Annotated in this window: 195 protein-coding genes, 6 tRNA genes and 1 pseudogene (2 of these 202 cut by a window edge); 111 read left to right on the plus strand and 91 right to left on the minus strand. The window is 41.5% G+C overall.

Features of this window, described 5'->3' with window-relative positions; all coding sequences use genetic code 11:
* Positions 1-435 carry the 3' portion of a lipocalin family protein gene (locus QYC40_RS10705; RefSeq protein ID WP_301990246.1) on the plus strand. Its footprint begins 99 nt before the window's first position, so 435 of the gene's 534 nt are visible here — the last part of the coding sequence; the start codon falls outside the window, past its left edge; it ends in the stop codon at positions 433-435.
* Positions 436-667: 232 nt separating this feature from the next.
* On the opposite strand, the gene QYC40_RS10710 is transcribed toward QYC40_RS10705, so the two are convergent.
* Both QYC40_RS10710 and QYC40_RS10715 read right to left on the minus strand, forming a co-directional pair.
* Positions 668-976 carry a hypothetical protein gene (locus QYC40_RS10710; protein ID WP_301990247.1) on the minus strand — a complete coding sequence of 103 codons (309 nt, stop codon included), beginning with the start codon at positions 974-976 and terminating at the stop codon, positions 668-670.
* A gap of 112 nt (positions 977-1,088) precedes the next feature.
* Positions 1,089-2,432, minus strand: a complete 1,344-nt coding sequence (locus QYC40_RS10715) for an OmpA family protein (RefSeq protein ID WP_301990248.1) — start codon at positions 2,430-2,432, stop codon at positions 1,089-1,091.
* A gap of 132 nt (positions 2,433-2,564) precedes the next feature.
* On the opposite strand from QYC40_RS10715, the gene QYC40_RS10720 reads away from it, so the two are divergent.
* Positions 2,565-3,974: an alkaline phosphatase gene (locus QYC40_RS10720; protein ID WP_301990249.1), complete on the plus strand. Its 1,410-nt coding sequence runs from the start codon at positions 2,565-2,567 to the stop codon at positions 3,972-3,974.
* A gap of 124 nt (positions 3,975-4,098) precedes the next feature.
* Here QYC40_RS10720 and QYC40_RS10725 read toward each other — a convergent pair whose 3' ends face one another.
* Together QYC40_RS10725 and radC are read right to left on the minus strand one after the other, a co-directional pair.
* Complete coding sequence (locus QYC40_RS10725) at positions 4,099-4,812, minus strand: pirin family protein (protein ID WP_301990250.1); 714 nt, start codon at positions 4,810-4,812, stop codon at positions 4,099-4,101.
* An 83-nt stretch (positions 4,813-4,895) separates the two neighbouring features.
* Positions 4,896-5,585 carry a DNA repair protein RadC gene (gene radC / locus QYC40_RS10730; protein WP_301990251.1) on the minus strand — a complete coding sequence of 230 codons (690 nt, stop codon included), beginning with the start codon at positions 5,583-5,585 and terminating at the stop codon, positions 4,896-4,898.
* A 150-nt stretch (positions 5,586-5,735) separates the two neighbouring features.
* Between radC and QYC40_RS10735 the strand changes: the two genes are divergently transcribed.
* The 10 genes from QYC40_RS10735 to QYC40_RS10780 all read left to right on the plus strand — a co-directional run bounded on the left by QYC40_RS10735 (position 5,736) and on the right by QYC40_RS10780 (position 15,039).
* Complete coding sequence (locus QYC40_RS10735; RefSeq protein WP_149526658.1) at positions 5,736-6,194, plus strand: peptidylprolyl isomerase; 459 nt, start codon at positions 5,736-5,738, stop codon at positions 6,192-6,194.
* Positions 6,195-6,205: 11 nt separating this feature from the next.
* On the plus strand, positions 6,206-6,610 hold the full coding sequence (locus QYC40_RS10740) for a DUF5606 domain-containing protein (RefSeq protein WP_149526659.1): 405 nt from the start codon (positions 6,206-6,208) through the stop codon (positions 6,608-6,610).
* Between the two features lie 195 nt (positions 6,611-6,805).
* On the plus strand, positions 6,806-7,915 hold the full coding sequence (locus tag QYC40_RS10745; RefSeq protein WP_301990252.1) for a DUF695 domain-containing protein: 1,110 nt from the start codon (positions 6,806-6,808) through the stop codon (positions 7,913-7,915).
* A 20-nt stretch (positions 7,916-7,935) separates the two neighbouring features.
* Positions 7,936-8,373: a GNAT family N-acetyltransferase gene (locus tag QYC40_RS10750; protein WP_301990253.1), complete on the plus strand. Its 438-nt coding sequence runs from the start codon at positions 7,936-7,938 to the stop codon at positions 8,371-8,373.
* An 8-nt stretch (positions 8,374-8,381) separates the two neighbouring features.
* Positions 8,382-9,596, plus strand: a complete 1,215-nt coding sequence (locus QYC40_RS10755) for a metalloprotease family protein (protein ID WP_301990254.1) — start codon at positions 8,382-8,384, stop codon at positions 9,594-9,596.
* 86 nt (positions 9,597-9,682) lie between these two features.
* Positions 9,683-10,291 carry a methyltransferase domain-containing protein gene (locus QYC40_RS10760; protein ID WP_301990255.1) on the plus strand — a complete coding sequence of 203 codons (609 nt, stop codon included), beginning with the start codon at positions 9,683-9,685 and terminating at the stop codon, positions 10,289-10,291.
* Positions 10,292-10,341: 50 nt separating this feature from the next.
* Positions 10,342-10,731 carry a hypothetical protein gene (locus QYC40_RS10765; protein ID WP_301990256.1) on the plus strand — a complete coding sequence of 130 codons (390 nt, stop codon included), beginning with the start codon at positions 10,342-10,344 and terminating at the stop codon, positions 10,729-10,731.
* Between the two features lie 77 nt (positions 10,732-10,808).
* The gene (locus tag QYC40_RS10770; protein WP_301990257.1) at positions 10,809-11,693 is read left to right on the plus strand and encodes a DUF3347 domain-containing protein; all 885 of its coding nucleotides are present in this window, start codon (positions 10,809-10,811) and stop codon (positions 11,691-11,693) included.
* A 41-nt stretch (positions 11,694-11,734) separates the two neighbouring features.
* Complete coding sequence (locus QYC40_RS10775) at positions 11,735-14,086, plus strand: multicopper oxidase domain-containing protein (protein ID WP_301990258.1); 2,352 nt, start codon at positions 11,735-11,737, stop codon at positions 14,084-14,086.
* Positions 14,087-14,328: 242 nt separating this feature from the next.
* Positions 14,329-15,039, plus strand: coding sequence for a helix-turn-helix transcriptional regulator (locus QYC40_RS10780; protein ID WP_301990259.1), 711 nt, complete (start codon positions 14,329-14,331; stop codon positions 15,037-15,039).
* A gap of 28 nt (positions 15,040-15,067) precedes the next feature.
* Here the strand turns inward: QYC40_RS10780 and QYC40_RS10785 are convergent, their stop codons facing one another.
* Positions 15,068-15,514, minus strand: coding sequence for a DoxX family protein (locus QYC40_RS10785; protein ID WP_301990260.1), 447 nt, complete (start codon positions 15,512-15,514; stop codon positions 15,068-15,070).
* Between the two features lie 147 nt (positions 15,515-15,661).
* Between QYC40_RS10785 and QYC40_RS10790 the strand changes: the two genes are divergently transcribed.
* From QYC40_RS10790 to QYC40_RS10800, 3 genes are read left to right on the plus strand one after another with little or no spacing between them, the layout of a single operon-like run.
* Positions 15,662-16,438 (plus strand): N-formylglutamate amidohydrolase, encoded by a 777-nt coding sequence (locus tag QYC40_RS10790; RefSeq protein ID WP_301990261.1) that lies wholly within the window; start codon positions 15,662-15,664, stop codon positions 16,436-16,438.
* Positions 16,422-18,254: a flavohemoglobin expression-modulating QEGLA motif protein gene (locus tag QYC40_RS10795; RefSeq protein WP_301990262.1), complete on the plus strand. Its 1,833-nt coding sequence runs from the start codon at positions 16,422-16,424 to the stop codon at positions 18,252-18,254. Before QYC40_RS10790 ends, QYC40_RS10795 begins: the two co-directional genes overlap by 17 nt.
* A gap of 18 nt (positions 18,255-18,272) precedes the next feature.
* On the plus strand, positions 18,273-19,292 hold the full coding sequence (locus QYC40_RS10800) for a glutathione synthase (RefSeq protein WP_301990263.1): 1,020 nt from the start codon (positions 18,273-18,275) through the stop codon (positions 19,290-19,292).
* 1 nt (position 19,293) lies between these two features.
* Here the strand turns inward: QYC40_RS10800 and QYC40_RS10805 are convergent, their stop codons facing one another.
* Complete coding sequence (locus QYC40_RS10805; protein ID WP_301990264.1) at positions 19,294-20,268, minus strand: YihY/virulence factor BrkB family protein; 975 nt, start codon at positions 20,266-20,268, stop codon at positions 19,294-19,296.
* Positions 20,269-20,334: 66 nt separating this feature from the next.
* A complete protein-coding gene (locus QYC40_RS10810; RefSeq protein ID WP_301990265.1) occupies positions 20,335-21,018 on the minus strand; it encodes a DUF421 domain-containing protein in 684 nt (227 codons plus the stop codon).
* A 111-nt stretch (positions 21,019-21,129) separates the two neighbouring features.
* On the opposite strand from QYC40_RS10810, the gene QYC40_RS10815 reads away from it, so the two are divergent.
* Together QYC40_RS10815 and QYC40_RS10820 are read left to right on the plus strand one after the other, a co-directional pair.
* Positions 21,130-21,285, plus strand: a complete 156-nt coding sequence (locus tag QYC40_RS10815) for a hypothetical protein (RefSeq protein ID WP_301990266.1) — start codon at positions 21,130-21,132, stop codon at positions 21,283-21,285.
* 405 nt (positions 21,286-21,690) lie between these two features.
* Positions 21,691-22,530, plus strand: a complete 840-nt coding sequence (locus tag QYC40_RS10820; protein ID WP_301990267.1) for a DMT family transporter — start codon at positions 21,691-21,693, stop codon at positions 22,528-22,530.
* Here QYC40_RS10820 and QYC40_RS10825 read toward each other — a convergent pair.
* The 6 genes from QYC40_RS10825 to QYC40_RS10850 form a co-directional block, all read right to left on the minus strand.
* Positions 22,527-23,117 (minus strand): hypothetical protein, encoded by a 591-nt coding sequence (locus QYC40_RS10825; protein WP_301990268.1) that lies wholly within the window; start codon positions 23,115-23,117, stop codon positions 22,527-22,529. The genes QYC40_RS10820 and QYC40_RS10825 overlap by 4 nt on opposite strands.
* A gap of 160 nt (positions 23,118-23,277) precedes the next feature.
* The gene (locus QYC40_RS10830; protein ID WP_301990269.1) at positions 23,278-26,448 is read right to left on the minus strand and encodes an efflux RND transporter permease subunit; all 3,171 of its coding nucleotides are present in this window, start codon (positions 26,446-26,448) and stop codon (positions 23,278-23,280) included.
* 25 nt (positions 26,449-26,473) lie between these two features.
* Positions 26,474-27,532 (minus strand): efflux RND transporter periplasmic adaptor subunit, encoded by a 1,059-nt coding sequence (locus QYC40_RS10835; RefSeq protein ID WP_301990270.1) that lies wholly within the window; start codon positions 27,530-27,532, stop codon positions 26,474-26,476.
* Between the two features lie 21 nt (positions 27,533-27,553).
* Positions 27,554-28,894, minus strand: coding sequence for a TolC family protein (locus tag QYC40_RS10840; RefSeq protein ID WP_301990271.1), 1,341 nt, complete (start codon positions 28,892-28,894; stop codon positions 27,554-27,556).
* A gap of 12 nt (positions 28,895-28,906) precedes the next feature.
* A complete protein-coding gene (locus tag QYC40_RS10845; protein ID WP_301990272.1) occupies positions 28,907-29,503 on the minus strand; it encodes a TetR/AcrR family transcriptional regulator in 597 nt (198 codons plus the stop codon).
* A gap of 161 nt (positions 29,504-29,664) precedes the next feature.
* Positions 29,665-30,327: an NUDIX domain-containing protein gene (locus QYC40_RS10850; protein ID WP_149526681.1), complete on the minus strand. Its 663-nt coding sequence runs from the start codon at positions 30,325-30,327 to the stop codon at positions 29,665-29,667.
* A gap of 141 nt (positions 30,328-30,468) precedes the next feature.
* Here QYC40_RS10850 and pfkA point away from each other — a divergent pair, with 141 nt between their 5' ends.
* From pfkA to gap, 3 genes are read left to right on the plus strand one after another with little or no spacing between them, the layout of a single operon-like run.
* Entirely contained in the window at positions 30,469-31,452 is a 984-nt protein-coding gene (pfkA, locus tag QYC40_RS10855) for a 6-phosphofructokinase (protein ID WP_301990273.1), read from the plus strand.
* Positions 31,453-31,455: 3 nt separating this feature from the next.
* Positions 31,456-32,304 carry a hypothetical protein gene (locus tag QYC40_RS10860; protein ID WP_301990274.1) on the plus strand — a complete coding sequence of 283 codons (849 nt, stop codon included), beginning with the start codon at positions 31,456-31,458 and terminating at the stop codon, positions 32,302-32,304.
* Positions 32,305-32,309: 5 nt separating this feature from the next.
* On the plus strand, positions 32,310-33,308 hold the full coding sequence (gap, locus tag QYC40_RS10865) for a type I glyceraldehyde-3-phosphate dehydrogenase (protein ID WP_301990275.1): 999 nt from the start codon (positions 32,310-32,312) through the stop codon (positions 33,306-33,308).
* Positions 33,309-33,707: 399 nt separating this feature from the next.
* Here gap and mnmA read toward each other — a convergent pair whose 3' ends face one another.
* Positions 33,708-34,805, minus strand: coding sequence for a tRNA 2-thiouridine(34) synthase MnmA (mnmA, locus tag QYC40_RS10870; RefSeq protein ID WP_149526685.1), 1,098 nt, complete (start codon positions 34,803-34,805; stop codon positions 33,708-33,710).
* 185 nt (positions 34,806-34,990) lie between these two features.
* Here mnmA and QYC40_RS10875 point away from each other — a divergent pair.
* The 3 genes from QYC40_RS10875 (at position 34,991) to QYC40_RS10885 (ending at position 36,651) form a co-directional block, all read left to right on the plus strand.
* Positions 34,991-35,066 (plus strand) — tRNA-Phe (locus QYC40_RS10875).
* 41 nt (positions 35,067-35,107) lie between these two features.
* Positions 35,108-35,180: transfer RNA gene (locus QYC40_RS10880), tRNA-Phe, on the plus strand.
* A gap of 61 nt (positions 35,181-35,241) precedes the next feature.
* Positions 35,242-36,651: an arylsulfatase gene (locus tag QYC40_RS10885; protein WP_301990276.1), complete on the plus strand. Its 1,410-nt coding sequence runs from the start codon at positions 35,242-35,244 to the stop codon at positions 36,649-36,651.
* Positions 36,652-37,056: 405 nt separating this feature from the next.
* On the opposite strand, the gene QYC40_RS10890 is transcribed toward QYC40_RS10885, so the two are convergent.
* The 3 genes from QYC40_RS10890 to QYC40_RS10900 are packed head-to-tail and all read right to left on the minus strand — an operon-like array spanning position 37,057 to position 39,440.
* Positions 37,057-38,028: an exonuclease gene (locus tag QYC40_RS10890; RefSeq protein WP_301990277.1), complete on the minus strand. Its 972-nt coding sequence runs from the start codon at positions 38,026-38,028 to the stop codon at positions 37,057-37,059.
* 4 nt (positions 38,029-38,032) lie between these two features.
* A complete protein-coding gene (coaE, locus tag QYC40_RS10895; RefSeq protein WP_301990278.1) occupies positions 38,033-38,623 on the minus strand; it encodes a dephospho-CoA kinase in 591 nt (196 codons plus the stop codon).
* Position 38,624: 1 nt separating this feature from the next.
* Positions 38,625-39,440 (minus strand): hypothetical protein, encoded by an 816-nt coding sequence (locus QYC40_RS10900; RefSeq protein WP_301990279.1) that lies wholly within the window; start codon positions 39,438-39,440, stop codon positions 38,625-38,627.
* A 302-nt stretch (positions 39,441-39,742) separates the two neighbouring features.
* Between QYC40_RS10900 and purL the strand changes: the two genes are divergently transcribed.
* The 3 genes from purL (at position 39,743) to QYC40_RS18580 (ending at position 44,744) form a co-directional block, all read left to right on the plus strand.
* A complete protein-coding gene (gene purL, locus QYC40_RS10905; protein WP_301990280.1) occupies positions 39,743-43,417 on the plus strand; it encodes a phosphoribosylformylglycinamidine synthase in 3,675 nt (1,224 codons plus the stop codon).
* 178 nt (positions 43,418-43,595) lie between these two features.
* Complete coding sequence (locus QYC40_RS10910) at positions 43,596-44,477, plus strand: aminoglycoside 6-adenylyltransferase (protein WP_301990281.1); 882 nt, start codon at positions 43,596-43,598, stop codon at positions 44,475-44,477.
* Between the two features lie 111 nt (positions 44,478-44,588).
* The gene (locus QYC40_RS18580) at positions 44,589-44,744 is read left to right on the plus strand and encodes a PLDc N-terminal domain-containing protein (RefSeq protein WP_367652326.1); all 156 of its coding nucleotides are present in this window, start codon (positions 44,589-44,591) and stop codon (positions 44,742-44,744) included.
* Between the two features lie 671 nt (positions 44,745-45,415).
* Here QYC40_RS18580 and QYC40_RS10915 read toward each other — a convergent pair.
* Positions 45,416-47,017: a Na+/H+ antiporter gene (locus tag QYC40_RS10915; RefSeq protein WP_301990282.1), complete on the minus strand. Its 1,602-nt coding sequence runs from the start codon at positions 47,015-47,017 to the stop codon at positions 45,416-45,418.
* 33 nt (positions 47,018-47,050) lie between these two features.
* Here QYC40_RS10915 and rlmF point away from each other — a divergent pair, with 33 nt between their 5' ends.
* Positions 47,051-47,938 (plus strand): 23S rRNA (adenine(1618)-N(6))-methyltransferase RlmF, encoded by an 888-nt coding sequence (gene rlmF / locus QYC40_RS10920; protein ID WP_301990283.1) that lies wholly within the window; start codon positions 47,051-47,053, stop codon positions 47,936-47,938.
* A gap of 57 nt (positions 47,939-47,995) precedes the next feature.
* Here rlmF and yajC read toward each other — a convergent pair whose 3' ends face one another.
* Genes yajC through QYC40_RS10940 form a run of 4 tightly spaced genes read right to left on the minus strand, consistent with a single transcriptional unit; the run spans position 47,996 to position 50,850 of the window.
* Entirely contained in the window at positions 47,996-48,310 is a 315-nt protein-coding gene (gene yajC, locus QYC40_RS10925; RefSeq protein WP_301990284.1) for a preprotein translocase subunit YajC, read from the minus strand.
* Positions 48,311-48,340: 30 nt separating this feature from the next.
* Positions 48,341-48,778, minus strand: a complete 438-nt coding sequence (locus QYC40_RS10930) for a DUF1573 domain-containing protein (RefSeq protein WP_301990285.1) — start codon at positions 48,776-48,778, stop codon at positions 48,341-48,343.
* A 5-nt stretch (positions 48,779-48,783) separates the two neighbouring features.
* A complete protein-coding gene (nusB, locus tag QYC40_RS10935; RefSeq protein WP_301990286.1) occupies positions 48,784-49,734 on the minus strand; it encodes a transcription antitermination factor NusB in 951 nt (316 codons plus the stop codon).
* A gap of 45 nt (positions 49,735-49,779) precedes the next feature.
* Entirely contained in the window at positions 49,780-50,850 is a 1,071-nt protein-coding gene (locus QYC40_RS10940; RefSeq protein ID WP_260044949.1) for a Glu/Leu/Phe/Val dehydrogenase, read from the minus strand.
* A gap of 300 nt (positions 50,851-51,150) precedes the next feature.
* Here QYC40_RS10940 and QYC40_RS10945 point away from each other — a divergent pair, with 300 nt between their 5' ends.
* From QYC40_RS10945 to QYC40_RS10955, 3 genes are all read left to right on the plus strand, one after another.
* Positions 51,151-52,923, plus strand: a complete 1,773-nt coding sequence (locus QYC40_RS10945; protein WP_301990287.1) for an ABC transporter ATP-binding protein — start codon at positions 51,151-51,153, stop codon at positions 52,921-52,923.
* 79 nt (positions 52,924-53,002) lie between these two features.
* The gene (locus QYC40_RS10950) at positions 53,003-53,251 is read left to right on the plus strand and encodes a hypothetical protein (RefSeq protein WP_301993702.1); all 249 of its coding nucleotides are present in this window, start codon (positions 53,003-53,005) and stop codon (positions 53,249-53,251) included.
* Between the two features lie 25 nt (positions 53,252-53,276).
* Positions 53,277-53,350, plus strand: a tRNA-Ala gene (locus QYC40_RS10955).
* Between the two features lie 186 nt (positions 53,351-53,536).
* Here QYC40_RS10955 and QYC40_RS10960 read toward each other — a convergent pair.
* From QYC40_RS10960 to rplU, 4 genes are all read right to left on the minus strand, one after another.
* Positions 53,537-54,040, minus strand: coding sequence for a DUF2335 domain-containing protein (locus QYC40_RS10960; RefSeq protein WP_301990288.1), 504 nt, complete (start codon positions 54,038-54,040; stop codon positions 53,537-53,539).
* Positions 54,041-54,051: 11 nt separating this feature from the next.
* Positions 54,052-54,330 (minus strand): hypothetical protein, encoded by a 279-nt coding sequence (locus QYC40_RS10965; protein WP_301990289.1) that lies wholly within the window; start codon positions 54,328-54,330, stop codon positions 54,052-54,054.
* 231 nt (positions 54,331-54,561) lie between these two features.
* Complete coding sequence (gene rpmA / locus QYC40_RS10970; RefSeq protein WP_149526707.1) at positions 54,562-54,828, minus strand: 50S ribosomal protein L27; 267 nt, start codon at positions 54,826-54,828, stop codon at positions 54,562-54,564.
* A gap of 43 nt (positions 54,829-54,871) precedes the next feature.
* A complete protein-coding gene (gene rplU, locus QYC40_RS10975) occupies positions 54,872-55,183 on the minus strand; it encodes a 50S ribosomal protein L21 (RefSeq protein ID WP_093098124.1) in 312 nt (103 codons plus the stop codon).
* 102 nt (positions 55,184-55,285) lie between these two features.
* On the opposite strand from rplU, the gene QYC40_RS10980 reads away from it, so the two are divergent.
* Positions 55,286-56,245: a hypothetical protein gene (locus QYC40_RS10980; RefSeq protein WP_301990290.1), complete on the plus strand. Its 960-nt coding sequence runs from the start codon at positions 55,286-55,288 to the stop codon at positions 56,243-56,245.
* Positions 56,246-56,607: 362 nt separating this feature from the next.
* On the opposite strand, the gene QYC40_RS10985 is transcribed toward QYC40_RS10980, so the two are convergent.
* The 3 genes from QYC40_RS10985 to glmM all read right to left on the minus strand — a co-directional run bounded on the left by QYC40_RS10985 (position 56,608) and on the right by glmM (position 59,669).
* Positions 56,608-57,537 carry a hypothetical protein gene (locus QYC40_RS10985; protein WP_301990291.1) on the minus strand — a complete coding sequence of 310 codons (930 nt, stop codon included), beginning with the start codon at positions 57,535-57,537 and terminating at the stop codon, positions 56,608-56,610.
* A 93-nt stretch (positions 57,538-57,630) separates the two neighbouring features.
* The gene (locus QYC40_RS10990; RefSeq protein ID WP_301990292.1) at positions 57,631-58,206 is read right to left on the minus strand and encodes a hypothetical protein; all 576 of its coding nucleotides are present in this window, start codon (positions 58,204-58,206) and stop codon (positions 57,631-57,633) included.
* 80 nt (positions 58,207-58,286) lie between these two features.
* Positions 58,287-59,669: a phosphoglucosamine mutase gene (gene glmM / locus QYC40_RS10995; protein WP_301990293.1), complete on the minus strand. Its 1,383-nt coding sequence runs from the start codon at positions 59,667-59,669 to the stop codon at positions 58,287-58,289.
* Positions 59,670-59,857: 188 nt separating this feature from the next.
* Between glmM and QYC40_RS11000 the strand changes: the two genes are divergently transcribed.
* Positions 59,858-60,460 carry a phosphatase PAP2 family protein gene (locus tag QYC40_RS11000; RefSeq protein WP_260043522.1) on the plus strand — a complete coding sequence of 201 codons (603 nt, stop codon included), beginning with the start codon at positions 59,858-59,860 and terminating at the stop codon, positions 60,458-60,460.
* Positions 60,457-61,326 (plus strand): ZIP family metal transporter, encoded by an 870-nt coding sequence (locus tag QYC40_RS11005; RefSeq protein ID WP_367652271.1) that lies wholly within the window; start codon positions 60,457-60,459, stop codon positions 61,324-61,326. Before QYC40_RS11000 ends, QYC40_RS11005 begins: the two co-directional genes overlap by 4 nt.
* Here QYC40_RS11005 and QYC40_RS11010 read toward each other — a convergent pair.
* A complete protein-coding gene (locus tag QYC40_RS11010) occupies positions 61,323-61,802 on the minus strand; it encodes a MarR family winged helix-turn-helix transcriptional regulator (RefSeq protein WP_301990294.1) in 480 nt (159 codons plus the stop codon). The genes QYC40_RS11005 and QYC40_RS11010 overlap by 4 nt on opposite strands.
* A gap of 106 nt (positions 61,803-61,908) precedes the next feature.
* Here QYC40_RS11010 and QYC40_RS11015 point away from each other — a divergent pair, with 106 nt between their 5' ends.
* The 5 genes from QYC40_RS11015 (at position 61,909) to QYC40_RS11035 (ending at position 66,795) form a co-directional block, all read left to right on the plus strand.
* A complete protein-coding gene (locus QYC40_RS11015; RefSeq protein WP_301990295.1) occupies positions 61,909-62,148 on the plus strand; it encodes a FeoA family protein in 240 nt (79 codons plus the stop codon).
* Positions 62,148-64,250 carry a ferrous iron transport protein B gene (gene feoB / locus QYC40_RS11020; RefSeq protein ID WP_301990296.1) on the plus strand — a complete coding sequence of 701 codons (2,103 nt, stop codon included), beginning with the start codon at positions 62,148-62,150 and terminating at the stop codon, positions 64,248-64,250. Before QYC40_RS11015 ends, feoB begins: the two co-directional genes overlap by 1 nt.
* Positions 64,250-64,405 carry a FeoB-associated Cys-rich membrane protein gene (locus QYC40_RS11025; RefSeq protein WP_301990297.1) on the plus strand — a complete coding sequence of 52 codons (156 nt, stop codon included), beginning with the start codon at positions 64,250-64,252 and terminating at the stop codon, positions 64,403-64,405. The genes feoB and QYC40_RS11025 overlap by 1 nt, the downstream gene beginning before the upstream one ends.
* A gap of 233 nt (positions 64,406-64,638) precedes the next feature.
* Positions 64,639-66,069: an amino acid permease gene (locus tag QYC40_RS11030; RefSeq protein ID WP_301990299.1), complete on the plus strand. Its 1,431-nt coding sequence runs from the start codon at positions 64,639-64,641 to the stop codon at positions 66,067-66,069.
* A 15-nt stretch (positions 66,070-66,084) separates the two neighbouring features.
* On the plus strand, positions 66,085-66,795 hold the full coding sequence (locus QYC40_RS11035; protein ID WP_301990300.1) for a lysoplasmalogenase: 711 nt from the start codon (positions 66,085-66,087) through the stop codon (positions 66,793-66,795).
* Positions 66,796-66,816: 21 nt separating this feature from the next.
* On the opposite strand, the gene QYC40_RS11040 is transcribed toward QYC40_RS11035, so the two are convergent.
* The 3 genes from QYC40_RS11040 to QYC40_RS11050 form a co-directional block, all read right to left on the minus strand.
* A complete protein-coding gene (locus QYC40_RS11040) occupies positions 66,817-67,971 on the minus strand; it encodes an efflux RND transporter periplasmic adaptor subunit (protein ID WP_301990301.1) in 1,155 nt (384 codons plus the stop codon).
* 2 nt (positions 67,972-67,973) lie between these two features.
* Positions 67,974-72,314 carry a CusA/CzcA family heavy metal efflux RND transporter gene (locus QYC40_RS11045; RefSeq protein WP_301990302.1) on the minus strand — a complete coding sequence of 1,447 codons (4,341 nt, stop codon included), beginning with the start codon at positions 72,312-72,314 and terminating at the stop codon, positions 67,974-67,976.
* 179 nt (positions 72,315-72,493) lie between these two features.
* A complete protein-coding gene (locus tag QYC40_RS11050; protein ID WP_301990303.1) occupies positions 72,494-72,889 on the minus strand; it encodes a hypothetical protein in 396 nt (131 codons plus the stop codon).
* 262 nt (positions 72,890-73,151) lie between these two features.
* Here QYC40_RS11050 and QYC40_RS11055 point away from each other — a divergent pair, with 262 nt between their 5' ends.
* Positions 73,152-75,350: an ATP-binding protein gene (locus QYC40_RS11055; RefSeq protein ID WP_301990304.1), complete on the plus strand. Its 2,199-nt coding sequence runs from the start codon at positions 73,152-73,154 to the stop codon at positions 75,348-75,350.
* Between the two features lie 26 nt (positions 75,351-75,376).
* On the plus strand, positions 75,377-75,949 hold the full coding sequence (locus QYC40_RS11060; protein WP_301990305.1) for a biliverdin-producing heme oxygenase: 573 nt from the start codon (positions 75,377-75,379) through the stop codon (positions 75,947-75,949).
* Positions 75,950-75,987: 38 nt separating this feature from the next.
* On the opposite strand, the gene QYC40_RS11065 is transcribed toward QYC40_RS11060, so the two are convergent.
* Positions 75,988-76,449 carry an Lrp/AsnC family transcriptional regulator gene (locus QYC40_RS11065; protein ID WP_301990306.1) on the minus strand — a complete coding sequence of 154 codons (462 nt, stop codon included), beginning with the start codon at positions 76,447-76,449 and terminating at the stop codon, positions 75,988-75,990.
* A gap of 125 nt (positions 76,450-76,574) precedes the next feature.
* Between QYC40_RS11065 and rocD the strand changes: the two genes are divergently transcribed.
* Both rocD and QYC40_RS11075 read left to right on the plus strand, forming a co-directional pair.
* A complete protein-coding gene (gene rocD, locus QYC40_RS11070; protein WP_301990307.1) occupies positions 76,575-77,837 on the plus strand; it encodes an ornithine--oxo-acid transaminase in 1,263 nt (420 codons plus the stop codon).
* A 1-nt stretch (position 77,838) separates the two neighbouring features.
* Entirely contained in the window at positions 77,839-78,783 is a 945-nt protein-coding gene (locus QYC40_RS11075; RefSeq protein WP_301990308.1) for an arginase, read from the plus strand.
* A gap of 276 nt (positions 78,784-79,059) precedes the next feature.
* On the opposite strand, the gene asnB is transcribed toward QYC40_RS11075, so the two are convergent.
* Positions 79,060-80,745 (minus strand): asparagine synthase B, encoded by a 1,686-nt coding sequence (gene asnB / locus QYC40_RS11080; protein ID WP_301990309.1) that lies wholly within the window; start codon positions 80,743-80,745, stop codon positions 79,060-79,062.
* A 303-nt stretch (positions 80,746-81,048) separates the two neighbouring features.
* Between asnB and QYC40_RS11085 the strand changes: the two genes are divergently transcribed.
* The 5 genes from QYC40_RS11085 to QYC40_RS11105 all read left to right on the plus strand — a co-directional run bounded on the left by QYC40_RS11085 (position 81,049) and on the right by QYC40_RS11105 (position 88,637).
* The gene (locus tag QYC40_RS11085; RefSeq protein WP_301990310.1) at positions 81,049-81,645 is read left to right on the plus strand and encodes an RNA polymerase sigma factor; all 597 of its coding nucleotides are present in this window, start codon (positions 81,049-81,051) and stop codon (positions 81,643-81,645) included.
* Between the two features lie 109 nt (positions 81,646-81,754).
* Positions 81,755-82,933: a FecR family protein gene (locus tag QYC40_RS11090; RefSeq protein ID WP_301990311.1), complete on the plus strand. Its 1,179-nt coding sequence runs from the start codon at positions 81,755-81,757 to the stop codon at positions 82,931-82,933.
* A 71-nt stretch (positions 82,934-83,004) separates the two neighbouring features.
* Positions 83,005-86,385, plus strand: coding sequence for a SusC/RagA family TonB-linked outer membrane protein (locus tag QYC40_RS11095; protein ID WP_301990312.1), 3,381 nt, complete (start codon positions 83,005-83,007; stop codon positions 86,383-86,385).
* A gap of 11 nt (positions 86,386-86,396) precedes the next feature.
* Complete coding sequence (locus QYC40_RS11100) at positions 86,397-87,788, plus strand: RagB/SusD family nutrient uptake outer membrane protein (protein ID WP_301990313.1); 1,392 nt, start codon at positions 86,397-86,399, stop codon at positions 87,786-87,788.
* A 3-nt stretch (positions 87,789-87,791) separates the two neighbouring features.
* On the plus strand, positions 87,792-88,637 hold the full coding sequence (locus QYC40_RS11105) for a cyanophycinase (RefSeq protein ID WP_301990314.1): 846 nt from the start codon (positions 87,792-87,794) through the stop codon (positions 88,635-88,637).
* Between the two features lie 290 nt (positions 88,638-88,927).
* Here the strand turns inward: QYC40_RS11105 and QYC40_RS11110 are convergent, their stop codons facing one another.
* Complete coding sequence (locus tag QYC40_RS11110) at positions 88,928-90,766, minus strand: UbiD family decarboxylase (protein ID WP_301990315.1); 1,839 nt, start codon at positions 90,764-90,766, stop codon at positions 88,928-88,930.
* Between the two features lie 65 nt (positions 90,767-90,831).
* Entirely contained in the window at positions 90,832-91,701 is an 870-nt protein-coding gene (locus QYC40_RS11115; RefSeq protein ID WP_301990316.1) for an SDR family oxidoreductase, read from the minus strand.
* Between the two features lie 291 nt (positions 91,702-91,992).
* Between QYC40_RS11115 and QYC40_RS11120 the strand changes: the two genes are divergently transcribed.
* The 4 genes from QYC40_RS11120 (at position 91,993) to QYC40_RS11135 (ending at position 98,594) form a co-directional block, all read left to right on the plus strand.
* A complete protein-coding gene (locus QYC40_RS11120; protein WP_301990317.1) occupies positions 91,993-93,231 on the plus strand; it encodes a deoxyribodipyrimidine photo-lyase in 1,239 nt (412 codons plus the stop codon).
* Between the two features lie 192 nt (positions 93,232-93,423).
* A complete protein-coding gene (locus QYC40_RS11125; protein WP_301990318.1) occupies positions 93,424-96,168 on the plus strand; it encodes a 2-oxoglutarate dehydrogenase E1 component in 2,745 nt (914 codons plus the stop codon).
* 64 nt (positions 96,169-96,232) lie between these two features.
* Positions 96,233-97,468 carry a 2-oxoglutarate dehydrogenase complex dihydrolipoyllysine-residue succinyltransferase gene (gene odhB / locus QYC40_RS11130; protein WP_301990319.1) on the plus strand — a complete coding sequence of 412 codons (1,236 nt, stop codon included), beginning with the start codon at positions 96,233-96,235 and terminating at the stop codon, positions 97,466-97,468.
* Between the two features lie 154 nt (positions 97,469-97,622).
* On the plus strand, positions 97,623-98,594 hold the full coding sequence (locus QYC40_RS11135; RefSeq protein ID WP_301990320.1) for a hypothetical protein: 972 nt from the start codon (positions 97,623-97,625) through the stop codon (positions 98,592-98,594).
* Positions 98,595-98,600: 6 nt separating this feature from the next.
* Here QYC40_RS11135 and QYC40_RS11140 read toward each other — a convergent pair whose 3' ends face one another.
* Both QYC40_RS11140 and QYC40_RS11145 read right to left on the minus strand, forming a co-directional pair.
* Complete coding sequence (locus QYC40_RS11140; RefSeq protein WP_301990321.1) at positions 98,601-100,535, minus strand: LTA synthase family protein; 1,935 nt, start codon at positions 100,533-100,535, stop codon at positions 98,601-98,603.
* Between the two features lies 1 nt (position 100,536).
* Entirely contained in the window at positions 100,537-102,417 is a 1,881-nt protein-coding gene (locus QYC40_RS11145; RefSeq protein WP_301990322.1) for an LTA synthase family protein, read from the minus strand.
* Between the two features lie 176 nt (positions 102,418-102,593).
* Here QYC40_RS11145 and QYC40_RS11150 point away from each other — a divergent pair, with 176 nt between their 5' ends.
* Positions 102,594-105,209 carry a valine--tRNA ligase gene (locus QYC40_RS11150; RefSeq protein ID WP_301990323.1) on the plus strand — a complete coding sequence of 872 codons (2,616 nt, stop codon included), beginning with the start codon at positions 102,594-102,596 and terminating at the stop codon, positions 105,207-105,209.
* A gap of 65 nt (positions 105,210-105,274) precedes the next feature.
* Here the strand turns inward: QYC40_RS11150 and QYC40_RS11155 are convergent, their stop codons facing one another.
* Positions 105,275-105,769, minus strand: coding sequence for a PepSY-like domain-containing protein (locus tag QYC40_RS11155; RefSeq protein ID WP_301990324.1), 495 nt, complete (start codon positions 105,767-105,769; stop codon positions 105,275-105,277).
* A 184-nt stretch (positions 105,770-105,953) separates the two neighbouring features.
* On the opposite strand from QYC40_RS11155, the gene QYC40_RS11160 reads away from it, so the two are divergent.
* Positions 105,954-106,598, plus strand: a complete 645-nt coding sequence (locus QYC40_RS11160; protein WP_301990325.1) for an HdeD family acid-resistance protein — start codon at positions 105,954-105,956, stop codon at positions 106,596-106,598.
* A 216-nt stretch (positions 106,599-106,814) separates the two neighbouring features.
* Complete coding sequence (locus QYC40_RS11165) at positions 106,815-107,531, plus strand: superoxide dismutase (RefSeq protein WP_301990326.1); 717 nt, start codon at positions 106,815-106,817, stop codon at positions 107,529-107,531.
* Positions 107,532-107,652: 121 nt separating this feature from the next.
* Here the strand turns inward: QYC40_RS11165 and QYC40_RS11170 are convergent, their stop codons facing one another.
* From QYC40_RS11170 to folB, 6 genes are all read right to left on the minus strand, one after another.
* On the minus strand, positions 107,653-110,721 hold the full coding sequence (locus QYC40_RS11170) for an efflux RND transporter permease subunit (RefSeq protein ID WP_301990327.1): 3,069 nt from the start codon (positions 110,719-110,721) through the stop codon (positions 107,653-107,655).
* Between the two features lie 11 nt (positions 110,722-110,732).
* Positions 110,733-111,782 carry an efflux RND transporter periplasmic adaptor subunit gene (locus QYC40_RS11175; RefSeq protein ID WP_301990328.1) on the minus strand — a complete coding sequence of 350 codons (1,050 nt, stop codon included), beginning with the start codon at positions 111,780-111,782 and terminating at the stop codon, positions 110,733-110,735.
* A 7-nt stretch (positions 111,783-111,789) separates the two neighbouring features.
* The gene (locus QYC40_RS11180) at positions 111,790-113,148 is read right to left on the minus strand and encodes a TolC family protein (RefSeq protein WP_301990329.1); all 1,359 of its coding nucleotides are present in this window, start codon (positions 113,146-113,148) and stop codon (positions 111,790-111,792) included.
* 33 nt (positions 113,149-113,181) lie between these two features.
* A complete protein-coding gene (locus QYC40_RS11185; protein WP_301990330.1) occupies positions 113,182-113,817 on the minus strand; it encodes a TetR/AcrR family transcriptional regulator in 636 nt (211 codons plus the stop codon).
* Between the two features lie 136 nt (positions 113,818-113,953).
* Positions 113,954-114,397, minus strand: a complete 444-nt coding sequence (locus tag QYC40_RS11190) for an Hsp20/alpha crystallin family protein (RefSeq protein WP_301990331.1) — start codon at positions 114,395-114,397, stop codon at positions 113,954-113,956.
* A gap of 221 nt (positions 114,398-114,618) precedes the next feature.
* Positions 114,619-114,984, minus strand: coding sequence for a dihydroneopterin aldolase (gene folB / locus QYC40_RS11195; RefSeq protein ID WP_149526740.1), 366 nt, complete (start codon positions 114,982-114,984; stop codon positions 114,619-114,621).
* Positions 114,985-115,059: 75 nt separating this feature from the next.
* On the opposite strand from folB, the gene QYC40_RS11200 reads away from it, so the two are divergent.
* Positions 115,060-115,797: a DUF1080 domain-containing protein gene (locus QYC40_RS11200; protein ID WP_301990332.1), complete on the plus strand. Its 738-nt coding sequence runs from the start codon at positions 115,060-115,062 to the stop codon at positions 115,795-115,797.
* An 82-nt stretch (positions 115,798-115,879) separates the two neighbouring features.
* Here the strand turns inward: QYC40_RS11200 and QYC40_RS11205 are convergent, their stop codons facing one another.
* The 3 genes and pseudogenes from QYC40_RS11205 to QYC40_RS18585 form a co-directional block, all read right to left on the minus strand.
* On the minus strand, positions 115,880-117,394 hold the full coding sequence (locus QYC40_RS11205; RefSeq protein ID WP_149526742.1) for a carbon-nitrogen hydrolase family protein: 1,515 nt from the start codon (positions 117,392-117,394) through the stop codon (positions 115,880-115,882).
* A gap of 623 nt (positions 117,395-118,017) precedes the next feature.
* A complete protein-coding gene (locus tag QYC40_RS11210; RefSeq protein WP_301990333.1) occupies positions 118,018-118,452 on the minus strand; it encodes a hypothetical protein in 435 nt (144 codons plus the stop codon).
* A 439-nt stretch (positions 118,453-118,891) separates the two neighbouring features.
* Positions 118,892-119,215 (minus strand): annotated as a pseudogene (locus tag QYC40_RS18585) (type II toxin-antitoxin system PemK/MazF family toxin).
* 266 nt (positions 119,216-119,481) lie between these two features.
* Here QYC40_RS18585 and QYC40_RS11215 point away from each other — a divergent pair.
* Complete coding sequence (locus QYC40_RS11215; protein WP_301990334.1) at positions 119,482-119,871, plus strand: hypothetical protein; 390 nt, start codon at positions 119,482-119,484, stop codon at positions 119,869-119,871.
* A 795-nt stretch (positions 119,872-120,666) separates the two neighbouring features.
* On the opposite strand, the gene QYC40_RS11220 is transcribed toward QYC40_RS11215, so the two are convergent.
* Positions 120,667-120,987 (minus strand): DUF3467 domain-containing protein, encoded by a 321-nt coding sequence (locus tag QYC40_RS11220; RefSeq protein WP_301990335.1) that lies wholly within the window; start codon positions 120,985-120,987, stop codon positions 120,667-120,669.
* Positions 120,988-121,007: 20 nt separating this feature from the next.
* A complete protein-coding gene (locus QYC40_RS11225; protein ID WP_301993703.1) occupies positions 121,008-122,123 on the minus strand; it encodes a M42 family metallopeptidase in 1,116 nt (371 codons plus the stop codon).
* A 94-nt stretch (positions 122,124-122,217) separates the two neighbouring features.
* On the opposite strand from QYC40_RS11225, the gene lgt reads away from it, so the two are divergent.
* Together lgt and QYC40_RS11235 are read left to right on the plus strand one after the other, a co-directional pair.
* A complete protein-coding gene (gene lgt / locus QYC40_RS11230) occupies positions 122,218-123,048 on the plus strand; it encodes a prolipoprotein diacylglyceryl transferase (RefSeq protein WP_301990336.1) in 831 nt (276 codons plus the stop codon).
* 44 nt (positions 123,049-123,092) lie between these two features.
* Entirely contained in the window at positions 123,093-124,292 is a 1,200-nt protein-coding gene (locus QYC40_RS11235; RefSeq protein WP_301990337.1) for a multidrug effflux MFS transporter, read from the plus strand.
* Between the two features lie 56 nt (positions 124,293-124,348).
* Here QYC40_RS11235 and aroQ read toward each other — a convergent pair whose 3' ends face one another.
* Together aroQ and QYC40_RS11245 are read right to left on the minus strand one after the other, a co-directional pair.
* The gene (aroQ, locus tag QYC40_RS11240) at positions 124,349-124,768 is read right to left on the minus strand and encodes a type II 3-dehydroquinate dehydratase (protein WP_301990338.1); all 420 of its coding nucleotides are present in this window, start codon (positions 124,766-124,768) and stop codon (positions 124,349-124,351) included.
* Between the two features lie 33 nt (positions 124,769-124,801).
* A complete protein-coding gene (locus QYC40_RS11245; RefSeq protein ID WP_301990339.1) occupies positions 124,802-126,439 on the minus strand; it encodes a gliding motility protein RemB in 1,638 nt (545 codons plus the stop codon).
* A 188-nt stretch (positions 126,440-126,627) separates the two neighbouring features.
* Between QYC40_RS11245 and QYC40_RS11250 the strand changes: the two genes are divergently transcribed.
* Together QYC40_RS11250 and murI are read left to right on the plus strand one after the other, a co-directional pair.
* The gene (locus QYC40_RS11250) at positions 126,628-128,049 is read left to right on the plus strand and encodes a glycoside hydrolase family 125 protein (protein ID WP_301990340.1); all 1,422 of its coding nucleotides are present in this window, start codon (positions 126,628-126,630) and stop codon (positions 128,047-128,049) included.
* A gap of 128 nt (positions 128,050-128,177) precedes the next feature.
* Complete coding sequence (gene murI, locus QYC40_RS11255) at positions 128,178-129,002, plus strand: glutamate racemase (protein ID WP_301990341.1); 825 nt, start codon at positions 128,178-128,180, stop codon at positions 129,000-129,002.
* Between the two features lie 63 nt (positions 129,003-129,065).
* On the opposite strand, the gene QYC40_RS11260 is transcribed toward murI, so the two are convergent.
* Both QYC40_RS11260 and QYC40_RS11265 read right to left on the minus strand, forming a co-directional pair.
* Complete coding sequence (locus QYC40_RS11260; protein ID WP_301990342.1) at positions 129,066-129,488, minus strand: SufE family protein; 423 nt, start codon at positions 129,486-129,488, stop codon at positions 129,066-129,068.
* A gap of 6 nt (positions 129,489-129,494) precedes the next feature.
* Positions 129,495-130,718 carry an aminotransferase class V-fold PLP-dependent enzyme gene (locus tag QYC40_RS11265; RefSeq protein ID WP_301990343.1) on the minus strand — a complete coding sequence of 408 codons (1,224 nt, stop codon included), beginning with the start codon at positions 130,716-130,718 and terminating at the stop codon, positions 129,495-129,497.
* A 214-nt stretch (positions 130,719-130,932) separates the two neighbouring features.
* Here QYC40_RS11265 and QYC40_RS11270 point away from each other — a divergent pair, with 214 nt between their 5' ends.
* From QYC40_RS11270 to rodA, 12 genes are all read left to right on the plus strand, one after another.
* A complete protein-coding gene (locus tag QYC40_RS11270; protein ID WP_301990344.1) occupies positions 130,933-131,928 on the plus strand; it encodes an acyl-ACP desaturase in 996 nt (331 codons plus the stop codon).
* Positions 131,929-132,109: 181 nt separating this feature from the next.
* Positions 132,110-132,547 carry a MarR family winged helix-turn-helix transcriptional regulator gene (locus QYC40_RS11275; RefSeq protein WP_301990345.1) on the plus strand — a complete coding sequence of 146 codons (438 nt, stop codon included), beginning with the start codon at positions 132,110-132,112 and terminating at the stop codon, positions 132,545-132,547.
* 2 nt (positions 132,548-132,549) lie between these two features.
* Positions 132,550-133,554, plus strand: a complete 1,005-nt coding sequence (locus QYC40_RS11280) for an NAD(P)/FAD-dependent oxidoreductase (RefSeq protein WP_301990346.1) — start codon at positions 132,550-132,552, stop codon at positions 133,552-133,554.
* 2 nt (positions 133,555-133,556) lie between these two features.
* The gene (locus tag QYC40_RS11285) at positions 133,557-133,886 is read left to right on the plus strand and encodes a 2Fe-2S iron-sulfur cluster-binding protein (RefSeq protein ID WP_301990347.1); all 330 of its coding nucleotides are present in this window, start codon (positions 133,557-133,559) and stop codon (positions 133,884-133,886) included.
* A 187-nt stretch (positions 133,887-134,073) separates the two neighbouring features.
* Positions 134,074-135,390 carry an NAD(P)/FAD-dependent oxidoreductase gene (locus tag QYC40_RS11290; protein WP_301990348.1) on the plus strand — a complete coding sequence of 439 codons (1,317 nt, stop codon included), beginning with the start codon at positions 134,074-134,076 and terminating at the stop codon, positions 135,388-135,390.
* Positions 135,391-135,747: 357 nt separating this feature from the next.
* Positions 135,748-137,418, plus strand: a complete 1,671-nt coding sequence (locus QYC40_RS11295) for a DNA polymerase/3'-5' exonuclease PolX (protein ID WP_301990349.1) — start codon at positions 135,748-135,750, stop codon at positions 137,416-137,418.
* 27 nt (positions 137,419-137,445) lie between these two features.
* Complete coding sequence (locus QYC40_RS11300; RefSeq protein ID WP_301990350.1) at positions 137,446-139,107, plus strand: M1 family metallopeptidase; 1,662 nt, start codon at positions 137,446-137,448, stop codon at positions 139,105-139,107.
* 150 nt (positions 139,108-139,257) lie between these two features.
* A complete protein-coding gene (locus QYC40_RS11305; RefSeq protein WP_149526761.1) occupies positions 139,258-140,280 on the plus strand; it encodes a rod shape-determining protein in 1,023 nt (340 codons plus the stop codon).
* Positions 140,281-140,365: 85 nt separating this feature from the next.
* Positions 140,366-141,202 (plus strand): rod shape-determining protein MreC, encoded by an 837-nt coding sequence (gene mreC, locus QYC40_RS11310; protein ID WP_301990351.1) that lies wholly within the window; start codon positions 140,366-140,368, stop codon positions 141,200-141,202.
* On the plus strand, positions 141,195-141,722 hold the full coding sequence (locus QYC40_RS11315; RefSeq protein WP_301990352.1) for a rod shape-determining protein MreD: 528 nt from the start codon (positions 141,195-141,197) through the stop codon (positions 141,720-141,722). Before mreC ends, QYC40_RS11315 begins: the two co-directional genes overlap by 8 nt.
* Before the next feature lie 23 nt (positions 141,723-141,745).
* A complete protein-coding gene (mrdA, locus tag QYC40_RS11320; protein WP_301990353.1) occupies positions 141,746-143,737 on the plus strand; it encodes a penicillin-binding protein 2 in 1,992 nt (663 codons plus the stop codon).
* On the plus strand, positions 143,730-145,004 hold the full coding sequence (gene rodA, locus QYC40_RS11325; protein ID WP_301990354.1) for a rod shape-determining protein RodA: 1,275 nt from the start codon (positions 143,730-143,732) through the stop codon (positions 145,002-145,004). Before mrdA ends, rodA begins: the two co-directional genes overlap by 8 nt.
* Here rodA and QYC40_RS11330 read toward each other — a convergent pair.
* From QYC40_RS11330 to QYC40_RS11340, 3 genes are read right to left on the minus strand one after another with little or no spacing between them, the layout of a single operon-like run.
* Positions 145,001-145,855: a nucleoside phosphorylase gene (locus tag QYC40_RS11330; RefSeq protein WP_301990355.1), complete on the minus strand. Its 855-nt coding sequence runs from the start codon at positions 145,853-145,855 to the stop codon at positions 145,001-145,003. The genes rodA and QYC40_RS11330 overlap by 4 nt on opposite strands.
* Entirely contained in the window at positions 145,852-146,469 is a 618-nt protein-coding gene (locus tag QYC40_RS11335; RefSeq protein WP_301990356.1) for a YigZ family protein, read from the minus strand. Before QYC40_RS11335 ends, QYC40_RS11330 begins: the two co-directional genes overlap by 4 nt.
* Positions 146,466-147,320 (minus strand): EamA/RhaT family transporter, encoded by an 855-nt coding sequence (locus tag QYC40_RS11340; protein ID WP_301990357.1) that lies wholly within the window; start codon positions 147,318-147,320, stop codon positions 146,466-146,468. The genes QYC40_RS11335 and QYC40_RS11340 overlap by 4 nt, the downstream gene beginning before the upstream one ends.
* Before the next feature lie 630 nt (positions 147,321-147,950).
* On the opposite strand from QYC40_RS11340, the gene QYC40_RS11345 reads away from it, so the two are divergent.
* The 5 genes from QYC40_RS11345 to QYC40_RS11365 all read left to right on the plus strand — a co-directional run bounded on the left by QYC40_RS11345 (position 147,951) and on the right by QYC40_RS11365 (position 153,187).
* On the plus strand, positions 147,951-148,781 hold the full coding sequence (locus tag QYC40_RS11345) for a prephenate dehydratase (protein WP_149526769.1): 831 nt from the start codon (positions 147,951-147,953) through the stop codon (positions 148,779-148,781).
* A gap of 37 nt (positions 148,782-148,818) precedes the next feature.
* Complete coding sequence (locus QYC40_RS11350) at positions 148,819-149,925, plus strand: chorismate mutase (RefSeq protein ID WP_301990358.1); 1,107 nt, start codon at positions 148,819-148,821, stop codon at positions 149,923-149,925.
* On the plus strand, positions 149,925-151,175 hold the full coding sequence (aroA, locus tag QYC40_RS11355) for a 3-phosphoshikimate 1-carboxyvinyltransferase (protein ID WP_301990359.1): 1,251 nt from the start codon (positions 149,925-149,927) through the stop codon (positions 151,173-151,175). Before QYC40_RS11350 ends, aroA begins: the two co-directional genes overlap by 1 nt.
* A gap of 70 nt (positions 151,176-151,245) precedes the next feature.
* The gene (aroC, locus tag QYC40_RS11360) at positions 151,246-152,340 is read left to right on the plus strand and encodes a chorismate synthase (RefSeq protein WP_301990360.1); all 1,095 of its coding nucleotides are present in this window, start codon (positions 151,246-151,248) and stop codon (positions 152,338-152,340) included.
* Entirely contained in the window at positions 152,315-153,187 is an 873-nt protein-coding gene (locus tag QYC40_RS11365) for an ROK family protein (RefSeq protein ID WP_301990361.1), read from the plus strand. The genes aroC and QYC40_RS11365 overlap by 26 nt, the downstream gene beginning before the upstream one ends.
* Positions 153,188-153,653: 466 nt before the next feature.
* On the opposite strand, the gene QYC40_RS11370 is transcribed toward QYC40_RS11365, so the two are convergent.
* Positions 153,654-156,074 carry a thiamine pyrophosphate-dependent enzyme gene (locus QYC40_RS11370; protein WP_301990362.1) on the minus strand — a complete coding sequence of 807 codons (2,421 nt, stop codon included), beginning with the start codon at positions 156,072-156,074 and terminating at the stop codon, positions 153,654-153,656.
* Between the two features lie 138 nt (positions 156,075-156,212).
* On the opposite strand from QYC40_RS11370, the gene QYC40_RS11375 reads away from it, so the two are divergent.
* Both QYC40_RS11375 and QYC40_RS11380 read left to right on the plus strand, forming a co-directional pair.
* Complete coding sequence (locus tag QYC40_RS11375; protein ID WP_301990363.1) at positions 156,213-156,950, plus strand: hypothetical protein; 738 nt, start codon at positions 156,213-156,215, stop codon at positions 156,948-156,950.
* Between the two features lie 107 nt (positions 156,951-157,057).
* Complete coding sequence (locus tag QYC40_RS11380) at positions 157,058-157,519, plus strand: NUDIX domain-containing protein (RefSeq protein WP_301990364.1); 462 nt, start codon at positions 157,058-157,060, stop codon at positions 157,517-157,519.
* Between the two features lie 236 nt (positions 157,520-157,755).
* Here the strand turns inward: QYC40_RS11380 and QYC40_RS11385 are convergent, their stop codons facing one another.
* From QYC40_RS11385 to dnaB, 7 genes are all read right to left on the minus strand, one after another.
* The gene (locus tag QYC40_RS11385) at positions 157,756-157,887 is read right to left on the minus strand and encodes a hypothetical protein (protein ID WP_301990365.1); all 132 of its coding nucleotides are present in this window, start codon (positions 157,885-157,887) and stop codon (positions 157,756-157,758) included.
* A 52-nt stretch (positions 157,888-157,939) separates the two neighbouring features.
* Complete coding sequence (gene rlmH / locus QYC40_RS11390; protein WP_301990366.1) at positions 157,940-158,413, minus strand: 23S rRNA (pseudouridine(1915)-N(3))-methyltransferase RlmH; 474 nt, start codon at positions 158,411-158,413, stop codon at positions 157,940-157,942.
* Between the two features lie 254 nt (positions 158,414-158,667).
* Complete coding sequence (locus tag QYC40_RS11395; protein ID WP_301990367.1) at positions 158,668-159,306, minus strand: YceI family protein; 639 nt, start codon at positions 159,304-159,306, stop codon at positions 158,668-158,670.
* Between the two features lie 97 nt (positions 159,307-159,403).
* Positions 159,404-160,729 carry a UDP-N-acetylglucosamine 1-carboxyvinyltransferase gene (gene murA / locus QYC40_RS11400; protein ID WP_301990368.1) on the minus strand — a complete coding sequence of 442 codons (1,326 nt, stop codon included), beginning with the start codon at positions 160,727-160,729 and terminating at the stop codon, positions 159,404-159,406.
* A gap of 78 nt (positions 160,730-160,807) precedes the next feature.
* Positions 160,808-161,533 (minus strand): DUF4290 domain-containing protein, encoded by a 726-nt coding sequence (locus tag QYC40_RS11405; RefSeq protein WP_301990369.1) that lies wholly within the window; start codon positions 161,531-161,533, stop codon positions 160,808-160,810.
* A 57-nt stretch (positions 161,534-161,590) separates the two neighbouring features.
* Positions 161,591-163,873 (minus strand): ATP-dependent helicase, encoded by a 2,283-nt coding sequence (locus QYC40_RS11410; RefSeq protein WP_301990370.1) that lies wholly within the window; start codon positions 163,871-163,873, stop codon positions 161,591-161,593.
* 356 nt (positions 163,874-164,229) lie between these two features.
* Positions 164,230-165,825, minus strand: a complete 1,596-nt coding sequence (dnaB, locus tag QYC40_RS11415) for a replicative DNA helicase (RefSeq protein WP_301990371.1) — start codon at positions 165,823-165,825, stop codon at positions 164,230-164,232.
* A gap of 395 nt (positions 165,826-166,220) precedes the next feature.
* On the opposite strand from dnaB, the gene ubiE reads away from it, so the two are divergent.
* Genes ubiE through QYC40_RS11435 form a run of 4 tightly spaced genes read left to right on the plus strand, consistent with a single transcriptional unit; the run spans position 166,221 to position 168,669 of the window.
* On the plus strand, positions 166,221-166,958 hold the full coding sequence (gene ubiE / locus QYC40_RS11420; protein ID WP_301990372.1) for a bifunctional demethylmenaquinone methyltransferase/2-methoxy-6-polyprenyl-1,4-benzoquinol methylase UbiE: 738 nt from the start codon (positions 166,221-166,223) through the stop codon (positions 166,956-166,958).
* A 30-nt stretch (positions 166,959-166,988) separates the two neighbouring features.
* A complete protein-coding gene (locus QYC40_RS11425) occupies positions 166,989-167,759 on the plus strand; it encodes an SDR family NAD(P)-dependent oxidoreductase (protein ID WP_301990373.1) in 771 nt (256 codons plus the stop codon).
* 1 nt (position 167,760) lies between these two features.
* The gene (locus tag QYC40_RS11430; RefSeq protein WP_301990374.1) at positions 167,761-168,210 is read left to right on the plus strand and encodes a GatB/YqeY domain-containing protein; all 450 of its coding nucleotides are present in this window, start codon (positions 167,761-167,763) and stop codon (positions 168,208-168,210) included.
* Between the two features lie 15 nt (positions 168,211-168,225).
* Complete coding sequence (locus QYC40_RS11435) at positions 168,226-168,669, plus strand: GNAT family N-acetyltransferase (RefSeq protein ID WP_301990375.1); 444 nt, start codon at positions 168,226-168,228, stop codon at positions 168,667-168,669.
* A 571-nt stretch (positions 168,670-169,240) separates the two neighbouring features.
* On the opposite strand, the gene QYC40_RS11440 is transcribed toward QYC40_RS11435, so the two are convergent.
* Complete coding sequence (locus QYC40_RS11440) at positions 169,241-170,206, minus strand: GNAT family N-acetyltransferase (protein ID WP_301990376.1); 966 nt, start codon at positions 170,204-170,206, stop codon at positions 169,241-169,243.
* A 3-nt stretch (positions 170,207-170,209) separates the two neighbouring features.
* Positions 170,210-171,043, minus strand: a complete 834-nt coding sequence (locus QYC40_RS11445; RefSeq protein WP_149526787.1) for a 1-acyl-sn-glycerol-3-phosphate acyltransferase — start codon at positions 171,041-171,043, stop codon at positions 170,210-170,212.
* Between the two features lie 171 nt (positions 171,044-171,214).
* Between QYC40_RS11445 and QYC40_RS11450 the strand changes: the two genes are divergently transcribed.
* From QYC40_RS11450 to QYC40_RS11475, 6 genes are all read left to right on the plus strand, one after another.
* Entirely contained in the window at positions 171,215-171,877 is a 663-nt protein-coding gene (locus QYC40_RS11450; RefSeq protein WP_301990377.1) for a CBS domain-containing protein, read from the plus strand.
* A gap of 48 nt (positions 171,878-171,925) precedes the next feature.
* Positions 171,926-172,819, plus strand: a complete 894-nt coding sequence (locus tag QYC40_RS11455) for an NAD kinase (RefSeq protein ID WP_312137711.1) — start codon at positions 171,926-171,928, stop codon at positions 172,817-172,819.
* Between the two features lie 341 nt (positions 172,820-173,160).
* Positions 173,161-173,898 (plus strand): isoprenyl transferase, encoded by a 738-nt coding sequence (locus tag QYC40_RS11460; protein ID WP_301990378.1) that lies wholly within the window; start codon positions 173,161-173,163, stop codon positions 173,896-173,898.
* A gap of 120 nt (positions 173,899-174,018) precedes the next feature.
* Positions 174,019-176,592, plus strand: a complete 2,574-nt coding sequence (bamA, locus tag QYC40_RS11465) for an outer membrane protein assembly factor BamA (RefSeq protein ID WP_301990379.1) — start codon at positions 174,019-174,021, stop codon at positions 176,590-176,592.
* Between the two features lie 61 nt (positions 176,593-176,653).
* On the plus strand, positions 176,654-177,187 hold the full coding sequence (locus tag QYC40_RS11470; protein WP_260040867.1) for an OmpH family outer membrane protein: 534 nt from the start codon (positions 176,654-176,656) through the stop codon (positions 177,185-177,187).
* 97 nt (positions 177,188-177,284) lie between these two features.
* Positions 177,285-177,842, plus strand: a complete 558-nt coding sequence (locus QYC40_RS11475; protein ID WP_149526792.1) for an OmpH family outer membrane protein — start codon at positions 177,285-177,287, stop codon at positions 177,840-177,842.
* An 81-nt stretch (positions 177,843-177,923) separates the two neighbouring features.
* On the opposite strand, the gene QYC40_RS11480 is transcribed toward QYC40_RS11475, so the two are convergent.
* Positions 177,924-179,615, minus strand: a complete 1,692-nt coding sequence (locus QYC40_RS11480; RefSeq protein WP_301990380.1) for a GMC oxidoreductase — start codon at positions 179,613-179,615, stop codon at positions 177,924-177,926.
* A gap of 256 nt (positions 179,616-179,871) precedes the next feature.
* Here QYC40_RS11480 and QYC40_RS11485 point away from each other — a divergent pair, with 256 nt between their 5' ends.
* Positions 179,872-181,164: a (Fe-S)-binding protein gene (locus QYC40_RS11485; RefSeq protein WP_301990381.1), complete on the plus strand. Its 1,293-nt coding sequence runs from the start codon at positions 179,872-179,874 to the stop codon at positions 181,162-181,164.
* Between the two features lie 12 nt (positions 181,165-181,176).
* Positions 181,177-181,971, plus strand: a complete 795-nt coding sequence (locus QYC40_RS11490) for a (Fe-S)-binding protein (RefSeq protein WP_301990382.1) — start codon at positions 181,177-181,179, stop codon at positions 181,969-181,971.
* A gap of 58 nt (positions 181,972-182,029) precedes the next feature.
* On the opposite strand, the gene QYC40_RS11495 is transcribed toward QYC40_RS11490, so the two are convergent.
* The 5 genes from QYC40_RS11495 to QYC40_RS11515 all read right to left on the minus strand — a co-directional run bounded on the left by QYC40_RS11495 (position 182,030) and on the right by QYC40_RS11515 (position 187,430).
* Positions 182,030-182,113: transfer RNA gene (locus QYC40_RS11495), tRNA-Leu, on the minus strand.
* A 55-nt stretch (positions 182,114-182,168) separates the two neighbouring features.
* Positions 182,169-183,047 carry an exopolyphosphatase gene (locus QYC40_RS11500; protein WP_301990383.1) on the minus strand — a complete coding sequence of 293 codons (879 nt, stop codon included), beginning with the start codon at positions 183,045-183,047 and terminating at the stop codon, positions 182,169-182,171.
* A gap of 31 nt (positions 183,048-183,078) precedes the next feature.
* Positions 183,079-184,140 (minus strand): Gfo/Idh/MocA family oxidoreductase, encoded by a 1,062-nt coding sequence (locus QYC40_RS11505; protein ID WP_301990384.1) that lies wholly within the window; start codon positions 184,138-184,140, stop codon positions 183,079-183,081.
* Positions 184,141-184,151: 11 nt separating this feature from the next.
* Positions 184,152-184,763, minus strand: coding sequence for a hypothetical protein (locus QYC40_RS11510; RefSeq protein WP_301990385.1), 612 nt, complete (start codon positions 184,761-184,763; stop codon positions 184,152-184,154).
* A gap of 90 nt (positions 184,764-184,853) precedes the next feature.
* A complete protein-coding gene (locus tag QYC40_RS11515) occupies positions 184,854-187,430 on the minus strand; it encodes a phosphoenolpyruvate carboxylase (protein WP_301990386.1) in 2,577 nt (858 codons plus the stop codon).
* Positions 187,431-187,670: 240 nt separating this feature from the next.
* On the opposite strand from QYC40_RS11515, the gene QYC40_RS11520 reads away from it, so the two are divergent.
* Positions 187,671-189,863: an FUSC family membrane protein gene (locus tag QYC40_RS11520; protein WP_301990387.1), complete on the plus strand. Its 2,193-nt coding sequence runs from the start codon at positions 187,671-187,673 to the stop codon at positions 189,861-189,863.
* Complete coding sequence (locus QYC40_RS11525) at positions 189,856-190,824, plus strand: YpdA family putative bacillithiol disulfide reductase (RefSeq protein WP_301990388.1); 969 nt, start codon at positions 189,856-189,858, stop codon at positions 190,822-190,824. Before QYC40_RS11520 ends, QYC40_RS11525 begins: the two co-directional genes overlap by 8 nt.
* On the opposite strand, the gene QYC40_RS11530 is transcribed toward QYC40_RS11525, so the two are convergent.
* Positions 190,821-191,432: a TetR/AcrR family transcriptional regulator gene (locus tag QYC40_RS11530; RefSeq protein ID WP_301990389.1), complete on the minus strand. Its 612-nt coding sequence runs from the start codon at positions 191,430-191,432 to the stop codon at positions 190,821-190,823. The two genes, QYC40_RS11525 and QYC40_RS11530, sit on opposite strands and share 4 nt — an antisense overlap.
* A 103-nt stretch (positions 191,433-191,535) precedes the next feature.
* Between QYC40_RS11530 and murB the strand changes: the two genes are divergently transcribed.
* On the plus strand, positions 191,536-192,552 hold the full coding sequence (gene murB / locus QYC40_RS11535) for a UDP-N-acetylmuramate dehydrogenase (RefSeq protein ID WP_301990390.1): 1,017 nt from the start codon (positions 191,536-191,538) through the stop codon (positions 192,550-192,552).
* Positions 192,553-192,832: 280 nt separating this feature from the next.
* A complete protein-coding gene (locus tag QYC40_RS11540) occupies positions 192,833-193,348 on the plus strand; it encodes an RNA polymerase sigma factor (protein ID WP_301990391.1) in 516 nt (171 codons plus the stop codon).
* Between the two features lie 100 nt (positions 193,349-193,448).
* On the opposite strand, the gene QYC40_RS11545 is transcribed toward QYC40_RS11540, so the two are convergent.
* Together QYC40_RS11545 and QYC40_RS11550 are read right to left on the minus strand one after the other, a co-directional pair.
* Positions 193,449-194,369: a PfkB family carbohydrate kinase gene (locus tag QYC40_RS11545; RefSeq protein WP_301990392.1), complete on the minus strand. Its 921-nt coding sequence runs from the start codon at positions 194,367-194,369 to the stop codon at positions 193,449-193,451.
* A gap of 58 nt (positions 194,370-194,427) precedes the next feature.
* Positions 194,428-194,501: transfer RNA gene (locus QYC40_RS11550), tRNA-Asn, on the minus strand.
* A gap of 216 nt (positions 194,502-194,717) precedes the next feature.
* On the opposite strand from QYC40_RS11550, the gene QYC40_RS11555 reads away from it, so the two are divergent.
* Positions 194,718-195,434: a class I SAM-dependent methyltransferase gene (locus tag QYC40_RS11555; RefSeq protein ID WP_301990393.1), complete on the plus strand. Its 717-nt coding sequence runs from the start codon at positions 194,718-194,720 to the stop codon at positions 195,432-195,434.
* A 319-nt stretch (positions 195,435-195,753) separates the two neighbouring features.
* Here QYC40_RS11555 and QYC40_RS11560 read toward each other — a convergent pair whose 3' ends face one another.
* From QYC40_RS11560 to mgtE, 4 genes are all read right to left on the minus strand, one after another.
* Positions 195,754-196,014, minus strand: coding sequence for an Ada metal-binding domain-containing protein (locus tag QYC40_RS11560; protein ID WP_301990394.1), 261 nt, complete (start codon positions 196,012-196,014; stop codon positions 195,754-195,756).
* 3 nt (positions 196,015-196,017) lie between these two features.
* On the minus strand, positions 196,018-196,731 hold the full coding sequence (locus tag QYC40_RS11565) for a 2OG-Fe(II) oxygenase (RefSeq protein ID WP_301990395.1): 714 nt from the start codon (positions 196,729-196,731) through the stop codon (positions 196,018-196,020).
* 542 nt (positions 196,732-197,273) lie between these two features.
* Positions 197,274-197,347 (minus strand) — tRNA-Asn (locus tag QYC40_RS11570).
* A gap of 109 nt (positions 197,348-197,456) precedes the next feature.
* Positions 197,457-198,830, minus strand: coding sequence for a magnesium transporter (gene mgtE / locus QYC40_RS11575; RefSeq protein WP_301990396.1), 1,374 nt, complete (start codon positions 198,828-198,830; stop codon positions 197,457-197,459).
* 639 nt (positions 198,831-199,469) lie between these two features.
* Here mgtE and QYC40_RS11580 point away from each other — a divergent pair.
* Complete coding sequence (locus QYC40_RS11580; RefSeq protein WP_301990397.1) at positions 199,470-202,280, plus strand: hypothetical protein; 2,811 nt, start codon at positions 199,470-199,472, stop codon at positions 202,278-202,280.
* A 568-nt stretch (positions 202,281-202,848) separates the two neighbouring features.
* Here the strand turns inward: QYC40_RS11580 and pgk are convergent.
* Both pgk and sppA read right to left on the minus strand, forming a co-directional pair.
* Positions 202,849-204,039 carry a phosphoglycerate kinase gene (pgk, locus tag QYC40_RS11585; protein ID WP_301990398.1) on the minus strand — a complete coding sequence of 397 codons (1,191 nt, stop codon included), beginning with the start codon at positions 204,037-204,039 and terminating at the stop codon, positions 202,849-202,851.
* A gap of 147 nt (positions 204,040-204,186) precedes the next feature.
* On the minus strand, positions 204,187-205,956 hold the full coding sequence (gene sppA, locus QYC40_RS11590) for a signal peptide peptidase SppA (RefSeq protein ID WP_301990399.1): 1,770 nt from the start codon (positions 205,954-205,956) through the stop codon (positions 204,187-204,189).
* 77 nt (positions 205,957-206,033) lie between these two features.
* On the opposite strand from sppA, the gene folK reads away from it, so the two are divergent.
* Complete coding sequence (gene folK / locus QYC40_RS11595) at positions 206,034-206,522, plus strand: 2-amino-4-hydroxy-6-hydroxymethyldihydropteridine diphosphokinase (protein ID WP_301990400.1); 489 nt, start codon at positions 206,034-206,036, stop codon at positions 206,520-206,522.
* A complete protein-coding gene (locus QYC40_RS11600; RefSeq protein WP_301990402.1) occupies positions 206,515-206,904 on the plus strand; it encodes an Hpt domain-containing protein in 390 nt (129 codons plus the stop codon). The genes folK and QYC40_RS11600 overlap by 8 nt, the downstream gene beginning before the upstream one ends.
* On the opposite strand, the gene QYC40_RS11605 is transcribed toward QYC40_RS11600, so the two are convergent.
* Positions 206,850-207,548, minus strand: a complete 699-nt coding sequence (locus tag QYC40_RS11605) for a phosphatidylcholine/phosphatidylserine synthase (protein WP_301990403.1) — start codon at positions 207,546-207,548, stop codon at positions 206,850-206,852. The genes QYC40_RS11600 and QYC40_RS11605 overlap by 55 nt on opposite strands.
* 61 nt (positions 207,549-207,609) lie before the next feature.
* Complete coding sequence (rho, locus tag QYC40_RS11610; RefSeq protein ID WP_301990404.1) at positions 207,610-209,103, minus strand: transcription termination factor Rho; 1,494 nt, start codon at positions 209,101-209,103, stop codon at positions 207,610-207,612.
* Positions 209,104-209,421: 318 nt separating this feature from the next.
* Here rho and QYC40_RS11615 point away from each other — a divergent pair, with 318 nt between their 5' ends.
* Together QYC40_RS11615 and QYC40_RS11620 are read left to right on the plus strand one after the other, a co-directional pair.
* Entirely contained in the window at positions 209,422-211,149 is a 1,728-nt protein-coding gene (locus QYC40_RS11615; protein ID WP_301990405.1) for an MFS transporter, read from the plus strand.
* Positions 211,150-211,391: 242 nt separating this feature from the next.
* Positions 211,392-212,255, plus strand: a complete 864-nt coding sequence (locus tag QYC40_RS11620; protein ID WP_301990406.1) for an N-acetylglucosamine kinase — start codon at positions 211,392-211,394, stop codon at positions 212,253-212,255.
* A 147-nt stretch (positions 212,256-212,402) separates the two neighbouring features.
* Here the strand turns inward: QYC40_RS11620 and QYC40_RS11625 are convergent, their stop codons facing one another.
* Together QYC40_RS11625 and QYC40_RS11630 are read right to left on the minus strand one after the other, a co-directional pair.
* Positions 212,403-213,086 (minus strand): metal-dependent hydrolase, encoded by a 684-nt coding sequence (locus QYC40_RS11625; RefSeq protein ID WP_301990407.1) that lies wholly within the window; start codon positions 213,084-213,086, stop codon positions 212,403-212,405.
* Positions 213,087-213,096: 10 nt separating this feature from the next.
* The gene (locus QYC40_RS11630) at positions 213,097-213,414 is read right to left on the minus strand and encodes a YbaB/EbfC family nucleoid-associated protein (protein WP_301990408.1); all 318 of its coding nucleotides are present in this window, start codon (positions 213,412-213,414) and stop codon (positions 213,097-213,099) included.
* Positions 213,415-213,527: 113 nt separating this feature from the next.
* Between QYC40_RS11630 and QYC40_RS11635 the strand changes: the two genes are divergently transcribed.
* Complete coding sequence (locus QYC40_RS11635) at positions 213,528-214,019, plus strand: hypothetical protein (protein ID WP_301990409.1); 492 nt, start codon at positions 213,528-213,530, stop codon at positions 214,017-214,019.
* Between the two features lie 434 nt (positions 214,020-214,453).
* Here the strand turns inward: QYC40_RS11635 and QYC40_RS11640 are convergent, their stop codons facing one another.
* On the minus strand, positions 214,454-215,599 hold the full coding sequence (locus tag QYC40_RS11640) for a hypothetical protein (RefSeq protein ID WP_301990410.1): 1,146 nt from the start codon (positions 215,597-215,599) through the stop codon (positions 214,454-214,456).
* A 217-nt stretch (positions 215,600-215,816) separates the two neighbouring features.
* Between QYC40_RS11640 and QYC40_RS11645 the strand changes: the two genes are divergently transcribed.
* Positions 215,817-216,413, plus strand: a complete 597-nt coding sequence (locus QYC40_RS11645; protein ID WP_301993705.1) for a thymidine kinase — start codon at positions 215,817-215,819, stop codon at positions 216,411-216,413.
* Between the two features lie 104 nt (positions 216,414-216,517).
* On the opposite strand, the gene QYC40_RS11650 is transcribed toward QYC40_RS11645, so the two are convergent.
* Both QYC40_RS11650 and QYC40_RS11655 read right to left on the minus strand, forming a co-directional pair.
* Entirely contained in the window at positions 216,518-217,027 is a 510-nt protein-coding gene (locus QYC40_RS11650; protein ID WP_301990411.1) for a glutathione peroxidase, read from the minus strand.
* A gap of 6 nt (positions 217,028-217,033) precedes the next feature.
* Positions 217,034-217,897 carry an N-acetylglucosamine kinase gene (locus tag QYC40_RS11655; protein ID WP_301990412.1) on the minus strand — a complete coding sequence of 288 codons (864 nt, stop codon included), beginning with the start codon at positions 217,895-217,897 and terminating at the stop codon, positions 217,034-217,036.
* 259 nt (positions 217,898-218,156) lie between these two features.
* On the opposite strand from QYC40_RS11655, the gene QYC40_RS11660 reads away from it, so the two are divergent.
* On the plus strand, positions 218,157-220,808 hold the full coding sequence (locus QYC40_RS11660; protein ID WP_301990413.1) for a M14 family metallopeptidase: 2,652 nt from the start codon (positions 218,157-218,159) through the stop codon (positions 220,806-220,808).
* Between the two features lie 467 nt (positions 220,809-221,275).
* On the opposite strand, the gene QYC40_RS11665 is transcribed toward QYC40_RS11660, so the two are convergent.
* A complete protein-coding gene (locus QYC40_RS11665; protein ID WP_301990414.1) occupies positions 221,276-222,289 on the minus strand; it encodes a D-alanine--D-alanine ligase in 1,014 nt (337 codons plus the stop codon).
* Positions 222,290-222,428: 139 nt separating this feature from the next.
* Here QYC40_RS11665 and QYC40_RS11670 point away from each other — a divergent pair, with 139 nt between their 5' ends.
* The 7 genes from QYC40_RS11670 to QYC40_RS11700 all read left to right on the plus strand — a co-directional run.
* A complete protein-coding gene (locus QYC40_RS11670; protein WP_301990415.1) occupies positions 222,429-223,232 on the plus strand; it encodes a PASTA domain-containing protein in 804 nt (267 codons plus the stop codon).
* A gap of 4 nt (positions 223,233-223,236) precedes the next feature.
* Positions 223,237-224,277: an endolytic transglycosylase MltG gene (gene mltG / locus QYC40_RS11675; RefSeq protein ID WP_301990416.1), complete on the plus strand. Its 1,041-nt coding sequence runs from the start codon at positions 223,237-223,239 to the stop codon at positions 224,275-224,277.
* Positions 224,278-224,279: 2 nt separating this feature from the next.
* A complete protein-coding gene (locus tag QYC40_RS11680) occupies positions 224,280-224,690 on the plus strand; it encodes a thioesterase family protein (RefSeq protein WP_301990417.1) in 411 nt (136 codons plus the stop codon).
* Positions 224,691-225,659, plus strand: coding sequence for a YihY/virulence factor BrkB family protein (locus QYC40_RS11685; RefSeq protein ID WP_301990418.1), 969 nt, complete (start codon positions 224,691-224,693; stop codon positions 225,657-225,659).
* A 45-nt stretch (positions 225,660-225,704) separates the two neighbouring features.
* A complete protein-coding gene (locus QYC40_RS11690) occupies positions 225,705-227,873 on the plus strand; it encodes an ATP-binding protein (RefSeq protein WP_301990419.1) in 2,169 nt (722 codons plus the stop codon).
* Between the two features lie 89 nt (positions 227,874-227,962).
* The gene (rpsA, locus tag QYC40_RS11695) at positions 227,963-229,897 is read left to right on the plus strand and encodes a 30S ribosomal protein S1 (protein ID WP_301990420.1); all 1,935 of its coding nucleotides are present in this window, start codon (positions 227,963-227,965) and stop codon (positions 229,895-229,897) included.
* Positions 229,898-229,983: 86 nt separating this feature from the next.
* Positions 229,984-230,686, plus strand: partial view of a sulfurtransferase gene (locus QYC40_RS11700; RefSeq protein ID WP_301990421.1) — the 5' portion only. 140 nt of this gene lie beyond the right edge of the window; the window shows 703 of its 843 coding nt (coding positions 1-703); its start codon is at positions 229,984-229,986; its stop codon lies beyond the right edge, outside the window.

Below are 230,686 nucleotides of genomic sequence, written 5' to 3' on the forward strand. Positions count from 1 at the left end.
GAACCATTTGATCTTCAGAAATATTTAGGGCGTTGGTATGAAATCGCACGTTTTGATTTCCGTTGGGAAAAGAATTTAAAAAACGTCACAGCAGATTATTCCTTGAATGAGGACGGCACCGTCCTTGTCAACAACCAAGGCGTGAACATCACTACGGGAAAACATAAACAATCCATTGGCAAAGCCAAATTTGTGGACGAAGAGAATCGCGGTGCACTTAAAGTATCTTTCTTCGGTCCCTTCTACGCTGGCTACAACATTGTCAAACTCGACGAACACTACCAGGATGCCTTAATATTCGGAGACAACCTAGACTATATCTGGTTCCTGTCGCGCAATAAAACCATGTCAAAAGAACGCAAGGAAGCCTATCTAGCCTACGCACAGGCACATGGATATGACACCTCCAAATTAGTCTGGACCGAACAAGAATAGAATCATGAACTTCAGAAAAAAAGCCTGGGTAAATACTCAGGTTTTTTTCGTTTAGGAATGCTTCGACTTAAAGCCCTTTCAAACCCAATGTAAACCCCATGTATAACCCTTTCAAACCCGCTCGCGAGCGGGTTTGAAAGGGTTATACATGGGGTAGTATTTAGTAGTTAGTAGTTAGTAATTAGACCTAGGGCGGAAATGGGTCTAAATACTAACTACTAAATACTAACTACTATTCAAATATTCCCTGAATAAACCCATACTCTAGCGTTGTATCTTGGGCGATACTTTCTGCTATTTCCATCAGGTCTGTTGGGGAGATTATATTTTTAAGGCCTGCGTTGAACAAGCCTGTTAGGGCTTGTGCGGCTTCCAATTTTTCTGTGGGGCTGATGAGTGAGCTCCCGAGGTAGAAATTTAATACCGAGCCAGCGTAGTCGCCAAAGAGTTCGAAGGTTAAGGTCTTCTTTTGCGATCTGAGATGGCTAAGGAATTTTTCGAAATCCCCTTGTAGCATATTCTTTTGGGTAGCTGTTAACATAGCACAAAAGTAATGATTAGTACAAGGTTTTAAAATGGTTTAAAAAAATCGGCGCACCATTCTTCAACGAAGAATATGTGCGCCGACAATTTAATTTAGAAAAAAACTTAACTTATTTTCTAACACTGATTGATACTCGTCTGTCTTTAATACGGTCAGACTCTGGAGCATTAGCTTCATATTTCGCTAATGAAGAACCATAGCCTTCCGTTTCTACGACTCTGTTTCCTACGCCCATTCTATCTAAAATGGCTTTCACAGCATCGGCACGCTCGCCTGATAATTTCAAGTTGAAAGCTTCATCGCCTGTTTTATCTGTATATCCACCGATCTTCACCTTTACATCTGGATAAACCTTCAAAATATCGGCAAGATTTTGCAATTGTGTTTGGCTTTCGGCAGTGATTTTAGAAGTTCCGGTTTCAAAGTTTAAGTTATCAAAGTCGAACCAACGGTCTTTAAGCTGATCCTCCGAATACTGTTTGTAATCGCTATTCAAGAATGCCACTAGCTGATCTTCAATACCGCCCTTATAAGCATTGATTGTGCTATTGTCCGGTAGAGTCACCATGATCGACTCGCGCACTGGCGCCGTTGTCACTGTATCAACGATGGTATCCACAGGAGCAACTGTCGCTGGAATGGTATCCGTTGTCGCTGTTTCATTTTCACGGCTACATCCTTTTCCAAACAAGAACCATAATAACAGCAGCAATAATGGAATTAATAACCACCATAAGCCACCGCCTTTTTTACGCTCCTCCTCACGAATATGTGCTACCGGGCGATCTTCGACGCGGTTTTCCATACGTGTTACCGGTGGAACAAAAGGATCATCTACGACTACATCTCTAACCGGGTCAATGATAGGCTCACGCTCTGAAGGCGGTGTTACCGGTCTTCCCTCCACAACGCCTGGTTGCGATAGCAGTGAAGAGCCCAACACGCCTAAATTTAATCCGGAAGGCAATGCTGCCAAGAAATCAGACTTATTATTGTCCAACAATCCTGCGATACGGCTCGTATCCCAATCGGTACCATTCTTTGTTAGGGCTCCGATAACGCCAGGCAATGCTGTTTTGAAGAGCTGCATAACCGAGCTACCATTTGTGTGTAGGAATCCTGAAATTGTGGCGATCACCTGATCTAAGCCTCCACCAAAAATGGAAGAGATCAAGTGCGATCCTTTCTCAGCATCTGCGGGATCATTATCCACTCTGTTCCACACGGAACCCAGATCTGAAAAATTTATCTGTGAAAAATATTGCTTTAATACATCGAAAATTCCACTTTGCTCCGACGGAGATTTGCTCTGCAATCCGAGAAATAAAGAAGGAATTACGGCGTCTAAACCTTTGCGAACGTTGTCTGACGACTCGCCGTGCTTTGCGGCTAGGTTGTCGAAGACCTGATCATTAAAATATGACCGAGCGGTTGTTAATAAACTATTTTCCATACTGTTTATATAAATTGATATGTTGAACTAACAAGCAGTGTAATATTTTTGTTTGCATGAAGACACATTATTAAATTAACCTTATATTAACATCCTAACCGTATTTTTGAAAAAAATCAAATATTATTACACATGATCAAAAAAAGTATAAGCTTTTTCTTTGCGTTTGTTTTATGCGTCGGATTAAGCTTTGGACAGAAACAACCGAAGTATATTTTCTATCTGATTGGTGATGGAATGGGCTTAAACCAAGTACAAGCTGCCGAGGTGTTTTTAGCGAGCCAGCAAAATAAGAATAGTACGGTGCCGATGGTATTCAGCACTTTCCCCTACGCAACCCACGCCACATCGCACTCTTTATCGCATGGCGTAACGGATTCGGGTGCTGGTGGTACCGCTTTAGCCGTAGGTTATAAAACCAAGAACGGCGTGATCGGTATGGATAGCGCTGGTGTGAAAGCATATGAAAGTATCGCCTACAAAGCGAAGAAAAAAGGCATGAAGGTAGGTATTACAACTAGCGTTAGTATCGACCATGCAACACCTGCATCATTCTTTGCGAATCAAAAAGACCGCGACATGTATTATGAGATCGGTCAAGATATTATTAAATCTAATTTCGACTTCTTCGCCGGTTCTGGATTCTTAAAACCTGAGACCAACGCGAAAGGTGAAAAAGTAGCACCTTTGATTCCGCAATTAGAAAAAGCGGGCTACACCATGCTTTATGGGATGAATGATTTCAACAAAGTAAAAAGCGGACAGAACAAGTTGATCTTGATGAACAATCAAGGAACTTCGCCTGTATCGTTAAAATTTGCGATCGATCAGGAAGCAAACGATATGAACCTTGCGAACATTACCGAAGCAGCAATTAAAACTTTGAGCCAAGGAAACCAAGGATTCTTCTTAATGGTTGAAGGTGGAAAGATCGATTGGGCTTGCCACTCGAACGATGGCGCGGCAGCCATCCAGGAAGTGATCGACTTCAACAAAGCCGTTCAGAAAGCTTATGATTTTTATCAAAAACATCCAGAGGAAACATTAATCATTGTTACTGCTGACCACGAAACCGGTGGTATGGGTGTTGGCAACGGTGGTTCTACGCTTCGTATCAATAACATCAAGAATCAGAAGATTTCGCAAGAAGCGCTTTCCACAAAGATCAATGCGCTTCGTGAGAAAAACAATAGCGCAGCTTGGGAACAGGTGAAAGCCCTATTGAGCGAACAAACAGGCCTATGGACGAACGTGAAAGTGGGCGAAAAGGAAGAGAAAGAAATCTTCGCAGCCTATGAGAAAAGCTTCGTCAATCACCAAAACGAAACAGCAAAAAGCTTATACGCGAACAACGATAAAATCGCATCCCTTGCAATCAACGCATTAAACAAAGCATCTTCTATCAGTTGGGCTTCAGGAAGCCACTCCGCAGCTTACATTCCGGTTTATGCCATCGGTGTAGGCGCTGAAAACTTCAGCCGCAAAATGGACAATGTAGATATCCCAAGAACATTGGGCAAAGTTGCTGGTTGGGAATTTTAGGTAGTATTTAGTAGTTAGTACTTAGTATTAAGACCTGGACAGATCGTTTTAACACTAAGTACTAACTATTTTATTTAGTAGGCCAGCATAGGTCTAAATACTAACTACTAAATACTAACTACTACTACCCCACCGGCACTTCCATCAACAAAAACTCTGCATTGGTGCTAGCCTTGATAGACACATGCTTCTCGCCCATAATGCCTAGGCCATCGCGGCTATGCATCAACTGGCTACCGACTTCGATATCTCCTTTTAGCACGAAAACATAGAGACCGTTATTGGGATTTTTCAATACGTATTCGCGGGTGTATCCTGCGTCGAATGCTGCGAGGTGGAACCAAGCGTTCTGATGGATCCATACGCCTTCGTCGTCGGCACTTGGTGATAAGATTTGTAAGAAATTATTGTGTGCTTTCTCTTTGTCGATTGCTTGCTGATCGTAGCGTGGCTCCACATTCTGCTTGTTGGGGATAACCCAGATCTGCAAGAATTTCACAGGGTCTACTTCCGAATGGTTGTATTCGCTATGCTCGATACCTGTTCCGGCACTCATGACTTGGATATCGCCAGGTTTGATGACCGAACCATTGCCCATGCTATCGTTATGTGCAAGCTCGCCTTCTAATGGAATCGAGATAATTTCCATATTGCTATGTGGATGTCTTCCGAATCCCATCCCACCAGATACATAGTCGTCGTTCAGTACGCGCAGTACTCCGAAGTTCATGCGCTCTGCGTCCATATATCCTCCAAAACTAAATGTATGTCTGGAGTGCAACCAACCGTGGTTTGCATCGCCTCTTGAATCTGCTTCGTGATAAATATACTTTGCCATAATTTGAATCCTTCTTATTTGATAACGCAAATTTGAACAAAAGAGTTTGCTGGGGCATTGATGTAGGATAAGAATTTCAAAGGTTATAGTAATCCTTCATCGCGAAAGCTTAGGTAGGCACTGTCGGTGAAAATTAGATGGTCATGGACGCGGATATCGATCAACTCGGCAGCACGGACAATCTTTTGGGTAATCTTCATATCGGTATCACTGGCTTTCAGAGTGCCGGAAGGATGATTATGTGCCAGAATAACGGAATGGGCTTTATTGAGCAGGGCGAAGCGAAAGATCGTTCGAATGTCAACCGGCGTAAAATCATTTCCGCCACGTCCTATCAACTGTGTATCGACCACTTTGCATGCGGTATTGAGATAAATCGTCCAGAACTCTTCATGGGGTAAATCCTGCAGTTTTGAGCGGAAGAACTCGTAGACCAGCTTACTGGAATTGAGGATAGGAATGTCGGTCTGTAGGGTTTCTTGTCGACGACGTCCCAGCTCCAAGGCCGCAATAATGCTGATTGCTTTCGCTTCACCTATACCCTTGTATTGGCAGAGGTCGTGCACCTCGAGTTTGGAGAGTTGAAGAAGATTATGATTTACACTCGCCAGAAGCCGCTTACAAAGTTCGACGGCTGTTTCTGTTCGAGAGCCAGAGCCGATAACGATAGCTAACAGCTCGGCATCAGTTACTGCCCGACGGCCTCGTTCAAGTAGTTTTTCTCTCGGTCGATCGGCTTCTGCCCATTCGCGGATGACCATTTTTTGAACCATGTGATATCTGTTTGATTAACAATCGATTCCTTATAAATATACGAATTCAATTAGACTTAAATACATTCAATATCAACATCTTAAACGGATAACTTCCTATTTTAGCCTAAAACCTTATCTTTGTAAATATTTTTCGAATGAATTGAACTTATGAGTAAAGCAATTATCAAAACAGAAAAAGGTGATATGACTGTGCAATTTTACACAGAAGATGCACCGAATACAGTAGCGAACTTTATTAAATTGGCTAAATCAGGATATTACGATGGATTAACGTTTCACCGCGTCATCAATGATTTCGTAATCCAAGGTGGTTGTCCGAATACACGCGAAGGTGCAACAGGAATGCCAGGTACTGGTGGTCCGGGTTACAAAATTGACTGCGAATTAGACGGAAATAACCAATACCACGACCGCGGTGTATTATCTATGGCACATGCTGGTCGCAATACCGGTGGATCACAATTTTTTATCTGCCATAGCCGCAACAATACGGCACACTTAGACAGAAACCACACTTGTTTTGGTAAAGTAATCGAGAATGTAGATGTGGTAGACGATATCCGTCAAGGCGATCGTATCTTAGGTATTGAAGTTATTGAAGATTAATAAAGAGAAAGATGAATTTAAGAGGATTAGTTTCCGTAACTGGAAAACCAGGATTATTTAAGTTAATCGGACAGAATAAAGGTGGCTTCATTCTAGAAACTTTAGATAAAGCAAAGATTAAATCGGTAGTTAACTTGTCGACAACCAAGATGGCGACATTGGAAGACATCACTATTTATGGTGAAGATGATGAGATCCGTTTGATCGATGTTTTCGAAGCAATCAAAGCGAATGATGGAAATACACCTGATGCAAAAGCGGATGGCGATACATTGAGAAACTTCTTTAGAGAGGTAGCTCCAGGTCATGACGAACAGAGAGTGTACTCTTCAGATATCAAAAAAGTGATTACTTGGTACCATATCATCAAAGAATTGCCATTGTTTGAAGAAGAAGCACCTGCTCCTTTAGCATAAGCAGTATAAGCATACACGAAAGCACCTCCGAGGAGGTGCTTTTTTTTGCATGATCTGTTTTCGATCTAGCCGAGAACTTTCATCCTTGATAGGTTGGGGAGCAAAATTGAAAGATATGAGGGTAATTATGAGATAGAATTTAATTATCCGCGTATTCTTATTAAATTGATGTCAATTAGCACTAAACAAGAGGTAATGAGCGTATTTGAGAAGCTTTTCGAGAGCAACTATTCCGATGACAGTCCTATAGCAACAATTGCAGATTTTTGGAAATGGTTTGAACGCCATGCTGATTTATTCTACCGCGCGATTGACGAAGGAACTGATATTGAGAATAAATTCTTCAGTCCACTTGCCGACCAGCTCTATAAACTGCATGAACGCATCTTCTTTTTGGTGGGCATCAACAAAGAATCGAATATTGCTGAACTTACCTTTACGCCGGATGCGATAATACGCAATATCGCCTTTGTGGAAGATTTGGTAAAGGAAGCTCCGCAGGTAGAGAAGTGGCAGTTTGTCGCTTTGAAGCAAGCTAGCGATGTGGAAGGCTTTGGTGTCAAGATGTTTGGACGAGACTTCAGTAACAAGAATATACAATTCTACCCGGTGGAACATCCTGAATTTCCGGATGAAATTGATATTATGGCTGTCTATGACGACTACGATGAGAAAGATCACGATGACATCTTCAATGGCGTATGTATTTATTTAGACAACGCGCTTGGCGAGTTAAAGTCTATTACCATGATCGACAATATGCGGGTAAGAGGGCCGGGCGATGATATCACCGAGCTGATACCTATAGAAAAGCTTGATGCCTACTTACTTTGGCGCGAAAAGGAATTTGTAGAGCGTTACACCGACATTACCCATTATTCCAAAGATGATCACTATGGTTCTTACGAGGGAGAACTAGAAAATGGCATGCCTATCTTTGCAATCGTCAACCATACCCTCCTCAATTGGGACCACAAGGCTTCACATCCCTGGATCCTCGTAATCATGGTTCATTATGATGCCGATCCGGAAACAGGTCTGCCAAACGATAAAATCTACAAACTGATGGAAGATCTGGAAGTGGAATTGATGGATCGTTTAAAGGATGTTGATGGTTACATCAATCTCATTCGAGAGACAGGAAATGGGCTTCGCGAAATAAATTTCGCCTGTCGGGAATTCAGGAAACCTTCGCGCGTGATGGAAGAGATGACTATAAAATATGCAGAACATTTCCGTATAGAATTCGATATCTACAAAGACAAATACTGGCGTAGCTTCGATAAGTTTAATGGCGAAATTTAATCTACATTAAAACATTAGAAATGTTAATCAGACCCTATCAGCACACCGATCTTTCCGAAGTATTAGCTTTGTTAAGCACTAATATTCCTGCCTATTTCGCTCCTGAGGAATATGATGATTTGAAAACCTACTTATTCCATGAAATCGAAGAATATTACGTGGTAGAACAAGGTGATTGTATTGTTGCCGCCGGTGGGATCAACTACAAGGAACAGGATGCTTACTTCAGTTGGGACTTTGTCGACGCCTCTATGCATGGGACTGGGATAGGGAAAAAGTTGCTGCAACACCGATTGGAAAGAATTAAAGAACAGGGTAACATACGAAGAATAATTGTCCGTACTTCTCAATTTGCTTATGGTTTTTATGAAAAGAACGGCTTCAAAATTAAGGAGCAGCACAAAGACTATTGGGCGCCGGGCATTGACATGATCTATATGGTCTATCAAGAACACTAATTAAATTTATGGAAATCGACCTATCGAAATATCATCAGAAAAAGCGCATTATTGACTTAGTAAAAGCAAACACACTCGGCTGTCTGGCTGTGTTTCCGATTGCACTCGTTTACATCGTGCCTTACGTGCTGATCTGGTCGGATCAGCTTACGAAAGATTCGATAAAACAGACATTGAACAGCATGGGATCTGGTACAGCGGTTTTAAACGGCATAGGCTTTTTCTTGATATTGATCGTTGGGATTGTCATTCATGAAGCGATACATGGATTGACCTGGAGCATCTTTGCGAAAGGCGGGCATAAGGCCATGAAATATGGAATTCTGAAAAAGATGCTTACGCCCTATTGCCATTGTACCGAGCCATTAAAACTCAAACATTATATGATTGGTGCGGCTATGCCGGGTTTACTCATGGGCGTTTTGCCGGCAATCGTCGCTATCGCAATCGGCAGCCCAACACTACTCATGCTTGCCATTATTTTCACACTCGTTGCTATTGGTGATGCGATGATCATCAACCTCGTCCGAAAGGAGGATCCGGAGAGTTTGGTACTGGATCATCCTAGTGAGGCTGGTTGTTATATTCTGACAGAGAAGAAAGAATTAGAAGATAAATCTGAAACCTTCGATACCTGGAACAATATCGCCGACATCTATAAGAGCAAGTTCATGGATATGGATATTTATAACAGCACTTATGATGAACTTTTAAAGCATCTCCCTAATAAGCAAGGTCGGATACTTGATGTAGGCTGTGGCCCCGGGAATATAGCGCGATACTTGCTGAAATATTATCCATCCTTACAAATTGTTGGAATTGATATCGCAGAGAATATGTTGGAGATCGCAAGAAAGCATGTGCCTACGGGCGAGTTTTATTTATTGGATGCGCGTGCGATCAGCATCTTGAATGGTGAATTCGATGCTGTCATAGCAGGTTTCTGTATCCCCTACCTCAATGCATCCGAAACAGAACAATTTCTAGACGACGCTGCAGAAAAATTGAATAGCAAAGGCTTACTCTACCTATCTTTCGTGGAGGGTGATCCGGCAACACCGGAAGTCAAGAGCAACCCTTTGGGAAGTGTAAAATTTTACTTCCATCGCGAAAGAGAATTGCAGAAAGAATTAAAAATTAGAGGTTTCAAACTGTTCAAATCGACGATTATCCCCTACGATGCCAACGATAAACATACGGTGATGCTTTTTCAAAAGCATTAGTAGCAGCATTTTTGTGTTCAAGAAATGACAGTAGGTCGATTTACTTCTCGCAAAATATTGATAATTTGGCATCAACATCAGTCACTATGGAAGGGAATAAGGAATTAAGAGATCCACATGCTACTCAGTCTTTCTGGAATGCACGTTGGGAAAATCGACAGACGGGTTGGGATATAGGTTATGCCTCGCCTGCACTCACGCAATATATTGATGGGCTAACCGATAAGGACATCGCTATCCTAATTCCAGGCTGTGGAAATGCTTACGAGGCTTCCCATCTGATAGCTAAGGGATTTTCGAATATTACCCTAATCGACATTGCCCCAATCGCTGTGGCTAATGCGCAAGAAAAATTTAAAGACAATCCTGAGGTAAAGGTTATATTGGGGAATTTCTTCGAGCTTGATGAATCGTATGATCTGATCCTAGAGCAGACCTTCTTCTGCGCGATAGACCCTAGCTTGCGGCCGCAATACATACAGAAGATGGCATCGCTGCTAAAACCATCCGGACGATTAGTCGGGGTATTATTCAATATTGATTTTGAAAAAGAAGGACCTCCTTTTGGTGGGCATATCGCTGAATATCACCCTGCCTTTGCAGCTTATTTCGATATCCACAAAATGGAGGCTTGCTACAATAGTATTCAACCGCGGCAGGGTTCGGAATTATTTATAAATTTGATAAAAAAGTAGTTCTGCCCGACAAATAAAACTTTTTAGATAAGACGCTGTTTACTGTATACATGAAATCGTTGTTTCTCATAGGCCTACTCGTGCTCGCGATGTTTATTCCATCGCTCGGGCTAGCGTGTGAGGTTCCTCATGAAAAAGAGGAGACACAACATTGCGAACATCAAAGTAGTGAACATAAGCAAGCTGAAAAGCATACCTGTTGTCATGAGGATGCTGAGCACTCAAAGGAAAGCAGTAGTTCGACTGAGCGTCCGATGGGCTGTGCCGGCAAAGGGTTCTGTTGTTGTGCTACCCCCATGATTGGGCATTTGCAGCTTGGTAATTTCTTATTCGAATTCGAAATCCCATCCTATACATTGAATATCCAAATCACAGAAATACAACAGTTTGTTGTTTCTAATGGATTCTCCAGTATTTTTATTCCTCCTAAAATAGGCTAATCAATCACACTTTTATTGGTTAATTAATCTGCAAGCATAAATAATGCTTGTCAATTGTCTATTTAAAAATACTTGAAATGAAAAATCTTAAGGCATTTTTAGCCTCTATCATCATTATATCTTCCCTATCTGTCAATGCACAGATTAAGAACGCAAAAACGAGCAGAGTTGAAATCAACGGCAACTGTGCAATGTGCAAGAAAACTATCGAAGCTGCGGCATACGAGCCGAAGGTCTCCAAAGCTGAATGGGATGAAGATACCCATCAGGCTGTTCTCACCTACAATCCTGATAAAACTTCCGAAGAAGCCATTCTGAAAAGAATTGCTCAAGCCGGATATGACAACCAAGCGTTCCGTGCGCCGGATGAAGTGTATGCAAAACTTCACGAATGTTGCTTGTACGAGCGCGACCATACGGTAGCCAAGGCTGACCATAGTGAACATCAGGCGATGGATCATAGTCAACATAAAGCTTCCGCTAAGGAACATGCCAATATGGATCACAGCCAGCAAGCTGGCAAAATAAGTGCAAATGCGCAGTTAGCAGCTATTTTCGAGAACTATCTCGCAGTGAAGAACGCCTTGGTAGCAACTGACACGAAAGCAGCAGCGACCGCCGCAAAAGCATTAACCGCATCCGTTGGCAAGGTTGAAATGGGCAAGCTAGCACATGAGGAACATGAAGTGTGGATGAAAGTGATGAAGGGAATACAGACGGAAGCAACAGCAATTGAGAAGTCCAACGATATTGCGAAACAACGTAATAGCTTCATGGCATTATCCAATCATCTGTACCCCTTGGCTAAAGCATCAAAGGCTTCAACGGCATTGTATTGGCAGTTCTGTCCGATGGCAAACAATAACAAGGGTGCCTATTGGCTAAGTGCAGAAGATGCCATCAAGAATCCTTATTTCGGATCTAAAATGATGAACTGTGGCGAAGTAAAAGAAAAAATCTAAAACTAAAGCACAGGTAATTTATTTTATTTCTAAGGATTTCTATGAAAAAGCTAAGAATATATAACATCCTTAGCATACTCCTACTTTTCAGCTTTTCCGCTATGGCGCAAAAGGTTGTCAGGTACGACTTGTATGTGAAGGATACACTGGTCAATTATAGTGGCAAGGAGAAGCGCGCTATAGCGGTCAATGGGATGATCCCCATGCCTACGCTGACCTTTACCGAGGGCGACACAGCGGAGATCCACGTGCATAACGAAATGGACGAGCCCACCTCGATGCACTGGCATGGCGTCTATCTTCCCAACCCCGAAGACGGCGTGCCTTTCCTCACGCAGATGCCAATAAAAGCAAAGAGCACTTACATCTACCGATTCCCGATTATTCAGAACGGTACACATTGGTATCATAGCCATACTGGCATGCAGGAGCAGATTGGGATGTATGGTGCTATGATTCTGAAAAAGCGCGAAGATGATCAGGACAATCGCAAAGGAATTGACGATCTGCCTACCATTCCCATTATGCTAAGCGAATGGACAGACCTCAATCCCGACAATGTACATCGCATGCTGCACAATGCCAATGATTGGTTTGCGATTAAAAAGAACGCGACACAGAGTTATGCAGAAGCCATCAAAGAAGGTCACTTTAAGACTAAAGTAACCAATGAATGGAAGCGCATGCTAGCGATGGATGTCAGCGATGTCTACTACGACCGCTTTCTCATTAATGGCAGCAGCGAACAGTCGCTATCAGATTTCAAAGCGGGCGATAAGGTCAGGCTGCGCGTTATCAACGCGGGAGCATCCTCCTACTTTTGGCTAACCTATGCTGGAGGAAAGATTACCGTAGTAGCGAATGATGGCAATGATGTTGAGCCCGTTAAAGTTGATAGGCTGTTGATAGCTGTTTCGGAAACCTACGATGTCATCGTTGAGATTCCGGAGGATGGTTTCGCTTATGAGTTTATGGCGACAGCAGAGGACAGAACAAAAAACGCATCAATCTACCTGGGATCAGGCGTTAAGCAACTAGTCGCTCCGCTTCCCAAGTTGAAGTATTTCGAGGGGATGAAAATGATGAACGACATGATGAAGATGAACGGCGATCTGGACGATATGGGGATGAAGATGTCTATGCAGCGCATGGATATGAACAGCGTCATGTATCCAGAAATGGAGGGGAAAGCTATGCAGCATGGAGGTCATCAAAACATGGATCATTCCCCAGCTGAGAAGAAAGAGGACAAAGCTCATCAGGAGCATCAAGGAATGAATCATGGGGAGCAAAAAGAGGCGCATACTGGCCATCAAAATATGACAAAGCATGGGCAGTCTGACACGGCGGCCCCACATGCGCAACATCAAAACAGCGATATTGTCACTTTAAATTACGGAATGCTGCGCTCGCCCCATTCAACTAAATTTCCAGAAGGAACCCCGGTTAGAGAGCTGAAGTTTGAATTGACTGGGAATATGAACCGCTATGTCTGGAGTTTAGACAATAAAGTGCTATCCGAAGTTGACAAAATCCCTATCAAAAAAGGGGAAGCTCTGCGAATTATCTTATACAACAATTCCATGATGCGCCATCCTATGCACCTGCATGGTCATGACTTTCGTGTGTTGAATGGACAGGGAGATTACGCGCCACTAAAAAATGTGTTGGACATTATGCCGATGGAGACAGACACCATCGAGTTCGAATCGAATGTACATGGCGACTGGTTCTTCCATTGCCATATTTTATACCACATGATGGCGGGCATGAACAGGGTGTTCAGCACGGAAGGACAGCCTGATAACCCGAAACTACCGAACAAGGAGAAAGCCTATCGCATGCTACAGCGCGAGAGCAACATGCCGCATTTTATGATTCAAAACGATTTCGCAACTAACGGAAACGATGGCGAACTGATGCTGCACAATGCGCGTTGGCAGTTAACCTCCGAGTGGAGATTGGGCTACCAGGACATGCACGGCTATGAAGTAGAAACTCATCTAGGACGCTTCGTCGATCGTATGCAATGGTTTATGCCATTTATTGGTTTCGACTGGCGCTATAGAAACATGAAAGAGCATGGCCCCGAAACCAATATCTTCGGGCAAACGAACAGTAAAAATGAAAGAGCGCTCTTCTCGGCGGGCTTTGTTTATACCTTGCCGATGTTGATACGCTTTCAAGCCGAGCTCTACCACGATGGAAATGTGAGGCTACAGCTTATGCGTGAAGATATTCCACTCTCCAAAAGATTGAGGGGTGGATTTATGGTCAACTCCGATAAGGAATATATGGCCGATCTAAGATATATCATTACTCGCCATGTCGGTGTTAGAACGCATTACGACTCTGATATGGGATTCGGCGTCGGACTGTCTCTTAACTACTAATAGTTCCATAAACATAGCGAGGCCGCCTTTTCAGGGCGGCTTCACTTGTTATGTCGTTCCAAAAATGAATAGGCTCAACAGCCTAGCTCCCCTTTCTATCCTACAAGCTGCTATTCTCTCGAATACCAAAAGCATATACCACATTTTAGGTATTTTGATAAAATATATTGTCCTGACTAAAAAAGCACCTTAGATTTACATTAACAAATTAATTAACCGGAAGTAAAATTTATATTCAAACCATGCTCAGCTACGCCATAGCCGGACGTATCGCCTCTCTAGGAAAGGGGATGTCAAGCGCTAAATTGAATATCGAAGAAATTGGGGAACAAATTCCTGCCGCTATCATGATGCATGATATTATAGACGATACACCGGTTCGGGTAAGCTATATGAGTGAGTTTGGTTGTAACCTTTTAGGCACTTCTGTCGAAGAAATTAATCAGCTTGGCCTCGCCTATTATGAGAAGTACTTTGTGAAAGAAGAGGTTGAGCAATGTGTTTCAGGGTTGCAACAATATATCTCAGAGAAAGACCCAAATCAACAATATTCCTTTTTTCAACAGGTAAAACTTCATAACGAAGTGGAGTTTAAATGGTTCTATACTATTTGCAAACTCGTTCAAAATCCCGAAAACCACAAACTCGCTGACCAGCTAATGATTATTGCGACGCCGATCGAAGGTTGTGGCAATATGGTAAATAAAGTAAATAAAGTTCTTGACGATCATGATTTTGTCAAGCAGCATTATCGCCAATACGCGGCATTAACGAAACGCGAAAAAGAAATTATTCGCTTTATTGCGAATGGCGCCTCATCAAAAGAAATTGCCGACAGCCTATTCGTTTCCGTTCATACGGTGAATACACACAGAAAAAACATCATACAGAAACTCGACTGCAAAACCTTTGCAGCATTCCTCAAATTCGCAATTGCATTCGACCTCGTTTAAGTCAACCTTAAATCAGCAGTAAACCGGCTTAGATTCTTCGCTTATACCCCGGTTTATCCATTTCCTTGTCTAAGGACATCGGCCCAGACCCTACGATGAAAAAATAGATCAACAGCATTAGTACCACTAAGGAAAGCCAAAACTCTGAATTTAGAAAGCTAAATCCCTTTGTAATATTCACAAAGAAAACAGCCCCAATCAGAATTGGGATTTGTAAGGCCACGGCAAGTCGCGTCCGAAGACCAAGAATAATAAAAATCCCACCTACAATATGTGCAAACACCACATAATGTACGGCCGACCAAATAGACAATTGAAAATGTGTTTGTTCGATTAGCGAAGCGACAGAATCCCTGTCCATGATAAAGCTAACTCCTTTTGCGAAGATGACCAGTCCCAGGGAAATGCGGACGAAGTCTATCCAGCGAGGGTGATGTGCATCACCCCAATGCTCAATGCGTTCGATTAGGTTCATAACAACCTCCTTTTTAATTGGTTATACCTTTACAACGTATGAACACAGCTGCTAGTATATTGTTCTATTTTTTTAATAGACAAACCATTCCCCTATTTAGCTGTTTAAACACTACGGGCATTTCCAATAAAAACACGTATGAATCAAATGACGAAATATCATATCAACCGAGTTGATAGTCCTTTTTGGGCTTTTGCCATACATGATGGGCATCAAATTGAAGAAGAGCTGATGCCGTATATGCGGCTGTCGGAAACAGAACGTCTTCGCGAAGAAGATCCGTTTACCGCGGCAATGGCAGAATTACCCATCAACCAATTCATCGTTGGGAGCTCCAGGTTTCAATTGGATATCAATAGAAATTTAGAAAATTCAATCTACCTGACGCCGGAGCAGGCTTGGGGGTTGCATGTATGGAACCAGCTGCCCGAAGCGGAGGTGAACCGCCTTCGAAAAGAGCATGCGATGATCTATCAGGAAATAGAAGCATTGATACAAAGTACCATTGATCGATATGGCTTCTTTTTCATCTTTGATATCCATAGTTACAATGCAAAAAGTGAAAGCCCCGCAGAAGAAATCGATAAAGTAGCTAATCCGCAGATAAATCTGGGCACAGCATTTATTCAACCCAAGTGGCGACACGTCATCGACCTATTCAGCGAAACTTTTCAGAAAGAAACCCTTGAGGGGGAGACAATTGATATACGAGAAAACGTTAAATTTAAGGGAGGTTATCTCAATCAACACCTTAACAGCCAATATGGGCAGTCGGGTTGTGTGATATCCATAGAGTTCCGAAAGGACTTTATGGATGAATGGACGGGTGTTCCAGACCCCAGCAAAATTACTGCCTGCAAGCAACTGTTACTAAACACGTTGAAAAATCTAACGCATTATTTTGACAATGACCGAAAAGAATAAACCACTGCAAAGGATTCTAAACGCTATCAACAAGCGATCGGCTATTCATTATCAAATTCCAAATGTTGGAAAGTTTATCTTCAACAAGATCGTACCTTATATTTTTATATATCGGGTTCCCGAGATGGAGAAGCGCGATAAAATGCTCGTTGACTTGGCAAAGACCGAGAATGCAAGTATTGTCTGCAAGTCCTCGGGTTTTCCATTGGAAGAATGGATACGCCCCATTGCGCAGAAGCTCGCTGAGGAATTCGGTGCAGGCCTGCTTATTGAGGTATGGATTGCCGAAGATAGCCAGAAAGACGATATAGAAGTCCACGTAGCACAAAAAGACCTGTTACCCCTAGCTGAATACCTCGAAAAAAACATTCGCTTAGAGGCGCCTGAAATAAGGGTTGGTATCGAAAAGGATCAACATATCCCCCATCCGCCGGAAACAAAGCAATTGTTTTCCAAAAAGGAGCTGCAAAACAAGCAGATCTTGCTTATGGGGATCTCCATCAAACAAAACTACCTCGATGATGCCGACAATGTGCTTCCTCTATTAATGCGCATTTACAGAGAGTCTTTGGCGAAGTCGCTTTCCCGTCTTTTTTTTGAATTCCTAAGGGTCTATACGCATCTGAATGCCACTGCACAGCGAATTAACGTGCATCAGGAATTGACCCCATTAATGGTAGAAATTGATCAGGCATTGGCGCAGGAGACGAAGAAGTTCGACTTCCTGCTCATGGTTACTCCGCTCAATGCACACGAAGCCTGGTTGCAGTTTAAAAAAGATAAGTTCTGGAAAGCACCGAAGTTCCTGTATCGACCTATGCACGTCGATCCGGATCTCGTAAAACGCAGACTTTATAACCTATGCATCGAGGATATATACGACCCGACAATGGCCTACATCTTTCGGGATAAGCGTGCCGAGCTTGATTCTATGATTACTATGCTTGCCGATCGTGGAAAGGATGATTTCCTGCATGGCAGCTTACAGGTATTTGGAAACGTCTCGGAGAAGCTATATAATTCTGCATTGGCGCTCCTGATGATGACAGAGCCGGAGGAGGTTGCTAAGAAATCGGATGATATTATCTCAGCAAACGACTTCGCAAAGATGGCGCGAGAGGAAATACGATATTTACAAAAACAGAACACTGAATTCAATAGTCCTGTTCGCGTTCGTGAAGACATATCTGGTGTCATGGTCAACCGTGGAGCCTTAAATATCAGTCAGGAATATAAATTGAGCCGCTCACGGGCGATGGCATTGATACAGCATGAAATCGGCACTCATGTAGTTACTTACTTCAACGGACGACAGCAGCCACTCAACCTGTTCAGTTTGGGCGTACCGGGTTATGAGGAACTGCAGGAAGGACTTGCTGTATTGTCAGAATACATCGTCAATGGTTTGAACAACGATAGGCTACGAATTATTGCTGCGCGCGTTATTGCTGTTCACCATATGTTATTGGGCAATACCTTCACCGATACCTTCGACATGCTCGTCGATCAGTACCTTTTTCTTCCCGAAACAGCTTTTAACTTAACCATGCGCGTATATCGTGGGGGTGGATTAACCAAAGATGCACTCTATCTGAAAGGCATCATCGAACTGTTGAATTACATCAAAGAAGGAAATGAAGTCGACCTGTTGATGATGGGTAAAATCCGCAAGGATTACCTACCGATTATCAAAGACTTGCTACAACGGGGCGTTCTCATACCTCCCGCAGTTATACCACGCTATATGTCTGCCGACTATAAACCCAGATGGCAGGAAGTAACTCAAAAAGGATCCATATTTAAACTAGTTGAATAATCTAATCCGATTGTATATATGAAAATTGCATTTTTAATAAATCAAACCCATAAGGAAGAGGAAAAATTTACCACCACTATCCTTGCGCTGAAGGCGCTAGAAAGAGGTCACACGGTGTTGTACATTGGGCTTGCTGATTTTGTCTATGAAGACGAGCAACGCGTGCTAGCTCACTGTAGAGTCGTGGAGCCCGATCAGCAAATTGATACCGGCGATAAATTGATGAAGCATCTAAAAGACAGCAAGAAAACTTTAATCGATCTTTCTACGGTGGAGGTGTTATGGCTCCGCTTCGATCCAACCTTGGATATGATCAATCGACCTTGGGCTGCGGCGAGCGGAATACAATTTGCCCAGTTGGTAAAGAAAAACGGTGGTTTCGTCATCAACGACCCTGATAATCTGGTGCAGGCCAATAACAAGCTATACTTAGAAAACTTCCCCAAAGCCGTTCGTCCGAAAACCATGGTTACCAGAAATCACGAAGATATCTTACGCTTTCTAGAGGAGCAGAACGATAAAATTATTCTTAAACCATTGAAAGGCTCAGGCGGAAAGAATGTCTTTATGATAAAATATGATGAGCGACAAAACTTGAAGCAAACTGTCGAAGCCATTGCCCGTGATGGTTATGTTATTGCGCAGGAGTACCTTCCTGAAGCTCATAAAGGCGATATTCGTTTCTTTATGTTGGACGGAGAGCCCCTTGTTGTTGATGGCGTTTATGCTGCGGTACAACGCGTACAACCGGAAAATGAAATCCGTAGCAATATTCATCAGGGCGCAACGGCGCAGGCTGCCGAAATAACCGAAGATATCCTGAACCTGACAAAACAAGTATCACTGACCTTAAAGAATGACAACATGTATTTAGTCGGTTTAGATATCGTAGGCGATAAAATTATGGAAGTCAATGTTTTCAGTCCCGGCGCACTTTACCATGCCATAAAGCTGGGTAAGAAAGACTTCGCCGGCGCAATCATTGCCGACTTGGAAAAACGCGTCGAAAACTTCTATGCAGCCATCGACGCTGATTAACTTATTTTTCAATGACAGTCTCCTCCGTCGTTAATGGCGCGGGGGGGATTTCATCCACATTCCTTTCTATTTCTTTCGTTTCTACATGTACTGCGAATTCCGAAGGTTCTATGCTAACGCCTTTGTAGGTGGCATACTCACGGGTAAAGACAGCCCCAAAATAAAGGATAGCCGCTGTATAATAAACCCATAACAAGATCAACACGATTGATCCTGCTGCTCCATAGGTAGTCTCGGTATCTGAATTCTGAAGATATAATCCGATCCCAAATCGACCGAAAATAAAAAGAACGGCCGTGAATAAAGCTCCAGCACGAACTGTTTTCCACTTAATATTTACATCAGGTAAAACCTTGAAGATCACAGCGAACAAGACGAAGGTGATTGCAAAGGATAGTAAGAAGTTGATGGCATCCATAACGAATACCGTCATATCCGGAAAATAACGCAGCAAACGGTCCGTCAGTGTTAAGATCACCCCGTTGACAACTAAGGTCACAACCAAAAGGAATCCCAACCCAATCACTAAAGAAGAGGATAAAAGTCTATCAGTAATCAGCTTTAACCAGCCTTTTTTAGGTTTAGCACGAACATGCCATATCTTGTTGATGGAGTTTTGAATATCGCCGAATACAGTCGTAGCACCAATAATTAAGGTCACGATACTGATAATCAATGCCATGCTCGATTTACCGGAGAGTTCTAAGTTTTTGATCACCTCCTGAATCTGTCGTGCCGCACTCGCGCCGACCAAACCATTCAATTCCGTAAATACTTTTCCTCGTATTGCTTCTTCACCGAAAAATATGCCTGCCAGAGAAATCATCAGCACCAAGATCGGTCCCAACGAGAAGATGGTATAATAGGCTAGAGAGGCGCTGTATTTTAAACTATCCTCGTTCATGAACCCCATAACGGAGTTTTTCAGTATGCTAAAACTGTCTTTAAAGAAATTGCCTTTCTTTTTTTCTTCCATGTAAATAGTTGTTTTTTTCTTTAAGACTTAACAGGTGGCTTTACAAATTGTTTTGAAAATCCCCCTCTAGCCTATCCGACGTGAATTTATCGCATTTGCCCAGTTCTTTTTGCCACAGCGATCACACCGGTCGTTGCAAGTCTGCAAAATTGATTTGACATTGCCACAATACAGGCAAGCGAACGGTCCTTTTTCCTCCAAGCTGGTAATTTTATACTGATCATCTGGAAATAAGGGAAGTCCATATTTTACCTCCTCGTCCGAATAATATAAAACGCTCATCGTTCCATCGACCTCCAACAATGCCACTCGAACCTGCCCCAGATGTTCTATGGACTGATTGCGCAGCTCGGCAAAGAACTCCATTTGTGAGAAATCACTGTCGCTCTCTTTTTTGACTTCAAACATCCCATTCTTCACAACGCACATGGGCTTGCCCTCCATCAGCTCATTAAAAAAGCGATTCTTTTGGGTTAGCCAAGTGATGAACTTATAAAAAAGAATAATCGAGAATAAAACAATAAAACCATAGAGTATCGGGATGTCCTCCTGAAACATCGGATCGCCGGCAGCAGATCCCATGGCGAGAATAATGGCCACCTCGAATAGCGTAAGTTGCCGAACTCCTCTCCTGCCCGATAAACGCAATACAATCAAGATGATTAGAAACATCATCAACGTCCGACTGATAATCTCCAAGATGAAGGAGAGCTCGACATCCTTCAAAAAGATACTTTGTATATCGATCATAGCATTTGTTTTTTCTATATCAGGAACATTTAATTTCTCAGAAGGTTTTAAACTGCGGCCTGAACCTTTTCCCTAGTCGTTTGTTTTATAAGCAGAACAACATAAATCGAGATGAGCAAGAAAGAAACCCTACAGGAAGAAGAGGAAAAAAAATATCCAAAAGAAGAAGAAACAAAAACAGATGTCGAACATGATACCGGAAAACGCCTGGAAAAGGACACAAACCCCTTACCGCCAAACCCGAACAAGGTCGACGACCATGATTAGGGAAAGTAAAGCACACTAGTACGAGTTATACCCTATTATTAAGTTAATCTAACCCCTATCATAGCCCTTCCGAAAGGGTTCTGATAGGGGTTTATATTGGGTAAGCATTGGGTTTGAAAGGGGAATGAGTAGTACGAGTTAGATATCAGATGTGAGACATTAGATATTAGATTGTCTGAATCATGAAAGGAAGGATTTTAGGATTGGCAGGATGGCTTGTCTTTGAACCAAGAAAGGAAGGATAAAAAGGATTTGCAGGATCCTGTTTATCCTAAAATCCTTCCTTTCCTGGTTCAAGACAAAATTTCCTTCCTCTCCTAGTTCAGACACCTGCATTAGCCGTCCTAGGTCTAAAATCTGATGTCTAATATCTAACATCTAAACCTTACCTTTACCCTGAAAATTATGAAGAATAAAAACCTAGCCGTTCCTGCTGCCTTAGCATCGATGATTTGCGTTCAAGGCGGTGCTTCCCTTGCGAAAAGACTTTTTCCAGCATTAGGTGCTATCGGCACAAGTACGTTACGAATTGGACTGTCGGCGGTGATATTATACTTCATCAATCGGCCGAAGTTCCGCAGCTTTAGCAAAAAACAATGGCTCTATTGTGCGATATATGGTTTGGGGATTGCGGCCATGAATCTTATTTTCTACATGGCAATTCAGCGGATTCCTTTAGGTTTGGGTGTCACGATAGAATTTGTCGGTCCTTTGTTTTTAGCATTGGTCCTATCTAGAAAGCTTTTGGATATCGTATGGGCTATGTTGGCTTGCGCAGGTATTTTGCTTATTGTTCCATGGGGAACAGGAGATCTGGATCTATTGGGTTTATTCCTCGCCTTTTTGGCTGGCGCTTTTTGGGCACTCTACATCATCATGGGAGGTAAAGTCTCTAAGGTGATGAATAGCAAAGATGCGGTATCTACAGGAATGCTAATTGCTGCTGCCTTTATTATTCCTTTTGCGATTTGGGATGGTCAACTTGCGAAGATTACCCCTTTGTTATTTGCTCAGGGTTTAGGCGTTGCTATTCTATCAAGCGCTCTTCCTTTTTCTTTGGATATGGTCGCTTTAAAACAATTGCCCGCCAAGACTTTTTCTATCTTGACTAGTCTTCAGCCGGCATTTGCGGCTTTATCTGGCTTATTATTTCTGCACGAGACCTTGACAGGATTGCAGTGGCTATCTATTGCCTGTGTCGTGATGGCAAGCATAGGCACGACTCTGTTCAGCCGTAACCATTAATTTTTGATAGCCTGCAATTTACCGTCTTGGCGGATTTGATAAACCTTCTTCTCTACCGTAGGTTCGTCGGAGAAGTAATTCCAATGTTCTATGCTTAGCTTCTCTTTTTCAATCAGGCTAATTTCACGTATCGCTGACTCGGCAATTTCGTCATAAGCGATGTCCATTTGATCGACCAACTTCAGTTCCTTGTTAAGCAATAAAAGGGTGGTATTGAGCTCGTGCTCGCCTATTGGATAAGTCACAACCAGGCCGGTGATATCATCTGAAAAATTTAGTTTATAACGAATCCTGACATCCTGCACATTTTCGAATTCTCCCTCGAACTTTATTGCGCTAATCAATGCTGGATTGGAGATTCCATCATTGTTGAAATTATCAAAATTGGTCGAGTCGGTATAGGGTAGCGACTTCTCCGGAATTGCTGTTAGGTCGATTGCTGAACCTCCATCCTGCGGGATATCCCTAACATTGGTATCTAGCTTTGGCAATGTTCGCGCTGTATCCTTAACTTCCTGTGGCTTTTTGCCAGACTGACAGGATAAAAGAATGAACAATAGTATGGGCGTAAATAAGAAAAATTTCATGATCTGTGTGTTTAATCTTAAGAATAGCGATAAAATTACTCAAACATAAAGATTAGATCATATTTTATTTCCAACAACGTCGTGATAGATCTAACTATCACAAAGAAAGGGCTGCCTAAAAAGACAGCCCTCGCATATATGGTATTTCTAATTGTTCTTACTATGTATGTTTAACGTCCATTTCGTCAACATAGTCTTCGTTCATCACGAAATCTTCAGTCATCAACTCTTCGTAATTCGTTTTTTCTTTCTTACCGAAGCGTTTTCCGATACTGTCGAAGATCGAATAGACTACAGGAACAACGACCAAGGTTAAAAGAAGGGATGATAATAGACCCCCGATAATTACGATCGCAAGACCTCTATTCATATCCGCACCATCACCTGTTGCCATGGCAATTGGAATCATACCGAATACCATCGCAATCGTCGTCATTAAGATCGGACGAAGACGCGCATGGTTGGCAGCAACTAGGGCATCGTGCGTACTATCGCCATGTTCTTTACGATGGTTCGCGAAATCGACCAATAAGATCGCATTCTTCGCCACCAAACCAATCAACATGATGATACCTAAGATGGTAAAGATGTTCAGCGATTGCCCCGTTAAAGCAAGTAACAGTAGCGCTCCGATGAAGGACAATGGAATAGAGAACATCACGACGAATGGCGTAGAGAAACTGTCGTAAAGCGAAACCATTACTAAGTAAACTAACAAGATCGATGCTAATAAGGCTACTCCTAAGGTACCGAAACCTTCCTGTTGGCTCTCCATGTTACCACCCCAGATGTAGACAACCCCTGGTTTGCGCTCTAGTTTTTCAAACTCTGCCTGCCACTCACCTGCAACCTCACCTAAGGTACGTCCTACGATAGAAGCCTGAACAGATACTGCCGGCGATTTATCACGACGTTCCAATAAGGTTGGTCCTGAGCTATAGCTCACTTCAGCAAATTGCTCTAAAGAAATTGGCGTTCCTTGCTGATTGATGAATTTCAAGTTTCTAACGTCGGATATATTGGAACGGCTAGCCTCATCAAAACGGATATTGATATCGTATTCGTTGTCTCCAGCACGGAATTTATTGTCTGTATTACCAGAGAACGCAGTCTGCATGGTCATACCCACAGTTGCCACATTAAGACCTAATGAAGTCATTTTCTCACGGTCTACTTTGACGTTGATTTCCGGGTTACCACTTTCAGAAGATAACTTCACGTTGGTTGCACCAGGCACATTGCGCAATAGACCAGCTGCTTTTTCAGCAAACTCACCCGCGTCTTTCACATCAGAACCGATAATCGTTAGCTTCAATGGTGCTTGCTCCGCTCCCATTAAACCCATGTTTACGGATTTTACCTTTGCACCAACCAGTTTATTTTCCAATTCACGTTGTAATACCGCAGCATAAACCTTCGAGTTTTCTGTATAGGTATCTTTCATGATCACGTGGATCTCTGATTTATAGCGAGAACCTGATGTAGACATAACCCCATCGGATGACTGACCTACCGAAGTAATAATACGTTCAACCTCTGGCTTGGCTAGGATTATAGCCTCTGCCTTTTGGGTTAAGAAGTTAGTTTTCTCTAAAGATGCGTCCTTCTCTAATTCCAATTGGATTAAGTACTCACCTTTATCGGATGCCGGGAAGAAGTCAGAACCGATATAACCCATCCCCACTAAACTACATGAGCCTACGAACAGTAAAATGGAAAGACCAAGTGTAGCTAATTTCGTACCTCTGCTCTTCAAACACCACTCTAAGATACCTGTAATCCAGTGTGTGAATTTCGTTAGTCCAGCCTCAAAGCCAACGATAATACGTCCGAAGAAAGATTTCGCATTGATATGCTCTAACTTACCGAATCGAGAGTATAACCATGGAACAACGGTGAAGGAAACCAATAAGGATAGTAAGGTAGAAATAATAACCGTTACACAGAACTGTGCTAGGATATTCGCTACTAGACCTGTTGACATCGCAATCGGTAGGAACACCACCACGATTACTAAGGTAATCGCAGATACCGTAAATCCGATTTCTTTTGCTCCGTCATAAGCCGCGCGCACTTTATTTTTACCCATCTCCATGTGGCGGTGAATATTCTCGATAACAACGATCGCGTCATCGACAAGAATACCTACCACGAGTGATAATCCTAACAAGGACATCAAGTTCAAGGTATAGCCCATCAATAATAGACCGATAAAGGTTGCGATCAATGATAATGGGATGGCCACCATGGTAATCGCCGCGTTACGCAAGCTATGTAAGAAGAACAACATGATGAAACCTACCAGGGCAATCGCAATCATTAAGTCATGCATTACGTTGTTTGCCGCGTTTAGGGTATAATCTGTCGAGTCATTCGCTACTAATACTTTGATGTTATCGGTTGCATAGTCTTTCTCAACTGTTGCAATCGTTTCTTTTACTAGTTTAGATACTTCTACCGCGTTAGCATCCGATTGTTTGAATACCTGTAATAAGATTGTGTTTTTCTGATCTAAACGAGCAATTTTTTCAATCTCTTTGATACCATCCTGCACGTCAGCAACATCGCGTAAGAAGATCGTAATACCTGCAGGTGTTGTGATCGGAAGGTTTCTCAACTCTTCCACATCTGTCACTTTACCAGCCAAACGAATAGTCGTTCTGCTATCGCGCGTACTCACATTACCTGTAGGGAAGTCTAAGTTTGATTGTGCGACAACTTGTTGAACCTGGCCAATCGATAGACCGTATCCTTCCAACTTCTGTGCATCCACACTGATTTGGATCTCACGTTCCTCACCCCCGATTAAGTCTACCTTTGCCACACCATTTATACGTGCGAAAATAGGCTGAATCTTGTTATCCAATAAGTCGTATAATTCTTTCTCGGATAGTTTCGATGTTACGGCCAAGCTCATGATCGCAACGTCATCTAACGAGAACTTATTCAACGACGGCGGATCAACGTCTTCCGGAAGGTCTTTCAGGATCGTATTAATCTTACGTTGTGCATCTGTCAAGAGGAAGTTGACATCGGCTCCATCGTTCAAGGTAATCATCACGACAGAAACGTTCTCCATCGAAGTGGATTCCAACTTCTTGATGTTCTCTAGAGAGGAAACGGCATCCTCGATTTTTTTGGTAACCGTATTCTCCACCTCAGTAGGCGATGCTCCCGGATAAACCGTTTGGATGGTAATTACGTTTACCTCAAATTTTGGTACTAGCTCATACCCCAATTGGGAGTATGAGAATATCCCGCCCAAGGTCAGTATTATAAATAATACGATGATCAGACTGGGGCGTTTTATTGATATTTCAGTAATCTTCATGTTTTATTTTTCGTAATAGCACAAATTATTTTATCACTTCCACAGGAGCTTGGTCGATCAAGTTGATCTGACCAGAGATGATCACTTGGTCGCCAGCAGCTAAACCGCTAGTCACTTCAATCTGATCACCAAAGCTTCTTCCTGATGTTACTTTTGTTTCAATGGCTTTGCCATTTTTCAATACGAAGATTTTGTTGTCGGAGATACTTCCCACAAATGCTGTTCTTGGAACTACTAAGGCTGATGCTGTACCTTCGCCTCCAAACACGGCAGTACCGTACATACCAGCACGTAGATCGTTGTTAGGATTATTAGCGATCTCGATTTCAACCGGGAAGTTTAAGCTTCCATCTGATTTAGGAGCAATAAAAGTAATTCTTCCGCTGAATGTTTTATCTACATATACGCTTGCCAATACTTTAACAGTTTGGCCAACACGTAAGGTAGCAACGTTTTTCTCGTCTACATTCACACGTAATTTCAACGTGCTCACATTAACGATATCAAATGCTGGTGTACCTGGGCTTACATAAGCTCCGGGTTCAATCTTACGAGAATTTACAATACCACTAACCGAAGTCTTGATCGTTACATCGCCTGCGTTTAATTTGGCACTCTTTAAGTTGTTTTTCGAGTTTTCAAATTGCAAACGCATTTGATCAACTTGTTGCTGGGTAACACCACCTGTCGCTAATGCACTTTCGTAGCGTTGCAACGTCGCTCTTGCATTATCATAAGCAGCTTGTGCGTTAGCTACATTTACATTCAGCTTATCGCCTTCTACTACCGCCAATGTTTGGCCTGCAGATACACGAGAACCCTCGTCTACCAAAACACGCACTACCCGGCCACCAGTTTCAGCAGCAACGGTCACTTCTTGTTTAGGCATAAACGTACCATTGGCCTGATACGCTAAGCTCAGTTGTTGATTTACAGCCGTGTCGATACGTACGGCAACAGCTGCATTTTTCTGTGCTACGACAGCAGTTTCTTGCTCTACCTTAGCCTTGTTCTTGTTTAGGATATAGAATATACCGCCTAGGGCTAATGCAATGACTATAATTGTTATTAAAGCGCGTTTCATAATGAGTATTAAGAGTTGTGATTATTCGTTTACTAATGTTTTTAAGTTTCCATTCGCTTTGATCAACTGGATCTCAGCAACTTTGTAGTTTAACAGCGAAGTGTTCAAGTTATTTTGCGCGTCAGATAAAGCATTCTCTGCGTCTAATAACTCCGTCAATGTAGCTAAGCCATTTCTATAGTTATTGTTGGTGTCATCTAACACTTGTCTTGCTAAATCAACGTTACGACGATTGTTATCAACAGTTAATAAGCTGTTTCTGATCTGTGATTTTGCGTTTTCGCTGGCTAGGTTCAAGCCTAATTTCGTATCTTCCAAATCAACTCTAGCTTTCAGAATATCGACGTTTGCTTGATTTACCTTGGCACGCGTTGCTCCACCGTTAAAGATTGGAATCGTTAAGTTCAAGCCTAATGCAGAGAACTTCGACGTATTGGTCTTATCGTTGAAGATTGGGAATTGCGGACCAAAGCCTACATAACCTAGATTACCCGTAAATGCCAATGATGGGTAGAATTCAGAAACCTTAGCTTTTTTGTTCAGCTCCAATAGTTCGATTTGTTTTTCCAATATTTTGACCTCCGTACGAGCATCCACATTGTATTGTTCTGCTGCAACATTCACGTCGACATCGAAAGTTTCTTTCGGCAATTCGATATCTTCTCGGATATCCATTCCGATAGCAAATTTCAATGCATTCTCGCGAAGTTGTTGTGCATTGATCAACTGTTGCTTTTGTGCTAACATATTGTTAATAGCAACCTCTGTACGGTCAAGGTCTATTTTCTTCATCAAGCCCGCATCTACCAGTCCTTTGAGGATGTCGCGGGTTTTTGTGGTATTATTTAAGTTGGTTTCTAAGGTATTCAGTTGCAGATCCGATTGGAATACCTCGTAATAAGCATTCGCAACTTTCTCAATCAACTGCTCATCCGTTAGTTGGTCGTTGATTTGGTAAAACTCACGTGTAGTTTTCGCCGCTTTCAAGCCTGTGAAAAGTGATTGATTAAATAATTGCTGATTTACCTGCAATACCGCTTGTGAATTCCATGGCTGACCGAACTCAGCAACGATGGTATTCACCGTCCCAGTAGCCTGATCTGTCATCGTGATGACGTTTTTCTGAATCATCGGATTGTAGGTCAGTGATGCCGATCCGTTTACCTGTGGAAGTGCTCCAGCGCGCACCTCATCAATTTTGTATTGCGCATTCTCAAGATCCAGCTTGGATTTCTTTGCTTCGGCCTTATTCTCCAATGCAAACTTTATAGCTTCTTGAAGTGTCAAGGTCTCCTGCGCATGTAGCATAGAACCCGAAAAAATTCCTGCTAATAACAGTGTGATTATATTTATCCTTTTCATTTATGTGTAATTCTATTTAATTTTTCCTGCAAATATTAACTTGGTTGCTCGTATCTGGCTGGCTAATATGAGTTCTACATTCTGTTCGTTCGGTATGCCGGTAATAATATCCGACACCGTATGCAAAATACTTACCCCTTTTGTCAGCTCTACATAGGCAGCCGCAGCATCTTGCGCATTTTCGAGTTCCACCTCTCCCGCTGCAATCGCCTTTTCAAACAATACAGCGATACACTCAATATCGCGGTTATAAAAAGCTTCCATGGTACATTGAATATCCATGCCCTTCAACCAATCTAAATTCTCGGCGATATTAAGCACATAGTACTTCCGTAGAAAGGAAGCTCGCATTTCCAATATGCCTATTAAAGTGTCAATTAGATTACCTTTGTACTTGTTGATAAGTTTAAGCTCATCTGCATGTATCTCATCAATCACATAATGCAAAACGGCTAGAATAAGGCTTGTTTTGTCGGGATAATAGTAATACAGATTTGCTTTGGTAATTCGCAAATCATCAGCAATCTCGTTCATTGTGGTTTTTTGAAAACCAAAATGCGAGAAGCGTTTTAGCGCTGCTTCGATGATTTGATCCTTACGATTTTCCATTTCTCTCCTTTTTTATCTTTTGACTTTTTTCAAAAATTGTTCAAAAGTAAAGAAATGATAGCAAATAATATCACGCCATTGTCAAAAAAGTGATTATTAACACTTTCTTAACGCCAGCAAGGCATAAAACGAAAAAATTTAACAGAAAAAATAAATGATTATTAGTCTTGTGAAAATTGTTTATGGAACTTTCTTTTGTCAAAAGAGTACAGTTTGGCTGCTCTATAGGACACTCCTTTCTGATATTCGTTCAACTCTTTCAGATACCCCAGGTTGTTGATTTTTTTCCGGAAGTTACGTTTATCGAGTTTTTTATTCAGAATAGACTCATACACTTGTTGCAGTTGTGTGAGCGTAAATTTGGTTGGCAATAATTCATAGGGAGCCGTCGAGTATGTAACAGACTTCTTCAATCTTTCTAAACTTAACGTAATAATATCGCGATGGTCAAATGCGAGCTCCGGTAATTCAGAAACTGGAAACCATTTTAACTGACGCATATAATCTGAGGTTGGCGCAATTTTATTTTTCACCTCCTCCATTTGTACCAAAGCCATATAAGCGACCGTAAGAATTCTACCCTCCGGATGTCGCTTAACTCCAGCAAAAGCCGCCAATTGATCCATATAGATGTCTTTTAGGCCTGTCATCTCCAAAAGGATACGAGAAACGGCGTCTTCCATTTCTTCATATTTGTTGACAAAATAGCCGGGTAAAGCCCACCATTCTTTATACGGATATTCGTTTCTTTCTGCTAAAAGTATTTTTAATTGACCTTCATCGAAACTAAAGATCACACAATCAATGGTAAAATGCGTCTGCAAAATCTAAATTTATTTGTTTGATTAATATGGATTATTCGATAATCCTAACAATTATATAAATCAACAAACAAATTACCAAAAAAATTTAATAGTGTAAGAAATACACATTATATTCGTAAATCATAAAAATAGAGGAACCTAATGAATAACATCAGAAGAATTGGAGTTTATACTTCTGGAGGTGACGCTCCGGGTATGAACGCTGCCATTCGAGCCGTCGTCAGAACTGCATTATATCATAATTTAGAAGTTACAGGAATATACAGAGGATACGAGGGGATGATTGAGGGTGACTTTAAAAACTTAGTAAGCCGTTCGGTAAGTTCTATCCTGCAAAAAGGTGGAACCATGCTCAAATCGGCGCGCTGTCCGGAATTCAGAACGCCGGAAGGTCGTAAGAAAGCCTACGATAATATCAAAGCGGCTAATATAGATGCTTTAGTCGCTATAGGCGGGGACGGTACTTTTACTGGAGCTGAGATTTTTTCTAAAGAATATGACATTCCGGTAATGTGCATTCCTGGCACAATCGACAACGACCTTTATGGTACCGATTATACCTTAGGCTTTGACACAGCAAACAATACTGTTATCGAATCAATCGATAAAATAAAAGATACTGCCGCATCACATAATCGATTATTTTTCGTTGAAGTGATGGGTAGGGATTCGGGAAGTATTGCTCTATATGCAGGCGTAGCGGGCGGTGCTGAAGCGATTATGCTTCCAGAGAAGGATACAGCGATCGATGAACTGATCGATATGCTGGAAGTTGCGAAAGATCGTAATAAGACCTCCATGATCGTTATTGTGGCAGAGGGCGATAAAAACGGTGGAGCCTATAATGTAGCAAAACGGGTGAAAGAAAAATTTGATTTTTATGACACAAAAGTTAGTATATTAGGACATCTGCAACGTGGGGGATCACCAAGCAGTTTCGATAGAATATTAGCAACCCGTATGGGCTATTTTGCAGTTAACGAACTGCTGCGAGGCAATACTCGAGGAACTGTAGGAATCCGAGGCAGTAAAATCACCTCAACCAGTCTAGAAGAAGCGCTTAGAAATAAGGAGTTTAAGCTAGATGAAGAACTGATAACGATTTCCGAAGTAATGAACATTTAATCTATGATAGCAGTAGTATATAGCGGCTCTAGGTATGCCGATTGGCGATTAGCAGAAAAAGGAAGAATATTGCACGGTTTCCGAACAACCGGCATAAACCCCTATATACAAGACGAACGCTTTATCCATCAACTGCTCAATAAAAACACCCAACTGATCAACAATGCCGAGCGAATCCGCAAGATCTATTTCTTTGGCGCCGGTGCTTCCTCGCGCGAGCGACAATTGAAGATTGAAAAAGCATTTATGCAATTCTTCAAGAACGCGAAAGTTAAAGCTAGCCATGACGTATTGGCTTCTGCTATTTCTACTTTCGGGAACGAAAAAGGCATTATAGGGATTATTGGTAGTGGGTCTAATGCAGCATATTATAGCGGAAGAAAAATTGTCGAGAACAATTATGGCCTTGGATACATTCTAGCAGATGAGGGTTCGACAAACTGGCAAGCACGTTATGTACTGAAAGACTTCCTAACGGAAGCTATGCCACAGGGATTCCGAGAGAAATTGCTTAGAAAACATAATATAGACAGAAAAACAATATTAGATAAAGTGTACAACACACCCAATCCGAATATCTTCCTGACTTCCCTGGCGGATTTCTTCTTAGATAATAAAGAAGATCCTTACATGGAAGGAATTATTAAGAAAGGATTGGACATTTATGTAAAGACCTACTTGGTCCCTTTATCAGAATCTTATCCAGATGCAACCTTGAATTTTACAGGATCTGTAGCAAATAATTACTCAGAATGGCTAAGAGAGATCGCAGATGACTATCATCTGAACGTGGGAACAATTATTCGTGAGCCTGTACAAAACCTTATTAAATATTATTTAAATAAAAATTAGTTAAAATGAAAATTGGAATTAACGGATTTGGCCGTATCGGTCGTTTAGCTTTCAGAGCTGCAGTAAAACGCAGCGATATTGAGGTAGTGGGCATCAATGATTTAGTAGAGCCTGACTACTTAGCATACATGTTAAAATACGATTCTACTCATGGAAAGTTCGACGGTACAGTTGAAGTAAAAGACGGTCACTTAGTAGTAAACGGAAAAACTATCCGTGTTACAGCTGAAAAAGACCCTGCGAACTTGAAATGGGATGAAGTTGGTGCTGAAGTTGTTATCGAATCAACAGGTTTCTTCTTAACGAAAGAATTAGCACAGAAACATATTGATGCTGGTGCTAAAAAAGTAATCATGTCAGCTCCTGCAAAAGATGATACGCCTACATTCGTAATGGGTGTAAACCATAAAGATTTAAAAGCAGAATACAACATCGTTTCTAACGCTTCTTGTACAACAAACTGTCTTGCTCCTTTAGCAAAAGTATTGAACGATAAGTTCGGTATTATAGAAGGATTAATGACGACTGTACATGCGGTTACAGCGACACAAAAAACTGTTGATGGTCCTTCAGCGAAAGACTGGAGAGGTGGACGCGGTGCTTACCAAAACATCATCCCTTCTTCTACAGGTGCAGCGAAAGCAGTAGGCTTAGTATTACCTGAATTGAAAGGTAAATTAACAGGTATGTCATTACGCGTACCTACAGCTGACGTTTCTGTTGTTGACTTAACAGTTCGTTTAGAAAAAGCTGCTTCTTACGAAGAGATTAAGAAAGCAATGAAAGAAGCTTCGGAAGGTGAATTGAAAGGCATCTTAGGATATACAGAAGACGATGTAGTTTCTACAGACTTCTTAGGCGATGAGCGTACTTCTATCTTCGACGCAAAAGCTGGTATCTCTTTGAATGACAACTTCGTGAAAGTAATATCTTGGTATGACAACGAATGGGGTTACTCAAACAAAATCATCGACTTAGCACAAGAAGTTGCTAAATTAAGCTAAGCTTAATAAAACCTTATTAAAATAGAGAGGCTGTCCAATATGGACAGCCTCTTTTGTATATATGGACTCTGCACTGGGCGGAGTCTTTTTTTTTCTAAAAGTGTATGCTTTCAAAGACCATCAAGAACTCTCAAACCCATTGGTATTGCAAGGAAAATACGAGAGTTCTTTAACGACACTGGTTCTGCATAAAGCCCTTTCAAACCCAATGTAAACCCAATACAAACCCCAATCATAACCGCTTCGAAAGGGTTATGATTGGGGTGTATATTGGGTATACAATAACAATAACCTGTAGCATGTCCGTTGAATCCCTAAGGCTCTCCTATTGAAAAACAAAAAAAGCGCTGCTACCTTTTTGGATAGCACCGCTCTCTTTTACTACTATTGTTTACTGTCTTAGTTTTCTTTCATCAGGAAACCGCCACCTAACAAATCATCGCCTTCATAGAAAACAGCAGACTGACCCGGTGCAATACCTTTTACGTTATGGGTAAAATCTACCTGCATGATATTTCCATGCTGCGTCAGAGTAGAAATAGCACCAGCATCTTTATAACGGATTTTGGTTACAGCTTCCATTGGTTCGTCGATTGAAGCATATTTCACTAAGTTGATATCGCGTACGAATGCTTGCGAACGCTCCAATTCATGTTCCTCCCCTAGCATAACGGAGTTGCTTTCTGGTAAGATCTGGATAACGAACATGGGTTTCCCCAATGCAATACCTAAGCCTCTACGTTGCCCGATAGTGAAATATGGATATCCGATGTGTTGACCTACGACCGTACCGTCGGATAGAATAAAGTTTCCAGGGCCAATCTCTTGATCCAAGTTTGGCTTTTTATGTCTTAAGAATGAACGGTAATCGTTATCCGGTACAAAGCAGATTTCATAGCTTTCTGATTTGTTTGCAATTTCATGTTGTCCCATTTCTAAAGCCATCTGACGGATCTCGGCCTTCGTAAAACTTCCTAACGGAAACTGCGTACGTGCAAGGTTCTCCTGCGATACGCCCCACAATACATAGGACTGATCCTTATTTTCATCCCTACCTTTAGAGATAACATAGCGACCATTATCGTGCAGACGGATGTTTGCATAGTGTCCGGTTGCAATAAATTCGCAATCCAACTTGTTAGCACGCTTTATTAATGCTTCCCATTTGATATGGGTATTACATAACACACAAGGGTTTGGCGTTCTTCCTGCGATATACTCATCTACGAAGTTATCAATAACATAATCACCGAATTCGTCGCGGATATCTAGAATATAATGAGGAAAACCGTAGTTTACGGCTAAGGTTCTGGCGTCGTTAATACTATCTAAGCTACAGCATCCAGTTTCCTTTGAAGAGCCTCCTGAACTAGCATAATCCCATGTTTTCATCGTTATACCGATGACCTCATAGCCTTGTTCATGAAGCATAACCGCCGCTACCGAGCTATCCACCCCGCCACTCATGGCTACCAAAACTCTTCCTTTTTTACTCATACTATTTTATTGAAGTGCAAAGATACCGTAAAATGGGGAATACCAATGTTTATTTGATGTAATTTTATCTCAATCAAAATCAACCATTTGCTAAAAAGGTTTAAAAATATTAGTGCAAAAGTTTTAGAATTCGAAAAAAGACGGTACATTTGCAACGCAAGTTCGGTAACGGAAGTGCAATAAAAGGTGCCATAGCTCAGTTGGTAGAGCAAAGGACTGAAAATCCTTGTGTCGCTGGTTCGAATCCAGCTGGCACCACCAAAAATCTGACAAGTAACAGATTCCAAACAAAAACTTGAAAAGGTGCCATAGCTCAGTTGGTAGAGCAAAGGACTGAAAATCCTTGTGTCGCTGGTTCGAATCCAGCTGGCACCACAGAAAACCCCAATCTTATCCGATTGGGTTTTTTTTATGCCTTTTTGCCTATCTTGGCTTTATGAAACGTCTCCTAACCCTACTTTTTCTTGTTACCTTTCAACTTCATGCGCAAAATTCGAAGCCCAATATCGTTTTCATCCTTGCCGATGACTTAGGAATTGGCGACTTAGGCAGTTATAAACAGCAAAAAATCAGCACACCGAATCTAGATAAACTCGCAGCTTCGGGCATGCGCTTTACCCAATTCTATGCTGGCACATCGGTATGTGCCCCATCGAGATCAGCATTATTGACCGGTCAGCACACTGGACACACCCATATCCGTGGGAATAAGGAAATAGAACCCGAGGGTCAGGAACCGCTAGCAGATAGCATCCGTACCATCGCCATGATATTACAAGAACAAGGCTACAGCACCGGTGCTTTTGGCAAATGGGGTTTGGGGATGGCTGGCAGCAGTGGCGACCCCAATCGCAAGGGTTTTGACGAATTTTTCGGCTATAATTGCCAGCGACAATCGCATCGTTACTATCCCACACATTTGTGGTATAACAATCAGCGCGTAGAGTTGAAGGGCAATGACTTATCAAAAAAGGCCGTCTATGCGCCTGCATTGATTCAGGAACAAACCCTAGCTTTTATCGACCGCAACAAGGAGCAGCCCTTTTTCCTATTCGTTCCTACGGTCCTCCCCCATGCCGAGCTAGCGGGTCCGGAAGATGAGTTTTATAAAAAATATGAGCATGCCTTTGAAGAAAAAGCACATCATGGCAATGATTATGGCCCTAAAGCAACCATCGCGGGCTATGCCTCCGTTGAAAAACCTAGAGCAACCTATGCAGCTATGGTTAGTCGTATGGATCATTATGTCGGGGAGATCATTGACAAGCTAGACCGATTAGGTCTTTTAGAGAATACCATTATTATATTCAGCAGCGACAATGGCGCACATCGTGAAGGTGGCGCAGATCCCGACTTTTTCAACAGCACGGCTGGTTTTCGAGGCTATAAGCGAGATCTATACGAGGGCGGCATCCGCACCCCCTTATTGGTTAGTTGGAAGGGCCACATACCTGCCGGGACAACGACCGAACATATCGGGGCATTCTGGGATATCCTGCCGACGGTCCAGGACTTAACGAAACACGGCATAAGGGAGCAAACCGACGGCATCTCCTTACTTCCTTCCTTGCTAAATCAGGGTAAACAACAAAAGCACAAACATCTATATTGGGAATTTCATGAGGATGGCGGTCGCCAAGCTGTCCGATATAAAAATTATAAATTGATTAAATTCAGAGTTAAGGACCCAGAAAATAGTTATTACGAGTTATATGATTTAAAGAGGGACCCTCAGGAAACGAAACCCGTGCAAAACACTAAACTGGCTAAAAAGATGTTAAAGCTGATTGAAGAGCAGCATAGCGAGAGCGAAATATTCCCATTATTGAAGAAAAATACCCAATGATAGGTATTTCGGAAGGCTTAGGATTTAGGTAACTTAGAACTCAATATACGGTAAGAAGGCCCTTCTTCTTTAGACCAAGGTACTCAAGATCGAATAGTTAAATTTGGTAAACAGCCTGACGCAAGGCTTGTTTCATGTTGACCCGCTCGGGTATTAGTTTTATAGGGATGGCTAGTCAAATCAACTAGCCATTTTTTGTCTTAATCAATCCCGGCAAAATCTTTCAAACTTGTCGAAGGATTGAAAATTTTGTCGCCTACAAATATCCTAAAAGGTAATAGATAATAATAAAGACAATGATGGTTCCGAAACATCCTAAGCCCATCTTTTTGGCTCCCCATCCTGCAATTAATGCTCTAAAGAATTTGTTCATATAGCTTTCCTATTATTGTTAGTATTTATTAACTAACAATAATCAGGTCTATATGTTTGCTCGAATATGTCGCGAATTATTAAATTTTCTGACAAATGTGCATGCAGCTGACGACCGTCGCCATGTAAGGTCCAGATTGCCTTAGGTTTAACAGCACTAACAAAGGTCAATATATCTTCCCAATCCACATGGTCCGAGAGATATAAACTAATATCATTACTAGCCTGTAATCTTGCCCAACCCGACGCAAACACACGTACCACGTTTTTTGCCCGTCTATAGCTATTGAAGGTTAATGGCGGCACTAAATATACCTTGTTTTTTTCATCCCCTTTCATCGACTTCCTGTTGTATAATGCATATTTCATCGGGAAATTTGCATAGCTATCGTATACGCGATGAAGCGGCAGCATGCTATGATGCACCAGGATTTCACGTTCGGGAAGATAAAGGTTCATCAAGGCGGTAATGCGCTGTGCCTTTCCGAGCGAGTAACAACCCAGCATGATATTGCTTGGGACATCCAATTTCAATATCTCCTCTTTTGGATCCGGATGCTTCACATTCGGATCAGCGAAGGTGGTCTCGGTTATCAATACATCCGCTTCCATGATCTTGATGGGCTCACAAGTCGGATCCTCCTGCAGTTTATAATCGCCGGTATAGAGGTATCTAACGCCTTTGTAAACCATCAGTATCTGTGCGGAACCCAATATATGCCCGGCAGGAATAAATACAATCTCTACCCCATTGATATTGAAGCCCTCTTCGAAGGCAAAAACACGGTAGGATTGTATTGGTTGTTTTGGATAACGGACCTGCATAAAAGCCGCTGTGGCTTTAGTGCAGTAGATTTCCCGATGCCCGGGACTTGCATGGTCGCCATGCGCATGGGATACCACCGCTCGTTGCACTGGGTACAGGGGATCTACATAAAAGTCGCCATAAGCACAGTAGTAACCTTTATCTCTTTTTACTAGAAAATCTTCAATTATTTCAGCCATACAGCTATTTACTCGATAAGAATTGTTGATGAAGCGACATCACTTGTTCGATTAAGCTGTGCTGATCATCGTTAAATATAATAAAGTCGGCCAATGCCTCCTTTTCCTTTTCCGGCATCTGTTTGCTCATTCTGTGACGAACTTCTTCCTCGCTCACCTTGTCGCGCTCCATCACGCGTTGTATGCGAACATCCTCAGGCGAGCTGACAAGAATACAGTAGTCTAAGCTTTTGTAAGAGCCGCTCTCGAATAATAAAGCCGCTTCTTTTAAGCTGTAAGGACCTTGTTGTGCTGCTGCCCAATCTTCCGCGGCCTTAATCACCGCAGGATGCACGATGGCATTCAGTTTTTTGAGTTCTGCCTCATCCTTAAAAACACGGGATGACAACCAAACACGGTTTAGAGAACCATCTTCGAAGTAAACCTCTTCACCAAAAGTCTCAATCAGCGCTTTCCTAACATCATCACTTTTGATCATGATGTCCTTTGCTTCCTTGTCCGCGTCATAGGTTGCTATACCAAGAACTTTAAAAAGCTTCGTTACAATGCTCTTGCCGACACCTATGCCACCGGTAATTCCAATCTTTAATCCCATCTTATTTTCGAACAAAGAAATCAACATTTTGAGGTTCTATACTCAGCACCTGACAGAATTCAGGAACCTTAGTTAGGATGACCGGTAGGCTCTCTACACTATGATCCTTCCAGGCCTCTAAATCTACCACGGCTTCAAAATCTCGAGATGTCCATTTATTATAGTCTTTTACCGCAACGAGAATCGTTGCTTTCACCTTACCTGGCAGGATGCGAACAGAGGTGTATTGCTTTCCATTCTCCACCTTTATCGGTAATTCGATCACCTTCTCCGTGATTTCTCCAACAGGAATGACAATCTCAGAGAATGTTGGATAAATGGTAATATTGGTCCGCTGCTGCTTATTTAGATAAGCAACCGTACGGACATCCGTATTGACATCTTTTCCTTTGATGGTATCCGTCTCTAAGTATTCAATGCTGGCAACATCTTCTAAAGGTCCAGTGATGGTAACATATTCAGGGCTAGCTTTGGTTGCACCAATGATGCCATATTGTTTCTGAAAAGTTAGACTATGCACCGCCTTAACAGGTACCTTGCGCTGGGTTTGTTTAGAGAAATCGAAGTAAAGGGTATCGGGAGATACAGCAACAACCTGCTCCTCCTGGCGAAACTGCCTGTTGATAAAGCCGATCTGACTTCCAAAAACAATAAAGTTTCTGGTTTTCAATCCGCTCAAATCTACTTGTATCTTTGCCGTATCGGGACGAATACGCTCCATCAGGACTTTCCATCCCGTCATCTTCAATTTAACCGTAACAGTGTCTGATTGCAGGGGGTGAAAGGCTTTGTTTTCCGGCAGATTCACGTAGGACATGCTCGCCTTCTTTGAAAAGGTGTAGTCGCTAGAGATAGCAAATAGTGTCCACGCTAGAAATGAAATAAGAATGCATCGTAAAAAAATAGATAATTTACGTCTTTGCACTTTACTGATTCGCCTCATCGCCATTTTACAAATGTACTATTTTGAATCTAAAAATCACATCGTTGGACTATCGTCCGATTACCGTAAAAAAAGCACTTTGATAGGCAAAAAGTTCCCTACCCTCAGCATCATATTGATAAAATAATATGTAACTTTGTGCTTTAATTGAAGGACGTTCAAAATTCACTTTCATAATGATTCATTTCTTCGTGAACCAATCGAACACAGTATATGCTGTTCAAACCCAGAAAGACCTTTCTACCGAGGATATCGCTAAACTAAACTGGCTTTTTGGAAATGCTAACAAACTAGACGATCAAACTTTAAATGACTACTATGTAGGGCCTCGCGCGGCTATGGTTACTCCATGGAGTACAAACGCTGTAGAGATTACTCAAAACATGGGCATTGAAGGTATTATTCGTATCGAAGAGTTTCAAGCAGTTGATGCGGAATTCCATGAGTTCGATCCTATGATCTCTCAAAAGTATAGCGCATTGACACAAGATATGTTTACCATCAATATCACACCAGAACCTATCTTGGATATCGATGATATAGCAGCTTACAACAAATCTGAAGGCTTAGCATTAAGCCCGGAAGAAGTAGATTATCTAAACAATCTTTCCGATAAGATCGGTCGCAAGTTAACTGATTCGGAAGTGTTTGCTTTTTCACAAGCAAACTCTGAGCATTGCCGCCACAAGATCTTCAATGGCACATTCATTATCGATGGCGAAGAGCAACCTACTTCCCTATTCAAATTGATCAAAAAGACATCAGAGACAAATCCTAACGATATTGTTTCTGCCTATAAAGACAACGTGGCTTTCGTCAAAGGGCCACGAGTTACACAGTTTGCACCTAAATCAGGTGATAAACCTGACTTCTACGAGGAGAAAGAGTTTGACTCCGTTATCTCGGTAAAAGCAGAAACACACAACTTCCCAACCACTGTTGAGCCTTTCTCGGGCGCAGCGACAGGTTCTGGCGGTGAAATCCGCGACCGTTTAGCTGGTGGTCAAGGTGCATTGCCTTTAGCAGGTACAGCAATCTACATGACGGCTTATTCTCGTTTATTGGCAGATCGCCCATGGGAAAACGGGATGGAAGAGCGTAAATGGCTTTACCAAACACCTATGGACATCTTGATCAAAGCATCAAACGGTGCTTCGGACTTCGGAAACAAATTCGGACAGCCATTGATTACAGGTTCTGTATTGACTTTCGAACATGAGGAAGAGGGCCGTAAATTAGGATACGATAAGGTGATCATGCAAGCTGGTGGTATTGGCTATGGTAAATTAGACCAAGCGAAAAAACATCAACCAGAGGCTGGCGACAAGATCGTTATCCTAGGTGGTGAAAACTACCGCATCGGTATGGGCGGTGCAGCGGTGTCTTCAGCAGATACTGGCGCTTTCGGATCAGGTATCGAGTTGAATGCAATTCAACGTTCAAACCCTGAGATGCAGAAGCGTGCTGCGAATGCTATCCGTGCATTTGTGGAGTCCGATCATAACCCGATTGTATCCATCCATGACCACGGTGCTGGTGGACACTTAAACTGTTTATCTGAATTAGTAGAAGATACGGGTGGTTTAATCGATCTTGATAAACTTCCAGTAGGCGACCCAACTTTATCAGCAAAAGAAATTATTGGTAATGAATCTCAGGAACGTATGGGATTGGTTATCGCTCAGGAAGATATTCAGAAGTTAAAAGATGTTGCTGATCGCGAACGCGCTCCTATGTATGCTGTAGGTGATGTGACAAACGATCATCGCTTTACCTTCGAGTCAGCGACTACCGGTGTGAAACCAATGGACTACGCGTTAGAAGATTTCTTTGGATCATCTCCAAAGACCATCATGAACGACAAGAAAGTTGAGCGCAAGTATGCTGACCTATCTTATTCGGCAGATCAAATTCCTGCATATTTAAATCAAGTGTTGCAATTGGAGGCCGTAGCTGCAAAAGACTGGTTAACCAATAAAGTTGACCGTTGTGTGGGCGGACGTGTTGCGAAGCAACAATGTACTGGTCCATTGCAACTACCGTTGAACAATGTAGGCGTGATGGCGCTGGATTATAAGTCGACTGAGGGTATTGCTACTACGGTAGGACATTCGCCATTAACGGCATTAGTTGATCCGGTAGCAGGTTCGAGAAACGCCATTGCAGAAGCATTATCTAACATTGTTTTCGCTCCGATTAAAAACGGATTAAGCGGTATCTCCTTATCGGCTAACTGGATGTGGGCATGTAATAACGAAGGCGAAGACGCTCGTTTGTACCAAGCGGTAAAAGGTTGTTCTGACTTTGCAATCGCGTTAGGCATCAATATCCCAACAGGTAAGGACTCCTTATCGATGAAGCAGAAGTATCCGAATGGAGAAAATGTTATTGCGCCAGGAACCGTGATTATTTCTGCAGCAGGTAACTGTACAAACATTAATAAAGTAGTTGAACCTACCTTGAACAAAAAAGCAGGTTCTATCTATTATATCAACCTTTCGAAGGATAGCTTCAAATTAGGAGGTTCTTCTTTTGCACAGATCAATAATAAGATCGGTTCGGAAGTACCAACTGTAAAAGATGCCAACTTCTTCAAAAACGCATTCAATACCATTCAAGACCTTATTCAAGGAGATCAAATTGCTGCAGGTCATGATATCGGTTCTGGAGGTTTAATTACCACTCTGTTAGAGATGTGTTTTGCAGATGTTAATCTTGCTGCAAACTACGACCTAAGCGGATTGAACGAGCAAGACAGCGTGAAAGCTTTTTTCAACGAAAATATTGCGATCGTTCTTCAAGCAAAAGACGATGCCGTATTTGAAAAAGCTATGGCAGAGGCGCAGATTGATGCAGTGAAGATCGGACAAGCTATTGAAGGTACTTCTATAAACATCAAAAACAATGCAGATACTTTCGCATTCGATGTTGCGGAGACCCGCGATACTTGGTTCAAAACTTCTTTCCTTTTAGATCAGAAACAGTCGAAGAACGGAACAGCGCAAGCGCGTTTCGACAACTATAAAAACCAACCGTTGCAATTTACTTTCCCATCGCATTTTGATGGTAAGAAACCTGCGATTGATGGAAGCAAGGCACGCCCGAAGGCAGCTATTATTCGCGAGAAGGGTTCTAACTCAGAGCGTGAGATGGCAAATGCGATGTATTTAGCAGGCTTTGACGTGAAAGACGTGCATATGACTGACTTAATCAGCGGACGCGAGACTTTAGAAGACATCCAATTTATTGGAGCTGTTGGAGGTTTCTCCAACTCAGACGTATTGGGTTCGGCAAAAGGATGGGCAGGCGCATTCTTATACAATGAGAAAGCGAAAACAGCATTGGATAAGTTCTTTGCTCGCCCAGATACCTTATCTGTTGGTATCTGTAATGGTTGCCAATTGTTTATGGAGTTGGAATTGATCAACCCAGAACATGAGGTTCATGGCAAGATGCTACACAACGACTCGCAAAAGCACGAATCGAACTTTGTATCGGTGAAAGTACAAGAGAACAATTCGATTATGTTGTCAACATTAGCAGGAAGTACTTTAGGGGTATGGATTTCACATGGTGAAGGAAAATTCAATCTTCCACAATCAGAAGATCAATATAACATCGTAGCGAAGTATGCTTATGATCAGTATCCGCATAACCCTAATGGTTCTGACTTCAACACTGCCATGATGTGTGATAAAACAGGTCGCCACTTAGTGACTATGCCACACATCGAACGTTCGACTTTCCAATGGAACTGGGCTAACTACCCGGAAGGACGTCAGGACGAAGTAACTCCTTGGTTAGAAGCATTTGTTAATGCTCGCCAATGGATTGAAAATCAAAACAAATAAGTTGGAAATAACGCAATATGAAACAAGGGGCTTTCTGAAAAGAGAGCCCCTTGTTTTTTTCTCCAAGTGTCTGTTTTCAAACATCGTCTAGAACTTTCATCCATCCTGCTGTTACAATGGAAAGCATGAAAGATATATCTCCGGTAGCAAATCAGTTTTTTTCGTTAAATTGTCTCTCATGGATAAAGAAATGTCTAGCCGAGATGAGAAACTTAAAGCCGTCGAATATTGGATTGCTAGCAATCCTGATATTCGAGCTGCCCTATTGACGAGTTCGCTTGTTAATCCCTTGGCTCCCGTCGATGCGTATAGCGACTTGGATATTGAGTTGGTATTCGACGATCTAACGCCCTATAAAAAAAGTACCGAATGGATTTATCAGTTTGGCGAGCCCTTGAACATTTATGAGGAGGATGAAAGCTATTTCAATAATGTACATGCAATGAAAATGGTGCAATTCGTAGATGCAGATAAAATAGACTTTAAGTTATATCAAAAGGAAAAATTTATCGCCGAAACCAGGAAGAGCAAACTTCCTGAGGACTGGGATATTGGCTACCGTGTATTAATCGACAAAGACAATCTTACGAAAGATCTTGCGCCGCCCTCCTATCAAGTTTCGATCATCCATAAGCCCAGCGCAGCCCAATTCAACAAAGTCTATAGTGATTTCTGGTGGGACGTGAGCTATCTACCGAAATGCCTAAATCGTGGCGATTTGTTCTATTATAAGTTCATGTTTGAACATATCATTCGTATTGAATATCTGGAGCCAATGATTGAGTGGTATATTGGTTCCAAAAACAATTGGGAAGTCAGCAGCAGTAAGCATGGGCGCTTGTTTGAGCAATATCTATCCAAGGAAGAATGGATGCTCGTGAAAGCCACATTTGCAGGTGCCGATATGAAAGATAATTGGAAGGCTTCGTTCGCCATGTTGAAGGTGTTTAAGCTGTTTGCAGCTGAAGTTGCAAATAACCTTGAAATCGTTCTGGACCATACTTTACCCGACAAGACCCTGCAATTCTTAGAAAAGCAATACCAAAGATTTGAAAGATAAATTAAATTCCTATCTTTAACCTAGTAAGATCCTTAGATTATGACCGCTATTTTAAATCAATTCTCATCTCCTTTATTCCTATGGCAATGTTTTGTAATCTGTGCCTTGCTTATGACCATCGTGGCTTTGATTCAAATTGCCAGAAACAAACAACTGAATCTGTTCAACTCAATTCTTCTTGCTTTGATCGTTGTACTTCTTCCTTTTTTCGGAAGTCTATTTTATTTTCTATTTCAGAAACGAATCAAGTTAGTAGTTAGTAGTTAGTAGTTAGTAGTTAGACCTATGCCGGGTCATTAGATGTTAGATATTAGACATGAGATTTTAGACCCGATCAAAGTCTTTTTTCCTTTCTGCTTGATCCTGACCATCCTTAAATCCTTCTTTTCAAAATAGTAGTTAGTAATTAGCACTTAGTAATTAGACCTATGCGTGATATCCTGCTCATCCTTAAATCCTTCCTTTCAAAATAGTAGTTAGTACTTAGTACTTAGTAATTAGACCTATGCGTGATATCCTGCTCATCCTTAAATCCTTCCTTTCAAAATAGTAGTTAGTACTTAGTACTTAGTAATTAGACCTATGCGTGATATCCTGCTCATCCTTAAATCCTTCCTTTCCTGGTTCAAGACAATACACTCCAATATCCAACTATAGGTCTAACTACTAAATACTAACTACTAAATACTAAGTATTAAGTACTAAAAAAAACAGCTACCCTCTTTCGAGGATAGCTATTCTCATTACCATTTTAAAAACGTCGTTTATATTAATATACAGTGTGGAAACTATATCTCATGAAGGTGGGATCTTATAAAATAAACTCCCTAAAAACGATTATTATTAATTATTCATTAAGTTACAATCTTTATTTGAATCCTACACTATCGGTTACTAAAGGTTTCCAGTTACCTTGAAGATACCTGTACGGGCATATATTACTTCCGGTTTAATCTAGATTCCTCTAAATCAAGATTATGTTCCAATTCTCTGAGAAGGGCATCATCATATTTTTTCTCTGTGTGCATGGCGTATAAGGTCTTCCTGCGTTGATCGATGACGTCTTGTGTTACTCTTTTATAAAGGTCTTTCTCATTGGCTATGCGGATCTTAGATTCTTGATCGATACTGGATGCCGAGGTATCTAATCGCCTCTTCATCTGTGTATAAATCGCCTTTACCGTAAAACTCTCTCGCAATTCATCGGCATATTTCTCTTCGACAAGCTTCATCCCCTCTCGGGCCAAGCGATAGCGGATCGCCTCGATCTGTACCTCCTCAGGAATTTCTTCCGAATTGCCCTCAAGTTTTATCCCTTTGATAAGCCATGGCAGGGAAAGGCCCTGAACGACCAGTGTAATCAAAATCACGACGAAGGTAATAAACAGGATGAGGTTGCGATGCGGAAATGCCGTTCCGTCGCTCAACGTCAGCGGAATGGCTAGTGCGGAGGCAAGCGACACGACGCCCCTCATACCGGCCCAGCCAATGACCAACGGAAGTTTCCATCCGGGTGAAGACTCATTCTTTCGTACGCTTTTGAAAATCATTCTCGGGATAAAGGCAGCGCCATAGATAAATACGATTCGAATTACGATGATGATCGCAGTAATGCATAAGGCCATTTTTATTGCCCATTCCATCGAGACATCTTCAATACCGGCAATAATTATCGGAAGCTCCAGACCAATGAGTATAAATACGAATCCGTTCAACAGAAATCCTACCGTATCCCATACCTCACGCGTTTGGATGCGCGTATGATAATCCATATAATCCTTCGAGCGAAAAGATAAAAACAGACCACCTGCTACAACAGCGAGTACACCGGACCATTCGAAATGTTCCGCGACGATGTACATGATATATGGTGCGATCAGTGTGATAGGTGTTGTAATACTTGAGGATTTAGCAACATAGCGCAGGAAAAAATATAGAATATGTCCGATTACCAGGCCAACAAATATCCCCATAACGGCTAGGGTAAAGAAATTGACGATGGCTTCTTGAGGCTCGAAACTTCCGGTAATGATGACCGCTAAAGCTAATCGAAATACGGTTAATGAGGCTGCATCATTGACCAAGCTTTCCCCCTCCAACAGCGTAATGCCACGTTTCGGCATATTGACACCTTTGAGAACAGAGGTGGCAGCAACAGCATCCGGCGGTGAAATAATCCCGCCCAAGAGAAAACCTAAGGCTAGCGTAAAACCCGGAATAATCTGCACCGACAGATAAGCAACGGCTAGCGATGTAACAAATACTAACCCAAAGCCCATGATCATAATTGATCGTTTGTACTTCCAGAAGCTATGCCATGAGGTGTACCAGGCCGCCTCAAAGAGTAAGGGTGGCAGAAAAATAAGAAAAACAATATCAGGATTGATGCTAACTTCCGGCATTCCGGGAATCAAAGATATCGCCAATCCACCAATTACCAACAGGATAGGATAAGAAATACTAAAGCGTTGACTAATCACGAACAACATGGCCATGAAGAAAAATAAGACCATGACCAACAAAATATTAGATTCAATCATTTATTAATAGGTATCTTTGTGTGCATAAAATTAATGGAAAATATCTCAAAAAATTTACATCCCAGAAATAAGTTCAATAAAGCTTACAATATTGAACAACTGGCTAAGAATACGCCCGATTTGCGCAAGTATGTTATTCAGGTGGACCATGACCACCTGTCGATAGATTTCACGCAGCCAGAGGCCGTATTCCATCTTAATAAGGCGCTATTGAAAACTACCTACGGTATCAAAGGATGGCGTGTATTGCCGAAAAGTTTAGTACCTACGGTTCCTGGCCGTCTGAACTATATTCATTATCTAGCGGATCTGCTGGGCGGCAAAACAGGTAGAGGCGTTCATATTTTGGATATAGGTACCGGCTCAAGCATCATCTATCCTATTTTAGGGGTTAAGGAATATGGCTGGCTATTTACGGGTTCTGAAACACATGTCCCTTCCCTTACGAATGGCAATGCGATCCTCAAAGACAATCCCGAATTAGCGAAGTCCATCCGTTTAAGACAGCAGAGCAATCCGAAAAATATACTGAAGGATATCATTCTTCCGAAGGAATATTATGATGCGATTATGTGCAATCCACCTTTTTTCAAATCACAAGAGGATCACGAAGCACAGGTATCGAGAAAGAATAGGAACCTTCGAATCTCGCAGGATGCGAACTCAAACTACCAAGGCCTCTCGACCGAGCTTTGGACAGATGGCGGAGAGAAGAAATTTATTACTCAGCTAATCTACGACAGCTTTACCTATAAAGATCAGATCGGATATTGTACAACCTTGGTATCCAACAAGGCGAATATAAAACCACTGCGTGCTATTCTTGAATACCATAAAGTGAAAGACATACAAGTGATCAATATGTCGCAGGGCAATAAGATCAATAGGATCCTTGCATGGAAACTAAGTGATAAGAAATAAGAAAAGGGCTATCTAATATGCAGATAGCCCTTTTCTTTATAACTTAATATGTACTGCTTAAGCAGTTTTCGCATTTGCAGCTTTGGAAGCATCTAATGCAATGGCAGTTTTATCAAAACGGATCTTTACACCATTACCTACATCTACTAAGAACGTCGTATCACCTACTTCAACGATTCTACCGTGGATACCTGCTGTAGTTACCACTTTAGAGTTAACATTTAATTCTTCGATATATTTTTTATGGTCTTTTTGCTTTTTCATTTGTGGTCTAATCATGAAAAAATAGAATACCACTACCATCAATAAAATTGGAAGGAATTGCATCAATCCACCACCACTTGCTGCTTGTAATAAAATAGTTGAAATCATCTTGTTTTATTATAATTTATTTGTTTGCTTTTAGTTCACTACCACTTCGCCTTTAAGCTGCACCGTTGTTACGGGCTTTTCTGCATTAGAAGCAATCGTAATAATTTTCTGTTGTTGTCCTATTTGGCCGTTGCTATCGAACTTCACCGAGATTTCTCCAAACTCTCCTGGTTTTACAGGCGTAGAAGTGTAAGTCGGCGTGGTACAACCGCAGCTCGCCGAAACTTGCGCTAATACAACTGGGAAATCACCTGTATTCTTAAATTTGAAAACATGCTCCACAACTTCGCCTTCTTTGATGGTTCCGAAGTTGAATGCATCTTCTTCAAATTCCATCTTTCCGGCTCCCTCTTGGGTACCAGCTATTGCTGTAGAATCTTGGCTTACGTTTGTATTTTCTTTACTGTTGTTGTTGCAAGCTGTAAACATTAAAGCGCTTGCAAACAATACGAGACTTAACTTTTTCATAGTAATTATGCGATTAGACCTCTACCCTCTTTCTTAATACGACGTTGAGTAGTAAGGTCGGATAAAATCTTGTCTAAGATACCATTGATAAAGGTACTACTTTTTAAGGTACTAAATGCCTTAGAAAGTTCGATATACTCGTTTATTGTTACTTTTACCGGGATGGTTGGGAAATGAATTAATTCTGTAATAGCCATGCGCATCAACAAGTTGTCGATTAATGCGATACGATCAGCTTCCCAATTTTTAGTCTTTTCCGAGATAAGGTCCTGATATTCCTTTGCATATTTAATCGTCTGCTTTAAGAGGTCTAGGATAAAATCTTTATCCTCGATCCAACTAGGCGTTAAGTCAGCAAGTTGGTTTTTTGCAGGAACTTCGCTGCTAAAGTTTTTGAATGTTTTGGCTATCATGGCCTGCAATACCTCGCGGTCCACTGGCCAGTTGATAAAACGTGCTTCGAAAGCTTGTTCTACATCGGTCGACTTAAGAATTAATTTCTTAAAGATATATTTGATGATATCTTTTTCTGTTGAAATAGAGCGATCTTCTTGTTCTAGGTATTCTAAGTAAGCCTCAGACTCTTTAAGCTGGGCAAAGATAGAACGAACAATTTCAGGGTCATAGCTCCAATCAACTTTATAACGTTTTACCTTCTCTAAATATTCGCGGTTTTGACGCAAAGATTCAATAAAGGTATTGCTGTTTAATTTTGTTGAAGAAAACGTCTGATCTTTCACCGAAGGAATCCATTTATTGGCAATACCTTCCACATCTATCAATACATATTCGGCCACCTCATCCAATAGATTCAGTGTCCATATGTACATCTCATCAACTTCCTCTACATTTTTCAGTAGACTTTTCTCAAAATCAGGAAGGTTTTTATCTTCCGATAAACTGTAGGCATACAATACTTGCATAACCTTAACCCGAAGGTGTCTTCTATTTAGCATAATTTTATAAAGAACGAATGTTTAATAAAGAACGATATTATACTATTATCTTAATTTCTTCATGTCGGAAATACGCTTTTCCGCAAGCTCTTTTGCCGCTTGATGTGTAGAAATATTTTCTTCGTTAGCCTTTTGGATCACGTGTCTTGTCGCGGTATAGATATGGCGGATCAAGTAATCTGTACGATCTGCACCATAGCCTTCCAACTCCGAGAAGCAGCTAATTAAAGCTCCTGAGTTGATCAAAAAGTCTGGCGTATAAAGAATATTGTTATCTTTTAATAATTGTGTTGTTACCTCTTCGTCTAACAACTGATTGTTTGCTGAACCAGCGATGATTTTACAACGCATACGGGGAACCGTGTCTGGGTTAACTGTTCCACCTAATGCACATGGCGCATACACGTCAGCATCTAGTTCAAAACTTGTAGAGTAAGTGATAGGCTCCGCTTTATATTTCGCAGCAATCTTCATCTTACGTTCTTCTGTCATGTCAGAAACATATACACGCGCATTCTCAGCACGTAATAAGGATACCAAATGCTCCCCAACACTTCCTACACCCTGCACAGCGATTTTTCTGCCCGCCAGGTTATCATCTCCATAAAGCTCCTTAATAGCAGCTTTAATTCCATAATAAACTCCTTTTGCAGCAAAAACTGTGGTGTCGCCAGCGCCATTCAATGAAGTAGGCAAACCTGCTACGTAGTTTGTTTCTGCGTGGATGTGCTCCAGATCTTTTTGCGTAGTACCCACATCGATAGAAGCAATAAAATTACCATTCAAACCATTGATGAAACGTCCGAAGCGACGCATCAATACTTCTGATTTTTCCGTTCTATTATTCCCGATAATGATTGCACTACCACCACCCAAATTTAATCCTGCCAATGAGGATTTATAGGTAATAGCTTTTGACAGACGCAATGCATCCTCAATAGCCTCAGCCTCTGTTGCGTATGGTAACATACGAACTCCGCCGATCGCCGGCCCTAATGTAGTATCATGGATAGCTACGATTGCTTTTAATCCGACCTCTTTGTCGTTACAGAAAAATAGGTTTTGATGGTCAGATATACGCATCAAGTCGAAAAGTGAGGAATTATCCCTTTGCATAATTGAACATAATTTTACAGCTACAAAAGTAGCAATATTTTTGCATGGAATCGTATCCACAAGCAAATAATTAGGTTACCGACGATAGATTTGAAATTTTATATAGCTTGCATTCCAATTTACTTCAAATTCTAAAAGGTTTGTCGCGTTGCGTTATCATCCTGCTAAATAAACGCAACAAATAAAATGAATTTGCTACTGTCTCTATTTTTTCAACAGCAGCTATATTGACATCTATTTAACACTATCGTTTGCCTTCATCCTACTAATATTAAAATTATCCCTTACTTTTGTTCTTGCATGAAAGAACTCGCCTACCTCAATAAGTTTTTCTATAAATATCGCTGGCAAATTATCCCTGGTGTCATCTTCGTCATCATATCGAATTACTTTGGTATTTTACCAGCACAGGTTATCCGTGAAGCTTTTGACTTGGTGAAAGAGAATATCGACCTCTATCGCTTATATGATGGATTCGAGCGACAAGGATTAATCTATCAAATATTCGGAAATAGTCTGTTATTCTTTGGTATTGTAGTGCTCGTGCTTGCCCTGTTGAGAGGAATATTCCTCTTCATGATGCGCCAAACTTTGATTCTAACATCGCGCCATATCGAATACGACTTAAAGAACGAGATCTACCAGCATTACCAGGAGCTTGACTTTGCTTTCTATCGTCGCAACAATACCGGTGATTTGATGAACCGTGCGACGGAAGATGTTAATCAAGTGAGAAATTATTTAGGCCCCGCGATTATGTATGCGATCAATACGGTGGTGTTGTCGATCATGATTATCTATGCCATGTATAATGTAAATGCTAAGTTGGCGACCTATTCCCTCCTTCCTATCCCCATTATCTCGGTATTGATCCTGTTTGTAAATAAGGTTATCAACAGACGCAGCGAGCGGATACAGCGTCAATTATCGCATCTTTCCTCTTTTGTTCAAGAAACATTCTCGGGAATTCGCGTAATCAAAACTTATACACGCGAAAAAGATAAGATGAATTCTTTTAAGGTCGAAAGCGATCGTTATAAAGACATCAACTTAAATTTGGTAAAAGTTCAGGCGATCTTTTTCCCATTGATTATCTTTTTAGTAGGATTCAGCACAATTATCACGGTATATATTGGTGGCTTGGAGGTAAACGACGGAAATATTACCGCCGGAAATATTGCCGAATTCATTATCTATGTAAATCAGCTCACCTTTCCTGCGATGTCTTTAGCTTGGGTCACATCGCTCGTTCAGCGAGCCGCAGCTTCGCAGAAGCGTATCAACGAGTTCTTAAAAACGAGATCAGAGATTGAAGAAGGCAGCAGCGAAGCGAAAATAGCGGGCGATATTCGTGTGGATAATATATCTTTTACATATCCGGATACAGGTATTAAAGCGATAGACAACATCAGTTTTCATATTCCGGTCGGCAAAACGATGGCAATCATAGGCAAGACCGGGTCGGGTAAATCCACTATAGCGAATTTACTGCTGCGTATGTATGATGTCGATTCCGGAGCAATTCTATATGATGATAAAAACATCAAAAACTTTAAAACCCATGCCGTACGGGAGCAAATCGGTTTTGTCCCGCAGCAGGTATTTCTGTTTTCAGATACCATTGCTCGCAATATTGCCTTTGGATTAGACCAAGTGGATATGCCTCGCATTGAGCAGGCTGCTAAGGATGCAGCCGTTTATGACAATATTAAGGGCTTTGAAGAAGGCTTTGAAACTCATATTGGCGAACGAGGTATTACCCTTTCCGGCGGGCAAAAACAGCGTGTCTCTATCGCACGTGCCTTAGTGAAAGATCCAAATATCCTCATCTTTGACGACTGCTTATCTGCCGTTGATACGAAGACCGAAGAAGAGATTCTCCACAATCTTGGCCGCATTATGGAAGGGAAGACATCGATCATCATTGCACACCGGATTTCAACCATCAAGAATGCGGATCAGATCTTAGTACTCGATCAGGGGCGTATCATCGAACGTGGCACCCATCAAGAATTACTCGCTTTAGAAGGAGAGTACAGCTCACTTTACGAAAAACAATTATTAGAATCATAAATTAATTTAAGAAAAACTAGCAAGGCGAATTAATCCGGTTAAAATTACCAGAGGTTACACCGATATCGATGAGATAGAAATCGAACTTCCAGCCAATTTGGATAGCAGAATTAAGCCCGCAGATATCAAAAAGGAAATCCCTATGGGCTACTACGAAATGTCTATGAAAATGAAAGATGGCAAGCTGGTATGCTATAGAAAAATGCAGATTAAAGAGGGCGAATATCCTGCTGAAAGCTATGCAGCATTCAGTGAATTTATGAAAGATGCATCGTTCAGCGACACCTACCGATATATTTTACCGTTAATCGACAAAAAGCAAAACTAATTTATATCTTTGCTGAAAGCCAAAAGGGGGATTAGCTCAGCTGGCTAGAGCGCTTGCCTGGCAGGCAAGAGGCCACCGGTTCGAGTCCGGTATTCTCCACAAGATGACAAAAGAGGGTAAACTTGCCCTCTTTTGTCATTTTCAGATATTAGCTACAAGATTTAGAGTATTGTCTCACCTTCTTTTAACCCTGTTGAAATTGCTAGACGCTAAAAAATGTTTTATAAAAAACAGCAAAAAGTATCATCAAGTTAAGAAAAATGCTAGCTCAATATTTTGCTTATTTTAAGCATGCTGACTTCGTTTACCAATTACAAACACGGTAACCAATCCTAGTAAAGTTGTACCAAACAATATTGACCCGGCCACTTCATAGCTATTCATTACTAGAAAGGCGCCAGTACCAATACATATTGCTGCTATAAGAAGTCCAAAAATCTGACCCAACTTACTTTGAAATAATTGCTCACCCAAATGCATCTTCTCTAATCCCATACGATGATTTTGTTGCTTTTCCGCCATTACTAGTATTCTTTCAGCACAACCAGGGAGTATTCTTTCATAACCCTCAAAAGTTTCTGGCTGCGGAAGTGGGCCTGAATGAGTCCTCAATTGCATTAGCGAAATCGTTGTTAAAACCTCCCGCCTTTGAACCTTAGAGAGGCTTTTCAATAGGTTAGGATTGATCTCATTTAAGCCCCTTTCTACTTCAATCGGGATCACATCCTCTACAGCAGGTTCAGATTGCTGACCTAAATCCATTCCCTTTTTGGAATTAATGTGTGTCATCTTGAATTACACTAAAAAACGTATAATTCTTTATTCTCTCGTTTGATATACGTTTCAGCATTTTTGATATCATTCCCGACCATCTCCCAATCTCTAAGTAAAGCCTTTTTATCTGACTGCATCTCCGAATTGGAGGTATGGTAATCAAAGTATTTGCCGGCCACATTAAACACACTTCCAAGACCCGACCAAAACGAATTTGTAGGGAAAACGATAGACGATCTTTTTACTTTTACAATTTTTCTTCTAAATGCATTCATAATAATCCTTTCGACTTTTAATTTTCTCATAAAATGAGATTGGTGTATATGATTGTGTAAAATTGATATTCAATAAGATAAGTTAACCTAAAATAATAAACCGATATTCCTTTCACCTCTAAAATACACTTAAAGTTACAAATTATTCCTAATATGTAAAAATTATATCTAAGTTATTATTCTGCACAACAGTATCATCTCCAATCCAAAAAAAAAAGGCTAACACATCGTGCTAGCCTCTTTTTTTGATCCTAAGATATCTTAGTTGTTTTCTTCTGTAGGTAATACAGAAACATAAGATTTGTTGTTAGCTTTTTTGCGGAAAACTACTGTACCGTCGATTAAAGCGTATAATGTATGGTCTTTACCGATACCTACGTTAGAATCTGGGTTATGTTGAGTACCACGTTGGCGAACGATGATGTTTCCAGCGATTGCTTGTTGACCACCAAAAATCTTGATACCTAATCTCTTACTATGTGACTCACGGCCGTTCTTGGAACTACCCGCACCTTTTTTGTGTGCCATTTCTTTATTCTAATTTATGACTTACGTCAGATTAAAAATTCAATTATAAACTGATACCAGTGATCTGGATTTTAGTGAATTGTTGACGGTGACCGTTTTTCTTCTTGTAGCCTTTACGACGTTTTTTCTTGAAAACGATTACTTTTTCACCTTTTAAATGAGACAAAATCGTAGCTGAAACTTTAGCACCTGAGATACTTGGCGTACCAACAGTAAATTTACCACCGTCCTCTGCTAACAATACATTGTCAAATTCAATACTAGCGCCTTCGTCTCCTTGTAAACGGTGTACAAAAAGGTATTGGTCTTTAGCAACTTTAAATTGCTGTCCTGCTATATTTACTATTGCGTACATTGTTATGAATTAATTGTTATTATTTAATGAGTGGCAAAGATAGAATATATTTCTTATTCAAACAAACTTATTTTCGATATCTTTAATCCATAGCACATAACTATGTTTAGCAAAATCATCAAAAACCAATACTTCCACGCCATTGTCATGCCCGTAGCATATGCAATGCTCATGAGATTCCTATTTAATATCTCCAATTTATCCTCGCTATTCGCGTTAATGTCAATCAGCTTCTTATTCGTTGTTCCTTTCGTCATGGGGGCTTTAGCAGTTTATTTCGCTCCAATCGAGCGAACAAGAAACAATGCTTTCACCATACTGTTCCCGTGGATCCCATTAACCGTATTTGCAATCGTTACGCTTTTTGTGGAGCTAGAAGGATGGGCTTGTTGGATGATGGTCTTCCCTATTTTTATGGTATTCGCATCAATTGGAGGATTGCTGGGAAAAAGTTTTCAGAAAAAACACGATACCATCATGGTAAGCGTCCTAGTTCTTTTGCCTTTATTTGCTGCCCCCTTAGAAGCCTGGATGGGACGAAGCAAAGAGCAATTCAAAGCCTATAATTACATAGACATTGAAGCACCCGCCGACAAAATATGGGGATTGGTAACCCGCGTTTCCAAAATTAGCGAGGCGGAAGATAGCGGCTGGTTAAACCGCATGCTTGGTTTTCCCCGTCCCGTAGAAGCAGAATTAAACTACGAGGGTGTCGGTGCTTATAGAAAAGCCATTTTTACGAACGGCCTCGTGTTTCACGAAACAGTGACGCATTACGATCATCAAAAAAGCATGAGCTTCACAATAAAGGCTAACCCTCATGAGATTCCATCGACCACGCTCGATGAACACGTTGTCGTGGGGGGAAATTTCTTCGATGTCCTGAACGGAACTTACGAGCTAGAGCAGCTCGGCCACAACAAATACAGACTTCATTTGTACAGCCACTTCACCTTGAATACCACTTTCAACTTCTATGCAGGAATCTGGGCAAAATGGATTATGAAAGACATACAACGCAATATTCTAGCGGTTGAGAAACGACGCGCCGAAAAGGGCTAGGATACAACGACGATTCTTCATGCAATAACAATCTTTCATCAAACCATACACACCCAAATCATAGCCCTTTCAGAACGGTTTTGATTTGGGTATGCATTGGGTTTGTATTGGGTTTGAATTGGGTTTACATTGGGACTAAGACGTCCTAGTCCCGACCCAAGCTTATTGATGCTAGCTATTAGTCAGCGAGGCTGTCGGCTGCAAAACTTTCATGTTTCCATTAAAAAAATCATCAGGGTTAAAAGATCCTGATGGCCTTCGATCGCGGATATTCGCACATAAAAAAAGCCACCTTTCGATAGAGTACCCCCAGAAAGTGTCTAACTTTTTGGGGCATTGCATCGAAGGGCAGCTTTATTTTTTTAATTTATTCTAGTATGTGGACTTAAGGGGACCTTTTGTTTCCAGGTTCCTCTAACTGGAAACTGATGACCGGATGAAGCATTCTTTATGGTAAAGGTATATTCGCACGTTCTTTCCAAGTATTCCATCTCTCCGCTGACTTGCACTGTGGTATTCGGAGCTACTTTAATTTCCTCCTTACTGCTTTCCTTCACAAAATCTTCTAGCGTCGTTCCTTTTTTGTACAGGACCTTACCATTCCAGCGAACTGATCCGTCAACAAGAAGTTGATCCATCGTAATCAGGGAGTCTGACGCAGCGATCCAATCGAAGGCGCCATAATCTTCACTCGTAAATTCAGAACTATATTTTACACCGGCAAAGATTGCTGTAATATCAAAGCTCTTTTCCAAGCCGGTATCATTTGTAATCGTCATTGTACTACAGCCTTCGGTGCTGCGGTAGACTTTTCTACTGCCTTCAACTTCCTGTATATCTTTTTTTACGATTTCATAGCTTTCCCCTCGCGATTGGATATAAGTGATCGCGTCTAATTTATTATCAGATACTAATCCTACGATAAATTTCCGGGGATGGTCGCTAAAATTTTCTAAAAGGGAAACGATCAGTTTATTATCTGCACTCTTCTCCATTTTTAACCAGCCACTTTCCAGCTCCATCACGCCGGCTTTCGATAGTTTAAAGGGCTCCCCGGCTTTATTTTTTAAGGGCTCGCCTGTTATTCCATCCTTTACATAACTAATTGACCAATTGTCAGCTTTGATCGGCACATCTTGCTTGGTGAAGCCGGTATTGATTTTCTGTTCCGACAAACTGGGGTCAACAAGCTGATGATTCGCGTCGAAATCGTCTTTCACGCAAGAACCCAGCGAATACAAGGAAATAGATAATAAAGTAATGCTTAATAGCGAGGAAATCTTATTCGTCATTTGATGCTTTAAATACGTTGATGTTCTTTACATGAACGTATTTTTACCTGTTTTTCGTGTAAGTGATAAAAACTTTACGAAAACTTAACAGCATTATGGCTTCCACAGAATCTCACCATAGGTATAGATCTTTTTGTCGATGACGTTGTAATCCTCGTCGTATTGCGGCACATAAACAACATAATAAATCGGTCGTTGAATCTGCTGTACCGAGTGGGTTTCATCTTGATCTACATCGAAGATATTTTCGACAGAGCGTTCTGCTGTCCATTCCTTCGTTGTTCCCTGTGGATGTTTATCGAAGCGATGTTCTTGTAGCGAGCTGTAGAACCAATAACTCGGCGCCTCATCGGACAATAGGATTGTTTTATCCTCATTAAAAAGTCCTTCTGCCATGCCGGTATTCTCGAACCACATCACTTCCATATCCGCTTCGCCTATTGCAGAGCGATAGATCTCCCTGTCGCTAGTAAAAGCGATACAAAACGATTCTAAGCCTTTGACATGGAACAATAATTTAAAAGGCGACCTACTGAGCGTCAAGCTATGATTGAGCGAGGCGACTAATTTGTAGTCCTGTCTAGCTTTGATGCTAACGGATTGTTGTGCTATTGCGGAAGAACTGAGTGTGCACAGTGCGCATAGGATGAAGATGATCTTGAATTTCATGCCGTAAAAAAAGAAAAATCCCCCAACAGAAAAAATAGCTGTTTTGGGGGATTTGTATAACAGAAAGCCTAGGCTACTACTTAGCCTACGATTTCTTGAATTTCGTTCATGATTTTCTGAGCAATCGCTTCGGCCGCTTCAGGCGTATGTCCTTCCGAATATATACGAATAATAGGCTCCGTATTGGATTTACGTAAGTGGACCCATTCATTCTCAAAGTCTATTTTCAAGCCATCGATCGTCGAGTGTTGCTCATGCGCGTATTTTTCTTGCATTTTCGCTAATAGATTATCGATATCTAAACCTGGCGTTAGGGTAATCTTATTCTTTGACATGAAGTATTGAGGAAGTTCAGCACGATATTCAGACGCCTTTTTGCCTAGCTTTGCTAAATGTGTTAAGAATAAAGCGACACCCACCAATGCATCGCGACCGTAGTGAGAAGCCGGATAGATCACTCCACCATTACCTTCTCCACCCATCACCGCATCGACTTCCTTCATTTTCGTAACCACATTGACCTCGCCTACCGCAGCAGCAAAATACTCACCGCCGTGTTTTAAAGTTACATCACGTAATGCGCGCGTTGAGGAAAGATTTGACACCGTATTGCCTTTTTTATGGGTTAAGATGAAATCAGAAACTGCCACTAAAGTGTATTCTTCGCCAAATAATTCCCCGTCTTCCATCATGAATACTAAACGATCAACATCCGGATCTACGGCAATACCTAAGTCAGCTTTATTGTCGAGTACTGCTTTAGAAAGATCGGTCAAATGTTCTTTCAGAGGTTCCGGATTATGAGGGAATAGGCCATTTGGCTCGCAGTGTATCTTATAAACAGTCTCTACCCCTAAAGCTTTCAGAAGCTCAGGAATAAAAACTCCGCCTGTACTATTTACCGCGTCTACAGCAACTTTAAAGTTTGCTTTCTTAATAGCATCCACATCGACAAATTCTAACGCTAGCACATCGTCAATATGTTTTTGCAAGAATGTGTCATCCTTCGTAACCTTGCCCAGATCCTCTACCTGAGCGAAATCAAAGTCAAGGCTTTCTCCTAATTCAAGAACTTCCTTCCCCTTCGCATCATCGATAAACTCTCCTTTGCTATTCAATAATTTTAAGGCATTCCATTGTCCTGGATTATGCGATGCTGTCAAGATAATTCCTCCAGCTGCCTGCAATTTAGGAACAGCAATCTCTACGGTTGGTGTTGTCGAAAGGCCTAGGTCGATAACATCGATGCCCATGCTTTGCAACGTTCCGATAACTAAGTTAGACAGCATTTCGCCCGATACACGAGCATCGCGTCCAACAACGATTGTTTTATTTTCAGCAGCCTCCGTAACAATCTTTCCGTATGCAGCAGTGAATTTCACAATGTCTACAGGGGTTAGGTTGTCACCAGGTCTTCCTCCAATGGTTCCGCGGATTCCAGAAATAGATTTTATTAATGCCATAGATGTTCAAATTGATATAATGGCGGTAAATTTAAAGGATTTAAACAATTAATTCGATTATTATTCTTTTTTTCCATTATTTACCTATCTTTGTTGCAACAATGTTTCATTTGCAATAATCGAAAGGCTACTTGCATTTTTTTTATAGATTTGGTTTGAAAATTTTTAGACAAATCTATTTCATTAATATGTTAGATAAAATAATTCAGTTCGATCAAGACTTTTTCCTAGCCATCAATCAAGGCCTTAGCAACCCGGTCTTTGATTGGTTATTGCCGATATTACGTAATCCTTATACTTGGTCTCCTCTATACTTATTCCTGATTATCTTTTTCATTAAACATTATGGGAAGGTGGGCGTTTTGATCGTGGCTTGCACGTTAGCAACCTTCGGGATTTCCGATGCCACGTCTTCGCATTTAATCAAGAAAACAGTAAAAAGAGTTAGGCCATGTAACGACGTTGTTTTTAAAAATGAAGTCAACTTGAGAGCACGCTGTGGATCAGGATATAGTTTTACCTCATCACATGCGACGAATCATTTCGCTATGGCATTCTTCTGGATTGTTTTATTCCGAAGAAAATGGCGCCATACCTTATGGTTATGCATCTTATGGGCCGCTTCTATTGCGTTTTCTCAAATCTATGTAGGTGTGCACTATCCGCTCGATATACTCTGCGGTGCAATACTCGGCATGCTGATCGGTTTGGGAACGGGATATCTCTTTAAACGTTTTTTTCCGAAATTTTTCGAACCCACTAACCATATTCCAGCAACAACACCTGCATGAGTAGTTTCCTGATTGTATCGATCTTATTTTTCTCCGCCCTTGTGGCCGGTATCGCGGTATTCTTTGTAAAAAAAGATAACACCCAACTTTTAAAGCTTATCTTATCGTTCAGTGGTGCCTACCTCTTCGCGATTACCGTACTTCACTTAATCCCGGAAGTTTATCATAGCGGACAGACTTCAGGAGAGATAATTGGATTATACATATTAGGAGGATTCTTATTCCAGCTTGTTTTAGAGCATTTCTCACAAGGTATAGAGCATGGACATATTCATCAACATGAACATAAATTCCCAATCGGAATTCTAATCAGTTTGTGTTTGCATGCATTCTTGGAAGGTTTCCCATTAGCATCAGGACATAGAAATGAGCTTGTGTTTGGTATTGCAATCCACCACATCCCTGCGGCCTTCGCATTGGGTAGTTTATTGATAAACACCAAGCTGTCAAGACAGACAATTACACTTTTCATTGCTGCTTTTGCTGCTATGACGCCACTAGGCTTTATTGTCAGTAAGGGTGTATCGCAAGGCGACATTGGAAATGTTGCGCAGTATTTCGATAAGATGATGGCCGTAGTAATTGGTATCTTCTTACACATTTCGACGACTATTCTCTTTGAATCAGGATCTGCAGATCACCACACTTTCAATAAGAAGAAGATGGCAGCGGTACTGTTAGGTGTATTGGTATCATTGGCGAATTTCTTGTTCCCACATGATCATGATCATCATAATCATGGGCCAGCACAGGAACAACACGACCATTCTCATGATGGCCATGATCATTCTGGCGACGGACATAATCACGAAGGCCATGATCATGGACATGAAGGACATGACCATGATCACGACCATGCGCACTAAGCTTCGAAGGTCTCTTCCCCTTGAGGTCCTCTAAACTTATCTAATAGCGCACTTAATTGTAAGCATTCTTCTTCGCTGATGTTATTGGGCAATAAATCATCCAACATCATGCTGTTCTCGATTTCCGCGAGAAGATCGAGTCCTTTTTGAGTGATCAGTAAGTCGACAGCGCGCTTATCGGCACTGTTTTTCTCTCGGGTCACCAGGTCTTTGCTTACAATACGATCCACCAGGCGACTGATGTCGGGTGTCTTCGTTAGCAAGCGTTCTTTAAGTAAATTGTTTGTTACCGGATTTGGGTATTGTCCCCTCAATACCCGCAACACATTAAACTGTTGCAGTGTCAGCTGCTTCGCACCGGCCCTCTTCTCTAATACCACATTCAGCCAGTTGCTGCTGTATATTATGTTTATAGTTGCACGATGCCAAGCACTAGCAAATTTTCTGACCTTTACTAGCTCCTCGATCTTTGGCATATTTTAATACATTAGTGTGACTTAGCTTACAAATTAAAAGATTTTAATTCTTTATATTTGCTTCCGTTGAGATATTTTTATTAAAATTTAATCTAAATAAGTACAGATGCAAGACGTGATTAGCCTAGATAAGCTAAAAATTGGTGATAGAGTCAAAATCAACGAAATACAATCCCTAGACATTCCCGCGAAATTTTATGAACTTGGTTTCTACCCGGGATCAGTAATAGAAGTAAAACACAAAGCACCTTTAAACGGCCCTATCTGTCTAAACATCCTCGAAAACAATGCTTTAATTGCGATCCGTAAATCAGAAGCTAAACTTATCGTCGCAGAAAAAATCTAATGGCAAACCCAACAATCATTCTACTAGGGAATCCTAATGTTGGAAAAACTTCCCTATTTAATCGGCTTACAAAACTTAATCAAAAAGTAGGTAATTACCCAGGTATCACGGTTGAAAAACGCGAAGGTACTTTAAATGCGAACGGCAAAAAGTATCATGTTGTCGATTTACCAGGAACGTATACCTTATTTCCAAGTTCGTTAGACGAGGAAATTGTATTCAACGTTCTAAGCGATAAACAAAACCCATTATATCCAGACCTCACACTTGTCGTAGCGGAACCGTCGACCATTAAACGTTCGATCATCCTGTATCAACAAGCACGCGAACTGGGCGTTCCTGCAGTATTCGTCTTGAACATGATTGACGAGTTGGAAGAAAAGGGAATGCAGATTGATTTCGACAAGCTAGAAGCTTATTTACAGACAAAAGTATATAAGACCAATGCTCGTACGGGTAAAGGTATCGACGAACTGATCAAAGGATTGGACCAGAAAGTAGGTCATTACTTCGGAAATTACCGAATCTCTTCAGACTATCAGCCCGCTATGGAAGAAGCAAAGAAGCTCTTTCCTTTAGCCACTGAATATCTAACCTGGCAATACCTTGCCCAAGAGCAGGTTAGTATCTTGCCGGCAGAAACCCAACTTAAGCTTGCTGAGATCAGACAGCGCTATGCGCTAAATCCGCATGACTTGCAGAAGCAAGAATCCTTAGCGCGTCATGATCAAACAAGCAAAGACCTTGATCCCATCATCAACCAAACCGAGAACCAGAAACTTGGAAACACGAATAATATCGACAAGTTTTTGATGCACCCTGTATTCGGCTACGTTATTTTCTTTGGGCTATTATTCCTTATTTTCCAAGCAATCTATGCATGGTCCGGACCTGTGATGGACTGGATCGACGGCGCGTTCGGCGACCTGACAGCATTCTTGGATGATAAATTACCGGACGGCCCATTAGCTTCGCTTTTCATCTATGGTATTGTAGCAGGTATTGGCGGCATCGTTATTTTCGTGCCGCAGATTGTCATCCTATTCCTGTTTCTTTCCATTATGGAAGAGTCGGGTTATATGAGCCGCGTCGTATTTTTAATGGATCGTTGGTTAAAGCCTTTCGGATTAAACGGTAAATCGGTTATTCCTTTGATGTCGGGAGCGGCATGTGCTATTCCAGCAGTAATGTCGGCAAGAAACATCGAGAACCCTAAAGAACGATTGCTAACGATGTTGGTCACTCCTTTCATGACCTGTTCGGCACGTTTGCCCATCTATATCGTTATTATCGGCTTGGTGATCCCCGACGATAAATTCTTAGGATTTAATATGCAAGGGATTGCTCTATTTGCCATGTATATCCTGGGTATTGTCGGCGCGTTATTTTCAGCGCTTATTCTCAACAAGGTTATCAAAAGCGTTCGCTCTTCTTTCCTGATTTTCGAACTCCCAACTTATAAAATGCCTGATTGGAAAAATGTGGCAACGAATGTTTGGGATAAAGCATCGGGCTTCTTAATTGATGCCGGTAAAATCATCTTGTTAATCTCTATTGTTTTGTGGGTATTGGGCAACTTCGGCCCGAACGATAAGTTTTACAAAGCAGAAGACTATGTTGTTCAATCTGCACCGCAACTGGAAGGGGATGAATTAGCAAAAGCCGTTTCATCTTATCAATTAGAGCATTCTTTCTTAGGTTATATCGGCATGGGTATAGAGCCTTTAGTGAGACCATTGGGATATGATTGGAAGATGGGTATTGGTCTGATTTCATCCTTTGCTGCAAGAGAAGTCTTCGTCGGTACGATGGCAGTGGTTTACAGCCTTGGCGATGATGTGGATATTGAAGATGACGAACAGAAGAATACGTTATTATCTAAAATGCGTTCTGAAATCAACGCAAATACAGGACAACCGGCCTATAATATGGCTTCGGGAATCTCTTTATTATTGTTTTACGCCTTTGCAATGCAATGTATGGCAACTATCGCTGTTGTTCGTAAGGAAACAGGCTCTTGGCGCTGGACACTGATCCAAACAGTCTTTATGACTGGTCTTGCCTATCTTGCCGCATTCATTGCGTATCAAACTTTAAAGTAATGGAACTCAGTTTATTTATCCAATACGTTATTATCTTCCTACTTTTTGTAGGAGCGTTATATGCGATCTTCCGTTCTTTTTTCCCTGGGAAAAAGAAGAACAGCGCAGGCTGCGGCAAAGGCTGTGGTTGCTCTGTGGATATGTCGCAGAAATAAGAATATCGGAATAAAAACTCCTCCCAGACCGCTGTGCCTAATGCGTCAATGTAATCCTTAGGCACAGCGAATCGATAGGATTCGCCACAAGCAATCCTCCCCTCTTCGAAATTATTCAGCCTCGCAATTGCATAAATTCGAATTGAAAAATATATCTTGCAATAGAGAGCGGCCATTTAGCAGGATTTTACTCATGCCGTTCCTTTCATTTGCTGAAAAATTAATCTATAAAAGTGCAAGAAAATCAGGACAAAGAACTTAAAAGAGGCTTAAGCAATCGTCATATCCAGCTTATCGCCTTAGGCGGCGCTATTGGTACAGGTTTATTCTTAGGCGTTGGCCAGGCAGCAATTCTTGCTGGCCCCTCCGTTATTTTGGGCTATGCAATAGCTGGCTTAGTCGCCTTTTTCATTATGCGCCAGCTTGGTGAAATGGTGGTTGAAGAACCAATATCAGGTAGCTTCAGTTCATTTGCAAACAAATACTGGGGTCCCTTCGCTGGCTTTGCTTCCGGTTGGAACTATTGGATTCTCTATATTTTGGTGAGCATGGCAGAACTGACCGCTATCGGCAAGTATGTGCAGTTCTGGTGGCCCGAGATCCCTTTGTGGGCATCCTCACTTTTCTTTTTCTTCGTTATCAACGCAATCAACCTAGCCTCGGTGAAGGTCTATGGAGAAACCGAGTTTTGGTTTTCTATCGTTAAAGTACTAGCTATTATTGCGATGATTATCTTCGGTAGCTACCTGCTTATTTCAGGAAATGGTGGTGAGCGAGCAACCGTCGCGAACCTATACAACGATGGTGGTTTTCTCCCCAAAGGCTGGTTGGAATTCGATGGTGCGGGAGGCTATCAAGGTTTACTCGCCGCACTGGTCATCATTATGTTCTCCTTTGGTGGATTAGAGCTTGTCGGTATCACAGCCGCAGAGGCCGAGCATCCGGAAAAGAACATACCAAAAGCAACCAATCAAGTGCTATGGCGTATTCTAGTATTCTACGTTGGTGCACTTTTCATCTTGTTTTCGTTGATGCCATGGCGCTCTATAACTGCCGATACCAGTCCATTTGTCGAGGTATTTGCAACCCTTAAGGGCTTTGAATTTCAACTTTTCGGACAGACCTTCTATTTCACTACGATCATTGCGAATGCCTTAAATATTATCGTTTTGACGGCAGCCCTGTCTGTTTACAATAGCTGTGTGTATAGTAATTCTCGCATGTTATATGGCTTGGCAGAACAAGGAAATGCACCAAAGTTTCTGAAAAAACTGAATAAGAATCACTCGCCTGTCAATGCGATTCTCGTATCGGCGGCAATCGTCGCAGTCACTGTCATTATCAACAAGGTAATTCCGAAAGAAGCATTAGGGATCCTGATGTCATTGGTAGTATCTGCATTAGTGATTAACTGGATCATGATTACCCTGACGCATATGTTCTTCCGTAACAAGAAGGATCAACAGGGCATCAAGACAAAATTCCCAACGATATTTTACCCCTTGAGCAACTACTTCAGCTTGATCTTTTTAGTTGGCGTCCTGGTCATGATGTGGTTTACCGGTTTGAAAATCTCCGTTGAGCTTATTCCGCTATGGATCCTCATCTTATTCATCAGCTACAAACTCGTTGAACGCAATAAAGCAAAGCAAGCTAGGCTGTAAAAACAAACTTTAAACTTGAAGAAAGCTATTCCTCATATCGTCTATTTTCTGCTATTCGCTGTACATTTATACAGCATAGCAGAAGATCTATCGACGCTGAGAATGCTTACTAAACCATTGATTTGTGTCATCTTAATCGCCTACGTCTGGTCTGCTACAGGTTTAAAAACTACTTTCCAAAAACTCATTGCCGCTGGTTTATTCTTCGGCTGGCTAGGCGACATTTTCCTGATGTTGCCCAATAAGTTCTTATTCGGATTGGCAGCATTTCTGATCGGACATATTTTGTATGTCATCGCTTTCATCTTGCAGACCTCTGCGTTTGCATTGAGCCGTGATAAACTATACATCTTAGTTGCCGGTTTCTTAGCCGTTTACTCTTATTATTTCTATACGATTCTAGCGCCTAGCCTTGGCGTAGAAAAGTACCCCGTAATTGCCTACATTATCGTTATTGCATTAATGGGGTTCTTTTCCTACACGAGGAAGCAGCAAACCAATACAAGCAGCTTCTTGTTGATATTCCTTGGTGCATTACTGTTCATTATCTCCGATTCTATACTTGCTGCCAACAAATTTGTCGCTTATATCGCCAACTCTGGTCTGATGATTATGTGCACCTATATGCTTGCCCAATATGCCATTACTTTAGGCAGCGTTTTGGATAATCAGAAGGACAAACAGACATCTTACACAAACGCTCGTCGCAACATCTCACATCGCTAGCAAAAGGCTTCAAATACTCAACTACTCTTCACCCTCTGTATTCTTTAGCTTCATCAACAGTGTATATGCATTCTTAATCACAATATTCTTCCCTATTAATTCAGCAGCATTCTTCACTTGCACATACCCATTTTCTTCAAGACCGATTTCAACAGGAACAAGACGATAAGCTAGTTTCGATTCCTGAACAAACAGATAGTTCTTACCCTCAAAATTTACAACGCTCTCCTCGGGTACCGCATCTTCAAAAGATGTTGAAACGGCAATTTCAGCATTCATATAAGTACCAGGAACTAGTCTCTTGTCGCTAGCATTCAATGCGCATTGAACCATGGCCATCCCCTGTTCATCGATACTTCTACTGACTAGTTGTATAGTTCCGTCATAGCGCTTATCCGGCTCGCTATTGCTGTAAGCCGATAGACGCTGTCCAATCGTGAGCTTCTGCAAGTCCTTCTCGAACACAGATAAGTTCAGGTAAACCCGATCCGGATTTACCAACTCAAATAGCACGTCGGAGGCTGCCACGTATTTGCCAATATTCACATTGATCTTACTCACATAACCGCTTATGCTGCTGTAAAGTGGCGCACTCTTACTGATTCGATCAGCAGTAACCTGTGCAGGATTGATGTTGACCAAACGTAAAGACTGTGCAATTGCATTCATTTGTATCTGTTGATTATCCATCTCAGCCTTTGCCAATTGCATTACCTTGTCACTGCTTGCCTTCGATTCATTTAGGGTCTTTTGTCTGTTAAAGTCGAGCTCGGCAAATTGATATTTGGACTTGGCAGTCAAATAATCCTGTTGAAGCTTAATGAATTCCGGGTTTTCGATAATTGCGATTACTTGTCCTTTCGAAACAGGTTTACCCGCAATGAGGTCTGTATTTTTCAGGTAGCCCCCCAATGCCGCGCTGACAGACTGCATATTCTGAGGCGGAACATCAATTTTTCCGTTGATGCGCAGTATCTGCGAAATAGATTGATTCGATATGCTCATCGTCTCTATCGCCGCATTCTTTAGCTGCGCGTCAGTCAATTTGACTAAACTTTCGTCTACAGCATCTTGTGTTATAGTTTGCTGATCTTTTGGTTCATTCGTTTGACAAGAAACCATGATAGTAAAAAAGAACATCAGCAAGGCTTTATAAATTGATTCTATATATTTCATTATTATTGCTCTAGTTGTTGATATAATATTTGAATTGTATTTTCATTTAAGCGCCATAAGGCATCCACATATCCACTTTTCACCGCCACATATTGATTCAGCAGCAGCACAAATTCCAAATAATTGATTTCGCCGGATAAAAATTGTCGATTCGCCGTTTCTAAAATTAATTGGGCATTGCTTAAATCAATTTGCTCAAAACGAGTCACGATAGCTAGGTTATTATTATAAGATTGCACCAGACCCTCGCGTTGGATTTTTAAGCCCCGGTCCATCTGCTCGTACTCATTCGTAGCAATTCGCTCGGCGACTTTTGCTGCTTGAATGCGCGCTTTTTGCCCGGAGGAAAAGACAGGCAGGGAGAAACCGATTTGAACGGATTGAAACTGAGGCGTCATACCATAATATTTACCATCGACGCCAATCCCCTTAAAACTGTTCAGATTATAGCCTAACTGCAGTTCCGGAAGTAACTTCATCCGTTCCGCATCTGTCTGTTTCGCACTCACAATCTGCTTTTGAGCTAAAACCTGTAGTACTGGGTGCAAAGAATCAATGCTGGAAAGCTGCAGCTTACGCTCTTTGTTGTCCGGCATGTAAACGATATCAGAATTTAACAGCCACTGCAATCGCGACTCCAAGGTCTTAATCGCTAACTTAACCTGCTCCTGTTGCACAAGAATAGCCGATTGCTGATTAATCGCTGTCGCACGCTCCAAAACATTCGACTCTCCGGATTGCTCCCGCAATATGGATTTCTGCAAGAAATCCGTATATAGCTTATTGATTTCTTCTAAAATCAGTGCTTTCTCCGTCCAATATTGCAATTCATAATAGGTTAAGCTGACTTCCCGTTGCAATCCAAATGCGGTTAACTCTACTTGCAGCGCAGACTCCCTCCAATTTTCACGATAAAGATCTTTTAACTGCTTATATACCGTCGGAAATGCAAAACTTTGAGATGCAGAGAACTTCAGGTCCTTGTTCGAAGAATTGATTTGCCCGAATTCCGAACTGATTGATAATTGCGGGATATCTGCCGAAGAACTACGAATCAACGCTTTGGCATACTCCGATCTTAATTTGGAATTCTGCAATTGTCCATTGCTTTCGGATGCTATTTTTAAGGCTTGGTCCAAACTAATTGGCGTCTGTCCCTGCACATTAGTAAGAGATAATATCCCCAACAAAAGCATGACGATAGCTTTGTGATGACTCTTCAGCTTCCTCGATTTGAATCCCTTTCCCAGTGTCACAAAGAGCAGAGGCAAAACAAATAAAGTCAATAGCGTAGCAATTAACAGTCCTCCAATAACTACAGTGGCTAAAGGACGTTGAACTTCAGCACCAGCACCATTACTCAATGCCATCGGTATAAAGCCGAAGGAAGCTACAAATGCGGTCATCAACACAGGTCGCAGACGACTTTCTCCGCCATCAATGACAATGCGAACGATATTCTTTAATCCCTGTTTTCGAAGTCGATTAAATTCTGAGATCAATACAATTCCATTCAATACTGCAACACCAAATAGCGCAATGAAACCTATGCCTGCGCTAATACTAAATGGCATCCCCCGAAGGGCCAATAGAAAGACACCTCCAATAATCGATAAAGGGATAGCCGTATAGATGAGTATACTTTCTCTAATCGATTTAAATGCCAGGAATAACAGGATAAAGATCAAGGCTAAGGCTACAGGAACCGCGATCATCAAGCGTTGCTTCGCATGGTTTAAATTCTCGAATGACCCTCCATAGGTTATGGTATAACCCGGGGGAAGTTTGATATGCTGTTCTACTTTTGTTTTCAACTCTTCCACAATACTTTGCACATCTCGACCACTAATGTTAAAGCCGATGACGATACGACGCTGGGCATTCTCCCGTTGAATCTGATTCGGACCTTCCACGATATCGACGTTTGCCAATTGGGACAATGGAATTTGGACTCCTGCAGCCGTAGGAATCAACAGCTGCCGGATCTGATTCAAATTCATACGATGCGCTGCATCCAGACGAACCACCATATCAAAGCGCTTCTCCCCTTCGAACAGCATCCCGGCTTGTTGCCCGGCAAATGCCGCGTTGACCACTCTATTCACCTCTGAAATTGATAAACCATACTGCGCAATGAGAGGACGGTTATATTTTACCACCACCTGCGATAAACCTGCAATCGGCTCGATATATAAATTCTGTGTCCCCGCTACGCTCTCCACCAACTTACCAACCTGCATCGCCTGCTCCGTTAATATTTCAAAGTCTTCACCAAAAATCTTGAGTACTACATCCTGACGCGCCCCTGTCATCAACTCGTTGAAACGCATCTGTACGGGATATTGAAAACCAACGGTAATACCGGGCACATCGGCTAATGCGGTAGACATCTTCTCGGCAAGGGCTGGAAAAGTCTTTGCTGAAACCCAATCCTTTTTGTCCTTCAAAATAACCATCATGTCCGATGCTTCCATGGGCATAGGGTCTGTAGGAACCTCTCCACTACCAATTTTGGTAACGACTTTTTCAACTTCAGGAAATCGAGTCAGTAGAATATGCGAGGCCTTCTGCGTGCTTTCAACCGTAGTCTGCAGATTACTGCCAGGTAGCACACGCGTATCGACAGCAAAGTCTCCTTCTTCTAGCGAAGGAATAAACTCCCCTCCCATCCGACTAAGTATGAACAAGGCAGCGATAAATAACACCGTAACGATTGTGAAAACTGTCTTAGGAAATCTCAACACTTTCAACAAGCTCTTTAAGTAAATGCCTTCGAGTTTCTTCATCATCCGATCCGAAAAGGAAGGCTTCAGACTGCGCTTGCGCAGAAGAATAGCACTCATCATCGGTATGTAGGTAAGCGAAAGTAGGAAGGCGCCAAATAATGCAAATGCCACGGTCTCGGCCATTGGCTTGAACATCTTACCCTCAATACCCTGAAGCGTTAAAATAGGGAGATAAACAATTAGAATGATTAATTGCCCAAAAACCGCACTATTCATCATTCTTCCTGCCGATTCACTTACGACAGCATCCATTTCCTTTCCAGGAATCTTAAGCATATTACGATACTTCGGATGCAGCGTTAGTTGATGCATAACTGCCTCGACAATAATAACGGCTCCGTCTATGATCAACCCAAAGTCTAATGCCCCCAAACTCATCAAATTTCCACTCACCCCAAAAAGATTCATCATACAAACGGCGAAGAGCATCGCCAGCGGAATGACGGAAGCAACCAATAGGCCGGCTCGCAAGTTGCCAAGGAAGATTACCAGCACGAAAACAACAATTAACGCTCCTTCTAAAAGGTTCGTCTCTACAGTGCTGATCGCATTGTCTACCATCTTGGTGCGATCAAGAAAAGGCTCAAGAACAACCCCTTCGGGTAGCGTTTTTTGAATCTCAGCAACCTTTGCCTTTACCGCAGCGATGACCTCACTGCTATTCGCCCCTTTCAGCATCATAACCACAGCACCAGACACTTCGCCCATATCGTTGTAAGTCATCGCTCCATAGCGCGTGGCATGCCCGATTTTTACCTCGGCTACATCTCGAAGAAAAAGCGGATTTTGACCCAAACGACGGATAGCAATCTGCTCGATATCCGAAACTGAAGCCACCAAGCCCTCACTTCGGATATAGAGCACGGTAGGTCCTTTTTCAATATAGGCACCGCCAGTATTCTGGTTATTATCATTTACCGCATTGAAGACATCATTGATGCTAATACCGAATGCATTTAATTTGTCCGTATTGACCGCAATCTCGTATTGTTTCAACTTACCGCCAAAACTGCTCACCTCAGCAACACCCTTCACTGAAAGCAGCTGCCGACGGATAATCCAATCTTGGATGGTTCGAAGCTCAGTCACATCATATTTCTGTTCATAGCCCTCTTTCGGACGAACCACATACTGAAAAATCTCGCCTAATCCCGTAGAGATAGGCCCCAACTCCGGCGTTCCTATTCCTTGCGGTATTTCCTGTTGTACCTTCTGCAAACGCTCAGCAACTTGCTGTCGCGCCCAGTAGATATCCACATCATCTTCAAATACAATAGTAACCAAGGATAGACCGAACCTGGAAAAACTGCGAATCTCTTTTCGGCCCGCAATATTGCTGTTCGCCTGCTCAATAGGAAATGTGATGAGACGTTCAATATCAGATGCACCGAAAGACGGCGCAACTGTAATAACTTGCACTTGGTTATTGGTAATATCAGGAACGGCGTCTATAGGCAACTTGGTTACCTGATAAGCACCGACTCCAATGAGCCCAAAAACCAATAATGCTATGATGAGTTTATTCCGTATGGAGAACTCAATAATCTTTGTAAGCATAACTGATTATTTAATTAACCCTTTTATTAGAAGCAACTTTCAGGTAAGCATGGAGACTGCGATAGCAAGAAAGTTTTTGAAAGCCCGTAAAAAACAGACTGTTCAGTAAAATAAATCCACAGCAATGCCCTAACCACAACGGTCGCTACTCCAAAAGCATGTACTGGGCTATAAAAAGTTTAACTAATTCTTGGCGGCTGCCAAATGGTAGATAGGAAAGTTGAAACGGCTAATCGATCGTTTTGATAAGGTATTTTGATATCAGGAATCTCCTGATCGACTTTTATTGACTCGAGGAAGTATATGGTAGGTGAAACAAAAACAAAGTTTAATGTTAAAGAAGTGGCCATGAATGGCAATCTCTTGTCCTGATCATAATCATCATCATGGGGATGGTTGGCTAAGTGATCCTCCGCATAATGAATAGTCATAAATTCTGAAATACTAAGCGTACCGTCAAGAGCTTTATGTTCCAAATAATGTTCGATCAGTACAGGTAGTTTCAACAACTGAAACAATTCCGTCGTTGAAAACACGTATAGTGATAAAAAAAATATGGAAAGCATTTTTCTCATTAACTCAAATTTAAGAATTATAAAACACATTGTTTAAAACAGAAAACAATTTATATCAAGTCAAAATAAAAACCTTATGCCAAATTATATGCTCACCTAAACTGAAATTTCCAAAACTTCTGCAACGTTTTCGCGACAATATATAAAATACGTATAATCTGAAATTTTTGCCTATCTTGTCGGATAATTTCTAATTAATGCTTACACACCATTTATTTAGGAATTTAAATCTATTAACTATTTCTTCTAACGTTCGTACGACATGATTATTGATGCCAAAAAATGCGAGGATGAGAAAATTCATCTTCTTGGACTTATTCAGCCTATCGGTTTTTTAGTCATTATTGATCGAGAACAGCGTATCTTGGCTCATAGCGACATCCCGGCGACCGCCCTATGCGTTTATAAGACCACTGAAATCGTCGGCAAAAGAGTACCCGACGTCATTGCTGATGAATGGCAGGAGTTAAATCTACAGTTGGATAGTGCACTAAAGCTTATTGAGAAACAGAACACCCTTCGATTCTCAGAAGAAATAGTATTAGGCGAGACCGCATTTTATATCTCTCTATATGGCGTGAATAATCTTTTCCATTTGGAATTCGAGCTCAAGCCCAACTATAAATCCGCTCAAAACCTATCCTTTAATAGTCATCTGAATACGCTATCGCGTTCCACGGAAACCTTGTGGCAAGAACTTTCAAGAATTGTCAGCGAGCTTCTGCCCTACGACCGGATTATGGTCTATAAATTTAATGAAGACAGCAGCGGGATTGTTGTAGCAGAAACCGTGGCTGATGAAAAACTAGAGCGATACTTGGGGTTTAACTATCCCGAATTCGACATCCCTAAACAGGCTCGCGAGCTATACAGTAAAAACCATCTTCGATTTATCGTCGATGCGACAGCGGATCCTACCACATTGAAAACAGCAGAAAACAGAGAGTTTGACCTACAGCAAGTTGCTATTCGTTCGCTCTCCCCTATCCACCTACAATACTTGCAAAATGCAGGCTTCAAATCCAGCTTAAGTATCTCCATTATGGTGATGGGAAAACTATGGGGATTAGTTTGCTGTCAACATCCCGAAGCGCTACATGTTGATCTGCAGCAGCGAAATCTGGCCTTAACAGCAACACATTACGCAGCAGCGCGCTTTCAGCACTTAAAAAATGAAGAGCGGCTGGAATATATAGAAGATGCCCTCAACCTGGAAATCAAGATTAAGGAGACGATTTTGTTGAAGAACAATGTTTATCAACAATTGAAAGTGTACAGCTCCGATCTGAACGAATTTATGAAGAGCGAAGGCTTTGCTTTGCTCCAGGATAACGATATATATACCTACGGTCTGACCCCGCCACGCTTGCAAATCGCTAAATTTGTTGAAGCACTCAGGAAGCATCGACCGAGTCTATATCTATCCAATCATCATCATGCTGATTCACTAGCCGGTGTAGATATTAGCTTTAAAGATTTTCCGGGGATTGCCTACCTACCTATCATAGGGCCGGCCGGGTTTCAACTTATCTGGTTTAGGCAGGAAATTGAAACCATAAAGAAATGGGCAGGAAAGCCAGAAAAGAATTATAGCTTTGACGAAAAATCAAACAGTACTGTCCCTTCACCTCGAACCTCATTCGATGTTTGGATGGAACAAGTAAAAGGTACCTCTGCAAAATGGACCTTTCGCGAGTCCTATTTTATCCAACGTTTGCGAGATCTGTTACAAGAAACGCTACTTAAAAAAGCATCGGAAATATCAAACCTGAATGAGCAACTGATCGAGATGAATAATGCTTTAGACACTTATTCCTACACGATTAGTCATGACTTAAAAAATCCGCTATCGGCAATAAAACTCTCCGGCGAGTTCCTACGCAGTAAGGATAATGTGCCTGATCAAATGAGAAAACGCATGACAACCAACATTCTTGAAGGTGTGGAAACTATTGTCAACATGTTGGATAAGATTCATGAATTCACGAAAGCAAATGTCTTTAATTATGAACCGGAACTCATCAACACAGATAAGTTTATTGATGAGATCGTCACGCATAGCAAAGACCGTTTCTCAACCGAAAGAACGACCGTTTTCTGTAAAAACTTGTTACCTGTTTATGGTGAAAAGACCTTGATCTATCAGCTCTTTCTCAATATTATCGGCAATGCGATCAAGTATTCTGCAAAATCGGAGCAGCCGCACGTAGAAATCCAATCCTACGTAGAAAATAACGGCGTAATGTATATCATTACAGACAACGGTATCGGAATGGAAAAAGAAGAACTGGACTCGATCTACGAAATCTTTAAGCGCATGTCAAATTCAGCAGGATTTGACGGTTCTGGAGTAGGTATGGCGATCGTGAAGCGAATCGTCGATAAATTAGGCATCAAGATTTCCATTCAAAGTAACGTAGGCGTCGGTACTGAAGTGTATCTCTATTTCCCAAATCACTAGACATTACATATCGAAAACAAAACATAATGAGCCTTTCTGAACAACTCAAAGCGGAGACTTTAAATTCCCATAAACAAGTAGAAAAGCTTGTTATCGATCAAATAAAAAATATCAACAGCGAGGAAGATTACGCTGTATTATTAGAAAAATTCTATACGTTTTATCAAGGAGTAGAGGAATTAAGCTTTCCGTTTCTTGAAGCGAACGAAACTGCCCAGAAGCTTTGCAACAAAAGATCCCCGACGATCCTGCAAGACTTTAAGGAATTACAGATAGAACAAGCCTTTAGCAAAGCGAGCGACAACAACATGCCAGTTCCCCGCAACTATGCAGAAGCGCTGGTAGCACTGTATGTATTAGAAGGCTCGTCGCTGGGCGGTCCTTACATTGCTAAAATGCTTGAGAAAAAAGGCATACAACGCGGCCTTAACTTTTTCAAAGGCGATCAGGCTGACTTTATGAATCATTGGCAGCAATTTAAAAATTTACTCAATGATGTTCCGGATACTGCAGACTACCAGCATCTTGTCAATTTCAGCAATGCCGTGTTTAGCGGATTCGGACAAATCTTAGACAAAGGTTATCAGCCCACGCAATAAAACGACTAATGTTAAGCAAATATTAGGATAGTAAAAGCTTAAAGAATAACATTACGCTTAAATGCACAGCCCAATTCGATAATAGAATCTGTCTTCGCAATGCCAGGTATATTATCGATTTTTTCATATAGCAACTGGCGCATATGCTCGTGATTTTTAGCGATGAGCTTAATATATAGGGTATAATTCCCGGTGATATAGTAGCATTCTGTGACCTCGGGAATTTTCTGAAGTTCTTCAATAACCCGCTTCGAGTCACCATCTTTTTCCAGGCTTATTCCCGTAAAGGCGCCCCAATCATAGCCTAAAGCCTTTTCATTCAGCACCGGTCTTACACCTTCCAAAATTCCTTGTTCGGTCAATCTATTGATTCTTTGATGAATCATCGTATTCGAAACGCCTAATTCTGTCGCAATAGCGGAGTACGCAATGCGACCATCACGCTCCAAAACCTTCAAGATATTTACATCGAAATCATCTGGTTTATTTATGTTGTTCATGGTCTATGTTGATGTTAATTTAACTCAAAAATACAAACAATAAAGTCAAATTACATACAAAAATATTGTTTTTGAATAAAAATAACTTAATTTTGATTTTCGAACCTACGTAAAAAATAACAATTATGAATATCTCAAGTAAAAATCTCAACGCTCAGCACTTTATTGACTTAGAAGATAAGTACGGTGCACATAACTACCATCCACTGCCTGTCGTACTAGAAAAAGGTGAAGGGGTATTTGTATGGGACGTTGAAGGCAAAAGATATTATGACTTTCTTTCTGCATATTCTGCCGTCAATCAAGGACATTGTCATCCCCGTATTATTAACGCGCTAAAAACACAAGCAGAAAAACTAACGCTTACCTCTCGCGCGTTTTACAACAACAAGCTCGGCGAACTGGAAGAGTTCCTTTGCACATTATTCGGTTTTGACAAAGCATTGATGATGAATTCCGGCGTGGAAGCAGTCGAGACGGCGATGAAATTATGTAGAAAATGGGCATACCAAGTAAAGGGTCTTTCAGAGAACAGCGCGAAGATTGTATTCGCCAAAGATAATTTCCATGGTAGAACGCTATCGGTAATTTCCGCTTCGAATGATACGACCGCCACAACCAACTTTGGTCCCTTCCTAGAGGGAATCGTTCAGGTTCCATACGACGATATCGAAGCCTTCGAAAGCTTGTTGAAATCGGACCCACATATTGCAGGTTTTATTGTGGAACCTATTCAGGGCGAAGCCGGAATCATTGTACCTCGTGCGGACTACTTAGCGCAAGTTAGAGCTTTATGTACCCAGTATAATGTTCTTTTCATCGCAGATGAAATCCAAACCGGAATTGCCCGTACAGGAAGCATGCTCGCCTCTTACGATATAAGCGATGCGAATTCAAAGAGCAAACCGGATGTCATCATTCTGGGCAAGGCCTTATCTGGAGGTGTATTGCCTGTGTCTGCCGTGTTAGCAAATGATGAGGTGATGCTGACGATTAAGCCCGGAGAACATGGTTCGACTTATGGCGGCAACCCGCTTGCCTGTGCAGTCGCCTTAGAAGCTGTTAAAACAGTAATCGATGAAGACCTTGCCAAACGTGCCGAAGAAATGGGCGAATTGTTTAGAGCGGGATTAACGGATATCGCGACCCGTTGCAAACTCATCACTACCGTACGTGGAAAGGGATTGCTGACCGCCATTGTAATCGACGCAACTGAAGACGATGACACTGCTTGGAACATTTGCTTGGCGTTTAAAGAAAACGGCCTTCTAGCCAAACCTACACACGGAAATAAAATACGCTTAGCTCCCCCATTGGTCATTAGCAAAGAGGAAATCGAGGAATGTCTTCACATTATCGAAAAGTCTTTAGTTAACTTTGCATCGTAACATGGAAAGACCAATTGAACTGATCAAGAACAGGTCGGATATCGGTGCTGGCACACGCGGTGCCGACTTGGGGATTGATGCAATGGAAATTGCAGCAATCAATAAGGGGAGCTTCTTTTTCAAAAAACACCCATTTATCGACGTGCCGACGCGAAACGAGTCGGTTTACGAAATCGAAGGGAATACCTGTGCTAAGCACATCAAGCAGATCTATCAACAGTGTAAAGATCTTTGTTCCATTGTCGAGAACAGTTTGATGAAGGCGAACTTCCCCTTGGTTTTCTCGGGAGATCACTCCTCAGCGATTGGAACAGTGGCCGGTATTCGTGCAAAATTCCCCGACAAGAAATTAGGGATTATATGGATCGACGCACATGCGGATATACATTCACCCTACACCACTCCATCCGGAAATATGCACGGCATGCCTATCGCTGCAATCTTGGGAATTGATAATACCTCCGCTCAAAAGAACGATATCAATCCGGAAACACAAGCTTACTGGAATAAACTGAAGGCGATGAGCGAACATGGTACGCGCGTAGCGAAAGAACATATTGTTTATTTTGGCGTTCGCGATACAGAGGTTGAGGAAGATCAACTCATCGAAAAACTAGGGATCAGAAACTACAAAGTGGAGGAAGTCAGGAGAAAAGGAATTCCTGCATGCATCCAAGAATGTCAGGACAGACTTGCAGACTGCGACATTCTTTACCTTTCCTTCGACGTCGACAGCATGGACAGCGACCTGGTATCCGAAGGAACCGGAACACCCGTTCCAAAAGGGTTTCTTCCCAGCGAGGTCCAAGAAATTATTATTGACCTGATGAAAGATGAACGCGTAAAATGTTTTGAAATCGTCGAGGTTAATCCACTCTTGGATAAGCAAGGAAACAAGATGGCAGAAATAGCCTTCGATATTTTAGAGAAAACGTTCGGGGTTTAGATTTTAGACATTAGATTTTAGACAATAGACTTTTGGATGGCGCCGCTGAGGCGCCATTCTTTTTGGAAATTCTACTTAGTAATCATACCTATGGCGTAAGATCCTGCCCATCCTTGCATCCTTCCTTTCCTGGTTCAGAAATAGTATTTAGTAGTTAGTACTTAGTAGTTAGACCGATGGCGTAACTATCCTGTCAATCCTTAAATCCTTCCTTTCCTGGTACTCAAGACAGCACTCCAATATTCAACCCTAGGTCTAATTACTAACTACTAAATACTAACTACTAACAAAACTTTTCTCATAACTCTCCTTATGCACAGAAGCTACTGCTCTACCCGACGGGTCGTTTAAGTTCTGGAATGAAGCGTCCCACAATAAAGCTTCCGGCGTACTGCATGCTACTGATTTCACCGAAGGCACGGTCTTCGCTGCGGCGTCCGAAGGGAAATGCGATTCAAAGATACTGCGGTATAGATATTCCTCTTTGTTTTTCGGTGTATTGATTGGGAAACGGCTTGCGGCTATTTCAAACTCTGTATCAGTCACCAAGCGTTCGGCTTGTTCCTTCAGCGTATCGATCCATGAATAGCCAACCCCATCAGAGAACTGCTCCTTCTGGCGCCAAGCAATGCTTTCGGGCAGGTAGTCTTCAAATGCCTTACGCACTACCCATTTCTCCATACGCCCATCCTTAATCATCTTATCCGCCGGGTTAATGCGCATAGCAATATCCATAAACTCTTTATCCAAAAATGGAACTCTTCCTTCTACGCCCCAGGCCGCTAACGACTTGTTTGCGCGAAGGCAATCGTATAGATAAAGCTTTTTCAGCTTGCGAACGGTTTCTTCGTGAAACTCTTGTGCGTTAGGAGCCTTATGGAAATATAAGTACCCCCCAAATAGCTCATCCGAGCCCTCCCCCGACAAAACCATTTTAATACCCATGGATTTGATTACGCGCGCCAAAAGATACATCGGCGTTGAAGCTCTGATGGTGGTCACATCATAAGTTTCCAAATGATAGATAACGTCTCGAATGGCGTCCAATCCCTCTTGTATAGTGAAATTTACCTCATGATGTATAGTCCCGATATGATCGGCGGCCTTCTGAGCTGCAATGAGATCGGGTGAGCCTACCAATCCCACGGCAAATGAATGCAGTTGCGGATACCAGGCATCTTCCTGATCCTGGCTCTCAATACGCTTCGATGCAAATTTCTTCGTCACTGCTGCGATTACGGAGGAATCCAGTCCTCCCGACAGTAGTACACCATAAGGAACATCCGACATGAGCTGACGATGTACCGCATCTTCCAACCCTTTCCTCAACACATCGATGTCTGTTGCTGCATCTTTCACGGCCTCGTAGTTTTCCCAATCACGGCTGTACCAACGCTGTGGCGATAAGCCCACCTTGCTGTACAGATAATGCCCCGGAGGAAACTGGTCTATTTCTACACAATAACCTTCTAAGGATTTTAGCTCCGATGCAACAAATAATTGCCCGAACTCATCCTTGCCATAATAAAGTGGGATAATCCCCATATGGTCACGCGCAATGAAAAAAGAATCATCACGACCATCATATAATGCGAATCCAAAGATTCCATTTAACTCCTCCACAAAGGAAGGACCTTTTTCCAAGTATAATGCCAATACAACTTCCGAATCAGACTGCGTTGAAAACTGATAATTAGGTAGAGAATTTCGTAGGTCTTGGTGGTTATAGATCTCTCCATTTACAGCTAAAACAACTTGTCCATCTGGACTGAATAAGGGCTGACTGCCCGATTTAGGGTCAACAATCGCTAATCGCTCATGCGCTAAAATAGCGCGATCCGAACTAAAGATTCCTGACCAGTCTGGTCCTCTATGACGAATTCTTTTCGACATCTCTAATACCTGAGGTCTTAATCCCTCAGCGGACTGCTTCAAATCAAATGCACCTACGATTCCACACATAAAATTTCAATTTTAATACCTAATTCTTGTTTTTGTTTAATTATTGATACAAAGTAAACGATTAAATAATTAATATCATAATGTTTTTTAATTTTTGTTGAAATATTAATAATATAAACAACCTTTTGTTAAGCAATTCATATGAAAATTCGGTTTTCATTACAATAAAAGCACAGTCAATTATTATTCTGCATTTGGTAAATTAAAAAGCCGTGTAATTAATTTTTTATTATCTTCGAATATCACCTAGCATGGGCTTTCGTCAGCGAAAGCAACATATTAACCGTCTTTACAAGCCGATCAATGACAAAGCAAGAAATAGATCAATTATTCCTACTCGCATTATCCAACGCTGATGAAAATGCGTACAGGGAATTGTTTCGTCTTTTTTGGAACCCCATCTACAAAACGATCTTTCAGCACGTCAAATCAAAAGAACAAGCCGAAGACTTATGCCAAGAAGTATTTACTAAAGTATATCACCGTCGAAAGCAACTATCCGAGGTTCGAGATCTCCAAAATTATATTTTTATCATCGCCAGAAACTGCAGTATCGATTTCTTGCGCAAAAAGAGCCCCAAGGCAGAACATGTGGAATCCTTAAACGATTTCTTTCAGGACTCGCAGCCACAACCAGATAAAATATTAGAATACAAACAATTGGATTCTACGATGCAAATGGCAATTAACGAGTTGCCGCAGCAATTGAAAGAAGTATTTATTAAAAGCCGAATAGAAGGATTGAGCCACGAAGAGATTGCTAAACAAGTTGGTATTTCTGTATTTTCATCAAAAACCTATATCGTCCGAGCCCTACAACGGATTAGAAAATCCTTACAACAGCATGAAGCATTAAGAACATTGATCTTAATGTCTCTTCTTTGGTCTCAATACCGCTGATTTCAATAAAATTTTGCTTTTTCTGTATTCCTTCCTTATGATTCTGCGTCATTAGAATTATACGGCCGTTTGCCAAAGCCTCAGCCTTATAACATTTAATGCCTTTCTAATGATGAATCAAGAATATATTGAGAACCTATATAATAAATTTTGCCAAGGAATACTCCGACCTGACGAATTGCGCGAATGGCAAGCGATCGTCGAGGATCCTCGGAATGAAAAACTGATCCAAGAAATAATGGATAGGCATTTTCAAGAACAAATTCCTTCCAAGGACCATCACGCTGAATCCGATCTTGCCTTTGAACGCTTTCGTAGAGAGGTGCTGCTTCCTGAAAGCAAACAGAATACAAAAACGATTAATCGAACATTTCAAATGAACTGGCTGAAATATGCCGCAATAATAACCGTGCTGCTTGGGTTCGCGATCACCGTAAAACGCATGACTACTTCAAAAAATGAAACTATCCCCTTGCTTACAGAAACCAAAAGTGCTGACATTCAAGCTGGATCAACACAGGCAATTCTAAGAAGTAACAAGGGAGAAGTCCTGCGCTTAGGCGAACATAGCGACCTCAGATTTACGGATGGCGAAATTCTGGTAGAAAATAAAACGATAAGAAAAGTTCAAAAAGAAGTTTGGCATACCCTAGAGACGCCAAGAGCATCGGAATACAGGATGATTCTATCAGACGGTACGCGCGTCTTTTTGAATGCCGGGTCTAAACTTTATTTCCCCGCCGAGTTCAGCACAAATTCACGAGAGGTTCGACTAGAGGGAGAAGCTTTTTTTGAAGTCGCTCACGATGCGAAGAAACCTTTCCACGTCATTATTGAAAATCAAAGAATTGAGGTGCTAGGCACTTCATTTAACATCAATAGTTATGAAAAAAACAGCATCAAAACAACCCTTATTACAGGAAGAGTAAAGATAAACACGCCTAATGCAGAACTTCTCTTAGAGCCAGGACAACAAGCACTCAGTATTGGCAACAAGCTAACAAAACATAACATCGATGTGAACGATGAAATCGCATGGACGCAAGCTAGAATCGCCTTCTCGAAGAAAACCATTAAACAGATTGCGATGCAGATAGAACGTTGGTACGACGTCAAATTCGTATTCGACGCTAACCTCAATGATGTCGAGAATAAAACATTCTCAGGAAATATCGCACGAACAAGCAATTTATCCGAAGTACTCAAAATATTCACTTTAACAAATGCCATTAACTATAAAATCGAAGGGAGAACCGTCTATGTGAAGAAATTTACCCGCAGCCAGTAAAAACTATTTGAGCAATATAGACTCCAATAGGAACAAAAAAACCAATAATAATCAACCCAATAAATTACATTATGAAAAGTATCGAGCATACCAAAATATGGAAAAAGCTAGTTTGGAATTTGAGAGGTAGCCACAAAATTACGCTCACCCTATTCTTACTAAGCTACGCATTGCTTGCGTTTAGCGGCTCTGCACAAACGATTACATTAAATGCGAAAGGAGCAACGGCCGAAAAACTGATTAAGGAAATCCAACGACAATCTGGATTCAATTTTCTTTATGATGACGCGCTTGTAGAACATCTCCGCATTAAGCAAATCAACCTCAAGAATGTCACAATCAATCAGGCATTGGACGCCATTTTCAACAATACCGGCATTACCTATACCGTTGTCAATCGCGATATTGCGATCGTACGCACTGCCCTTTTGGAGGGAGCAAACGTTAGCTTTGCGCAAAGCGAAATTACGGGACAAGTAACGACCGAAGCTGGTAACCCTATTCCCTACGCAAGCGTTAAAAACAAAAACACAGGAGCAACGACTAGCACCAATGAGCAAGGTCGTTTTCAAATCTCTGCAACAGTCAATCAGACGCTGACGATTACCGCAGTAGGATATGTCCTGAAAGAAGTACGTATAACCAATCAGCAGACGATTAACGTTCGACTTTCTGAACGCGTAGAAACGCTGGAAGACATTGTGGTAACGGGCTATACGGCTTATGACAAGAAATTATCGAGTAGTGTCTCTAGTACCGTACAAGCTAAAGATATCAATCAGGTGCCTGGGCTTACTATCGACCAAATTCTGCAAGGTCGTGTACCGGGGATGAGCGTCATATCAAGCTCCGGACAACCCGGACAAAGCTCAGCAGTTGTCATTCGTGGAGTTGGTAGTATCAACGGGTCAAATTCGCCCTTATACGTTTTAGACGGTATCCCTATCGAATCTTCCTACATGCAAACCATCAACCCGAACGACTTTGAAAATGTAACAGTACTCAAAGATGCATCGGCAACCGCCCTTTATGGCTCCCGCGGCGCCAATGGTGTGATCTTATTGACCTCAAAAAAAGGTACAGCAGGTAAGATGATCGTAAATTATAACTCGCAATATGGCGTGACCACCTTGAGCCGACCAAATTTCGAAATGATGACCACGGCAGAGCGAATGTTGTTTGAAGAAGAGGCCGGCGAGAAATACGGAAAAAATTACGGACCAGGCTGGACTTATTCGCCAAAGAACCCAAAATACATCAACGGCACGCAGGCTTTCAGAGATCAGGCTGATCATATCCTAGACAGCATACGCAACATCAATGTGGATTGGAGAGACCAGTTTTTCAAAAACGGAAGTTTCATGGAGCAACAGGTTTCTTTTCAAGGAGGGACAGATAAAGTCAGATACTACAATTCATTAAATTATTACAATCAAGATGGTGTGGCGATACGTACAGGTCTGAAACGCTTTAATTTAAAAAGCAATTTGGACTTCGGCGATGATAAACTTACCGGAAACTTGAATGTAGGATTAGGCTATTCAAAATCGCAATTCACTGAAGGTGAAGGCGCCACTGGCGTTGGATCTTCCATGGCCTCCGTTTACTACGCCCTGCCCTATGAGCAACCATACGCTCCAGACGGAACACTGATACATTTCGGAAATGAAGACGATTACTTTATTCTAGATCAACGTGAGGGCTCCGCAGGATTGGAACGCTTGTTTAACTCGTGGGACAAAATGAATCAATTTAAGACTATCCTCGGTGGATCTTTGAACTATCAGATAACACCTACTTTGAAAGCCTCAACACGTGCTGGCGCAGATTATAGGGCGTCTAATAGCGAGATTTTCATTAATCCCGACTCTTATTATGGGTCTAGAAAAAATGCGAATACTTTGGGTGGCAAAGGGCGCTTGACACAAGGAAATCAACGAAACTTCAACTTCGTATCAACCACCGGGCTAACTTACAACGAACTGTTCAACGATGTACATGACTTGGAAGCTTCGGTTTATTATGAATACTTATATAATGACTATCGTTCTTTTGGATTCAATGCCTTTGGTATTGATGGTCGACTTCCTGGAACTCCCGCAGGTGTAACCAATGGTAATGTCGATTTTATGCCAAACGTTACTGGCGGTAAAACCAAAAGCGCATTAACGTCCTTTATGGGAATTGCACGTTACTCTTTCGACAAGAAGTATACTCTTACAGGGAGTTACCGCTACGACGGATCCACGAAAGTTGCACCAGCAAACAAATGGCAGGGATTTTACTCCGTCGGCGCTAATTGGAATGCAAAACGTGAAGCTTTCTTAGAAACAGTAGACCAAATCAAAGAGTTAAACTTCCGGCTGAGCTACGGGTCAACGGCAAGCCCATACGGCGGCGATTTTGACTACCTGGCGACCTATGCTGTAGGCGCATCTTATGGCGGTGTTATGGGGATACAAGCCAGTAGAGCCGGAAATGTTGACTTCGATTGGGAATACATAAACGAATTTAATGCCGGAATGGACATCGCTCTATTCCAAGAACGATGGTTAAGGCTATCCGTAGACTATTATAATAAAATCACCAACAACATGTATATCCTGCAACCGCCACCGGCAACTTCGGGGTTCAGCTCGTTAAACCTGAGCACCGGAAAGATGCAAAACAAGGGAATTGAGTGGGATATTAATGCAGATATACTACGTTCTGGTAATTTCAAATGGAGCTTAGGGATGAATGCTGCTTACAACAAGAATACAATTCTTGAGGTAACCGATTACACAGATGAGTTTGCTGATGGCGATAGCCGAATTATCAAAGTTGGATATTCTTACGGCACCTACTTTGCACCAAAATGGGCAGGAGTAGACACAGAAACCGGAGAACCACAATACTACGATAAAGAAGGAAACATCACCAAGACCTACAACGCAACAGAGCAAAGTGTACCTCTTGATGCTAGCCTTTATCCTAAATGGACTGGCGGCTTACATACCCAAATATCTTATAAAGGCTTTACCGCATCCGCATTACTTTCATTCGTTGCTGATGTCATGCGTTGGAACAATGAAGACTTTTACAACGAAAACCAACGTTACGCAACCAGTAATCAGTCAAAGAGAATGTTATACAATCGTTGGCAAAATCCGGGCGACTCTGGAGACAAAGCTATTTTACAACGACTTGACATCCCTCGCGTATTCACTTCAAAAGATATACAAGATGCCTCATTCTTGCGCCTAAGAAATGTAAGAGTAGGTTACACATTTGACGCAGATGCACTCAAAAGCCTGAAAGTGATTAAAGGGATATCCTTATTTGTGCAGGGGCAAAACTTATTTACCTGGACGAAATGGCGAGGGTTAGATCCAGAAAACAATCAAGTATATGGACGTTTCCAGTATCCAAATTCCAAGACCTTCACTGGCGGTTTAAATGTTAATTTTTAAGGTATTTCATCATGCATAAAAACAAAAATATATCCATCGTTCTTTTGTTCGCTATTGTGAGCAGTATATTCGGATCTTGCACAAAACTAGAACTGAAACCAACCGATTCTATCGACCCAACAAAAGCGTTTCGCAATGCGGCAGACGTAAATATGGGGGTTATTGGTGTATATGCACTTCTAGAAAATAACATGGGGCAATTGAGTTCGACCGTTTCTGACGAAAATATGTATCCCATCGAAAACACTGTTGGAAATTCAGACGCGTTTCGCTGGTTTTATACCGGTGCCAATGGTTCCGTAACATCCTTCTACAATTCGGCTTACAAAGCTATTGACGGCATCAATCGTGTGCTGGCAGCGATAGAGCGCATTAGTGCCGGCAGCGACGATGCACAACTACCAAAATACAAAGGCGAACTTCTTGCACTGCGTGCCTATCTACACTTTGAGCTGTTGAGAGCCTATGCTTCAGGCTATGAAAATGACCAGCTGGGGATTCCCTATATGACGGTTTCAGAAATTAGCTATCCTTCACGCCCGAAATTCCAAGAAGTAATCGCCAATGTGAAGGCAGACCTAACAAATGCCAAGACCTTAATCGAGCCGAGTTTGAAAGATATGACGCGAATGACCAGAACCGCAGTTTCTGCCTTGCAAGCCCGCGTTGCACTTTATGAAAAAAACTGGCCAGAAGCAATTACTTTTTCGACTGAAGTGATTGATGCCCTTCCGCTAGCGACAACGACGGAATTCGCAGATATATGGCTCGACAAGTCGAATAAAGAGGTTGTCTGGAAGTTGAAAAGAGTAGGAACTACCAACTCTAGAATTGGCGATTTCTATTATCGTGAAAGCGGAGATTATGTCTTATATGCGCCTGCTTTTAAGCTAATCAACATGTTTGACAGAACCAATGATGTGCGTTTTGCGTCCTATATCAAATATGCCCCGGAGAGGACAGGAAACAAGTCTAAATACCTAGTCAATAAGTTTATCGGTGGGACCGCGGCAACACCGCGCCTAGTCGACATTAAGCTGTTCCGAACTGCCGAAATGTATTTGATCCGCGCCGAGGCAAAAACGGAAAGTCAAGGAAATGGAAATGATGACCTAAATGTGTTAAGAAAAGCGAGAATTAAAGGCTACAGCAATGTCAACATTAGTAATAAAGCACAATTGCTACAGGAAATTGAAGATGAAAGATTTAAAGAGTTAGCATTCGAAGGACACCGATTCTTCGATTTGAAGCGCAGGAAAAAGAACATTGAGCGGCCAAACGAGGACATCGTAAATGCTTCAGGTGCTAAAACATTAACTCCAAGCCAAGCGCAGTACAATCTTCCGTTGCCGAATTTGGAGATTCAGGTAAATAAAAACATTGTTCAAAATCCAAACTATTAAAAGATGATTAGAAAAAATATCCTATGGATCATTCTTTCGCTCCTGACAAGCCTCCCTGTCTTTGCCGACGGGGGAGCTCCGAAAGGAAAACTATTTATAATCGGTGGTGGTGAACGCGGGGAAGAATTGATTAAAGCGATGATTTCCGAGTCCAACTTAACCCCGGATGATTATATCATGGTCCTTCCTATGTCGAGCGAGCTACCCGTCGAATCAACTGAAGCAATAGCGAAACAATTTCAAGCTTCCGGCGCAAAGCATATCAGCAGCATCAACTTCGATAGAGCGATGACTGCCAATCTGAGGCTTGTTGACTCTGTACGGCGCGCGAAGCTGATTTTTATAACAGGTGGAGATCAGAACAGGTTTATGTCCATTGTGAAGGACAGTGAACTTTATACCGCCTTGCACCAGGCTTATCAGCAGGGTTCGTTAATTGCAGGGACAAGTGCTGGCGCCGCCATCATGAGTGAAAAAATGATTACTGGAAAACCTGCGCATTCGAACAATGACCGCAACCCTTTTGGCCAACTAAAGCATGACATCGTAGAGATATCTGAAGGCATGGGTTTCTTAAAAAATGCAATTGTCGATCAGCATTTTATTGCCAGAAGTCGGTACACGCGACTATTTTCTACCCTAGCGAGCTATCCAAAACTTGCCGCAATAGGTATCGATGAGGGAACAGCTCTATTAGTTTACAAGAATAAAGCAACCGTTATCGGCAAGGCACAGGTTTTAGTTGTTAAAAATCCTAGAAAACTAAATGTCAGCAAAACCGGATATATTTCTTGGGATAAAGTTGACTTTGGATTGTATATCGATAGACAACAGTTCAAGCTGAATTAAGTCACTTCCCTTTCAAAGCCCTTTCAAACCCAATGTAAAACCCAATCAAACCCGTTCTGGAAGGGCTTTGATTGGGCTTTGTATTGGGTGTAATTGGAAGCTATCTAGAACTAAGCTTTAACGATGGAGCTTTATTCCTCGCAAACCGGCTTTCATGTTTGTTAAGAAAAATTAGGAGTGCAGGCTAGACATGGACATTAAACAACAAGAAAATGCCTCCAACTAATCAGCAAGTACCGATTATTTGAAGGCATGAGTATGGAGTTTAAAAGCCTTGCGCTTCTATTTCCTTATATAATTCCGTGCAAAGAGCCGCCTTTGGCGCCTAACTGATCGACGCGGCGTTCAACCGCAGGATCTTTGATCAGATCGGGTGCATGATGCGGTTTTGCTCTGGCGTCGATGATTACCGGGCCGCGGCATCCCCAATGTTTGTATTCGGTAAAGCTATCGATACCATAGATATCGTGAGAAGGATTGCTTCTTGTGAATGTTGTCCAAACAAAGTTATTGACATTTTCGGCAACAAAGCCCGCATCATCGGCAAGGACAATACATTGAATACCGGTCCAGTCGGCTGTTTTCGCAGCATTAGTCCATTCCTCTAATACTTTTGCCTCTTCCGCATAGGTACTAAATGCCTTTCCATCCACGACAACCATACCCGGTAATGCAAGTTTAGCATGTTGGAAAGGGCGCGGAAGATCAAAACCTGCAGGCAAGGAACGAGCAAGTTCACGTTTCTTATCCCCTACCGCAGCGAAGGTCACTTTCGATCCTGCATTTAAACCATCGCCTGTATAGTCCAACGTGTCAATGGTGGTATTGGTCAGGAAGTGTAGATCGCGTGTTAAATCGATGCGTTCAAAAATATGGGTAAAAAATCCTTCAATATCGTGGATATCGAGTTTTGGGTTATCCTCAAAAGCGGAGATGAACAAGAACTTCGCTAAGCTCAGTTGGTTTGTTCCTAAAATTTGGTTAGCAATTGTAAGCAGCTCCTGCGGTCTTTCGACCTTTTGATATGGGGTGTAGCGTTCGCTTCCTATCGCAAAAAGCAGCGGGTGAACACCAGCAGGGTCGACCGCATGAACGGCATGCAAGCCAGCAATCTGCTGCGGGATAGCATTTCCTGTTATTTCGTGGATCAGCGCGCCAAAGCTGGTATCCTCCTGTGGCGGACGGCCCACGACCGTAAACGACCAAATTGGATCTTTTTTATGGTAGACCTTATGCACCTTCATTAACGGGAAGTCATGCACTAAGGAATAATAACCGATATGATCACCGAAAGGTCCTTCGGGTTTATTTTCGTTGGGATATACCGTCCCTGTTATAACAAAGTCGGCATCTGCAGAGATACAAAATCCCTCGTCATCATAAAAATAGCGGAAGCGACGGTTTCCTAGCGTTCCGGCAAATATCATCTCCGATAATCCCTCCGGCAAGGGCATCACCGCAGACAGTGGATGCGAAGGAGGTCCTCCGACGAATATACTGACTTTCAATGGCTTTCCTAACTGATTAGCCTTGGTTTGATGCACACCGATTCCACGATGCAATTGATAGTGCAGACCAATTTCTTCGTTTTGTATATAATCGTTTCCTGCCAACTGAATTCTATACATTCCCAAATTGGCATTCATAATACCTGGTTTCGTGATGTCTTCGGTATAAACCTGCGGCATGGTCACGAAAGGACCACCATCCATTGGCCAGTTTACAATTTGTGGAAGTTCCGCAATGCTCGTGCGGCCGTAAAGGATTGGTGCGTTGGATTTTTTCTTCCAGGGAAGTGCCCCTAGAGCGACCATAGAAGATCCCGCATATCGAAAAGGATTTTTCAGTACCGACATCGGGTTCATTTTGACATCCACCAATCGTTTGACATGGTCTAAGGAGTCCCTGAACATAAATTTCGATCGCTCCAACGTTCCAAATAAATTCGACACTGCCGGAAACTTGGACCCTTTGATGTTTTCGAAATAGATTGCAGGTCCCTGCGCATCATAAACACGCATATGAATAGCGGCCATTTCGAGGTAGGGGTCTACCTCTTCTTTTATTCTGATTAAATGTCCGTTGTTTTCAAGATCAATTACACATTCGTGTAAGCTTTTATAGCCCATATCAATAAAATAGCTTAACTACAAATGTAACGCAAATCAGCTTATAATGGAAATTTAGAACGGCGTTAACCGCCACTAATTACCTGGTCGAGGGGGGTAAAGGAAAAAAGAATAATCTGTTTCCAATGCGAATTATCAATCGGATATTCCCTTTCCATCAATCGTTTAAATTCGATGAGGTCTTCCGAGTTAATATGATAAAACTTCTTGTAGAGGATACTCATAATCGAATGCGGGAGTTTGATGCTCTTTACGGGCGAATTGGGGAATAAATTCTTCCGATATAGTCGAAACATCTCTTGTATGGTCAGCGTATTGGGTCCGCCAATTTCTATAACTTGATTGATAAAGTTTTTATGCCAATCGACATTATAAATCCAGCGTAATAAATCGAGTGCCGAAATGGGGCTGAATTTCAATTTCGCAAGGGCAGAATCGTATGGTAAATATTTGCTATGAAGCACTTGGCGCATATAGCGATCGAGCACACTTCCTTTGCCAATTGCAAGATTTTTGAGCACGATGGTATAATCGATACCACAGGATTCCAGTACCGAACTGATTGCATGAATAAAAGGCTTATCCATCAAGCGCGCAATGTAGAGAATTCTCTTGCATCCGTTGCGCCGCGCTAATTCAATGAAATTCCTGAGCGTTACGATTTCTAAATTTAAATTGACCACTTCCCCTAGATCAGGAACGTGGGTGATATAAATGGCTAAATCGGCATCTTTCTCCAATCTGAATTCATCGAACTCTTTTCCTCTCCTTAAAAGATCTACTTTATTTAAGGTTCCAGTAGGCTCTTCCGTAGATCGGGCGCGGAATAAGTCTACATCGCGCACTAAGCCATGTACTTGAAAATCCTCCTTATTTAAATTACTCATGGCTCTTTTTCCTAAATAGGAATTTAGCCCGGATATGATTACTTCCATCGATCTTCCTTCAAAATCCACAATTACGTTTCCATCTTGTTTCCATTAACAGCCAAGCGAAGACGAATGTTTATTCTTTTTGATAATTTTACAAATGAAAACAATTTCTCGAAAAACTTTCAACTTTCCCGTCGAAAACCGAAAGGAATGAAAGTTATGGAGAGCTAGCGAAAAGAATCGCGTTCGGAAAAAGCATTGTCTACAGCGTGTAAAAATACGGCCTGTACCAAGCGTGGATGGGTTTGATACCTTATATTTGTTTCAAAGCACTATTTGGGGAATAAATTTAAAATGGGTAAGAAAGTTGTATTAGTTTGGTTCAGGAATGATTTACGTTTGCATGATAACGAAGTTTTAGTGGAGGCGATAAATAAATCCGACCTAATTATCCCTGTTTATTGCTTTGATCCACGCTATTTTAAAACCAACAAGTACGAGCAAAAGAATACCGGCATCTTGCGTGCATCCTTCCTCTTAGAATCGGTTTCCTATTTAAAAGAAAAATTGCAAGGGATGCAGAGCGACTTAATGACGTTTGTTGGATATCCCGAAGAGATTCTCCCGCAGCTGTGCGCGAAGTATGAAGTCGATGAGGTTTATCATCACCGCGAAGTTGCCTATCGAGAGACAATGGTCTCGGAGCTTGTGGAAGCGGCACTCTGGGACAATAAAATAAATCTTAAACACTTTATTGGTCACACGCTATACCACAAAGAAGACCTCCCCTTTCCGATCAAAGACATTCCCAACAAATTCAATATTTTCAGAAAAAAAATCGAACGTGAAAGCATGGTGCGCAAGCCTTTACCTGCGCCTTCAGCCATTGCCAGTCCGCAACATTTGGAAGCGACCGAATTGCCTAGTTTGTCGAGCTTAGGTTTTACAGCGGAAGAAATCCAGGCTTTGGAAGGTCGGTCCTTTGAAGGCGGAGAGGAAAAAGCAATTGAGAAACTGGCACAGCTTCTGGATCCCAACTTCACTGATTGTAGAAACTTTACTTATATCTCCCCTTATATTTCGGTTGGTGCTTTATCGCCGATGTTTGTGTATGATGAGATGATTCGATCGAATCTCAGCCAGAATAAGAAACGCTATGAGCGCCTACTCACTGCACTATTGTGGAGAGATTATTTCCGCTTTATGTTGAAGAAGTATCCGAATATCTACTTTAAGCCAAATGGATTCCAAGAAGATAAAAATTTTTCGAAAGAACTGGATTCGGACGCTATCCGCAAATGGATGAACGGTACGACGGGCGAAGAGTTGATCGACGACACGATGGCTCAACTATTACAGAGCGGAAATCTGACCTATTTAAATCGTCGTCTATTAGCGAGTTACTACATACAAGAGATCAGCAACAATTGGTTGTTAGGTGCTTCATTTTTTGAAGAGCATCTGCTTGACTATAATCCGGCTTCAAACTATGGGTATTGGTCGCATGTTGCCGGTGTCGGAACGAGCGACAAAGAGAACGGGGCGAGCAGCTGGCAGGAGCTTGCAAAAAAACTAGAAACACAGAAAGCATAATTATAAATTTACATACTAAAATCTTGTCTTATTTACAACTAAACATAGGTTATTTATTTAAAGTCGACAATTAATTTTAAATAATTAATAATTGTCGAAAATCCCGTTAAAACATTGTATTTTATCGGTATTAAATGAGGAAAACTCTATTATTATTTATAAATTTGGCAAAATTTTATCTTACCTATCCACATGGACAAATTGACATATTTGAGTAATGCCGATTCGAGTTATATCGATGGATTATATCAAGCGTACAAAGCCGATCCAAACGCAGTAGACTTTGGCTGGCAAAAGTTTTTTGAAGGATTTGAATTTGGACAAGGTTCTGAAGGCGTTTCAGGTTCTGTAGATGTTGAAAATGTATCAGAACACGCTTTGAAAGAAATCGATGTTCTTAATATGATTCACGGGTATAGAGACCGTGGTCACCTTTTCACACACACAAACCCAGTTCGCGAGCGTCGCAAATACTACCCTGGCAAAGAGTTAGAAACTTTCGGATTATCAGAAGCTGACATGGACACTGTCTTCAACGCAGGTGTTGAGGTTGGTTTAGGTCCGGCGAAATTGCGCGACATTCGCCAATTGATTGAAGATACTTATTGCCGTTCAATTGGGGCGGAGTTCAAATACATTCGTAACCCAGAGAAGATTAAATGGCTTCAAGACCGTATGGAGGCTGATCGCAACAAGCCGAACTACGATAAGGAAACGAAAGAACGTATATTAAAGAAATTGAATAGAGCAGTCGTTTTTGAAAACTTCCTAGGAACAAAATTCTTAGGTCAAAAGCGTTTCTCTTTAGAAGGTGCGGAAGCCTTGATTCCTGCGCTTGACTCGGTATTGGAAAAAGGTGGAAACCTAGGTATACAAGAGTTCATGATCGGTATGGCTCACCGTGGTCGTTTGAACGTATTGGCAAACATCATGGGCAAACCTTATAAAACTATCCTTTCGGAATTTGAAGGTAAGATGTATGCGGAGGAAGACCCTGAATTGCAATTTGGTGGAGACGTAAAATACCACCTAGGTTATTCTTCGGATATCACAACAGACTCAGGTAAACAAATTCACCTGTCATTGGCGCCAAACCCATCACATTTGGAAACTGTAGATCCAATTGTTGAGGGTATTGTTCGTTCTAAAATCGACATGAAATATGATGGGGACGCGTCGAAGATCGCACCAATCCTAATTCATGGGGATGCGGCTATTGCTGGGCAAGGCGTTGTTTACGAAGTTACTCAAATGTCTAAGCTTGAAGGTTACCGCACTGGTGGTACGATTCATATCGTTATCAACAACCAGGTAGGTTTCACGACAAACTATAAAGATGCACGCTCTGGAACATACTGTACAGACGTTGCGAAGATTACTTCTTCACCAGTATTCCATGTGAATGGTGATGATGCTGAAGCGGTAGTTTATGCGATAAATTTAGCGGTAGAATACCGTCAGAAATACAAGACTGATGTTTTCATCGACTTATTGTGCTATAGACGTTATGGCCACAATGAGGCTGATGAGCCTAAGTTCACTCAGCCGTTGTTGTACAAAGCGATCGAGAAGCATGCTAATCCGAAAGAAGTTTATGCGAAAAAACTTCAGGAAGAAGGTACGATTGACGCTGCATATGCAAAGGCGGTAGAGAAAGAATTTAAAGATTATTTACAATCGCAATTAGACGAATCGAAGCAAACGGACAGCTTAGAGGATGAGGTTCCGATGTTTGGTGGAGCGTGGAAAGGTCTTCGTCAAGCTAAGAAGACTGATATCTTCAGTGAAGCTGTTACTAAAGTTTCTGAGAAAGAATTCCTGACTTTAGCGACGGAGATTACTACACTTCCTAAAGACAAGAAATTCTTCCGTAAGATTTCAAAATTATTCGAAGATCGCGCGGCGATGATCAAAAATGATTCTTACGATTGGGCGATGGGCGAGTTGATGGCTTACGCGACTTTATTGAATGAAGGAAAACGCGTTCGTATCTCCGGTCAGGATGTTCAACGTGGAACATTCTCCCACCGTCACGCGGTATTAACATTAGAAGATTCAGAAGAGAAATACATTCCATTAGCGCAAGTTAATGGTGGTGAGCGTTTCAATATTTATAACTCTTTATTATCAGAGTATGCGGTCTTAGGTTTTGAGTATGGTTATGCATTGGCAAACCCTAGTGCATTGACGATTTGGGAAGCACAGTTTGGTGACTTCTACAATGGTGCTCAAATTATCGTTGACCAATACTTAAGTAGTGCGGAAACAAAATGGAAGCGTTCGAATGGATTGGTGATGATGCTGCCTCATGGTATGGAAGGTCAAGGTCCTGAACACTCTTCAGGTCGTATCGAGCGTTTCTTGGAATTATGTGCAAACGACAACTTAATCATTGCGAACTGTACTACTCCTGCAAACTACTTCCACTTACTACGTCGCCAGTTAGTTCGCGACTTCCGTAAGCCATTAGTGGTATTCACTCCAAAAAGCTTATTACGTCATCCAAAAGTGGTTTCTAAATTAGCAGACTTCACAAAAGTAAACTTCCAAGAAGTTATTGATGACAGCTATGTAAAAGCAGCATCCGTTAAGCGTGTATTGTTCTGTTCTGGAAAGATCTACTACGATCTATTGGAGAAACAACAAGCCGATAAACGTACCGACGTAGCTATTGTTAGAATTGAGCAGTTATACCCTAGCCCAATCGAGCAATTGAAAGCTATCCACAAGAAATACAACAAGGCGAAAGAATTTATCTGGGTGCAGGAGGAAAATGAGAACATGGGCGCATGGCCTTATTACTGCCGCACATTACGTAAAACAGATATCGAATTTACCGATTATATAGCACGTACTGCTAGCGGTAGTCCGGCAACAGGATATATGAAAAAACATGTTGCGCAACAAGAAGCAATCGTAAATAAATCATTCGAATAAACAATTTATTTAACCAGCCGTTGTATCTTTATAGGATAGAACGGCTGGTTTAAAAGAATAACATATGAGCTTAGAAATTAAAGTCCCTACAGTTGGAGAGTCAATTACAGAAGTGACTTTAGCCCAATGGCTAAAACAAGATGGCGATTACGTCGAGATGGACGAGAATATCGCTGAATTGGAATCAGATAAAGCTACTTTTGAACTACCTGCAGAGAAAGCTGGTATCTTACGTATCATTGCACAAGAAGGCGACACCTTAGAGATTGGTGCGGTTGTTTGTACAATCGAAGACGGCGATGCTCCTGCTGCTTCAGGTGAGAAAAAAGAAGAAGCTCCTGCAAAAGAAGCTGCTCCTGCTGCTGCAAAAGCGGAAGAAGATGAAAGCCCAGAAACTTACGCTGCTGGTACTGCATCTCCTGCTGCTGCGAAGATTTTAAGAGAAAAGGGTATTGATCCTTCTACCATCAAAGGTACAGGTAAAGACGGTAGAATCACGAAAGAGGATGCAGAGAAAGCACAAGCTTCTGCGCCTAAGGCTGCTGCTGCAAAACCTGCGGCAAGCCCTGCTCCTGCTGCTGCCCCTGTAGTTGCTGGCTCAAGAAATGAACGCCGTGAGAAAATGAGCTCATTGCGTAAAACGATCGCTAAGCGCTTAGTAGCTGTTAAAAATGAGACTGCGATGTTGACTACGTTCAACGAAGTAAACATGCAGCCGATCATGGACTTAAGAGCGAAATACAAAGATACATTTAAAGAAAAACACGGCATTGGTCTAGGCTTTATGTCATTCTTTACAAAAGCAGTTACCACTGCATTGAAAGAATGGCCGGCAGTCAACGCGCGTATCGAAGAAAACGAAATCGTTTATTCTGATTTCGCAGACATCTCTATCGCTGTTTCTGCGCCAAAAGGACTGGTAGTTCCAGTAATCAGAAATGCTGAATCGATGGCATTATATGAAATCGAAAAAGCAATCGCTGAATTAGCTGGTAAAGCTCGCGACAACAAATTGACGATTGAAGAAATGACTGGCGGTACATTTACAATCACTAACGGTGGTGTATTTGGATCGATGATGTCTACTCCTATCATCAATGCGCCGCAATCAGCAATCTTAGGTATGCACAATATCGTGCAGCGCCCTATCGCTGAAAACGGTCAAGTAGTAATTCGTCCGATGATGTACATTGCATTATCTTACGATCACCGTATCATTGACGGTCGTGAGTCTGTAAGCTTCCTAGTTCGTGTAAAACAACTGTTAGAAGATCCTGCAAGATTATTATTGGAGGTATAGTCTCCCAAATCGAATATGTAGAAAAGAAGCCATCCCAAAAGGATGGCTTCTTTTATTTGTTCCCTATCTTTATATTTGCAGAAATACTGCAATACTCTTAATTCTTAACATGTTCACTAATAAGTACCCTCTTCTAAGCGCCTTCCTCCTATTCATGCTATCAGGATTTATAAACAGTACCCAAGCACAACAGATCGGCTATGCTGTGGATTTTTTGGGCTACGCAGATAATCGTGAGTATCAAGCTCCATATACCGTTCCAAAAACGCTATTTGGAGCGACCCTATCCCCGCATCTTTATTTCCAGCTGGAAGAAAAACATCGTGTTTATGGAGGTGTTCATGTAAATCAGGAATTCGGAACGCATGGGGATAATCAGGTACGTGTCAAGCCAATAGCCTATTACAACTATGCAACCGACCATGTAGATTTTGCTATTGGATTTATCCCTCGTTATGAGCGATTGAAAGATGTTCCGAAAATGGTATTGGCGGATACCCTGATGTACGACCGACCGAATGTGGAGGGGATGTATTTCCAGTATAGGAACAGCAACTTCAAGCAAGCGGTTTACATCGATTGGCTGAGCAAACAAAGTTACACGAAGCGGGAACAATTTGTTGCCGGTATTTCAGGTAAGTATAGCATAGGGAACTTCTATATCAGCAATGACGGTTTGCTTTATCACAATGCTTTAACGAGCAATGACAGCTTGGATGAGCATATTCAAGATAATGCTATTCTGATGTTGAAACTTGGTGTAGACTTAAGCGAGAAGACGTTCTTAGATTCATTAACCATCGATGCTGGTGCGGCCTTTGGATACGACCGACTACGTTCGGAATACGATAATAAAGGAACTGGCTTTATCTCAAACATTCACTTGGGCTATAAGCGATTCTTTGTTGCCAACACGCTATACCTTGGCGATGCTTTAAATCTTCCAAACGGCGACTCCTTTTACCATCGCGATCGTTACGATCGATTGGATCTTGGTTGGATGCCCTTCAAATCTGATAAGATCGAAGGTAAGTTTACTGCTTCCTTTCACTTCTCGTCCGGACAGATAGACAATCAACAGCAATTTACGCTACGCTATAAATTCGGCGGCAAACTAAAGGACTAGGTGGCCTTATTCTGCCGTAAGCTTGTTATGGATCATTCGATTGTTGTACTGCTGGATAAACGCCTCTAAATGTCGTTTCAGCGAATCAAGCGTTTGCGGTTCTTCGTTCATTAAATCTTTCGATAGCGAGGGATCTGTTTTTAAGTTGTGTAATGAACTCGGGCGCTCATTGTCGAAGGTCATGAAGTAATCGCCCATAAAGAAATTGTAGCTCCCTCCGATATTATTGACCAAGAAGTTATCGCGTCGTGGATCAAAGGCATCTGAACCGAAAGCAAAGTATGGTTTATCATATTGCAGGTAATTCAGAACCGTCGGCATGATATCGATTTGTTGGACTAACTTATCCGACAAGCCTTTAAGTTCTCCGCCTGGATAATAGAATATGATCGGAATGGCAAAGAAATTTGGCGCGGTATTGTATTCAGGAAAATGAATCATGCTCGCATGGTCTGCCACGATAACAAATAGGGTATTATTATACCAGTCGCTTTTGGAAGCGGTATTGAAAAATTGGCGTAATGCATGATCAGCATAGCCGATGGGCTCATGAAGCGGCAGTTTGCCTTTCGGGAATTTTCCGGCATATTCTTCCGGAACCTTAAAGGGATGATGGGAGGATAAGGAGAAGAAGCTGCTGAAGAAAGGCTGTTTAAAGGTATCTATCTTTTTCGCCATGAATTGCATGAACGGCTCATCCCATATTCCCCAAATACCATCGAAATCATCGTCATTGTTATATTCGTTCTTTCCAAAGTAATTCTTAATTCCAGCCAACTGCATATAGGCCGAAAAGCCCATGCTACCGTTCGGTGCGCCATGGAAAAACGCCGTTTCATAGCCCTTCTCTCCTAATAGTTTCGCGATGCTCGTCGTTTTATTTCCTGAATAAATCGACAGGACAAAAGGCTCAGCAATGGAAGGAATTCCGGTGATGATAGAAGGCAGGGCATCGATGGATTTACGGCCATTTGCATAGGAACGCGTAAAGGTATAGGATTGTTGGATAAGGGAATCCAGGAAGGGTGTATAGCCCTTGTATTTTCCAGCATCGAGCTCTTTATTGAAGAACCCGATATGCTCTTTCCCGAAGCTCTCCATGATTAAGAAAACCACATTTAAGGGTTTGAATTCCGCTGAATCTTTCGGTTGATGTATAACAGGATAGATGGCCTGTAATTCATTTTCCGGAAAGTAATTTTTCTCTTTCAAGGTCACCGCTTTCAATGTTTTCAGAATGGAAAACGGTGTATTCAACACGATATTCATCTCCTCCGGCGATTTCACATAATCTCCGGCATTGCTAAGTGTGATCGGACGGGTACTATGTGCCCAGCCCCCGCGAACTCCCCCTACAAAAAGGAAAGCCACGATTAACAAAGAAACAAGATGTACGGTGTAGAATGTCCATCCTGTGAATCGCTTGTATTCGATCTTGATGAGGTCGTAAAGCTTGATCAATACCCAGACGATGACCACAAACTCCAATAACAAATACCAATATCCGATTAGGAAATCAGTCATTAGCTTGAACAGGTTTTGCTCATTGGCAAACTGGCTGAACACGGTTCCTGTAGTGCGTTTTAAAGTGAAGGGGTAATAAGCATAATCAATCAGGTTAAGTCCTATCCCGATGCTGTTCGTAATGATGAATACCCACTTGGCGACCTTTTGATAGCTTGCCTTATATTTAAAAGGCAAAGGAATCGCCATCATGAGGATATACAAGCTATTGAGATAAAATAAAGCCGCAAGATCAAACTTTAGTCCACCGCTCATCATGCGAATCATCTCTGAAAAGGTCACATGCGGAAACTGATCGACGTTGTAAATATAGAAACCGACCCGCAGTATCTGATAAATCAGCAACATCATTGCAAAGCGTATGATCAACGCGATATATGGGGCAAACAGTCCCTTGAGGATAATTTTTCCCTTCATTTTAATACTGTAAAAATTGCTTGTAAACCGATTGATAATAAGCTTTAGCGATATTCAAAAGGCTGTCGCTCTTCGCCACAGGATAGTCAGCGCTGGCCTTATAGTTGATCACGTTTCCAACATTGTCGTAGGAAATCGTCTGCTCGGGCGTAATGATCCCAAAAGCATCCTTTGAATTGTAAAAAGCGACCTGCGGGGTCGTTGGATTGAACAAGTCGCGGCTCCATACATAATGGTTGCTGGGTAAGCCGAGTTGCTTCAAAAGGGTTGCTGCTAAATCCGTTTGACTCCCTATCCTCGATATCTTCTTACCCCGATATTCAGGCTTAATTACTTCGCCGAACATCAGCAGTGGGATGTGGAAACGATTTGGATGTGATATTTCGTATTTCTCAGCAGGAAGACGATGTCCATGATCGGCAATCATCACAAACAAGGTATTCTTATACCAAGCTTCTTTCTTAGCCTGCTGCACGAAATCATTCAGTACGGAATCGGTATAATAAGCAGTACTTCTAAACTTATTGGCGTTATTATCGGAGCCAAACTTATAGGCTCCTTTTAACTGAAAAGGCTCGTGGTTAACCAAAGTAAATATGCTGCTGTAGAATGGCGTTTGCTCTTTTTGAAGGTCTTTGATCATGCGGTTAAGAACGACAGCATCGGTTACTCCCCAGGATACCCTTTCTTCTGTTGGCGAGAAATTCGCATTGTCGACAACGCGCTCTACACCATGGGTTAGCATGTAGGATTTAACGTTATAAAACTCGCTTTGCCCACCATGATAAAAAGAGTTATGATAGCCCGCGGAATCCAACTCTTGCATAAAAGCATGCATGTTCTCGTGCTTGCTGATGTACTTGATTACGCTTTCCGGTCCCTGAGCGGGGAATGCACTAAAGGTGCCAATCACCCCTTTATCTGAACGATCAGATGCCGAATAAATATGATCGAAGAATACGCCTTCTTTGATAAAGGTTTCCATATGTGGCGTTATCCCTTTTTCGCCTCCCATCGATTCGACTAGGTCGCCTACAAAACCTTCTAACAGCACGAAAACAATATTAGGCCTTTGAGTGGTCAAAATGTTGACAGTCGAATCCGGGTTGCTAGCAAAGACAGGTTGAAGGTATTTCGAGAGGTCCTCACTGTCTGGATAATATCGATATGGAGACTTCAATAAGGTGCTACTTTTGAAATAGTCACGCAGGAGCGCCCATTGGGTGCTTACCGCTGCATGATTGTTAAACGCCTCTTCCGAATAATATGCTTTACTTGGATTTAAAGTCGCACGGCCATAACCGCCACGTATAAATGTAAAGATGATAAATGCGCCAATAAGAAGGCGAAGCCCCATACCCCAATAGGTTCGAATATTTCCAAACGCTTCATTTTTGAAAAGACGTAGATAGAGATAATACGAGCCGAAGATGCCTAGGAAGATGCCTAAAATAGGGAGAAAGACTGGCGTAGATTCTGCGGATGCAATAGCACCGGAAGGAGATGCAAAGAATGCATCAATTGCACGCTTCGAGATCTTATCGCCCCATTCCCTATAAACATTAACATTAATAAAAGAAACGACAAAAAATAAGATAAGAACAACTAAGGTGTAGATATCAAGTGCCTTACGGCTGAATTTCCATTTCTTAACGAAGGAAATTAAACAATAAACTAAGAAGGGTAATGCGCTAATATAAGCGACAGTCGACAAGTCGAGGCTTAAGCCATGATAGAACATCCGGAATATTTCCTTGCTGCTCGCCCCTCCAATCTTATCAAAAAAGACGGTAATAAATATTACACGGTCGATAAAACAAATAAGTAGCCAAAAACCAAAAAATCTAACAAAGGCTTTTAGCTCATTTACAACATCTTGCATGTGAAAGTGATACGCTAAACGCGCAAATTTACATTTAATTCAGGACTGTAAATCTTTTCTTAACAATTTTTATACATTATATTAATGAATGCTCATTTATTTGCGTATAGTTAATGGGAAATGAGCAGTTAAATCCGTATTTTTGTACTCCTTTTTAGATTATTTATAATTAGATAATGAGCATAGCAAAAACGTACAATCCTAGAGAAGCAGAAGACAAATGGTATTCTTATTGGATGGAAAACGGGTTCTTCCGTTCTGTTCCTGATGAGCGAGAGCCATACACTATCGTAATGCCGCCACCAAACGTAACTGGTGTGTTGCATATGGGCCACATGTTGAACAACACGATCCAAGATGTGTTGATCCGTCGCGCACGTATGCAGGGTAAAAACGCATGCTGGGTTCCTGGAACCGACCATGCCTCCATTGCGACAGAGGCTAAAGTCGTCGCTATGCTAAAGGAAAAAGGAATCGATAAGAAATCTATTACGCGCGAAGAGTTCTTAAAATACGCTTGGGAATGGAAAGAGAAATACGGAGGTATTATCTTGAAACAATTGGAAAAGCTTGGTGCTTCTTGTGACTGGGATCGCACGAAGTTTACCATGGATCCTGATCTGTCCGAAGCGGTTATCGATACATTCATTAAGTTTTACAAAGAAGGGTATATCTACCGTGGCGTTCGTATGGTAAACTGGGACCCACAAGGTAAAACAGCCCTTTCAGATGAAGAAGTTATCCGTAAAGAAGTAAACCAGAAGCTCTACTACGTACGCTATTTTATCAAGGATAGCGAAGAGAATATCATCATTGCGACAACGCGTCCGGAGACTATTATGGCCGATACAGCAATTTGTATCAATCCATTGGACGAGCGATATAAGCATTTACAAGGAAAATCAGTGTTAGTGCCCCTAGTAAACCGTGAGATTCCTGTGATCCAGGATGAATACGTTGAGATGGAATTCGGTACGGGATGTCTAAAAGTAACGCCAGCACACGACTTAAATGACTACGAGTTAGGCCAAAAACATAATCTTGAAGTTATCGACATCTTAAATGATGACGGTACATTAAACGAGAAAGCACAAATATTAGTAGGCGAAGATCGCTTTGCTGCACGCAAGAAAGTTGTCGCTTTATTAGAAGAAGCTGGACAGATTGAAAAGATTGAAGATTATAAATCGCAAGTAGGATTTTCAGAGCGTACAGATGCTGCTATTGAACCCAAGCTATCCATGCAGTGGTTCTTGAAGATGGACCACCTGGCAAAACCAGCATTAGAATATGTAGAAAACGGCGAGATTAAGTTGATTCCAGATAAGTTCTTTGCGTCCTACAAACATTGGATGGAGAATGTTAAAGACTGGTGTATTTCTCGTCAGCTTTGGTGGGGACAGCGCATTCCTGCTTGGTTCAACGATAAGAACGAATGGGTTGTTGCTAAAACAGAGGCCGAAGCTATCGCTGAGTTTGAGCAACAAGGAAAGTCAGCGTCAGGGATTCGTCAGGAAGACGATGTACTGGACACCTGGTTTTCTTCCGGACTATGGCCGCTATCTGTATTCGACGGTGTTAGAAATCCAGAGAACGAAGAATTCAAATACTACTACCCAACCAATGATCTAGTTACTGCTCCTGAGATTTTATTCTTCTGGGTAGCACGTATGATCATCATGGGGCATGACTATACGCAGAAGCCGCCTTTCCGCAACGTATATCTGACCGGTATTGTTCGCGATAAATTAGGCCGCAAGATGTCTAAGTCATTAGGCAACTCGCCTGATCCAATCGAATTGATGGAGCAGTATGGTACTGATGGTGTTCGCGTAGGAATGCTATTATCTTCACCAGCTGGAAACGACTTGATGTTCGATGTTTCTTACTGTGAACAAGGACGTAACTTCGCCAATAAGATATGGAATGCGTTTCGTCTGGTAAAAGGATGGGACACAACGGACGCTCCAGCTACCGAAGCACAAAAAACTGCTGCTCAATGGTTCGAAAGCCGCTTTAACCAAGCGCTTGCAGAAATTGATGAACACTTTGCTAACTATCGTTTATCAGATGCTTTAATGGCAACTTATAAATTGATTTGGGATGATTTCTGTGCATGGTATTTAGAGCTTGTAAAACCGGCTTATCAAGCTCCTATCGAAGCTGAAACGTTAGAAACGGTAAAAGCACTGTTCCAAAAAGTATTGAAACTTGCACACCCGTTCATGCCTTTCTTAACGGAAGAATTATGGCATGATGAGTTATTCGGACAACGTGATACAAAAGACTGTATCATTGTCGCTGATTTTCCTTCGGTTGAAGGATTCGACGAGAAGATTATCAAAGACTTCACGATTGTTCAACAGATTATCTCCGAAGTCCGCAATATCCGCAATTCAAAAGGTATCTCTCCAAAAATCGCACTTCCATTGGCTATCAATGGTGCGGAATTGGACTATGCAAAGTTTAAAGAGAGCATCATTAAACTAGCAAATATCGAGGATTTAACTTTCGTCAATGAAAAAGTATCCGGAGCGGTAAGTTTCTTGGCAGGTAAGAACGAATGCTATGTAGCATTGGAGAATAATATCGACGTCGATGCGGAAAAAGAACGCATCGGAAAAGAAATCGAATACTTAAAGGGATTTCTGAATTCGGTAGATAAAAAGCTTTCTAACGAACGTTTTGTTCAAAATGCGAAACCTGAAATCGTAGAAAACGAGAAAAACAAGAAAGCTGACGCAGAAGCGAAGATCCAGATTTTAGAAGAAAGCTTATTAAGCTTAGGATAAACAGTAAATACTAAAAAAGAAAGGGCTATCACTACGATAGCCCTTTTCTTTTATCCTGCCAGTGCTTATCTCCCCTGACGTATGAACTTGCCATTCAAATCATAGAACAGTTCCGTTTCGTTCGCCAATTCCAACTCATAACCCGTTAGTTCTTTATCGGCTGATTGAACTGCCAATCCATTAAAGTTAGCATTCAAATGGTCCTGAATAGCCTTTGGAAGGACCGCTAATGGAATAGCGACCATACCTTCCGTACTGATCTCCGTCCAGTTACCGTCTTTATCGAAGTCTATTTCTGTACCCTCGCTCAGTTTCGCTTCGTGCATTGTTCCATCCTTTGATGGCGACATCTTGTCCTCCGTTTTGGTAATTCCGGCTTCCGGAAAATGTGTTTCTATAAAACTCTTCGCCCCTTCAGGCAAGCCTGCAGGAGTGCTCGACGAAGCCGATGAGGGTAAAGGTTCAGTCGTTGGCAGGTTGCTCGTATTTTGCGACTGTTTAGTCTCCTGATTGCAAGAGAACATTAAAAAAGGGATTCCAAATATCAATAATTTTTTCATCGTCATTTTATTTTATAAACACTCGGTAAACAACATTGTTCAAATAAAGATAATTTAACTCAATCTTTATAATTACCAAAAATCAGTATTAATACTTCCTCCCTTTTACCTAAATTTTATATAACTTTAATCAATGTTTGACTAATTCGACTAATTGTTCAAACAGCTATTTAACCTTTTTTTTATGGAAACACGATTTTTGAAAACAATCCAAAGCTCCATTAAACAATGGTACATCCCGCTTATCATTGGAATCCTGCTTATTATATTAGGTATCTATACATTAGCTAGTCCGCTTGCATCCTATTTAGCCTTAGCAAGCATCTTCAGTATGTACTTTTTAATTTCCGGATTAATGGAAATCATCTTTGCACTGAACAATAGAAATGAGATTGAAGGTTGGGGATGGTACTTAGCTGGAGGCGTAATCAACGCATTATTTGGATGTATTTTATTAGGAAATCCAGCCATTTCTATAGCAACTTTACCGCTCATCCTTGGATTCTACACGATGTTCAAGTCATTTCAACTGCTATCCCTTTCCATGGACATGAAAGCTTATGGGGTTCGGCAATGGCGCTGGATTACCGCATTTGCGGTCATGGGAATTCTATTCAGTTTTATCCTGATCTGGAACCCTGTTTTTGCAGGATTTACGCTCGTCGTATGGACCGGGCTTGCCATTATCTCCTCGGGTATCGGATCTATTGTCCTTTCCTATCAATTAAAACGACTCAAGACCATTGCAAGTGGTGTTTCTGAGGAATGGAAAAAACGTTTTGAAGATTTAAAAAGAGAATATTACCGCAGCATCGAAGACAAAAGTTAACACCCTATATCTTTCGATTTCTCGGAAAAACAAAAAAGGGCCGCTCTACACGAGCGGCCTTTTTAGCTGATCCTTATTTATCGCAATTCAATAATAACCCATATGACGCTTTTGTGACGAATTCACAAAAATTTAACAATGTATTCATTGTTTTAACAATTATCTTTAGAACATAATTTTAAAACTATTGAACAAGAAAAAACTAATAATTATAAAATGGCAAACAGAAGAAATTTCATCAAAAATAGCTTAGGATTAGCCGCAGGCGTATTAATAGCAAAGAACTCCGGCGCAACTGAGAGCCTTTTAGGGTTGGGTCAAACAGCGTTTAAGTTCGAAATGGAACCCCTTGGTTATGCATTTAATGCATTAGAAGGTGCTATCGATGCACAAACCATGCAGATTCACTACGAGAGACATTACGGTGCGTATGTAAAAAATGCAAATGATGCTATCGCGGAAGAGAAAGTTCAAGCGAAAGATGCGAAAAGTATCTTCCAATCGATGGACAAATACAGTGCTAAATTAAGAAACAACGCAGGCGGTGCTTATAATCATGCGATGTTCTGGAAATTATTACGTCCGGCAAAGGCTGATAATAAACCTAGCGGAACACTACTGCAAGCTATCAACAAAGATTTTGGTGGATTCGATCAGTTTAAAGAGCAATTCGCCAAAGCTGCAACTTCACAGTTTGGCTCCGGATGGGCATGGTTGGTTGTAGAAAATGGTAAATTGAAAGTAGGCGGTACGCCAAATCAAGATAACCCTTTGATGAAAGGCGTCGCATTACAAGGCAAGCCAATCTTAGGCTTAGACGTTTGGGAGCATGCTTATTATTTGAAATATCAAAACAAGCGTCCTGATTATGTAGGCAACTTCTGGTCTATCGTCAATTGGGATCAAGTACAGAAATACTACGACGCTAAGTAAGCACACAATCCAAAATAGCCTGAATAGTAAGCGAGTCCACTCGCGCTATTCAGGCTATTTTCGTTAATATACTACCGTTCTGCAGCTCCTCTGCGATAAACAGATTCCGATTTAATCTAATCTACGCTTTTGCTGCCCCCTCTTCCACTTCAATCTTTGGCGGAATCAGCTTATAGACAACAGGCGTTACGATACGGGACAACAAGGTTGAGCTAATCAAGCCACCGATCATCACAATAGCTAGAGGTGAAATCAAAGGATTTGAAGACCAGGCTATCGGCATCAAGCCGCCAATCGCGGTGAGCGAAGTCAAAATAATCGGTAAAAACCTAATCTCCCCAGCCTTCTCAATAGCTTCATTCAACTCCATCCCTTCCTTTCTCAACTGGTTGGTAAAATCGACCAAAAGTATAGTATTCTTTACCTCAATACCCGCAAGAGCCACAATACCGATCGTTGCTACGAAAGAAAGTGTATTGCCAGTAACCAATAATGCGAGAACCGCACCTACTATTCCCAAAGGAATCACAGAAAGTACAATCAGCGTACTTTTAAAGGTTTTGAATTCAAGAATCAATACAGCGATAAACATAAAGATGGTAATCAGGATAATAGTACCAAAACCTCCAAATGCCATCTCTCTACTTTCCACTTCACCTCCCATTTCATAGCTATACCCCGCAGGAAAAGGGAATTTATCCATCTGTTCAATGACCGCGTTAATAACCTCATCGTTATTATAGCCTTTCTGAACGAAGGAGTTCACCGACACCGTTCTTTCCTTATCGATGTGATAGATATTAGAAGGTGATACTTCAAACTCCAGACTAGCCAGCTGCGAAAGCGGAATAGCCTGCCCGGCGACATTGTCCACAAAAATTCCTTCCAAAGTTTCAAGCGTGGCATCCTTTGCGCGAGGAACAGAAACGATGATATCATAATCATTATCGTCTTTATCAGGATCCGAATAAGTCCCAACCTGATAGCCCGCCAATGCCACACGGATAGTCTGATCGATCGAAGAAGTCGGCACCCCTAAGGCCATCGCCTTCTCCCTATTGATATTTACCCGAATATCTGTCTTGTTATTTTTTATCGGGTTATTGACATACTCCGAACCAGGCGTATTCTTCAACAATACTTCCGCTTTCGCTGCTAGCGAACGTAAGGTATCGAGATTATCCCCAAAGATGCGTATCTCTACTGGCGAAATCACCGGCACCCCCTGCTCAAAATTCCGAACCTCGACCTTCGCTCCTAAGTAGGGCGTCCATTTCTTGCGCAGATTCTCAATTATTTGAATCTTATCGCTGGACTTAACATCGTCGTGCAATTGCACGAATATATCCGCATACGAGACATTCTCCTGCCCCTGTTGCATATTGTAGTAAACCCGAGGATTACCTTTGCCGACATTCGTCGTAAAGTATTTCACATCTTCCATCCCCTTCAGCTCCTTCTCAATCTCTCTGCTAATGCGATTAGTCGTCTGTATGTTATCCTGCAGCTCACTGCTGATATGAATCATGAACTGTGGCTTTTCCGAAGGTGGAAATAAACTGAAACCGACTACCGGAATCAAAGCCAAAGAGCCTAAGAATATCGCTAATGCGATCAAGGTGGTTCTACCTGGATGCTTCAAGGCTTTGTCCAAAAAGACACCATAGCTCTTATGAATAATATTTTGCATCGTCCTAAGGATTGCATTTCCTCCTTCATGCTCATGCGGTTTAAGGAGTTTACTGGATAAGAAAGGAACTACTAGGAGGGCGATCAGCATGGAACCGATCACCGAGGTGATAACCGCAATAGGCATACTGCGGATAAACTCACCCGCCATTTCGGGCATAAATACCAAGGGCATAAAGGCAATAACAAGTGTAACTGTACAGCCCAGCACTGCTAAAGCGATTTGCTCCGTCCCCTTGATGGAGGCCTCCAAACGACTATATCCTTCACGCATCCAGCGTTCAATATTCTCAACGACGACAATGCTATCATCCACGACCAGCCCCAGGGCAACGACAAATCCTACGATACTCAATTGGTTTAAGGAGTACCCGAAGGAGTTCATTGCGATAACCCCCAAGCCGAGTGAGAGCGGAATAGCGATCATCACCACCAAAGATGCGCGCGTACCTAGAGGTAATAGCGTAATAAGCACCAAGCAGATTGCGATGGCGAAGTCTATTCCCAGCCCTCCTAATCGTTTATTGACATTGTTAGCCTGATCAAAATTTACGATCATATCGACATTGTCAGGCAGTGTTTGTTCAAATTTATCTAAGACCTTCAAATATTCCTTTTGCGTATCCGAAATATTCATCCCGATCTTTTGTGCAGCATTGATCAATACGGCATTATAACCGTTCAGACGTGTAATGTGGTTATTCGTTCCGAAAGTCGGATAAACACTGGCGACTTCCTTCAACGTAATATTCTTACCCTGTCCGCTCGCAACGATCGTATTCTTGATATCCTCAATTTGCTGGTAATTCCCAGAAGTCTTCACGCTGAAAGTTTTATCGCCCGCAATGACAGAACCTGCGGGGATATTTTGATTTTCACTCTGAATCGATTGGATAATGCGATTCATCGGAATGCCAAGTTCCGCTATTTTTGCCTGATCGATGTCAACGCGAATCTGCTGATCCGGAAGCCCAGAGATCTCGACTTCCTTTAAAGCTTTAACCTTCTCCAGGTCTTGCTTCAATTTATCAGCAAGCTCTTTGATAGTCGTCTTTGAAGCATTTTCCGAAACAAGCGCTAGCTGAATGACCGACACATTGGTAGGATCGATCTTCTGCACTTCCATGCTGTAGATATTCTCCGGCAGCTCGGGCGTCGCAGCGTTCAGCTCGCGCACCAATTCCTGATATTTATCGTCATAGTCCGTTCCATATTCGAACTCGACAAAGAAAAAGGCGACGCTATTATTGATGGTCGTTTTTATTCTTTTGATATCATCCAACGCGTAGAATCGCGCTTCCAAGGGCTTCACGATCAATTGCTCCATATCCTTGGGATTCGTCCCTGGCTGAACAACAATGACCGGGAAGCTGACGGCTTTCATATCTGGGTCCTCTGCCCTCGGCATCGTGAGCAAGGAGGTCGCAGCGACCAACATCACCATAAGCACCATAATCATGGTGAATTGGTAATTCTTTATCGGGTATTTAATTAAGCTCATGTGCTATCCTCCTATTTTATCACCGTAATTGGAGACCCATCCTGTAAGTAGGGCGATCCGGATACGATCAATGCGCCGGCATCTTCCAATCCGGATTCAATAAGCACCTCATCCTTCTCAATAGAAGCAACTTTAACCTTCTGCTTTCTGGCCGTTTTTCCATCTTTACTGATGAAGACATAGCCCTCTGTCCCACTACCATCCAGTAGCGAAGAGAACGGAATTCGCCAGCCCTTGCCAGCACTAGCCTGGCTTACGGTAATCTGCGATTTTCCAAATACCCCGGAAGCTAGCTTCCCAGCAGGTTTGCCTTGGACTGCCAGATGAATGCTGAATGTTCCTGACTGAGGATCCAGACCTTCAGATTTCTTCGACACGACCGCCGCCAGCGTACTGTTCGGAATGGCATCTGTCTGAATGCTCGCTTTATCGCCGACTTTAATCTGTGCCCACTGGCTATCGCTTACCCCTACTTTCAACATCCAGACTCCTTTACTCGCGCCATTGACCTGTAGCACAGGAGTGCCCGGACCAACAACCTGTCCCTCATTCGCCAATTTCGCCAATACAAAGCCCGACACAGGGGAATGTATCTGCGAGTGCTGTTGATTAAACCCTACAGATTTCAGATCCTCCTGCGCCACCGCTAAGGCGGTTCGTGCATTCTGCAACTGCTCCAGCGTTGCTACGCTATCTCTATAGAGCTTTTCCGCTCTTTCATAATCTCTTCTCGCCTTCTCCACGCCTAATCGAGCCTGCCCGGCCTTAGCATCTACCTCCGAGGTATGTACTGCCGCTAATACCTGCCCCTTACGAACAGCATCACCTTCTTTAACGTAAATACGCGAGATAACACCTCCATTTTTAAATCCTAATAGCGTTTCATCATCGGTTGTAAAAACTCCGGTGGCTTCTACCACACTCGCCGTTCCGTTCTGTTGCAAGGGAACCAGTTTTACCAGAATGGTATCCTGAACCGGAATCCCGGCACTGCGTTCTGCCTGATGGCAGCTGCTCAATAAAAGTATTCCGAATACTATACTTGATAGTGTTGTTTTCATGTCTTGATTAGTTTAATGGATAGCTTGCAGTTTCTCTTTCAAATTTTGCCATTGCCGACAACAGCTTATATGCCGCAATGTTATTCGCCAATTTAGCGTTGGTAAATTGCGATCGCGCATCTATCGTTTCCAGATAAGTATTGACTCCTTCGTTGAATCCCCGCTGTATCAATCGTTGATAGGTAGCGGCGGCATCCAACTGTACTTGCGAACTCTCAAAGTTCTTTTGTGTTGCTACGAGTTCATTTTTAGCCACACTCGCCGCTAACTCCAATTGCTGTCTTGCCTGGTCTAATTTATTTTGAGCCTCCGCGACGGCAATTTGGTTTTCCTGAATCTTTAAGCGGTTTCTATTCCCGGCGAAAATGGGGAAACTGAGCTGCGCACCGACCATATAATATTGAGAGTTACTATTAATGCGTAATCCTTCCGCTTGCGAACCCAAATCTAGAAAAGCACTTAACTTCGGCACAAAGACCTGCTTGCTCATGGCAAGCATGGTTTCCTGGATTTCAATATTATCGTTGAGCGACTTCAATTCTTCTCTGCCCTCAACTTCTACGGCCAAAGCCTCTCCGTTGTTCTGCAAATCTTTATTTTGAGGGATAAGGTCTATAGCAGTGTCTGCGGGACGATTCAATAAAGCGTTGAAATAATACTGCGCATTGCGCAATTGCTGTTCCGCTTCAGCCAACTTCGCCTCATGCTGCGCAATCTCGGCATTCGCACGAATCACATAAGCCGGCAAACCTTTTCCCGCTTCCAACAACTTCTCATTCACGCGTTTTCCCTCTGCCGCCAATGCGATTGCATTTTTATAGATCGCAACAGCGTCCAGTGCACTCAAATAATTAAAATAAGCCACTTTAATATCCTTAACGAGCTCACGTTGATACAATTCGATTTCCCTCTTTGACATCTTTACCAGCGTTTCGCGGATCGTACGATTATGCTTAATATCCGTATTGATGATAGGAACCGCAGTTCTGATTTTCGCGTCATAATAATTCTTAGGCAAAAAGTTGATCTCTTCGTTCTGTATTTGAGGGAAGTTCTGCGTATTGGTGAGCTGGTTAAGCGTCGCATATACCGGATTTAACATATCTCCTACGGGTAGATCGATTGATCTACCCCCATCGGCATGCGAATAGGTCAGATCAAATGTAATATTCGGGAGAAACATACTTCGCGCGACTTCCAATCCATTCATTGCCTTTTTCAACGAAAGATTCTTTTCGACCAGTACCAGATTACTATCCAGACCCTGCCTGATATATTGGTCAAGGATGGGCTCTTGTGCTCGTGAGGTAACCCCTAGCAGTGTAAAAAAGGCAATGAGATAAAACTGTATAAGAAAGGTTTTCATTATTAACAGTGTTAAGTTGTGATGTAAAATTTTTTATTTTGTCTGCTCTATAAAAGACACATAAACTTCGAAGGTTTTATTGACTAGGTCTCGGACAGCATAGGGCATCTCTAATGTTTCTGTTATTTTATTGAGATGATTTGACAAGTATAGCGTAACAAGACCATGTACGGCACCCCAAGCTTGAAATGCAACTAAATCCGTTTCTTTACCTTTAAACCATCCCTGCTCCTGACACTGGGCAATCGTAAGGCGAAGAAAGTCAAAGACACGCTCCCCATCGGGCCACTGTTCCTCGATACAGTTAGCATCCAGAAATTCCATCGGCTCTTTCATCATAAACATAACCTGATAATAATCAGGATTCCGAAATGCGAAATCTATATAATTGCGGCCTAATGCTTTGAAACGCTGGAAAGGATCGTCTACGGAGTCTAAGGCCATAAACTGTTGACGCAGGAGTTGAAACCCCTCTCGATGCAAGGCATAGACAATATCATTCTTATCTTTGTAGTATAGGTAGATAGTCGTCGGGCTAAATTCAATTTCCTTTGCGATCTTACGAATCGAAGTAGCCTCGTAACCTTCCTGTACAAAGAGTTTTTTCGCCGCCTCTAAAATAGCCAGCTTAAGATCTTCTTTATGCTTTTGTTTTTTATCTTTCATCATTAATAGTACAAAGCAAAACTACTTAACAGTGTTAAGTATTAAAAGCAAACGAAGATAATAAGACATTCATATGACAATAAACAAGAAAGGGCCGTCTTTTGGACGGCCCTTCTTCAACTAACCACAACTAATCTTCTTACTTAACCTCTATAAGTCTCTTTGCTACGATCGCTTCCTCTTTTTTACCGATTTTAACCGCTAAGACGCCATTTTCATATACTGCGTCAATGTTAGCATAGTCAACAACTTCAGGTAAGGTGAAGGATCTTGAGAAAGATGAATAGCTAAATTCTTTTTTGCTATAAACTTTTCCGTCTTCTACTTTCTCTTCTTGTTTTTCTACAGAAATCGAGATAATGTTTTTATCAACATTGATCTTAAAGTCTGATTTTTGTAAACCAGGAGCCGCAACTTCGATGCTGAACGCGTCTGCTGATTCTGTAATGTTTACCGCAGGAACTCGAGTCACTAAACGATCTGAAATAAATGAATCGTTAAATAAATTGTCAAACACATTGTTAACAAATGGGTTCACTGCATCAGTGTTGTAAGATTTTCCAGGTAATTTAATTAATGCCATTTTATATTTCCTCCTTATATTTTTTACTTATTTATTTTTTAAATCAAATACACTAGCTATTATTCAACTTATGTACCAAGCGAATTTACAAGCAAAAACCTGCTAAATTGACATTTAAACTACGTTTTAACAAGTCAAAATGTCCGAATAACAAAGTAATACGCTCCTCTTTTTAGAAGATAACGCAGAAGTGAATGGTTTTAATGTGAGGTAATAAAACTTTAACGTTGGAAGGATAGCGAGACAACGGAGTTCGCCAGATCACCGCCGAATGGGGGATTCATTTTCTTAATACTAACCTCAATTTGCTCCAGATATGCATAGCCTTCTAATAGCTTGTTGAGGATATCTTCCGCCGCCGACTCCAGTAATTTCCTGCGCGGACTCATCACTTCGGCTAATATTCGATATAGATCTTCGTAATTAAGGGTATTGTTCAAGTCTTCCGCATCTGGATTCTTGAAAGGGAAGCTCACAGATACATTCACAAAAAACTCGTTTCCTAATAATTGCTCTTCTTCGTAGAAGCCAATAGGTGAAAAAAAGCGAACATTATCGAGTGCAATTTTCTGTGTTATCTGAGCCATTATCAAAAGTTTAAGCGGATATTTTCGAATAAAATTAGACATATTTCTTATATTAACCTAAATTAACTTAAACCTATGAACAGATTCAGCATCATATTAGGCCTATTAGGCTTGGCATTTACCACGAATGCACAAACGAAATTTCAACCGCAGGATACCGAATTCTATGAACCCAAAATTCGTGTGGTAACGACGAAAGCAAACGCTGCCCCTAGCGATGCAATCATATTATTTGATGGCAGCAACTTAAACGAATGGGTCAGTGAAAAAGATAAATCCAGCACAGCTCAATGGACCATCAAAAATGGAGTATTGACGGTTGCTCCCAAGACTGGCGGAATACAAACGAAACGTAAATTCGGCGATATGCAATTGCATATTGAATGGAAAAGCCCCGAGGTCATCAAAGGCGAGGGTCAAGGACGCGGCAACAGTGGATTATTTCTGAGTGACGGCGCCTATGAGATCCAAATCTTGGACAATGACGATAACAAAACCTACGTCAATGGACAGGCGGGCAGTCTATATAAACAAGCGCCTCCCCTGGTCGAAGCACGCAAACCAGCCGACGGATGGCATACCTATGATCTTTTATATACAGCACCTAAGTTCAATAAAGATGGGCATCTAATTAAAAGAGGACAGGTTACATTATTGCACAATGGTGTCGTGGTTCAATATAATACTGAATTACAAGGAACGACAGAGTATATTGGTCTGCCAAAGTTAAAAGTACATGGTCCGGGATCCATATCGCTTCAAGATCATGGCGATTTGGTTAGCTTTAGAAATATCTGGGTGCGAGAATTGTAGGCGATTAGTTTTAAAATAAGGGTATTGAGAAATCACTAAATAAACAAAGAGCCGTACTCAGGTACGGCTCTTTCTCTATGTTTTAGTCTTTTAGAAGCTTCACTTCATAAAGATCTTTTCGGCGGTCGCGTAAGATCTTCACCGTTCCGTATTCGTTCAGATCCTTCAAGGCATACAAATCAACGTCGGCAATTAATACCATTTCAGTATTCGGCGTTGCCTCAGCTTTGATCGCATTGTTCGGGAATGCAAAATCCGAAGGCGTAAATACGGCCGATTGCGAATATTGAATATCCATATTATTCACTCTCGGCAAGTTACCCACCGAACCGGCAATCGCCACATAACATTCATTCTCGATCGCTCTCGCCTGCGCACAAGAGCGGACACGTATATAACCGTTCTGTGTATCCGTCATAAAAGGCACAAACAAAATCTGCATCCCTTGATCTGCCAGAATTCGTCCCAACTCAGGGAATTCCACATCATAACAAATCAGCAATCCAATCTTACCACAGTCTGTATCGAAAACTTTAATCTCATTACCGCCTACCAAGCCGTAATACCGCATCTCATTAGGCGTAATATGCACCTTTTTATAAGAGTCTAAGCTACCATTACGATGGCATAAATACGATACGTTATATAGTTTACCACGCTCCATCAAAGGCATCGAACCGGCAATAATATTGACGTTGTAAGACACCGCAAATTGCTGTATCTTTTCAATAATTTCCTTGGTATGTTCGGCAAGCTTCTCCATCGCCATACGCTCCGGCAGCTCATTATACGGGCTCATCAATGGCGTATTGAAGAATTCTGGAAACATGATAAAGTCTGTCCCATAATCACTTACGGTATCCACGAAGAACTCTACCTGATCATAAAACTCCTGTAGATCCTTGAATAAGCGCATCTGCCATTGCACCAAGCCCAGCCGAATGGTCCGCTTCGAGGCAGAACCCGAACGCGAGTCCGGCTCGTAGTAGATGTTGTTCCACTCCAATAGCGTCGCTACTTCCTTCGACTCCGTATCCTCAGGCAGGTAGTTCTTTAAAACCTTCTTCACGTGGAAGTCGTTGGAAAGCTGAAACGTCAGCGTTGGATCGTAGATCTCCTTGCGCTTCACTTTCTCGATATAAGTACGCGGCGTCATCGAGTCCGCATAATTATGATAATTCGGGATACGCCCTCCGGCAACAATACGCTGCAAGTTCATTTCCTCACATAATTCCTTTCGCGCATCATATAAACGTCTACCCAATCTCAATGAGCGGAAATCCGGATGCACAAAGACCTCGATACCATACATGGTATCCCCTTCATAATCGTGCTTATCGAACTTTCCGTCGTCGATTATCGAGTAATATTTATCGTATATATTGGTTTTGGTCGAGTCGATAATAATGGATAGCGCACAAGCTACCACCTTTCCATTCACCTCCACCGCAATTTGCCCCTCCGGAAATATATCGATCAAATCGACAATATTTTCCTTCGTCCAGGCATCTCCTACTAATCCATGATAGGCTTCCTCCATGGAAGTCTTCAAATCCTTGTAATCCCTCTTACTTAAATTCCTTACTTTAATATCCATATGTTACCGAAGATAATACAAAAGCCATTCCACTTATTGGGGCAGATATGAGTTTTTAGCCGTTAAATGATGATGATTTTGAACCCTGCAAAAATATAAAAATTCGAACCAACTGAGGTTTTATTTTTTCGGACATCTTAATTTTCAAGGGATTAACCGAGAGAAGTCTCAAGTTTTAACCTGAATTTGACTATAACGAAAACGAGATTTCCGATATTTGTATAACTCCCTGAACTTCGCTACTCTTTATTACTAGTTCATCTTGATCAACCAGAATTCAAACATCATCGGAAATGGAACTGATTATAGCTAAATCATAACCCTTACTAACCCAAATCAAAGCCCTTTCCAAACGGCTTTGATTTGGGTTTGTATTGGGTTTGTATTGGGTTAATAAGGGTTTAGTGTCGAACTAGTTTCGACAAATGGACGATGAAAACTTATTAGCTCTACTTCTAAGTCTTTATCCGCAATATTTCGCATGTTCAGCTAAAACAGAAAAGTACTATTATACCAAAGAAAAAAAGATGCAAAATCCTTCGGAAAAAAAATAAAAAGAACCCCGTCATTCTTTAATGACGGGGTTCTTTTATGAGACCTTTTTAGGAAGCCTCTCAATTTATCTAGTGACCCGCTTGAACAAAAGATATTTTTCGAAAACCATTTCCGTTATGGATAGTAAAGTCTAGTGATCTACCTTTAGCTTTATTTTCCTCAATAGTAACGTTAATACGCATATTATCTAACTTTTCTAAAGTAAACCAATCACCCTTGATCTGATAAACAGAAGTAACACCAGATGATGAAATTTTTGTCTTGAGCTGTAAAGTGCTATCATTTAGCGACAATGCGCTATTATTAACCGAAAGGCTTAAAAAACTCCAATTTACACTGTTTTTAGAGAATAATAATGAATCAACTCCTAAACTTTTTACATTGAAAGGACCAGAATCAAAATTTGGAGCTTCTGCAAAACCCTCTTTATCACTACAGGACATCATAACTAATAAGAATGACAATCCAATTGTCAAATAAATAAAAAATATATTTGTCTTCATATCAACGGATTTATTCTTGTCTGCGGTTTTGAATTTTCTTCTAATAATATTGTTGGATTTCCCTTTTGACAGGAATAAAATAGAGCTGACCCTAGGAAAGCTATAAATAATTTGAATAGGTAATGATTTGGCATCATATAGATTTATTTTTAACTAATTTCAGTAAATGTACACATTTTAGTTATTAAATGTAATGTATAGTTAAAAACAATATATATTAGTATAATGTGAATGAGATTTTATTCTTTCGCTTCTATATCCTAGACTGAGGTTTAGGATAAGACATTATTAGCTTAAATAGCCTGCAAAATCAATGAATCAAACTTATTTTTACGAAAAAAAACGATTTTATTATTGTTATAATCAATATATAGACGAGGGTAATCTTTAATACATTGATATATGAATAAAAATGTGGAAGATATTTTTTACATTTTATCTATGAAAACATTTCTAATAAAGTATTGATAATATTTTTCTGTGTAGTATCTTCAATTTCCCCCAGTTTAGTCTTTAATGTCCTTTTATCAACAGATCTTAAATGGTCTAGGGCAACTTGGCCTTTTTTCCCATCGACTGTACAGTTAACTCGCATAGGGTAAGCTTTTGACGTTGACGTTAGGGGTGCAATAATTGTTGTATTTAAAGCAGCATTCATCTAGTTTGGAGATAGTACAACTGCAGGCCGAATTTTATTAATTTCGCTGCCAATAGTAGGATTAAGATCAACTAAGTAGACCTCAAATCTTTTTACCATGTCCATTCTGTTTTGTCGAAATCATTATCAAAATATTCTAAGACCTCATTATCGTTTAAAGAATTAGCTTTTAATAGCATTCCTTCCCATTTTTCACGAGGCTTTGACTTAACTGACTCAATAATGATTTTAGAATCCTCTACACGTAAAGAAACTTCATGTGTAATCTGTAGTTGATCAAGAATTTGCTTCCCAATTATAAATGTTTTAAATAGAAAAAATATTATTATATTAGTAATGTTAAGGTGTAAATTATTGTTTATCAATAAATTATGGTAAGAATTTTTCAGACATTTATATCATTGGTTTTAATACTTTCAATTTCATCTTGCTTTCCCTCCTATTTAGCATCTGAAAAACCTATAAATATTCCACAAAGTAAATTTGCTGCTGGTGATGCAATTGGGCTGAATAAAAATGATATTATAAAAAAATTTGGTTTGCCAATTTCAACTTCAATTGAAAAAAAAGAAAATATTATTTTGGAAGACCTGTATTATACTGAATTATTAGGTGATATTAATTTAGTCACCATTATTCAACTTGAAAATAAGATAGCGATAGGACAAAAAGTTAAGCAAATAAATTCAAATTATAACGAGCGATTTAAAAGAATTGAAAGAGACCTAAAAATTTTACAATCCCCACGAATTTATAACTAACTAAAAAATATTATGAAAACCAAGCTCGCTAACAATAAGAGATTCTTGGTTTTTGAACATTCTATTCTGATTTCCACCTTCAAAGCCAAATTCATATCCCAAAAATCGGATTTTCTCACAGTGATCTGACAACAATTTTCTGTACAAATAAATAATATATATTTACTAATTAAACTTCCTATAAATTTCAAAAATATCGAACTAAACCTATGTAATAAGCACCTGTTGGAAAATCTGTCTGATAACGAATTATTGTTGTTGCTGCAGCCTCGAAGCAGAAAGGTTTCCGATGCCATTAAGTATGCAAAGGAAATCTTAATCGAAAGGGGCGCATAAATTTTCAGAATCAGAAAGTATGATCGATACTAAACTTTTGGCAGAGAACGATTTTCTAGAAGAAGTGCCTATACACGGACTCGACAGGTGGCTTCCTAAAGAAGATATTAATGATACATAATTGAAAACAAGCTACAACCTTTATTGCGCCTATGCTGTTCAGCATGGTTGCTATATTAATCTATGCAACGATCTATATTATTGATCCCAAGCTAACAAGACGTTTAGGATTGGACTTCCTATTAGGAAGTCCTTATAATTTTAACGAGATAAACAAATGAAATGTCCTTTAACATTCGTAATCGCCACAGTTTATAATCTTGGATTGGGACAGGACACCATCTTAAAAGCTTCAATACAATGGAAGCTGCCCTTTTGGGGCAGCTTCACTTATAATTCTTTCTATTCATTGGAGACCTCCTCGATCTCAAATCTGGCTATCAAGTCTAAAATGCTCGCTTACGCTTCGCCTTTCGTTCCGCCAAAATTTAAAGGAAATGCAACATCTTTCGAGTCAATCTTTCCATTTTGACCTTCAAATCGGTTGATGTTATCTTGTAGCGCAGTCATCAGGCGCTTGGCATGCTCTGGAGTTAATACGATTCTAGATTTCACTTTCGCTTTCGGCACACCTGGCATGATGCGCACAAAATCGATTACGAATTCCGTGTTGGAATGTGTAATGATTGCTAGGTTCGAATATACCCCTTCGGCAATATCTTCGCTTAGCTCGATGCTAATCTCTTGACCTTCCGGGTTGTTTAAATTATTGTCTTCCATGGTTTATTGGTTTTTTACTATTATTTACTAAATGTTCTAAAGTCCTGATCTTTCTCGATGGAAAGTAGTACTTCATAAATCAATTTGATCACGTTATCCACGTCGTCTTTATGAACCATCTCCACCGTTGTGTGCATATAGCGCAAAGGTAAGGAAATCAATGCAGATGGTACCCCACCATTTGAATAAGCAAAGGCATCAGTATCCGTTCCGGTATATCTGGAAGAAGCCTGACGTTGGATCGGAATATTGTTTTTGTTTGCCACCTCGATCAATTGTCTATTTAAATTGATCTGTACCGCAGGAGCATAAGATACCACCGGACCCTTACCGCAGGCAAGGTCGCCCTGTGTAATTTTATTGATCATCGGTGTGTTTGTATCATGCGTTACGTCTGTGACGATAGCCACGTTCGGTTTAATATATTGCGCAATCATCTCTGCTCCACGAAGCCCAATCTCCTCCTGTACAGAATTGACGATATACAAACCAAATGGAAGTTTCTGCTTGTTTTCTTTTAGCAATCTGGCCACTTCAGCAATCATAAAACCACCGGCACGGTTATCCAATGCACGCCCTACATAGTATCGGTTATTCAAGACCATAAACTCGTCTTCATAAGTCACCACGCAACCCACATGTATGCCTAATTCTTCCACTTCTTCTTTCGACGTACATCCACAGTCCAAGAATATATTCTTTAGGGTTGGAGCTTCCTCCTTCTCCCCTGCACGCGTATGAATTGCCGGCCAGCCGAATACCGCCTTCACAATACCTTTATCTGTGTGAATATTCACGCGTTTGGAAGGGGCAATCTGATGATCAGAGCCACCATTACGAATGACATAGATTAAACCATCCTTCGAGATGTAGTTTACAAACCAGGATATCTCATCGGCATGTGCTTCAATGACTACCTTATAAGTTGCTTTTGGATTGATGATCCCTACTGCAGTGCCGTAGTTATCAATATAGGTGTCGTCCACATATGGTTTCAAATAATCTAACCACATGCGCTGTCCTTCCCATTCGAAGCCTGTCGGCGATGGGTTGTTGATATATTTTTCGAAAAAAGCTAATGATTCCTTGGTCACAACCGTAGCTGTAGACTCCTCTTTTATCTCCTTCTTTGCCATCATATTGTTGTTAATTCTCGCAAATTAACTATTTCCTTAATTTTCGCAAAAATAAAAACCGAAAGCTTATCTTTACCGAACAATAAACACAATTATGCAGGATTTATTAAGCTATATTATTTGGGATCCTAAGCCTGAAATCTTTAAAATTGGCTCTTTCGGCCTTCGTTACTATTCCGTTTGCTGGTTATTGGCATTTGCCGCTTCATATTACTTTATGTTAAAAGTTTTTAAGAAGGAGAACAAATCTCAAGACCTTTTAGATAAGCTTACGATTTATATTTTCGTCGGAACCTTAGTGGGTGCTCGTTTAGGGCATTGCTTATTTTACGATTTCGAGTACTACAAGGATCATATCCTAGAAATTTTCATTCCGTTCCAAAAAGATCCTGCAGGAAACTGGCATATGACTGGCTTTACAGGACTTGCGAGTCATGGGGGTGCTTTAGGTATCCTAACGGCGATGTGGCTGTTCTGTCGCAATACCAAAACCGACTTCATGTGGCTTGCCGACCGTTTGGTATTGGTCGTACCGATTGCGGGGGCATTCATCCGCTTAGGGAACTTCTTCAATTCGGAAATGATAGGTAACCCGACCGAGTTACCTTGGGCTATCGTGTTCAGTAATATCGATAACATCCCTAGACACCCGGCGCAGATGTATGAAGCCATCGCCTATACGCTGATCTTTATTCTCTTATGGAACATGTATAAACGGAACCATAAACCGATTCCGGGCAAACTTTTTGGTCTGTTCTTAATTCTATTATTTGGAGCCCGCTTTATTATCGAGTATGTGAAGATTGATCAGGTGGAATTTGAAGCAGGTATGTTGCTAAATATGGGGCAGATACTAAGCATACCGTTTATTTTGGTTGGAATATTTTTGTTACTTCGAAAACCAAAGGAAACGAAACGCGTTTAAAATATTACATTTGCCCTCCCTAAAAAGAGGGCATTTTTTATACTATGCAAAAACTGAGAAACAATAGAAAGGTCACACTGCTCATTTTGGGGCTATTGTCGGCAATCGGACCGTTTTCGATCGACATGTATTTACCGGCATTTGAAAACATTGCTGATGACTTTAACAGTCCCTTAGAAAAAGTTCAACTGTCCTTAACCAGCTTTTTTATCGGCATTGCTTTCGGTCAGATAATCTATGGTCCCCTATTGGATAAATTCGGCAGGAAGAAACCCTTACTGGTCGGTTTAGGAATTTACGTGGTCGCGTCTATCTTATGCGTATTTACTCGCGACATCAATCACCTGATCTTTCTACGCTTTTTGCAGGCGCTAGGGAGCTGCGGAGGGATGGTTGGTGCCCGAGCTATGGTGACGGATTATTACAACAGCAGAGAGGCTGCGAGGGTATTCAGTTTGTTGATGCTCGTAATCGGTATCTCCCCTATCCTCGCGCCTAGTGCCGGAGCGATGTTATTGAATTACCTAGACTGGCATTATATTTTTCTTCTGCTTGCCATCATGGCATCTTTGATTTTCTTGGGTACTATGTTTTTGCTTCCCGAAACCTATGCGGGGAATAAGGATTTATCGCTTGCGCCCAAGTCTATATTGCAAACCTTTTGGAAAGTATTGAGCAATAAAGTCTTTATTACTTATTGCCTGATCGGCTCTATTGCATCGTCAGGTACCTATGCTTACCTCGCGGGATCTTCCTTCGTGATGCAGAAATATTTCGGATTGGACAAAAGTCAGTACGGGCTTGCATTTGCCTTCGTCGCCTCGGCGATGGTCTTGGCAACGCAGCTGAACAGATGGTTACTGAAGAAACGTACGAGCGCAGACATTAGTAAATATGCAAATATTTGGCAGGCTGCTATCGGGGTTTGTATGATTATCGCTTTGGGTACCGGGTTTCTGAGCTTTCCCGTATTGCTGGGATTAATCTTTTTCTTCCTTTTTGGTTATGGTTTTATCTTTCCAAATACCTCCGCCATCGCCTTATCGCCCATGCGACATTTAGCTGGTAGTGCTTCCGCACTATTAGGCTGTATTCAAATGGCAATTGGAGCATTCTCGTCGGGGATGGTGAGTCTATTGCATAATGAAACACCTTGGCCAATGCTGTCGGTCATGTGCGCAGGTGCTGTGATTTCTTTGGTACTGCACTTGATCGCTAGAAGGACGGTAAAAGTAGATTTATAAGTGCGTACAATATGATATAAAATAAGCGGGGCAGATGATCATCTGCCCCGCTTATTTTACATTAAACTTTCTATTCCTAATCGATAGCTATCGAGACCGAAGCCTAAAATAACCCCCTTACAATTTTTCGATAGGTATGAATGATGTCTAAACGATTCTCGCTGGTGTACATTGGAAATATGGACTTCTACCACCGGGGTATTGATAGCAGCGATAGCGTCAGCAATCGCCAGCGACGTATGCGTATAAGCACCGGCATTCAAAACAATACCATCATAGCTGAATCCTACCTCATGTAGTTTATCGATGATAAACCCTTCGGTATTGCTTTGAAAGTAGCTTAATTCTACCTTGTCGGCATATCTATCTTTCAAGGTTTCGAAATAGGACTCAAAAGATTGATCTCCATAGATCCCTTTTTCGCGAACGCCCAATAGATTCAGATTCGGTCCGTTTAGTATCAGTATTTTCTTCATGGTTTTGATTAATACAATAAAGATAATAGAATCTTACATATCACCATAGAAATTACGGAAACTAGAACGTAATCCAACGTTGATCACTCCAGATTTCTGAGTAGCCTGGTTCTCAATTTTATTGTATCGTTGCGTATATCCAAGTTCTAAACGCAGGTTATACTTAGGGTTCAAGACATAGGCAGCTTTGAAATCTGCATAGTATAAGTCATTCTGTACGCCCTGTCCGATTTTATTGCCATAATTATTTGGTGCGCTACTATAAGATTGGAAGATATCACCACCCCAGTTGATGATTCCTGCTGGAGTTGCCTCATCGGTTCCATAGCGGCTGTATAATCCCTGCACGGAGAAATCAAATCTATTCCATGAGTAATTAGCAATACCTAATAGTTCGCGGAAGTTTGCGCCACGAGGGTGTGCCAGAGGCTCTCCTCTGTTGCTGTAGTTTGAAATGGAAACATAATGCTGGTAGGTATATGGACGAACCATATTATACTCTCCTAAGATATTCAAGTTCTTTACGCCGAAGATGTTAAATGCTTTGGCACCTAACTGCGCACCCCATTTATTATGCACATAGCCGTTGTTTGCGAAAAATTCCTTTGCTGTAAATTCACCTAGCAAGAATTGGCCGTAAACTGTGGCGTTATCCAAAACTTTGTATTTAGCGTTCAAGCCCAAGAACATCTTATCTGGCGAAGAGCGGTTGGAATTTTCAACCGGACGCAGGAAGATAACCGGGCTAACATAGTTAAAATCAAAACCCCGATGTCCCGCTTCATTTCTATTTGCCCAAATAACGGATTGGAAGAAGCCGACCGACAAGCGGTTCGTAACGTTATAATCTAAGTACTGGAATGCTCCCCACTTGATGCCGTCACCATAACGACCTCCCGAGTTTAATGAATCTACGCGAGGATTCGTTGGGTCGAGCATATACGCCCAAATGGAGGTATATTGTACATTACCAATTTTACCCGTAAATTTTAAATGCGCATAGTTCGATGAGAAATCCGATAATAATACAGAACGGTATCCATCACCGATAAAGTTCTTATCGTAGGCTAAGGTCGCCTGGAAATAATCGCTGAAGTCGTAGGTTAAATTAGCTGTCGCATACATCCAATCTTTCTTTTGTTCCGTATGTCGCTTGGACTGCGCCTGACCTGGCACAACCATGCTGCGATCCACATAATCATCGATATACTCTGGAAATACCCCTTGATTCTCGAAGAAATTACCATAGAAAGTAAATTTATCTTTGATTGTCAATCCGGCTTGAATACCACGGGTATTTAGCCATGTTGTTCGCTTGTCGGCTGCGATTAACTCTGAACCGATTTGAAAATCAGGTAGTACATCCAAATAAAAAGTATGGTCTTCTTTTTCAACTTCAATCAGATGCTCATTGAATATTTTTCGCATAAACCAGTTATCAGACAGGGTCTGATTAGCTGTTTCAATGGAATCAAGTTTATCCAATAAGGCGCCTTTAAATAGAACGGGCTTTGAAGAAGTATGGTAACGGGTGTACGGGGAATATAATTCCTCATTCAACTTTTGATATTGTTGATGCGAAAAAGGCTGATTTCTAATCTGTGCTTGCAAAGAGTCTGCGGTTCCGATAAGTAAAACCGTAGCTAAAGCACCATTGATGATATGCTTCATATAATGGATTGGGTGTTTGGGCCTATACTAACAAATACTATTCCTAAAACGGAACAAAAATAGTTTTTAATTTTCAATCCATCGACATTAAGTCGAATTGCTATGCTAAAACGATTTGTTATTTCTTAAATCCGCTACAATTTGTATCTTGCTAAGGATTGAAATTATAAAACCTCACGAATAAAAATATGAAACGAAGAGCATTTATTCAGAACTCTGCTTTGTTAGGTGCCGGCGTTCTCGCCAGCAAGTTTTCCTTTGCGGGAACAAATCCTAGCTTTCCGGTGGTTCGAACAGCGGAATCAAAACGCCACTTCAATAGCAAAGTAATTGAAGGGATGATCAAAGAATTCCAGAAAAATGTAGCGGATAAAGAATTAGGCTGGTTGTTTAACAATTGCTTACCGAATACGTTGGATACAACCATTTACCTGGAAAACAAACCCAACCGTCGGCTAACCTATGTAATCACAGGAGATATCGATGCGATGTGGCTCCGAGATAGTAGCGCGCAGGTATGGCCCTACTTGCCTTTTATGAAGAAAGACAAGAATCTGCAGGATCTGGTTTTAGGTTTGATCAATAAACAATCTGAATGTATTCTAATCGATCCGTATGCCAATGCGTTCTACAACGATCCAACTAAAAAAGGCGAATGGTTCTCGGATCATACGGATATGAAACCGGGTCTTCATGAGCGTAAATGGGAGATCGACTCGCTATGTTATCCGATTCGCTTGGCTTATCATTATTGGAAAACGACGAATGACACAACGCCTTTTGATGATACCTGGGTAAAGGCGCAAGAATTGATCTACAAAACATTTGTGGAACAACAGCGTAAAGAAAACCTCGGCCCTTATAAATTTGAAAGAACTACAGCACGTGGAACAGATACACTTCAAGTTGACGGCTATGGATATCCGGTAAATCCTGTTGGATTGATCGTATCGAGCTTTCGTCCGTCGGATGATTGTAGTATCTTCCCTTTCTTGATTCCTTCGAACCTCTTTGCTGTGGTAAGCTTACGCCAGTCTGCGGAGATCATGAGAAAAGTGAAGAACAAGGCGGATATTGCATCAAAATATGAAGCCTTAGCGAACGAAGTTGAAGCCGGAGTTAAACAATATGGTATTGTCGACCACCCGACACATGGGCGTGTTTATGCGTTCGAAGTTGATGGTTTTGGCAGTTATTTAATGATGGACGATGCGAACGTGCCTAGCTTGCTCGCTCTTCCCTACTTGGGTGCTGTTGATGTAAATGACGAAGTATATCAACGCACGCGTGCGTTCATTTTATCCGAGAAAAACCCATTCTTTTTCAAGGGAACAGCAGGCGAAGGTATCGGCGGACCGCATATCGGACGCGACATGATATGGCCTATGTCTATCATTATGCGTGCATTTACATCAAAGGATGATGCAGAGATCAAAAAATGCGTTCAAATGCTGAAAAATACACATGGTGGCACAGGGTTTATGCACGAGTCTTTTCATAAGGACGATCCTAAGAAATTTACACGTCATTGGTTTGCCTGGACGAACACCTTATTCGGTGAGCTGATGTGGAAATTATACAAGGAAAAACCGCATCTTTTGAAAGCCTAAGCCAAAGATATATTTGAAGGCTGCCTTTATAGGCAGCCTTTTTCTATTGACAAAAGAAAAAAGAAACCTCATCTTTGTCTACTTATGGAGGCAGTAAAGCTAAAGAAACTGCCTCATCACTATTCTCTATGAGCGATACAACAATAGCAGGCCCGATCGGCATATTTGATTCCGGATACGGAGGTCTCACGGTATTTAAAGAAATACATAAGCAGCTTCCTCAATATGATTATATCTATCTAGGCGATAATGCACGCGTACCTTACGGGACGAGGTCTTTTGAAACTGTCTATGAATTTACAAAGGAGTGTGTTTTCAAGCTGTTTGATTTGGGCTGTAACCTGGTTATTTTAGCTTGTAATACGGCCTCTGCAAAGGCGTTGCGCTCTATTCAACAAAATGATTTGCCTCCGGGGAAAAAGGTATTAGGCGTCATCCGACCTACATCAGAAATCGTGGATCAATTTACCAAAAGCAACAAGGTCGGTATTTTGGCGACACAAGGAACGGTAAACTCCGAATCCTATGTTATCGAGATCAACAAGTTTCATCCGCAGATTGATGTTTTTCAGCATGCTTGTCCTTTTTGGGTACCCTTGGTAGAAAATAACGAACTGCAGAGCGAGGGCGCTCATTACTTTGTGCAACAGGATATAGAAGAACTTCTTGCGCTTTCTCCGAATATAGACACTATCTTATTGGCCTGCACACACTACCCCTTGCTATTGCCTATCATCGAAAAATATGTACCTGAAGGCATCAACATTATATCGCAAGGGAGGCTCGTTGCGGATAGCTTGGTCGATTATTTGCACCGACATCCGGAAGTGGAAGCGCAGTGTAGCAAAGGTAGCAAGCTGCAATTCTTCACGACCGATGATGCGAATGATTTCAATGAGAAGGCGGAGATTTTCTTTGGGAAGAGAATTGCCTCGCAGACGATCAAAGTCTAGATAAATAATATATACAAAAAAAAGGTCGCATGTATTGCGACCTTTCTTTGTATATATATTTTGTTAAATGCCCTGAGCTTGAAAAGCCAACGCATAGAGCTTCATCTGCTTCACCATAGACAACAAGCCGTTGGCACGCGTTGGCGACAAATGTTCTTTTAACCCAATATTTTCGATAAAGTATAAATCTGCTTCTGCTATTTCCTTTGGACGATGTCCGGATAATACTTTTACCATCAGACTCACCAAGCCTTTGGTGATAACAGCATCCGAATCTGCTGTAAAGTATAATTTACCATCTTTCACTTCTGGGAACAACCATACTTTGGATTGGCATCCTTTAATGATGTATTGATCTTGTTTGTTTGCTTCGTCGATCAAAGGGAGCTCCTTCCCGAGTTGGATGATATATTCATATTTCTCCATCCAATCTTGGTAGAACGCAAAATCTTCGATTAACTCGTCTTGTATTTCGTTAATTGTCATATCCTTTTATACCAGCATTGCCGTTGCGCGTTTTACACCAGCGACTAATGCGTCAATTTCTTCCTTTGTATTATAAACCGCTAAACTAGCACGCACTGTACCGGGAATATGGAATTGGTCCATCACTGGCTGTGCACAATGGTGCCCCGTACGAACGGCAATTCCCAATTTATCGAGGATCACACCGATATCGTATGGATGTGTTCCATCGACAACAAAGGAAATCACTGAAGATTTTTCCTTGGCTGTTCCTATAAAGCGAATACCTTCCACTGTGCTCAACTGTTCTGTAGCATAGGCTAAAAGTTCGTCTTCATAGGCCTTAATATTGTCGATCCCCAGATCATTGATGTAGTCAATCGCAGCGTTTAAGGCAATTCCTGCCTCAATATTGGGTGTTCCCGCTTCGAATTTAAAGGGTAGTTCGTTATAAGTTGTTTTCTCAAACGTTACATCCTTTATCATATCGCCGCCACCTTGGTAGGGAGGAATTTTATTTAACCATTCTTCTTTGCCATACAATACGCCGACACCTGTTGGGCCATACATCTTGTGGCCTGAGAAGGCTAGAAAATCAACATCCAATTCCTGTACATCAATCTTAATATGTTGCACCGCTTGGGCTGCATCTAGTAAAACCGGTACGCCTTGCGCATGCGCGAGTTGAATGATTTCTCGAACCGGATTAATCGTTCCTAAGGCATTGGAAACATAGTTTACTGATACTAATTTAGTTTTCGCATTCAACAAGGCTTTGTATGCTTCCATATCCAGTTCGCCTTCCTCATTCATCGGAATCACCTTTAGCGTGGCTCCCCGCTCTTCACACAACATCTGCCAAGGCACAATATTCGAGTGATGCTCCATCGCCGAAACGATTATCTCATCTCCGGCATGGACAAACTCGCGACCGTAACAAGTAGCGACTAAGTTGATACTATCTGTTGTTCCTTTGGTGATGATGACCTCATAGTCATGGGCTGCATGGATAAATTCCTGTAGTTTTCTACGCGTTACTTCGAAGGCGTCGGTGGAAATTTGACTCAGGTAGTGAACACCACGATGCACATTGCTGTTCATATCGGTATAATACGACATGATGGCATCAATGACTTGCTTAGGTTTCTGCGTTGTCGCGCCATTATCAAGGTAAATCAACGGTTTACCATTCACCTGGCGTTTTAATATGGGGAAATCCTCACGGATTTTCTGTATAGCTAGATTACTCAATTTATTCCGTATTGATGTGAAGACAAAGTTAACAATAATGCCTACAATCTTAGTATATATTATCTAATATAAACGTAATAATTAGGGGTAAAAACGCAAACAAATGCTGCCTAATACTGTCTTACAGTTTATGGAACTTCCTGCGTTTTTCTGGCAGGAATTATGAAAATATAAAATATATATTAAATTTACTTTGACTAACTTTGTTGTAATTATGCAAGAATTACCATTAAATATACCAGAGGGCTCAAGAAAAGAAGTGATGACCTACTTGGAACCTTTCATGATCAATGAAATGTCTGAGTATTTGAAACCTGTTGAAGAGATGTGGCAACCTGCCGATTTCTTACCGGACTCCTCACGCGATACTTTTTTTGAGGAAGTGCGCGAACTACAAGAAAGCGCGAAAGAACTTCCTTATGATTTAGTAGCTGTATTGATTGGTGACACCGTCACTGAGGAGGCTCTTCCTACTTACGAATCTTGGTTAACAATGGTGGATGATGTAGAGAAAAACGAGCAAGGTGGATGGATGAAATGGGTTCGCGCTTGGACAGCAGAAGAAAACCGTCACGGCGACCTATTGAACAAGTACCTTTACTTGTCGGGACGTATTGATATGCGTCAGTTCGAAATCTCTGTACAATACTTAATTAAAGATGGATTTGATATCGGCACGGGAGCAGATCCTTATCGTAACTTTATATATACCTCCTTTCAAGAATTAGCAACGAATGTTTCGCACCGTCGTGTTGCTGGTATTTCTAAAAAAAGCGGTGATAAATTACTGGCTAAGATGTGTGGCGTAATTGCTGCCGATGAAGCTCGTCATGCTAAAGCATATATGTCATTTATCTCACATGCAATGGCTGTTGACCCTTCGGAGGTCATGATCGCATTTGAAGATATGATGCGCAAGAAAATTGTGATGCCGGCGCACTTCTTAAGAGAATCTGGCGAACCACAAGGCGAGGCTTTTGCACACTTCTCTGATGCTGCACAGCGTTTAGGAGTTTATACGGCCTTAGACTATGTGGATATTTTAAAAGAACTTATTGCCGATTGGAAGATCGATAAAGTTTCTGGTCTGAACGAAAAAGGCGAGAAAGCGAGAGATTATTTAATGCGTCTTCCAGATCGTTTATTACGCTTAGCGGATAGAATGAGTATTCCCGAGAAGCAATATAATTTCAAATGGATTTATGGATAGTGATCTCACTATCAAAATTATAAAGGGAAGCTGTCGAAAGGCAGCTTTTTTTGTTTCTAGCTGTTAAGAAAGCTCCTCGAGCGAACTATAAGAAACAAAGTTATTTCTATGTCAAAAGTATTCTGATTATCTGTTATCACATAAATATTCCTTAGCTTTACTTGACATACTAATAATTGTTATGCTAACGGAATCCTTTAATCAATATTCTTTCATCTTAGATCAGACGGCGCGTCGTGTGAAGCAATTTGCGCAAAATTCCTTCGCAGCTCATGGCATTGATTTGACTGTGGATCAGTGGTCGGTTTTGAAAACGTTGTACGAAGATGCGGACCATACGCATCGGGAATTAGCGGAATTGTGCGGAAAGGATCAACCTACCATGACGAGAATCATTGACCTTCTGTTGAAAAAGGGTTATGTTGTCCGTGTTGAACATCCTACCGATCGCCGCTGTTTGCTTCTACATTTGACCGAAGCGGGGCGTGCAAAGGTGGATCGGTTAGCTCCCTTAGTGAAAGAGTTTAGGATGAAAGCGTGGGAAAACCTTTCGCAGGAAGATTTCGACCATTTTACGAGAATATTGAACACTATTTATAATAATCTAGAAACAAAATAGATATGATCACAACAGATATTTGTATCATCGGAGCAGGACCAGTTGGTCTATTCGCAGTATTTGAAGCCGGTTTGTTGAAGATGAGATGCCATTTAATCGATGCATTACCTCAGATTGGAGGTCAATTGTCAGAGATCTATCCGCACAAGCCTATTTACGATATCCCAGGTTACCCAAGTATTACGGCGCAGCAGTTAATCGACAATCAGATGGAGCAGATCGCTCCATTCCACCCAACCTTTACCTTAGGTGAACGTGTCGATCAGCTACAGAAGTTAGATGATGGTTCATATTATGTCATCGGAACCGAGGGTACAGTTATTCATTGCCAAGTGGTTGTCATCGCTGGCGGTTTGGGCTGTTTTGAACCTAGAAAGCCGGAATTAGAAAATTTAGAACGTTTTGAAGGTCAGAATGTTCATTATATGGTGAAGAACCCTGAGCGATTCAGAGATCAGCGTATTGTAATTGCAGGTGGTGGCGACTCCGCTTTAGACTGGACAATTTTCTTAGCAGACATTGCCAAAGAAGTGACTTTAGTGCACCGCAGCGATAGCTTCCGCGGCGCACCAGATTCTGCAGAAAAGGTTTTTAATCTAGCGCAGGATGGGAAGATTAATTTGTTGCTTTCCCATAATCTGCAAAAACTGGATGGAAACGGGACTTTAGAGAGTATTCATCTGATCAATAAAGCGAAAGAAGAAGTTGTTGTTCCTACCGATCATTTCATTCCATTGTATGGCTTGAGTCCGAAACTTGGACCCATTGCCGATTGGGGATTGACGATTGATAAGAATGCGATTGAGGTGAATACATTTGACTATTCAACGAACGTTGAGCGCATTTTCGCTATCGGCGATATCAATACCTATCCAGGTAAATTGAAACTGATTCTTTGTGGTTACCACGAGGCTGCATTAATGGCTCAATCAGCTTTCAAATATGTTTATCCGGATCAGAAATTAAGCTTTAAGTACACTACCGTTAATGGTATTAATGCATTTTAATTATGGAAAATATCATTAACATCGAAGTCGAAGACCGCGACGGTACAACAAAGAGCGTTGAAGTTCCTACAGATATCAATTTGAGCTTGATGGAAATCCTGAAGGCCTCGGAATATGATATCCTTGCAACCTGTGGCGGAATGGCATTATGCGCGACCTGCCACGTGGAAGTATTAGCAGGTGCGGAGCACCTCGCCGAGCCTGAGGACCAGGAATTGGATATGCTAGATACATTGCCAGATTTGACGGATAGCAGCAGACTAGCCTGTCAACTTCGGTTAAACAATAGTAATGAGGGATTAAAGGTAAAAATTAGAGGTAGTTTGCAGTAAGGATTTTGGTAGTGTATTTTTAACACTATTAAGACATAATGTAAATTACTGATTAGAAGATAAATAGATGCAAATCCGGCAATTAACGTTGGTTTAAACTTAAAATAATGTAACATTTTAATGGATTAGACGATAAAATGTCGGATATTTGTGCCTTATTTTAAAATTCTTATAACAAGAGAGCATTATGTTATTAAATCGTTCTGAACGAAACTTTCCTAGAGTTATCGTAATTGGAGCTGGGTTTGGTGGTGTTGAAGTTGCGAGACAATTGAAGAACAAAGAAGTGGAGGTTTTACTGATAGACCGAAACAACTACCATACTTTTCAGCCCTTGATGTACCAAGTTGCTACTGGGACATTAGCGTCAGATTCCATCTCCTTTCCTATCCGGAAGATGTTCAAGAATCAAAAGAACTTTCGATTCCGATTAGCGGAAGTTCTTCATATTGATACAGCGAACAAAATCGTACAAACATCTGTTGCGGATTACGACTATGATTACTTAGTTGTTGCTACAGGTGCTACGTCGAATTTCTTCGGGAATAAGGAGGTTGAGAAGTACGCTTTACCCATGAAGAACATTGTGGAAGCACTCAATATCCGCAGTTACCTATTACAGAATCTGGAGGAAGCTGTTCTACGCAAGAATGCCTCTGATCGCGAGCGTTATTTAAACTTCGTTGTGGTTGGTGGTGGACCTACTGGCGTTGAACTTTCTGGAGCGATTGCAGAGTATCAGCAACACATGCTCAAGATTGATTATCCTGAATTGTCTACCTATGAAATGAAAGTTCACTTGGTAGAAGGGACGGGCAAGATCTTAGGCGCACTTTCCGAAAAGTCGTCCCGCGATGCGGAACGTTATTTGAAAGAACTAGGCGTTAATATCGTGTTGAATACGACGGTGAATGGATACGACGGTAATACGGTGACTCTTTCTTCTGGCGAACAAATCCCTACGAAAACGGTGATTTGGGGTGCCGGTGTTATGGGACAGATGCCTACAGGTATTAAAGAAGAGATTATCCAACGTGGTAACCGTATCAAGATCGACGAGCAGTGTCGTGTAGAAGGCGAGAATGATATCTATGCTATCGGTGATGTATCGGCATTGATTACGGACGAAAATCCTAGAGGCTTACCTGGCGTCGCGCCTGTTGCGCAGCAACAAGGTAAGTATGTTGCAAATCATATCATCAATTCACTCAATAAACAAAGCACCGAAAACTTTAAATACTTCGACAAGGGGTCTATGGCAACGGTTGGACGTGCAAGAGCAGTTGTAGATTTGGGCAATTTCCATATGAAAGGATTTTTAGCTTGGGCTACTTGGATGTTTGTGCACTTAGTGTCTATATTCGGATTTAGAAATCGAGTGGTTACTTTTGTGAACTGGACGATTAAGTTCTTAACGCGAAACTCAGGAATACGATTGATCATCCATAAGTACAATCGTCCTGAACCGAGCAAGCCGGTTGTATCAGTTCCTGAACAACAATAATGTAAAACAAAACAAACTAAACATATGAGAAGGCTGTCTATTGAATAGATAGCCTTTTTTGTTGGCTTTTTAGCGCATTTTATAGTCTGATTTGTTAAAAGATGTTAATCTAAGCTGCTGTTGAGACGAAAGGCATCAGTATTGCGTTATTAGTGTAGTAAAAGAGTAAAAATTTCATAATTTAGGTTAATAATTGGTTTGGTAAAAATCCTGAGGTTCCCCGCCTCAGGATTTTTTATTTGTGGCAGCTTTCATTTGGTTTCGAGCCGTTTGCCCTGCTATTACCCCTCGCTTAAGTGTCTCAAAGCTTTTATTGAAATAAGATTTGTATTTTTGGGTTTCACCAACAACATCATCATGACAAATAAAGACATAGCTAAAGTATTCAAATTATGTGGTCAGCTTATGGAGCTTCACAATGAGAATCCTTTTCGAACAAAAGCTATGGCAGGCGCTGCCTTTCGTATTGATAAATTACCGTTCGCAGCTAGCGGTTCGAACTTGGAAGAACTTAGCGAGCAACCGAATATTGGAAAAAGCACCGCCGAAAAAATCATGCAGGTGATTACGACAGGAACCTTTCCGGATTTGGAGAAGTTGCTGGAGAAAACACCGGAGGGTATTGTTGAGATGCTGAAAATAAAAGGCCTAGGCCCGAAGAAGATTCAAATTATTTGGAATGACCTAGCGATTGAATCGGTGGGGGAACTTTACTATGCCTGCAATGAGAACAGATTGGTCGAAGCCAAAGGATTTGGATTAAAGACACAAGAAGACATCAAAAAAGCGATCGAGTTCTCGATTGCTAATCAAGGCTGGTATCTATTTGCTAAGGTATTGAAGTCGGCCGATACAATTTTTGCATCGCTGAAAGCAAGCCTGAACGATTATCAGCTTGAATTTACGGGCGATTTCCGCCGGAAGGCGGAGGTACTGCAGCATGTTGAGCTAATTACTGATGCACCGCATGCGGTTGCTGTAGAAGCCGTTAAAGCGCTCGACAATGAGTTTGCTGTAGATGCTGACGGTAGCTCGTTAAACTTTCGGGACGAAAACAACATCCCTTTTAGAGTTCACCTTAGCAATACCGAAGATTTCGCTAAGAATTTACTACTAACCACAGGCTCGCCTTTGCATATTGAACTCTTAAAGAACTTCGGGGAAATACCTTCATTAGGTAGCGAGAATGCCATCTATACTGCATTAGGATTATCCTACATTGAACCGGAGCTGCGTGAAGGAACAAATGAAATTGAGCTTGCTAAAAATAGCGCACTACCGCAATTGATAACTTATTCTGATCTTAAGGGCTCGCTGCATAACCACTCGACTTACAGTGATGGGGTGCACAGCTTAAAAGAAATGGCGCAATACCTTCGGGATGAGTTAAAGATGGAATATCTGGGCATATGTGATCACTCGAAGACGGCGGTCTATGCAAATGGACTTTCCATCGAACGCTTAGCACAGCAATGGGCGGAGATTGACGTATTGAACGCGGAACTGGCGCCCTTCAAAATATTCAAGGGCATTGAGTCGGATATTCTTTCCGACGGCTCGCTCGATTACCCCGATGAGGTATTAGCGAAGTTTGATTTCGTTGTGGCCTCTATCCACAGCAACTTGAAGATGGATGAGGAAAAAGCAACTACGCGGTTAATCAAAGCGATCGAAAACCCTTATACGACAATATTAGGTCATCCAACCGGTCGACTTTTGCTATCTCGCGCGGGTTATCCCATTGATTTTAAGAAAGTAATCGACGCATGTGCGGCGAATAATGTGGTGATTGAAATCAATGCAAATCCACTACGTTTAGACCTGGATTGGCGTTGGCATCAATACGCTTTAGAAAAAGGAGTTTTACTCTCCGTGAACCCCGATGCTCACCGCAAGGAAGGCTTTCTAGATATGGAATTCGGAATCTACGTTGCAAGAAAAGGCGGCCTATCTGCTGATAAATGTCTGAACGCTCTTTCATTGGAAGAGATTACTTGCTACTTCAATAATCGTAAGTCGAACGCTTAATGCTTATATTAACCTAAAAGATTATTCATGATCAATTTAAAACCGTTATTCATCGGCTTAGCCATGCTTTCAGGCATTTCGGTATCACAAGCGCAACTGATGAAAGCAAAAGAGATTTACACTAAGGCAGATTCACTGCGCGGGGAACTTACTCCTCTCCGCACCTGCTATGACATCAAATATTATCACTTGGATGTGAAAGTGGATATAGATAAGAAGTTTATCTCCGGCAGCAATCTATTCAAGTTTGCAGCAGTAGATCGCTTCAATAAACTACAATTTGATTTATTCGACAATCTATCTGTCGACAAAGTGGAGTATCGCGGCAAGTCCCTTCCTTTTACCCGGGAATACAACGCAGTTTTTGTAACCTTTCCAGATTATATCGAAAAAGGAAAGTTAGACTCCTTTACTGTTCATTATTCCGGCAACCCGATTCAGGCTACTCGAGCGCCATGGGATGGGGGTTTTGATTGGAAAAAAGATAGTCAGGGCAAGCCTTGGGTAGCGACCGCTTGCCAGGGTCTTGGAGCAAGCGTATGGTGGCCAAACAAGGATCATCAATCGGATGAGGTGGATGGTATGTTAATCTCCGTAGCCGTTCCTAATGGGCTGATGAATGTATCAAACGGTAGGTTAGTGAAAACCGAGAAGATGAAGGGCGGATATACCAAGTATCATTGGAAAGTAGACAATCCGATCAACAATTATAATATCGCTTTAAATATTGCTGACTACGCACATTTTCAAGAAACATACGCTGGTGAGAAAGGCGCGCTGTCAATAGACTATTATGTGCTTCAAGAAAACAAGGATAAGATAGCGCATTTGAAAAAGAATGCAAATGAGACGTTGAAAGCTTTTGAACATTGGTTTGGTCCTTATCCATTCTATGAGGATGGCTATAAACTAGTAGAAACTGCACATTTAGGAATGGAGCATCAGAGTGCCATCGCCTATGGCAACAAATACAAAAACGGCTATTTGGGAAATGATGGATCGCGTTCGGGATGGGGTTTAAAATGGGATTTCATTATTGTTCATGAGTCTGGACATGAGTGGTTTGGAAACAACATAACGGCCAAGGATTTGGGCGATATGTGGATACATGAAAGCTTTACAAATTATTCTGAAGCGCTTTTTATCGACTATTTTTACGGCAAGGAAGCCAGCCAGGCCTATGTGAATGGAAACCGTCGCGGCATTCAAAATGATATACCGCTTCAAGGCCCATACAACGTTAATAAAGAAGGTTCGGGCGATATGTACAACAAGGGTGGAGTACTGCATAACATGATCCGCACGATGATAGATGACGATGAAAAATGGCGTTCTTTATTGCGCGGTATAAATGCGAAATTCTACCATCAGACGGTCGATTATCAGGACATTCTAAACTATATGAACGAACAAAGTGGAATCGATTTGACCCGAGTCTTCGAACAGTATGTGCAACGCAAGAGCATACCTACCTTAGAGATCATTGAAAACAGTCCTGGAGTATTCATGATACGTTGGATATCGGAAGTCGACAACTTCGACATGCCGGTTCATATTTTTGATAAAGACGGTAAACGCCAATTGATAAAACCGACCACTAAGTTTAAGGTGATGCATCTAGACGGACTCACAAAAGAAAATATTGAGGTTGACAGCTTTAACTATTACATTGGTGTATCCATACAATAAAAAAACCACCTGAGACGTTATTTCTACCAGATTGTAAATCATTGTTAAATGGCTTAGTTAAAAGATGATTTTTCTAAAGGAGTAATTATTTAAAAACCATTTTTTTTCATTAGGTTTGCATAAAATTTTTAATTATACTTTCACATATAAATGGGGCTTTTTAATTGGTTTACGCAAGAAGTTGCAATAGACTTGGGTACAGCTAACACCCTAATCATTCACAATGATAAAGTAGTAGTTGATGAACCTTCGATTGTTGCCTTCGACCGCACGACAAACAAAGTGATTGCGATTGGTCGTCAGGCTATGCAGATGGAGGGGAAAACTCACGATAATATAAAAACAGTGAGACCATTACGTGATGGTGTTATAGCAGATTTTACAGCTGCTGAGCACTTGATTCGTGGGATGGTTAAACTAGTAAACAATGGAAAGAGTTGGTTCTTCCCATCGTTACGCATGGTAGTTTGTATACCTTCCGGTATTACAGAAGTTGAGAAACGCGCTGTTCGTGACTCTGCTGAGATTGCAGGAGCAAAAGAGGTTTACTTGATCCACGAACCTATGGCTGCTGCTGTTGGTATCGGGATTGATGTGGAAGAGCCTGTAGGAAACATGATCATCGATATTGGTGGTGGTACTACAGAAATTGCAGTTATTGCTTTATCCGGTATTGTATGCGATCAATCTATCCGTGTTGCCGGAGACAACTTCGACTCTGATATCGTTCAATACATTCGCCGTCAGCATAACATCATGATTGGAGACCGCACAGCGGAAAAAATCAAGATTGAAGTTGGTGCTGCCCTTCCTGAACTTACTGACCCACCTGAGGATTTCGCTGTTCAAGGTCGTGACCTGATGACCGGTATTCCTAAACAGATCACTGTTTCATATACTGAGATTGCACACTGTTTAGATAAATCAATTTCTAAGATTGAAGAAGCTATCCTTAAAGCATTAGAGATTACTCCTCCGGAACTATCCGCAGATATTTACCAAACCGGTATCTACTTAACGGGTGGTGGTGCTTTATTAAGAGGATTAGACAAGCGTATCCAAGCAAAAACTAAGTTACCGGTACACGTTGCAGAAGATCCACTTCGTGCCGTAGTAAGAGGTACAGGTATTGCGTTGAAAAATATAGGACGCTTCAAGTTCTTAATGCAGTAATAATAAACTGAGATATATTTATTCGTTGCGCGATATAATGTTCTTGTTAAACGTTATATCGCGTAGCTATTAAAAGACAACAAGAATGAAAAACCTTTGGCTTTTCTTGGTTAGATACAATGCCTTCTTCTGGTTTGTACTCTTCTTTACTGTTGCTTTAATCTTGGTTGTTCAAAATAATCGCTATCAACGTTCGTCTTTTGTAAACTCTTCGAATGTCGTTGTGGGGTCTTTCTACGACAAGTTAAACTCCTGGAAGAGCTATTTGGCATTGGATGAAGCGAACAAGAATTTAGCACAGGAGAACGCATTATTACGTCAGCAACTACAGAACTACATCTTAAAGGACACTGTCGATTCCATTTCATTACAAGATTCTATTGAAGAAAACCGTTATCAATTTGTAATGGGTGAAGTCGTGAACAACAGTATCCATCAAAAGAGTAATTTCATTACGATCAATAAGGGAGCACTCGATGGTGTTCAGAAAGGCCTGGGTGTTATTACATCGAACGGTGTGGTCGGTATTGTATTAAATGTATCACCACATTTTAGCACTATACAATCCCTATTGCATCCAGACACGCGTATTTCAGTGACATTAGACACGACCAATGTGTTTGGTGCCTTAGTGTGGGGAAATAATGTAGATCCAAAGTATGCGATGGTAAAGGATATCCCGAACCACGTAAAAGTTCAAAAGGGACAAAAGATCTACACATCAGGTTTCTCTTTATTCCCTAAAGGGATTGAGATTGGCACGGTCGAGGAGACCGGTATACAATCTGGTGAAAGCTTTTTAGATGTGCGAATTAAATTAAGAACGAACTTCAGCAATCTCAACCATGTTTATGTGGTGAAGGATCTGCTGGAAAATGAAAAGAATCAGTTAGAGGAGCTGACGGAAGACAACAATGGGTAAAGTGTTTATATTCAATATCGTTCGTTTCATTGTATTGATTGCAATGCAGGTTGTTCTGTTCAAGAACATTGGATATTATAATCTTGCAACGCCATTTCCTTATATTCTTATTATCTTTTTGTTACCAATCGGTACTCCTAATTTTATCTTATATCTGATTGCATTTCTGACCGGATTAACGGTCGATGCCTTTTATGACTCCATAGGGGTGCATGCGGCGGCTTCAGTTGCTTTAGTGTGGTTCAGAACATTCTTCTTTAACATTACCCTAGATGTCGATGTTCAGGGCTCCTTTGAGACCCCATCATTGGGCATAATGGGAAATAAGTGGTTTTTTTCTTATATTTCCATAGGTACTTTAATTCATCACATCGTATTGTTGCACGTGGAATATTTCAGTTTTAACAACTACCTGAGTACTTTATTCAGCATTTTGTTAAGTTCTTTATTCACCATTTTGCTGATCATCCTGATGAGTTTATTGTTCTACAAAAGGAAATCGCGCTTATTAGGTAATTAACATTTGTTACGGTCATTTCATTCATGAATAATAGTTTCTTTAACCGTAAATTCGTCATTCAAGGAATCTTCATAACCATTGCATTGGTTATAGTCGCAAGGCTCTTCTATCTGCAAATTATCGACGACCGGTATCTGCTATCGGCTAACAATAACGTGATGCGGAAGGTCATTGTATACCCTGCTCGTGGTGTTATTTTAGATCGCGACGGACAGGTCCTTGTTCAAAACGAGCCGGTATATGATATCATGGTAACTCCGAGAGAGGTCAAGGATATCGACACCCTATTGCTTTGCAATCTTTTAAATATCGATACAGCCGATTTCAATACACGCATGAAGAAAGCAAAGGCGCATTCACCCTATCGCGCTTCGCAGTTTATGAAACAGGTCAGCTCGATAACCTTCGCCAAGTTTCAGGAACATCTATATAAGTTCAGAGGATTCTATTACCAAAACCGTACGGTTAGAAGCTATCCAGACAGTATTGCTGCGCAGTTCCTCGGGTACATCCAAGAGGTCAACGAGCGCGATATCGAAAAATCAGATGGCTTTTACCGCCCTGGAGACTATATCGGAGCTTCCGGTGTAGAAAGAGCCTACGAGGATCTTTTGCGTGGCAAACGCGGCGTAAAGAACCAAATGGTCGATGCATTGAACAGACCGAAGGGAAGCTTTATGGAAGGAAAATACGATACGGTCGCTGTTACAGGCGATGGGCTAGTATCATCCTTAGATAAAGACCTGCAAGTATTAGCAGAGAAAATGATGAAGAACAAGCTGGGATCGGTCGTAGCTATTGAGCCTTCAACGGGCGAAATCTTGACCTTCGTCAGTAGTCCTTCCTACAACCCGAACATGATGGTCGGTCGCGACTTGGGCAATAACTATATGAAGTTGCTCAACGACGAGACGAAGCCTATGTTTATCCGTCCGATACAGGCCTCCTACCCTCCAGGCTCTGTGTTTAAAGTTGTCGCCGCACTGACCGGACAACAAGCAGGTGTCATCAATGAGCAGTCGGTTTTTTATTGTCCTGGTGGTTATCGCTATGGAGGTGGTCGCGCGATAATGCGCTGTACCCACGTCGATGGTGCTACAGGATTGGTGAAATCCATCAAAATGTCCTGTAACACATACTACGGTTATGTTTATGCCAAGATGATTGATTCCAGAGGGATGAGTGGACCGAAAGCATATGACCTTTGGCGTGATGCGCTAGGTAAGTTTGGCTTAGGTCATCGCTTAGGAATTGACCTCCCAGGAGAAAAACCCGGACTGGTTCCTACTTCAGACTTTTATACAAAGCGCTATGGCAACGGGTCTTGGCGTTCAGGATATAACATCTCCCTGTCCATCGGACAAGGTGAGCTAGGTATTACGCCGTTGCAAATGGCGAATATTATGGCAATTGTTGCCAACCGAGGATTCTATTATCGTCCGCACTTGATTAAAGGAATCGGAGAGAAAAAGATCATCAAAGAAGAGTTTACTGAAAAGATATTTGCTGGTGTTGATGCCAAGTATTACGAACCGGTGATCGAAGGTATGAGCCAGGCAGTCAATCAGGGCGGTACAGGTGCAGCCTCACGTATTCCGGGGATAGAGATGTGCGGAAAGACAGGAACAGTACAGAACCCGCACGGTGAAAACCATGCTGTATTCTTTGCTTTTGCCCCTCGTCATAATCCGAAGATCGCTATCGCTGTTTTCGTGGAAAATGCGGGCTATGGTGGTACTTGGGCGGCTCCGATCGCATCGATGCTCGTTGAGAAGTACTTAAAAGATACCATCACCCTGCCGAAGTATATCCAAGACCGCGTTTATAATGCTAATCTTCTTCCGAAGCCAAAGAAACCGAAGGAAACGGAAGTGAAAAAAGACAGCACGAAAAACCCGAAGGATAGCACAAAAAATAAAACGACAGCACCCTTAAAATCTGCAGCACGAGATCCGAAAAAAGAACAGGGCGCAGTATTAGTACATCATAGCCAAGTGAGAAGAACACATGAATAGCCTTCAAGAAAAAAGTTTTTTCGGACGAATTGACTGGATAACCATCTTATTATGGTTCACCTTATGTCTTATTGGATGGTTTAACATTCATGCTGCGGTCTACGACCCTGAGAATCCTGGGCTTTTCAACCTGGCAACGAACTATGGCAAGCAGTCGATCTATATCTTTACGGCATTGATCATCGGGATCTGTATCCTTATTATCGATTCCCGCTTCTTTATGTCCTCTGCACCGATAATCTATTTTATTGTTGTATTGCTCTTAATTGCCGTATTGGTAGTTGGAAGAAACGTCGGAGGTAATCAAGCTTGGATTCCATTGGGAAGCTTCCGTCTTCAGCCCTCGGAGTTTGGAAAACTCGCCACCTGTTTAACGCTGGCCTATTATCTCAGCAATCAGACTAATAAAAATCCAAATTTAAAAACCCTATTCGTTGGGGCATGTATTGTCTTATTTCCCGTGGCTTTAGTTATGCTACAGCCCGATACCGGTTCTGCACTAGCATTCTTCTCGCTAACCTTTGTATTCTATCGTGAAGGTTATTTGAGCACGGGATTCTTGATTATTGGAGGTTTAGCAATCTTCTTGTTCGTGATGGCGCTGTTGATCAACCAATGGATCATCATTGGATGCATTGCTTTAATCTGTGGTTTCTTTGCCTTTACCATGCGGAAAAAGCGCAAGAATGTCATCAACATGGCTATCCTATTTGCAGCTTCATCGGTCTACGTATTATGTGTTGACTTCGCCTACGAGAAAATCTTACAGCCTCACCAAAGAAATCGTATCGATATCGTCTTAGGAAAAATCGACGATCCAAGAGGTCAGGGTTATAACTTAAATCAATCGAAAATCGCAATTGGATCCGGACAGTTATTCGGAAAAGGATACCTTCAGGGCACTCAAACAAAATACAACTTCGTACCGGAACAAAGTACCGACTTTATTTTCTGTACCATCGGTGAGGAATGGGGATTCGTCGGGTCCGTCGTATTGATAGCCATTTACTTGACCTTGCTGCTGCGCATTGTAAATATCGCCGAACGACAGCGAACGGCCTTCGCCAGGATCTACGCCTATGGCGTGGCCTCCATCCTATTCTTCCACTTCTTTATCAATATCGGCATGACCATAGGGATAGTGCCGGTGATCGGGATTCCATTGCCTTTCATTAGCTATGGAGGTTCCTCGTTATGGTCATTTACAATCTTATTGTTTATTCTATTGCGATTCGATTCCTCAAGAAAAGGAACCGTCGGGATCTAGATACGATCTAGTACCATCTTGATTGCTTTGTCGATAATCTCCTGCGGATTTTCACAGAATGCCTCTTGAACCCGACTCGCCAAAATAGCATTGATCGAAATCGCATGATGCCCGAGCATATTGCTCAGCGCATAGATTCCCGCTGTTTCCATCTCCAGATTGGTGATCTTTCTTTGGCCGACGGTAAACTGATTCGCGTGCTTAATTAATTGTGGATAGGAATTGTTTGTTCTTAAAGAACGGCCCTGAGGGCCATAGAAGCCCGGCGCCGTCATCGTGACACCCTTAGGCATATCAAATGCGAATTTCGCTAAGAGCTTCTCCGAAGCATGTCCTATGTAAGGTTTAAACGTGAGGTCTTCGAAACTAGCAATAACCGCCTTTTGAATATCCGTTTCAGTTTCGGTATAGGGCTTCTTATAATACTGCATCAGGGTGTCAAAACCAATGGCATATTCACTGGCCAAAACTGTTCCAATGGCGATATTTCCTTGAATGGAACCAGAAGTCCCTATCCGGATAATATCTAAGGACTTGATCTCCTCCTTCAGCGTCTTGGTTTCAAAATCAATATTAACCAAAGCATCCAGTTCATTTAAAACGATATCGATATTATCTGTACCAATCCCTGTCGAGATTACCGTAATTCGCTTATCGCCAATAAAGCCTGTATGCGTAATGAATTCACGCTTACCTTTTCTAACTTCAATATTATCGAAATACTTAGATACTTCTGCAACACGATCAGGATCTCCGACGAAGATAACCGTGTCTGCAATGTCCTCAGGTTTTAAATTAAGATGGTAGATGCTCCCATCCGCATTGATAATCAGTTCAGAATCGTTAATCATATGGTCCGTAAATAGTCTACTTCAATCCCCTCGATGGTCTCGAATTTTCCGACCACCTCGTTTACCTGTAATTTACGCATTTCTACATGAATTGTACAGGATGTATCAAAGTTTTGACTAAGTACCTTTAGGTCATATTCCTTCACGATTTTCATCACATCGTTCATCTGCAGATAATCAAAATGAACGGCATAGACGTCGTTTACTGTTCGCTCCACAACTTCTGCAACGTCTATTGCTTCCTGTGTCGCTGTTTTATAGGCATTGATCAAGCCCGGCACGCCTAAAAGCGTACCTCCAAAATAACGCACCACGACGACCAATACATTCGTGATATCCTGTGAAAGTAGCACATTTAATATCGGGCGTCCCGCCGTACCGGAAGGTTCGCCATCATCATTGACACGGAAGATACTGCGATCGGGCGTAAGGCGATATGCCCAGCAATGATGTCGAGCTTTGGGATGCTCGGCTTTCAATTGCGCAATAATCTCTTTTAATTTATTCTCATCCCGGAAAGGATAAGCGTAGGCGATAAATTTACTTCCTTTATCTCTAAAAATTCCGTCTGCGGGTTCCGCAATGGTTCTATAGGTATCGTCGAATAAACTCACAGCAATGCTATTAATAATACGGATATGATCGCCAAAAGTACCCCAATTTTATTGTAATTGCTAAGTTTTTCTCGAAACAGCAGGACTCCAACGAGTGCTCCAACCGAGATTACACCAATATTCATCGCTGTAAAAACTAAAGACGGATTCTCCGGCAATGCCTTATGCGCCTTCATATAAAAGACGATGTTTCCAAAATTAAACAAACCCAGGACTGCACCATAGGCAACAGAACGAGCATCGAAAGGTTGTTTCTTTATAAATAAGAGATAACCTAAAAATAACAGGGCAAACGCCAATGCCAATACAAACACGATCCATAAGGACGACATGTAGGTAATGCCTGCTAATAAGGCAATCTGTTTGAAAAGAATATCGATAATTCCCATCCCTACGAAGACCATTAATGGAAATATCCAATAATTCCGCTCATTGCTCGTGTTCTGCTTATTCCACCCGATGGAGAATACGATGGCAAGCAAACCTACCCCGATCCCGATCAGGTTTTTGGGAACTATCTTCTCACCCATAAACAGAAAAGCCGCCAGCAAGGGAATAAAAAGGGAAAGCCTTTGAGCAACCTCTGTTTTCACAATCCCACCAAATCGAATAGACATCGCGATACAAATAAAGATAGTAGGCAACAGCAAGCCAAGGGGTATATAAAGGTGCCATGGAAGCGAACTGTTCCAACCAATAAGCTCCGGTTTTAAAACGAAATAGGTCATCAACAGCGCGACCGGATAATTCCATACCAACAACTGAAGATAATTTATCCCCTTTTCGCGTGCAACCTTAATGATAACTGCAACAGTTACCGAACAAAAGACAGATATTAAAACATACAACATATGAACAAGACGCTATTGTAAAATCAGACCAATTTATGGCCGAACAAAGATATCTAAATCAATTTGCTAGACACGATTAAGAGACGAATATTTCAAAAACTAGATGTTTCAACACGAAATAAAGCGTTTTTTGGATAAAAAATTTAATAAAATACTGCATATTTCTAAACTAAAAAACACCAATTTTTACACGTTTTTTTAATTAAAAAATTGAACGATTTTTCATACATAAAAAATAGTAAGCAATTTTTATATCTATCTAATTACAAATACTTTACATATTCTCCAACAGTTCAAACAACCATATTTCATATATTTTCAGTGTAAAAACAACGTGTTTTTGATGCAATTATACCGCATTTTTAAGGCATAAAAACACGAATTATTTAGTGTTTAAAACGAATTATTTCACATTTTTTTTAAAAATATTTTGCACTTAACAATATTACCTCTATATTTGAGCCATAACATTAAGGGAATGAACACAAAGAATACATATACTTATTTCTGGCACTTTTATTTTAGCGATAAGAGTAGGGACTAGTATGTAGTATATGGAAAGATATATTTAGAGGTCCCAAAGTAATTTGGGACCTCTTTTTTTTGATTTAATACCGAATAAAAAACAACATGAGTGAAAAGATAAAGATTGCTATCCAAGGAGTTAAAGCCTCCTTCCACGAAGAAGCTGCCTACAAATATTTCGGCAGGGATATCGAAACTTTAGAATGTGAGTCTTTCAAAAAGACTTGCGAACTGCTAAAACAAGGCAAAGCTGACTACGTGGTCATGGCAATCGAAAACTCAATTGCGGGAAGCATTCTTCCCAACTACAACCTCCTTCGCGACTACAGATTTCATATCATCGGCGAAGTGCATTTAAACATTCAGCAGCACTTATTAGCATTGCCGGGCACTAAATTAAGCGATATCAAATTCGTCGAGTCCCACCCTATTGCTATCCGCCAATGTGACGAATTCCTAAGCGAGCACCCAGACTGGACCATCAAAGAAGGAATGGATACGGCGGCATGTGCGAAAAAGATCGTTGAAGAGAAATTAACGAATACGGCGGCGATTGCTAGCGAAGCTGCAGCCAAAGTATATGGACTGGAAATCATCGAGAAACGAATAGAAACCAACAAGAAAAATTCAACACGCTTTCTCATTCTTTCCAATGAGGTACAGGAGATCAAAAATGCGAACAAAGCATCGCTATCCTTCCAAACCTCGCACGCTATCGGTGCATTAGCTGCTGTATTGCAATGCTTCGCAGAGCAAAATGTCAACCTTAGCAAAATCCAATCGATGCCTGTTGTAGGTCGTCGCAATGAATACGACTTCTATGTAGACGTAGAATGGAAAAAACAAGCAGACTATGATGCTGCCATCCGTAAAGTATTGAAACATACGGTCAACTTCAGTATCATGGGCGAATACCTGAAAAACGAAAAAATCTAAATCTAATTAAATAAGTAACAACACAAACGCAAATAAGATGAAACACTCATTAGACATTCTTCCTTTGAATTCATGGATTGAAATTGGAGACAAACCTTTAATCATCGCAGGACCTTGTAGCGCAGAAACGGAAGAACAATTAGTTTCTACTGCTCATTTATTAGCCAACACGGGCAAAGTCAATGTACTTCGTGCAGGTATTTGGAAACCTCGTACTCGTCCAGGCGAATTCGAAGGTATCGGCAGTATCGGTTTGGAGTGGATGAAACGTGCGAAAGAAGAAACCGGCTTATTAACGGCAACGGAAGTAGCAACGGCAAAACATGTGGAAGAAGCACTTGCTGCTGGTATCGACATCCTTTGGGTTGGTGCACGTTCAACGGCAAACCCGTTCACGGTTCAAGAAATTGCTGATGCATTGCAGGGCGTAGATGTTCCGGTATTAGTTAAAAACCCGGTAAACCCTGACCTTTCTTTATGGATCGGTGCTTTGGAGCGTATTAACCGCGCCGGTATTAAAAAATTAGCGGCTATCCATCGTGGGTTCTCATCTTATGAAAAAACGGCGTTCCGTAATGAGCCAATGTGGGATCTTGCTATTCAATTAAAAACTATCGCTCCTGATCTTCCGATCATCAACGACCCTAGCCATATCTGTGGTAACCGTGAGCTTATCCCTTACGTAACACAAAAAGCAATGGATATGGATATGCAAGGTTTGATCATCGAGTCGCATATTGACCCATCTGTGGCATGGACAGACGCGAAACAACAAGTAACGCCTGCAGCTTTGTCGGATTTATTAGATTCTATCTCCGTGCGTAAGCCTGAGTCTGACAACCCTGCTTTCGAAGATAAATTATCAGAACTACGTGGTCAAATCGATAAACTTGACGACCAAATCATCAAACAAATCGGCGATAGAATGAAGATTGCTGAGAAAATTGGTGAGTTCAAAAGAGATAATAATGTAACTATCCTTCAGGTTAGTCGTTGGGATGAAATCGTTCAAAAACGCGTTTCTCTTGCAAAAGCATTAAACTTAGGCGAAGAATTTACAGTGAAATTCTTAGAGTTATTGCACAATGAGTCAATCCGCAAACAAAACGAAATCATGAACGCTAAATCTGTTGCGGAGGCATAATGACAACAGAGAAATTGATATTATCACATCAATCAAAAACTATTAGAGGCACGGTTCAACTTACTGGCTCCAAGTCAGAGAGCAACCGTGCTCTTATTATCCGCGCTTTGAGCGAGGGTATCGTCAAAGTAGAAAATCTCTCCGAAGCCGCTGATACCGTTACATTGGAAGCAGCGCTGGAAATCGCAAAGACAGGATCTGAAGAGTTTAAGACTATTGACATCGGACCGGCAGGCACCGCCATGCGCTTCTTAACATCCTACTTAAACCTAGTAAAAGGCAACTTTATACTAACGGGAACCGAGCGCATGCAGCAGCGTCCGATCGGCATCCTTGTCGATGCGTTGAAAACCATCGGTGCTGATATACATTACGAGAAGAAAGCGGGCTTTCCACCTCTGAAAATCGAAGGGGGTATGTTCCAAAACAAAGAGCAGGTCGCTATACAAGGAAATATATCGAGCCAATACATCTCTTCGCTCCTATTGATTGCTTCCTCCTTGAAGAAAGGTTTGACGATCAATATCGAAGGTGAACTGACATCGAGACCCTATGTGACGATGACGCTCGAAATGCTGAAAGAAGCCAGGATACAATACGATTTTCAGGAACAAAGCATTGCGATCGAGAAGCAGGATTTCCAACCCGCTACCATTTATGTGGAACCGGACTGGAGTGCCGCATCCTATTGGTATGCCATGGTCGCTTTGGCACAGGAAGCTCATATTGTGCTCCCGGGATTGAAACAGCATAGCTTGCAAGGGGACTTTGCCATCACCGACATCATGACGCACTTTGGTGTGACTTCGACCTTTGAGAAAGACGGCTTGCATTTACGTAAATCAGGTCTGATTTCTAAAAAATCTTTATTCGATTTCAAAGAATGCCCTGATCTCGCACAAACGGTAGTGGTTGTTGCCGCTGCATTGCGGAAAGATACCTCGTTCACGGGCCTTGAAACTTTAAAAATCAAAGAAACGGACCGCATCCTGGCTTTACAGCAAGAGATCGGCAAGTTCGGTGCAGAATTAATTGCTGACGGTGAGGTTTATCACCTCAAGACGGGCAAGGTATTCGAGCCGGAACAAATCAGTATCGCAACGTATGAAGATCATCGCATGGCTATGGCCTTCGCACCGCTTGCGTTAGTTTTCGATCAAATAACTATAGAAGAACCGGAAGTGGTGGAGAAATCATACCCTTCGTTCTGGAAACACCTTGCTGAGCAGGGTTTTAAAATCGTGGAATAAGGCATATTATTCCACGATTTACACCTTTTTATTACGTTCAATTTTTTATATTTACGAGCATTTACAAATTATGGCAGGAAACACTTTCGGGGATATTTTCAAGATCAGCACTTTCGGCGAATCACATGGTGCAGCAATCGGCGTTATACTAGATGGCTGTCCGCCTTTGGTCGAAATTGATGAAGAATTTATTCAATCTGAACTCGACAAACGCCGACCAGGACAATCGAAGATTACGACCCAACGCAAGGAAAGTGATACTGCACAGATTCTATCTGGCGTATTTGAAGGCAAATCTACAGGCACGCCAATAGCCATTGTTATTTCTAACGAGGACCAACGATCGAAGGACTATTCGCATATCCAAGACAAGTTCCGCCCCTCTCACGCAGACTATACTTACCAAACGAAGTATGGCATACGTGATTATCGCGGCGGTGGCCGCTCCTCGGCGAGAGAAACTGCAGCACGCGTTGCTGCTGGCGCTATTGCCAAGCTTTTCCTAAAACAACGTGGCATTGAAATATTTGCGCACGTTTCTGGCGTAGGAAAACTCGAAGCACCGAATTTGGACAGCTCGGATTTGACACAACTTTTAGCACGTCGCGAAAGCAATATCGTGCGTTGTGCTGACCCAGCTACAGCGGCTGAAATGACGGAATTTATCGATCAAGTACGCAAGAATGGCGACACGGTAGGTGGTAGAATCAATACGATCATCCGCAATGTCCCGGTAGGTCTTGGCGAACCGGTTTTCGATAAATTGCACGCCGATTTAGCCAAAGCCATGATGAGCATCAATGCGGTACACGGATTCGAATACGGCTCGGGCTTCGACGGATCGCAAATGCTAGGATCAGAACACAACGATATATTTGTAAATCAGGATTCGAAAATTAAAACATTAACCAATTTTTCAGGAGGCATTCAAGGCGGTATTTCCAATGGTATGGATATCACCTTCAAAACAGCTTTCAAACCTGTTGCAACCATCATGAGAGATCAAGCAACGATCAATGAGCAAGGCGACGACACAACAATATCTGGCAAAGGTCGTCACGACCCATGTGTTGTTCCGCGTGCGGTAATCATTGTCGAAGCTATGGCTGCATTGGTAATCGCTGACCACCTCTTAAAATATGAAGCTTATCATAATGCCAAGTAACGAACTTATCCTTTCTTGCGATATTGGCGGAACACACATTACCTCCGCCATTGTCGACAGTAGTAACTGGACAATCTTAGAAGAAACTATCACCCGCTCGCATGTAAATTCGAAAGCAGATGCTAAATCGATTTTACAAGAATGGACGAACAACATGAAGGCCTGTTTATCCAGAATCGATAACCCTGTTCAGGCCATCGGTATTGCTGCTCCCGGCCCATTCGATTATGAAAACGGCATCCCCTTGATGAAAGGACAATCCAAATACGACGAGCTTTATCAGATGCCGGTAACAGAACCCATCAAAGAACTTATCGGAAACGAAAACCTTGATATATTATATATCAACGATGCCGCTGCTTTCTTGCAAGGCGAAGTATATGGTTGTGGTTTAGAAAATGAAGATTGCATCTTAGGAATCACCTTAGGAACAGGATTAGGATCCGCCGTATGGAATAACGGCGAAAAAGCCTTTGATGCCGACCTATGGAACAGCCCCTACCAAGACGACATCTTTGAAGAATACTTAGTAACACGCTGGTTTATCAAGCGGTTCAAAGAACTGACCGGGCTTGAAGAGTCAGGTCTTCGTGAGATTCTGGAGAAGCATGCAGAGCGTGCTGAAACCAAACAACTGCTAGCAGAATATCGCGACCAGCTGCTCGACTTCCTTTTATTCTTCAGCAAGAAATACAATTGCCATCAATTTATTATTGGCGGAAACATCAGTAAGGCATGGGACAAAATATTTCCAGATAAGCGTCTATTGAGCCATTATAAAATCGAAATAGGCAAATTCCAAGAACAGGCAGCCATTATCGGAGCTGCGAGCCTATTCAATAACTAAAATCCTTTTCAGAAAAAATTAAAATAAACGAGCTGCATTGATACCATCATCTGCAGCTCGCTTTGTTATTCGATAGGAAGAGCTCCGGACTCAAAGCAGAGACAGCCTTTCTTTAAGCCTATCAAACCCAATGCATAGCCCTTTCCAAGCGGCTCTGAATTGGGTTTACATTGGGTTTGAAAGGGCTTTACAATGGGTTTGACTAAAAGAAGGGTTGATTTTGTCTTCTATCTGGTCTGAACCCAGAAAGGAAGGATTTAAGGATTATCAGGATCTGGTCTAACGAATAGACACTTACCACTTCCTACTATGAAGATGAGTAAGATCCCGCCGCTCTTTAAATCCTTCCTTTCCTGGCTCGAGACAAACTCTCCCTTTCTTTTCTGGTTTGAAACGAAACCAGACAATTTCTAACAAAAAAAAGCTGTCTTTTCAGACAGCTTCTCATTTTTACAATTTATTTATTTTATGAAAATAATGGCGGGTACTCGTTTGGCCGGCTTTCCGTCATAATCTTGTAGGCAGCTTCTACAACATCGTCAACCGCTGGTTTGGTGAAATAATCACCGTCAGAACCATATGGAGGGCGATGTGCTTTTGCTGTCAAAGTTCTAGGTTGGCTATCTAAGAGATAGTATCCACCCTGAACTTCCAGAATCTCGTGTAATATATAAGATGATGCACCTCCAGGGAAGTCTTCATCTACGATGAGCAATCTATTTGTTTTTTCTAAGGATGCTTTGCAGAGATGATCCTGATCGAATGGCGCTAAACACTGCGCATCGACGATCTCGATGGATATACCCAGTTTCTCTAGTTCCAAGGCTGCTTCCTGCACGATACGCAAGGTTGAGCCATAAGATACCACCGTAATGTCCGAACCCTCACGGAGCAGCTCTGCTTTTCCGATTGGAACGGTAAATTCACCTACGTTATGCGGCATCTTTTCTTTCAAACGGTAGCCGTTCAAGCATTCTACAACCAACGCAGGTTCATCCGCATTCAATAGCGTATTGTACATTCCGGCCGCTTGAGTCATATTTCTCGGCACGCAGATGTGCATGCCTCGAAGTCCTCCCAAAAGCACCGACATCGGTGATCCGGAGTGCCAAATACCTTCTAAACGGTGACCACGCGTGCGCACGATCAAAGGCGCTCTTTGACGACCCTTTGTTCTATAGCTTAGACTGGCGAGATCATCGCTCAATACCGGCATCGCGTAGATCAGATAATCTAGATACTGTATCTCAGCAATCGGGCGGAACCCACGTATAGCAAGACCTAAGCCTTTACCAATGATTGCAGACTCGCGTATCCCTGTATCGAAAATCCGCTGCGATCCAAACTCATCCTGCAGGCCGGCAAAACCTTGATTGACATCGCCGATTTTACCTACGTCTTCTCCAAAAGCAATTAATCGGGCATCGCGTTCGAAGTTTGCTCTAAAGCAAGCGTTCAACACTTCACGACCATCTACAATCGGCGACTTATCGTCGATCTCGGCGTCGATCTTCTGAACCTTCAGTGGCGAGTATTTGGTATCAGTAAATAACTTATCGTTGAAGCGGCTGTGATTTACTCGCTGCTTCTCTTGGTACCAGGCTAATAATTCGGCTTTCCCTTCGAGCTCGATGCCTCTCAGATCGCGAATAACGCGTCGGATATTGACATATACCTCTTTTAAGGATAAGTCCGATATAGACAATAAGGTCTTTAAAGGCAATTCCACCGCATGGTGATTTAGCTTTTCTAATAAGGCGATGCCTTCATCTAAATCTACCTGTAAAGTTTTTCGGTAATCAGACCAAGCCCTCTTTTGTTCCTGACGAACAAAATCTTTCATTTCCGACTCGATTTCCTTTAACTCTTCATCGCTCGCTAGGCCGGATTCGAGCAACCAGTCGCGCATGCGCTGATTACAATCGAACTCGGTTTCCCAGTTCAATCGATCTTGATCTTTATATCGTTCGTGCGAGCCCGAGGTTGAATGTCCTTGTGGCTGCGTAATATCTGTTACATGAACTATGCAGGGTTGATGCTGCGTTCGTGCAAATTCTGCTGCTTTCTCATAAACTTCACAAAGTCCGGCATAATCCCAGCCTTTGACACGGAAGATTTCATAGCCTGCCCCCGCTTCATCACGCTGGAACCCACGAAGGACCGATGAAATATCGCCTTTGGTGGTCTGCACCTCATTTGGAACGGAAATACCATAACCATCATCCCAAATGGAGATAACAACAGGAATCTGTTTTACGCCTGCGGCATTAACGGTTTCCCAGAATACCCCTTCGGAGGTCGCTGCATTACCGATTGTACAAAAGACAACTTCTTCCCCATCTTTGGAGAATTTCGCCTTGTGCGAAAGATTTGGATTATCCTTATAAAGTTTGGATGCAAGGCCTAGCCCAAGAATACGCGCCATCTGCCCTCCTGTGGTGGAGATATCCGAGACCGTATTATATTGTTGGGTTTGATCAATCCATTCGCCGTCATCATCCACTAAGGGCATTGCGAAATGGGCAACCATTTGGCGGCCTGCAGAGGATGTATCGGCTTCAATAGTAGGATTTGCATACAGTTGAGAAAAGAAATGGTAGACAGTGCTTATGTTTAAAGCAAATGCCAATGTTTGATCTCTGTAATATCCGGAACGCCAGTCTCCAGGTTTGAACACCTTAGCTAAAGCGATTTGCGCGAGTTCTTTTCCATCACCAAAAATACCAAATTTAGCCTTACCAGTAAGGACTTCTTTCCTTCCTAGTAGACTAACAAAACGGCTTTGTACAGCTAGTTTATAATCGGCAATCAGCAATTCGCGGAACTCTTCGTAGCTCATTTTAGCTGAGTTAAACTGCACTGGTCGTGTCGTATTTGTTTCTGACATCTATGCGTTTGTTTTTTAACAAAAGTAAGCATTTTAACCCGTTTATCTTACCCTATTTCCGGGAAAACAGAGGAAAGTTGACTTGTTGGTCGTTCTTTTATCCAATAATCACTACTTTTAGCCGTATTTTAATTTTATATGAGCACGATACATTTTTTTGATGCTAACGGAGGCGCAGGAAATTTAGGCGATTTAGAAAAAACAATCGTCTTAAATAAATTAATGGAAACAGAATTAGCGGAAAGAGATTCGAAATGGATTGCAGATTTCCTTCGAGTGATTGACGAGGCTAACCTTAAGGTTGGCGATCCGGAAATCATGATGAGCAATGACGGCTTCCCTTATTTTAACCTGAGAACGATTGAAGAGGGAGAGAACTTCCAGGCCTTCGTGATCAAGCAAAAGCTACCGACAATTTTAGGTAATGGTTTCGGTGTATCCATCAATGCACATAAACCGAACCCGGACTGGATCTTCACCTATGGCGATTTATCCAATCTGCAAATCAATAATGAGTTTTATACAGACGAGCATCTCTTTTCTAAAAACACTGGAAATTTTGCATTAGGCAAAGACGAGCAAGTTTTGGTGGGACAGCCATCCGAAGCGATACTTCCAGCTTTTGTACGTCAGCAATTACGCGAATACTTACAATATAACGGTGTCAAAATGCCGAAGATTATGCTGATTGCCAGAAATTATGAAGACGAAGCGAACGTGACGCAAGACTTAGTAATCAACGTTACTCCGAAGAATTTTGCAAATGAAAAGGAATACGAACAAGCGATGAATAGCATCTCTTGGTTCCTACCAAGACACTATTCGATTGTCGGAATGGATGAAAATGCAATCCCTTCGGGATTTGAGTTATTATAAGAATAAATGATTTGCCGAGGATGGGGCACTCTTCCCATCTTGGCAGATCTAAGAAGACATATCTACCAAAAAAGATTGTTAATATTTAAGATCATATTTATTTAAGGATGTATTTATTTAATGTAAGGGTTTACGGGATTCTAGTCAATGAGCATGGTGAAGTTCTGATAAGTGACGAGCGAACGGAAAACGTTTCATTTACGAAGTTTCCGGGTGGCGGATTGGAGTATGGCGAAGGGCTTTTGGATGCGTTGAAGAGAGAGTATATGGAAGAAACCGGCCTTGAAATCGAGGTGGTAAAACACATCTACACGACGGATTTTTGGGAAAAATCGAGTTTTAATGATAGTCAAATTATTTCCATTTATTATCAAGTACATCCTATTAATAAAGTTGAATTAAATATTAAGACAAAAATATTCGATTTTACCGAAAAAAGCGTAGAAGGAAAGCTACAATCTTTTAGATTGATGCCGGTCGAAAAACTGCGTCAAAATGACTTAACCTTTAAAACTGACCAAGTTGCGTGGGTTGAATTTTTAAAAACTCTTGACAAAATTCAATTATAATATAAATGTTGCAACTTTTATTTGATTTTATAATAAAAGGTTTTTACTTTTACATTAGGTCAGGGAGATAATTCCTGATCTACGTTTTGAAAACACCTAGTTCTATAGGGTTTTATTAATAGTTAGTGTGATTTTAAGGCGATACTCCCCGTATCGCCTTATTTATTATATCACAATATTCCCCATAAAAAAAGGCAGCTATAAGCCACCTTTTTAATGTCTATGTCGATATGTTCCTAAGTAAATATATAAGCCAACAAGATTACCAGCAAACCACCGATAATGATAATCCATTTGTTCATATCCGTTCCATGCGCCCCTTCTTGACTTTTGTATTTATAATCTCTTTTAAATTTATCTAAATCCATTTTATCCTCCTTCTTTATTATAAGATGCAATTCATATTAAAATTACATAAAATTATTCATGATGATAGGGTTCTCCACGCATAATCGTATGCGCTCTATACAATTGTTCCACGAAAAACAACCTCACCATCTGATGAGAGAAGGTCATCTTCGATAAGGATAGCTTGGTATTCGCCCGATCGTAAACCTGTTGATCAAAGCCGTAGGGCCCTCCAATCACCAACACGATATGCCCGACGCTCGCTAGCATTTGCTTCTCTAGAAAGCCGGAAAACTCGATGGAACTGTACATCTTCCCGCGCTCATCTAATAACATAACGTAATCTTGGTTGGAAATATTTTTCAAGATAAGCTGTGCTTCCTTCTCCTTCTGCTGTGCTTCGCTCAGGTTCTTCGCGTTTTTGATATCAGGAATTACTATTATCTGGAAGTTGCAATAATGCTTCAGGCGCTTGGTATAGATTTCTATCCCCTGCTCGATATATTTATCATCTGTCTTTCCGATACAAATCAGGCTTATCTTCATTCCGCAAAATTACACATTTACCGCGCTATGAGAACAGCCGTTGCAGAAAACTTTATTATTCCTGTAGGAACAGTAGCAGCAATAAAAAAACCATAAGGCTGATGGAAACTTTTATATTTTTATTGAAACGATAATAAGGATGGAAGCTATCGAAGGCTTTGAGACCTGCCCCATTAAAAGAAAAACAGACAGTTTTAGAAATAAAAAAAGCCTCCGATCATTGACCAGAGGCTTTGAAAAACTAAAATAGAATATTATTTCTTAGCTACTAAAGTAATGTCAAAATTTACTTCTTTAGAGATTAAGTCGTCAGATTTACCTTCGTAACTTACTCCCCAGTCGCCTCTTGCGATGTTGAAGTTAGCCGTAGCTTTAACCGCAGCATCTGTAGCTTCAACAACTTTCGCATCGAAAGTGATGTTTTTGCTGATACCCTTGATCGTCAAGTTACCAGATACGATTAAATCAGCAGCAGTTGCTCCAGGTTTAACTTCAGTAATAACAAAAGAAGCTTCAGGATGAGTTGCTACAGCGAAGAAATCATCAGCTTTTAAGTGGCCATCTAATTTCTCTTTGTATTCACCTTCTAAATCAGTTGCACTGATTGTGTTCATATCTAAAACAAAGTTACCACCTGTAACTGTTCCATTTTCTACATTGATTGAGCCAGATTTAACATCAACAGTACCAGTATGTTTGCCAGATACTTTTGTACCAGTCCAAACTACTTTTGACGCTGCAGCATCTACTGTATAAGCTTCGCCAACTACGGCGATTGAATCTGTAGTTGCTACAACTGAATCGGTTGTTTCTGCTTTCTTACCTTCTGGATTTCCAGCACATGACGCAAGAACTAAACCTGCGATCGCTGAAAGTAATGTGATTTTCTTCATTTTATTTGTTTAAACATTGAAATTTGACACAAAAATAATGTGTTGCTATATCTTTCCAAATAAACTACGGGAATTTAACAATATACAGACAATTAGTCTAGTGACCTAAAGGCTGTGCATCAATACGTCGGATGTCAGCTCCTAGCGCTTTCAAACGCTCTTCAATATGCTGATAACCACGCTCGATCTGCTCAATATTGTAGATAACCGACTTCCCTTGTGCTGATAAGGCAGCAATCAACAAGGAAACTCCCGCACGGATATCCGGCGATGTCATCTCAATACCACGTAAATGTTGCTGTTTGTTTAAACCAATGACAGTAGCTCTGTGTGGATCGCAAAGTATGATTTGAGCACCCATATCAATCAACTTATCAACGAAGAATAAACGGCTCTCGAACATCTTCTGATGAATCAACACATTTCCTTTTGCTTGAATAGCAGTAACCAATACAATGCTTAATAAGTCTGGTGTAAAACCAGGCCATGGTGCATCCGAAATGGTTAGGATAGAGCCATCAATGAAGGTATCAATTTCATAGCTATCTTGCGCAGGAATAAAGATATCATCGCCACGCAATTCAAACTTAATACCCAAACGAGAAAATACGGTAGGGATGATTCCAAGCTCGTTAAAGCATACATTCTTAATTGTAATTTCCGATCCCGTCATTGCTGCCAATCCGATGAATGAACCAATTTCAATCATATCAGGTAGCATGCGATGTTCTGTACCGCCTAATTTCTCAACGCCTTCAATCGTTAATAGGTTAGAACCAATACCGGAGATCTTAGCACCCATACGGTTCAACATCTTGCACAACTGCTGCAAGTAAGGCTCGCAGGCAGCATTGTAGATAGTTGTTGTACCTTTCGCCAATACTGCAGCCATCACGATGTTTGCAGTACCTGTCACAGAGGCTTCATCTAATAAAATATATGTTCCTTTTAATTCTGTGGCATCTACATTGAAGAAATGCTTTTCAGCGTCATAAACGAATTTCGCACCTAACTTCTCAAAGCCCAAAAAGTGAGTATCTAAACGACGGCGACCGATTTTGTCACCTCCTGGTTTAGGGATTGCTGCTTTACCAAAACGAGCTAACAAAGGCCCCACGATCATAATAGAACCGCGCAAGCTACCACCTTTACGTTTAAACTCTTCCGATTGGAAATAATCGATATTGATGTCACTAGCTTCGAACTCGTATGTATCCTCACTAACACGATTTACTTTTACGCCCAAGGCGATCAGCAAATCGATTAATTTATTTACATCCTTAATATCTGGAATATTACTGATGGTCATCTTTTCCGCTGTCAATAATACTGCAGAGATAATCTGAAGCGCTTCGTTTTTAGCGCCTTGAGGTACAATCTCACCTTTTAATGGCTTTCCACCACGGATTTCAAATGCGTTCATAGTATAGTCTTACAAAAACAAAAAAGCAATCGTCATTTATATTCTAACCATTGCTTTTCTCTGTTTATGAATGTTGTTTTATTTTTTACGTTTAATATTCTGCTTGTTGTTGTTATTGTTGTTGAAGGTTCTTCCGCCTTTATTATTGTTGTCATTGCGTTGGAAAGAGCCCTTTCCTTTGGAATGCGAACCTTGATTATTATTACTTCGATTATCACTTCCTGTCTTAACACGACTTCCCGGAGGCGGCGTTTTGAAATCTAATTTCGTCAACACAGTATCCGCAGGTAAAGCTAATTCGCCTTGCGATAAGGTTTTCAAGTCTTCAAGAATCTGATCATCCGACACAGAATCCTTATTCCATGTCAAATAAGCCATCTTCATGAAATTCGCAATACCGATAGTCATTTTCACGCGCGCTTCCTCATTTGGAAGAGCCTTCGCTTTCTTAATCATTTCCTCAACCGTATGTCCGTAATGCTTAAAACGGATCGGATGATTGGGATACTGAAGCGCTTGTGGCTTGTGATGAATTTCTTCTTTCTTCGGAATTGGATATGGAGAGTCCACGTCGATCTTAAAGTCCGATATAATATAAAGGTGATCCCAAAGTTTATGTTTAAAGTCAGAGACGTCGCGAAGATGTGGGTTTAGTACTCCCATCATGTCTATAACGACTTGTGCTAGGCGGTTTCTTTCTTCACGATCTGATAGGGTGCAGATATAATCCACCATATTTTGTACGTTTCTACCATATTCAGCTAGGATCAGCTTAGGTCTTGTACTGTTATAATCAAAAATCATATGTTATTTTGTTGACCCCTCAGCTGGAGTCTTTTTATTTTGAATGTAATATACGAATTATTCTAATATTCTAAGTTTCGCAAATTTAAGCAACAATTGCTTCTGTCCCAACTCCTTGAAGAAAATCGTTGCTTTTATGTCCGGTTTATTGCCTTCTAAATTGATGACTTTACCAAATCCGAAACGTTCATGTTCCACTTCCATTCCAACTTGCAACCCGGAGGTATCCGAAGGCGCAAAACCTGCTGTCGGCACGTGTGCTTTCGGCAAAATAGACGTCGTTTTCACCACCTTTGGCTTTGGCTTCGAGAACACATCACCCGATGATTCTTTACGCTGCCAAGTAACACGCTCCGAACTAAAGTCCTCAGAACCTCCTCCAGAGTTCAATCTAGGTTTGAAATCCAGATCCAAACATGCCGGATTCAACTCATCTAAGAAACGACTTGGTTCGCAATTGTTCAATGTTCCCCAGCGATAGCGTGATGTTGCATAGGATAAGAATAACTTCTTTTCTGCACGCGTCACGGCTACATAAAACAAACGTCGCTCCTCTTCCAGTTCCGTACGCGAATTCAAGGAAAGCTGCGATGGGAAAAGGTTTTCTTCCAAACCGACGATGAATACCACCGGAAATTCCAGTCCTTTAGACGAGTGAATCGTCATTAAGGAAACCGTATCCGCATTCGGATCCTTATCATTATCATCATTGGTCAACAGCGCGATATCCTGCATAAAGATATCCAATCCCTTCTCCTCTAAATCTTCACGCTCGGAGAATTCCTTAATACCGTTCAAGAGCTCTTGAATATTCTCATAACGGCTTAAGCCTTCAACAGATTTATCTTCATATAACTCTTTCAGGATCCCGGAATGTTGCGCAATATGCATCGCTGTATCAAATGCCGAGTTTGTTTTTGCTAAAGCCTGAAAGCTTTGGATCATCGTCCCGAAGTTTCCTACAGAACCAGCACTACGTCCATCCAGGAACATCTGCGCATTGGCTACCACATCCCATAGACGTATCTGCTGCTGATCCGCAACGACCATGATACGCTCAACCGTCGTATCCCCGATTCCTCTTCGCGGGTAATTGATCACACGCTTCAACGCCTCTTCATCGTTCGGGTTAAACGTCAAACGGAAATAAGCAATTAAATCTTTGATCTCTTTACGTTGGTAGAACGAAGTACCACCATATAGCTTGTAAGGAATTCCTAATTTACGCAGAGCCTCCTCCAAGGAACGAGACTGCGCATTCGTGCGATATAAAATCGAGAAATCCTTATACTTTAACCCTTTCAGCGACTTTTCCTGCGATATGCCCTCAGCAACAATCTTTCCCTCCTCATTATCCGAAAAAGCACGGGTAACTTTTATCTTCTCACCTTCCTCGTTATCCGAGAAGACGTTCTTTTCTAACTGATTCTTATTATTTGCGATAATACTGTTCGCAGCATTCACGATCATCTTCGTCGAGCGGTAATTCTGCTCCAACTTAAAGACCTTCACATCCGGATAATCCTTCTGAAAGTTCAAGATGTTCTGAATATTAGCACCCCGGAAAGCGTAGATACTTTGCGCATCATCCCCCACCACACAGATATTCTCGTTCACCGCAGCTAATCGTTTAACGATCAAGTACTGCGAGAAGTTGGTATCCTGATACTCATCCACCATCAAGTATCTGAACTGATGCTGATACTTATGCAGCACCTCCGGATACTTGTTCAACAGCACATTTGTTTTGAACAATAAATCGTCAAAGTCCATAGCTCCCGCGCGGTAACAACGTTGTGCATAGGTCAAATAGATTTCACCCATCTGAGGCCTACCGTTTGAAATATCCTCCGCCTTGATCGCTTCGTTTTTGTTGTATTCCTGAGGCGAGATCAAGTTGTTCTTCGCCGATGAAATACGACCATACACATGGTTAACATTGTAGAGTTTATCGTCCAGATTCATCTCCTTAAGGATCGAACGTAACAGGCTCTTCGTATCATCCGTATCGTAGATGGTAAAATTACGGGGATAACCAATCAGCTCCGCTTCCACCCGCAAAATACGAGCGAACACCGAGTGGAAAGTTCCCATCCAAATATTCTTCGCTTCCGACCCAACGACCTTCATGATACGCTCGCGCATCTCCTTGGCAGCCTTGTTGGTAAAGGTAAGCACCAATATATTAAAAGGGTCCACACCCTTTTGAATAAGGTGTGCAACTCGATATGTAATTACGCGTGTTTTCCCTGATCCGGCACCAGCAACAATCATCACTGGTCCTTCTGTTTGTTCTACGGCAGCCCGCTGCGAGGGATTTAATCCTGCTAAAAAATCCAAAATTGTCTCCTAATTTTAACTTATGTATAGCCTCTACTAAGGGGGAATCAAAAATAAGAAAAAAAACTCAGAAATAGTACTTAGTACTTAGTAGTTAGTAGTTAGTAGTTAGTAGTTAGACCCAGGAAGGGAAGGATGCAAGGATTAACAGGATCCTGCTCATCCTTGCATCCTTCCTTTCCTGGTTCAAGACAACACGTCCGATCCTGTCAATCCTTTTTTTATGGTTCAGACAACAGACATCAGACATTAGATATCAGACCCGTTCCTGTCAATCCTTTCAACTCTCCCTCAAAACAAAAAAAACCTGCATTGCTGCAGGTCTAATGTCTTATATCTAACGTCTAATATCTAAATTAAAACGGCGCATCATCCGGCATATCGTTCATTCTGGAAGGCATGGTTATTCCTCCGCCGAAGCTATCAAAGCTGTTGGATGGTGCCATGGCGGACCCAAACCCGCTAGGCAGGTCTGAGAAGCTTCCCGAGTCGCCACCCATTCCGGCGAAGTCATCTTCAAGATCGACGAACTTCACATATTTACCAACGAATTTCAACGGTACAATACCGGTTTCACCGTTACGGTGTTTGGCAATGATTACCTCACCGACACCAGCGGTAGGACGACCCTCCTCGTCTTCCGTAATACCATAGTATTCCGGACGGTAAAGGAACAGCACCATATCCGCATCCTGCTCAATAGATCCCGACTCACGTAAGTCGGATAGCATTGGACGTTTCGAGTTACCCGGACGCGACTCTACCGCACGACTTAACTGCGATAAGGCCAATACCGGAATATTTAACTCTTTCGCTACGGACTTTAATGCACGCGAGATACTACCGATCTCTTGCTCACGGTTACCGCCGCCTTTGCCCTCGCTCTTACCATGCATCAACTGCAAGTAATCGACGATGACCATCTGTATATCATACTGCGCTTTCAAACGACGACATTTCGCACGGAACTCAAAAACGTTCAATGCTGGCGTATCATCAATAATCAATGGCGCTTCTGTCAATCGGCCGATTCTAGAGTGCAATTGCTGCCACTCATGATCCGCCAGATTACCTTTCTTCAATTTCTCCTGTTCAATTTCTGTTTCACCAGCAATCAAACGATTCACCAACTGTACCGAGGACATCTCTAGCGAGAATACCGCCACAGGACGCGAGTGGTCTACCGCAGCATTACGCGCTACTGATAATACGAATGCCGTTTTACCCATCGCCGGACGTGCCGCAATAATCACTAAATCCGAAGGCTGCCATCCCGAAGTCATTCGGTCTAGGGCTGTCAATCCGGAAGGAATACCCGTTAAACCATCGGTACGATCGCGCAACAATTCCAGGGAAGAAATTGCCTCACGCATGATATCATCCATCTTCCGCGAGTCGCGACGTAAGTTATTTTGCGCAATATCAAATAAGGACTTCTCTGCATGATCTAATAAATCGAAGATATCGCTCGTCTCATCATACGAAGAGTTGATAATCTCTGTAGAAACCTTAATCAGCTCCCTTTGTATGTATTTCTGAGAAATAATACGCGCGTGGAATTCTATATTCGCTGCCGAAACGACTCTATCCGTCAACTGCGTAATGTAGTAAGCACCGCCAACCATTTCTAAGGCACCCATTTGTCTCAATTCCGCAACAACCGTTAAAATATCGATTGGCGAAGTCTTTTGAAACAGGTTATAGATTGCCTGGAAAATCTTCTGATGCGACTCCTTATAAAACGAGTCCGGCTTCAAGATATCAATGACCTCACTAAGCGCATTTTTCTCCAACATAAGCGCGCCCAGTACCGCTTCTTCCAAGTCAACAGCTTGAGGAGGCAGCTTACCCAAACCACTCACTAAGTTGTTCAGGCTAGTACGCTTTTTGTTAAAGTTTGCACGGCTAGCTTGGCTAGACATATTGTTCGAATTTTCGTTTTCTACGGACATATCAAATTTAATTTTACGGCTCGATGTTTCCTGACGGGGTAACAAATGTAAGAAAAATAAAACAGCCCCCTCCCACAAGTTTTAAACAGTCAAAATAGGTGCTCCAACAATCATGCTACTGATTTGAAAACTAAGCCCCTAGTATTCCACATCTGATGTGGACAACATGTTAATTTACGAAAAATCAAGCTCATTATCAACTAATTAAAGAAATGTGGATAACCCATAGCGATGTTAATAAGGTTTAGCGCTTCGTGACAGAAGTCACTATTTTGAACCCGTTTTACACTTCAAATTCAAACTCAAGGAGTTAGCCTTTTTGAGGTCTTCTTTCTCTTTAAACTTGTGCTGCAGAAAAATGAAATTTCTGTATACTTTGTTGTATCTTTGCACCTATGTCAAACGATGCTTCTACTGTAAAACCTTATAACCCAGAGGGCGGCAAAAAGGAACAAGTTGCCGATATGTTCAACAACATTTCGAAGACTTACGACCTCTTGAACCGCTTCATGACGATGGGTATCGATACGATTTGGCGCAAAAAAGCCATCAAGCTTTTAAAGCCTCTTCAACCCCAAATGATTCTTGACGTAGCGACGGGCACGGGCGACTTCGCATTGGAGTCTATCCGCATCCTCAACCCAAAGAAAATAATCGGTGTCGATATCTCTCAGGGCATGTTAGACGTTGCAGCAGAGAAAGCAAAGAAAAAGGGCGTAGAAAGCCAATTCGAAGTACGCTTAGGCGACTCCGAGAGCCTACCGTTTGAAGACAATACCTTTGATGCCGTTACGGTAGCCTTTGGTGTGCGCAACTTTGAAAACCTAGAACAAGGACTTTCTGACATCCGCCGAGTTTTAAAACCAGGCGGTAAAGCCATCATATTGGAATTATCGAACCCAACAGCATTTCCGATTAAGCAATTGTTCAACTTTTACTTCCATAAAGTTGTTCCAGCAATGGGAAAGGTAATCTCGAAAGACAACCGTGCCTATGAATACCTTCCGGAATCGGTAGCGAAGTTCCCCGATGGGCAACGCTTTGCTGCCATCACCGATAAAGTAGGTTTTGCATCTTGCAAGGTTCGTCCGCAGACCTTCGGCTTCTGCACCATCTATGAATGTAATAAATAGCTAAACGCTCAAAATATATAAACAAGGCCAATGAGAACAGTATTAATCACAGGGGCCAGCTCCGGAATTGGTGCAGCATGTGCTTTAGAGTTGGCAAAAGACACGAATTATCGCCTACTATTATGTGCGCGCCGTGTCGATCGCCTGGAGGAATTAACTTCCAAAATCAAACAGATCAATCCTTCTTGCGAGGTTCATACCTTTAAACTCGATGTTCGCAATGCCGACGAGGTAGAAACGACCCTGTCGAATATCCCTGCGGAATGGAAAAACATAGACGTTTTAATCAACAATGCAGGCCTTAGTCAAGGATTAGACCCTATTCAAACTGGGGATATCGGCGATTGGGACCGCATGATCGATACCAACGTCAAAGGGCTGCTCTACGTCACGCGCAATGTCGTGCCGATGATGGAAGGCAGCAAACAGGCACATATCATCAATCTGGGCTCTATTGCCGGCAAGGAAGTATATCCCAACGGAAATGTCTACTGCGCGACAAAACATGCCGTTGATGCGTTGAATAAAGCGATGCGCATCGACTTACTTTCGAAGGGGATCAAAGTGACGGCAATCAATCCCGGCATGGTGGAAACGGAATTCTCCGAAGTTCGATTCCATGGCGATGCTGACCGTGCGAAAGCCGTTTACGAAGGGGTAACTCCGTTGAGCGGACAGGACATTGCAGAGATTATTGTCTTTGCTTTAAACCGACCGGCGCATGTTAACATCAATGATTTATTGGTGATGCCTACCGTACAAGCAACAGGAACTATTGTAAACAGATCAAATTCAAAATAATATGTCATTAGAAACACAGATCAATCAAGATATTAAAGCGGCAATGATCGCTAAAGACAATGCAAGACTTAGAGGTTTACGAGCTATTAAGGCGGCGATTTTATTGGCAAAAACTGAAAAAGGCGGTGCTGATGAGATGAGCGAAGAAACTGAAATCAAAGTATTGCAAAAGTTAGTGAAACAACGCAAGGAGTCTGCAGAGATTTATCAGCAACAGAACCGCGAAGATTTATACCAGATTGAAGTAGAAGAGCAAGAGGTAATCGAAAGCTACCTACCGAAGCAATTAGACCGCGCGGCAATCGAAGAGGTTATCAAAGGAATCATCGCTGAAACAGGTGCTGCTTCCATTAAAGATATGGGTAAAGTAATGGGCTTAGCCAACCAAAAGCTAGCCGGACAGGCAGACGGTCGTACGATCTCTGAGGTGGTGAAATCATTGCTTAGCTAAAGAAAATTATCATCGATGAATTGGGTAATCAAATCATTTGACGACTTAAGCGCGAAAGAACTCTACCGAATTCTACAGGTCAGGATAGATGTATTTATGCTCGAGCAAAACTGCCTCTATCCTGAATGTGATGATAAAGATCTCAAATCAAAACACTTGTTCCTCATGGAACAAGACCAGTGCGCCGCCTATGCGCGCCTTCTACCTCCCGATGTATCCTACCCCAACTGCAGCTCCATCGGCCGCGTAGTGGTACATCCCAACTTCCGAAAAAAACAACTCGGACAACAACTGATGAAAGAAGCAATTCAATATCAGAAAAACGCATACCCTAACCACGTCATCCGCATCAGCGCACAACTGTACCTGCAAGCATTCTATGAAAACCTCGGCTTCGTCAGAGAAAGCGACGTGTACCTGGAAGATGATATCCCGCATGTGGAAATGGCGTTGTATTAGATATTAGATTATAGACATTAGATGTCAGACCTGCAGCAATGCAGTTTTTTTTGAACCGTTAGTATTGATATTTGTTTGAACTAAGAAAAAAAGGAAAATTTGTCTTGAACCAGTAAAGAAAGGATATAAGGAATAGGTGGATCCGGTCAATATTCTAATCCTTTTATTCCTGGCTCAAAGACAGCACATATCATACCCTCACATCGCCCGATCCTGCCAATGCTTAAATCCTTCCTTTCCTGGTTCAGATACAACACAAATCCTGTCAATCCTAACATCCTTTTTTACTGATCCAGAACAAAAACCCCGCATTGCTGCAGGTCTAATATCTAATGTCTGACATCTAGTATCTAACGCTACTAAATACTACCCGAATCAAAGCCCAATCAAACCCGCTGCGAAGCGGGTTTGATTGGGCTTTGATTCGGGTTATCATTGGGTTTGAAAGGGCTTTAAGCAGAAGCAGGTCTATACATGGTAGGTTCTAGGTATGCCTTGGAGGGGCACAAAAAAATTAGCGCAATGATTTTCATCATTGCGCTATTCTTTAGCTCGTTTTATGGGGCTTTTTTTATTTCCCTTCTATTTTGCGGCTTCCATATTCGCGGTCGCGCGCGAAGGTACTCATGTGTCTTTCTTTTTTTGCCGGGTAGATATCATCGAGGATAATCATGATTCCGGTTTCTTCTACCTCGCCGAATTCGTTGTTTCGGGCCGTGCCGAATACGCGCATCGTTGGCGACAGGTTCATATAGGTATTGATCAATGGAGGGATGTTCTCTCCAAGTTCTCTAACTTTGGTATTCAACACTTTATAACCAGCTTTATAGTCTAAGCCGTCGAAGATGCCTTCGTGTTTAGAGATATCTGTTTTGTAGCCTAGGTAGAGCTCGTCTACAGGTTTTACCAAGTTGTCCTTATCGGGGAAGTAGTAGTTCATGAAGTAGATCAACAAATCACGTGCTTCCTCATTATACTGCGGATACATCGTTACTTTACCGAAAAGGTATTTCACATCGGGGTTCATCAATACGACTGCACCTAATCCGTCCCATAAGTTGTCAAGGGAAAAAATCCCCTTACGGTTATCGATGGCAGGCTGATATTTAGGTTGCACCCAAGAGCGCCCTAATTCTAAGGTATAAGGCAAGTAATCTTTTATAAATTTATCCGAGAATTCGAAGTAATGAGCTGTTGACAAATGGAACTCGCCCGATTTATCGATCGCATCAGCACATTTGATTACGCGGTAACCTGCAATTATCTCCTCATCATCGGGGTTCCATGCGATCAATTGATCATAGTTATGTTCGCAGGTATCATTTTCATCAATATCCAAAGGTAATCCTGTACCACCTCCGGCACCTCTAAAGGTTATCTCACGCAATCGTCCGATCTCACGCATAATATTGGGTGAGTTATGGTAATTGACTAGGTAAACCTCATTATTCCCATTGTTAGTATAGCGCACGAAAGCCTCCTTAGTTAACTCAGCTTTAATCAATGCTCTATCTACTGGTTCAATTATTTCTTGCATAAATTATTTTTTACCTCCGGACATGGCATACACGGTCTCTTTGACTTCCGCTGCCCATTGGCGTTCGTTTTTACTGTTATCAAATTGCGAATAAGGAATTCGCTTGCCTATCTTAATGGTGATGTCTTTACCGCGTTGCGAGAATAGCTCGTCAGGTAAATATAACATTTCAATATTAGCTTTTAATCCTACTTTATTCCTAAATCGAGCCAAATTGTAGAAAAAGTTAGAATTTCTTCCATCAATATAGACAGGTACGATGTCTTTTTTATATTTTTTAGCTTTCGAGATGAAGCTTTTCTTCCATTCTAAATCGACTATTTTCCCGTTTATCTTCCTGGAAACTAAGCCCGCTGGAAAAACTAAGAGTGCATGGTCGGATGCATAGGCATTCTCAATTGCGGCAATACCGGATTTGCTTTGCCCGCCTAATTTATTTACAGGCACGAAGAGAGGTTCCAGGTTTCGCACGTTCATCAGTATATCATTGACCAAAAATTTGACATCTTTTCTATACTTACCGATGGCCTGCATGAAAGCGACACCGTCAAGCCCTCCTAAGGGATGGTTTGAGGCGAAGATCACACTATCTTCTAATGGAATATTCTCTGCACCTTCTAAATGTACTTTAACGTCAAGTTCGTTCAACAAAGAATCTACGAAGTCCAATCCCATATCATCATGATAGGTGGTCATAATGTAGTTTATTTCGTCTTCGTGGATAACACGCTCCAAATAGCTGATTAACGGCTTAGGGATCCATTTGGCTAATGTTGGACTTTTCTTATGTATGACTTCCCTGATTTTAATAAACTTCTCTTTCTCTAGTAAGCCCATATAATAACCCCTCTTTAAAGTAGGGTAAAATTACACAAATAGTTTAAAGTAGCGTAAAACATCTATTTATTTTATCCGAAATTGTATTTTTTGCCTACCTTAGCTTAAAGCGTATTTTAAAGAAGAATTAAACCTTTTGGTCAAAATTCTATTTAATATATAAAACGAAATATGTTCATTGGCGAAATCATAACAACTCTTTATACCGAACTTAGGCCATCCGATACGGTGGAATTCGCCTTAAACAAGGTTAATGAATTGCATTTTCACCAATTACCTGTTGTGAAGGGCAAAGAATACCACGGCCTGTTGACGGAAGAGGATCTCCTTTCGGTTGAAGACGAAAGTGATTTGATTTCGGAAGTTAAAATCACCCTACCTTTCATCTACCTTTACGACTATCAACACATCTACGACGCGCTGCAATATCTGGAAACCTATCAGTATGATATTTTACCCGTTCTGAACAAGCAGAATCAATATGTAGGTGCTGTGACGCAGACGGACTTGTTGCGCGCAATCAACCAGACGATCTCTAACCAGGAGAAAGGTGCGATCATTGTTTTAGAGATGGAAGATCGCGACAATTCCCTAACCCATGTTGCGCATATCATAGAATCGGAAAACACGAAGATATTGAATACAGGGGTTCACGCCATTGAAAACTCTAGCAAGGTAGAATTGACTATAAAGGTGAACAAGAACAACATCTCTTCTGTATTGGCTTCGTTATGGCGACATGATTATGTGGTGAAAGCATCATTCAATGATGGTACCGATCAGAACGATATTCAAGATCGATACAACCTTTTAATGAACTATTTGAACATATAATTTCAGAGAAATTCCCATCTTTGAAAAAAATAAACGATTACTTATAGCATGAAAGAACTGTCAATAGCGGTGTATGGGCGCGAGTTCAATCAATCGGTCATTGGATACGTTGTAGAACTTTTCACCTATTTACGCGAAAGAAATGTTCAGGTTTATATCTACCAAGATTTCCACACTTTCTTAAAGAAGCTGTGCAAAGTAGATTTTAAATTCAAGAAGTTCAAGACACACAAGGACTTACCCAAGGACATCTCTTTTATGCTTAGTTTGGGTGGCGATGGCACCATGCTTTCAGCGGCAACCCTCATTGCTGACTCGGGAATTCCGATTGCCGGTATCAACTTCGGCCGCTTGGGTTTTCTAGCGAACATCTCGAAGAATAAAATAGAAGATGCTTTAGACCAGATTCTGAATAATCAATATACTGTTCAACCGCGTGCTTTGTTACAAGTGGAGAGCTCGGATGGAACCTTAAAAGCAGGACTTTCCAATGCGCTAAATGACATCACGGTGTTCCGCTATGATTCTTCTGCGATGATTACCGTGCATGCTGTTTTGAATGGTGAGTTGTTGAACAGCTATTGGTCCGATGGATTGATCATTGCGACACCGACAGGATCAACTGCCTATTCCTTAAGCTGTGGCGGCCCTATTATTATGCCGGGCAGTGGCAATTTTGTGATTACGCCAGTATCCCCTCATAATCTAAATGTTCGCCCGATCGTTGTTTCCGAAGATATGGAGCTCCGCCTGAACATCGAAAGCCGTACGGAGAAGTATATCGTTAGCTGCGATTCCAAAAGTTATACCCTATCAACCAAGACCAGTCTGCTGATTACAAAAGCGCCGTATCATGTGAACCTGATCCGTCTGAAAGACGATCAGTATTTTGGTATTTTGCGCGAGAAATTGCTTTGGGGCATCGACGTCCGCAACTATTAATTATTAGCTTAACCTGCTTTTAACGTTATTTTAAGTGTTAGGATTGCGGTAAAACCTGTATCTTTACGAAAATTTGTCAGACTTTGAAACCACGAGAGGCTTATACGGCAGCATGTTACAGCACGACTAGCAACTTAGATCGCCCAGCATCTGTTTGGGTTCATGTTGTTTTTGCCCCTTCGCAACCTCATCTTTCAGACAGCAAAACACCGCCCTTTTTATTGCATTCGAATTGCTTTCAGCCTTTTTTTGAAGGGTCTGTGCAATCATCGACAGTATAAAATGGGTAACAGCGATTTCATGCCAACTGTGCGCCGGAATCGTTAAATGTAAATTAACAAATGGACTATAAAGAAAATATAGACAAATCAAACCTACCCAAGCATATCGCCATCATTATGGATGGTAATGGCCGCTGGGCGAAGGAGAAAGGCGAGCTACGCGTATTTGGTCACCGCAATGGCGTCACTGCGGTTCGCGAAGCCTTAGAAGCCGCTGTAGAGATTGGCATTTCCTACCTTACCTTATATGCTTTTTCTACTGAAAACTGGAATAGACCTCAGTTCGAAGTAGATGCTTTAATGGAATTACTGGTTGACTCCTTAAATAAAGAGTTACCTACCTTTCAAAAGAACAATATCCGTGTAAATACGATTGGTCGTATGGCGGACCTACCGTCGCATTGCCAAGTGACCTTGCAAAGTACGGTAGACCAAACGAAAGACAACGATGGTTGCACATTGACCCTAGCCTTAAGTTATGGCTCGCGCCAAGAAATATTAGATGCTACGAAAGCAATTGCAGCCAAAGTACAGTCGGGCGAAATGAGCCTCGACGATATCAACGAGCAAACTTTCGGCGAAAATCTATATACCAAGGCTATTCCCGATCCGGAGATGATGATTAGAACAAGCGGTGAGCAGCGCATCAGCAATTATATGTTGTGGCAGCTTGCCTATACCGAACTCTTCTTTCTACCCATCATGTGGCCCGAATTCTCTAGAGAACACCTATTTGAATGCATCTACTTGTATCAAAATAGAGAAAGAAGATTTGGGAAAACTAGTGAACAATTATAAGAAATCATTACTTTTGCAACATTTTGATTTTGGCGCTGTTAAAGCCCTAATTTCGTAATATTTCTTTTAACAAAAATTAACAAGACTTTGCTGTACTTTAGCAGACATAATAAAGAGTAGATGAAGCATAAAATTAAACTTACCTTATTACTGACCATATTCTTATTAAATTTTGCGCATGCGCAGATCCCTGGCAACCGCCCGCTAAATTTAAATAACCGAAACGACATCAGTGCATTAGAACCAAAGAGTTATGTGATCGGCGGGATTGAGGTTAAAGGAGCTCAGTATTTGGATAAGGACGTATTGATTACTATTTCACGCCTTACAGTTGGAGAATACATCGAGGTTCCGAGTGAACAAACAGCCAACGTTATTAAGTTTTTAATGGATCAAAACTTATTCGAGGATGTTCAGCTTTATGCTACCAGAATTCAAGACGAAACGATCTTTTTAGAAATCCGCGTTGTCGAACGTCCGAGATTGACCCGCGTCGATCTTAATGGTTTGAGCAAAAGCCAGACAGAGGAAGTTCGCAAGCGTTTAAACGCAAATACAGGGAAGATTGTAAACGAAAATTTGCTTCAAACAACGAAGAATACGATCGAGAAATTTCTACGTGAGAAATCGTATTTATACCCAGAAATAAAAATTACAACCAAAAAAGACTCTGCACAAAGCAATAACGAAATTGTTGTAGTCGATGTAGAGCGTAATAAAAAGATTAAAGTTAGAAAAGTTGAGTTCGAAGGAAACGAAGAATTCAGCGACAAGCAATTGCGCAAGTACCTAAAAGGTGTAAAACCTAGAGCTTGGTTCCGTGTATTTGGTCCTGGAAAATTCAAGGAAGACAAATACGAAGAGGCTAAGGAAAAGCTAGTTGCTAAGATGCAAGATAAAGGATACCGTGATGCACAGATCTTAAAGGATAGTGTTTATCGTTATGACAATAACGAGGTTGCTATTGATTTCGACATCTACGAAGGTCCTAAATACTATGTTGGTAATATCGATTGGGCAGGAAACGCGAAGTACAAAGACTCGGTTTTGAATATCTTATTAGGCATTCAAAAAGGCGATGTATATAGCGAGGAGAAATTGAACTCTAAGCTTTCGGGTCCTACAAGAAACTCAGATGATATTGCTGCAATCTATCAAAACGACGGTTATTTAACTTTCAACGTTCAACCGGTTATCAAACGTATCTACCAAGACACGGTGGATATCGAGATACAGATGTTTGAAGGTAAACAATATACAATCAACAATGTAATCCTGAAAGGTAACGACGTAACGAATGACCGTGTTGTTCTTCGTTCGATCTACTCTAAGCCAGGTCAAAAATACTCTCGTGAGTTATTAGTGCGTTCTGTACGTGAGATTTCACAATTAGGAATGTTTGATGAGCAGAAGGTTACTCCTATGCCGACAAACTTAAACTATGAAGAGGGTACGACCGATATCGAATTTACTGTTGCTGAAAAACCTTCTGACCAGGTGGAGCTATCCGGTGGTTATGGTGCAGGACAAGTAATCGGTACTTTAGGTTTAACATTTAACAACTTCTCGACGAGCAATTTCTTTAAGAAAGAGGCTTGGAAGCCACTTCCTCGTGGAGATGGACAGAAATTAAGTATTCGTGGTCAGACTTCGGGAAAACGCTATCAATCGTATAGCTTCTCCTTCTCAGAGCCTTGGTTAGGTGGTAAGAAACCAATCTATTTTGGATTGAGTGCTTATATCTCTAACTCGCAATCCCAATACTATAATCCGCAGACTGGACGTTATGAGGGATATGAAAACAACCCTAAGATTCAAATGCACGGGGTGACAGCGACCTTAGGTAAGCGTTTGCAATGGCCGGATAACTATTTCCAGATTAACAGTTCCTTATCTTACCAACGTTATAACTTAGAGAACTACGGAAACTACTTCTTATTCTCTAATGGTACTGCGACGAACATCAACTTTACACAAGAGATCAGTAGAAACTCGATTGATGCACCTATCTACCCTACTTCGGGTTCGCACTTGAAATTCAGCGTGCAGTTAACTCCTCCTTACTCGGCATGGAACAATATTGACTACGCAACAGCGCCAGACAACGAGAAATACAAATGGACAGAGTATCACAAGTGGAAGTTTGATTCGCAATGGTACACGAAGATTGTAGGTAAATTGGTATTGAAAACACAAGCACAGTTTGGTTACTTAGGCAGCTATGGAGATAGAACACCAACTTCACCATTTGAGCGTTTCAAATTAGGTGGTGATGGTATGCAAGGTTTCGACTTCTTACAAGGTTCAGAGATCATCGCGATGCGTGGATATGCAAACGGTACAATTATCCCTGCGACGACAGGTAATAAGATGCAGGATATCGCTATCCAATCTGGTAGCCCGATTTATGCGAAATACCAAATCGAGCTTCGCCATCCGATCATGTTAAATGAGCAAGCAACTGTATTTGCTTTAGCATTTGCGGAAGCAGGTAACACGTGGAATAAGTTTGATGAAGTAAATCCGTTCAAGGTTCGTCGTTCGGTTGGTGTGGGTGCTCGTATCTTCTTACCTATCTTTGGTATGCTAGGTATTGACTATGGACATGCCTTAGATCCGATTCCAGGTCTTGTTGAATCTAGATGGAAACAAAACTTCACATTCAGTATCATCCAGAACATGGGAGGATTTTAAGATTAAACTTTTTAGCACAATATTTGTCATAAACAAAGAAATGATTAAAATTTGTACCTCTATGAAACGAATATTAGTATTAGTAGCTATGCTAGCCTTCATGGGCAGTGTATCATATGCGCAGAAATTGGCTTATGTGGATTCGGAATATGTGATGAAACACATCCCGGAATATACCAATGCTCAAAAGCAATTGGATAACTTATCACAGCAATGGCAAGCGGAAGTTGACAAGCAATACGCATCGATCGAGACATTGTATAAAGCTTACCAGAATGATGCTCCTCGTTTGAATGAGGACATGCGCAGACGTCGTGAAGACGAGATTGTAAATAAAGAGAAATCAGTTAAGGAGTTTCAACGCGGTAAATTCGGTATGGACGGTGAGTTGTTTCAACAACGCGAGAAGTTGATGAAGCCTATTCAAGACCGTGTTCAAAAAGCAATTCAAGACGTTGCGCGAGCTCAGCAATATGATTTCGTATTAGACAAACGTAGTGAAACATCCTTCCTTTACGCTAATCCAGCGATGGACAAAAGTAACGAGGTTATTACGAAATTAGGATTGAAGCCTAATGCATCCTTAGCGAACTAAGATTTTTTATTATTATTGTGTAACTAATTTTTAACTAGATAATTTAAAATAGCAAAAAACCTTATATCTCAGTATATAAGACATTAACATGAACAGCATGAAAAATTTATTGAAAAGTGTAGTAGTAGCATCAGGAGTTTTATTGGCGGCAAACACTGCAAGTGCGCAACAAAAAATCGGACATATCAATACTGCAGAAATCGTACAGTCGACTCCAGAATTTCAAGCGGCAGAAGCACAAATGAAAACCTTAAGCGAAACAAAACAAAAAGAGCTTCAAGGAATGTATGCTGAATACCAAAAGAAACAAAACGACGCAAACGAGAAGTTGAGAAACAGAAGTGAAGCAAATAAAGAGTCTGTAGATGCAGAGGTTCAACAAATCGCTAACTCTATGCGTGAGATGGAAACTCGTATCCAAGATGTTCAACGTGTAGCACAAGAAGACATTGGTAAAAAACAACAAGAGCTTTACGCTCCTATCGAGCAAAAAGTATTCACTGCAATCAATGCAGTAGCTCAAGAAAAAGGTTATGCTTACGTGTTAGACGTTTCTAACGGTGGTATCCCTTACTTCGGTGGTGGTGATGACTTAACAGCGGATATCAAGAAAAAACTTGGAATTTCTGCAACAGCAACACCAGCTAAGAAATAAGTATTAAGAACTTATTGAAATTAAAAAGAGGTCTGTATCAAATTGATGCAGACCTCTTTTTTTGGGGGGGTATAATGATCGTTAAAGATTTTGCTTTTTCATTTCCTCCATGGCGTAATTGGCCGCTCTTGCGGTTAAAGCCATAAAGGTGAGCGAAGGGTTTTGTGTCCCGGTGGAAGTCATAGCTGCACCGTCCGTTACGAATACGTTCTTGCAAAGATGCATCTGATTCCATTTATTGAGGATGGAGGTCTTCGGATCATTGCCCATCCTTGCTCCTCCCATTTCGTGGATATCGAGCCCCGGATTCTGCTGACTATTGTTCTTATAGATATTCTTGGCACCAATGTATTTTAACATCTCAGAAGCTTGATTATGGAAGTCCTCCATGCTCTTCTGGTCATTGTCATCATATTGAACAGCCGTGATGAGTTGCGGCATTCCGAACTTATCTTTTTTATCATCGCTTAGACGAACGTGATTGCTCTCTTTCGGGATGGTCTCTCCCTGCATCATCATGCTTATCCCCCATCCGCCAACTTCGCTTAAACTATCTTTGAAATCTGCGCCTACTTGCATTTCCGACGGCACCCCCCGGCGGCGATAGGCCGAGAAGAAGGAAGCATAGCCACGTAGGAAGTCTGTTTCTTGTTTTTTGACATTTCGGAAATTAGGAATGATAGGCTGCGTCGGTCTCCGCCCATAGTAATACTGGTCTTCGAAGCCCTCGATACTACCACCTACGCTTCCTAAATAGTTGTGGAAGGCGATGTATTTCCCTAAGACACCGCTGTCATTACCTAAGCCGTTCGGGAAACGAGCGGACTTGGAGTTCAACAGAATGAGATTGCTCGCCAGGGCGGATGCATTCAAGAAGATGACTTTGGCTTTGTATTCAGTCGATTCGAGAGTCTCAGCGTCTATGACACGTACGCCGGAGGCCTTCTGCGTATTTTCATCATAAAGAATGGACTCTACGATAGCATTGGGCTTTAAGGTCATATTACCTGTTTTCTGTGCCCAAGGCAACGTGGAAGCATTCGAGCTAAAGTATCCTCCAAATGGACAGCCGCGTTGGCACATGGTCCTGTTTTGGCATTGTGTCCTTCCCTGTTGAATATGTATAGGTTGCGGCGATGAAATATGCGCACAGCGCCCTGAAATAACTTGTCGGTCTGGATATTTAGCAGGGATCTTCTGCTGAATCATTTTTTCTACAGCATTCAGGTCGAAAGCTGGGAGAAACTCCCCATCGGGCATTGCCGCATTGCCATCGCGATTGCCAGAGACGCCGATAAACTTCTCGACGTAGCTATACCAAGGCGCAATATCCTTATAACGTATCGGCCAGTCTACCGCAAAGCCATCACGGGCGGGCCCTTCGAAATCAAAATCGCTCCAGCGCTGTACTTGTCGCGCCCAGGTCAATGACTTGCCACCAACCTGATAGCTGCGAATCCAGTCGAATGGATGCTCTTGTATGTATTCTTGATCTTTGTCTTTCGTGAAGAAATGCATAGCATCCTCTCGGAAAGCATAGCATTTTGAGGCAATAGGATTCTCTTGACGAACCGCATTACTAAGGGCATTATGATGTTCGAATTGCCAATAATCTGTAAAGGCCGTGGGATAATCTTTGATGTGCTTAACGTCTCTACCCCGTTCTAGAACCAGCGTTTTGAATCCCTTTTCGCAGAATTCTTTCGCTGCCCATCCTCCGGAAATACCCGAGCCAATGACAATTACATCAAACTGATTTGTTTCAGACTTCATGCTGTTTTTCAATAGATTGATAATGGAAAGAATCCATTAGTTGATTTTGGTTGCAAAGCGCAATTTACGAAAGACTAGGCATATTAATTAGGTTTTTGTGCGATTGAATTAATAATGTTATTTTGTAAGACAAGATATGATAAACATTGATATTCTTATCCTATTGTGCCAATTGTTTTTAATGTTTCTAAATAATTTATTATGCATGCATAGTATAGTCGGTTTTTTTATCTTTGTTATACCTAATTTGTAAACTATGATAGGTCAGATATTGTTCGGCGTCTTATTAATAGCGTCTCTCATTCTATTCTTCATCAATGCGAAAAAGATTTACCGCAACATTAAGTTGGGCAAGTCGGTCAATCGTTTTGATCGGCCTTCGGAGCGATTGAAGACGATGCTCTTAGTCGCTTTCGGTCAGAAAAAGATGTTTAAGCGACCGATTCCAGCATTGCTACACTTGTTTGTATATGTTGGGTTCTGTATTATCAACATCGAAATGTTGGAGATCGTGATTGATGGGCTATTCGGTACACACCGGGTATTCTCCTTCATGGGCGGCTTTTACAACTTCCTGATCTATGCATTTGAGCTATTGGCATTTTCCGTTCTATTAGGCTGCGTGATCTTCTTTATCCGCAGAAACTTCTTAAAACTGAAGCGCTTAAATCAGTCGGAATTAAATAACTGGCCGAAAACAGATGCAAACCTGATCCTGACTGCGGAGATCTTATTAATGGCGGCTTTCTTGTTCATGAATGCTGCAGATCAAAAGCTTCAGGCACTAGGCGCAGAGCATTATCATATTGCTGGTGCTTTTCCAGTGAGTTCTTATTTAGTCAATCTATTACCCAATGAGGTCAGTAGCTTGATATTGATCGAGCGCTTTTGCTGGTGGTTCCATATCATCGGAGTATTTGCGTTCTTGAATTACTTACCGATTTCTAAACACTTGCATATCCTTCTTGCATTCCCTAACACGTATTTTACACGTTTGGAACCAAAAGGGAAGTTCGACAATATGCCTTCAGTAACCGAAGAAGTGAAGGTGATGTTGGATCCGTCGCTCCCTCCTCCTACTGGCGAGCCTAGCCGTTTCGGTGTGAAGGATGCCTTGGATCTGACCTGGAAAAACCTACTGGACGCTTACACCTGTACTGAATGCGGACGTTGTACATCTTCCTGTCCGGCAAACATCACCGGAAAGTTGCTATCACCACGTAAGATCATGATGGACACCAGAGACCGTATTGAGGAGATTGGCAAGAACATCGATAAGAATGGAAGCTTCCAGGACGATGGAAAAGCTTTATTGGACAACTATATCACTAGGGAGGAAATATGGGCTTGTACAAGCTGTAATGCTTGCGTGGAGCAATGTCCAGTCAACATCAATCCGCTAGAGATCATTATTGGCTTGAGACAGTACGCGGTGATGGAAGAATCACAAGCACCATCGAGTGTAAACAATATGCTTTCGAATTTGGAGAACAACGGCGCGCCTTGGAAATATTCACAGGCTGACCGCGCTAATTGGACAAATCAATAAGAAGAATTTAACATGGAAAATAATATACATATCCCTACGGTCGCTGAGTTATTAGCAAAAGGAGAATCACCGGACTTATTGTTCTGGGTTGGATGTGCGGGGAGCTTCGATGAGCGCGCTCAACGGATTACGAGAGACATCTGTAAGATTTTACATCATGTGGGTATTAAATACGCCATCCTCGGAACGGAAGAGAGCTGTACCGGCGACCCTGCAAAGCGCGCGGGCAATGAGTTCTTATTCCAAATGCAGGCCATGATGAACATTGATCTGTTGAATGGCTATGAGATTAAAAAGATCGTCACAGCATGTCCACATTGCTTTAATACTTTAAAGAACGAGTATCCTAGTTTGGGCGGTAATTATGAGGTTATTCACCATTCCCAGCTTATACAATCGTTGATTGATGAAGGAAAACTGAAGCCTGCTGACGGACATGAGTTCAAAGGAAAGAAGATTACCTTTCATGACCCTTGCTATTTAGGCCGTGCGAATGATGTATATGAGGCCCCTAGAAGAGCACTGGAGGTATTGGATGCTGACTTGGTCGAATTGAAGCGTTGTAAGGCTAATGGGCTTTGCTGTGGTGCTGGTGGTGCGCAGATGTTTAAAGAGCCGGAGAAAGGCGATAAAGATGTCAACGTAGAACGTATCGAGGACGTCATAGAAAGTCAAGCATCGGTGGTAGCTGCGGCTTGTCCATTCTGTATGACGATGTTGCGCGACGGCGTCAAGGTTAAAGAAAAAGAACAAGAAATTCAAGTCTTGGATATTGCGGAGATTACCGTCAAAGCAAATAAGATCTAAGATAAATCGCATAATAAAAAAGCCTTGCACGATGCAAGGCTTTTTTATTGCTTTGGAGTACCTAGGAGCAGATTCGAACTGCCATGCCCATTCAGGCGCCACCCCCTCAAGATGGTGCGTCTACCAATTTCGCCACCTAGGTATCTATACCGCAAAAATAGAATTATTTTCGATACTTACAACGATTGTGATCTGTATTATTTCTTGAAATTTTTATTGATTAAGGTTTGGATTATTCCATCCGCTAGACCAATTCTTGGCGCTGTAATATTTTTCAGATGTCCCACCTTCATGATAGTTAAAAATATCTCAGCTGCCGGAATAATAACATCGGCACGGTCTTGCTTCAGTTCCAGGATGTTAATACGATCCTTTAATGAATAAGAATTCAAGTAGACATACAGTGCTTTCAGTTTCGCATAGGAAATAGGCTTATCGGCTTTCTCATTAGCAAGTCGCGACAGCTTATTGATGTTTCCTCCGGATCCTATTCCGTAAATGTTCTTATAAGATTTGGTGATATCCTTCACCCAGCGCTTCATATCATCCCATGTGTCTGGAGAATCCTGGTTATCGAGAATACGGATTGTCCCTAAGTTAAATGATCTGGATGCGACAAGGTCGCCATTAGCAAACAAAGAGATCTCTGTACTACCACCGCCTACGTCGATATATAGATAGACTTTATTGCGATCCATCGCCGTTTGGCTATGCACGTTGTAGATAATCTGTGCTTCTACGCCTCCATCAATAATCTGAATATCTATTCCTGCCTTTTTACATGCTGCGACCACATCTGGACCATTATCAGCATCGCGCATCGCTGAAGTAGCACAAGCCATATAGTCCGAAACACGATATACATCCATCAGATTTCGGAAAGCACTCATGGTTTTCACCATGCTTTCAAATTTGCCCTCAGAAATATGTCGATGTATAAACGCGTCGTCGCCAAGGCGTAATGGCACGCGTAATAAGGTGTTTTTACTGAAAATTATTTCGTTTTCTCTTTCAATGATATCGGCAATTAACAACCGGACGGCGTTTGAACCAATATCTATAGCAGCATATCTCACGTTAGTATATTTGAATTAACGACAATTTTAGTTATCCTAAATTAACTGTATGTAAACTTAATATTAAATAGTATTTACTAGGTTCTAGTACTTCTAATTGCCAAATTATTTGATCTTTATTCACAAAGTAAGGCTTGTTATTTCGAATAGCCTCATAGACTTCATCAAATAAGGACATATACAGCCCTCTTTCCGAAGGAATTAATGCTGTTTGAAGCTCTTTTAAGTCGTTCTCAAAAGTTAAAAGTCCTTCTTTGTTTTCTGGTTCCAGGCCGAAGTCTGCTTCGAGTGGCGACTTGCCTGCTAATAGTTGTGATTCTTGTGTATCCGTGCGATCTTTGACAAAGCTTCCTTTTGTGCCATGGAGCACAAAGCTTGCCTGCGGATTAGCCACCAAAAGACTAGTCGTAATAAATACATTTAGTCCACCGGAATAATTTAAGATAATGCTTCCATAATCATCCACTAACGAGTTCTCACGGAAGGTGCCCTTGATCTTCGTCATGGACTTAGGTCTTCCGAACAGAGCAATCACCTGGTCTAGTAAATGAGACCCTAAGTCGTACAGTATACCCGAGGCAGGTTGTTTCTTCTCTTTGAAGGCTTTGACACCGATACTAGGTTTAAACCTATCAAAACGGATATGAAGCTCTATCGGACGGCCTACACTTTCTTCTTGAATTATTTTCTTTAGGGATTGATAATCCGAATCAAAGCGACGATTATGATATGGAAGGAGTAGTTTCCCGTATTCTTCAGCAAGTTCAAATAGCATGGCGGCTTCCCTTGCTGTAGGGGCTACTGGTTTTTCGATCAAGACATGCTTGCCAGCTTTCAAAGCCTTCTCGGCAAATGCGACATGCGTATCGTTGGGAGTATTGACCACCACCAGTTCAATTTCCGGATCGTTGAGCAGCTCATCGATGGAATTATAACTGATGATATCGGGGTAATCAAGCTGTGCGTTTTTCTTGGATCTTTCGACTACAGCTTTCAATTTGAAGCGAGGGTTGGCCCCTATAAACGGCGCATGGAATATCCTTCCGGACATTCCATACGACATTATACCTGTTATTATTTGCTGATTCAGCATAGGCAATATGCTTAGTGATGCGCGTGCTCTTCTTTACCACCTGCTGCTTTGTAAAGCTCAGCGATAGTTTCAGATTTTGCTACGGCGTAATCTCTTAATTCTTTGTTTGTATTGCGTGACATTCTTCTGAAGTGCTCTTTAACCACTGCAATTTGGTGTTGGATGTGGTGTAAATAAGCTTCATCCGAGTAAACCTCAGCGTGGCGAGCAAGCTCAACCGGCGCTGCTGCTGCAACTGAGTCTGGCGTTGCGGTATCCTCTTCTACTGCTACAGTAGTCGTTGCTTCCGAAGGCGCAGTATATTGCTCAGCACCTAGGATTGGGAAATCTACGTGGAATTTCGTTGCTAATGAGTCTAGTTGTGGCAACATCTCTCCGAAAACCTTTGCTACTTTTCCTGCAACCTCTTTGGCTTGCGCTGACCCTACAGTTTCAACATGTTTAGAATAGGAAGCCTCATAAGGAGCGATGGTTCCTACCTGTCTGAAAAAAGCATAAGCATCACCATCAACCAATGTCGTATGTGTATATTTCAATTGGTTCTCATCTGCGGTTTTAAACACGCAAGATGACAATGAAGTACTTGCTAAAACTGCTGCAACAAATAATGTATTTAATTTCATCGCTTTATAATATTTTAAAAACACACAAAAATAAAAAAATATCGCTATTAAGACGTATAAATTCCTATTTTCATGCAATTCAAAATCATTCTATGCCAAATTACGTCCCGCATTGACAACACCGTAGATGGTTCGACCGATTAATTTCCGATAAACGTCCGCTTTTTTATCATCCAATTTATTGCTTTCCAATTTTCGGATCGCGTAATGCTGAATAATTAATAAAGGAAGAATGATCTTCTCACGTTCGCAAATGGAAGCTTTCTCTACGGGATAATTTTCCATCAACTCAGTCATCCCCGTCAGTTTCAGTAAATATTCCTTCGTACGATCAAACTCGTCTTTCAACATTCTCCAGAATTCACCGAACTCAGGATCATCCTGCATATAGGAGGTGATATTGAAGTTAGACTTGGTCATGGACATCATACAGTTGTCAATAATGGTATTGAACATCCCAGAGGTCTCGTATAGATTTTTCACATAAGACCACATGTTGTTATCCTCGGCCCACTGTAAAGCAGTTCCCACCCCGTAGAATCCTGGAATATTTTGTTTTAACTGACTCCAAGCAGTTACGAAACTGATCGCTCTCAAGTCTTCTAAGCGTAATTCTTTATCCGAATTACGTTTTACCGGGCGACTGCTGATATTAATCGATGCCAAACTCTTCAAAGGACTCAACGTCTCAAGATATTTTAAAAACTTCGGATGCTTTCTCAACGACAAAAACTTCTTGTGACTTTCAGCAGCCATCTGATCGATCACCTTCTTTTGCTTCGCCGTCAATGTATCGCCTTCTTTCTGACGTAGATCGGAAACAATTCCCGCGTGCAATAACTGCTCGATGTTATACTTCGCAGTATCTAAGGAACCGTATTGCGAGCTGATTGTCTGTCCCTGAATAGTCAATTGGATATGGTTGTTTTCAATTTCCTTACCCATAGAAGCGTAGAAGCGTTGTGTTTTACCACCACCACGCGCCGGGGGGCCACCACGCCCGTCAAAGAATACCAAATCAACATCGAACTCTCTGGAAATAGCGGTTAGTTCGATCTTCGCTCTATAGATAGACCAGTTTGCCATTAAATAGCCACCGTCTTTGGTACTGTCTGAAAAGCCCAACATGATGGTTTGCTTATTTCCGCGTTTCTTCAAATGCGCGGCATACGCCTTATTTGAATATAGGCTTCGCATCACATCCGCAGCGCGAGAGAGATCATCAACCGTCTCGAACAATGGCACAAAGTCCATCGTCAAGTCCTTTTTCGACCAGCCTTGCCATAGGAAGAGCTGCATTAAACCAAGTATATCAGAAGCCTGCTGGCAATTTGAAATGATAAATCGTTGAACCGCGCGCTCCGATCCAGACTCTTGGATCTGCTTGATTAGGCGAATCACTTTTAGTGTATCCTCGACTAAAGGCGCCGGAACATCCGCTATCGCAAGGTCTTTCTCTGTAAAAGCAATTGCTTGCTCCTTTGCATCCTCATCATCGCCGATTTCTTTGATATCAATTCCTGTTTCTTTTGGATATTGTGTCAGCAACCAATTGAAGGTCTCACGCAGCACGCTGCTATCCTGGCGAATATCCAATGTCGTAAAGAAACAGCCAAAGGTTTGCACCTTACGGATCAAATCCTCCACAATCTCTACAAATAGTCCATCGTGCGTTTCTAGGAGCACGCGTTTAACCTCTTTCAGGTTGAACAGGATCTCGTCTGTTATATCCTCCGGATTTTCCTTCGGGTTGAAACTGTTTTCATATAATAGCTCCTGCAGTGCATCCAGATAGGTCTCCACGCCACGGAAGGTAATTCTACGTTTTACGATTCTGAAGTCACGGTAGTAACAACGGAAAAGAATCGTGCGAAGCAGGGTTGCCACGCGCTTCGTGCTTTCCCAGGTTACATTCGGATTGCCATCACGATCTCCACCTGGCCAGAAACCAAGCTCAACAATCTGACTGGTCTCCGCGCTTGATATTTCCAATTCGTCATCAATCTTCGACTGTATCTCCGAAGACACACGATAGAATACATTCTCCAGATACCAAGCTAAACTGATCGCCTCGTCTACCGGTGTTGGCTTCAATTTATTGATGAATGGAGTTTTACCCAACTGTTGCAACAGTAAGTGAATATTAGGGATATCATTTAGCTTCAACAACTCTATCAGGTCGTTGATGATCGATAATACAGGTCCTGGATAGAATTGCGTAGGGTGAGCCGTAAGTACCAGGCGCACCGACATGTCTTTTAGACGCTGAATCACTTGTTTCTTCGTCTCCGGATTCGATTGTGCTAATCGGAACACGGAATCCAAACCAGCAGTTTCATCAGATTTACCAACGGCCTTAAATGCCGAGTCTTCCACAGCATCGAACAATACCACTTGGCGCTCAATATATTGCACAATACGGAATAATAGATCTAAGCGATCATCTTCTTGAACATATTGTTCATATTGACCGAAAAAACTATCGATTATCGCTTCGGGAGTTAACTTCTCTTCCACACCCTTTTCACAATGGGTTGTAAAGAATGGAAGAATAGTCCCCGTGTGTTTCACACGTTGGAACGGCAATGTAAGAAACAAACTTTTATACAAATCGAAACGCGTCAGCACCTCGTTTTGAAAAGCTGCTTTTTTCTGGCTTAATCTCATAATTAAAACAAAAGTAATTTTATAGATATTCCCTGAGGATGGTCAGTGAATTACAAATATATAATTTTTATATAAAAAAGGTTATTTATTTACAATTTTAATATTCCATTCAAACATATGTTGATATTTCAGTAAATGTTATTTCTTTTCAATTTTAATTTACGAAAATCTTGGACTTAAAAAATTACTTGGCTAAAAACCTTTGAATCAGGATTCCTTCCTTATATTTGTCGTATTACGATGAAGAAAACAAAGGAAATAAGCAACTTTTTCTATAGTCAATATTTTGCTGATGGCTTGCGCATCACAATAGGCTGTGTGGTTCCGATTATTATATCAGCGGCATTTGGCGAGTTTCTCATGGGAACTTTCATTTCCTTAGGTGCCTTATTAATCGGTCTTTCCGACACACCAGGAGCGCCTTCACATCGGCGCACGGGTATGATTTCATGTCTCATCGTGTGCATCCTAACGCAGCTTATTACGGTAGCATCCAATTCTAATATTTGGATCATGACGTTGGTTATTGGGCTGTTATGTTTCCTGTATTCCATGTTCGCAGTGTTCAACGCCCGAGCAGCGACCGTCGGATCCATGGGTATCCTGATCATGCTCATCAATGTGGATGATGCCTATACGTTCAAGGATGAAATGTATTTTCTGCTGTTCTTCATTATCGGTGCCGTATGGTATATGCTGATCAGTTTTTCTTTATCACAGGTCCGCCCCTATCGTCTAGCGCAGCAGGAACTCTCTGAATCTATCCGATTTGTAGGCGACTTTATTCGACTCCGAGCTAATTTCTACGACCATAAAGTCGATCTGGATGACAATTACCGTAAGCTTATCGAAAAGCAGATTGAGGTCCATGAACATCAGGAGAATGTGCGCGACTTACTTTTCCAAAGCAAGCGATCCATTAAGGACACTACCAAGGTAGGGCGATTCCTAACGCTTATCTTTAATGATATCGTCGATCTATTTGAGCAAAGTATGACCACACATTACGACTATGAGGTCATCCGCAAAACCTATTCGCATACGGGGATATTGAAGGAATTCAGGAACCTGCTCCTCAAAATCGCAAACGAATTAGATCATTTGGCCTATCAATTAAATGCGAACCGTGCTCCAAAACCACTATATAACTTTCAAGACGATATAGACAGCATTAAGGAACTGATCGACGAAGTCGAACAGAAAGAGAACATCAATAGTATCCCCTTGAAAAAGATCTTGATCAGCATTCGCAGCATTACGATTTTTATCCATAATATCTATAATTACAATGCGATCCGATCGAATAGCGTCAATAAACAAGAGATTGATGAAGCGAACAAGTTTATCCAAACGGAGCATATTGTTTGGAGCAAATTAAGGGACAACTTATCGTTCAACTCGTCTATTTTCCGCCATGCATTGCGGATGGCGGTGGTGATGGCAGTTACCTATTTGGTGCTAAGCATGAACTGGTTTAACGTGGGCAGCATGGGAAGCTATTGGGTGTTGCTGACGATCATGGTGATCCTTAAACCAGGATTTGGCTTGACCAAGGAACGAAACTTCCAAAGGTTATTAGGTACGGTCATTGGCGGTATTATCGGCGCCATTATTTTGATGACCGTGCATAACGAAATCGCGCTTTTTATTCTGCTGATCTTTTTCTTTCTGACGGCCTACAGTCTTTTCCGGGTGAATTATATTGTCGCGGTACTCTTTATGACGCCCTACGTATTGATCATGTTGAGCTTCACCGGACATAATACCTTTGAAATCGCTAAGGAAAGAATCTTTGACACCTTTCTGGGCGGCATGATCGCTTTTATATCCAGCTATGTGGTGTTTCCGAATTGGGAGAGCTTCCAGATACGCCCGAATATGCGCCAATTGTTGATCGCAAATTATAATTACCTTGCTATTGCGGTTCGGCTCCTATCCGACGAAACGGTCAATATCACGGAATATAAACTCTCTCGCAAAGAAGTCTACATTGCTTCCGCCAATATGGGGTCCACCTTCCAACGTATGCTCTCCGAACCTAAATGGCGCCAGAAGAGCACCAAAGAAGTCAACAGATTTGTTATCCTCAACCATATTCTATCTTCCTATGGGGCTACGTTGCTAACACAATTGCAACAAGCGATGAATGCAAACTACACGAAAGAACATTTACTTCTACTGAAAAAGATACTGAACAATTTGGCAAAATCCATTGTATTGCTCACGGATGATCAGGATCAACCCGAGTTTGTGGAAGTCAGCGATTTCCCCGATGTGACCGAGGAAACATTGGATCCCACAGAATCGAAATTAATTACCGAGCAATTACAATTTTTGAATAAAATATCTGCAGATTTACACAAATCTACCGTGGATGTCATGGAGAAAGAAGCACTTATCCAGCCACAAAAAATAGAAATGATCAATGGATAGTTATTACGATATACTGATTGTCGGTGGAGGTCCTATCGGCCTCGCCTGCGGAATCGAGGCACAGAAGAATGGTTTGAGCCACATCATCCTGGAAAAAGGCTGCTTAGTCAATTCCCTGTATAACTATCCCGTCAATATGAGCTTCTTTTCTACATCCGAGCGATTAGAAATTGGTGACACACCCTTTGTGACGACTAATCCGAAGCCAAAAAGAGCAGAAGCCTTGGAATATTATCGTCGTATCGAGAGCAAATTTAATCTGAATACGCATCTTTTCGAGACTGTACTTTCTGTGCAGAAAGATCAAGGCTTATTTATTGTCGAAAGTTCTAAACAAACCTATCACGCTAAATATGTAATCATCGCTACTGGTTTTTACGATATCCCGATGTACCTCCATGTGCCCGGCGAAGAGTTGCCGAAAGTGAAGCATTACTATGATGATCCGCACTATTATGCGAAGCAAAATGTCGTTGTCGTAGGAGCCAGCAATTCCTCGATTGATGCTGCCTTGGAGACCTATAGAAAAGGTGCTAAAGTAACATTGGTCGTTCGAGGCCCGGAGATTAGCTCAAGAGTGAAATACTGGGTTCGACCGGATATAGACAATAGAATCGCCTTTGGCGAAATCAAAGCCTACTTCAACAGCCAAATCACAAGTATTAGTGAAGATCAGGTTGAGATTATGACCGAAGATGGTCTGGTTAATATCGTCAATGATTTTGTTTTAGCCTTGACCGGCTACAGACCGAATTTTGACTTCCTTCGAAAAATCGGTATCCACATCCCGGCAGAGGCACCAATGATACCAGAGCATAATCCGGAAACGATGGAAACCAATGTGGAAGGTCTATTTCTGGCAGGTGTTGTCTGTGGCGGTCTCAATACGCACTTATGGTTTATTGAAAACTCCCGAGTGCACGCCCAAATGATTTTCGCGCGGATTAATGAACTGAACTAGGGGCGCAGACCGCGAATAAAAATCGAAGCCAATTTCTTTTGTAAAGCAAGGATATATTCAAATTCCTCTTTGGTGGGCGGAATGAAGATATTATTGAACTCTTTGACTACACCGATACGCATTCCCAAAATCGATATCATGAAAATCTTAGAGGTTACAGGCAGATCATCGACGACGATTTCTCCTTTTTCCACGCCTTGGCCCAATATCTTCTGAACCTGCTCGATATCCTTGTCGATGATGGAACTACAAGCCTCTTCCAAATCTGGCGGAAACTCGTTTCGTAGGGAGTATGTATATTCAAAAATACTGTAATTCTCTTTGATGGCTTCCAATCGAGTTTCTAGAAATGCAGTGAATGCTTCCTCGATGGTATTAGACTTAGTAATTCTGTTTTCAGTCTCGGTCACCATCTCATCGACTGTATATTCTAACACAGCGGCATATAACCTATTTTTATCGGGGAAATAATAGTACAAGAGCGCTTTTGAGAACGAAAGATCCTGAGCAATCTCCGCCATGGTCGTCTTTGCCATACCAAAATGTGCAAACCTGCGGCGCGCAGCTTCTAAAATCTTTTGTCTCTTTACATCAGCGTTCTTTGCCATTCTATTAATTAAATTAGTTTATAAATGCTGGTTTAATTATCTTTACCACTCTTTAACTAAGTTACTTTATTTTTTCGAATTTTTAAAGATATCGGTCAAAAAAATGAAAAACACCCTTCAAACAGCTGTTTCCTTAAAGGATTTTAATACGTTCGGAATAGAAGCTAAGGCAAATAAATATATTAGAATCACCGAGGAGTCAAGTTTGAAGGAACTTTATGACCTAGAAGCGTTCAAACAGAAGTTCTTTGTATTAGGTGGTGGAAGCAACGTATTGTTTACCGAGGATTATGATGGACTGATCGTCCATATAGCTAATAAGGGGATACAACATTTTATCGAAGGCAACCAAGTCTTTGTAACCGCATCCGCCGGCGAAGTATGGAACGACTTAGTTTGGTATTGTATCAAGCATGACTTTCCGGGCATGGAAAACCTTGCACTTATACCCGGCACCGTTGGAGCCTCACCTATTCAAAACATAGGCGCCTACGGTACAGAGTTGATGCACATCTTTTATTCTTGCCGCGCCTTCGACACCTACACTGGCGAATTTGTAACTTTTACGAATGTAGATTGCCAATTCTCCTATCGCGATAGCATCTTTAAGAAAGCGCATAAAGGGCGATACATTATCTGCAGTGTAACTTACAAGCTTTCTCTTTTCGGGCAGATCAATACGAGTTATGGAGCGATCGAAGCGGAGCTAGCGAAAAGAAACATCCTGGAACCAACGATCAAAGATGTTGCGGAGGTTGTTTCCTATATCCGCGTCGAAAAGCTACCAGATCCATCAACAGTGGGCAATGCCGGCAGTTTCTTTAAAAATCCGATTATCAGCAAAACACAGTTCATCAACCTCCAGGCACAACACCCTGATATCGTGCATTATCCAATGGGAAATGATGAAGAAAAATTAGCCGCAGGCTGGCTGATTGAGCAGTGTGGATGGAAAGGAAAAGAGGTTGGCGAAGTTGCTGTATGGAAAAATCAAGCCCTGGTTCTCACCAACAAAGGAGCAGCAAGCGGAGCACAGATTTATGAAATATCGTCCAAAATTGTAGACGATGTTTTATCGAAATTCGGTGTACAACTCGAACGTGAAGTGAACATTCTATAAAGTTTTCCACATTTCCCACAGTCTGAAAACAACTTCCTAAAAACAGAAAAAATCATCCTTCTTGCGCTCCAAACCGCGCAAAATCACATCTATTTTTTCTCGTAAAACGATAATTTTATCGAGAAATAGGATGTTTTTCCACATTTTTCGCTATTACCTGCACAGTAATTGATATTATCAGTACAAATGGTGATTAACTATGGTTAGCGATTTAATCGTATCCAATTACCATTTTCCACATGACACTTAACTATTTAACAATATATAAACTACTGATTGTATGAACAAACTAGAATTTAACACACTTGTCATCAAACATTCCGACTCATTGAAAAGCTATGCCCGTAACTTCACTCGTGATCAGGATGACGCAAATGACTTGGTGCAGGATACATTGCTAAAAGCAGTGACCTACTTCAAGAATTTTAGAGACGGAACGAATCTTAAGGGATGGTTGTACACAATCATGAAAAACACCTTTATCAACAATTACCGTCGGGTGGTAAAGACCAACACTTTCATTACCAAGGAAGAAGAAATTTCACAAACTAACCTGGTGGTGTCTGCAAGCAACAACAAAGGCGAAAACAAATTTGTTATGGAAGACATCAACTATGCACTTTCGAAGCTATCAGACGAGTATTATGTACCTTTCACCATGTATTTTGAAGGATACAAATACCACGAAATCTCCGATCACTTGAAAATCCCGATTGGAACAGTTAAAACAAGAATCCACGTGGCGAGAAAGTCCATGAAAAAAACCCTATCGTCCTACAAATTCGAAGCGCAATAGGGCTATAATAATAAAAATCTTTGATTAAAGTTTCCCCAAGAGGTTCCTATCTGCTCGATAGCTATTCTGAGGGATACAAAAAATGAAATTTGAGATAAGCTTATTCGCTTATCTCAAATTTTGATAAAGCAACGAATTGTTGGATACGTGCTTTTATTTCTTCCGACGTTAGATTTTCCAATCTTTCCGTACCAAATTTCTCAACACAGAACGAGGCTAAGGCTGAACCAAAAATAATTGCATTTTTCATGTTTGCAAAGTTGATGGATTGCAGTTTCGCCAAATAGCCGATAAAACCACCTGCAAAAGAATCACCCGCTCCTGTCGGATCAAATACATCTGCTAACGGCAATGCCGGCGCAGAGAAGACTTGTCCTTCACCGAATAATAAAGCGCCATGCTCTCCTTTTTTGATGATCAGGTACTGTGGTCCCATCTGCAAGATTTTCTCAGCTGCTTTTACTAAAGAAAACTCTCCAGAAAGTTGGCGTGCTTCTGCATCATTAATCGTTAATACATCTACCTTCTTCAATACTTCCTTCAAGCCATCCATTGCAACGTCCATCCAAAAGTTCATGGTATCTAAAACAACTAACTTAGGCTTGTTCGTTAAGCGCTCTAAGGTCGCTAATTGAACAGCAGGTGTTAGGTTGCCTAATAAAAGATATTCACAGTCTTGATACGATGCTGGGATCTTAGGGTCAAAATCCGCTAATACATTCAATTCAGTGATTAGTGTATCGCGGCTGTTCATATCGTTGTGGTAACGACCTGACCAAAAAAATGATTTCCCACCAGGAACAATTTCTAACCCTTCTACGTCGATTCCTTTTGAGGTGATGATATTTAAGTTATCATCTCCAAAATCCTCACCTATCACCGAAACAAGCTTCACATCTGAACATAAATAGGATGCAGCTAAACCTGCATAGGTAGCAGCACCACCAACAATTTTATCAGTTTTTCCGAAAGGGGTTTCGATTGCATCGAACGCTACGGTTCCAACGATTACTAAACTCATGAATGTATTTTTTTTAATAAAAAAAAGCCGACTGTGAAGTCGGCTGTGATACTTTTTGCTCCTGAAGCTGGGCTCGAACCAGCGACCCTCTGATTAACAGTCAGATGCTCTAACCAACTGAGCTATTCAGGAATTTAACAAGAGAAACTAGCTTTCTCCTTTAAAGTGGTACAAAAATAGACTTTTACTCTTGAATTCCCAAAAATATTTTAAAAAATATGTGTTTAAATTCCATAAACTCACAAAATAAGCCGATAACCCTTTGTCTATAAACAAAATACAAAGCATCAAAAATTCTCATTTTGAATCCCACACAAATCCACGAACTTTACACAAACCCCAAATGCGATGCAAAACAAATCCAGCTTACAGGAAATAGAAGAAAGATTCGACAAGGATGTCGAAAGATTCTCCAACTTAGAAACCGGGCAGGCAACCATGCTAGACTCCGCCTTCAACCTCGACCTGATCACCGATTGCATACAGCAGCACTACCCCGATCTATCATCCGTTCTGGACATCGGCTGTGGCGCGGGCAACTATGACGTCAAGTTATTATCGCGCGTAACAAGCAATCCCAATATACACCTACTCGATTTAAGCCAGCCCATGCTCGACAAAGCAAAAGAGCGGGTAAGCCCACTAACCCGCGGAGAAGTGAAAACATTCAAGGGCGACTTCCGCACGGTGGATCTCGTTGAAAACAGCTACGACGTTATCATCGCCACCGCCGTATTACATCACCTCCGCGACGATGCGGATTGGGAAACAGCCTTTGCCCGACTTTATAAACTCCTTAAACCGGGAGGAAGCATCTGGATTTTCGACATGATTCAGCAAAATACGCCAAAGCTGCAGGAGATCATTTACACGCAGCGCTACGGCAATTTCCTGAGCGACCTTAAGGACGAAGAGTACCGCGACCATGTATTCGCCTATATCGAAAAAGAAGATTCGCCAAGACCGCTCGTCTACCAACTGAACCTGCTACAGCAGGTAGGATTTCAACAAGTCGACGTTTTGCACAAAAATCTATGTATGGCTTCCTACGTAGCCTTCAAATAATATCCGAGAGTCTAACAAGTATGATTCCCCTCAGTCCCCTTTCAAAGCCCTTTCAAACCCAATGTAGAGCCCAATCAAACCCGCTCGGAAGCGGGTTTGATTGGGCTTTGAAAGGGTCGATAAAAAGCTTTTACTTCAAGAAGGCATCAACATGCCTATACGCAGACAAGAAATGCGTATAAAAGAGACAGGAATAAAGAAAAAATTAATTTCAAAACAGACCTCATTTAAGACGTTTTAACGCAATTCAACAAATATGTAGCACAAATACCGCTTTCAATCATCAAACTTGCTTAAATCGCTTTAAAATCACCCCAAATCAATCACGCCTCCCCTTCTCTGCATCCTGTTTCCATTTTTGATAGCTAGACCGCATACAATTGCCACATGGGCGATAGCCTTCCGCCAGCGCCTCCTCTTCCGTTTCGAAAAAAACGCAATTTGCTCGCTTCATCCGTTTTCCAGACGAGCAGTTTAGGAGCCCGTATATTTTCAACTTAGTATTTCCGCCAAATTGAATATACCCTCTGCGGATGGCTGTGCGCAATTCTTTATCGGTAAAATCGACATGTTTCTTCACAGCTTAACTACTTGCATCATGAAAAATAATCCCCAAACTATAGCGTTCTCCATTTCGAAGCTCGCTGACACCATGCTTCATATTGACGCGGTAATATCCTCTCGTTCCTTTCTCGGGTTTGAAATTGGTTGTAAAAATTAAGGCATCGCCTTTTTTAGGTTTTAGCACAATCGCTTTCGACTGCGCGCGAGGTATCTGCTGAGTCAGCACGAACTCCCCTCCCTCATAATCCTTCTCAGGCTCGCTTAACATCAATACCATCTGCATCGGAAAATAAACATCGCCATACAGATCCTGATGTAGCGTATTGAAACCGCCGGCAGCATACTTCAAAATCAACACTGTCGCTTTCTCTTGTCCATTCGAATGACTGCGCGCCAAAAGCTCGGCGTGTTCTAACGGAAATTGAACATCCTGGTTGAGGACGCGGAACCAAGTATTGGCGATAGGCGCCAATTTGGGATAGACATTTGTGCGGATCCGCTGAATCAGATCCGGCAAGGGATAGTTGAAATACTTGTACTCGCCTAAACCGAAACGATAACGAGCCATAACGATAGTCTTGCGATAGAAACTTGCATTATCATATCCCGACTTCAATTGCTCGCATTCTTCCGCCGTAAGCAGCGATGGCAACTGTGCATATCCTTTCTGATGTAAGTTATCGCTCAGCTGCCCCCAATCATATGCCGCAATTCTCTTCTCTATATTTTCCATAACATAATCGACCTTGTTTTCCTAAACAAATATCGATAGCCCCTTGTTAGCAAAAAATCTGAATCATGCGGAATTATTTTAGACATTAGATTTGAGACATTAGATATTAGAGTATGGCTTGTATTGCTGGAAAGAGGATGAAAAGATGGGCAAGATCGGGTCTAAATACTAAGTACTAATTACTAAATACTATTTCTGAACCAGGAAAGGAAGGATGTAAGGATTGGCAGGATCGGGTTTTGTGCGCGATGAAGTACAGGATCAGCGGTCTGGTATTGTTGGAGACGTTTTGTGAAATGTCTCTACGCATTGGCGTCCAATTTATGGGTGAAGAATGCATTGATCTTGCCAATCTTAAAATCCTTCCTTTCCTGGTTCAAGACAAACGCCCCCCTTCCTTTCCTGGTTCAAGACAAATCGATAAAAAACAAAAAAAAAAGGCGCCTACCGGGCGCCCTACATTTCTAATATCTAAAATCTGATGTCTAATATCTAACACAAAAAAAAAAGACCATCCTTTTGGATAGTCTTTTTTTGTTTTGCTCCTGAAGCTGGGCTCGAACCAGCGACCCTCTGATTAACAGTCAGATGCTCTAACCAACTGAGCTATTCAGGAATTCAACCTTCCCTTTCGGTTTTGGTGATGCAATTATCGGAAGTTTGACCGATATGTGCAAATATTTTTATGCATTTTTTTGCAAGTTATTCAGAACCAATCAGAATAATTAAAACAGCACATCCTTGAGGATAAGCGTTGCAAAAGTAAAATAGATAATCAAGCCTGTGACGTCGACAATCGTGGATACGAAAGGAGCCGAGGAGCTAGCAGGGTCTGCTCCAAAACGACGTAAGATGAATGGCAACATGGAACCGACGAGCGACCCCCAAAGGACGACGCCCACCAAGGACAATCCTATGGCGCAACCATAGAGATACCAAAGGTCGCCGTAGGTATGGCGGAATGCTTCTTCGACGGAGATACGGAAAAACCCGAGCCCACCCAGGATGACCCCCAGCAGTGTACCCGACAAAATCTCGCGGCGCATTACGATCCACCAATCGCGCAAGGTCACCTCGCCCATCGCCATCGCTTGGATGATCAGCGTCGATGCTTGCGATCCGCTGTTCCCCCCACTCGACATGATCACCGGCATCAGCATCACCAGTACCGTCGTTAATTTATCTTCGTAGTGATTCAACACCGTCACCGTTAGTAGTTGCCCAAGGAATAAGACGATCAACCAGCCGGCTCTCTTTTTCACAAGATGAAAAATCGAGACGTCCAAGTAAGGCTCATCTAAAGCCTCGGTACCCCCGATACGTTGCATGTCTTCCGAGTACTCTTCGTTCGCCACCCAAAGGATATCATCGATCGTAACGATACCAAGCATGATGTCGCGATCATCGACAACCGGGAGGGCGACACGATTGTTCATCCGGAAGATAGCAACCGCTTCTTCCGCCGGGTCGTTTGCACGAAGTGAAATAAGTCGGTTATCGATCAAGTCGGAAACAACAGTTTCGGGATCCGCCAAAAGTACGTCCTTAATCCGGACGTCATCCATCAGCTTTCCCTCCGCATCGATGACATATAGAACATCGATCGTTTCGGATGCTCCACCATACCGACGGATGTGATCCAAGACACGCAGCATGGTCCAATGTTCTTTCACCGTGATGTAGTCCGGCGTCATCAGACGACCGACACTATCTTCGGGATAGCCGAGTAGTGAAAGTGCTTCTTTTCGTTCCTCTGGAGTCAACAGAATAATGAGTCTTTTTACAACGTCGCCAGTCAGCTCAGAGAAGAAGGAAGTACGGTCATCGGGAGGCATCTCGTTAAGGAGTTCACGGATGGTAGAAGCCTTAAGTTTTTTGAAGATCCGCTCTTGGGTTGGGAAGTCCAAAATACGGAAAACATTAACGGCTCTTTTGAGACTTAAGGTCTCTAAAAACAGAGGTCCATGTTCAGGAAGTTCGTCAATTAACTCCTCCACATCGGAGATGTTCAATTCGTTTAAATAATCTGCAAGCTCCGCCTGATCTCCGCGCTCAATCAATTGCTCCACATGTGCTACTAGCATTGCTAATTCTTCCATACCTTTCCTCTATTTTATCGTTCCTACATTGGTGCCAAAAATTCGTTTGTGCAAAAGTCGTTTATTTTACCTGAAAAATATAATTAAATTTCTGACGTGTAGCAAGGCGGCTAGAACCAAGAAAAAAGCGCGATAACAGCCGTCCCCTATACTGCCACTATGTCAGCAAAAATAAAAACGAAAATATCCGAATAATTTGCTGCGACGAAGCTGATCAAGTGTCGCTAAATTCTCCAAAAAATATTGAGTCTAATTTCCCGGCCTAAAAAATCCGCGTCGCAAAATAATCGCTATACCCCTGCACCACTCAGGTGGAGTCGACGACTACTTCCAGCCATGCCTCCGGCAGTCGGCAAAAAATTTCCTAAAAGATGGAATACTATAAAAAAAACGTAATTTCACTTCCGAAAATTAGACGCCATTAGACAGTAAAAGAGGCAAGCTTAAATAAGCATAAAAAGTCTCTACAAGGGAAAACGAAGTCAAATTTCAAGATAAAATCATATGTTTCAATAAACATATATAAAACTACTAATCAATATATTAACATCATCAAATAAAACAATAGATAAAACATAAATATTGAATTTATACTAATATTTTTAGCATTCGTTGTTTTAAGCCATTATCATAACACATATGAATATAATTATCAGATATTTAACATTAATAACATTAACCATATATACAGGAACAGTTTTTGGACAGCTCATTGACAACGAGCAACCCCATTCATCCGTAAAATGGGAGCAGATAAACCGTCCTAATTTCCAGCTGATCTTCCCTCATGAATTCAGAAACTCAGCCTCTCTCCTAGCCCATAAAATCGACAGCATGCTTATCTTCGCTAGTCAGGATCTAGGCAAAAAACCAAAGAAGGTATCCATTATTCTTCACGAAAACCACATCGAACAGAACGGATTTGCACAGCTGGCACCACGAAAGGTGGAGGCTTTTTCTACTCCCGGACCAGCGTCGGACAACCAGGAATGGTTACCGAATTTGATACAACACGAGTTGCGACATGTAGCACAATTTGACAAGTTGACAGGCAGAATGAGCGCGCCATTTTTGGAGCAATTGGCGCTTGCTTTCTATGGAATTCACCTTCCGGCTTGGTACTTTGAAGGAGATGCCGTCTCCATCGAAACGCAATTTTCAAGTGGAGGTCGAGGCCGACTTCCCTCCTTTTTGATGCCACTTCGAACGAATGAAATGACTGGCAAAAGCTATACTTTCGACAAAAACATACTCGGCTCTTTTCGGGATATCACTCCCTCATATTACCTCACCGGCTACCTGATGAACACCTACCTGACGAACCATTTTGGGTACCCCGTGAAGGAGCAAATCATGGAGGATATGAGGAAGCATTTGCTCCGACCCTACAACTTCAATCGAGCACTTCGGAAGGCAACAAACATGAATAGTCATGACCTCTATAAGGCTACTATTTCGGAGCTCAAAACGACCTGGAAAGACAGCGAAAATCTCCTAAGTCAAGCGGAGATCAGACCCAATAATGAGCGTTATTTTTCGCATCTTTTCCTCCCACAGTCGGACGGATCCGATGCAACATATTACCTTTTTCAGTCGCCCCAAGAGGTCTCCCAACTCCGAGAATGGAGGGCTGGAAAAGAGAAAACATTGCTAAAAATTGGCTATCAACTGACTCCATATTTCCACCAATCGGGCGATTTTATCGTTTGGGATGAGATCCGAAAGGATGGCAGATTTGGAAAACAAACCTATAATATTATTCGATTATACAATATTAAAACCGGTCGTTCGGAGAGCATTTCTCGAAATTCGCGCCTTTACAGCCCTATAATCGACGCAGAGAAAGGAGCTATATACGCAGTCCAAGTGGATCGAGATAATGCCGCTAGCCTCGTTTATATCGATATTATTTCCAAGGAACAGACAAAAATTATCGATTTCCCGACAGGAATCTTGATCCAACAGCCTGCATTGAGCGAGAAAAAGGATAAGATTGTAGCGATTGCAGTGAGTGAAAAAGGGACAAATCTGATGGAAATTAACCTTCAAACAAAGGCTACTTCTCTTGTTTTCCCCTGGTCAAATCAGCAATTTGAACGCCCAATATACGCCGGAGATGATTTAATCTTCAAGGCACATTTCGACCAAATCGACAATATTTACCGTTACTCCAAAGCCGAAAATAAGACCTATAGATTGAGTAATTCTGCCTTTGGTGCCTTCTATCCTTCCCTCGCTAGCGATGGAAATCTTCTCTATAATGAGTACCAAAATGATGGATATAGACTGGCAAAATTGGAATTGACTGATGAAAATCGGATGGAAATTCAGCCTGTTTTCGAGGCTCCGGCAACGACAGATAAGCAAATTTCTGGTTCGTTTTCGAACAGTTTGGCTGTAGAAGATGGCGACTTTGAGGTCAAAAAATACAATACCCTAAGCGACTTTTTCAACTTCCATAGCCTTAGTATTAGCGACAATAACTTCGAAGATTTCGACAATTACAAGCCAGGAATCTTCTGGTTAGCGAACGATTTAATGAATACAAGTCAGTTAAAATTAGGCTACGAATATGATATGGATCTCGAAAAAAGCTTCTATACAGCCGAGCTTGTATATCAAAAATACTATCCGAAATTTATTGCCAAGTACCAAAATAGAGGACGAATCGGCTATGCAAAATCCTCAAATCCTAATGTCGAAACTGTACAATTCGACTATCGCGATCACTATTATTCGCTCGAAATGCAGCTCCCTTTTTCCCTATATCGTGGAAATAACATCTATAGTTTCGGCATCAATGTGGGGACTTCCTACCAGAAAAACTACGATTTGAGCATAAATAATTTAAAGAATTTTAATGAAGAAATTGTTCTTCCGATGAATTACATTGCCTATTTCAATCGCAATGCACGCCGCAGCAACATGGATCTGGTGCCGCGCTGGGGACAAAATATCAGTCTTATTTACCGCCACCTACCCTTTGAAAAGGAACTCGACGGCAACCTGTTTGCAATCAAATCCAACTTCTTTTTTCCTGGATTTTTCAGCAATCATGCCTTCCAAGCGCGCTTCAATTACCAGAATAATACCGGCAGATTTGATAACTCCTACGAGATCCCGATGATCAGCGCATTCGGGCATTTTAAGTCCGGAAAAGTCTCCAATAACTTAATGTTGAACTACAGATTTCCCATCGCATACCCCGATTGGACAATCGGATCGCTAGCCTATATCAAGCGTTTCCACGGTTACTTCTTCGCAGACTACCAAAACTTACATGACAGCGATATCGCCCCTAAAACCTATGGAATCGGCCTCTCCGCAGACCTCAATATCTTCCGATATAAACTGCCCGATATTGGTATCGGTAGCAAACTGAGCTACATCAATGATGCCAGTGCAAAGAATAAAATAGTGCCGAGTTTTAGTTTTTCTTACTCTTACTAGTATTTAGTAGTTAGTAGTTAGTGTTTAGACCTAGGGCTGCTATCTAGACATTAGATGTGAGATTTTAGATATTAGAGTATGGCGCCGATTAGGCGCCTTTTTTTCTAGGATATTTTGCTTTTAGCTAAAAAGGAAGGGGTGTTTGTCTTGAACCAGGAAAGGAAGGATTTTAGGATAATCAGGATCGATGTATTTTTCCGTTATAAGTAGGACGCCAATGCGTAGAGACGTTTCACTAAACGTCTCCAATATTACCAAGCAAAACATCCTGCCCATCCTTAAATCCTTCCTTTCCTAGTTCAGAAATAGTATTTAGTAGGTAGTACTTAGTATTTAGACCTATGGCGAAACATCCTGCACATCCTTAAATCCTTCACTTCCTGACACAAGACAAACACCCCTCTCTTCTGTAGTTCAAAGACAAATGCCCCCTATCTAAAATCCTTACTACCTATATAAAAAAAGAGAGAGCTATCATAATGATAGCTCTCTCTTTTTATATAACCTCTTGATATTCCGCAAAAGGTCTAAATACTAACTACTAAATACTAACTACTATTACCAAGTACTAGTCTAAAATTGCTTTAACCCCTGGTAAAGTTTTGCCTTCCATGTATTCTAGAAGAGCTCCACCACCGGTACTTACATAGCTTACATGTTCTGTCATTCCGAATTTAGATACTGCTGCTGCTGAGTCACCACCACCGATTAGGGAGAATGCTCCACGTTCTGTTGCGGCTACGACAGCGTCTGCGACAGCTTTTGTTCCTTTAGCAAAGGTATCCATTTCAAACACACCCATTGGGCCATTCCATAATAAGGTATTGGATGCCATAATAACATCGTGGAAGTGCTCTGAAGACTCTTTACCGATATCTAAACCTTGCATATCGGCAGGGATTTCATCGTTAGGACCGTCATATACATTGGCGTCATTAGCGAAACGATCGGCGATCTGAGCATCGGTTGGCAACACAAGGTTAACACCTTTTTCATCCGCTTTTTTAACCAGTTCGTTTGCCAAATCAAGTTTATCTAGTTCAACTAATGATTTACCGATTTCACCACCGCGCGCTTTCACGAAAGTATAAGCCATACCACCGCCAATGATTAAATTATCTACCTTATCTAATAACGCTTCGATAAGCTCTAATTTATCAGATACTTTTGCACCGCCCATGATAGCTGTAAATGGACGCTCAGGCTTATTCATTACCTTTTCTGCATTCTCGATTTCACGAGCCATCAGGTATCCGAAGTATTTGTTGTTCGGGAAGAATTCGGCGATTACTGCTGTAGATGCATGCGCTCTATGTGCTGTTCCGAAGGCATCATTAACATAAACATCGCCTAGCTTAGCTAGCTTCTCAGCGAAGTCGCGATCACCTTTTTCCTCTTCTTTGTAGAAGCGTAGGTTCTCTAATAGTAATACCTGTCCTGCTTCCAATGCTGCCGCTTTATCAACTGCTTCCTGACCGATACAATCATCAGCAAACTGTACTTCCACGCCTAACACATCAGAAAGATGCTTTACGATATGTTTAAGGGAATATTTGTCCGTAGGTCCCTCTTTTGGTCTTCCTAAGTGGGACATTAAAATAACAGAACCGCCGTCCTTAAGAATCTTTTTGATTGTCGGTGCAGCTCCTTGAATACGGTTATCATCAGTAATATTGAAGTTCTCGTCAAGTGGCACATTGAAATCAACTCTGATCAGTGCTTTTTTTCCGTTAAAATTTAAATCGTCGATAGTTTTCATATTGTATTTTTCTTTCCGGTTGATTTTGGGACTAAAGATATAAAAAAGGCGCTGATTGAGAAATCTTCATCAGCGCCTTTTTACTTATTTTACATGCTTTTATGAGTTTTCATTTTCTTGAATTTCAACAAAAGCTGTTATTTTTTATTAATATATTTCAATCATATAAGGTATACGTGCTTGTATTCCAGATTGCATAGTAACGCGTTTAAGCTCTTGTAAGTACTTGGCATACTCGCCTAGTTCTTCGTCGATTAGCATTCCTTTCACTTTCTCCTTAGAAACCGACCATATTTCAGACAATGGATCTTTCGCCCGAGGGTACTCTGTAACACGATAATCGGTTAATTTAGCTTTCGCAGCCGCAGCTTTAACAGCCTCGTCTAAGGTTGCTAAGCGGTCGACCAGGTTTAATTCAACAGCTTGCGCGCCAGTCCATACTCTACCCTGCCCGATACTATCAACGTTGGCCACAGACATCTTTCTGCCATCAGCAACACGCTTCATGAACACTTGGTAGACGCGATTTACACTACCTTGAATGATGCTCTTTTCTTCTTCTGTCAACGGTCTGTCCATATCCACATCCATATCTGCAAATTTTCCAGTTTTGACCGCATCGAAATGAACACCTAGCTTCTCATTGAAGAGCTTCTGAAAGCTTGGGATAACACCGAACACACCAATAGAACCAGTCAGTGTAGTAGGATCCGCGAAGATAGAGTCTGCCGCAGCAGATATATAGTAACCGCCTGATGCAGCATAATCGCCCATGGATACAATCACCGGTTTCACTTTCTTAGTAAGTTCAACTTCTCTCCAGATAACATCGGATGCTAATGCAGAACCTCCCGGAGAATTCACACGCAATACAACAGCTTTGATCTTATCATCGTTACGCAACTCACGTAATTCTCTAGATAATTTATCACCACCAATCATCCCAGTAGAACCCTCACCGTCTACAATAGCACCATAAGCGTACATAACCGCTACACGATCTGCAGTACCTTTGCCAGTCGAAGGCGTATTTTTATAATCCAATAAAGAGATCGTAGGTATATCCTTCTTGCTGTCGATTCCTAGCTTTTCTTTAATTTTCGCTAATATCTCATCCTTATATAAAAGGCTGTCGACAAACTTTAGTTTCACTGCATCCTCAGGGTATCTAATCGAGTAGTTGTCGGCAATTCCACGAACACCATCTGCATTCAGCTTTCTACCAGTAGCGATATCTTTTACAAATGTTGAATAGATACTCCCTAAATAAGAGTTTACTTGTTCGCGGTTAGCCTCGCTCATACTATTCATAATATATGGTTCAACCGCACTTTTATAAGTTCCCACTTTCAGCACCTGCATATCCACACCTACTTTATCTAAAGCGTCTTTAAAGAACATAACTGAACTGGCTAACCCTCTAAAGTCTAAGCCGCCTTCAGGGTGTAAGTATATTTGATCAGCAACGGAACTAAGGTAGTAGGCCTTTTGCGTAAAGTTTTCACTGTAGGCAACGACAAACTTTCCAGATGCTTTGAAGTCCTGAATAGCGTCGCGGATTGCTTTCATCGTTGCGAAACCCGTGTTAACACCTTTAACATTTAGATAAATACCTTTGATATTGGAGTCTTCCTTTGCCGCCTGAATTCGAGAAAGAATATCATTTAAGCCTATGCTGCGCATGCTGCTATAGCCCGGCATATCAAGCCCCTCGAATGGATTGGGTTCTGTTTTTTCGGTAATGCTGTGGTCTAATGTAACCAGCAACACCGCATTGCTCGGAGTAACGGTTTCCGACGTCGGAGACACCGTGCTCACCATGTATGTAACAATACCAATCAGGATAAAAAACATCAGAATACTGCTAATCATTATACCTGTAATGGTCGCTAATACGTATTTAAAGAATGACTTCATAGAATTGTATGTGATTTTAATTCTAGTAAAAATAAGGTATTATTCGAATTATCTTAAACTATTCTTATATTAATCGGATGAATATAGTTTACCTATTAACTGGAGCAAACATTGGGGATCCGAGACAACAGTTGAAGGATGCGAAGGTTGAAATTGCAGAGCGCGTCGGGAAGATTATCAAGGAATCTTCCGTCTATGAATCTGAAGCTTGGGGTGTTGAGGATCAACCGATATTCCTAAACCAGGTCTTGGAAGTTATTACGCCACTTTCTGCTGCTAAAGTGTTGCAGACAATCCAACAAATTGAGCTGGTGTTAGGAAGAATCCGAGCGCAGCGCTGGGGCTCAAGAACAATAGACATCGACATTTTATACTATAATAATGACATTATACACGAACCTGATTTGCAGGTTCCTCACCCCTATATACAGGAACGTAACTTTACACTAATTCCTCTAAGTGAGATTGCTCCCAATTTCGAACACCCTATTTTCAAAAAAACAAATCAACAACTATTGATGGATTCCAAAGATCCACTGAATGTAAATATTGCCAAACATGAGTGATTTTAAAATTATTAACCCGGACGTACTAAAAAGCAGTATGATGAATAATATGGAGATGGTCAAACAGTTGATCGCTCTGTTTCTAACGCAAGGCAAGGTTGATTTCGAGACCTTGGAAAATGCAGTTAGCGAAAAGAATTATCAAGAAATAGGATCTAAAGCACACCATATCAAACCGACGATGGAATATATTGGTGCTTCAAACCTGAGGATGTTATTTCAAGATTTAGAACAAAAAGCAAAGAGCAATAGCTCAATCGAAGAAATTGAGGAAGCTTTTTCCATGCTAAAGAGAGATTTTAATGCAGCGATGCTTGAACTTGAAAGTTATTCTACCTCATTAGCTGATGCCTCATTCGGTACAGAAGCAAAATGCAAATAAGAGAATAGTATATAAAGGATCAATACCATTGGGAGTGCCAAGAATTTAAATAGCACGATTAGCACAAGGCTAAGCAACAAGAAAAGATATTTAAACTTATTGGCGCTCCATGCTAAGGAGCTCAACTTCATAGAGAATAGCTTAATTTCCGAAACTAATAAGAAACTACATACTGCAACAATACCAAGGAGCAGAAAAACATTGTGCAATACCGGGTAGTCCTGTGCGATAAAAGGTAAAGAAATTATAAAAAATGTATTCATTGGTGTATTTACGCCAATAAAGTCCGTAGTCTGTCTTGTATCAATATTAAATTTAGCCAGTCGCAAGGCTGAGAATATCGTCATAACGTATCCCAAATAAGGAAGATATTGCGAGTCTGTACTTTCTTTCAGCATCATAAACATGATGGTTCCCGGTAGAAATCCAAAGCTAATCACATCGGCTAAGGAATCTAGCTCTTTTCCAATCAACGACTTCACATGCAATGCTCGCGCAGACATGCCATCAAAGAAATCGAATATCCCCGAAGCTAACACGCAGTAAAATGCCATCAAGTAATTGCCCTGTAGCGCCATGACAACACCAATACAACCACTAAACAAATTAAGAGAGGTAATACTATTTGGAATATATTTCTTCATAAATAAAAAAAGCCATCTTTGAATAAAAGATGGCTTAAAAGTATCAATTTAAAATGGCTTTTTAGCCATTCATGCTAATTAAAAATTCTTGATTAGACTTCGTTCCACGCATTTGAGTCAATAAGAATTCCATTGCTTCTTGAGAATTCATATCCGCTAAATGGTTTCGTAATACCCATAGGCGTTGTAGTTCTTCGCGATCTACCAATAGATCGTCGCGACGAGTACTTGAAGCAGTAAGGTCGATTGCCGGGAAGATACGCTTGTTAGAAAGCTTACGATCCAATTGCAATTCCATGTTACCCGTACCTTTAAATTCTTCAAAGATAACCTCATCCATTTTAGAACCAGTCTCTGTCAATGCTGTTGCAAGAATGGTCAATGAACCGCCATTCTCGATATTACGAGCAGCACCGAAGAAACGCTTAGGTTTATGTAATGCATTCGCATCCACACCACCCGAAAGGATTTTACCTGACGCAGGAGCAACGGTATTGTATGCACGCGCTAGACGTGTAATAGAGTCTAATAAGATAACAACATCATGACCACATTCAACCATACGTTTTGCTTTCTCTAATACGATGTTAGCAATCTTAACGTGGCGATCTGCAGGCTCATCGAACGTCGAAGATACAACTTCCGCACGTACTGATCTTGCCATATCTGTAACCTCTTCCGGACGCTCATCGATCAATAAGATAATCAAATAAACCTCTGGGTGGTTCTTAGCGATAGCATTTGCAACCTCTTTCAACAAGTTTGTTTTACCTGTCTTAGGTTGAGCTACGATAAGTCCACGCTGGCCTTTACCAATTGGGGTAAACAAATCCATGATACGAGTTGAGTAATTACCTGGACCTAAGTCAAGGTTTAATTTCTCATCCGGGAACAATGGTGTTAAATAATCAAATGGAACGCGGTCTCTTACTTCTGCAGGATCTTGACCATTGATCGCTTCTACACGAACCAATGGAAAGTATTTCTCGCCTTCTTTCGGAGGGCGAATACATCCGCGCACATTATCACCAGTCTTTAAACCAAATAATTTGATTTGCGACTGGGAAACATAAATATCATCTGGGGATGTTAAATAGTTATAATCGGATGATCTTAAGAAACCATAACCATCTGCCATGATTTCCAATACACCTTCATTAACAATAACATTATCAAAATCAGAGGAAGAAGATTTTGCTGGCGCGGGTTCTGCCGGAGCAGCTGGTTTCGGAGCCTCAGCAACTTCTACTTCTGTATCAACTGCTTGCTCTGCACGCGTTGTTTCTTCTGTGGAACTTGGCTTTCTTGTCACAGCGATTGGCTCTACCGATTTCACTGTACGAACGCGCTTGCGAGGACGATCGCCTGAAGCATGGTCTGCTGAATCAGAATCTGCTGCGGGAGCAGCACTATCTTGTTGCGCCTCATCGGCAATAACAGTAATACGATCGATTAGCTCTTGCTTTCTTAGTTTTTCAGCATCCACAATGCCTAAAACCTTAGCAATCTCGCGTAATTCAGACACGAGCTTCGTATTCAATTCATTAATATCCATTAATTTATTTTATGATTTATTTAAGGATTTTACTTTTTGATATTTTTCTTTCAGTTCCACATCTGTGTGATGTCCTCAAGGCTCAGGCAAATCCATCTAGATTTTTCGATATCCTTCTGAAAGATAATTTTAAGAACTGCACAAAGAAAAAAAGAAGTAATGTAAATTCAAAAGAAAAATAGTAATTTTTTTTCACTTATTCTTCTCGCATTAACAAATATGCCTAATAAATTGTTTTAGCAAAGCATTTTAACTTTAAATAAATCAAAAAAAGTTCTTTATTTGTAAGATTATTATGGCAAAATAGATCTAAACTATATGAGCAATCACCCAACAAACACAGAAACTAAAACAAACTACCCCGCCCTCTATACCCTTATTGTGGTATTCTTTTTTTGGGGATTTATCGCTGCGGGAAATAGCGTATTCATCCCGTTTTGTAAAAACTACTTTCACCTAGATCAATTTCAATCACAGTTGATTGACTTTGCCTTTTACTCTGCCTACTACATTGGCGCACTCCTGCTGTTCATCTTCGGAACCATTTCTGGGAAAGATCTAGTCGGTAAATGGGGATACAAGAAAAGTATTGTCTATGGCCTGCTCTTTTCCGCATTAGGTGCTGCATCTATGATCGTAGCGGTCGAGGTTAACCTCTATGTAGGAATGCTTATCGGCCTATTTATTGTGGCGCTAGGTTTCTCCCTGCAACAGACCGCAGCAAACCCCTTCGCTGTAATCCTTGGCGATCCTAAAACAGGAGCCTCACGTGTTAACCTTGGAGGAGCAGTAAACTCCTTAGGAACAACAATCGGCCCTTTAATTATCGGTTATGCCCTGTTTGGCACATTTGAGACAGTATCCGATTCAGAAATTGCCAACCTGCCGCTCAACAAGGTGGTTTACTTATATATAGGTGTAGGGCTCTTGTTCATCCTTGCTGCCGCCTTATTCAACTTCTCAAAGAAAGTACCTGCCGGTTTTAACTTAGAACAGATGGAATCTGCGAACAAAGCTCGCACGACACTCATTATTATCACTGTTCTCTTATTATGCGCATTTGTTCCCGTATTTACGAGCTACAAATCCGACGCTGCATTAGAGGTCGCGGCCTTGCAAGAGCAAATTAAAGCGAGCAATGATGCCGGTTTAATTGCGAAGGCGAAAGAGCTTACGCATGGTCTTGAAATCAGCCGTATGTTCTGGTTATTAGGTGCTTTAGTTGTTGTCGTTGGAGGACTTTTGTTCGCCTATAGAAGAGCACAGAAAAACCCGATTGGCTGGGGAGCAATGAAATATCCGCAGTTGGTATTGGGTATGCTTGCCTTATTTGTATATGTAGGAATCGAAGTTGCTATCGGAAGTAACCTGGGGGAATTATTGACTTTGGACGAGTTCGGTAATCTTCAATCCTCGCAAATTACCCCTTACGTGTCTATGTATTGGGGAGGTATGATGATTGGTCGCTGGGCAGGAGCAATTGCTGCATTCAACTTTACCAGCTCCAAAAAGCAATTATTAACGATCGTTATACCAATTATAGCATTTTCAATTATAATTGGCGTCAATACACTTGCGGGCTTTGATATGTCCGTATTATATTACTACATCATTTGCGTAGCGGTTCAGATCATCGCGTTCTTCATCTCAAAAGATAAGCCCGTACGTACCTTAGTTATCTTCGGGACGTTTGGTTTAGTTGCTATGATCGTTGGTTTAATGACCTCAGGTACGGTCGCAATCTACTCTTTCTTAGCTGGAGGCTTAGCTTGTTCGATTATGTGGGGTTCTATTTTCAGTTTATCAATTGTCGGATTAGGAAAATATACCGAGCAAGGGTCTGCCTTCTTAGTGATGATGATTTTAGGTGGCGGTATCATCCCTCCGATCCAAGGAAAACTATCTGATATTATTGGTATTCATAACTCTTACATTGTGCCGGTTATCGGATTTATATACATTATATTATTTGCCATCTTAGTGAGAGGATTTTTAACAAAACAAGGAATCAATATTGATGATGTGGAGTCTGAAGGCGCACACTAACAGCAACTAATTGTATAAAATACACTAAGTATTTTAAATTTATTACAAAGTATAAAACCCTCACAATCAAAATATTGTGAGGGTTTTTCTTTAAAACTGAGTTTCGTTTACGGGAAATTGCTTGATTATATCAAATAAAAATTCTTATTTTTAGTGATAAATCCATTATTTTCGGATTTTAAACAGTCAAAATACCATTGTAAAACAAACAAACAAGTTACTTTAAATTAAATTAAAAAATAATGATCATAATTGCAGATGGAGGATCTACAAAGACAAACTGGTGTTTGTTAGATGATTCAAATAAAAAAATCTATTTCAACACCGAAGGTTACAACCCATACTTTGTAGATAGTGATTACATTGTTGCATCCCTTAAGAAAGGATTACCTCATGATATTCCTTTTGAAAAAATCGCTGAGGTAAATTATTACGGGGCAGGGGTTCACAACGAAGAGAAAGCGAAGATTGTAGAGGAAGCTATACAAGCGGTGTTCCCAAATGCAAAAGTCGAAGTTGGTCATGACTTATTAGCTGCTGCTCGCGCCTTATTAGGCAATGAAGCAGGATTCGCAGCTATCCTCGGAACAGGTACAAATACCTGTATCTATGACGGAAAAGATATCACACATAACATTGACTCAGCTGCTTATATCTTAGGTGATGAAGGCAGTGGTAGCTATATCGGTAAAAAACTTTTAACAGACTTCATCCGCGGATTAATGCCAAAAGATGTAGCTGATGTTTTCTACGAAACATACAAACTTACTCCCGATGAAATCATGGATAATGTGTACACAAAACCTTTAGCAAACCGCTTCTGCGCAAGCTTTAGTAAATTTGTTTACGACAATAACGTGAATATCCAATATACTCGCAAGATTGTTGATGATGCTTTCGAAGCATTCTTTAACAACCTCGTGAGCAAGTACCCTGATTACCAATCTTTCACCTTCAACTGTATCGGTTCTGTGGGATATAACTTCAGAAATGTATTGGAAGAGAAAGCTAATCAATATGGTATGAAAGTAGGTAAAATCCTTCGCTCCCCTATTGATGATTTAGTACAATTCCATATCAATAGATCGAAGACTACGGCAAACTAGTTCTGTAGTATTTAGTAGTGAGTATTTAGTATTTAGACCTATAGCGTCTAAATAATCTGAATATAAAAGAGAGGGTCTGTATCAAAATACAGACCCTCTCTTTTATATTCTGGTGTTTATTATCTCTTATAAACTTCTGAAGTAACTCTAGAAGTTAATAGTTTCTCCAATCTTTGGTAATTGAAGATCTAAGCCAGCCGACTCAAAGATCGCTTTTGTAGCCTCTTTATCGATGGTTATCGGCGGAAAAGAATCGTAATGTATACCGACAATATGCTTACATTTAATAAAATCTGCAGCAATGACAGCATCCTCCGCATCCATCGTATAATGGCCACCGATAGGCAACAAAGCTAAATCAATATTAAAACGCTCGAGCAACTTCATCTCCATTGTTAATGCTGTATCACCGGCAAAGTATATAGTCTTTCCTTCAACAAAAAACACGTAGCCCACAGGGAATCCTCCATACTGCCCGTCTGGGGTACTATTCGTATGAACCGCATACACCATTTTAGCTTTTCCAAACGGAAGGTTCAGTGTACCGCCGATATTGAACTCAATTACTTTATCATCCGCAACGCCTTGCTTTCTCACCCAAGCTGCTGTTTCAACGATAGCACATACCGTCGCATCGCTTTGCTTTTGTATGGTCACCATATCTGCAACATGATCTTGATGTCCGTGCGAAAGAAATATATAGTCCGCTTTGATGTCCGCAACATTAACAGACGATGCTAAGGGGTTATATTTTATAAAAGGATCTACTAAGACCTTAGTGCCGTTGAAATCAAACTCAACGCAGGATTGTCCATAATAGGTAAGTTTCATCTTCTCTCTTTTATTTATTTCCAAATAGGTTTCCTAATCCGCCTAAGCCACTCAGCATGTCTTGAGATGCAGCAGCCATCTCTGCCTGACTGATGCTCTCTGCTTGTGTTATCGCCTTATTAAGAGCAACAATTAACAGCTCCTCCAACTCTTCCTTCTCGGCTTCTTTCAGGAATTCCGGGTCGATATGGATCTCCTTGATTTCCTTGTTGGCTGACGCTACGACGCGAATCTTACCGCCCTCTGCTTCTCCGGATACCGATACATGGTCCAATCTATCTTTAATCTCCTGTGCCTTCTGTTGTGCTTGAAATAATTTATCGAACATCTCCTTAAATATTGTTTATAAGCCCAATAATACAAAATATTAGCCAATTCTCCGTCAGCAATTAGGTTCTTTTCCTAAGCTTAAGTACCTTTGTGAATTAACATAGCGTACCGATGAACGAATTAACATACTATTCCGAGATTGCGGAAGATTTACAGAAAAACAATCCTACAGCATACGAAGAACTGGACGAAGAAATACAGATCATCATCCATAAGCTTAAGTTCATCCCCCAAGAAAGCCGACCGATCGTTCAAGTAATCAGCAATGACCAAGCTATACAGCAAGACTATCTACAAGAACTGCTTAAAGTTGCGGGAGCACAGCCCACAGCATCAGCAGTCCCATTAGAAGAGGTTCAAATCCTAATCTTCATCGACGAAACAACGAACTACCTCAGCAAGCTCCCCGTGGAACTTCAAACATTATACGCGGAAAGCAAAGCCGTAAAAAACAATCAAATCTACATTATCCAAAAACCAGCATTCGCCAAGGATAAAGCTGCATATATCCAGGATATCGAAGTATTAGCAGAAATCGTCCAATCGAAGTACTTTGTTTTTGGACACGAAGGCGAAGATTGGATTAAGTTTGATGTAAGTTAGATATTAGACATTAGATTTTAGACATAAGAAATACAAGGCGCCGAGTAGGCGCCTTTTTTATGATGTTTTTTGTCGTTGGTTGGCGGGAGTGGTTGTTTAGTGGGGATGGTTGTTGAATGGGATTGTCTTGAACCAGGAAAGGAAGGATTTTAGGACATACAGGATAACGTAATGTGAGATATGAAGGGATGGATTGTATTTTTTATAGGAGACGATTCACTAAACGTCTCCTGAAACGCATGATATCAATATCGTAAATGTACGATGTCCATACCAATATCCCCTTTCAGATGACGCTATATCAGATCCTGAATATCCTTGCATCCTTCCTTTCCTGGTTCAAAACAATCATCCAAAAATGTAAAAACAACAATAAAAAAAGGCGCCGAGTATGCGCCCTATATTTCTTATGTCTAATGTCTAAAATCTAATTTCTAACTAAGATATTTCTTTCTCAACACCACATAAAGCTTATCTACAGTTTGTGGTTTTGATGCCCAATTATTCTTTAGCGCATAGTTTGATTGCAAGAATGCGTCGGCTTCAGCGAAGTTATCAAAGCGGTTTAACAGTTCGATTGCTTCACTATATGCCAGGCTATAGCCATTAAATAAATCTTTGATGAACAACAGCTTATCATTTAGGCTAACTCCAGTTTTTAAATCAACGATGGTATCAGAGGATTTACTTGCCGAAGTTTGAAACTGATTAACATTCGTTAAACCAGCTTGCTTTTGCTGTTGAATCAGCTCATTTAAAGTCATACGACGGCTAGGCGTTTGTTCCGCCTGCTTTGCTAAATCATTCAGACTCGCTTCTTTTGGTTCTACCGGTATCTCAACATGCTTCTCCTCGATCACCACCTCGTTCACGACAGGTTCGGAAACAAATTCTTCCTTTTTCTCTTCTGCAACTGGCGCTTCTGTCTTAAAAGTATTTGTAGGTTTTTCTACCGAAGTATAGTTTGAAGATGCTGTATGTGTATAAGAAGGATTCGCTGGTTGCTCAGGCGATTTTTCTGCAGGCTTGTCTTCTACAGCTTTTTCTTCCTCCTGCTCTTCCTCGACGGTATCTTCGAGATGCTCGACAACTGCCGCTTCCTCTTGATCGGTTTCATTGTCCGTCACACTATCATCGATACGGCCGAAACCCTCAAACTTAATACCCTCAGGCTTCTGTTCCGCAATTTCTTGCTCTGCTTCTACTTCTTCCGGATCTTCCGCTACAACTTCCGTCTCCTCAATTATATCCGCAGATTTCACTTCCTGAATTTCTTCAATTACTGGCTGGCTATCTGCCTCCTGCTCGTCGAAGGTCGGAGCGGGCGTGAATGTATTTTCTTCCGCTTCAACAGTATGCTGTTTAAGCTCCGGCTGAGGAATTGCAGCAACTGCCGCTGGTACAGATAGCTGATGAAGTGCATCCAGATTAGCCGACAAAAACTTCGCCTGTGCTGCCAATAGCTGTAATTGAATTGAATCCTGTGTTAATGTTGCTTTGTCTAAGCTTGCATACTGTTCGTTAATTTCTACGAGTAGATCACCAATTTTGTTGTAAATATCTTGTTGTGAATAGGCCATATCGTTCTATATCTTTGTTCTGTAAAATGGAAGTCTTTCTTAAGTAAGTGTATTAAAATTAAAACCACTGATACTTACAGGTTTCAGCGATTAATTGATAATCCTTAAACCAAAAATAAGATTAAATTTCGATATTCGCATCCAATGGGGCTTAAGAATTTGTCTACAACTATAAACTATTTTAAAGCCTTTTTAGTATTAAATCCATTCAAAAATGATGTTGTTTTCAGAACATAATTTCCATGAAAGACAGGAACGTGTAGGTAGCATAGAGGTAATCTGTGGTTCCATGTTTTCCGGGAAGACGGAGGAATTGATCCGGAGGCTGAAAAGAGCAAAATTCGCCAAATTACCGGTCGAAATCTTTAAGCCGGAAATCGATGTACGTTATGGTGAAAAGGAAGTTGTATCGCACGATAGCAATGCTATCCCTTCAACACCCGTCTCGCATTCATCCGCTATATTATTGTTGAGCTCAGATACCAAAGTCGTCGGAATCGATGAGGCACAGTTCTTTGATGAGGAATTGCCGGACGTATGCAATACCCTCGCAAATCGAGGCATACGAGTTATTGTTGCCGGTTTGGATATGGACTATAAGGGACGACCTTTCGGACCTATACCTAACCTGATGGCCATGGCGGAGCATGTCAGTAAAGTTCATGCGGTATGTGTTCAATGCGGGTCGCCAGCAACCTATTCCTATCGATTTGCTGCTAATGAATCACGCGTTCTGCTCGGCGAAAAAGAAAGCTACGAACCGCGCTGTCGTGCCTGCTACTTCCGAGCGGACAAAAACCAAGATCAACAATAAATACAGTAGCCTAGACACTGTTCAGTATAAGCGATTTAAAGATATCCAATAACACAAAAGGGGAAGCTGTAGCAGCTTCCCCTTTTATGTTATTGTTTTTTAACTTAGATCTTCGATACAATCGACTCATCTAAAGGAGTCACTTTAGAGCGATATCTATTGGTTAACTTTCCGTCTTTGTTAATCAAAAACTTCTCGAAATTCCATTTGATCTCTCCCGTGAAATCTTCGTTCTGTGCACTAGTCAGATATTTGAATAGTGGATGCGCCTTCTCGCCTTTTACATCAACCTTCTCTGAAATTAAAAAGGTGACCCCATAATTCTGCTCGCAGAACTCTTGGATTTTCTCATTAGCGTCAAACTCCTGGCCACCAAAATTGTCCGAAGGAAAACCAATGACAACCAATTTGTCGCCATACTGCTTATGCAGTTCCTGCAATTCCTTGTATTGCTTAGTAAAACCACATTTCGAAGCCGTATTCACAATCAGCAGCTCCTTTCCCTTAAAGTCCGCTAAAGACACTTTTTTTCCGTCAATAGTATTGAAGGAATAATCATATACACTCGGCTGTTGAAAAAGCATGGTGTACAACAAAATCATTTTTACTAGCATCACGTTTTAATTAAATTCAACATTCAATTCTCTATTGACAATGAAATGAAATATTTCTTCAATAGGGTTCTTTAATATCTTTCCTATGCGTACTCCATGCAAATTACATACCTCTCTCAGGTGAAGATCAAAATGATAAGCAATTCCACCAACAAAATGACATTCATATTCCCAAAACTCGGGATATGTCATCACATTCGTACGAACGAACTCATCAAAACCATTGCGAAGCAAGTTGTCAATGTAGGGATGTGTCCTATTTGCAGCCATAAATTCAGCGAAAGACGCTAAATAGGCATTCGGGCGATCTCTTTGGTAAACATTCTTAATGATAATATCTTTGGTAATCGGATGCGCCTCTTTGAATACGCGCATCAAATCCCTTGGCATCTGCTCATACAGGTACGCTGTAATCAATTGCTTGCCAAACCATGCCCCCGATCCTTCATCTCCCAGCACATATCCGATGCCATGTACCCCTTGCTCCAAAGTATCACCGTTATAAAAACTGATATCCGAGCCGGTACCTATATTACAGATCAAACCTTTGTTATTCCCAAAAGTCGCGTAGGCCGAGCCCACCAAATCACTTTCCACAGAAATAAAAGAATTTGGGAATATCTCGGTTAGCGCATTGGAAACCAACTCTCGACGATCCGGCGTTGTACAACCGGCGCCAAAAAAATAAACCTCATTGATCTCTTTGATATAGGGAATAATTTCTTGGACTTGACCCAGAACCGAAGCAATTTCCTTCTCGTTTACAAAAAATGGATTAAGACCTTTGGTACGAAATTGTAAGGGTTTACTATCGGGAAGATGCAACATCCAATCTGATCGTGATGAACCACTATCTGCAACTAAAATCATATTTTACGTAATTTCATCTCTTCCAAATATACAAATTTCGAATAATCAACCCCCATTAACTAAACAAAACTTTCATCTAACCAACGAAACAACAATGAGGATGAAAGTTCTTGAGGATCTTTGAAAACAAACACTTTCCGCAAACATCCTCCTGCCCTGTTTTGTAATATTCTCGTGAAACAAGCGATTCTGCAAGTAAACACTTTTCTAATCCCGCCAATTGGCTATATTAGTCCTAAATAACGAAAAACCTCTAATTATGAAAAATCTAAAAGCTTCCCTATGGCTTTTACTTCTGCTTGTTGCTATATCCATTCAAACCCAAGCACAACAGATCAGCTCGCCAAAAACACATTTCGGATTCGAGATCGGCGATGATTATCAACTTGCAAATTTTGAGCAGACAGAACGATATTTTAAAAAACTGAGCGAGCAGTCTGATCGTGTTATCTACCAATCAATCGGAAAGACAGAAGAAGGTCGCGACCAATGCATGCTCATCATCAGTTCGCCTGAAAACCTAAAGAACTTAGAAAAGTACAAGCAGATATCCTCGAAACTCGCTCGTGCAGAGATGACGGAGCAGGAAGCGCGCAATTTATCCAAAGATGGAAAAAGTGTCGTGTGGATCGATGGAGGTCTTCACTCCACCGAAGTCGTGGGTATGCATCAGCTCATTCAAACCGCCTACCTCTTAGCTTCTGCCAAAGACGCCGAGACAGAACATATCCTACAGAACAGCATCATCCTGCTGGTACATGCAAACCCAGACGGGCAAGACCTGGTTTCCAACTGGTATATGCGCGAGAAAGAAGCAACAAAAAGATCGACCAGCTTAGTGCCAGTCCTGTATCAAAAATATGCCGGACATGATAATAACCGCGACTTCTTTATGTTGAACTTAAAAGAAAGTCAGAATATGGCTCGCCAACTCTTTGTCGAATGGGTTCCGCAGATTATGTACAATCATCATCAAACAGCACCTGCCGGTGCAGTCGTTGCCGGAGCTCCTTACCGCGACCCCTTCAACTATGTGTTCGACCCGCTACTGATGTCGGGTATTGATGCCTTAGGCGCAGCGATGTCTTCCCGCTTAAATGCAGAAAATAAGCCGGGTTATACGGCAAAAGGGGGGTCTGTATTCTCCACTTGGTATAACGGAGGATTGAGAACAACGACTTATTTTCACAACATGATCGGCCTTTTAACCGAAATCATTGGAAACCCTACTCCCTATGACATTCCTTTGGTTCCCTCGCGCTTGATTCCCTCCAGCAATACCCAAAATCCTGTCGTTCCACAACGTTGGCACTTCCGACAGTCCATCGACTATTCTATCTCTTTAAATTATGCTGTAATGGGCTATGCCGCGAGATACCGTGATGAGGTACTCTACAACATATACCGTATGGGGCGCAACTCAATCGAAAAAGGTAGCAAGGACACCTGGTCGCTGTCGCCAAGCAAAGTCGCCATCGTAGAACAGGCTGTACAGGATGCGCGCAAAGCGAATCCAAACGAACGCTTCCCGGATGCCAAACTGGTCAATAAGCTATACGAAGATAAAACACTGCGCGACCCGAGGGCATACGTCATTCCATCCGACCAAGCCGACTTTAATACAGCTGTCAAGTTCCTGAATGCACTAATTGGAAACGGTATCGAAGTGATGAAAGCAACTGCAGAATTTACTGTTGCAGGAAAATCATATCCGGAAGGCTCTTTTATCGTTAAAACCAACCAAGCTTTCCGTCCGCATATCCTGGATATGTTCGAACCACAGGATCATCCTGATGATTTTGAATATCCTGGAGGCCCTCCGATTCCACCCTACGATGCGGCGGGATGGACATTGGCTTATATCATGAACGTCAAGTTCGACCGTTTCCTGGATGATATCAACGGACCTTTCCAGAAATTAACCTTAGGTGATCCTATCATCTTAGAAAAGAAAGCCTCGGCAAAAAGCAAATTCCTAAGCCTGCCAGCAGCGAACAATGACAGCTACAAAATAGTCAACTCGCTATTGAACAATAAACAAAAGGTCTGGCGCGATCAAGACAATGGAAATTTCTATATCGCAAACAACAACAATTTATCATTAAACGTACCAAGTACAGCAATAAATGCTGTTCCAAAGAGTGCCAAAGCCCTAAAACCTTTGCGTATCGCTTTATGGGACAGCTACGGTGGCAGCATGCCATCCGGATGGATCAGGTTCCTCATGGAACAATTCGACTATAACGCAACAGTGGTCTTCCCGCCAGATATCGACAAAGGAAATCTTAAAGAGAAATTCGACGTGATCATCCTTCCGGGAGGTGCTATCCCTCGCTTTCAAAATAATGTCGGCTCGGGCTACGGACCAAATTTCAATAACGCTGCACCTCAAAATATCCCCTCGCCATACCGCGAAAGATGGGGCCGACTGACAGCTGAGCAGTCCATCCCTGTACTGCGCGACTTTATGGAAAAAGGCGGGACAATTGTATCTATTGGCAACAGCATTGACATCGCAAAACACTTTAATTTGGGCATAACCGAAGCCCTCGTCGATGCAAATAACAAAGCCCTGCGCAGAGAGGTTTTCTATACGCCAGGCTCCGTGCTCAAGGCAAAAATCGCAAACAATCTCCCGGACACCTGGGGATACAACGCGGATATCGACGTCTACTACAGCAACTCTGCACTATTTAAAATTAACGACCCGCAAATAAAACCATTGATCTGGTTTGACAGCGACCAAGTCCTGAAAAGCGGCTGGTCATGGGGCGAAAAATATCTGAAAGACGCTGTATTAGCCTTCGACGCCAAAATCGGAAAAGGAAAACTAGTATGCTTCGGCAATGATATCACCTTCCGCGCACAAACCCACGGAACATTTAAATTTTTGTTTAATCAGCTATATTAGAAATAGTATTTAGTAGTTAGTATTTAGTATTAAGACCTATGTTGGCCTATATGGATTCCAAATATCCTTTCAATCCTTACGTCTTTCCTTTCTTGGTTCAAAACAATGCGAATCTCCGTCCACTCAAAACCATTGTAAAGCCCTTTCAAAACCCATTCACTCCCCTTTCAGACCCGCTCCGAAAGGGCTATGAAAGGGAAGTGAATAGACTATAAATAAAATGTGTTTGCACCAAGAAAGGTAGAAAGGAAGGATAAAAGGATGAACAGGATCAGGGGTCAGGTAATGTTGGATACGTTTAGTGAAACGTCTCTACGCATTGACGTCCAATTTATGAGTGTAGAAAACATTGATTCTGCCAATCCTTGCATCCTTTCTTTCTTGGTTCAAAACAAACTTTTCTCAAAAAAATAAACATCAAAAAAAAGGGCGCCTACCGGGCGCCCTACATTTCTAATATCTAAAATCTAATGTCTAACATCTAATATTGCAGCCTCAATCAGCTCACCATAGAAAGCGCTTTCTGTTCTTCCGGAAGCGCGGACTTGTTGTGGGATAAAGGATTGTGGCGTTTGGCCAGGTACCGTATTGATTTCTATAAAATAAAATTTATCCGTATTCTTTTCGATAAAGAAGTCGATACGAACCATTCCTTTACAATTTAGACGGATATAAATTTCTCTGATCAAGCGATCTGCGCGCTCTTTCTGTTCGGTGTTTAAGTCGGCGGGTGTAATTTCTTCGGTTAAGCCCGGGGTGTATTTAGCTTCGTAATCGAAAAACTCGCGTGTTGTTCTCACTTCGGTGGCAGGCAATACTTGAAGTTCGCCTTTGGCATCGCGGTAAATACCTTGGGAGAATTCACGCCCGGTGACAAACTCTTCGACTAGAACCTGGAAGCCCGTATTTTCCGCATCGTAAGCATTGTCTAGTGCTTGCTTCAATTCGCTCCACTCCGAAACTTTACTCATACCGATACTACTGCCGCCGGCATTTGGCTTAACGAAAAGCGGTAGGCTCAGTTTCTCGGTTACCATGTCGACAGAAACAGCGCGATGTTCTTTAAACAACAGTACGGAGTTCGCGACATTGAGTTCTGGAATATCTTGTACGATAGCTTTAGTATATCCTTTGTTCATCGTTAAAGCCGATGTTAGGGCAGTACAAGAAGTATATGGCAGGCCAATCATATCAAAATAACCTTGCAAGCGTCCATCTTCTCCCGGTACGCCGTGTATAATGATGAAGGCTACGTCGAATTTGACTTTCTCGCCAGCAAGTTCTAAGGAAAAATCCTGTCGGTCGATCTCATGCTTCGCCCCTTGATCATCCTCATAAAACCAGCTATCTAGAGTGATCGTAATTGGATAAACGTCATACTTATTCTTATCAATCTGACTATATACGAAGGCGGCACTTTTAAACGACACCTCGGCTTCGCCAGTGTATCCACCTTTTACTAAAGCAACTTTTGTTTTCATAATATATTATCAAGAAGCAAATATAATTTGCGATACGAGGAAAAACGAATATTTTTGCCTTAATTATCGCTGAGATTTCCCATGATTTTGAAAAGTGGAATTAATATTGTGATAGCAAAACATTTAAAGCAAGAGATTGATGTCTAAATTCTTTTTATACTTAAGGACGAGTACGTTTCGAAAAAACTTAATTGCTGCCTTAATTTTTATTGTTGTTCTTTTTATTGTCGTTTATTTCGGTTTGAAAATATACACCAAACATGGAGATTCTCAGGAAGTTCCAGTTTTAAAGGGGTTACACATTAATGAGGCCTTAAAGATTTTGGACAAAGCAGGATTGGAATACGAGGTTGACTCGATCTATCAGATGGATGCAAAACCAGGCTTAGTAATCGACCAAGATCCCGATCCTAAATCGCATGTTAAGGGTGGTAGAACAATCTATTTGACTATCATTACGCAGTCTGCGCCGGAAATTGCGTTCCCAGAGATTGTTGACAAGACATTTATTGAAGCTTCTGCCATTTTGAAGAACCACTCTTTAAAAATTGCAGACACGACATATATCAACGATATCGCTCGTGATGTCGTATTAGAGGTTAAATTCTCAGGTCAGGTGATCCAACCAGGGCGTATGGTTCCGAAGGGATCAAGAATCAGCTTGGTATTGGGTAATGGCCGCGGAGATTCGGAAGTGGACATTCCTAATCTTGTGGGACAGTCGGTAGAAGAAGCGAAATTTGCATTGGCAGGCTTAGGATTAACATTAGGTTCAATCTCCTTCTCTGATAACTCCCGCGATACGTTAAATGCGCGTATTGTAAGTCAAAGTCCGGATACCAGTTCGCACGTAATCTCCATCGGAAGTGCAGTACACGTAACGTTGGCAATGCCTAGTGCTGCGCCGACTACACCTGTGAATCCTACAACGCCTCAAAACTAAGAATATGGCAGAAAACAGAAAGAAGAATAGCGTCGTAAAGATTATATTGATTGTTATTTTAGTGGTTGGTCTTGCTGTGGCATGGATTGGCTACCAAGCCTTTATGGCACCAAGCATAGCAACATCCGAAGAATATTTCTATGTACATACCGACGAGCCTTACGAGAGCGTAATCAAGCGGATTGAAGAAGAGGGCATTGTAAAAAACCCTAGTTATTTCAATTATGTAGCGAAAGCAATGGATTTACAAGATGGTATCAAAGCGGGACGATATAAGCTTTCCAAAGATTTGAGCAATCGTCGTTTCATAGGTAATCTACGTGGCGGTTATCAAGAGGCCGTTCCTTTTCGTTTTCAAAACTTACGTCTGAAGGAGAACTTTGCAGGTGCCTTAGGTAAGAACTTCGAAGCCGATTCGACGACTTTCTTAAACCTGTTAAACAATGAGGCCTTAGCTGAGAAATATGGCTTTAACAAGGATAATTTCTTCTCGATGTTTATTCCGAATACCTATGAGATTTATTGGAATACAAAACCGGAAGAGATCATTGACCGTTTTTCGAAAGAGTATGATAAATTCTGGAATGCAGATCGCAAAGCAAAAGCCGCAGCGTTAAATATGACGCCGAAAGAAGTCAGCGTATTGGCATCCATTGTGAAGGGAGAAGCCCTGCATGTGGACGAGATGCCGGCAATTGCAGGTTTATACATCAATCGCCTGAAACGAGGTATGTTATTACAAGCAGACCCTACCGTCATTTTTGCAAATAATGATTTTACCATTCGTCGCGTATTAAATAGACATTTAACGATCGACAACCCTTATAACACCTACCGTTATAAAGGACTGCCTCCCGGGCCGATTATGATGCCTAGCATCGCCTCGATCGACGCCGTCTTGAACTATAAGCAACATGAGTATATCTACATGTGTGCGAAGGATGATTTCTCAGGTTACCACAATTTTGCAAAGACCGTTGCTGAACATCAAATTAACGCTAGAAAGTTTCAGCAAGCGCTTGACGCAAGAAATATCAAGAAATAATTATGTTTTCCTATAAACATCAAGTCCGCGTTCGTTATGCCGAAACGGATAACATGGGCTATGTATATTATGGCAATTATGCCGCATACTATGAGGTGGCGCGCACCGAAATGCTGCGTAGCACAGGCATCTCTTATAAGGAGCTAGAGGATATGGGCGTTATGCTACCGGTAATTGAGCTTCATAGCCAATATATTAAAGCGGCAAAGTATGATGATTTAATCACTATTAATATTTATATTAGAGAAAAGCCAGGTATAAGGATTAAATTTGAGTATGAGCTATTTAACGAAGAGGGCGAGTTACTAAATACGGGTTCTACACAGCTTGTTTTTGTTGATATGGAGCGGAATAGACCGTGTAGACCTCCAGCAATATTCCAAGAGAAAATGGCTCCATTTTTTGGAGAATAAATGAAAAAAGTACATCAGACACTTCTTCACTTGCAGCCCTATGATCGATTGATTGAATGGTCGAAGAGTGCTACTTTACCGGGTTTTGGCAAGTTGCCATTATACACGGTATTTGTGTTTTTTTTTCAAGAAATTTCTCGGGAGTCTATTATCAACAAAGCATCATCTTTAGCCTATAACTTTATGTTGGCTATCTTTCCGGGAATCATCTTCCTGTTCACATTGATTCCTTATATCCCAATTGATAATTTTCAGGAACAGTTGATGGAACTTATTCAGCTTGCTTTGCCGGATAATGCCTATCAAGTTTTAGAAAACACGTTGAAGGACATTATTATCCGGCAGAACGGTGGATTATTATCTGCCGGTTTTGTACTTTGTACCTTCTTCGCGACTAACGGCATGACCACTTTGATGATGACCTTCAATAAGTCTTCCTTATCCAAGGAGTCTAGAACATGGTTCCAACGCCGCATCGTCGCGTTAGTACTTTCATTTTCGATTGTTATCGCCTTAATTTGCGGAATTGTTCTGTACATGGGGTCTAACTTTTTAATCAATTACTTGAAAACGCATATCGATTATGACCTTTCGTGGTTCTGGTCGTTCTTAATCAAGACCGCGCAGTGGATTATTTTATTTTCAATTTACTTCTTCACGGTAAGTCTCATTTATAAATTTGGGCCTTCATCATCGCGTTGGAAACTTTTTACACCAGGCGCTACACTAGCCACACTATTGGCTATGTTGTCGTTTTCACTTTTTACTTTTTACATTAATAATTTCGGTGCATATAATAAGTTGTATGGTTCCATAGGAACCCTGATTGTCGTCATGATTTGGATGTATATGAATGCACTTATATTGATTATTGGGTATGAATTGAATGCAAGCATTGCACTTTCAAAACAAAGTATTAAAATTGTAAAACCAAGAGTTTACAATTCTTTTAAAGCAAACCAAGCTTAATAGGGCAAACCACTGTTTTTTGTGTACAATTGGCTTAAAAACACAATGCAACAAGAGGATAAATATTTAGTCGATAGAACGAAACGGAACAAGAGCATTCGAAATATCTTGTTGTTGTCTACTATTGGTCTTTTTGTCGCATTCCTCATTTTCTTTATATCCTCTTTTATCCAATACCGGTCTATTCAATCTCGAATTGAACGAATCTATAGCAGCATCAACACAGACCAAACCAGTTTTGTGACGCTACTAACGAAATTCAACGATGCTGAAAATCACTTCCGGCAATATTCGCTCAAATACGACAGTACGGATTTTCTAGCCTATAACAAGGACCTCATGTTATTGAAAGGTTCTGTCGACTCCTTGCGAAAGGTTCGAGAGGTCGAAGAAATTGTCGATCAAAAATACCGGGGCGATTCAATCAGTTACTCTAAGCTCCTACCGATGTATATTGATCTATCCGCAAACATCGATTCGCTGATGCAGTCTGCGCGTGCGTTAGATGAATTCCACCGGACAGCGCTTAACAACTCGATGTTCAATCTGCCGCAGGAGCGCACGCTGTCCAATACAGATTTCAAGCGAAAGACACCGACTTTAATTATTAATCGCAAGCCTTTACTACAACGCATATTCCAACCGAAACTTGATACCCTAACCTTAGGAAGTGACTTGCTTTCGCAAGACACCCGCAACATGTTGCACCAGAGTTTCTCGAGAATTCGTTCCGAGTCCGACGCAAGGGCACAGGGAAAACTGGATGAGATTAAGACGCAATTAGCCAATCTTAGGCAGAAAGAGCGATTAATGCTCTCCGATAACTTTACCCTGCTCCATAAAACGAATCAGCAAATTCGCTACGTGTATGATCAGCGCATAAAATTTCAACGGGAGAAATCAGACCAGGAGTTGAACGTACTCCTTGCCAATACCGATACTTTTAAATGGCAAATTATTGTCTCGCTGACATTTGTATTTATCGTTATCTGTATTTTGGTGTACTACCAATTTTTCACGAACTACTACGAGCAAATGCTGATGGACGAAAAAATCTATGCGTCCAAACTTGCCGAGCAAAAAACCGACATCCTTGCCGAGATCACACATGAAATCCGAACTCCGATCAACTCGATGATCGGAATTGTCGACTTACTACGAAGTCGCAACGATCTGTATCAACCCAAGGACATCCTTCTTCTAGAGACGGCTTATTCGAATATCACCGCGACCTCGAAAACCATCAACGATATTCTTAACCTCAGCAAAATCGATAAGCACGATACCATAGAATCAAACCATTTCGACTTCCATGATATGTTGCTGGAGATCCTCGACAACTACAGGAATCAGGCGAGCTCGAAGAAAATTACATTAGATCATTCCGTAGATGAGAGCAAACCAAGTATCATCTTCACCGACGAACTGAAGGTACGCCAGGTGGTGAGTAATTTGGTGAGCAATGCGATCAAGTACTCTTCGCAGGGGACCGTGATGACGAAGATTTATGTAAATAATCATAGTAATTTGGTGATTAAAGTGTCTGACGAGGGTAACGGTATTCCAGAGAACCTCAAGAAAAACATCTTTAAAAAGTACTATACCGAAAATAAGACGAACAAGGTGGAAGGTGGCGTCGGCTTAGGACTTTACATCACTAAAAATATCGTTACGCTATTAAAGGGTAGGATTTCATTTCAGTCTAGAGCAAACCAAGGCACAACCTTTACGGTAGAAATCCCTATTCCACGGCCAAAATACCGCCGCAAGAATACCCTTAATATTCATCAGGTTAGGGATCTTCCAAAGAATCTTTCCTGGCTTATTGTAGACGATAATGCTTTAAATCTACTCTATCTGAAGCAGTTTTTCTTGTTACATGATCAGGTTTACACGGCAACAAACGGTCAGGAAGCGCTGAACCTCTTGGAAAGCAAAGTTGTCGATGTCATCGTAACGGACATCAACATGCCTGTGATGACAGGAGATGAATTGCTCGTGAAGATTCGTCAAAACCCGGCCTATGAGCGGGTCAAAATAATCGCAACATCCTCTGATAATGAACAGGTTAAGAAACAGGAAGCCATTAGACGTATGAAGTTTGATGGTATCTTGATCAAGCCATTCAATGAAAAGAAACTAACGGAAGTGATCTTAAAAACCTTGTATCCGATCTTTGAGGACTCCAATGAAATCCAGCAAGAGGGATCGTAAATATTTTTTTTTCTTCTAATCTCTTGTAAATAAAAGTTTTTCGTATCTTTGCAGTCCCTACATCGTAGGGAAAAGGAGATAATTAATTAATGGCAAAAAAACAAGAAGCAGAAAAAGAGTTAGCGGCGAAAAACGCAGAGCTACAAGGTGCTGACACAAAAGTTGTGAAAGACACTGAAAAGATTGAGTCTGAAGCAGATTCAAATTTAATCGATGAGATTAAATCTAACACTTGGAGTACTCCATCAGGAGACTTCGACTGGGATCTTGATGAGAAAGCTTTCGGTAATTACAGCGAAGCAGAGCGCGTTAAATTGGAAGAGCAATACGCTGGAACATTTAACCAAATTAATCAAGGTGAAATTATTGAAGGTACCGTTGTATCTATCAATAACAAAGATGTTGTATTGAACATCGGTTTCAAATCAGACGGTCTTGTAGCATTATCTGAGTTCCGTGACTTACCTGACTTAAAAGTTGGTGATACGGTTGACGTATTTGTAGAATCGCAAGAGGATGCAAACGGTCAGTTAGTATTATCACGCAAACGTGCTAAAACACAAAAATCTTGGGAAGAAATCAATGCTGCATTGGAGAACGATGCAATTATCGATGGTTTTGTTAAATCACGCACTAAAGGTGGTTTAATCGTTGATATTAAAGGTGTTGAGGCTTTCTTACCAGGTTCTCAAATCGACATCAAACCTATTCGTGACTACGACGTATATGTTGGTAAAACAATGGAATTCAAAGTTGTGAAAATCAACCATGAGTTCAAAAACGTAGTTGTTTCTCATAAAGTATTGATCGAAGACGATTTAGAAAACCAAAAATCAGAAATCGTTGCGAAATTAGAAAAAGGTCAAGTATTAGAAGGTACTGTTAAAAATATCACTGATTTCGGTGTGTTCATCGACTTAGGTGGTGTTGACGGTTTACTTCACATTACTGATATCTCTTGGGGCCGTATCGAGCATCCAAAAGAGGTGTTAGCATTAGACCAAACAATCAACGTTGTAGTATTAGACTTCGACGACGAGAAAAAACGTATCGCATTAGGTTTAAAACAATTATCAGAGCACCCTTGGGAATCTCTAGATACAGGTTTAGAAATTGGTTCTAAAGTAAAAGGTAAAATCGTAACAGTTGCTGATTACGGTGCTTTCTTAGAAATCATCCCTGGTGTTGAAGGTTTAATCCACGTATCTGAAATGTCATGGTCTCAAAACTTACGTTCTCCACAAGAGTTCTTAAAAGTAGGTGATGAAATCGAAGCTGTTATCTTAACTCTAGACCGCGAAGAGCGTAAAATGAGCTTAGGTATCAAACAATTGACTCCAGATCCTTGGCAAAACATCACTGAACGTTACCCAGTAGGTTCAAAACAATCAGCGGTTGTTAAGAACATGACTAACTTCGGTGTATTCGTAGAATTAGAAGACGGAATCGACGGATTAATTCACATTTCTGACCTTTCATGGTCTAAGAAAGTTAACCACCCTAACGAATTCACTAAAGTTGGTGAGCGTTTAGACGTAGTGGTTTTAGAATTAGACGAAGAAAACCGCAAACTTTCTTTAGGTCACAAACAATTAGAAGAAAACCCTTGGGATACTTTCGAAACAATCTTCACTGAAGGTTCAGTTCACGAAGGTACAGTTATCAAAGTTGGTGACAAAGGTGATATCGTAGCTTTACAATACGGTGTTGAAGGCTTCTGCCCTAACAAACACTCTGTAAAAGAAGACGGTTCTTCATTGAAAGTTGACGAAGTTGCTGAATTCAAAATCATCGAGTTCAACAAAGAAAACAAACGTTTAGTTATCTCTCACTCTCGTATTTGGGAAGATGCTAAAGCTGAAGCACGTATCGAAGAGTTCAACGCTCGTAAGAAAGAAGCGAAAGCAGCATCATCTGCAGTAAGAAAAGTGAAAGACAATGTTGAAAAATCAACATTAGGTGATCTTGACGTTTTAGCTCAATTAAAAGAGCAAATGGAAGACAACGAAAAGAAATCTAAATAATTAGATTTTTCGAAATAACTTCTAAAGCCCGATTCATAGGATCGGGCTTTTTTGATTTTAATGCCTACATTAGTAAAAAGAATTAAATGATGAGTCGCGCATTAATCCATATAGAACAAGCAGTAAAGCTTATTAAAGAGCAGACAGAACGGGTCGTGATTTTGGATGCCAGCATTGATAAAGTCGGACAAAAGTTGGACAATAATAATCTGGAGCTTATACCGAATTCACATTTTCTAGATATTGAACATGCATTTTCAGACAAGAACATTCCCTTGCCCCATACGATGGTTGATGCTGTCACTTTTGAGCAGGAAGTGAGAAAGCTGGGAGTAAATCAGGATTCAATCGTTCTACTTTACGACCGCTGGGGCGTCTATTCCAGTCCTCGGGCTTGGTGGATGTTCAAGTATATGGGCTTCGATCAAGTATATGTAATTAATGGAGGCATGCCTGCATGGAAATCCGCTGATTTACCTATTGTTGATGCTTATACAGTGGTGGAAAATATCGGAAACTTTGTTGCCAAACCTGATCCGCAATGGATAATTAAAATCGATGAATTAAAAGAACTTGTCGGACAGGACGACGTACATATTACAGATGCAAGAAGCGCGGGGCGCTTCTCGGGTGCTGCTCCTGAACCTCGACCGGGTCTAAAGTCGGGGCATATTCCCGGATCAGAGAATATTCCTTTCGATCAGGTCTTGGACGCTGCATACTTTAGGTCCAACGAGGAAATTGCGCCGCTCTATGAAAAAAAAGCATTTCCTACAGGACAAAATATCT

The sequence above is a fragment of the Sphingobacterium sp. BN32 genome (genome assembly GCF_030503615.1).
Classification (GTDB): Bacteria; Bacteroidota; Bacteroidia; order Sphingobacteriales; family Sphingobacteriaceae; genus Sphingobacterium.

What these genes read in the sequence shown, in the direction of transcription:
- QYC40_RS11370 (WP_301990362.1), bottom strand. Translation starts at nt 156,074, where the DNA reads ATGTCAGAAACAAATACGACACGACCAGTGCAGTTTAACTCAGCTAAA.
- QYC40_RS11565 (WP_301990395.1), bottom strand. Translation starts at nt 196,731, where the DNA reads ATGGAAAATATAGAGAAGAGAATTGCGGCATATGATTGGGGGCAGCTG.
- rlmH (WP_301990366.1), bottom strand. Translation starts at nt 158,413, where the DNA reads ATGAAGATAAGCCTGATTTGTATCGGAAAGACAGATGATAAATATATC.
- QYC40_RS11140 (WP_301990321.1), bottom strand. Translation starts at nt 100,535, where the DNA reads ATGAAGGGAAAAATTATCCTCAAGGGACTGTTTGCCCCATATATCGCG.
- QYC40_RS11435 (WP_301990375.1), top strand. Translation starts at nt 168,226, where the DNA reads ATGAATTGGGTAATCAAATCATTTGACGACTTAAGCGCGAAAGAACTC.
- QYC40_RS10810 (WP_301990265.1), bottom strand. Translation starts at nt 21,018, where the DNA reads ATGATCGATATACAAAGTATCTTTTTGAAGGATGTCGAGCTCTCCTTC.
- pgk (WP_301990398.1), bottom strand. Translation starts at nt 204,039, where the DNA reads ATGAAAACTATCGACGATTTAAATTTTAACGGAAAAAAAGCACTGATC.
- QYC40_RS10890 (WP_301990277.1), bottom strand. Translation starts at nt 38,028, where the DNA reads ATGGCTGAAATAATTGAAGATTTTCTAGTAAAAAGAGATAAAGGTTAC.
- QYC40_RS11085 (WP_301990310.1), top strand. Translation starts at nt 81,049, where the DNA reads ATGACAAAGCAAGAAATAGATCAATTATTCCTACTCGCATTATCCAAC.
- QYC40_RS10915 (WP_301990282.1), bottom strand. Translation starts at nt 47,017, where the DNA reads ATGATTGAATCTAATATTTTGTTGGTCATGGTCTTATTTTTCTTCATG.
- QYC40_RS11055 (WP_301990304.1), top strand. Translation starts at nt 73,152, where the DNA reads ATGATTATTGATGCCAAAAAATGCGAGGATGAGAAAATTCATCTTCTT.
- QYC40_RS11125 (WP_301990318.1), top strand. Translation starts at nt 93,424, where the DNA reads ATGGACAAATTGACATATTTGAGTAATGCCGATTCGAGTTATATCGAT.
- QYC40_RS11505 (WP_301990384.1), bottom strand. Translation starts at nt 184,140, where the DNA reads ATGCTGAATCAGCAAATAATAACAGGTATAATGTCGTATGGAATGTCC.
- QYC40_RS11025 (WP_301990297.1), top strand. Translation starts at nt 64,250, where the DNA reads ATGGAACTCAGTTTATTTATCCAATACGTTATTATCTTCCTACTTTTT.
- QYC40_RS11235 (WP_301990337.1), top strand. Translation starts at nt 123,093, where the DNA reads ATGCAAAAACTGAGAAACAATAGAAAGGTCACACTGCTCATTTTGGGG.
- QYC40_RS10945 (WP_301990287.1), top strand. Translation starts at nt 51,151, where the DNA reads ATGAAAGAACTCGCCTACCTCAATAAGTTTTTCTATAAATATCGCTGG.
- folB (WP_149526740.1), bottom strand. Translation starts at nt 114,984, where the DNA reads ATGGCTCAGATAACACAGAAAATTGCACTCGATAATGTTCGCTTTTTT.
- QYC40_RS11600 (WP_301990402.1), top strand. Translation starts at nt 206,515, where the DNA reads ATGAGTGATTTTAAAATTATTAACCCGGACGTACTAAAAAGCAGTATG.
- QYC40_RS10990 (WP_301990292.1), bottom strand. Translation starts at nt 58,206, where the DNA reads ATGAAATTCAAGATCATCTTCATCCTATGCGCACTGTGCACACTCAGT.
- mrdA (WP_301990353.1), top strand. Translation starts at nt 141,746, where the DNA reads ATGAATAATAGTTTCTTTAACCGTAAATTCGTCATTCAAGGAATCTTC.
- rpsA (WP_301990420.1), top strand. Translation starts at nt 227,963, where the DNA reads ATGGCAAAAAAACAAGAAGCAGAAAAAGAGTTAGCGGCGAAAAACGCA.
- QYC40_RS10725 (WP_301990250.1), bottom strand. Translation starts at nt 4,812, where the DNA reads ATGGCAAAGTATATTTATCACGAAGCAGATTCAAGAGGCGATGCAAAC.
- QYC40_RS11425 (WP_301990373.1), top strand. Translation starts at nt 166,989, where the DNA reads ATGAGAACAGTATTAATCACAGGGGCCAGCTCCGGAATTGGTGCAGCA.
- coaE (WP_301990278.1), bottom strand. Translation starts at nt 38,623, where the DNA reads ATGGGATTAAAGATTGGAATTACCGGTGGCATAGGTGTCGGCAAGAGC.
- QYC40_RS11105 (WP_301990314.1), top strand. Translation starts at nt 87,792, where the DNA reads ATGATTAGAAAAAATATCCTATGGATCATTCTTTCGCTCCTGACAAGC.
- asnB (WP_301990309.1), bottom strand. Translation starts at nt 80,745, where the DNA reads ATGTGTGGAATCGTAGGTGCATTTGATTTGAAGCAGTCCGCTGAGGGA.
- QYC40_RS10930 (WP_301990285.1), bottom strand. Translation starts at nt 48,778, where the DNA reads ATGAAAAAGTTAAGTCTCGTATTGTTTGCAAGCGCTTTAATGTTTACA.
- QYC40_RS11180 (WP_301990329.1), bottom strand. Translation starts at nt 113,148, where the DNA reads ATGAAAACCTTTCTTATACAGTTTTATCTCATTGCCTTTTTTACACTG.
- QYC40_RS11220 (WP_301990335.1), bottom strand. Translation starts at nt 120,987, where the DNA reads ATGGAAGACAATAATTTAAACAACCCGGAAGGTCAAGAGATTAGCATC.
- gap (WP_301990275.1), top strand. Translation starts at nt 32,310, where the DNA reads ATGAAAATTGGAATTAACGGATTTGGCCGTATCGGTCGTTTAGCTTTC.
- QYC40_RS11170 (WP_301990327.1), bottom strand. Translation starts at nt 110,721, where the DNA reads ATGAGCTTAATTAAATACCCGATAAAGAATTACCAATTCACCATGATT.
- pfkA (WP_301990273.1), top strand. Translation starts at nt 30,469, where the DNA reads ATGAATAACATCAGAAGAATTGGAGTTTATACTTCTGGAGGTGACGCT.
- QYC40_RS11120 (WP_301990317.1), top strand. Translation starts at nt 91,993, where the DNA reads ATGGGTAAGAAAGTTGTATTAGTTTGGTTCAGGAATGATTTACGTTTG.
- QYC40_RS11645 (WP_301993705.1), top strand. Translation starts at nt 215,817, where the DNA reads ATGTTGTTTTCAGAACATAATTTCCATGAAAGACAGGAACGTGTAGGT.
- QYC40_RS11620 (WP_301990406.1), top strand. Translation starts at nt 211,392, where the DNA reads ATGATCATAATTGCAGATGGAGGATCTACAAAGACAAACTGGTGTTTG.
- QYC40_RS11545 (WP_301990392.1), bottom strand. Translation starts at nt 194,369, where the DNA reads ATGAGTTTAGTAATCGTTGGAACCGTAGCGTTCGATGCAATCGAAACC.
- QYC40_RS11150 (WP_301990323.1), top strand. Translation starts at nt 102,594, where the DNA reads ATGAGCATAGCAAAAACGTACAATCCTAGAGAAGCAGAAGACAAATGG.
- QYC40_RS10840 (WP_301990271.1), bottom strand. Translation starts at nt 28,894, where the DNA reads ATGAAAAGGATAAATATAATCACACTGTTATTAGCAGGAATTTTTTCG.
- QYC40_RS10720 (WP_301990249.1), top strand. Translation starts at nt 2,565, where the DNA reads ATGATCAAAAAAAGTATAAGCTTTTTCTTTGCGTTTGTTTTATGCGTC.
- QYC40_RS11280 (WP_301990346.1), top strand. Translation starts at nt 132,550, where the DNA reads ATGATCACAACAGATATTTGTATCATCGGAGCAGGACCAGTTGGTCTA.
- QYC40_RS11190 (WP_301990331.1), bottom strand. Translation starts at nt 114,397, where the DNA reads ATGGCATTAATTAAATTACCTGGAAAATCTTACAACACTGATGCAGTG.
- QYC40_RS11015 (WP_301990295.1), top strand. Translation starts at nt 61,909, where the DNA reads ATGCAAGACGTGATTAGCCTAGATAAGCTAAAAATTGGTGATAGAGTC.
- sppA (WP_301990399.1), bottom strand. Translation starts at nt 205,956, where the DNA reads ATGAAGTCATTCTTTAAATACGTATTAGCGACCATTACAGGTATAATG.
- QYC40_RS10820 (WP_301990267.1), top strand. Translation starts at nt 21,691, where the DNA reads ATGAAGAATAAAAACCTAGCCGTTCCTGCTGCCTTAGCATCGATGATT.
- QYC40_RS11045 (WP_301990302.1), bottom strand. Translation starts at nt 72,314, where the DNA reads ATGCTTACAAAGATTATTGAGTTCTCCATACGGAATAAACTCATCATA.
- QYC40_RS11040 (WP_301990301.1), bottom strand. Translation starts at nt 67,971, where the DNA reads ATGAAATATATAGAATCAATTTATAAAGCCTTGCTGATGTTCTTTTTT.
- aroA (WP_301990359.1), top strand. Translation starts at nt 149,925, where the DNA reads ATGACAACAGAGAAATTGATATTATCACATCAATCAAAAACTATTAGA.
- QYC40_RS11660 (WP_301990413.1), top strand. Translation starts at nt 218,157, where the DNA reads ATGAAAAATCTAAAAGCTTCCCTATGGCTTTTACTTCTGCTTGTTGCT.
- QYC40_RS11525 (WP_301990388.1), top strand. Translation starts at nt 189,856, where the DNA reads ATGGATAGTTATTACGATATACTGATTGTCGGTGGAGGTCCTATCGGC.
- QYC40_RS11160 (WP_301990325.1), top strand. Translation starts at nt 105,954, where the DNA reads ATGGAAACACGATTTTTGAAAACAATCCAAAGCTCCATTAAACAATGG.
- QYC40_RS11395 (WP_301990367.1), bottom strand. Translation starts at nt 159,306, where the DNA reads ATGAAGAAAATCACATTACTTTCAGCGATCGCAGGTTTAGTTCTTGCG.
- folK (WP_301990400.1), top strand. Translation starts at nt 206,034, where the DNA reads ATGAATATAGTTTACCTATTAACTGGAGCAAACATTGGGGATCCGAGA.
- QYC40_RS11485 (WP_301990381.1), top strand. Translation starts at nt 179,872, where the DNA reads ATGATAGGTCAGATATTGTTCGGCGTCTTATTAATAGCGTCTCTCATT.
- QYC40_RS10900 (WP_301990279.1), bottom strand. Translation starts at nt 39,440, where the DNA reads ATGTCCTACGTGAATCTGCCGGAAAACAAAGCCTTTCACCCCCTGCAA.
- QYC40_RS11445 (WP_149526787.1), bottom strand. Translation starts at nt 171,043, where the DNA reads ATGGGCTTACTAGAGAAAGAGAAGTTTATTAAAATCAGGGAAGTCATA.
- QYC40_RS11185 (WP_301990330.1), bottom strand. Translation starts at nt 113,817, where the DNA reads ATGATGAAAGATAAAAAACAAAAGCATAAAGAAGATCTTAAGCTGGCT.
- QYC40_RS11430 (WP_301990374.1), top strand. Translation starts at nt 167,761, where the DNA reads ATGTCATTAGAAACACAGATCAATCAAGATATTAAAGCGGCAATGATC.
- QYC40_RS11050 (WP_301990303.1), bottom strand. Translation starts at nt 72,889, where the DNA reads ATGAGAAAAATGCTTTCCATATTTTTTTTATCACTATACGTGTTTTCA.
- QYC40_RS11455 (WP_312137711.1), top strand. Translation starts at nt 171,926, where the DNA reads ATGAAAGAACTGTCAATAGCGGTGTATGGGCGCGAGTTCAATCAATCG.
- QYC40_RS11285 (WP_301990347.1), top strand. Translation starts at nt 133,557, where the DNA reads ATGGAAAATATCATTAACATCGAAGTCGAAGACCGCGACGGTACAACA.
- QYC40_RS10830 (WP_301990269.1), bottom strand. Translation starts at nt 26,448, where the DNA reads ATGAAGATTACTGAAATATCAATAAAACGCCCCAGTCTGATCATCGTA.
- aroQ (WP_301990338.1), bottom strand. Translation starts at nt 124,768, where the DNA reads ATGAAGAAAATACTGATACTAAACGGACCGAATCTGAATCTATTGGGC.
- QYC40_RS11490 (WP_301990382.1), top strand. Translation starts at nt 181,177, where the DNA reads ATGGAAAATAATATACATATCCCTACGGTCGCTGAGTTATTAGCAAAA.
- QYC40_RS10715 (WP_301990248.1), bottom strand. Translation starts at nt 2,432, where the DNA reads ATGGAAAATAGTTTATTAACAACCGCTCGGTCATATTTTAATGATCAG.
- QYC40_RS11510 (WP_301990385.1), bottom strand. Translation starts at nt 184,763, where the DNA reads ATGAAATTAAATACATTATTTGTTGCAGCAGTTTTAGCAAGTACTTCA.
- QYC40_RS11625 (WP_301990407.1), bottom strand. Translation starts at nt 213,086, where the DNA reads ATGAAACTTACCTATTATGGACAATCCTGCGTTGAGTTTGATTTCAAC.
- QYC40_RS10985 (WP_301990291.1), bottom strand. Translation starts at nt 57,537, where the DNA reads ATGACGAATAAGATTTCCTCGCTATTAAGCATTACTTTATTATCTATT.
- QYC40_RS10785 (WP_301990260.1), bottom strand. Translation starts at nt 15,514, where the DNA reads ATGAACCTAATCGAACGCATTGAGCATTGGGGTGATGCACATCACCCT.
- QYC40_RS11005 (WP_367652271.1), top strand. Translation starts at nt 60,457, where the DNA reads ATGAGTAGTTTCCTGATTGTATCGATCTTATTTTTCTCCGCCCTTGTG.
- dnaB (WP_301990371.1), bottom strand. Translation starts at nt 165,825, where the DNA reads ATGTCCGTAGAAAACGAAAATTCGAACAATATGTCTAGCCAAGCTAGC.
- QYC40_RS10960 (WP_301990288.1), bottom strand. Translation starts at nt 54,040, where the DNA reads ATGACACACATTAATTCCAAAAAGGGAATGGATTTAGGTCAGCAATCT.
- QYC40_RS10800 (WP_301990263.1), top strand. Translation starts at nt 18,273, where the DNA reads ATGAAAATTGCATTTTTAATAAATCAAACCCATAAGGAAGAGGAAAAA.
- QYC40_RS10795 (WP_301990262.1), top strand. Translation starts at nt 16,422, where the DNA reads ATGACCGAAAAGAATAAACCACTGCAAAGGATTCTAAACGCTATCAAC.
- mnmA (WP_149526685.1), bottom strand. Translation starts at nt 34,805, where the DNA reads ATGAGTAAAAAAGGAAGAGTTTTGGTAGCCATGAGTGGCGGGGTGGAT.
- QYC40_RS11090 (WP_301990311.1), top strand. Translation starts at nt 81,755, where the DNA reads ATGATGAATCAAGAATATATTGAGAACCTATATAATAAATTTTGCCAA.
- QYC40_RS11655 (WP_301990412.1), bottom strand. Translation starts at nt 217,897, where the DNA reads ATGATTTTAGTTGCAGATAGTGGTTCATCACGATCAGATTGGATGTTG.
- QYC40_RS11270 (WP_301990344.1), top strand. Translation starts at nt 130,933, where the DNA reads ATGCAAGAATTACCATTAAATATACCAGAGGGCTCAAGAAAAGAAGTG.
- murI (WP_301990341.1), top strand. Translation starts at nt 128,178, where the DNA reads ATGAGCGATACAACAATAGCAGGCCCGATCGGCATATTTGATTCCGGA.
- QYC40_RS11635 (WP_301990409.1), top strand. Translation starts at nt 213,528, where the DNA reads ATGAACGAATTAACATACTATTCCGAGATTGCGGAAGATTTACAGAAA.
- QYC40_RS11665 (WP_301990414.1), bottom strand. Translation starts at nt 222,289, where the DNA reads ATGAAAACAAAAGTTGCTTTAGTAAAAGGTGGATACACTGGCGAAGCC.
- QYC40_RS11555 (WP_301990393.1), top strand. Translation starts at nt 194,718, where the DNA reads ATGCAAAACAAATCCAGCTTACAGGAAATAGAAGAAAGATTCGACAAG.
- rplU (WP_093098124.1), bottom strand. Translation starts at nt 55,183, where the DNA reads ATGTACGCAATAGTAAATATAGCAGGACAGCAATTTAAAGTTGCTAAA.
- QYC40_RS11615 (WP_301990405.1), top strand. Translation starts at nt 209,422, where the DNA reads ATGAGCAATCACCCAACAAACACAGAAACTAAAACAAACTACCCCGCC.
- QYC40_RS10965 (WP_301990289.1), bottom strand. Translation starts at nt 54,330, where the DNA reads ATGAGAAAATTAAAAGTCGAAAGGATTATTATGAATGCATTTAGAAGA.
- QYC40_RS10765 (WP_301990256.1), top strand. Translation starts at nt 10,342, where the DNA reads ATGAAATCGTTGTTTCTCATAGGCCTACTCGTGCTCGCGATGTTTATT.
- QYC40_RS10940 (WP_260044949.1), bottom strand. Translation starts at nt 50,850, where the DNA reads ATGCAAAGGGATAATTCCTCACTTTTCGACTTGATGCGTATATCTGAC.
- mgtE (WP_301990396.1), bottom strand. Translation starts at nt 198,830, where the DNA reads ATGGAAGAATTAGCAATGCTAGTAGCACATGTGGAGCAATTGATTGAG.
- QYC40_RS18580 (WP_367652326.1), top strand. Translation starts at nt 44,589, where the DNA reads ATGACCATCGTGGCTTTGATTCAAATTGCCAGAAACAAACAACTGAAT.
- QYC40_RS11650 (WP_301990411.1), bottom strand. Translation starts at nt 217,027, where the DNA reads ATGCTAGTAAAAATGATTTTGTTGTACACCATGCTTTTTCAACAGCCG.
- QYC40_RS11380 (WP_301990364.1), top strand. Translation starts at nt 157,058, where the DNA reads ATGTATTTATTTAATGTAAGGGTTTACGGGATTCTAGTCAATGAGCAT.
- QYC40_RS11530 (WP_301990389.1), bottom strand. Translation starts at nt 191,432, where the DNA reads ATGGCAAAGAACGCTGATGTAAAGAGACAAAAGATTTTAGAAGCTGCG.
- QYC40_RS11670 (WP_301990415.1), top strand. Translation starts at nt 222,429, where the DNA reads ATGTCTAAATTCTTTTTATACTTAAGGACGAGTACGTTTCGAAAAAAC.
- QYC40_RS10845 (WP_301990272.1), bottom strand. Translation starts at nt 29,503, where the DNA reads ATGGAAAATCGTAAGGATCAAATCATCGAAGCAGCGCTAAAACGCTTC.
- QYC40_RS10740 (WP_149526659.1), top strand. Translation starts at nt 6,206, where the DNA reads ATGAATTTAAGAGGATTAGTTTCCGTAACTGGAAAACCAGGATTATTT.
- QYC40_RS11330 (WP_301990355.1), bottom strand. Translation starts at nt 145,855, where the DNA reads ATGATTAACGATTCTGAACTGATTATCAATGCGGATGGGAGCATCTAC.
- QYC40_RS11225 (WP_301993703.1), bottom strand. Translation starts at nt 122,123, where the DNA reads ATGGCAAAGAAGGAGATAAAAGAGGAGTCTACAGCTACGGTTGTGACC.
- QYC40_RS11340 (WP_301990357.1), bottom strand. Translation starts at nt 147,320, where the DNA reads ATGTTGTATGTTTTAATATCTGTCTTTTGTTCGGTAACTGTTGCAGTT.
- QYC40_RS10860 (WP_301990274.1), top strand. Translation starts at nt 31,456, where the DNA reads ATGATAGCAGTAGTATATAGCGGCTCTAGGTATGCCGATTGGCGATTA.
- QYC40_RS11155 (WP_301990324.1), bottom strand. Translation starts at nt 105,769, where the DNA reads ATGAAAAAATTATTGATATTTGGAATCCCTTTTTTAATGTTCTCTTGC.
- mltG (WP_301990416.1), top strand. Translation starts at nt 223,237, where the DNA reads ATGGCAGAAAACAGAAAGAAGAATAGCGTCGTAAAGATTATATTGATT.
- rho (WP_301990404.1), bottom strand. Translation starts at nt 209,103, where the DNA reads ATGGATATTAATGAATTGAATACGAAGCTCGTGTCTGAATTACGCGAG.
- QYC40_RS11680 (WP_301990417.1), top strand. Translation starts at nt 224,280, where the DNA reads ATGTTTTCCTATAAACATCAAGTCCGCGTTCGTTATGCCGAAACGGAT.
- QYC40_RS11135 (WP_301990320.1), top strand. Translation starts at nt 97,623, where the DNA reads ATGCTATCAGGATTTATAAACAGTACCCAAGCACAACAGATCGGCTAT.
- QYC40_RS11145 (WP_301990322.1), bottom strand. Translation starts at nt 102,417, where the DNA reads ATGCAAGATGTTGTAAATGAGCTAAAAGCCTTTGTTAGATTTTTTGGT.
- QYC40_RS11065 (WP_301990306.1), bottom strand. Translation starts at nt 76,449, where the DNA reads ATGAACAACATAAATAAACCAGATGATTTCGATGTAAATATCTTGAAG.
- QYC40_RS11000 (WP_260043522.1), top strand. Translation starts at nt 59,858, where the DNA reads ATGTTAGATAAAATAATTCAGTTCGATCAAGACTTTTTCCTAGCCATC.
- QYC40_RS11345 (WP_149526769.1), top strand. Translation starts at nt 147,951, where the DNA reads ATGAGTGAAAAGATAAAGATTGCTATCCAAGGAGTTAAAGCCTCCTTC.
- nusB (WP_301990286.1), bottom strand. Translation starts at nt 49,734, where the DNA reads ATGCTAAATAGAAGACACCTTCGGGTTAAGGTTATGCAAGTATTGTAT.
- QYC40_RS11115 (WP_301990316.1), bottom strand. Translation starts at nt 91,701, where the DNA reads ATGGAAGTAATCATATCCGGGCTAAATTCCTATTTAGGAAAAAGAGCC.
- yajC (WP_301990284.1), bottom strand. Translation starts at nt 48,310, where the DNA reads ATGATTTCAACTATTTTATTACAAGCAGCAAGTGGTGGTGGATTGATG.
- QYC40_RS10745 (WP_301990252.1), top strand. Translation starts at nt 6,806, where the DNA reads ATGAGCGTATTTGAGAAGCTTTTCGAGAGCAACTATTCCGATGACAGT.
- aroC (WP_301990360.1), top strand. Translation starts at nt 151,246, where the DNA reads ATGGCAGGAAACACTTTCGGGGATATTTTCAAGATCAGCACTTTCGGC.
- QYC40_RS11365 (WP_301990361.1), top strand. Translation starts at nt 152,315, where the DNA reads ATGAAGCTTATCATAATGCCAAGTAACGAACTTATCCTTTCTTGCGAT.
- QYC40_RS11375 (WP_301990363.1), top strand. Translation starts at nt 156,213, where the DNA reads ATGAGCACGATACATTTTTTTGATGCTAACGGAGGCGCAGGAAATTTA.
- QYC40_RS11250 (WP_301990340.1), top strand. Translation starts at nt 126,628, where the DNA reads ATGAAACGAAGAGCATTTATTCAGAACTCTGCTTTGTTAGGTGCCGGC.
- QYC40_RS11245 (WP_301990339.1), bottom strand. Translation starts at nt 126,439, where the DNA reads ATGAAGCATATCATCAATGGTGCTTTAGCTACGGTTTTACTTATCGGA.
- QYC40_RS11165 (WP_301990326.1), top strand. Translation starts at nt 106,815, where the DNA reads ATGGCAAACAGAAGAAATTTCATCAAAAATAGCTTAGGATTAGCCGCA.
- QYC40_RS11630 (WP_301990408.1), bottom strand. Translation starts at nt 213,414, where the DNA reads ATGTTCGATAAATTATTTCAAGCACAACAGAAGGCACAGGAGATTAAA.
- QYC40_RS11100 (WP_301990313.1), top strand. Translation starts at nt 86,397, where the DNA reads ATGCATAAAAACAAAAATATATCCATCGTTCTTTTGTTCGCTATTGTG.
- QYC40_RS11460 (WP_301990378.1), top strand. Translation starts at nt 173,161, where the DNA reads ATGGACTATAAAGAAAATATAGACAAATCAAACCTACCCAAGCATATC.
- feoB (WP_301990296.1), top strand. Translation starts at nt 62,148, where the DNA reads ATGGCAAACCCAACAATCATTCTACTAGGGAATCCTAATGTTGGAAAA.
- QYC40_RS11215 (WP_301990334.1), top strand. Translation starts at nt 119,482, where the DNA reads ATGGTAAGAATTTTTCAGACATTTATATCATTGGTTTTAATACTTTCA.
- bamA (WP_301990379.1), top strand. Translation starts at nt 174,019, where the DNA reads ATGAAGCATAAAATTAAACTTACCTTATTACTGACCATATTCTTATTA.
- QYC40_RS11350 (WP_301990358.1), top strand. Translation starts at nt 148,819, where the DNA reads ATGAAACACTCATTAGACATTCTTCCTTTGAATTCATGGATTGAAATT.
- lgt (WP_301990336.1), top strand. Translation starts at nt 122,218, where the DNA reads ATGCAGGATTTATTAAGCTATATTATTTGGGATCCTAAGCCTGAAATC.
- QYC40_RS11580 (WP_301990397.1), top strand. Translation starts at nt 199,470, where the DNA reads ATGAATATAATTATCAGATATTTAACATTAATAACATTAACCATATAT.
- QYC40_RS11520 (WP_301990387.1), top strand. Translation starts at nt 187,671, where the DNA reads ATGAAGAAAACAAAGGAAATAAGCAACTTTTTCTATAGTCAATATTTT.
- QYC40_RS10755 (WP_301990254.1), top strand. Translation starts at nt 8,382, where the DNA reads ATGGAAATCGACCTATCGAAATATCATCAGAAAAAGCGCATTATTGAC.
- QYC40_RS11205 (WP_149526742.1), bottom strand. Translation starts at nt 117,394, where the DNA reads ATGGATATTAAAGTAAGGAATTTAAGTAAGAGGGATTACAAGGATTTG.
- odhB (WP_301990319.1), top strand. Translation starts at nt 96,233, where the DNA reads ATGAGCTTAGAAATTAAAGTCCCTACAGTTGGAGAGTCAATTACAGAA.
- QYC40_RS11200 (WP_301990332.1), top strand. Translation starts at nt 115,060, where the DNA reads ATGAACAGATTCAGCATCATATTAGGCCTATTAGGCTTGGCATTTACC.
- QYC40_RS11605 (WP_301990403.1), bottom strand. Translation starts at nt 207,548, where the DNA reads ATGAAGAAATATATTCCAAATAGTATTACCTCTCTTAATTTGTTTAGT.
- mreC (WP_301990351.1), top strand. Translation starts at nt 140,366, where the DNA reads ATGAAAAACCTTTGGCTTTTCTTGGTTAGATACAATGCCTTCTTCTGG.
- rpmA (WP_149526707.1), bottom strand. Translation starts at nt 54,828, where the DNA reads ATGGCACACAAAAAAGGTGCGGGTAGTTCCAAGAACGGCCGTGAGTCA.
- QYC40_RS10770 (WP_301990257.1), top strand. Translation starts at nt 10,809, where the DNA reads ATGAAAAATCTTAAGGCATTTTTAGCCTCTATCATCATTATATCTTCC.
- QYC40_RS11690 (WP_301990419.1), top strand. Translation starts at nt 225,705, where the DNA reads ATGCAACAAGAGGATAAATATTTAGTCGATAGAACGAAACGGAACAAG.
- QYC40_RS11385 (WP_301990365.1), bottom strand. Translation starts at nt 157,887, where the DNA reads ATGGATTTAGATAAATTTAAAAGAGATTATAAATACAAAAGTCAAGAA.
- rodA (WP_301990354.1), top strand. Translation starts at nt 143,730, where the DNA reads ATGAATAGCCTTCAAGAAAAAAGTTTTTTCGGACGAATTGACTGGATA.
- QYC40_RS10790 (WP_301990261.1), top strand. Translation starts at nt 15,662, where the DNA reads ATGACGAAATATCATATCAACCGAGTTGATAGTCCTTTTTGGGCTTTT.
- QYC40_RS10780 (WP_301990259.1), top strand. Translation starts at nt 14,329, where the DNA reads ATGCTCAGCTACGCCATAGCCGGACGTATCGCCTCTCTAGGAAAGGGG.
- murA (WP_301990368.1), bottom strand. Translation starts at nt 160,729, where the DNA reads ATGAACGCATTTGAAATCCGTGGTGGAAAGCCATTAAAAGGTGAGATT.
- QYC40_RS11095 (WP_301990312.1), top strand. Translation starts at nt 83,005, where the DNA reads ATGAAAAGTATCGAGCATACCAAAATATGGAAAAAGCTAGTTTGGAAT.
- QYC40_RS11210 (WP_301990333.1), bottom strand. Translation starts at nt 118,452, where the DNA reads ATGAAGACAAATATATTTTTTATTTATTTGACAATTGGATTGTCATTC.
- QYC40_RS10910 (WP_301990281.1), top strand. Translation starts at nt 43,596, where the DNA reads ATGGATAAAGAAATGTCTAGCCGAGATGAGAAACTTAAAGCCGTCGAA.
- QYC40_RS11540 (WP_301990391.1), top strand. Translation starts at nt 192,833, where the DNA reads ATGAACAAACTAGAATTTAACACACTTGTCATCAAACATTCCGACTCA.
- QYC40_RS10775 (WP_301990258.1), top strand. Translation starts at nt 11,735, where the DNA reads ATGAAAAAGCTAAGAATATATAACATCCTTAGCATACTCCTACTTTTC.
- QYC40_RS11305 (WP_149526761.1), top strand. Translation starts at nt 139,258, where the DNA reads ATGGGGCTTTTTAATTGGTTTACGCAAGAAGTTGCAATAGACTTGGGT.
- QYC40_RS11475 (WP_149526792.1), top strand. Translation starts at nt 177,285, where the DNA reads ATGAAAAATTTATTGAAAAGTGTAGTAGTAGCATCAGGAGTTTTATTG.
- QYC40_RS11515 (WP_301990386.1), bottom strand. Translation starts at nt 187,430, where the DNA reads ATGAGATTAAGCCAGAAAAAAGCAGCTTTTCAAAACGAGGTGCTGACG.
- ubiE (WP_301990372.1), top strand. Translation starts at nt 166,221, where the DNA reads ATGTCAAACGATGCTTCTACTGTAAAACCTTATAACCCAGAGGGCGGC.
- QYC40_RS11685 (WP_301990418.1), top strand. Translation starts at nt 224,691, where the DNA reads ATGAAAAAAGTACATCAGACACTTCTTCACTTGCAGCCCTATGATCGA.
- QYC40_RS11110 (WP_301990315.1), bottom strand. Translation starts at nt 90,766, where the DNA reads ATGGGCTATAAAAGCTTACACGAATGTGTAATTGATCTTGAAAACAAC.
- QYC40_RS11640 (WP_301990410.1), bottom strand. Translation starts at nt 215,599, where the DNA reads ATGGCCTATTCACAACAAGATATTTACAACAAAATTGGTGATCTACTC.
- QYC40_RS11480 (WP_301990380.1), bottom strand. Translation starts at nt 179,615, where the DNA reads ATGAAGTCTGAAACAAATCAGTTTGATGTAATTGTCATTGGCTCGGGT.
- radC (WP_301990251.1), bottom strand. Translation starts at nt 5,585, where the DNA reads ATGGTTCAAAAAATGGTCATCCGCGAATGGGCAGAAGCCGATCGACCG.
- rlmF (WP_301990283.1), top strand. Translation starts at nt 47,051, where the DNA reads ATGGAAAATATCTCAAAAAATTTACATCCCAGAAATAAGTTCAATAAA.
- QYC40_RS10760 (WP_301990255.1), top strand. Translation starts at nt 9,683, where the DNA reads ATGGAAGGGAATAAGGAATTAAGAGATCCACATGCTACTCAGTCTTTC.
- QYC40_RS11450 (WP_301990377.1), top strand. Translation starts at nt 171,215, where the DNA reads ATGTTCATTGGCGAAATCATAACAACTCTTTATACCGAACTTAGGCCA.
- QYC40_RS11470 (WP_260040867.1), top strand. Translation starts at nt 176,654, where the DNA reads ATGAAACGAATATTAGTATTAGTAGCTATGCTAGCCTTCATGGGCAGT.
- QYC40_RS10750 (WP_301990253.1), top strand. Translation starts at nt 7,936, where the DNA reads ATGTTAATCAGACCCTATCAGCACACCGATCTTTCCGAAGTATTAGCT.
- QYC40_RS11060 (WP_301990305.1), top strand. Translation starts at nt 75,377, where the DNA reads ATGAGCCTTTCTGAACAACTCAAAGCGGAGACTTTAAATTCCCATAAA.
- murB (WP_301990390.1), top strand. Translation starts at nt 191,536, where the DNA reads ATGAAAAACACCCTTCAAACAGCTGTTTCCTTAAAGGATTTTAATACG.
- QYC40_RS11175 (WP_301990328.1), bottom strand. Translation starts at nt 111,782, where the DNA reads ATGAAAACAACACTATCAAGTATAGTATTCGGAATACTTTTATTGAGC.
- QYC40_RS10980 (WP_301990290.1), top strand. Translation starts at nt 55,286, where the DNA reads ATGTTTAGCAAAATCATCAAAAACCAATACTTCCACGCCATTGTCATG.
- glmM (WP_301990293.1), bottom strand. Translation starts at nt 59,669, where the DNA reads ATGGCATTAATAAAATCTATTTCTGGAATCCGCGGAACCATTGGAGGA.
- QYC40_RS11260 (WP_301990342.1), bottom strand. Translation starts at nt 129,488, where the DNA reads ATGACAATTAACGAAATACAAGACGAGTTAATCGAAGATTTTGCGTTC.
- rocD (WP_301990307.1), top strand. Translation starts at nt 76,575, where the DNA reads ATGAATATCTCAAGTAAAAATCTCAACGCTCAGCACTTTATTGACTTA.
- QYC40_RS10885 (WP_301990276.1), top strand. Translation starts at nt 35,242, where the DNA reads ATGAAACGTCTCCTAACCCTACTTTTTCTTGTTACCTTTCAACTTCAT.
- QYC40_RS11440 (WP_301990376.1), bottom strand. Translation starts at nt 170,206, where the DNA reads ATGCAAGAAATAATTGAACCAGTAGATAGAGCATTGATTAAAGCTGAG.
- QYC40_RS10735 (WP_149526658.1), top strand. Translation starts at nt 5,736, where the DNA reads ATGAGTAAAGCAATTATCAAAACAGAAAAAGGTGATATGACTGTGCAA.
- QYC40_RS11075 (WP_301990308.1), top strand. Translation starts at nt 77,839, where the DNA reads ATGGAAAGACCAATTGAACTGATCAAGAACAGGTCGGATATCGGTGCT.
- QYC40_RS11010 (WP_301990294.1), bottom strand. Translation starts at nt 61,802, where the DNA reads ATGCCAAAGATCGAGGAGCTAGTAAAGGTCAGAAAATTTGCTAGTGCT.
- QYC40_RS11315 (WP_301990352.1), top strand. Translation starts at nt 141,195, where the DNA reads ATGGGTAAAGTGTTTATATTCAATATCGTTCGTTTCATTGTATTGATT.
- QYC40_RS10835 (WP_301990270.1), bottom strand. Translation starts at nt 27,532, where the DNA reads ATGAAACGCGCTTTAATAACAATTATAGTCATTGCATTAGCCCTAGGC.
- QYC40_RS11290 (WP_301990348.1), top strand. Translation starts at nt 134,074, where the DNA reads ATGTTATTAAATCGTTCTGAACGAAACTTTCCTAGAGTTATCGTAATT.
- purL (WP_301990280.1), top strand. Translation starts at nt 39,743, where the DNA reads ATGATTCATTTCTTCGTGAACCAATCGAACACAGTATATGCTGTTCAA.
- QYC40_RS11275 (WP_301990345.1), top strand. Translation starts at nt 132,110, where the DNA reads ATGCTAACGGAATCCTTTAATCAATATTCTTTCATCTTAGATCAGACG.
- QYC40_RS11405 (WP_301990369.1), bottom strand. Translation starts at nt 161,533, where the DNA reads ATGATTTTTGATTATAACAGTACAAGACCTAAGCTGATCCTAGCTGAA.
- QYC40_RS10815 (WP_301990266.1), top strand. Translation starts at nt 21,130, where the DNA reads ATGAGCAAGAAAGAAACCCTACAGGAAGAAGAGGAAAAAAAATATCCA.
- QYC40_RS10805 (WP_301990264.1), bottom strand. Translation starts at nt 20,268, where the DNA reads ATGGAAGAAAAAAAGAAAGGCAATTTCTTTAAAGACAGTTTTAGCATA.
- QYC40_RS10825 (WP_301990268.1), bottom strand. Translation starts at nt 23,117, where the DNA reads ATGAAATTTTTCTTATTTACGCCCATACTATTGTTCATTCTTTTATCC.
- QYC40_RS11295 (WP_301990349.1), top strand. Translation starts at nt 135,748, where the DNA reads ATGACAAATAAAGACATAGCTAAAGTATTCAAATTATGTGGTCAGCTT.
- QYC40_RS11300 (WP_301990350.1), top strand. Translation starts at nt 137,446, where the DNA reads ATGATCAATTTAAAACCGTTATTCATCGGCTTAGCCATGCTTTCAGGC.
- QYC40_RS10710 (WP_301990247.1), bottom strand. Translation starts at nt 976, where the DNA reads ATGTTAACAGCTACCCAAAAGAATATGCTACAAGGGGATTTCGAAAAA.